The 221040-nt window shown below is 72.6% G+C and carries 209 protein-coding genes and 1 riboswitch (2 of these 210 only partly in view); of the genes, 109 read left to right on the plus strand and 100 right to left on the minus strand.

The features are described 5' to 3' along the window. Nucleotides 1-327 carry the 5' portion of an aspartate aminotransferase family protein gene (locus tag AC6H2I_RS00230; RefSeq protein ID WP_497498461.1) on the minus strand. The gene continues 1074 nt to the left of window position 1, outside the view, so only the first 327 of its 1401 coding nucleotides appear in the window; its start codon is at nucleotides 325-327; its stop codon lies beyond the left edge, outside the window. Nucleotides 328-485: 158 nt separating this feature from the next. Between AC6H2I_RS00230 and AC6H2I_RS00235 the strand changes: the two genes are divergently transcribed. Further along, the gene (locus AC6H2I_RS00235) at nucleotides 486-1118 is read left to right on the plus strand and encodes a glutathione S-transferase family protein (RefSeq protein WP_497498462.1); all 633 of its coding nucleotides are present in this window, start codon (nucleotides 486-488) and stop codon (nucleotides 1116-1118) included. 13 nt (nucleotides 1119-1131) lie between these two features. Here AC6H2I_RS00235 and AC6H2I_RS00240 read toward each other — a convergent pair whose 3' ends face one another. The 5 genes from AC6H2I_RS00240 to AC6H2I_RS00260 all read right to left on the minus strand — a co-directional run bounded on the left by AC6H2I_RS00240 (nucleotide 1132) and on the right by AC6H2I_RS00260 (nucleotide 5253). Then, nucleotides 1132-1800: a glutathione S-transferase family protein gene (locus AC6H2I_RS00240; protein ID WP_497498463.1), complete on the minus strand. Its 669-nt coding sequence runs from the start codon at nucleotides 1798-1800 to the stop codon at nucleotides 1132-1134. 76 nt (nucleotides 1801-1876) lie between these two features. After that, a complete protein-coding gene (locus tag AC6H2I_RS00245) occupies nucleotides 1877-2323 on the minus strand; it encodes a (deoxy)nucleoside triphosphate pyrophosphohydrolase (RefSeq protein WP_497498464.1) in 447 nt (148 codons plus the stop codon). After that, nucleotides 2320-2877 carry a GNAT family N-acetyltransferase gene (locus AC6H2I_RS00250; protein ID WP_497498465.1) on the minus strand — a complete coding sequence of 186 codons (558 nt, stop codon included), beginning with the start codon at nucleotides 2875-2877 and terminating at the stop codon, nucleotides 2320-2322. Before AC6H2I_RS00250 ends, AC6H2I_RS00245 begins: the two co-directional genes overlap by 4 nt. A gap of 6 nt (nucleotides 2878-2883) precedes the next feature. Further along, the gene (gene argJ, locus AC6H2I_RS00255) at nucleotides 2884-4122 is read right to left on the minus strand and encodes a bifunctional glutamate N-acetyltransferase/amino-acid acetyltransferase ArgJ (RefSeq protein ID WP_497498466.1); all 1239 of its coding nucleotides are present in this window, start codon (nucleotides 4120-4122) and stop codon (nucleotides 2884-2886) included. Nucleotides 4123-4290: 168 nt separating this feature from the next. Continuing rightward, a complete protein-coding gene (locus tag AC6H2I_RS00260; protein ID WP_497498467.1) occupies nucleotides 4291-5253 on the minus strand; it encodes a peptidylprolyl isomerase in 963 nt (320 codons plus the stop codon). Nucleotides 5254-5504: 251 nt separating this feature from the next. Between AC6H2I_RS00260 and secA the strand changes: the two genes are divergently transcribed. The 3 genes from secA (at nucleotide 5505) to AC6H2I_RS00275 (ending at nucleotide 9332) form a co-directional block, all read left to right on the plus strand. Continuing rightward, nucleotides 5505-8243, plus strand: a complete 2739-nt coding sequence (gene secA / locus AC6H2I_RS00265) for a preprotein translocase subunit SecA (RefSeq protein WP_497498468.1) — start codon at nucleotides 5505-5507, stop codon at nucleotides 8241-8243. Between the two features lie 48 nt (nucleotides 8244-8291). Continuing rightward, the gene (mscL, locus tag AC6H2I_RS00270) at nucleotides 8292-8768 is read left to right on the plus strand and encodes a large conductance mechanosensitive channel protein MscL (protein WP_497498469.1); all 477 of its coding nucleotides are present in this window, start codon (nucleotides 8292-8294) and stop codon (nucleotides 8766-8768) included. Between the two features lie 114 nt (nucleotides 8769-8882). Continuing rightward, complete coding sequence (locus AC6H2I_RS00275) at nucleotides 8883-9332, plus strand: flagellar basal body-associated FliL family protein (protein WP_497498470.1); 450 nt, start codon at nucleotides 8883-8885, stop codon at nucleotides 9330-9332. A 6-nt stretch (nucleotides 9333-9338) separates the two neighbouring features. Here the strand turns inward: AC6H2I_RS00275 and AC6H2I_RS00280 are convergent, their stop codons facing one another. After that, entirely contained in the window at nucleotides 9339-10325 is a 987-nt protein-coding gene (locus AC6H2I_RS00280) for a cobalamin biosynthesis protein CobD/CbiB (protein WP_497498471.1), read from the minus strand. 13 nt (nucleotides 10326-10338) lie between these two features. After that, nucleotides 10339-10905: an ankyrin repeat domain-containing protein gene (locus AC6H2I_RS00285; protein WP_497498472.1), complete on the minus strand. Its 567-nt coding sequence runs from the start codon at nucleotides 10903-10905 to the stop codon at nucleotides 10339-10341. A 198-nt stretch (nucleotides 10906-11103) separates the two neighbouring features. Between AC6H2I_RS00285 and AC6H2I_RS00290 the strand changes: the two genes are divergently transcribed. Together AC6H2I_RS00290 and AC6H2I_RS00295 are read left to right on the plus strand one after the other, a co-directional pair. Then, nucleotides 11104-11691, plus strand: coding sequence for a hypothetical protein (locus AC6H2I_RS00290; RefSeq protein ID WP_497498473.1), 588 nt, complete (start codon nucleotides 11104-11106; stop codon nucleotides 11689-11691). Nucleotides 11692-11803: 112 nt separating this feature from the next. Further along, entirely contained in the window at nucleotides 11804-12586 is a 783-nt protein-coding gene (locus AC6H2I_RS00295; RefSeq protein WP_497498474.1) for a sulfite exporter TauE/SafE family protein, read from the plus strand. A gap of 7 nt (nucleotides 12587-12593) precedes the next feature. Here AC6H2I_RS00295 and AC6H2I_RS00300 read toward each other — a convergent pair whose 3' ends face one another. Genes AC6H2I_RS00300 through AC6H2I_RS00310 form a run of 3 tightly spaced genes read right to left on the minus strand, consistent with a single transcriptional unit; the run spans nucleotide 12594 to nucleotide 17456 of the window. Further along, nucleotides 12594-13487, minus strand: a complete 894-nt coding sequence (locus AC6H2I_RS00300) for a methyltransferase domain-containing protein (RefSeq protein ID WP_497498475.1) — start codon at nucleotides 13485-13487, stop codon at nucleotides 12594-12596. 31 nt (nucleotides 13488-13518) lie between these two features. Continuing rightward, nucleotides 13519-14757, minus strand: a complete 1239-nt coding sequence (locus AC6H2I_RS00305) for an EAL domain-containing protein (protein WP_497498476.1) — start codon at nucleotides 14755-14757, stop codon at nucleotides 13519-13521. Nucleotides 14758-14780: 23 nt separating this feature from the next. Next, on the minus strand, nucleotides 14781-17456 hold the full coding sequence (locus AC6H2I_RS00310) for a response regulator (protein WP_497498477.1): 2676 nt from the start codon (nucleotides 17454-17456) through the stop codon (nucleotides 14781-14783). Between the two features lie 455 nt (nucleotides 17457-17911). On the opposite strand from AC6H2I_RS00310, the gene AC6H2I_RS00315 reads away from it, so the two are divergent. The 6 genes from AC6H2I_RS00315 (at nucleotide 17912) to AC6H2I_RS00340 (ending at nucleotide 22270) form a co-directional block, all read left to right on the plus strand. Then, entirely contained in the window at nucleotides 17912-19555 is a 1644-nt protein-coding gene (locus AC6H2I_RS00315) for a hypothetical protein (protein WP_497498478.1), read from the plus strand. Between the two features lie 52 nt (nucleotides 19556-19607). Next, the gene (locus AC6H2I_RS00320) at nucleotides 19608-20003 is read left to right on the plus strand and encodes a response regulator (RefSeq protein WP_497498479.1); all 396 of its coding nucleotides are present in this window, start codon (nucleotides 19608-19610) and stop codon (nucleotides 20001-20003) included. Between the two features lie 101 nt (nucleotides 20004-20104). Beyond that, nucleotides 20105-20371: a flagellar biosynthetic protein FliQ gene (locus AC6H2I_RS00325; protein ID WP_497498480.1), complete on the plus strand. Its 267-nt coding sequence runs from the start codon at nucleotides 20105-20107 to the stop codon at nucleotides 20369-20371. Between the two features lie 5 nt (nucleotides 20372-20376). After that, nucleotides 20377-21120: a ComF family protein gene (locus AC6H2I_RS00330; RefSeq protein ID WP_497498481.1), complete on the plus strand. Its 744-nt coding sequence runs from the start codon at nucleotides 20377-20379 to the stop codon at nucleotides 21118-21120. 60 nt (nucleotides 21121-21180) lie between these two features. After that, on the plus strand, nucleotides 21181-21441 hold the full coding sequence (gene grxC, locus AC6H2I_RS00335; RefSeq protein ID WP_497498482.1) for a glutaredoxin 3: 261 nt from the start codon (nucleotides 21181-21183) through the stop codon (nucleotides 21439-21441). Between the two features lies 1 nt (nucleotide 21442). Then, nucleotides 21443-22270, plus strand: coding sequence for a carbon-nitrogen hydrolase family protein (locus AC6H2I_RS00340; RefSeq protein WP_497498483.1), 828 nt, complete (start codon nucleotides 21443-21445; stop codon nucleotides 22268-22270). A gap of 24 nt (nucleotides 22271-22294) precedes the next feature. On the opposite strand, the gene AC6H2I_RS00345 is transcribed toward AC6H2I_RS00340, so the two are convergent. From AC6H2I_RS00345 to AC6H2I_RS00355, 3 genes are all read right to left on the minus strand, one after another. Then, nucleotides 22295-24094 (minus strand): glycoside hydrolase family 17 protein, encoded by a 1800-nt coding sequence (locus AC6H2I_RS00345; RefSeq protein WP_497498484.1) that lies wholly within the window; start codon nucleotides 24092-24094, stop codon nucleotides 22295-22297. Nucleotides 24095-24232: 138 nt separating this feature from the next. Further along, on the minus strand, nucleotides 24233-25006 hold the full coding sequence (locus AC6H2I_RS00350) for a ferredoxin--NADP reductase (RefSeq protein WP_497498485.1): 774 nt from the start codon (nucleotides 25004-25006) through the stop codon (nucleotides 24233-24235). 145 nt (nucleotides 25007-25151) lie between these two features. After that, nucleotides 25152-26600, minus strand: a complete 1449-nt coding sequence (locus AC6H2I_RS00355; protein WP_497498997.1) for a helix-turn-helix domain-containing protein — start codon at nucleotides 26598-26600, stop codon at nucleotides 25152-25154. Nucleotides 26601-26861: 261 nt separating this feature from the next. Here AC6H2I_RS00355 and aceA point away from each other — a divergent pair, with 261 nt between their 5' ends. Continuing rightward, nucleotides 26862-28142: an isocitrate lyase gene (gene aceA, locus AC6H2I_RS00360; protein ID WP_497498486.1), complete on the plus strand. Its 1281-nt coding sequence runs from the start codon at nucleotides 26862-26864 to the stop codon at nucleotides 28140-28142. Between the two features lie 116 nt (nucleotides 28143-28258). Here aceA and AC6H2I_RS00365 read toward each other — a convergent pair whose 3' ends face one another. Beyond that, the gene (locus AC6H2I_RS00365) at nucleotides 28259-29104 is read right to left on the minus strand and encodes an NAD(P)H-binding protein (RefSeq protein WP_497498487.1); all 846 of its coding nucleotides are present in this window, start codon (nucleotides 29102-29104) and stop codon (nucleotides 28259-28261) included. Nucleotides 29105-29215: 111 nt separating this feature from the next. Between AC6H2I_RS00365 and AC6H2I_RS00370 the strand changes: the two genes are divergently transcribed. The 3 genes from AC6H2I_RS00370 to msrA all read left to right on the plus strand — a co-directional run bounded on the left by AC6H2I_RS00370 (nucleotide 29216) and on the right by msrA (nucleotide 31616). Continuing rightward, nucleotides 29216-29638: a winged helix-turn-helix transcriptional regulator gene (locus AC6H2I_RS00370; RefSeq protein ID WP_497498488.1), complete on the plus strand. Its 423-nt coding sequence runs from the start codon at nucleotides 29216-29218 to the stop codon at nucleotides 29636-29638. A gap of 113 nt (nucleotides 29639-29751) precedes the next feature. After that, nucleotides 29752-30843 (plus strand): 4-hydroxyphenylpyruvate dioxygenase, encoded by a 1092-nt coding sequence (gene hppD / locus AC6H2I_RS00375; RefSeq protein ID WP_497498489.1) that lies wholly within the window; start codon nucleotides 29752-29754, stop codon nucleotides 30841-30843. 98 nt (nucleotides 30844-30941) lie between these two features. Next, nucleotides 30942-31616, plus strand: a complete 675-nt coding sequence (msrA, locus tag AC6H2I_RS00380; protein ID WP_497498490.1) for a peptide-methionine (S)-S-oxide reductase MsrA — start codon at nucleotides 30942-30944, stop codon at nucleotides 31614-31616. A gap of 30 nt (nucleotides 31617-31646) precedes the next feature. On the opposite strand, the gene AC6H2I_RS00385 is transcribed toward msrA, so the two are convergent. The 6 genes from AC6H2I_RS00385 to AC6H2I_RS00410 form a co-directional block, all read right to left on the minus strand. Then, entirely contained in the window at nucleotides 31647-32825 is a 1179-nt protein-coding gene (locus tag AC6H2I_RS00385; RefSeq protein ID WP_497498491.1) for an NAD(P)/FAD-dependent oxidoreductase, read from the minus strand. Between the two features lie 49 nt (nucleotides 32826-32874). Further along, complete coding sequence (locus tag AC6H2I_RS00390) at nucleotides 32875-33786, minus strand: EamA family transporter (protein WP_497498492.1); 912 nt, start codon at nucleotides 33784-33786, stop codon at nucleotides 32875-32877. Between the two features lie 69 nt (nucleotides 33787-33855). Beyond that, on the minus strand, nucleotides 33856-34842 hold the full coding sequence (locus tag AC6H2I_RS00395; RefSeq protein WP_497498493.1) for a hypothetical protein: 987 nt from the start codon (nucleotides 34840-34842) through the stop codon (nucleotides 33856-33858). 111 nt (nucleotides 34843-34953) lie between these two features. Beyond that, complete coding sequence (locus AC6H2I_RS00400) at nucleotides 34954-36939, minus strand: TRAP transporter permease (protein WP_497498494.1); 1986 nt, start codon at nucleotides 36937-36939, stop codon at nucleotides 34954-34956. A 73-nt stretch (nucleotides 36940-37012) separates the two neighbouring features. Next, entirely contained in the window at nucleotides 37013-38005 is a 993-nt protein-coding gene (locus AC6H2I_RS00405) for a TAXI family TRAP transporter solute-binding subunit (RefSeq protein ID WP_497498495.1), read from the minus strand. A 125-nt stretch (nucleotides 38006-38130) separates the two neighbouring features. Beyond that, nucleotides 38131-39453, minus strand: coding sequence for a Rieske 2Fe-2S domain-containing protein (locus AC6H2I_RS00410; RefSeq protein WP_497498496.1), 1323 nt, complete (start codon nucleotides 39451-39453; stop codon nucleotides 38131-38133). Between the two features lie 253 nt (nucleotides 39454-39706). Between AC6H2I_RS00410 and AC6H2I_RS00415 the strand changes: the two genes are divergently transcribed. From AC6H2I_RS00415 to AC6H2I_RS00425, 3 genes are read left to right on the plus strand one after another with little or no spacing between them, the layout of a single operon-like run. Further along, entirely contained in the window at nucleotides 39707-40678 is a 972-nt protein-coding gene (locus AC6H2I_RS00415; protein ID WP_497498497.1) for a PDR/VanB family oxidoreductase, read from the plus strand. Nucleotides 40679-40691: 13 nt separating this feature from the next. After that, nucleotides 40692-41912, plus strand: coding sequence for a Gfo/Idh/MocA family protein (locus AC6H2I_RS00420; protein ID WP_497498498.1), 1221 nt, complete (start codon nucleotides 40692-40694; stop codon nucleotides 41910-41912). Nucleotides 41913-41947: 35 nt separating this feature from the next. Then, on the plus strand, nucleotides 41948-42571 hold the full coding sequence (locus AC6H2I_RS00425; protein ID WP_497498499.1) for a MarR family winged helix-turn-helix transcriptional regulator: 624 nt from the start codon (nucleotides 41948-41950) through the stop codon (nucleotides 42569-42571). Nucleotides 42572-42632: 61 nt separating this feature from the next. Here the strand turns inward: AC6H2I_RS00425 and AC6H2I_RS00430 are convergent, their stop codons facing one another. The 3 genes from AC6H2I_RS00430 to AC6H2I_RS00440 all read right to left on the minus strand — a co-directional run bounded on the left by AC6H2I_RS00430 (nucleotide 42633) and on the right by AC6H2I_RS00440 (nucleotide 44328). Then, nucleotides 42633-42896: a DUF6455 family protein gene (locus tag AC6H2I_RS00430; RefSeq protein ID WP_497498500.1), complete on the minus strand. Its 264-nt coding sequence runs from the start codon at nucleotides 42894-42896 to the stop codon at nucleotides 42633-42635. A gap of 80 nt (nucleotides 42897-42976) precedes the next feature. Continuing rightward, a complete protein-coding gene (locus tag AC6H2I_RS00435) occupies nucleotides 42977-43501 on the minus strand; it encodes a MarR family winged helix-turn-helix transcriptional regulator (protein ID WP_497498501.1) in 525 nt (174 codons plus the stop codon). Between the two features lie 62 nt (nucleotides 43502-43563). Then, nucleotides 43564-44328 (minus strand): sulfite exporter TauE/SafE family protein, encoded by a 765-nt coding sequence (locus AC6H2I_RS00440; RefSeq protein ID WP_497498502.1) that lies wholly within the window; start codon nucleotides 44326-44328, stop codon nucleotides 43564-43566. Nucleotides 44329-44510: 182 nt separating this feature from the next. On the opposite strand from AC6H2I_RS00440, the gene AC6H2I_RS00445 reads away from it, so the two are divergent. After that, a complete protein-coding gene (locus AC6H2I_RS00445) occupies nucleotides 44511-45326 on the plus strand; it encodes a class II aldolase/adducin family protein (protein WP_497498503.1) in 816 nt (271 codons plus the stop codon). Between the two features lie 16 nt (nucleotides 45327-45342). Here AC6H2I_RS00445 and AC6H2I_RS00450 read toward each other — a convergent pair whose 3' ends face one another. Next, a complete protein-coding gene (locus AC6H2I_RS00450; RefSeq protein WP_497498505.1) occupies nucleotides 45343-45519 on the minus strand; it encodes a hypothetical protein in 177 nt (58 codons plus the stop codon). A gap of 155 nt (nucleotides 45520-45674) precedes the next feature. After that, on the minus strand, nucleotides 45675-46151 hold the full coding sequence (locus tag AC6H2I_RS00455; protein ID WP_497498506.1) for a hypothetical protein: 477 nt from the start codon (nucleotides 46149-46151) through the stop codon (nucleotides 45675-45677). A gap of 137 nt (nucleotides 46152-46288) precedes the next feature. Between AC6H2I_RS00455 and AC6H2I_RS00460 the strand changes: the two genes are divergently transcribed. The 5 genes from AC6H2I_RS00460 (at nucleotide 46289) to AC6H2I_RS00480 (ending at nucleotide 49820) form a co-directional block, all read left to right on the plus strand. Beyond that, the gene (locus AC6H2I_RS00460) at nucleotides 46289-46891 is read left to right on the plus strand and encodes a hypothetical protein (protein WP_497498507.1); all 603 of its coding nucleotides are present in this window, start codon (nucleotides 46289-46291) and stop codon (nucleotides 46889-46891) included. 379 nt (nucleotides 46892-47270) lie between these two features. After that, the gene (locus AC6H2I_RS00465) at nucleotides 47271-47897 is read left to right on the plus strand and encodes a cold-shock protein (RefSeq protein ID WP_497498509.1); all 627 of its coding nucleotides are present in this window, start codon (nucleotides 47271-47273) and stop codon (nucleotides 47895-47897) included. Between the two features lie 176 nt (nucleotides 47898-48073). Further along, on the plus strand, nucleotides 48074-48307 hold the full coding sequence (locus AC6H2I_RS00470) for a hypothetical protein (RefSeq protein ID WP_497498510.1): 234 nt from the start codon (nucleotides 48074-48076) through the stop codon (nucleotides 48305-48307). A 165-nt stretch (nucleotides 48308-48472) separates the two neighbouring features. Continuing rightward, entirely contained in the window at nucleotides 48473-48784 is a 312-nt protein-coding gene (locus AC6H2I_RS00475) for a Gas vesicle protein V (RefSeq protein WP_497498511.1), read from the plus strand. Nucleotides 48785-48869: 85 nt separating this feature from the next. Beyond that, on the plus strand, nucleotides 48870-49820 hold the full coding sequence (locus AC6H2I_RS00480) for a lipid kinase (protein WP_497498512.1): 951 nt from the start codon (nucleotides 48870-48872) through the stop codon (nucleotides 49818-49820). A 61-nt stretch (nucleotides 49821-49881) separates the two neighbouring features. On the opposite strand, the gene AC6H2I_RS00485 is transcribed toward AC6H2I_RS00480, so the two are convergent. Together AC6H2I_RS00485 and AC6H2I_RS00490 are read right to left on the minus strand one after the other, a co-directional pair. Continuing rightward, on the minus strand, nucleotides 49882-51834 hold the full coding sequence (locus AC6H2I_RS00485; RefSeq protein WP_497498513.1) for a TonB-dependent receptor plug domain-containing protein: 1953 nt from the start codon (nucleotides 51832-51834) through the stop codon (nucleotides 49882-49884). 49 nt (nucleotides 51835-51883) lie between these two features. Then, nucleotides 51884-52417, minus strand: coding sequence for a YfiR/HmsC family protein (locus tag AC6H2I_RS00490; RefSeq protein WP_497498514.1), 534 nt, complete (start codon nucleotides 52415-52417; stop codon nucleotides 51884-51886). Between the two features lie 395 nt (nucleotides 52418-52812). On the opposite strand from AC6H2I_RS00490, the gene AC6H2I_RS00495 reads away from it, so the two are divergent. Further along, nucleotides 52813-53412, plus strand: a complete 600-nt coding sequence (locus AC6H2I_RS00495) for a hypothetical protein (protein ID WP_497498515.1) — start codon at nucleotides 52813-52815, stop codon at nucleotides 53410-53412. Nucleotides 53413-53452: 40 nt separating this feature from the next. On the opposite strand, the gene AC6H2I_RS00500 is transcribed toward AC6H2I_RS00495, so the two are convergent. From AC6H2I_RS00500 to AC6H2I_RS00510, 3 genes are all read right to left on the minus strand, one after another. After that, on the minus strand, nucleotides 53453-55156 hold the full coding sequence (locus tag AC6H2I_RS00500; RefSeq protein ID WP_497498517.1) for a methyl-accepting chemotaxis protein: 1704 nt from the start codon (nucleotides 55154-55156) through the stop codon (nucleotides 53453-53455). Nucleotides 55157-55219: 63 nt separating this feature from the next. Next, a complete protein-coding gene (locus tag AC6H2I_RS00505; protein ID WP_497498518.1) occupies nucleotides 55220-55762 on the minus strand; it encodes a YfiR/HmsC family protein in 543 nt (180 codons plus the stop codon). Nucleotides 55763-55825: 63 nt separating this feature from the next. Continuing rightward, the gene (locus tag AC6H2I_RS00510) at nucleotides 55826-57802 is read right to left on the minus strand and encodes a TonB-dependent receptor plug domain-containing protein (protein WP_497498519.1); all 1977 of its coding nucleotides are present in this window, start codon (nucleotides 57800-57802) and stop codon (nucleotides 55826-55828) included. 1019 nt (nucleotides 57803-58821) lie between these two features. Here AC6H2I_RS00510 and AC6H2I_RS00515 point away from each other — a divergent pair. The 7 genes from AC6H2I_RS00515 to AC6H2I_RS00545 all read left to right on the plus strand — a co-directional run bounded on the left by AC6H2I_RS00515 (nucleotide 58822) and on the right by AC6H2I_RS00545 (nucleotide 65638). Further along, entirely contained in the window at nucleotides 58822-60360 is a 1539-nt protein-coding gene (locus AC6H2I_RS00515) for an aldehyde dehydrogenase (protein WP_497498998.1), read from the plus strand. 135 nt (nucleotides 60361-60495) lie between these two features. Continuing rightward, complete coding sequence (locus tag AC6H2I_RS00520) at nucleotides 60496-61266, plus strand: FadR/GntR family transcriptional regulator (protein WP_497498520.1); 771 nt, start codon at nucleotides 60496-60498, stop codon at nucleotides 61264-61266. Nucleotides 61267-61315: 49 nt separating this feature from the next. Further along, nucleotides 61316-62311, plus strand: a complete 996-nt coding sequence (locus AC6H2I_RS00525) for a TRAP transporter substrate-binding protein (RefSeq protein WP_497498521.1) — start codon at nucleotides 61316-61318, stop codon at nucleotides 62309-62311. A 127-nt stretch (nucleotides 62312-62438) separates the two neighbouring features. After that, nucleotides 62439-62927 carry a TRAP transporter small permease gene (locus AC6H2I_RS00530; protein WP_497498522.1) on the plus strand — a complete coding sequence of 163 codons (489 nt, stop codon included), beginning with the start codon at nucleotides 62439-62441 and terminating at the stop codon, nucleotides 62925-62927. Nucleotides 62928-62949: 22 nt separating this feature from the next. After that, entirely contained in the window at nucleotides 62950-64224 is a 1275-nt protein-coding gene (locus AC6H2I_RS00535) for a TRAP transporter large permease (protein ID WP_497498524.1), read from the plus strand. Nucleotides 64225-64248: 24 nt separating this feature from the next. Next, complete coding sequence (rpiB, locus tag AC6H2I_RS00540) at nucleotides 64249-64695, plus strand: ribose 5-phosphate isomerase B (RefSeq protein ID WP_497498525.1); 447 nt, start codon at nucleotides 64249-64251, stop codon at nucleotides 64693-64695. 4 nt (nucleotides 64696-64699) lie between these two features. Beyond that, nucleotides 64700-65638 carry a PfkB family carbohydrate kinase gene (locus AC6H2I_RS00545; protein ID WP_497498526.1) on the plus strand — a complete coding sequence of 313 codons (939 nt, stop codon included), beginning with the start codon at nucleotides 64700-64702 and terminating at the stop codon, nucleotides 65636-65638. Here AC6H2I_RS00545 and AC6H2I_RS00550 read toward each other — a convergent pair whose 3' ends face one another. From AC6H2I_RS00550 to icmH, 4 genes are read right to left on the minus strand one after another with little or no spacing between them, the layout of a single operon-like run. Continuing rightward, nucleotides 65639-67672 (minus strand): serine/threonine-protein kinase, encoded by a 2034-nt coding sequence (locus AC6H2I_RS00550; protein ID WP_497498528.1) that lies wholly within the window; start codon nucleotides 67670-67672, stop codon nucleotides 65639-65641. Further along, nucleotides 67659-68336, minus strand: a complete 678-nt coding sequence (tagF, locus tag AC6H2I_RS00555) for a type VI secretion system-associated protein TagF (RefSeq protein ID WP_497498529.1) — start codon at nucleotides 68334-68336, stop codon at nucleotides 67659-67661. Before tagF ends, AC6H2I_RS00550 begins: the two co-directional genes overlap by 14 nt. Before the next feature lie 12 nt (nucleotides 68337-68348). Continuing rightward, on the minus strand, nucleotides 68349-70454 hold the full coding sequence (gene tssM, locus AC6H2I_RS00560; RefSeq protein WP_497498530.1) for a type VI secretion system membrane subunit TssM: 2106 nt from the start codon (nucleotides 70452-70454) through the stop codon (nucleotides 68349-68351). Between the two features lie 8 nt (nucleotides 70455-70462). Further along, nucleotides 70463-71737 (minus strand): type IVB secretion system protein IcmH/DotU, encoded by a 1275-nt coding sequence (gene icmH, locus AC6H2I_RS00565; protein WP_497498531.1) that lies wholly within the window; start codon nucleotides 71735-71737, stop codon nucleotides 70463-70465. A gap of 244 nt (nucleotides 71738-71981) precedes the next feature. Between icmH and AC6H2I_RS00570 the strand changes: the two genes are divergently transcribed. Continuing rightward, nucleotides 71982-72317 (plus strand): STAS domain-containing protein, encoded by a 336-nt coding sequence (locus AC6H2I_RS00570; protein ID WP_497498533.1) that lies wholly within the window; start codon nucleotides 71982-71984, stop codon nucleotides 72315-72317. Between the two features lie 52 nt (nucleotides 72318-72369). Here AC6H2I_RS00570 and AC6H2I_RS00575 read toward each other — a convergent pair whose 3' ends face one another. From AC6H2I_RS00575 to AC6H2I_RS00585, 3 genes are all read right to left on the minus strand, one after another. Further along, complete coding sequence (locus AC6H2I_RS00575) at nucleotides 72370-73359, minus strand: Tim44 domain-containing protein (RefSeq protein ID WP_497498534.1); 990 nt, start codon at nucleotides 73357-73359, stop codon at nucleotides 72370-72372. A gap of 259 nt (nucleotides 73360-73618) precedes the next feature. Beyond that, nucleotides 73619-74542, minus strand: coding sequence for a replication protein RepA (locus tag AC6H2I_RS00580; RefSeq protein WP_497498536.1), 924 nt, complete (start codon nucleotides 74540-74542; stop codon nucleotides 73619-73621). 362 nt (nucleotides 74543-74904) lie between these two features. Further along, nucleotides 74905-75456 carry a peptidoglycan-binding domain-containing protein gene (locus tag AC6H2I_RS00585; RefSeq protein WP_497498537.1) on the minus strand — a complete coding sequence of 184 codons (552 nt, stop codon included), beginning with the start codon at nucleotides 75454-75456 and terminating at the stop codon, nucleotides 74905-74907. A gap of 240 nt (nucleotides 75457-75696) precedes the next feature. Here AC6H2I_RS00585 and AC6H2I_RS00590 point away from each other — a divergent pair, with 240 nt between their 5' ends. Genes AC6H2I_RS00590 through AC6H2I_RS00600 form a run of 3 tightly spaced genes read left to right on the plus strand, consistent with a single transcriptional unit; the run spans nucleotide 75697 to nucleotide 78946 of the window. Then, nucleotides 75697-76197 (plus strand): MarR family winged helix-turn-helix transcriptional regulator, encoded by a 501-nt coding sequence (locus AC6H2I_RS00590; protein WP_497498538.1) that lies wholly within the window; start codon nucleotides 75697-75699, stop codon nucleotides 76195-76197. A gap of 24 nt (nucleotides 76198-76221) precedes the next feature. Further along, complete coding sequence (locus AC6H2I_RS00595; RefSeq protein WP_497498539.1) at nucleotides 76222-77367, plus strand: HlyD family secretion protein; 1146 nt, start codon at nucleotides 76222-76224, stop codon at nucleotides 77365-77367. A gap of 19 nt (nucleotides 77368-77386) precedes the next feature. Further along, entirely contained in the window at nucleotides 77387-78946 is a 1560-nt protein-coding gene (locus tag AC6H2I_RS00600) for a DHA2 family efflux MFS transporter permease subunit (protein WP_497498540.1), read from the plus strand. A 14-nt stretch (nucleotides 78947-78960) separates the two neighbouring features. On the opposite strand, the gene xdhB is transcribed toward AC6H2I_RS00600, so the two are convergent. From xdhB to AC6H2I_RS00645, 9 genes are all read right to left on the minus strand, one after another. After that, on the minus strand, nucleotides 78961-81243 hold the full coding sequence (gene xdhB, locus AC6H2I_RS00605; protein WP_497498542.1) for a xanthine dehydrogenase molybdopterin binding subunit: 2283 nt from the start codon (nucleotides 81241-81243) through the stop codon (nucleotides 78961-78963). Beyond that, complete coding sequence (locus tag AC6H2I_RS00610; RefSeq protein ID WP_497498543.1) at nucleotides 81243-82625, minus strand: FAD binding domain-containing protein; 1383 nt, start codon at nucleotides 82623-82625, stop codon at nucleotides 81243-81245. The genes xdhB and AC6H2I_RS00610 overlap by 1 nt, the downstream gene beginning before the upstream one ends. A gap of 25 nt (nucleotides 82626-82650) precedes the next feature. Beyond that, nucleotides 82651-83262 carry a thiamine pyrophosphate-dependent enzyme gene (locus tag AC6H2I_RS00615; RefSeq protein WP_497498545.1) on the minus strand — a complete coding sequence of 204 codons (612 nt, stop codon included), beginning with the start codon at nucleotides 83260-83262 and terminating at the stop codon, nucleotides 82651-82653. Continuing rightward, nucleotides 83259-83759, minus strand: a complete 501-nt coding sequence (locus tag AC6H2I_RS00620) for a thiamine pyrophosphate-binding protein (protein ID WP_497498546.1) — start codon at nucleotides 83757-83759, stop codon at nucleotides 83259-83261. Before AC6H2I_RS00620 ends, AC6H2I_RS00615 begins: the two co-directional genes overlap by 4 nt. 26 nt (nucleotides 83760-83785) lie before the next feature. Then, nucleotides 83786-84262 carry a nucleoside deaminase gene (locus tag AC6H2I_RS00625; RefSeq protein WP_497498547.1) on the minus strand — a complete coding sequence of 159 codons (477 nt, stop codon included), beginning with the start codon at nucleotides 84260-84262 and terminating at the stop codon, nucleotides 83786-83788. Between the two features lie 60 nt (nucleotides 84263-84322). Then, nucleotides 84323-85351, minus strand: coding sequence for an ABC transporter substrate-binding protein (locus AC6H2I_RS00630; RefSeq protein ID WP_497498548.1), 1029 nt, complete (start codon nucleotides 85349-85351; stop codon nucleotides 84323-84325). A 51-nt stretch (nucleotides 85352-85402) separates the two neighbouring features. Further along, on the minus strand, nucleotides 85403-86182 hold the full coding sequence (locus tag AC6H2I_RS00635) for an ABC transporter permease (protein ID WP_497498549.1): 780 nt from the start codon (nucleotides 86180-86182) through the stop codon (nucleotides 85403-85405). Continuing rightward, nucleotides 86179-87063 (minus strand): ABC transporter ATP-binding protein, encoded by an 885-nt coding sequence (locus tag AC6H2I_RS00640; protein ID WP_497498550.1) that lies wholly within the window; start codon nucleotides 87061-87063, stop codon nucleotides 86179-86181. Before AC6H2I_RS00640 ends, AC6H2I_RS00635 begins: the two co-directional genes overlap by 4 nt. A gap of 134 nt (nucleotides 87064-87197) precedes the next feature. Next, nucleotides 87198-88127, minus strand: coding sequence for a LysR family transcriptional regulator (locus AC6H2I_RS00645; RefSeq protein WP_497498551.1), 930 nt, complete (start codon nucleotides 88125-88127; stop codon nucleotides 87198-87200). Between the two features lie 150 nt (nucleotides 88128-88277). On the opposite strand from AC6H2I_RS00645, the gene AC6H2I_RS00650 reads away from it, so the two are divergent. Continuing rightward, nucleotides 88278-89300, plus strand: coding sequence for an SDR family oxidoreductase (locus AC6H2I_RS00650; RefSeq protein WP_497498553.1), 1023 nt, complete (start codon nucleotides 88278-88280; stop codon nucleotides 89298-89300). 128 nt (nucleotides 89301-89428) lie between these two features. Beyond that, complete coding sequence (locus AC6H2I_RS00655) at nucleotides 89429-90376, plus strand: DnaJ C-terminal domain-containing protein (RefSeq protein WP_497498554.1); 948 nt, start codon at nucleotides 89429-89431, stop codon at nucleotides 90374-90376. Nucleotides 90377-90409: 33 nt separating this feature from the next. Here AC6H2I_RS00655 and AC6H2I_RS00660 read toward each other — a convergent pair whose 3' ends face one another. Further along, entirely contained in the window at nucleotides 90410-91513 is a 1104-nt protein-coding gene (locus tag AC6H2I_RS00660) for an asparaginase (protein WP_497498555.1), read from the minus strand. 47 nt (nucleotides 91514-91560) lie between these two features. On the opposite strand from AC6H2I_RS00660, the gene AC6H2I_RS00665 reads away from it, so the two are divergent. Beyond that, nucleotides 91561-92121, plus strand: coding sequence for an RNA methyltransferase (locus AC6H2I_RS00665; protein ID WP_497498556.1), 561 nt, complete (start codon nucleotides 91561-91563; stop codon nucleotides 92119-92121). Nucleotides 92122-92150: 29 nt separating this feature from the next. Here AC6H2I_RS00665 and AC6H2I_RS00670 read toward each other — a convergent pair whose 3' ends face one another. After that, the gene (locus tag AC6H2I_RS00670) at nucleotides 92151-92495 is read right to left on the minus strand and encodes a cupin domain-containing protein (RefSeq protein WP_497498558.1); all 345 of its coding nucleotides are present in this window, start codon (nucleotides 92493-92495) and stop codon (nucleotides 92151-92153) included. A gap of 271 nt (nucleotides 92496-92766) precedes the next feature. Next, nucleotides 92767-93342, minus strand: a complete 576-nt coding sequence (locus AC6H2I_RS00675; protein ID WP_497498999.1) for a sigma-70 family RNA polymerase sigma factor — start codon at nucleotides 93340-93342, stop codon at nucleotides 92767-92769. Between the two features lie 270 nt (nucleotides 93343-93612). Between AC6H2I_RS00675 and AC6H2I_RS00680 the strand changes: the two genes are divergently transcribed. Beyond that, the gene (locus AC6H2I_RS00680) at nucleotides 93613-94149 is read left to right on the plus strand and encodes an invasion associated locus B family protein (protein ID WP_497498559.1); all 537 of its coding nucleotides are present in this window, start codon (nucleotides 93613-93615) and stop codon (nucleotides 94147-94149) included. Nucleotides 94150-94224: 75 nt separating this feature from the next. Further along, on the plus strand, nucleotides 94225-95409 hold the full coding sequence (gene rlmN / locus AC6H2I_RS00685) for a dual-specificity RNA methyltransferase RlmN (RefSeq protein ID WP_497498560.1): 1185 nt from the start codon (nucleotides 94225-94227) through the stop codon (nucleotides 95407-95409). A gap of 28 nt (nucleotides 95410-95437) precedes the next feature. Here rlmN and ccmI read toward each other — a convergent pair whose 3' ends face one another. The 10 genes from ccmI to AC6H2I_RS00735 all read right to left on the minus strand — a co-directional run bounded on the left by ccmI (nucleotide 95438) and on the right by AC6H2I_RS00735 (nucleotide 103472). Further along, entirely contained in the window at nucleotides 95438-96859 is a 1422-nt protein-coding gene (gene ccmI, locus AC6H2I_RS00690) for a c-type cytochrome biogenesis protein CcmI (protein WP_497498561.1), read from the minus strand. Next, entirely contained in the window at nucleotides 96859-97371 is a 513-nt protein-coding gene (locus AC6H2I_RS00695) for a cytochrome c-type biogenesis protein (protein WP_497498562.1), read from the minus strand. Before AC6H2I_RS00695 ends, ccmI begins: the two co-directional genes overlap by 1 nt. After that, nucleotides 97368-97913: a DsbE family thiol:disulfide interchange protein gene (locus AC6H2I_RS00700; protein ID WP_497498563.1), complete on the minus strand. Its 546-nt coding sequence runs from the start codon at nucleotides 97911-97913 to the stop codon at nucleotides 97368-97370. Before AC6H2I_RS00700 ends, AC6H2I_RS00695 begins: the two co-directional genes overlap by 4 nt. A 16-nt stretch (nucleotides 97914-97929) precedes the next feature. Next, on the minus strand, nucleotides 97930-99915 hold the full coding sequence (locus tag AC6H2I_RS00705; RefSeq protein WP_497498564.1) for a heme lyase CcmF/NrfE family subunit: 1986 nt from the start codon (nucleotides 99913-99915) through the stop codon (nucleotides 97930-97932). A 7-nt stretch (nucleotides 99916-99922) separates the two neighbouring features. Beyond that, complete coding sequence (ccmE, locus tag AC6H2I_RS00710; RefSeq protein WP_497498565.1) at nucleotides 99923-100384, minus strand: cytochrome c maturation protein CcmE; 462 nt, start codon at nucleotides 100382-100384, stop codon at nucleotides 99923-99925. Beyond that, nucleotides 100381-100614, minus strand: coding sequence for a heme exporter protein CcmD (gene ccmD, locus AC6H2I_RS00715; RefSeq protein ID WP_497498567.1), 234 nt, complete (start codon nucleotides 100612-100614; stop codon nucleotides 100381-100383). The genes ccmE and ccmD overlap by 4 nt, the downstream gene beginning before the upstream one ends. A gap of 105 nt (nucleotides 100615-100719) precedes the next feature. Continuing rightward, on the minus strand, nucleotides 100720-101439 hold the full coding sequence (locus AC6H2I_RS00720; protein WP_497498569.1) for a heme ABC transporter permease: 720 nt from the start codon (nucleotides 101437-101439) through the stop codon (nucleotides 100720-100722). A 101-nt stretch (nucleotides 101440-101540) separates the two neighbouring features. Further along, the gene (gene ccmB / locus AC6H2I_RS00725) at nucleotides 101541-102206 is read right to left on the minus strand and encodes a heme exporter protein CcmB (RefSeq protein ID WP_497498571.1); all 666 of its coding nucleotides are present in this window, start codon (nucleotides 102204-102206) and stop codon (nucleotides 101541-101543) included. Beyond that, nucleotides 102203-102907 carry a heme ABC exporter ATP-binding protein CcmA gene (ccmA, locus tag AC6H2I_RS00730; protein ID WP_497498573.1) on the minus strand — a complete coding sequence of 235 codons (705 nt, stop codon included), beginning with the start codon at nucleotides 102905-102907 and terminating at the stop codon, nucleotides 102203-102205. The genes ccmB and ccmA overlap by 4 nt, the downstream gene beginning before the upstream one ends. Before the next feature lie 121 nt (nucleotides 102908-103028). After that, the gene (locus AC6H2I_RS00735) at nucleotides 103029-103472 is read right to left on the minus strand and encodes a hypothetical protein (RefSeq protein WP_497498574.1); all 444 of its coding nucleotides are present in this window, start codon (nucleotides 103470-103472) and stop codon (nucleotides 103029-103031) included. Nucleotides 103473-103613: 141 nt separating this feature from the next. Between AC6H2I_RS00735 and AC6H2I_RS00740 the strand changes: the two genes are divergently transcribed. Next, on the plus strand, nucleotides 103614-104543 hold the full coding sequence (locus AC6H2I_RS00740; protein WP_497498576.1) for a DMT family transporter: 930 nt from the start codon (nucleotides 103614-103616) through the stop codon (nucleotides 104541-104543). A gap of 85 nt (nucleotides 104544-104628) precedes the next feature. Here AC6H2I_RS00740 and AC6H2I_RS00745 read toward each other — a convergent pair whose 3' ends face one another. Further along, nucleotides 104629-105015, minus strand: a complete 387-nt coding sequence (locus AC6H2I_RS00745; RefSeq protein ID WP_497498578.1) for a YkvA family protein — start codon at nucleotides 105013-105015, stop codon at nucleotides 104629-104631. A gap of 239 nt (nucleotides 105016-105254) precedes the next feature. On the opposite strand from AC6H2I_RS00745, the gene AC6H2I_RS00750 reads away from it, so the two are divergent. Both AC6H2I_RS00750 and AC6H2I_RS00755 read left to right on the plus strand, forming a co-directional pair. Next, nucleotides 105255-105497 (plus strand): hypothetical protein, encoded by a 243-nt coding sequence (locus AC6H2I_RS00750; RefSeq protein ID WP_497498579.1) that lies wholly within the window; start codon nucleotides 105255-105257, stop codon nucleotides 105495-105497. Nucleotides 105498-105612: 115 nt separating this feature from the next. Further along, the gene (locus tag AC6H2I_RS00755) at nucleotides 105613-106017 is read left to right on the plus strand and encodes a rhodanese-like domain-containing protein (RefSeq protein ID WP_497498581.1); all 405 of its coding nucleotides are present in this window, start codon (nucleotides 105613-105615) and stop codon (nucleotides 106015-106017) included. Nucleotides 106018-106078: 61 nt separating this feature from the next. Here AC6H2I_RS00755 and AC6H2I_RS00760 read toward each other — a convergent pair whose 3' ends face one another. From AC6H2I_RS00760 to AC6H2I_RS00805, 10 genes are all read right to left on the minus strand, one after another. Continuing rightward, nucleotides 106079-106618, minus strand: a complete 540-nt coding sequence (locus AC6H2I_RS00760) for a HupE/UreJ family protein (RefSeq protein WP_497498582.1) — start codon at nucleotides 106616-106618, stop codon at nucleotides 106079-106081. A gap of 16 nt (nucleotides 106619-106634) precedes the next feature. Beyond that, nucleotides 106635-107108 carry a hypothetical protein gene (locus AC6H2I_RS00765; protein WP_497498583.1) on the minus strand — a complete coding sequence of 158 codons (474 nt, stop codon included), beginning with the start codon at nucleotides 107106-107108 and terminating at the stop codon, nucleotides 106635-106637. After that, a complete protein-coding gene (locus AC6H2I_RS00770) occupies nucleotides 107105-108319 on the minus strand; it encodes an agmatinase family protein (RefSeq protein WP_497498584.1) in 1215 nt (404 codons plus the stop codon). The genes AC6H2I_RS00765 and AC6H2I_RS00770 overlap by 4 nt, the downstream gene beginning before the upstream one ends. Further along, the gene (locus tag AC6H2I_RS00775; protein WP_497498585.1) at nucleotides 108304-109086 is read right to left on the minus strand and encodes an ATP-binding cassette domain-containing protein; all 783 of its coding nucleotides are present in this window, start codon (nucleotides 109084-109086) and stop codon (nucleotides 108304-108306) included. The genes AC6H2I_RS00770 and AC6H2I_RS00775 overlap by 16 nt, the downstream gene beginning before the upstream one ends. After that, a complete protein-coding gene (locus tag AC6H2I_RS00780) occupies nucleotides 109083-109904 on the minus strand; it encodes an ABC transporter permease (protein WP_497498586.1) in 822 nt (273 codons plus the stop codon). Before AC6H2I_RS00780 ends, AC6H2I_RS00775 begins: the two co-directional genes overlap by 4 nt. Nucleotides 109905-109917: 13 nt before the next feature. Next, nucleotides 109918-110994, minus strand: a complete 1077-nt coding sequence (locus AC6H2I_RS00785) for a putative urea ABC transporter substrate-binding protein (RefSeq protein WP_497498587.1) — start codon at nucleotides 110992-110994, stop codon at nucleotides 109918-109920. Nucleotides 110995-111104: 110 nt separating this feature from the next. After that, nucleotides 111105-111215, minus strand: a riboswitch (guanidine-I (ykkC/yxkD leader). Between the two features lie 324 nt (nucleotides 111216-111539). Continuing rightward, a complete protein-coding gene (locus AC6H2I_RS00790; RefSeq protein WP_497498588.1) occupies nucleotides 111540-111728 on the minus strand; it encodes a hypothetical protein in 189 nt (62 codons plus the stop codon). A 109-nt stretch (nucleotides 111729-111837) separates the two neighbouring features. After that, nucleotides 111838-113073, minus strand: coding sequence for an argininosuccinate synthase (locus AC6H2I_RS00795; RefSeq protein WP_497498589.1), 1236 nt, complete (start codon nucleotides 113071-113073; stop codon nucleotides 111838-111840). Nucleotides 113074-113159: 86 nt separating this feature from the next. After that, nucleotides 113160-113402, minus strand: coding sequence for a hypothetical protein (locus AC6H2I_RS00800; protein WP_497498590.1), 243 nt, complete (start codon nucleotides 113400-113402; stop codon nucleotides 113160-113162). Nucleotides 113403-113415: 13 nt separating this feature from the next. Next, nucleotides 113416-113646, minus strand: coding sequence for a hypothetical protein (locus tag AC6H2I_RS00805; RefSeq protein WP_497498591.1), 231 nt, complete (start codon nucleotides 113644-113646; stop codon nucleotides 113416-113418). A 168-nt stretch (nucleotides 113647-113814) separates the two neighbouring features. Here AC6H2I_RS00805 and AC6H2I_RS00810 point away from each other — a divergent pair, with 168 nt between their 5' ends. From AC6H2I_RS00810 to AC6H2I_RS00845, 8 genes are all read left to right on the plus strand, one after another. Next, nucleotides 113815-116733, plus strand: coding sequence for a PAS domain-containing protein (locus tag AC6H2I_RS00810; protein ID WP_497498592.1), 2919 nt, complete (start codon nucleotides 113815-113817; stop codon nucleotides 116731-116733). A gap of 124 nt (nucleotides 116734-116857) precedes the next feature. Next, nucleotides 116858-117121: a hypothetical protein gene (locus AC6H2I_RS00815; RefSeq protein ID WP_497498593.1), complete on the plus strand. Its 264-nt coding sequence runs from the start codon at nucleotides 116858-116860 to the stop codon at nucleotides 117119-117121. Nucleotides 117122-117428: 307 nt separating this feature from the next. Beyond that, on the plus strand, nucleotides 117429-119108 hold the full coding sequence (locus AC6H2I_RS00820) for a putative transporter (protein ID WP_497498594.1): 1680 nt from the start codon (nucleotides 117429-117431) through the stop codon (nucleotides 119106-119108). A gap of 83 nt (nucleotides 119109-119191) precedes the next feature. Continuing rightward, nucleotides 119192-119992, plus strand: coding sequence for an ABC transporter ATP-binding protein (locus AC6H2I_RS00825; protein ID WP_497499000.1), 801 nt, complete (start codon nucleotides 119192-119194; stop codon nucleotides 119990-119992). A 76-nt stretch (nucleotides 119993-120068) separates the two neighbouring features. Continuing rightward, nucleotides 120069-120908 (plus strand): transporter substrate-binding domain-containing protein, encoded by an 840-nt coding sequence (locus tag AC6H2I_RS00830; protein ID WP_497498595.1) that lies wholly within the window; start codon nucleotides 120069-120071, stop codon nucleotides 120906-120908. Between the two features lie 59 nt (nucleotides 120909-120967). After that, the gene (locus AC6H2I_RS00835; protein WP_497498596.1) at nucleotides 120968-121672 is read left to right on the plus strand and encodes an ABC transporter permease; all 705 of its coding nucleotides are present in this window, start codon (nucleotides 120968-120970) and stop codon (nucleotides 121670-121672) included. Nucleotides 121673-121676: 4 nt separating this feature from the next. Further along, nucleotides 121677-122360: an ABC transporter permease gene (locus AC6H2I_RS00840; RefSeq protein WP_497498597.1), complete on the plus strand. Its 684-nt coding sequence runs from the start codon at nucleotides 121677-121679 to the stop codon at nucleotides 122358-122360. A gap of 89 nt (nucleotides 122361-122449) precedes the next feature. Continuing rightward, on the plus strand, nucleotides 122450-123676 hold the full coding sequence (locus tag AC6H2I_RS00845) for a class I SAM-dependent methyltransferase (RefSeq protein WP_497498598.1): 1227 nt from the start codon (nucleotides 122450-122452) through the stop codon (nucleotides 123674-123676). A 122-nt stretch (nucleotides 123677-123798) separates the two neighbouring features. Here AC6H2I_RS00845 and AC6H2I_RS00850 read toward each other — a convergent pair whose 3' ends face one another. Further along, nucleotides 123799-125097: an ammonium transporter gene (locus tag AC6H2I_RS00850; RefSeq protein ID WP_497498599.1), complete on the minus strand. Its 1299-nt coding sequence runs from the start codon at nucleotides 125095-125097 to the stop codon at nucleotides 123799-123801. 568 nt (nucleotides 125098-125665) lie between these two features. On the opposite strand from AC6H2I_RS00850, the gene glgC reads away from it, so the two are divergent. The 6 genes from glgC to AC6H2I_RS00880 all read left to right on the plus strand — a co-directional run bounded on the left by glgC (nucleotide 125666) and on the right by AC6H2I_RS00880 (nucleotide 135939). Further along, nucleotides 125666-126964 carry a glucose-1-phosphate adenylyltransferase gene (gene glgC, locus AC6H2I_RS00855; protein WP_497498600.1) on the plus strand — a complete coding sequence of 433 codons (1299 nt, stop codon included), beginning with the start codon at nucleotides 125666-125668 and terminating at the stop codon, nucleotides 126962-126964. Next, nucleotides 126964-128463, plus strand: a complete 1500-nt coding sequence (glgA, locus tag AC6H2I_RS00860; protein ID WP_497498602.1) for a glycogen synthase GlgA — start codon at nucleotides 126964-126966, stop codon at nucleotides 128461-128463. The genes glgC and glgA overlap by 1 nt, the downstream gene beginning before the upstream one ends. A 162-nt stretch (nucleotides 128464-128625) precedes the next feature. Beyond that, complete coding sequence (locus AC6H2I_RS00865) at nucleotides 128626-132477, plus strand: response regulator (RefSeq protein WP_497498603.1); 3852 nt, start codon at nucleotides 128626-128628, stop codon at nucleotides 132475-132477. Between the two features lie 2 nt (nucleotides 132478-132479). Beyond that, entirely contained in the window at nucleotides 132480-133397 is a 918-nt protein-coding gene (locus AC6H2I_RS00870) for a diguanylate cyclase (RefSeq protein ID WP_497498604.1), read from the plus strand. Between the two features lie 105 nt (nucleotides 133398-133502). Then, complete coding sequence (gene lepA / locus AC6H2I_RS00875) at nucleotides 133503-135305, plus strand: translation elongation factor 4 (protein ID WP_497498605.1); 1803 nt, start codon at nucleotides 133503-133505, stop codon at nucleotides 135303-135305. A 25-nt stretch (nucleotides 135306-135330) separates the two neighbouring features. Then, nucleotides 135331-135939, plus strand: coding sequence for an outer membrane lipoprotein (locus AC6H2I_RS00880; RefSeq protein WP_497498606.1), 609 nt, complete (start codon nucleotides 135331-135333; stop codon nucleotides 135937-135939). 94 nt (nucleotides 135940-136033) lie between these two features. On the opposite strand, the gene AC6H2I_RS00885 is transcribed toward AC6H2I_RS00880, so the two are convergent. Both AC6H2I_RS00885 and AC6H2I_RS00890 read right to left on the minus strand, forming a co-directional pair. Further along, on the minus strand, nucleotides 136034-137608 hold the full coding sequence (locus AC6H2I_RS00885) for a DUF3369 domain-containing protein (protein ID WP_497498608.1): 1575 nt from the start codon (nucleotides 137606-137608) through the stop codon (nucleotides 136034-136036). A gap of 113 nt (nucleotides 137609-137721) precedes the next feature. After that, entirely contained in the window at nucleotides 137722-138678 is a 957-nt protein-coding gene (locus AC6H2I_RS00890; RefSeq protein WP_497498609.1) for an SH3 domain-containing protein, read from the minus strand. A gap of 153 nt (nucleotides 138679-138831) precedes the next feature. Between AC6H2I_RS00890 and AC6H2I_RS00895 the strand changes: the two genes are divergently transcribed. Continuing rightward, nucleotides 138832-139434 carry an FHA domain-containing protein gene (locus AC6H2I_RS00895; RefSeq protein ID WP_497498610.1) on the plus strand — a complete coding sequence of 201 codons (603 nt, stop codon included), beginning with the start codon at nucleotides 138832-138834 and terminating at the stop codon, nucleotides 139432-139434. A 34-nt stretch (nucleotides 139435-139468) separates the two neighbouring features. Here the strand turns inward: AC6H2I_RS00895 and AC6H2I_RS00900 are convergent, their stop codons facing one another. Beyond that, nucleotides 139469-141169, minus strand: a complete 1701-nt coding sequence (locus AC6H2I_RS00900; RefSeq protein WP_497498612.1) for a methyl-accepting chemotaxis protein — start codon at nucleotides 141167-141169, stop codon at nucleotides 139469-139471. A gap of 235 nt (nucleotides 141170-141404) precedes the next feature. Between AC6H2I_RS00900 and AC6H2I_RS00905 the strand changes: the two genes are divergently transcribed. The 3 genes from AC6H2I_RS00905 to AC6H2I_RS00915 all read left to right on the plus strand — a co-directional run bounded on the left by AC6H2I_RS00905 (nucleotide 141405) and on the right by AC6H2I_RS00915 (nucleotide 143741). Further along, nucleotides 141405-141926 (plus strand): GbsR/MarR family transcriptional regulator, encoded by a 522-nt coding sequence (locus AC6H2I_RS00905; RefSeq protein WP_497498613.1) that lies wholly within the window; start codon nucleotides 141405-141407, stop codon nucleotides 141924-141926. A gap of 70 nt (nucleotides 141927-141996) precedes the next feature. Then, on the plus strand, nucleotides 141997-143259 hold the full coding sequence (locus tag AC6H2I_RS00910; RefSeq protein WP_497498614.1) for an SDR family oxidoreductase: 1263 nt from the start codon (nucleotides 141997-141999) through the stop codon (nucleotides 143257-143259). A gap of 5 nt (nucleotides 143260-143264) precedes the next feature. Further along, nucleotides 143265-143741, plus strand: coding sequence for a DUF2269 family protein (locus AC6H2I_RS00915; protein WP_497498616.1), 477 nt, complete (start codon nucleotides 143265-143267; stop codon nucleotides 143739-143741). Here AC6H2I_RS00915 and AC6H2I_RS00920 read toward each other — a convergent pair. The 3 genes from AC6H2I_RS00920 to bufA2 are packed head-to-tail and all read right to left on the minus strand — an operon-like array spanning nucleotide 143686 to nucleotide 145776. Then, nucleotides 143686-144582 carry an HvfC/BufC family peptide modification chaperone gene (locus tag AC6H2I_RS00920; RefSeq protein ID WP_497498618.1) on the minus strand — a complete coding sequence of 299 codons (897 nt, stop codon included), beginning with the start codon at nucleotides 144580-144582 and terminating at the stop codon, nucleotides 143686-143688. The two genes, AC6H2I_RS00915 and AC6H2I_RS00920, sit on opposite strands and share 56 nt — an antisense overlap. Further along, entirely contained in the window at nucleotides 144579-145481 is a 903-nt protein-coding gene (gene bufB / locus AC6H2I_RS00925) for an MNIO family bufferin maturase (RefSeq protein WP_497498620.1), read from the minus strand. Before bufB ends, AC6H2I_RS00920 begins: the two co-directional genes overlap by 4 nt. A gap of 4 nt (nucleotides 145482-145485) precedes the next feature. After that, the gene (bufA2, locus tag AC6H2I_RS00930; RefSeq protein ID WP_497498622.1) at nucleotides 145486-145776 is read right to left on the minus strand and encodes a BufA2 family periplasmic bufferin-type metallophore; all 291 of its coding nucleotides are present in this window, start codon (nucleotides 145774-145776) and stop codon (nucleotides 145486-145488) included. A 167-nt stretch (nucleotides 145777-145943) separates the two neighbouring features. Here bufA2 and pip point away from each other — a divergent pair, with 167 nt between their 5' ends. The 6 genes from pip to AC6H2I_RS00960 all read left to right on the plus strand — a co-directional run bounded on the left by pip (nucleotide 145944) and on the right by AC6H2I_RS00960 (nucleotide 151854). Next, complete coding sequence (pip, locus tag AC6H2I_RS00935; protein WP_497498624.1) at nucleotides 145944-146894, plus strand: prolyl aminopeptidase; 951 nt, start codon at nucleotides 145944-145946, stop codon at nucleotides 146892-146894. Nucleotides 146895-147073: 179 nt separating this feature from the next. Then, nucleotides 147074-147274: a 50S ribosomal protein L35 gene (rpmI, locus tag AC6H2I_RS00940; RefSeq protein ID WP_497498625.1), complete on the plus strand. Its 201-nt coding sequence runs from the start codon at nucleotides 147074-147076 to the stop codon at nucleotides 147272-147274. Nucleotides 147275-147294: 20 nt separating this feature from the next. Then, nucleotides 147295-147663: a 50S ribosomal protein L20 gene (rplT, locus tag AC6H2I_RS00945; RefSeq protein ID WP_497498626.1), complete on the plus strand. Its 369-nt coding sequence runs from the start codon at nucleotides 147295-147297 to the stop codon at nucleotides 147661-147663. A gap of 142 nt (nucleotides 147664-147805) precedes the next feature. Next, nucleotides 147806-148876 carry a phenylalanine--tRNA ligase subunit alpha gene (gene pheS / locus AC6H2I_RS00950; RefSeq protein WP_497498627.1) on the plus strand — a complete coding sequence of 357 codons (1071 nt, stop codon included), beginning with the start codon at nucleotides 147806-147808 and terminating at the stop codon, nucleotides 148874-148876. 13 nt (nucleotides 148877-148889) lie between these two features. Then, entirely contained in the window at nucleotides 148890-151298 is a 2409-nt protein-coding gene (gene pheT, locus AC6H2I_RS00955) for a phenylalanine--tRNA ligase subunit beta (protein WP_497498628.1), read from the plus strand. A gap of 172 nt (nucleotides 151299-151470) precedes the next feature. Beyond that, on the plus strand, nucleotides 151471-151854 hold the full coding sequence (locus AC6H2I_RS00960; protein WP_497498630.1) for a response regulator: 384 nt from the start codon (nucleotides 151471-151473) through the stop codon (nucleotides 151852-151854). A gap of 112 nt (nucleotides 151855-151966) precedes the next feature. On the opposite strand, the gene AC6H2I_RS00965 is transcribed toward AC6H2I_RS00960, so the two are convergent. Further along, nucleotides 151967-153214, minus strand: a complete 1248-nt coding sequence (locus AC6H2I_RS00965; RefSeq protein WP_497498631.1) for an ATP-binding protein — start codon at nucleotides 153212-153214, stop codon at nucleotides 151967-151969. Between the two features lie 96 nt (nucleotides 153215-153310). Then, nucleotides 153311-154186: a transglutaminase family protein gene (locus AC6H2I_RS00970; protein WP_497498632.1), complete on the minus strand. Its 876-nt coding sequence runs from the start codon at nucleotides 154184-154186 to the stop codon at nucleotides 153311-153313. Between the two features lie 175 nt (nucleotides 154187-154361). On the opposite strand from AC6H2I_RS00970, the gene AC6H2I_RS00975 reads away from it, so the two are divergent. The 4 genes from AC6H2I_RS00975 to AC6H2I_RS00990 all read left to right on the plus strand — a co-directional run bounded on the left by AC6H2I_RS00975 (nucleotide 154362) and on the right by AC6H2I_RS00990 (nucleotide 156410). Next, nucleotides 154362-154796: a Fur family transcriptional regulator gene (locus AC6H2I_RS00975; RefSeq protein ID WP_497498633.1), complete on the plus strand. Its 435-nt coding sequence runs from the start codon at nucleotides 154362-154364 to the stop codon at nucleotides 154794-154796. A 167-nt stretch (nucleotides 154797-154963) separates the two neighbouring features. Further along, nucleotides 154964-155176, plus strand: a complete 213-nt coding sequence (locus tag AC6H2I_RS00980) for a hypothetical protein (protein ID WP_497498634.1) — start codon at nucleotides 154964-154966, stop codon at nucleotides 155174-155176. 172 nt (nucleotides 155177-155348) lie between these two features. Continuing rightward, entirely contained in the window at nucleotides 155349-155942 is a 594-nt protein-coding gene (locus AC6H2I_RS00985) for an HAD family hydrolase (RefSeq protein WP_497498635.1), read from the plus strand. Between the two features lie 90 nt (nucleotides 155943-156032). Beyond that, the gene (locus AC6H2I_RS00990) at nucleotides 156033-156410 is read left to right on the plus strand and encodes a response regulator (RefSeq protein WP_497498636.1); all 378 of its coding nucleotides are present in this window, start codon (nucleotides 156033-156035) and stop codon (nucleotides 156408-156410) included. Between the two features lie 37 nt (nucleotides 156411-156447). Here the strand turns inward: AC6H2I_RS00990 and AC6H2I_RS00995 are convergent, their stop codons facing one another. Then, nucleotides 156448-157176: an SAM hydrolase/SAM-dependent halogenase family protein gene (locus tag AC6H2I_RS00995; protein WP_497498637.1), complete on the minus strand. Its 729-nt coding sequence runs from the start codon at nucleotides 157174-157176 to the stop codon at nucleotides 156448-156450. Between the two features lie 172 nt (nucleotides 157177-157348). Between AC6H2I_RS00995 and AC6H2I_RS01000 the strand changes: the two genes are divergently transcribed. Then, on the plus strand, nucleotides 157349-160378 hold the full coding sequence (locus AC6H2I_RS01000) for a PAS domain-containing hybrid sensor histidine kinase/response regulator (protein ID WP_497498638.1): 3030 nt from the start codon (nucleotides 157349-157351) through the stop codon (nucleotides 160376-160378). Nucleotides 160379-160393: 15 nt separating this feature from the next. Here the strand turns inward: AC6H2I_RS01000 and AC6H2I_RS01005 are convergent, their stop codons facing one another. After that, the gene (locus tag AC6H2I_RS01005) at nucleotides 160394-160603 is read right to left on the minus strand and encodes a cold-shock protein (RefSeq protein WP_497498639.1); all 210 of its coding nucleotides are present in this window, start codon (nucleotides 160601-160603) and stop codon (nucleotides 160394-160396) included. A 331-nt stretch (nucleotides 160604-160934) separates the two neighbouring features. Further along, nucleotides 160935-162341 (minus strand): sigma-54-dependent transcriptional regulator, encoded by a 1407-nt coding sequence (locus AC6H2I_RS01010; protein WP_497498640.1) that lies wholly within the window; start codon nucleotides 162339-162341, stop codon nucleotides 160935-160937. A 313-nt stretch (nucleotides 162342-162654) separates the two neighbouring features. Between AC6H2I_RS01010 and coaBC the strand changes: the two genes are divergently transcribed. The 4 genes from coaBC to cysK all read left to right on the plus strand — a co-directional run bounded on the left by coaBC (nucleotide 162655) and on the right by cysK (nucleotide 165886). Next, the gene (gene coaBC, locus AC6H2I_RS01015; RefSeq protein WP_497499001.1) at nucleotides 162655-163911 is read left to right on the plus strand and encodes a bifunctional phosphopantothenoylcysteine decarboxylase/phosphopantothenate--cysteine ligase CoaBC; all 1257 of its coding nucleotides are present in this window, start codon (nucleotides 162655-162657) and stop codon (nucleotides 163909-163911) included. Then, a complete protein-coding gene (gene dut / locus AC6H2I_RS01020; RefSeq protein WP_497498641.1) occupies nucleotides 163908-164381 on the plus strand; it encodes a dUTP diphosphatase in 474 nt (157 codons plus the stop codon). Before coaBC ends, dut begins: the two co-directional genes overlap by 4 nt. Further along, a complete protein-coding gene (locus tag AC6H2I_RS01025; protein WP_497499002.1) occupies nucleotides 164381-164836 on the plus strand; it encodes an RrF2 family transcriptional regulator in 456 nt (151 codons plus the stop codon). The genes dut and AC6H2I_RS01025 overlap by 1 nt, the downstream gene beginning before the upstream one ends. A gap of 75 nt (nucleotides 164837-164911) precedes the next feature. Further along, on the plus strand, nucleotides 164912-165886 hold the full coding sequence (cysK, locus tag AC6H2I_RS01030; protein WP_497498643.1) for a cysteine synthase A: 975 nt from the start codon (nucleotides 164912-164914) through the stop codon (nucleotides 165884-165886). Between the two features lie 112 nt (nucleotides 165887-165998). On the opposite strand, the gene dnaJ is transcribed toward cysK, so the two are convergent. Continuing rightward, nucleotides 165999-167144: a molecular chaperone DnaJ gene (dnaJ, locus tag AC6H2I_RS01035; protein ID WP_497498644.1), complete on the minus strand. Its 1146-nt coding sequence runs from the start codon at nucleotides 167142-167144 to the stop codon at nucleotides 165999-166001. A 145-nt stretch (nucleotides 167145-167289) separates the two neighbouring features. Beyond that, on the minus strand, nucleotides 167290-169212 hold the full coding sequence (gene dnaK / locus AC6H2I_RS01040) for a molecular chaperone DnaK (protein ID WP_497498645.1): 1923 nt from the start codon (nucleotides 169210-169212) through the stop codon (nucleotides 167290-167292). A gap of 610 nt (nucleotides 169213-169822) precedes the next feature. Between dnaK and AC6H2I_RS01045 the strand changes: the two genes are divergently transcribed. Further along, the gene (locus tag AC6H2I_RS01045; RefSeq protein WP_497498647.1) at nucleotides 169823-170002 is read left to right on the plus strand and encodes a hypothetical protein; all 180 of its coding nucleotides are present in this window, start codon (nucleotides 169823-169825) and stop codon (nucleotides 170000-170002) included. Between the two features lie 52 nt (nucleotides 170003-170054). Here AC6H2I_RS01045 and AC6H2I_RS01050 read toward each other — a convergent pair whose 3' ends face one another. Beyond that, on the minus strand, nucleotides 170055-170543 hold the full coding sequence (locus tag AC6H2I_RS01050; protein WP_497498648.1) for a hypothetical protein: 489 nt from the start codon (nucleotides 170541-170543) through the stop codon (nucleotides 170055-170057). A 40-nt stretch (nucleotides 170544-170583) separates the two neighbouring features. Here AC6H2I_RS01050 and AC6H2I_RS01055 point away from each other — a divergent pair, with 40 nt between their 5' ends. Beyond that, complete coding sequence (locus tag AC6H2I_RS01055; RefSeq protein WP_497498649.1) at nucleotides 170584-171474, plus strand: DUF1848 domain-containing protein; 891 nt, start codon at nucleotides 170584-170586, stop codon at nucleotides 171472-171474. Between the two features lie 9 nt (nucleotides 171475-171483). Here the strand turns inward: AC6H2I_RS01055 and grpE are convergent, their stop codons facing one another. Next, a complete protein-coding gene (grpE, locus tag AC6H2I_RS01060) occupies nucleotides 171484-172119 on the minus strand; it encodes a nucleotide exchange factor GrpE (RefSeq protein ID WP_497498650.1) in 636 nt (211 codons plus the stop codon). 63 nt (nucleotides 172120-172182) lie between these two features. Continuing rightward, entirely contained in the window at nucleotides 172183-173217 is a 1035-nt protein-coding gene (gene hrcA / locus AC6H2I_RS01065; protein ID WP_497498651.1) for a heat-inducible transcriptional repressor HrcA, read from the minus strand. 211 nt (nucleotides 173218-173428) lie between these two features. On the opposite strand from hrcA, the gene rph reads away from it, so the two are divergent. From rph to hemW, 3 genes are all read left to right on the plus strand, one after another. Then, nucleotides 173429-174145, plus strand: a complete 717-nt coding sequence (gene rph, locus AC6H2I_RS01070; RefSeq protein ID WP_497498653.1) for a ribonuclease PH — start codon at nucleotides 173429-173431, stop codon at nucleotides 174143-174145. Between the two features lie 74 nt (nucleotides 174146-174219). Next, nucleotides 174220-174828 carry an RdgB/HAM1 family non-canonical purine NTP pyrophosphatase gene (gene rdgB, locus AC6H2I_RS01075; protein ID WP_497498654.1) on the plus strand — a complete coding sequence of 203 codons (609 nt, stop codon included), beginning with the start codon at nucleotides 174220-174222 and terminating at the stop codon, nucleotides 174826-174828. Further along, on the plus strand, nucleotides 174825-175982 hold the full coding sequence (gene hemW / locus AC6H2I_RS01080) for a radical SAM family heme chaperone HemW (protein ID WP_497498656.1): 1158 nt from the start codon (nucleotides 174825-174827) through the stop codon (nucleotides 175980-175982). The genes rdgB and hemW overlap by 4 nt, the downstream gene beginning before the upstream one ends. Before the next feature lie 54 nt (nucleotides 175983-176036). Here the strand turns inward: hemW and AC6H2I_RS01085 are convergent, their stop codons facing one another. Next, a complete protein-coding gene (locus tag AC6H2I_RS01085; RefSeq protein WP_497498657.1) occupies nucleotides 176037-177059 on the minus strand; it encodes a penicillin-binding protein activator in 1023 nt (340 codons plus the stop codon). Between the two features lie 170 nt (nucleotides 177060-177229). Here AC6H2I_RS01085 and rsmI point away from each other — a divergent pair, with 170 nt between their 5' ends. The 5 genes from rsmI to AC6H2I_RS01110 all read left to right on the plus strand — a co-directional run bounded on the left by rsmI (nucleotide 177230) and on the right by AC6H2I_RS01110 (nucleotide 180701). Beyond that, nucleotides 177230-178156 carry a 16S rRNA (cytidine(1402)-2'-O)-methyltransferase gene (rsmI, locus tag AC6H2I_RS01090; RefSeq protein WP_497498658.1) on the plus strand — a complete coding sequence of 309 codons (927 nt, stop codon included), beginning with the start codon at nucleotides 177230-177232 and terminating at the stop codon, nucleotides 178154-178156. Then, nucleotides 178153-178527: a YraN family protein gene (locus AC6H2I_RS01095; RefSeq protein WP_497498660.1), complete on the plus strand. Its 375-nt coding sequence runs from the start codon at nucleotides 178153-178155 to the stop codon at nucleotides 178525-178527. The genes rsmI and AC6H2I_RS01095 overlap by 4 nt, the downstream gene beginning before the upstream one ends. A 78-nt stretch (nucleotides 178528-178605) precedes the next feature. Continuing rightward, nucleotides 178606-179439 carry a SirB1 family protein gene (locus AC6H2I_RS01100; RefSeq protein WP_497498661.1) on the plus strand — a complete coding sequence of 278 codons (834 nt, stop codon included), beginning with the start codon at nucleotides 178606-178608 and terminating at the stop codon, nucleotides 179437-179439. Between the two features lie 31 nt (nucleotides 179440-179470). Next, nucleotides 179471-180427, plus strand: a complete 957-nt coding sequence (gshB, locus tag AC6H2I_RS01105; protein ID WP_497498662.1) for a glutathione synthase — start codon at nucleotides 179471-179473, stop codon at nucleotides 180425-180427. A 67-nt stretch (nucleotides 180428-180494) separates the two neighbouring features. Beyond that, nucleotides 180495-180701, plus strand: a complete 207-nt coding sequence (locus AC6H2I_RS01110) for a hypothetical protein (RefSeq protein ID WP_497498663.1) — start codon at nucleotides 180495-180497, stop codon at nucleotides 180699-180701. Here the strand turns inward: AC6H2I_RS01110 and AC6H2I_RS01115 are convergent. Both AC6H2I_RS01115 and AC6H2I_RS01120 read right to left on the minus strand, forming a co-directional pair. Next, nucleotides 180698-181531, minus strand: a complete 834-nt coding sequence (locus tag AC6H2I_RS01115; protein ID WP_497498664.1) for a cytochrome c — start codon at nucleotides 181529-181531, stop codon at nucleotides 180698-180700. The two genes, AC6H2I_RS01110 and AC6H2I_RS01115, sit on opposite strands and share 4 nt — an antisense overlap. Next, on the minus strand, nucleotides 181528-182415 hold the full coding sequence (locus AC6H2I_RS01120) for a thermonuclease family protein (protein ID WP_497498665.1): 888 nt from the start codon (nucleotides 182413-182415) through the stop codon (nucleotides 181528-181530). Before AC6H2I_RS01120 ends, AC6H2I_RS01115 begins: the two co-directional genes overlap by 4 nt. 157 nt (nucleotides 182416-182572) lie before the next feature. On the opposite strand from AC6H2I_RS01120, the gene AC6H2I_RS01125 reads away from it, so the two are divergent. The 11 genes from AC6H2I_RS01125 to AC6H2I_RS01175 all read left to right on the plus strand — a co-directional run bounded on the left by AC6H2I_RS01125 (nucleotide 182573) and on the right by AC6H2I_RS01175 (nucleotide 196150). Then, a complete protein-coding gene (locus AC6H2I_RS01125) occupies nucleotides 182573-184462 on the plus strand; it encodes an adenylate/guanylate cyclase domain-containing protein (RefSeq protein WP_497498666.1) in 1890 nt (629 codons plus the stop codon). A 252-nt stretch (nucleotides 184463-184714) separates the two neighbouring features. Then, the gene (locus AC6H2I_RS01130) at nucleotides 184715-185587 is read left to right on the plus strand and encodes a FadR/GntR family transcriptional regulator (protein WP_497498667.1); all 873 of its coding nucleotides are present in this window, start codon (nucleotides 184715-184717) and stop codon (nucleotides 185585-185587) included. Nucleotides 185588-185590: 3 nt separating this feature from the next. Then, nucleotides 185591-186616, plus strand: a complete 1026-nt coding sequence (locus tag AC6H2I_RS01135) for a TRAP transporter substrate-binding protein (protein WP_497498669.1) — start codon at nucleotides 185591-185593, stop codon at nucleotides 186614-186616. A 124-nt stretch (nucleotides 186617-186740) separates the two neighbouring features. Further along, a complete protein-coding gene (locus AC6H2I_RS01140; RefSeq protein ID WP_497498670.1) occupies nucleotides 186741-187367 on the plus strand; it encodes a TRAP transporter small permease subunit in 627 nt (208 codons plus the stop codon). Nucleotides 187368-187371: 4 nt separating this feature from the next. Beyond that, complete coding sequence (locus AC6H2I_RS01145; RefSeq protein WP_497498672.1) at nucleotides 187372-188700, plus strand: TRAP transporter large permease; 1329 nt, start codon at nucleotides 187372-187374, stop codon at nucleotides 188698-188700. A gap of 12 nt (nucleotides 188701-188712) precedes the next feature. Further along, nucleotides 188713-189861: a galactonate dehydratase gene (dgoD, locus tag AC6H2I_RS01150; protein WP_497498673.1), complete on the plus strand. Its 1149-nt coding sequence runs from the start codon at nucleotides 188713-188715 to the stop codon at nucleotides 189859-189861. Next, nucleotides 189855-192002, plus strand: a complete 2148-nt coding sequence (locus AC6H2I_RS01155; protein ID WP_497498674.1) for a dihydroxy-acid dehydratase domain-containing protein — start codon at nucleotides 189855-189857, stop codon at nucleotides 192000-192002. The genes dgoD and AC6H2I_RS01155 overlap by 7 nt, the downstream gene beginning before the upstream one ends. 54 nt (nucleotides 192003-192056) lie before the next feature. Next, nucleotides 192057-193121 carry an iron ABC transporter substrate-binding protein gene (locus AC6H2I_RS01160; protein ID WP_497498675.1) on the plus strand — a complete coding sequence of 355 codons (1065 nt, stop codon included), beginning with the start codon at nucleotides 192057-192059 and terminating at the stop codon, nucleotides 193119-193121. Then, the gene (locus AC6H2I_RS01165) at nucleotides 193118-194137 is read left to right on the plus strand and encodes a FecCD family ABC transporter permease (RefSeq protein ID WP_497498676.1); all 1020 of its coding nucleotides are present in this window, start codon (nucleotides 193118-193120) and stop codon (nucleotides 194135-194137) included. The genes AC6H2I_RS01160 and AC6H2I_RS01165 overlap by 4 nt, the downstream gene beginning before the upstream one ends. After that, nucleotides 194134-194931 (plus strand): ABC transporter ATP-binding protein, encoded by a 798-nt coding sequence (locus AC6H2I_RS01170; protein WP_497498678.1) that lies wholly within the window; start codon nucleotides 194134-194136, stop codon nucleotides 194929-194931. The genes AC6H2I_RS01165 and AC6H2I_RS01170 overlap by 4 nt, the downstream gene beginning before the upstream one ends. Nucleotides 194932-195019: 88 nt before the next feature. Further along, nucleotides 195020-196150 (plus strand): ankyrin repeat domain-containing protein, encoded by a 1131-nt coding sequence (locus AC6H2I_RS01175; RefSeq protein ID WP_497498679.1) that lies wholly within the window; start codon nucleotides 195020-195022, stop codon nucleotides 196148-196150. A 39-nt stretch (nucleotides 196151-196189) separates the two neighbouring features. Here the strand turns inward: AC6H2I_RS01175 and AC6H2I_RS01180 are convergent, their stop codons facing one another. The 5 genes from AC6H2I_RS01180 to AC6H2I_RS01200 all read right to left on the minus strand — a co-directional run bounded on the left by AC6H2I_RS01180 (nucleotide 196190) and on the right by AC6H2I_RS01200 (nucleotide 200770). After that, complete coding sequence (locus AC6H2I_RS01180; RefSeq protein WP_497498680.1) at nucleotides 196190-197077, minus strand: RNA polymerase factor sigma-32; 888 nt, start codon at nucleotides 197075-197077, stop codon at nucleotides 196190-196192. Nucleotides 197078-197396: 319 nt separating this feature from the next. Continuing rightward, nucleotides 197397-198236, minus strand: a complete 840-nt coding sequence (locus AC6H2I_RS01185) for a hypothetical protein (protein WP_497498681.1) — start codon at nucleotides 198234-198236, stop codon at nucleotides 197397-197399. Between the two features lie 236 nt (nucleotides 198237-198472). Continuing rightward, a complete protein-coding gene (locus AC6H2I_RS01190; protein WP_435535204.1) occupies nucleotides 198473-198973 on the minus strand; it encodes a CarD family transcriptional regulator in 501 nt (166 codons plus the stop codon). A gap of 367 nt (nucleotides 198974-199340) precedes the next feature. Continuing rightward, nucleotides 199341-199679: a ferredoxin FdxA gene (gene fdxA, locus AC6H2I_RS01195; RefSeq protein WP_497498683.1), complete on the minus strand. Its 339-nt coding sequence runs from the start codon at nucleotides 199677-199679 to the stop codon at nucleotides 199341-199343. Between the two features lie 182 nt (nucleotides 199680-199861). After that, nucleotides 199862-200770 (minus strand): LysR family transcriptional regulator, encoded by a 909-nt coding sequence (locus tag AC6H2I_RS01200; protein WP_497498685.1) that lies wholly within the window; start codon nucleotides 200768-200770, stop codon nucleotides 199862-199864. Nucleotides 200771-200876: 106 nt separating this feature from the next. Between AC6H2I_RS01200 and AC6H2I_RS01205 the strand changes: the two genes are divergently transcribed. Genes AC6H2I_RS01205 through AC6H2I_RS01220 form a run of 4 tightly spaced genes read left to right on the plus strand, consistent with a single transcriptional unit; the run spans nucleotide 200877 to nucleotide 203392 of the window. Beyond that, nucleotides 200877-202055, plus strand: a complete 1179-nt coding sequence (locus AC6H2I_RS01205) for a YbfB/YjiJ family MFS transporter (RefSeq protein ID WP_497498686.1) — start codon at nucleotides 200877-200879, stop codon at nucleotides 202053-202055. Then, nucleotides 202043-202252 carry a tautomerase family protein gene (locus tag AC6H2I_RS01210; RefSeq protein WP_497498687.1) on the plus strand — a complete coding sequence of 70 codons (210 nt, stop codon included), beginning with the start codon at nucleotides 202043-202045 and terminating at the stop codon, nucleotides 202250-202252. The genes AC6H2I_RS01205 and AC6H2I_RS01210 overlap by 13 nt, the downstream gene beginning before the upstream one ends. A 37-nt stretch (nucleotides 202253-202289) precedes the next feature. After that, nucleotides 202290-202784: a RidA family protein gene (locus AC6H2I_RS01215; RefSeq protein ID WP_497498688.1), complete on the plus strand. Its 495-nt coding sequence runs from the start codon at nucleotides 202290-202292 to the stop codon at nucleotides 202782-202784. Between the two features lie 11 nt (nucleotides 202785-202795). Next, nucleotides 202796-203392 carry a DUF938 domain-containing protein gene (locus AC6H2I_RS01220; RefSeq protein ID WP_497498689.1) on the plus strand — a complete coding sequence of 199 codons (597 nt, stop codon included), beginning with the start codon at nucleotides 202796-202798 and terminating at the stop codon, nucleotides 203390-203392. A 41-nt stretch (nucleotides 203393-203433) separates the two neighbouring features. On the opposite strand, the gene AC6H2I_RS01225 is transcribed toward AC6H2I_RS01220, so the two are convergent. The 4 genes from AC6H2I_RS01225 to AC6H2I_RS01240 form a co-directional block, all read right to left on the minus strand. Then, on the minus strand, nucleotides 203434-204186 hold the full coding sequence (locus AC6H2I_RS01225; protein WP_497498690.1) for a TerC family protein: 753 nt from the start codon (nucleotides 204184-204186) through the stop codon (nucleotides 203434-203436). Between the two features lie 153 nt (nucleotides 204187-204339). Next, complete coding sequence (locus AC6H2I_RS01230; protein ID WP_497498692.1) at nucleotides 204340-205569, minus strand: cupin domain-containing protein; 1230 nt, start codon at nucleotides 205567-205569, stop codon at nucleotides 204340-204342. A 145-nt stretch (nucleotides 205570-205714) separates the two neighbouring features. Further along, on the minus strand, nucleotides 205715-206278 hold the full coding sequence (locus AC6H2I_RS01235; protein WP_497498693.1) for an RNA-binding S4 domain-containing protein: 564 nt from the start codon (nucleotides 206276-206278) through the stop codon (nucleotides 205715-205717). Nucleotides 206279-206347: 69 nt separating this feature from the next. Beyond that, a complete protein-coding gene (locus AC6H2I_RS01240) occupies nucleotides 206348-208870 on the minus strand; it encodes a helicase-related protein (RefSeq protein WP_497498694.1) in 2523 nt (840 codons plus the stop codon). A 184-nt stretch (nucleotides 208871-209054) separates the two neighbouring features. On the opposite strand from AC6H2I_RS01240, the gene AC6H2I_RS01245 reads away from it, so the two are divergent. From AC6H2I_RS01245 to AC6H2I_RS01270, 6 genes are all read left to right on the plus strand, one after another. Beyond that, nucleotides 209055-210644, plus strand: coding sequence for a hypothetical protein (locus AC6H2I_RS01245; protein ID WP_497498695.1), 1590 nt, complete (start codon nucleotides 209055-209057; stop codon nucleotides 210642-210644). 134 nt (nucleotides 210645-210778) lie between these two features. Beyond that, the gene (htpG, locus tag AC6H2I_RS01250) at nucleotides 210779-212659 is read left to right on the plus strand and encodes a molecular chaperone HtpG (RefSeq protein WP_497498696.1); all 1881 of its coding nucleotides are present in this window, start codon (nucleotides 210779-210781) and stop codon (nucleotides 212657-212659) included. A 129-nt stretch (nucleotides 212660-212788) separates the two neighbouring features. Further along, the gene (locus AC6H2I_RS01255; RefSeq protein ID WP_497498698.1) at nucleotides 212789-212992 is read left to right on the plus strand and encodes a hypothetical protein; all 204 of its coding nucleotides are present in this window, start codon (nucleotides 212789-212791) and stop codon (nucleotides 212990-212992) included. Nucleotides 212993-213218: 226 nt separating this feature from the next. Next, on the plus strand, nucleotides 213219-213995 hold the full coding sequence (locus AC6H2I_RS01260; RefSeq protein WP_497498699.1) for a response regulator transcription factor: 777 nt from the start codon (nucleotides 213219-213221) through the stop codon (nucleotides 213993-213995). A 192-nt stretch (nucleotides 213996-214187) separates the two neighbouring features. After that, nucleotides 214188-215897, plus strand: coding sequence for a ShlB/FhaC/HecB family hemolysin secretion/activation protein (locus AC6H2I_RS01265; protein ID WP_497498701.1), 1710 nt, complete (start codon nucleotides 214188-214190; stop codon nucleotides 215895-215897). 18 nt (nucleotides 215898-215915) lie between these two features. Further along, nucleotides 215916-221040 carry the 5' portion of a YDG domain-containing protein gene (locus AC6H2I_RS01270; protein ID WP_497498702.1) on the plus strand. Its footprint extends 3038 nt past the window's final position, so 5125 of the gene's 8163 nt are visible here — the first part of the coding sequence; its start codon is at nucleotides 215916-215918; its stop codon lies beyond the right edge, outside the window.

The following is a 221040-nucleotide window of genomic DNA, read 5'->3' on the forward strand; positions in this document are numbered from 1 at the left end:
CTCGGCCAGGTCGATGGCCGGGTCGTGGGACTTGTGGCCGAAGCTGTGATAGGTCGGCAGGCGGCGCATCTGGCGCACCGCGGCGTCGATCAGCCGCTCCTCGTCGAAGCCCAGCGACACACACCACAGGCTGGCCAGCCCCTCGATGTACTCTTTCCCCGAATCGTCCCAGACGCGCACGCCGCGGCCGCGCTCGACCACCAGCGGCCCGGCGGTTTCGTGGACCTTGAGGTTGGTGTAGGGGTGCAGGACGTAGGCCTTGTCGCGGCTCGCCGCCGAGTTGCCCGCCGCCGCCGCGCCCGCCGCTGTGGTGTCCGTACCCGTCATCGTCTCGGTTCCCGGTTCGCTGTCGCTGGAGCGGCCGCCCCGAAGCGCGCCGCGGGGCGCGATGCTACACCGCCGCCGCGCGCTGGACAAAGCGCCGCCGTCGTGCACCCTGGGCAACGCCGTCCCGCGGCGCCGTCATCGATCGGGGAATCCACGCCATGTACCGCCTCTACCACATGCCCAGCAGCGCCAGCATGGCGCCCCACATCGTGCTGCGCGAGATCGGCGCCGCGCACGAACTGGTGACCCTGGACCGGGAAAGCGGGGAACACCGGGCCGACGCCTACCGCCGTCTCAACCCCCACGGCCGGGTGCCGACCCTGGTCGACGGCGACCTCGTCGTCTACGAGTCCGCGGCCATCTGCCTGCACCTGGCCGACCGCCATCCCGAGGCCGGGCTGGCCCCGCCGCCGGGCAGCGACGGGCGCGCCCATCTCTACCAATGGCTGGCCTTCCTGACCAACAGCGTGCAGGCCGAGGCGATGCTGTACTTCTACCCCGAACGCTACGTCGCCGCCGGCGAGGCCGGCCGCCTCAAGGCGGTGGTGGTCGACCGGCTGGCCGGGATGTTCGCGCGGGTCGACGCGGCGCTGGAAGGGCGGGCCTGGCTGGTCGGGGAGCGATGCTCGGTCGCCGACGTCTATCTGCTGATGGTGGCCCGCTGGACCCGCCACATGGACCGTCCGGCCCGGGATCGCCCCAACCTCGGCCCCTTCCTGGCCCGCATGATGGAGAGGCCGGCGGTGCGCGCCGCCTTCGCCGCGGAGGGGCTGGCGGAGCCGCACTACTGACCCCGCGGCGCGCTCAGAAATCCAGGTCGGCGTAATGGCGCGGCGGCGGGCAGCCGGGCAGGCTGTCGGCCAGCACGGCCCGGAAGCTGGGCCGGCTCTTGAGGCGGGCGTACCAGTCCTTGGCCTCGTCGTTCTCGTCCCACGGCACGTCGCCGAGGTAGTCGACGCAGCTCAGCTCCGCCGCCGCGGCCAGGTCGGCCAGGGAGAAGAAGGATCCGGCCAGCCAGGTCCGCCGCTCCGCCAGGAAGGCGATGTAGTCGAGGTGGTAGTGGATGTTGGCCAGCCCGGCGCGGATCGCCGGGGCGTAGGGCTGGCCCTGGCTGGACACCCGCTTGATCAGCTTCTCCACCACCAGGTTCTCGGTGACCTCGCGGTCGAACTTGCGCATGAACCACTGCACCAGCCGGCGCACCTCGGCGCGCCCGGCCACCTCCGGCGGCATCAGCGGCTGGTCCGGGTAGGCCTCCTCCAGGTACTCCAGGATGGCGAAGCCGTCGGCGATGACCGTCCCGTCCTCCTCCACCAGCACCGGCACCTCGGCCGACGGCGACAGGGCCAGAAAGGCCTCGCGGCGCTCCCACGGCTTCTCGATCACCGCCTCGAACGGCAGCCCCTTCTCGGCCAGTGCCACGCGCACCAGCCGCGACAGCGGGGACAGGGGATAGTGGAGGAGGGTTCGCATGGCGGGCGGACTGTACCCCATGGGCTCGCAACCGCACAATCGACCGGATGGGAGCCCGTCGACCGGCGCGTCCAGCTTACAGCAGGTCGCGCAGCATGGCCACCAGGGGGACGTCGGCCGGCGGCATCGGGTAGGCCCCCATGCGGCCGGGATAGACCCAGGCCAGCTCCTGCCCCTCCAGCGCCGTCACCGTGCCGTTCCAGACCCGGCAGACGTAGAGCGGCATCAGCAGGTGGAAGCCCTCGTAGCGGTGCGAGGCGAAGGTGAAGGGGGCGAGGCAGCTCGCCGCGGTGTCGACGTCCAGCTCCTCCTTCAGCTCGCGCACCAGGGCGGCCTCGGGGGTCTCGTCGGCGTGCACCTTGCCGCCGGGGAACTCCCACAACCCGGCCAGCGGCTTGCCCGGCGGGCGGCGGGCCAGCAGCACCCGGCCGTCGGTATCGATCAAGGCCACCGCCGCCACCAGCAGGACGGGAACCGAGCCCGGCGCCGGTGTGGAGGAGGGGTCGAAGCAGGCCGTCGTCATGGCACGGGGTCTCCCGGTGAGGTCCGCCAGCGGTCCGCGGACAGCGCCCAGTGGTGCGCCGGCATCACGCCGCCGCGCAAGGCGAAATCGTGGTCGCGCACGCCATCCGCGACGAAGCCGAGGCGTTGCAGCAGGCCCCGGGACGGCGCGTTGTCGGGATGGGTGCAGGCCCACACCCCGGCCAGCCCTCCGGCGCCGAACGCCCAGTCCAGCACCGCCCCGGCCATCTCGGCGCCGAGGCCCCGGCCCTGGTGGGGGCGGCCGATCCAGTAGCCGAGCTCGCCGCTCTCCAGCGACAGGGAGATCCCGCCCACCGGGGCGCCGTCATCCCGCCCCACCGCCAGCAGGTCCAGCGACCGGCCGGCGGCGCGGTTGGCGGCGCACCGGTCGCGCCAGGCCGCCCCGTCGCGGGCGGTGTAGGGGTGCGGCACCCGGGCCAGCCAGCGCGCCACCGTCCAGTCGTCCAGCAGCCGCGCCACGCCCGGCAGGTCGTCGTCCCGGAAGGGGCGCAGCCCGAGCCGGGCGCTGGCCAGGGAGGCCGGCAGGACCGGCATCGCGCCTCAGCTCCGGTAGCTGCCGTTGATGTCGATGTAGCCGTGGGTGAGATCGCAGGTCCACACCGTGGCCCGGCCGTCGCCCAGGCCGATGTCGACGGCGATGTCGATCTCCCGGCCCTTCATGTGGGCGACGACCGGCGCCTCGTCGTAGCCCGGCACCTCCATCCCCTCGGCGCAGATCAGGGTGCCGCCGATGGTGATCGTCAGGAGGTCGCGGTCGGCCCGCTCGCCGGCCTTGCCGACGGCCATGACGATGCGGCCCCAGTTGGCGTCCTCGCCGGCGATCGCGGTCTTCACCAGGGGCGAGTTGGCGATGGCCAGGCCGATGCGCTTGGCCGCGCGGTCGCTCTCGGCGCCCATGACGCGGACCGCCACGAACTTGGTCGCCCCCTCGCCGTCGCGCACGATCTGGTGGGCGAGGTCGAGCATGAGGTCGTGGAGGGCCGCGCGGAACTCCATGAGCCCGGGGTCCTCGGAATGGGTGACCGGCACGTTGCCGGCCGTGCCCGTGGCGAACAGCAGCACGGTGTCGGAGGTCGAGGTGTCGCTGTCGACGGTGATGGCGTTGAAGGTGGTCTCGGTCAGCCCCGACAGCAGGGCCTGCAGGGCCGGGGCGGCGATGGCCGCGTCGGTGAAGATGTAGCCCAGCATCGTCGCCATGTCCGGCGCGATCATGCCGGAGCCCTTGCCGAAGCCGCTCAGCGTCACCGTGGTGCCGCCGATCCGCGCGGTGCGCGTCGCCCCCTTGGCGAAGGTGTCGGTGGTCATGATGGCGCGCGCCGCCCGCTCCCACGCGTCGGGGGTGGCGGCGAAGGCGCCGGCCATCCCGGGCAGCACGGCGGCGATGGCGTCGGCCGCCAACGGCTGGCCGATCACGCCGGTGGAGGCGACGTAGACCTCCTCGGGCGCGCTGCCGGCGATGGCGGCGGCGGCGCGCACGGTGGCCTGCACGGTGGCGTCGCCGGCCTTGCCGGTGAAGGCGTTGGCGTTGCCGGCGTTGACCACCAGGGCGCGGGCGAAGCCGTGGGGCAGCGCCATGCGGCACCACTCCACCGGGGCCGAGGCGGCCAGCGAGCGGGTCAGCACGCCGGCCACCGTGGTGCCGGGGTCGAGCACCGCCAGCAGCAGGTCGTCACGCCCTTTGTAACGGATGCCGCTGTTGGTGGTCGCCAGGCGCACGCCGGACACCGGGGCGAGCGTGGGGAACGCGGCGGGGGCCAGGGGGGAGACGGGAAGTGCCATCGCGGGTGATCCTGGAACCTGAAGGGTCGGGTCCGCGCCGGCGCCGGCGCGGCGGCACAAGATAGTCAGCGCGGGCGCCGATGAAAACGGCTTTCGCGGAGGGCTGCGGGGCCGGCCCCGTCCCATCGCCCGGCCCCCCGGCGAGGGAGGGCCGGACGGGACGCGGGCTTACTTCGCCGGCTCGGGCGCGGCCGCGCCACCGGCGGCCGGGGCGGCGGGGGCGGCCGGCATCGGCGAGCCGTCGAGCTGGTAGGTCTCGATGCTGGCGCCGCTGCGCAGCTCGTCCACCAGGCCGGCGACGATCTCCTGGGAGAGCGAGCGCTCCAGCTCCGGCTTCACCTCCTCCAGGGTCGGGGGCTCCGGCGTGCGGCGGTCCTCGACCTTGATGACGTGCCAGCCGAACTGGGTCTTCACCGGCTCCTTGCTCACGTCGCCCGGCGCCATGGCGAAGGCGGCGTCGGCGAACGGCTCGACCATCGCATCCTTGGTGAAATAGCCGAGGTCGCCGCCCTGCGCGGCGGCCGCGGTGTCCTTCGACTTCTCCTTGGCGATGGCCGCGAAATCGCCGCCGCCGGCCAGCGACGCGATGATCTCCTTGGCCTCCTCCTCCGTCTCCACGAGGATGTGGGCGGCCTTCACCTCGTCCTGGGACGGGTTGGCCTGGAGGTACTGCTGGTAGGCCTCCTCCAGCGCCTCGGGCGTGATGCGTTCGGCGATCTTGCGCTCGACGAAGGCGCGCTGCACGGCGCGCTCCTCGGCCGCCTTCAGCTCGGCCTTGACCTGATCGCTGCTCTCCAGCCCGGCCTTGTAGCCGGCGCGGGCGATCAGCTTCTGGTTGACCAGCTGCTCCAGAATGGCGGGATAGAGCATCTCCAGCGGCATCTGACGGACCTGCGGTGGCAGCTGGCCGGCCATCCGCATCAGCTCGGAGGCATGGATCTCCTGGCCGTCGACGCGGGCGATGACCGGATCGGCCGGCTGCTGCGCGGCGTCCCCGCCCTGGGCCGTCGCCCCGTTCGGCGCCTCCGCCTGGGCCGGCGCCGGAGCCGGCGCGGTGTCCTGGGCGTGGGCCGACAGGGCGACGCCGCTCGCGGCCAGCGACAGGAGGGCGGCGCGTAGCACTCGGTTCATACTGCTGTCTCCATCCTTCCGGCGGACGTCGGGGCGTCGAACGGGGCGGCCGGGGCCGCCCGCCGGCACCCCGCATCCGTGTCCCCTGGGTGGGCATTAAGCATGGTGCGGCGGCGCTGGCAAGCGAGCGGAGGCGACGCCGTCCGCCGGCCGCGCCGCCGTCCGGTCTCGTTGACTTGTCGGCCCATCGGTCCTATGTGAGAGCCGTCCCAGGCCGCCCTCCCCTTTTCTCGTTTCCGTCCGAGGTTTTCATGTTCGGTGCTCTCGCCCGCAAGTTCTTCGGCACCGCCAACACGCGCGTGGTCAAGGCCCTGCACAAGCCCGTTCAGCAGATCAACGCGCTGGAGCCGGACCTGGCGGCGCTGTCGGACGAGGACCTGCGCGACCGCACACGCCGCCTGCGCGAGCGACTCACCGCCGGCGAGACCCTCGACGACATCCTGCCCGACGCCTTCGCCACGGTGCGCGAGGCGGCCAAGCGCGTTCTGGGACAACGCCATTTCGACGTCCAGCTGATGGGCGGCATGGTGCTGCACCAGGGGCGCATCGCCGAGATGAAGACCGGCGAGGGCAAGACCCTGGTCGCCACCCTGGCCGTCTTCCTCAACGCCTTGCAGGGCAAGGGCGTGCACGTGGTGACGGTGAACGACTACCTGGCCAAGCGCGACAGCGAGTGGATGGGCCGGGTCTACCGCTTCCTCGGCCTGACGGTGGGCTGCATCGTCCACGGCATGACCGACGACGAGCGGCGGGCCGCCTACGGCGGCGACATCACCTACGGCACCAACAACGAGTTCGGCTTCGACTATCTGCGCGACAACATGAAGTTCCGCGCCGAGGACCTGGTGCAGCGGCCCTTCAATTTCGCCATCGTCGACGAGGTCGACTCGATCCTGGTCGACGAGGCGCGCACGCCGCTCATCATCTCCGGTCCCTCGACCGACTCGTCGGAGATGTACACCCAGGTCGACGCGCTGATGGCGCACCTCACGCCCGAGGACTACGAGAAGGACGAGAAGCACCGCGCCGTCTCGATGACCGAGGCCGGCCAGGAGCACGTCGAGCAGCTCCTCAAGGACGCCGGCCTGCTCAAGACCGGCGGGCTCTACGACATCCAGAACGTCGCCCTGGTGCACCACGCCCAGCAGGCGCTGCGCGCCCACACCCTGTTCCAGCGCGACAAGGACTACATCGTCAAGGACGGCAAGGTCATCATCATCGACGAGTTCACCGGCCGCATGATGGAGGGCCGGCGCTACTCGGAAGGCCTTCACCAGGCGCTGGAGGCGAAGGAGAAGGTGGAGATCCAGCGCGAGAACCAGACGCTGGCGTCCATCACCTTCCAGAACTACTTCCGCCTCTACCCCAAGCTGGCCGGCATGACCGGGACGGCGATGACCGAGGCGCCGGAATTCGCGGAGATCTACGGCCTGGAGGTGGTCGAGATCCCGACCAACGTCACGGTCCAGCGCAAGGACGAGGACGACGAGGTCTACCGGACCGCCGACGAGAAGTACAACGCCATCGTCGAGCTGATCGAGGAGTGCCGCGGTCGCCAGCAGCCGATCCTGATCGGCACCACCTCCATCGAGAAGTCGGAGCTGCTGTCGGAGTTCCTGAAGAAGAAGAACGTCCCCCACAACGTCCTGAACGCCCGCCACCACGAGCAGGAGGCGTACATCGTCGCCCAGGCCGGGCGGCCGGGCGCGGTGACCGTCGCCACCAACATGGCCGGCCGCGGCACCGACATCCAGCTCGGCGGCAACATCGACATGCGCGTCGCCACCGAACTGGCCGACCTGCCCGAGGGGCCGGAGCGCGAGGCGCGGATCGCCCGGATCCGCCAGGAGGTCGAGGCGGCGCGCGAGGTGGTGAAGGCCGCCGGCGGCCTCTACGTCATCTCCACCGAGCGCCATGAGAGCCGGCGCATCGACAACCAGTTGCGCGGCCGCTCCGGCCGCCAGGGCGACCCGGGCGCGTCGAAGTTCTTCCTGTCCCTGCAGGACGACCTGATGCGCATCTTCGGGTCCGACCGCATGGACGGCATGCTCCAGCGCCTCGGCCTCAAGGACGGCGAGGCCATCGTCCACCCCTGGATCAACAAGGCGCTGGAAAAGGCGCAGCAAAAGGTCGAAGCGCATCACTTCGAGATCCGCAAGAACCTGCTCAAGTTCGACAACGTGATGAACGACCAGCGCAAGGTCGTCTACGAGCAGCGTCGCGAGATCATGGAGACCGAAGACATCGGCGACTCCATCAAGGCCATGCGCCACCAGATCATCCAGGAGATGGTGACGACCCGCATACCGGCGAACTCCTATCCCGAGCAGTGGGACATGGCCGGCCTGCACGAGGAGGTGAGCCGCGTGCTCGCCCTCGACCTCCCGGTCGCCGACTGGGCCAAGGAGGAGGGCATCGCCGAACCGGAGATCGAGGATCGCATCCGCGACGCCGCCGACCGCAAATACGCCCAGAAGGTGGCGGACTACGGGCCCGACACCATGCGCCACGTCGAGAAGAGCCTGCTGCTGCAGATCCTCGACCAGGAATGGAAGGACCACCTCCTCCAGCTCGACCACCTGCGCCAGGGCATCTCGCTGCGGGCCTACGCCCAGCGCGACCCGCTGAACGAGTACAAGCGCGAGGCGTTCGAACTGTTCGAAACGATGCTGACCCACCTGCGCGAGCAGACGACCTCCGTCCTGATGCATGTGGAGATCCGGATGGCGCCGCAGCAGGACCCGTTCTCCCGGGCCCTGCCGGAGATGCACGAGGGCCGCGACGATCCGGCGCTGGCCATGGCCGGTGCGGATGCCGCCGCCCAGGGCGCCGAGGGCGCGCCGCTGCCCGACGGGATGGTGCGCCGCGGCGCCTCCGCGATGGCCCTGGGCGCTGCCGCAAGCGAGGACTGGGCCCGCACGCCGCGCAACGCGGTCTGCCCCTGCGGCTCCGGAAAGAAGTTCAAGCACTGCCACGGCAAGATGGGCTGAGGCCGGCGCGGCGATGACCCGCCCGGCACGGCTTGGGAGAGCCAGCGCATGGGATCCGAGTTCCGCACCTTCATCAGCCGTGGCAACGTGGTCGACCTGGCGGTCGGCATCGTCATCGGAGCGGCCTTCACCGGCATCGTGAACTCGCTGGTCAGGGATGTGCTCACGCCGCCGCTCGGCTGGATCATGGGCGGACTCGATTTTTCCAATTACTACATCAACCTGACCGGCGGCACCTACGACAGCCTCGCGGCCGCGGAGGCGGCGGGCGCGGCGACCATCAACTACGGCCGCTTCCTCAACGCCGTGATCAACTTCTTCATCGTCTCGTCGGCGCTGTTCGTGGTGGTGCGGCAGATCAACCGCCTGCGCCGCCAGGAGGCGGCGACTCCCCCGCCGCCAGCCCCATCGCCGCCGCCGCGCGAGGAGGTGCTGCTGACCGAGATCCGCGATCTCCTGCGCGAGAGCCGGCCGGGCGCCGGCGCGGCGTCCCCGGCTTCCGGCGCGGCGCCGCCGCAGCCATGAGGCGCCCGGCGCGGCCGTGAGGCGCCCGGCACGGGCGCCGGCGCGTAGGACTCCCAATTTTCGACCGGGAGTTTTATACTCTCGCTTCCCGCCCCAACCTTGGGAGGCGGCCACATGGACAGCCGCAGCCAATCCAGGGACGTCGCGTCGATCCGCCTGGTGGTGGCGGTCGTCGGCGTGCTCGCCACCCTCGTCGTCCTGGGCCTCGGCGGCGCCGTGGCCATCGGACGCTACGTCGAGCACCGTCAGATCGTCGCCCGCATGGGCCCGCTTCCGCCGGTCGTTTCGCTCCCGGAATGGGAGTTCGCGCTGTCCGGCACCCGCGCCTTCGACCTCAAGGTGTCGCTGGAGCTGGCACCCGACGCCGACCCCGCCTTCGCCGTCGACCACCTCGACCGCATCGGCGACCGCCTTTACGACGATGTCCGCGCCTACGATGCGCAGGGGTTGACCGGAGTCGGCTCGGCCGAGCGGATCAAGGAGTCGGTGGAGGCCGCGGTGCGCCGGGAAACCGGCCGCGACGTGGTGCGCCGCGTGCTGATCGAACGGATGGTGGTCAAATAGCGGGGCTCACAGCCCCTGCATCGCCACCGTCAGCAGCCCGACCAGCAGCATCAGCAGCAGGTCGGCCAGCGCCGTCAGCGCCAGCGCACGGCCGATGTCGGCGGGAACCGCCCGCGCCCGCCCGTCGCCGATCCAGGGCTCCGACACGGTGACCCCGCCGTCGCGGAAGGGGCCGGCCAGCGCCAGGCCGAGTCCCCCCGCGACCGCCGCCAGCGGCCAGCCCCTGTTGAGGCTGGGGTGCTTGCGGGCGTCGCTGCGCAGAGCCCTGGCGGCACCCGACAGGCTGGCGGTGGCGAGGAACGGGCTGCCCAGCGCCAGCAGCACCCCCGCGAGTCGCGCCGGCAGGGCGTCGAGGGCGTCGTCCATGCGCGCCGCGGTCAGCCCGAACCGCTCGTGGCGCAGTCCGGACTCGCCCAGCGCCTGGCCGGCGCCGTCCACCACCGCCCACGCCAGCAGGCCGGGGACGCCCAGCAGGACGTACCAGAACGCCGGCGCCACGACCTTGCGGTCGAACCCCGTGGCCACGTGCTCGATGGCGGCGCGGGCGACACCGTGCGCGTCCAGGGCGTGCGCCGGGCGCCGCGTCAGCGGGCCGACGGCGGCGCGCGCCGCGGCCAGGCCCGGCCCCTCCAGGGCGCGCCGGACCGCCCGCACCCGCACCCAGGCGGCGCGGCCGCGCAGCACGGCCAGAAGGGTCGCCAGTTCCAGCAGCCAGCCGGTGCCGGCGGTGCCGCTCACCCATTCCACCACGACGCCGGCGGCGATCCCCAGGAGCAGGAGCACCACCACCACCAGGACGCCGCGCACCAGGCGCACCGCCGCCCCGCGCTCCGGCCTGTTGAGCCGGCGGTCGAGCACGGCGCACAGCCGCACCGCCAGGCCGGCCGGGTCGGGCAGCGCGCGGCCAAGCCAGTCACCGGCCGCGGCGTCGAGGGCGAGCGCCAGCAGCAGCAGGAACACCGGCCCGGGGCCGCCGAACACGGTGGCGATCATCGGCACCGCGACGTCAGTGCGCGCCGGCCTTGCGCAGAGCGGTGGCGACGCGCCCGTTGCGCCCCTCCTCCGCCCAGCTCAACGCGGTCCGCCCGGTGAAATCGGCGGCGTCGGTGCGCGCGCCGTGCTTCAGCAGCCGCTCGACCGTGTCCACCGCCCCGGCCCGGGCGGCGGCCATCAGCGGCGTCATGCCCTGGCGGTTCTCCTGGTCAACCCGGGCGCCATGGGCCATCAGAAGGTCGACCAGGTCGGCGTTGCCCTGGGACGCCGCCCAGTAGAGAGCCGTGTTGCCCACGGGGTCCGCGCCGTTGGCCGCGGCACGGTTCTCCAGCAGCGCCCGCGCGATGTCGCCGCGCTCGCTCTGCACGGCGGCGATCAGCGGCGTCTTGCCGCCGGAGCCGACGCCGTTGGGATTCTCGCCCCGCAGCAGGAGCTGGCGGACCGTCTTCACGTCGCCCGACACCACCGCGTTGTAGAGGCTGGGCCCGCCGAACAGGTTCACATCGGCGTGCCCCGGACCCGCCGGCGCCACCGCCGACAGGCCGAGCGCCAGCAGGCCCGCGGCCATCCATCGTCTCATCTCGATCCCCCCTCCTGCCTCGCCACCCGGTCCCGCCCGACGGCCGCACCCGACGGCCGCACCCGATGGCCGCGGTGCCGACGGGCGGGCCGCATAGTAGCGGCATCGCCTCCCCCTGACCAGCCGGCGGGCCGGCGGCCCGCGTGGAACCACCACGCGGCCCGCACCGTTCACAGGAACGAAACAGGGAGGTCGGACATGACATACGAAACGCACACAGGTCGGACCACGCGCGGCGTGGTGCGCGAGGCGGTGGGGGTCTTCGACAGCCCCGAGGCGCTCCAGCGCGCGGTGGACGACCTGTCGCTGGCTGGCTTCGAACGGGCCGAACTCAGCCTGATGGCCAACAACCAGACCATCGAGGGCACGCTGGGCCATCTGCCCCGCTCGGTGGACCACGCCAAACACGATCCGGACATGCCGCGCCAGTCCTATGTCGCGCCCGAGGACGAGGGCGATGCCAAGGGCATGGCCATCGGCGTGCCGGCCTATGTCGGCGCCATCATCGCCACCGGCGCCGTGGTCGCCACCGGCGGCACCGCCCTGGCCGCTGCCCTGGCCGCCGCCGCCGGCGGCGTCGGCGGGGGCGCGGTGGGGACGGCGCTGTCGCAGTGGCTGACCGACAAGCGCAACGAGCCGCTGCGCCAGCACCTGGAGAAGGGCGGCATCCTGCTGTGGGTCAATCTGCGCGACGACGCCCAGGAGGCGCAGGCCCGGGCCATCCTGGCCCGCCACACCTCCCGCCCGGTCGAGGTGCACGAGGTGCCCCAGACCGCCGGCGAGTGAGCCCGGCCCGGCCGCGCCGCGTCAGTGACGCACGTCCTGATTGACGCACGTCATGGGCAGGCGGCCGCCGCGGCCCCATCTATGGCGGGTCCCCTGTTCCGGAGGCCCGCCCGTGGACGGCGTTCTCACCCTGCTTCAATCCGGCCTCGGTGCCTGCGCCGTGGTGGTCGACCGCGACGGCGGTCTGCTGCTGGCCTTGCTGACGGCCGGGCTGGTGGGGGGCGCCACCCATTGCGCCGGCATGTGCGGGCCGTTCGTGCTGGCCCAGGTGAGCGCCCGGCTGGAGCGGGTGCCGGCCGCCCGCATGAGCGAGTTCCACCGGCTGGCCGGCGCCGCCGTCGTTCCCTACCATCTCGGCCGCGCCACCACCTACGCGGGCATCGGGGCGGCCGCCGCGACGGTGGCCGGCCACGTCGGCGCCCTGCCCGGGCTGCGCTGGATCTCGGTCGGGCTGCTGGCGGGCGCGGCCCTGTTCTTCCTCGCCTACGCCCTGCGCGGCGTGGCCGCCATCCTGCCACACGGCCTGACCGCCATGCTGGCCCGCGGCGGCCGCCCGGCGGCGCAGCGGTGGGCCGGGTGGGTGTCGCGCCGGGCCCGGCCACTGTTCGGCAACCCCGTGGGGTGGCGTGGTTACGGGTTGGGCGTGGCGCTGGGATTCATCCCCTGCGGCCTGCTCTACGGCGCCGTGGCGGTGGCCGCCGCCAGCGGCAGCGCGCTCACCGGGGGCATCGGCATGGCGGCGTTCGCGCTCGGCACCCTGCCCAGCCTGCTGGCGGTGGGACTCGCCGGCCACCTCGCGGCGCGCGCCTGGCGCAGCGCGGTGGCCCACGCCGCGCCGCTGATCATGGCGGTCAACGCCGCGGTGCTCGGCTGGATGGCCTGGAGCATGGTGTAGCGACGGCTCAGCCGCAACCGCCGCCGCCGCCGCTCCGGAGGGCGTCGCCCAGGCGGTGGGTCGCGCTGCCCGGCTTCAGGGGCTGCGGCTGGCTCTCGTGGGGCGCCCACCCCGCGAGATAGAGCACCTGGAAGGTCGCGGGGATGCGGCCATCCGGCTCGGCGAACCGCTCGGCGTAGAGACGCGCCGCCTCCAGCACCATGGCCCGCCGCGCCGGCACCTTGCGCCGCGCCAGCACGGCGTTGGTCTCGCCCATGCCGCGCAGGTCGCGCATCAGGCGCAGGGCGTCGGTGTAGGTCACCGTGATGGTGTCGGTGTCGACCACCGGCAGGGCGAAGCCGGCGCGCTGCAGCAGTCCGCCGGCGTCGCGCACCTCGGCGAAGGGGGACACCCGCGGGCTGAAGCCGCCGCACACCGTCTGCTCCGCCTCGTAGAGACACTGGCGCAGCTCGAACAGGGTCTCGCCCCCCAGCATGGCGGCGCAGAAGAAGCCGTCCGGCTTCAGCGCCGCGCGCACCTGGATGAGCGCGCCCGGCAGGTCGTTGACCCAATGCAGGTCGAGGTTGGACACCACCAGGTCGAAGACCCCCGGCGCGAAGGGCAGGAACTCGGCGTCCGCCGCCACCGCCGGGCGGCCGGCCCGGCGCGCCAGGACCGGCGACAGCTCGCTGGCCACCAGGCGGCCGATGCCCTTGCGCCCGGCCAGGGCGCGGCCCATCACCCCGTCGCGGCTGCCGAGGTCGAGGGCGACGGGAAAGGCGCGCCGCACATCCTCCAGGCGGTCGAGCAGGCGCTCGGCCACCTCCTCGAACAGGAAGGCGTGCGCGGCGAAGGCGCCGGCGGCCCGGTCGCGGCGGCGGCGCACCAGGGCGCGGTCGAAGACGGTCATGGAGTCGCTCATGACCGGCACTATAGCCCGATGCGCCGCCCCCTCAAGCGGTCTCCGGCGCGGTGACGCCGGGCGGCGCGGGGCGGCGCAGCCAGGCCACCGTCTGGCCCGCCGGCATGGGACGGGCGATGTGGTAGCCCTGGGCGAGGTCGCAGCCGAGAGCGCGGACGACCTCCAGCACGGCGGCGGACTCGATGCCTTCGGCGCACGCCGTCATCCCGAGGTTGTGGGCGAGGTCGATCGCCGCCTTCACGATCACCCGCGACTGGCGCGACGACACGCAGTCGGCCACCAGGTCGCGGTCGATCTTCAGCTCGCTGAAGGGCAGGCGCTGCAACTGCACCAGCGACGAGTAGCCCGTGCCGAAATCGTCGATCGACAGCCGGAACCCCATCAGGCGCAGCCGGGTCAGGATGGCCATGGCGCTGGTCGGGTCGGCCATCGCCGCGGTCTCGGTCAGCTCGATGATGATGGCGGGGGGCGGGACGCCGGCCGCGCGGACCCGCATCGCCAGCCGGTCGGCGAAGGACGGGGTGTGCAGGTTGGCGCCGGAGACGTTGACCGCCAGGGTGGTCGAAACCCCGGCGTCCCGCCACGCCTGAAACTGCTCGAGCGCGAGGTCGACGACCAGGGCGGTGAGGCCGTCCATCACCGGCAGGGATTCCGCCAGCGGCAGGAAGTCGGCCGGGGCGACGACGCCGCGCTGCGGGTGTTGCCAGCGCAGCAGCGCCTCGAAGCCGTCGATCACCGCGCCGTCGATCGCTGCGCCCGCGCCACCCGCCCGCGGCGGGGCCAGCACCACCTTGGGCTGGTACACCAGATGGAACTCGCGGCGGGCGATCGCCCGCTCCAGCGCCGCCGCGTCGATGGTGCCGGCCTTGGCGGCGGCGGCGGCGGCGGCGGCCACCGGCCCCCGGGCGGTTTCCAGAACCCGCCGCAGGGCGCCGGCACGCACCGGCTTCTGCACCATCGCGGCGATGTCGAGGCCGCTGCGCACGCCGAACTGGCGGGCCGTCTCGATGATCTTCTGGTCGACCCCGCTCATCAGAACCACCCGCGCCGTGCAGCGGTCGGCGGCGAGACAGCGCAGCAGTTCCACCCCGTCCACGTCGGGCATGTGCAGGTCGACCACCACACAGGAGGGACGCCAGTCGGCCAGCACCTGGCGGAACTCGGCCGCCGCGGTCACCGCCCGCACGTCGAAGCCGCTGAGCCGGGCCACCTTCGCGACGAAGGCGCCGACGGCGGCATCGTCGTCGATGACCAGCAGGCGGTCACTCATGCCCAACCCCTCCTCACCCTTCGTCAGCCGTCAAGCGTCTCGCGCAGCAGCCGGGCGAGGTCGCCGCGGCGGTAGGGCTTGTTCAGAATGCGGAACTCCAGGGCGCCGGCCGATCGGTCGAGGGCCGCCTCCGTGAACCCGGATGTCAGCGCCGCCTTGACCGCGGGCCAGCGCCGGGTGGCCTCGCGGGCGAGCGCGATGCCGTCCATGTCGCCGGGCATGACCACGTCGCTGAAGACCAGGTCGACCCGCTGGCCTCCCGCCAGCACGGACAGCGCCGTGGCGGCGTCGGTGGCGGACAGGACGCGGTAGCCCAGGTCGCCGATCTGCTGCACCACCATGGCCCGCACCGCCGCGTTGTCCTCGACGACCAGGACCGTTTCGCCGTCGCGCCCGTGTGGCAGCGCGCTCGCCGGCGCGGCCGGCGCGGCGCCGCCGCCGGCCCCCTCGGCGCGGGGCAGGTAGAGGCGCAGGCTGGTGCCCCGGCCCGGCTCGCTGTAGACCGCCACATGGCCACCGGACTGCCGGACGAACCCGTAGACCATGGCGAGACCGAGACCGGTGCCCTTGTTGACCGCCTTGGTGGTGAAGAACGGCTCGAAGATCCGCGCCGCGACCTCGGGGGGCATGCCGGTGCCGGTGTCGTTCACCTCGACGGCGACGTAGTCGCCCGGGGAAAGGTCGGGCCGCACCCGACAGAAATCGGCGTCGAGATGCTGGTTGCGCGTCTGGAAGGTGAGCCGCCCGCCCTGGGGCATGGCGTCGCGCGCGTTGACCGCCAGGTTGACCAGCGCGGCGTCGAGCTGGCCGGGGTCCACCACCACCGGCCACAGCCCGGGCGCGGCCACCATCCGGATGTCGACCTGCTCGCCCAGGGTGCGCGCCAGCAGCTTCACGACGCCGCCGACCAGGCGGTTGACGTCGACGACCTCGGGCGACAGAGGCTGGCGCCGGCTGAACGCCAGGAGCTGCCGGGTGAGGTCGGCGCCGCGCAGGCTGGCGTCCAGCGCCGCGGCGGCCAGCTCCGCCACCTGGGGATCGTCGCCCAACAGCTCCGTCAGGAGGTCGAGGTTGCCGATGATGACCGCCAGCATGTTGTTGAAGTCATGGGCGATTCCGCCGGTCAGGTTGCCGATCGCCTCCATCTTCTGGGACTGGTGGAGCTGCTCCTCGATGCGCTTGCGCTCGCTGTTGTCCTCGACCACCAGGACGGTGCCGTGGATGCAGCCGCTGGTGTCGCTCAGGGGGGCGGACGAGATGCGCAGCGACACCGGCGTCCCGTCGCGGCGAAGCCCGACGTGCTCGGCGCTGCGCACGATCTTTCCGGCGACCGTCCAGCGGTGGACCGGGTCGGCCGGCAGCTCCGCCACCACCTCCTCCGGGAGGCCCGGGAACCGGCGGCCGATCGCCTCGGCCGCCGGGCAGCCGAAGATGACTTCGGCCGCGCCGTTCCAGGTCTGCACCGCGCCCCGGGCGTCGAGGGCGATGATGGCCACGGGGGAGGCGCCGAGAATCGCGGAGATGGTCCGGTTGGCCCCGCGCATCCCGGTGGCGGCGTCGCGGGCGGCCAGCTCGGCGTCGCGGCGCTCCGCCACCTCGGCCTGAAGGGCCCGGGTCCGCTCGTCGACCTTGCGCTCCATCTCCTCCAGCAGGGTGGCGCGGGCCAGCGCCGTGGCCACCAGGTTGCCGACGCCGGCGAAGGTCTGCAGGTCCTCCTCCTGGAAGGGGCTGCCCTCGGCGCCGACCAGGTTGAGGACGCCCAGCGCCACCCCGTCGGCCAGCAGCGGCACCGCCGCGTGGGGCGGGATGCGGCCGCTCGGCGCGGCATCGGCCAGACACGCGCAGTCGTCGATGGTCTCGGCCTGGTGCCAGGCGCCCTGCAGCAGGCGCCTCCGGCAGGCGCACGGGACGCCGCCGTGGCAGTCCCCGCCGGCGGGCGCAGGCGGGCGCAACGGGCGCCGGGTCGCCAGCCGCTCGAAGCAGTCCTCGCCGCGCAGGTCGATCCAGCCGCCGACCACCCCCGGCAGCGTCGTCGCGCGCTCCAGCGCGGTCGCGCCGACCGCTGCGGCGCCGCGGCACCGGTTCAGGCCGTCCGCCAGGTGGTAGAGGACGTTCAAGGTGTCGTAGGAGCGCTTCAGCGCCCGCTGGCGGTCGTCGAGCTCGTCGTAGAGGCGGACCGCCTGGTCATAGGTCGATATCAGCAGGTCGAGGATCTGTTGCCGGTCGGCCGTGATGCGGTGGCGCTGTCCCGCCAGTTCGATCTCGATCTCCTGCTGCGGCGTGCCCGCCTTGCGCAGCGCCTGGTTGGTCAGCAGGTAGGTGATGCGGGAGGCCAGGAAGGGTTCGTCGTAGGGCTTCACCACGAAGTTGTCGGCGCCGGCGTCCAGGCCGCGGAACACGTCGTGCGGGCTGGACAGCTCGGTGACGAGGATGACCGGCGTGCCCCGCAGGTCGGGATCGGCCTTGATGGCGCGGCAGAGCGCGTAGCCGTCCATCACCGGCATGATGATGTCGCTGATCACCAGATCGGGGTGGTGCCGGCGCACCATCGCCAGCGCTGCCGCACCGTCGCCGGCGGCCAGCACGGTGAAGGCGCGCTGCTCGAGAAGGTGGGCGAGATGGGCCGCCTGCGTCGGGCTGTCCTCGGCGATCAACACGGTCGCCGTCGGCCAGTCCTGCGTGTCGCCGTGTCCGGCCATGGCGCCCCTCGTTCCAGCGGTCCCCGACGACACGCGGCACCCGTGGCAGGGTCGGGCTCTCCCCGGGGCGTCGGCGCACGGCGCGGGAGATGAAGCCTTCCGGTGGTGTTGTGCCGCAGCCACCACCACCATCCCTCGCGAGCGGGCTCCGCCGCCAGCCGTCCCTTCCTCGTATGATGAAAGTGTATACCTCCGGTTCGCAGATGCGCAATCCTGGTGTCCGATCCGCCCCGTTTCGCAAGAGTGGCATTTCCCCTCCATCCATCGGTATAGTTGCCCGTCGTGGTAGCGGCGCTCCGGTCGGTCCGGAGCCGGAACCCAGCGGATTGCCCATGTGGTCGGTTGCGCAGAGACTTCTCAAGGCCGCGGCGCGGCGGGCGGACCCGCCGGGCGGCCCAGCCGCCCCCCCCCCGCCCGCCGCCGCCCCGCCCGGTGCCGCCTCCCCCGGGCCGGCCGTGACGCCGGCCCCACCGGCGACGGCAGCGGCAGCGGCAGCGGCGGGGGCGCCGGCGGGCAGCCTGGAGGCGCGTCTGCGCGATGCGGTGGCGCGCGGAGAGACGGCGATCGGCGGCCGGGTCAACCTGCTCAACCTGTCCCGGCTGGCCGAGCGGTACGGCGACCGCTGGCCGCTTCTGGCGGAGAAGGTGGACCAGCTCATCCGGCTCACCCTGGCGCGCCGCCTGTCGCCACGCGACGTGTTCAGCCGTTTCGACGACGGCGTCTACATCATCATGCTGGACGGCCTGTCCGAAGCCGAGGCGCGCTTGAAATGCGCGCTGCTGGCCGACGAGATCGCCGGCAAGCTGCTGGGGCAGACCTCCTGCCTCGACGCCATCGACGTCTGCAGCGCGGTGGCGCCGATGGACGGTGCGCTCGCCCTGAAGACGACCGACGTCGCCGGGGCGCTGAACGAGGTGCTCGCCAACGCCCAGCAGTACAGCGCGCGCGACGCCCGGCACGGCGGCGCCGCCGGCCGCGGACCACCCGGCGACGGCACGGCGGACGGCACGGCGGCGGACGGCCCGGCGGCGGACGGCCCGGCGGCGGACGGCGGCGCCGATGGCGGGGTGGACGGGGTGGGACGGGCGGTGTCCGCGGCACGGCGCCAGCTCGCGGCCCTGCCCGATGCGCCGGGCGGCGGCGACGTCATGGCCCGCCTGGACTGCATGCTCGAGCTTCTGCGCCAGGCCGAGGCGGCGCTGGCGTCCTCCGGTGCCGCCGCGGGCGCCGGCGTGGCCGAGGACGCCCGTCTCGGCGCGGTGCGGGCCCTGATCGGCCGCGCCGAGGCGGTGCTGCGCGACCGGCACGTCGGCCTGCAGGACGCGACGGTCGACGCCGACGCCCTGGACGCCGCCAACCTCTCGTTCCTGTACCGCCCGATGTGGCACGTGGGGCGGCGGGTCATCAACGCCTTCCTCTGCGAGCCCGCGGCGCACATCGGCCGGCGCTACATCGTCGGCGACGCCCTGCTGCCGGACCAGGCCGACAGCCAGCTCGTCGCGACGCTCGACCGGACGGTGCTGCGCCAGGCCCTGGAAGACGCCGTCGCGCTGCTGAAGAGCGGACGGCGCAGCGTCGTCGTCGTGCCGGTCCACCACTCGACGCTGGTCGGCGGCCGCGCCACCCGCGACTACACGGCGCTGTGCCGGGCGGTGGAGCCCACGCTGCGCCCGTCGCTGGTGTGGGAGATCCTGGAGCCGCCGAGCAGCCTGTCGGGGCTGCAGGTGGCGCCGCTCGTCGCCACGCTCAGGCCCTTCGGCCGCGCCGTCCTGGTCCGGGTCGACATCGAACGGGCGCGGTTCGACGATTTCGTCGGCCTCGGCGCGTATTCCGTGGGCACCGACGTCGGCGGGACCGCCCTGCCCGAGCCCCAGATCGTGCGCAAGATCGAGCTGTTCCGCGCCCGCGCCTCCCGCTACGGCCTGCGCAGCTACCTGCACGGCGTCGGCTCCACGAGCCTCCTCGCCGCCGCCGTCGGCGCCGGTTTCGACTACATCGACGGGGGCGGCCTGATGCCCCACGTCGCCGCCCCCGGCCCGGTCGAGCCGTTCGACCTGTACGATCTCTATGCCCAGCGCTTTCCGGAGGCCATGGGATGAAACCCATCCCGGCGGCGGGGCACCCTGACCGCAAACCGGAGGAGACACCGCGGTGGCCCGCATCCTGGTGGCCGACGACGAACTGCAGATCCGAACGATGGTGCGGACCATGCTGGAGCGCGCCGGTCACACCGTCGTCTGCGCCAGCGACGGCAACCAGGCCGTGGCCATGCTGCGCAAGGCGCCGGTCGACGTCCTGGTGGTCGACGTCATCATGCCGGGGAAGGAGGGCATCGAGACCCTGATCGAGGCCCGCCAGGCGCGGCCCGAGGTCAAGGTGATCGTCATGTCCGGCGGCGGCCGCGCCGGCAATTTCGACTATCTGGAGATCGCCACGCGGCTGGGCGCCACCCACACGCTGCGCAAGCCGTTCCGCCAGCGCGCGCTGGTCGACCTGGTCGAGGACTGCCTCGACGGGCCGGGCGGGGCCGCGCGGCCACCCACGTGAACGCGCTCCCGCGCATCCCCGCCACCACCGGCGCGGCGCGGCGTTCGTCCCCCGCGGCGGCCGTGCTACACTGACCGCCGTCCGCATCCGGGAGCCGCACCATGGGCGTGCCCGAGGCCATCGCCGCCTCCTACGAAGCCTTGATCGTCATCATCAAGATCGCCATGCCGGCCCTGCTGGTCAGCACCGGCATCGGCCTTGTGGTGACGTTGTTCCAGGCGGTGACGCACATCCAGGACCCGAACCTGCAGCAGCAGCTCAAGATCTTCGCCACCATCGCCGTCCTGTTCGTCACGGCGCCGGCGATCTACCTGGCGCTGCACGACTACACCATGATGATCTTCGATCGCATCGCCAACCTGAACTGAGCGCCATGGCGGCGGCGGCAACCCTGGCCCGGCTGGCGGGCGCGGCCCTGGACGCCCTGCTGCCGCCGCGCTGCCTGTCGTGCGGCGAGACGGTCGACCGCCACGGCGGCCTGTGCCCCGGGTGCTGGGCCGGGCTGACCTTCATCGCCGCCCCGCTGTGCGCGTGCTGCGGCCTGCCCTTCGAGTACGCGGTCCCCGGCGAGACGCTGTGCGGCGCCTGCGTCGCCGGCACGCCGGCCTACGCCCGCGCCCGCTCGGTGCTGGTCTACGACGACGCCAGCCGGCCCCTGGTGCTGGGATTCAAGCACGGCGACCGCACCCACGCCGCCGCCGCCTTCGGCGCCTGGATGGCGCGCGCCGGCGCCACCCTCCTGGAGGACGCCGGGCTGCTGGTTCCGGTTCCGCTGCACCGCTGGCGCCTGTTCGCCCGCCGCTACAACCAGTCCGCCCTGCTGGCCCAGGCGATCGGCCGCGCCGCGGGGGTGCCGGCGGCGCCCGACCTGCTGGTGCGCCGGCGCCGCACCCGCAGCCAGGGTGGGCTCGACCGCCAGGGGCGCCAGCGCAACGTCGCCGGCGCCTTCGCCCTGCGGCCGGGGCGTGAGGCGCTGGTGGCCGGGCGGCCGGTGGTGGTGGTCGACGACGTGCTGACGACGGGGGCGACGGTGGCGGAATGCGCCCGGGTGCTGCTGCGGGCCGGCGCCTCGCGGGTCGACGTGCTGACCCTGGCCCGCGTGGTGCGCGGCGGCTGACGGTGGCGAAGCGGCGGGACGACGCCATATTATCCGCTGATTGCGAGGGAGAACCGCCCCATGGCCGATGTCGTCATCTACACCACGCCCTATTGCCCCTACTGCATCCGCGCCAAGAGGCTGCTGGATGGCAAGGGGGTCGCCTACGAGGAGATCGACCTCTACCTGCATCCCGGCCGCCGCGACGAGATGATCCAGCGCGCCGAGGGCCGCGCCACGGTGCCCCAGATCTTCATCGACGGCGCGCCGGTCGGCGGCAGCGACGACATCCACGCGATGGACCGCGCCGGCACCCTCGACCCCATGCTGGGGCTGGGCTGAGATGGCGGGGGTGCTGAAGGCGGCGTGCGTCCAGGTCAACGCCGGGCCGGACATCGCCCCCAACCTCGCGGCGGCCGGCGACCTGATCCGCCGCGCCCGTGATGCCGGCGCGGCGTTCATCGCCACGCCGGAGAACGTCACCATGGTGGTCCAGGGACGGCGCAACGTGCTGGCCCGCGTCCGCCCGGCGGACGAGCACCCCGCCATTCCCTTTTTCGCCGCGCTGGCGCGGGACACCGGGGCGTGGCTGCTCGCCGGGTCGATCGGCGTCCTTCTGGAGGGCGGCGAGACCGTGGCCAACCGCAGCATGCTGTTCGACCCCGCCGGCACGGTGGCCGCCAGCTACGACAAGATCCACATGTTCGACGTCGACCTGGAGGGCGGCGAAAGCTACCGCGAATCCAGCACCTTCCGGCCCGGCGACCGGGCCGTGGTGGCCGGCACCCCGTGGGGCGGCGTCGGCCTGAGCGTCTGCTACGACGTCCGCTTCGCCCATCTCTACCGGGCGCTGGCCCAGGCCGGCGCCGCCATCCTCACCGTGCCGGCGGCCTTCACCGTGCCCACCGGCCGGGCCCATTGGCACGTCCTGCTGCGGGCACGCGCCATCGAGACCGGGTGCTTCGTGGTCGCACCGGCCCAGGTCGGCACCCACGACCAGGGCCGCAAGACCTACGGCCATTCCCTCATCGTCAGCCCCTGGGGCGAGATCCTGGCCGACGGCGGTGGCGAGGCGGTGGGGGTGATCACCGCCGACCTCGACCTGGACCGGGTGGCCGAGGCGCGCCGGATGATCCCGTCGCTGACCCACGACCGGCCCTTCACGGTCTGACCGCGGCCCCGCCGGGCCGGCGGCTCAGTTGGAGTCGAGCGGGGCGACCGCCCCGGCGGGGCCGAGGGGCGGGCGCTCGGCGCGCGGCGCCGCCGTCGCCCCGCTGCCGGCGGTGCCGGCGGTGCCGGTGGTGGTGGCCGGCCGGGCGGAGAGGACGAACGGCAGGGCCAGCACGGCCTGCAGCAGGGCCCAGGCCAGCGCCTCGCGGTTGGGCGAGGCCCAGTCGATGGCGCTCAGCGGGGCCGCACTGGTGCCGTTGATCCACCCGCGCAGCGGCGCGTCGACCGGCAGCACCCCTTCGGCCAGCACGATCAAAGCGGCGCCCGCCATCAGGCCCCGGCCGATCCACGCGTCCAGCCGGCGCGGTCCGGCGGCCGCTGGCGCGTGGAACCGCGCCGCCGCGGCGAAGGCCGCCCGCCGACCGACCCCGGCCGGTCGGACCGCAACCCCAATTATTCCGAGAACGAAAAGACAGAAGGCCGGAACCAGGAAGTCGGTGTTGGGGAAGTCGCGGTAGCGACCGTCGACGACGATCAGCAGGCTCCACACCACGGCCACCAGGGCCAGCACGGTGCCGCTCGCCCGGCCCAGCCACGCCAGCGCCCCGTCCCCGGCGGTGCCGCCGGTCAGGCAGCGCCGCGCCGCCGCCAGGACCGCCGCCGCCAGCAGCGTCGACAGGACCAGCATGGCGCCGGCCAGCGCGAGGTCGTGCCAGTAATAGTTCCAGTGCAACGCCACCTCGGCCGCCCGCACGGTGCCGCCGGCGATTCCTTGGGTCAGCACCGCCAGCGCCGCGATGCCCGCCACCCCGAGGCCCGGGGCGCCGACCAGGACAAGCGCCAGAAGCGCGTAGCCCGCTGCCGTTGCGATCCCGAAATGAAGAGGCCAGCGGACATTCTCGACCACCGGCCCGGCCAGTGGGAACTTGGCCTGGCGGTCCACGGTGTAGAGCCCCCAATGGCCGCCCACGGTGCCCTCCAGCGTCTGTTTCCAGTTCTGGTCGAACGCCTCGATGATGTTGTAGTCGAAGCCTTCCCGCTCGGCGAGGCGGACGAAGCGGTTGACGAAGCGGGCCTTTTCCACCAGCCCCGGGGCGGCGGGCCCGCGCGAGCGCCCGGCGGTCGGCCAGCCGGTCTCGCCCACCAGGATGGGCTTGCCCGGGAAGCGTTCGGCGATGGTGCGGTGGGACCAGGCGATGTGCTCCGCCGCCGTCTCCACCCCGGCCGGGATGTCCTCCCAGTAGGGCAGGAGATGGATGGTGATGAAGTCCACCTCCTCGGCCATCCGCGGGTACTTCAGCCACCATTCCCAGACGTCGGCGTAGGACACGGGCTGGCGGATCGCCGTCCGGACCCGGCGGATGTAGCCGGCCAGGCGCTGCGGCGCCAGCTCGCCGCGCAGCAGCACCTCGTTGCCGACGATGACCCGGGTGATGACGTCGGGGTAGCGGGTGGCGAGGTCGATCAGCGACGCGATCTCCGCCTCGTTGACGGACACGTCGCTCGACAACCATGCGCCCATGGTGACCGTCAGCCCGTGGCGCCGGGCGATCTCCGGCACCGCCTGCATGCCTTCCAGGGAGGTGTAGGTGCGGATGCCCGCCACCTGGCGCGACAGCACCGCCAGGTCCTCGTCGATCTGTTCCGGCGTCGCGACGTCACCGGCCAGCGGGCTCTGCCCGTCGCGGAAGGGGGCGTAGGACACGCTGCGCAGGGTGGCCGAGGGCAGCGGGTCGAGGGGCACCGGCCGGTTGGGCAGGTACCAGGCCGCAAGGCTGGCGAGGCCGGCGGCGAGAAGGACGGCGACGACGGAAAGGATGCGCATGGGGGCCCAGGGTGCGGTGCGGCGAAGGCCCAGCCATAGCACGGAAATCGCGCCGGGATCGAGGCGGGGCGCCCGGTCACCGCGACAAACGCCGCGCCGGCCCCGCTTATTCCACCGCCCGCGTGGTGGCGCGGCCGATCAGCGTTCGACGAACGCCTTCTCGATCACGAAGTGGCCGGGCTCGCCCATGTTGCCCATGACGAAGCCACGCTCCTCCAGCAGGGCCGTGGACTCGGCCAGCATCTCCGGGCTGCCGCAGATCATCACCCGGTCGTCGTCCAGGCCGAGCGCCGGCAGGCCGATGTCGCTGAACAGCTTGCCGCTGCGGATCAGGTCGGTGATGCGCCCCTGGTTGGCGAAGGGCTCGCGGGTCACCGTGGGGTGGTAGATCAGCTTCTCCGTCACCATCGCGCCGAAGAACTCGTTCTTCGGCAGGCTCTCGGTGATGATCTCGCGGTAGGCCAGCTCCGCCACGGTGCGGCAGGTGTGGGTGAGCACGACCCGCTCGAAGCGGTCGTAGATTTCGGGGTCCTTGATGACGCTGAGGAAGGGCGCCAGGCCGGTGCCGGTGGACAGCAGGTAGAGGGTGCGCCCCGGCAGCAGGTTGTCCGCCAGCAGCGTCCCCGTCGCCTTGCGGTTCACCAGGACGGTGTCCCCCTCCGCGAGGTGCTGGAGGCGCGACGTCAGCGGCCCGTTCGGCACCTTGATCGAGAAGAACTCCAGCGTCTCCTCGTAGTTGGCGCTGGCCATCGAGTAGGCGCGCAGCAGGGGCCGCCCGTCGACCTCCAGCCCGATCATCGTGAACTGCCCGTTTTGGAACCGGAATGACGGATCGCGGGTGGTGGTGAAGCTGAACAGGGTGTCGGTCCAGTGATGGACCCGCAGGACTCGTTCCCGGAGAATGTTGCTCATGGATTGCGGTCGCCTTCGGTTCCTTCGCTCTGCGCCGGGCAGCGCGCCGGTATCGATAAACCACCTCGCCGCCGCAGCGCCACAAAAAAATGCCCGCACGGAAAGTGTGTTATTCCATTAGATAAACCAACCTCTTGCGTGAAACTCACCGCCCATCCGTCGCCGGCGGCGCGAACAGGTAGGGTGTCAGGCCACGCAGGTTCTCGTCCACGATCAACCGGTTGTTGAGGGGCGGGAACGCCCGCTGCGAACAATCCAGGCGCGGGCAGAGCCGGCAGTTCACGCCGATCGGGGTGGCCGCGTCGGAGTTCTCCAGGTCGGTGCCGCTGGCGTAGATGATCTGCGCCGCATGGGCGACGTCGCAGCCCAGCGCCATGGCGAACTGCTGGGGCGGGCTGCGGTAGCCGCCGCTGGCCTTCACCACGGTGCGGGCCAGCGAGAAATAGGTGGTGCCGTCCGGCATCTTGGCAAGCTGGGTGTGGATCTTGCCCGGCGTCCGGAAGGCCTCGTAGACGATCCAGCGCGGGCACGCCCCGCCAAAGCGCGCGAAATGGAAACCGGCGCCGCTGAAGCGCTTGGAGACGTTGCCGGCGGCGTCGACCCGGATCAGGAAGAACGGCACGCCCTTGGCGCCCGGGCGCTGCAGGGTGGTCAGGCGGTGGCACACCTGCTCGAACGACGCGTCGAACCGGCGGCGCAGGATGTCGATGTCGTAGTGGACCTGGCGCGCCGCCTCCAGGAACCGGTCGTAGGGCATCAGCACCGCGCCGGCGAAGTAGTTGCACAGGCCGATGCGGGCCAGGCGCCGCGCCTCGTCGCCCGACAGGCCGGCGCCGTCGACGATGCGGTTCAACAGGTCGCGGTGGCGCAACAGGGCGATCTGGCAGGCCAGCTGGAACGCCCGCCCCGACGGGGCCAGCATCTCCGACAGCAGGATGCGCCGGCCGTGGCGGTCGTAGCGGCGCACGGCGTAGCCCATCACCTCGGCCGGCATCAGGCGGACACGGGCGGCATGCTGGGTCTGCATCCACTCCACCAGACCGCCGTAGATGTCGCTGTGCTCCAGCCGCGCGTCGGCCCACAGCGCCTCGGCCGCCTCCTCCAGCTCGGGGAAGTGGTTGTGATGGGCGTGGAAGAAATCGCGCACCTCCTCCAGCGGAAAGGTGGCGTTCTGCACCAGGTGGAGCTTGTCGCGGTCGGCCATGCGCTCCGACAGGGCCTCCAGGTCGGCGCGCTGGCCACGGTACGCCTGATAGAGCGCGACCACCGCCTGGCCCAGGGTCGGCGCGACCGCCGCCAATTCCTTGAAGTCCTGGTTCTTGATGTCGGACGCCTCGAACAGCGGGTCGGCGAAGACCTCGCGCAGGCCGGCCACCAGCCGGCTCTCCTCATCCTCGGCGAAGGTCTGGATGTCGACGCCGAAGGTGTTGCCCAGCTTCAGCAGCAGCGGCACCGTCACCGGCCGCTGGTTGTGCTCGATCAGGTTGAGGTAGCTGGCCGAGATGCCGAGCTGATCGGCCATCTGCGCCTGGGTCAGCCCCTGCTCGCGCCGCAAGCGGCGCACCTTGGGCCCCAGCATCGCCTTCTTGTCCATCTGCGCCACGCCCGGACCGTCCCGTCGGATTCTGCAAGAGTTGCGGATTTACAGGGTTTACGGATTTACAGAAACATATTACAGGCAGTTTACAAAATGACCACTTTACAAACAAGCACTTATTGCGGCCCCACGTGTTTCGTCACTACTGTCAATCAGGTGCTGCGCTGCGATGCGGCGCCACGACAAGAAGATCACCCGGAGGGGGGAGGGACCACGACACCCCATCCGGTCGCCCAGTCGGACCATGAGGAACACGCAATGCCCGTCATCGACGACACGACCAAGGCCGCCATCCACGCCCGGCGCTGGGAAGGCATCCGCCGCGACTACACCGACGCCGACGTGAAGCGGCTCAGCGGTTCCGTCAGGATCGAGCACACGCTCGCCGAGATGGGCGCCACGCGCCTGTGGGAGCTGCTGAACACGGAGCCCTTCGTGCCGACCCTGGGGGCGCTCACCGGCAACCAGGCCATGCAGGCGGTGAAGGCCGGGCTGAAGGCCATCTACCTCTCGGGCTGGCAGGTCGCCGGCGACGCCAATCTGGCCGGCCAGATGTACCCGGACCAGAGCCTGTACCCCGCCAACTCGGTGCCGGCGGTGGTGGAGCGCATCAACAACACCCTGCGCCGCGCCGACGAGATCGACACCGCCGAGGGCCGGAGCGACACCTACTGGTACGCCCCGATCATCGCCGACGCCGAGGCCGGCTTCGGCGGCCCGCTCAACGCCTTCGAGCTGATGAAGGCGATGATCAAGGCGGGCGCCGGCGGCGTCCATTTCGAGGACCAGCTCGCCTCGGAGAAGAAGTGCGGCCACCTCGGCGGCAAGGTGCTGCTGCCCACCAAGCAGTTCATCCGCACCCTGAACTCGGCCCGCCTGGCGGCCGATGTCTGCGGCACCTCCACCGTGCTGTTCGCCCGCACCGACGCGGAGAGCGCCCAGCTCATCACCTCCGACGTCGATGAGCGCGACCACCCCTTCATCGACTTCGCCGATGGCCGCACCCCGGAGGGCTTCTACCGCCTGAAGAAGGGCATGGGCGTGGAGCACTGCATCGCCCGCGGCCTCGCCTACGCGCCCTACGCCGACAGCCTGTGGTGGGAGACGTCGAAGCCCAACCTGGAGGAGGCGCGGCGCTTCGCCGAGGCCATCCACAAGGAGTTCCCGGGCAAGCAGCTCGCCTACAACTGCTCGCCCAGCTTCAACTGGAAGGCCAACCTCGACGAGGCCACCATCGCCAAGTTCCAGGCCGAGCTGGGCGCCATGGGCTACAAGTACCAGTTCGTCACCCTGGCGGGCTTCCACTCCCTGAACTACGCCGCCTTCATGCTGGCGAAGGGCTACGCGGAGCGCGGCATGGCCGCCTACTCCGAGCTGCAGCAGGCCGAGTTCGAGGCGGAGCGCCTGGGCTACACCGCGACCAAGCACCAGCGCGAGGTCGGCACCGGCTACTTCGACGCGGTGTCCATGGCGGTGTCCGGCGGCATGTCGTCCACCACGGCCTACAAGGACTCCACCGAGGCCGACCAGTTCCACTGATCGGCCACCGGACCGGGTCTCCCGGTCAACGGCAAGAGCAAAAACACAGCCGCCACCTGGCCGGCCGGGGACCACCCCGGCCGGCCCGTTTCGTCAGGCGGTCATGCCCCCGTGGGTCACCGCAGCGCCGCGGCGACCGCGGCCGCCAACGAGGTGGTCGGCCGGCCGATCAGGGCCGACAGGCGGCGTCCGTCATCGAACAGCGCACCGGTCGCGGCGGCGGTGTCCGCCTCGGCCACCAGGCGGGCGATGACCTCCGGCAGCCCGACCGCGATCAGGGCCGCGGCATGCTCCGCCTCGGGCAGGTCGCGGTAGGGGATCGTCCGTCCGCTCTGCCGGGACAGCTCGGCGGCGAGTTCGGGCAGGGTGAAGGCGGTGTCGCCGGCGAGTTCGTAGGTCGCACCGGCATGCCCTTCGGCGATGAGCACGGCGGCCGCCGCGGCCGCGTAATCCGCGCGCGCCGCCGCGGCGATGCGGCCCTCGCCGGCGCTGCCGATCAGCGCACCGGCGGCCAGGGCGCCGCCCAGCCCGGCGGTGTGGTTCTCCGTGTACCACCCGTTGCGCAGGATGGTCGTGGGGATGCCCGACGCCTTCAGCTCGGCCTCCGTGGCGCGGTGCTCATCGGCCAGGGACAGCGGCGAGCGGTCGGCGTGGAGCAGGCTGGTGTAGACGATCCGCCGCACGCCGGCCGCCGCCGCCGCGGCGATCACCGCGCGGTGCTGGGGCACCCGGCGCCCGATCGCGCTGGAGGAGATCAGCAGCAGGGTGTCGACGCCGGCCAGCGCGGGGCCCAGGGTCTCGGGGCGGTCGTAATCGGCCTCGCGGGCGGCGATGCCCAGGTCTGCGGCCGCGGCGGGCTGGCGCACCAGGGCGAGCAGCGGCGGGATGGCGGGTTGCGCGGCCAGCGCGGCCACGACGAGGCGGCCGAGCTGGCCGGTGGCGCCGGTGATGGCGAGGGTCATCGGGTGTCTCCGTCAGGGGTGATGGTGGGGATCTAAGGCACTTGCTTCCTTTTCGGAAGTACGTACATTTCTGTTAGTGTGAGATTTCCTCGCCGCTGCCGGAGCCACCCCATGCCCGACCGTCCGCTCGCCCCCGCCGACCTGCCCGAACCGCTGTCCCACCAGATGAGGCGGGGCAACCTGATGGCCGCCGAGTGCCCGTCCCGTGCGGTGCTGAAGCACATGACCAGCCGCTGGGGCGTCCTGGTGCTGATCGCCCTGGAGATCCGCACCCACCGCTACAGCGAACTGCGGCGGGCCATCGGCGGGGTCAGCGAACGGATGCTCGCCCAGACCCTCGATTGGCTGGAGGGCGATGGCTTGGTGCGGCGCGTCGCCCGCGACGTGGTGCCGCCCCATGTGGAGTACAGCCTCACCCCCCTGGGTCGGGAGGCGGCGGAGCGGGTGCGCGGCCTTGCCGACTGGATCGAGATCAACATGCCCCGGATCGCCCGGGCCTGGGCCGACACCGCCACAGACAGTGCGAGATCTTGATTGTTGCCATCTTGAAATGTTTTTCCCTGGGCCTGCCCCGGAAGAGCGCGTGGCGAACGGGGGCGACGCACCCACTTTGTTCGGAGGACAAGCCATCCCGAGGGAGGTGAGGCATGAGCACGCGACGCAAGACGGCGCTGGTTTCCGAGGCCAATCCCATGGGCACCGACGGCTTCGAGTTCGTCGAGTACGCCGCCCCCGATCCGGCCGAACTGGAGCGCCTGTTCGCCACCATGGGCTTTCGGCCGGTGGCCCGGCACCGCCGCAAGCGGGTGACGCTGTGGCGCCAGGGCGGCATCAACTTCATCGTCAACGCCGAGCCCGAGAGCTTCGCCCAGTCCTTCGCCCGGGTCCACGGCCCGAGCATCTGCGCCATCGCCTTCCGCGTCGCCGACGCCGGCCACGCGCTGGAGCGGGCCCGGTCCCTGGGCGCCAAGGCGGTGCCCGGCACCGCCGGCCCCATGGAGCTGAACATCCCCGCCATCCAGGGCATCGGCGGCAGCCTGATCCACCTGGTGGACCGCTACGGCGAGCGCTCGATCTACGACGTCGATTTCGAGTTCGACGAGGCCGAGCCGGCCGAGCCCGAGGGGGTCGGCCTGGTCGAGATCGACCACCTCACCCACAACGTCCACCGCGGCCGGATGGAGGAGTGGGCGGACTTCTACACCCGCCTCTTCAATTTCCGGCCGATCCGCTATTTCGACATCGAGGGCAAGCTGACGGGGGTGAAGTCCAAGGCGATGACCAGCCCCTGCGGCAAGATCCGCATTCCCATCAACGAGTCGGCGGGCCACGGCGGCAAGGACCAGATCGAGGAGTACCTGGACGCCTACCGCGGCGAGGGCATCCAGCACGTGGCGCTGGCCACCCGCGACGCCTACGCGACGGTGGAGGCCATGCGGGCCCAGGGCAACGCCTTCATGCCGCCGCCCCCGGACGCCTACTACGCCATGCTGGCCGAGCGCCTGCCCGGACACGGCGAGGACCTGGAGCGCCTGCGCCGCGACGGGTTGCTGGTCGACGGGGCGCCCGGCGGCGGCCTGTTGCTCCAGGTCTTCACCCGGACGGTGATCGGCCCGATCTTCTTCGAGGTCATCCAGCGCAAGGGCGACGAGGGATTCGGCGAAGGCAACTTCCGCGCGCTGTTCGAGAGCATCGAGCGCGACCAGGTCCAGCGCGGCGTCCTGAAGGACGCGGGCTGACGGGTCACGCAGACGTGACGGCGCCGTGACGGGCGCGCCAGCGACGGACACCCCATCCTCTGGTGGATCTCGCGACACCACCCGACACGGAGGATTCCATGCGCATCGTTCCGATCCTGGCCCTGGCGCTCCTGGCCGGCCCGGCGCTGGCCGCGATGGACAGCCCCGTCCCCGGCGGCGCCCCGGGCGCCCCGGGCGCCGGAGACGCGCCGGCCGAGGCGGTCTTCGCCGGCGGCTGCTTCTGGTGCATGGAGCCGCCCTTCGACAAACTCGACGGCGTGCTGTCGACCACCTCCGGTTACACGGGCGGGGCGGTGCCCGATCCCACCTACGAACAGGTGTCGGCCGGCGGGACCGGCCACCGGGAGGCGGTGCTGGTGCGTTACGACCCGGCCCGGGTGCGCTACGCCGAGCTGCTGGAGGTCTACTGGCGCAACGTCGACCCCTTCGATGCCGGCGGCCAGTTCTGCGACCATGGCGACCAGTACCGGTCGTCCATCTATCCCGTCACCGCCGAGCAGCGCCGCCTCGCCGAGGAGTCCCTGCGCGCGGTGGCCGACCGATTCGACCGCCCGGTGGCCACCACCGTGGAGCCGGCCGGGCCGTTCTACGCGGCGGAGTCCTACCACCAGGACTACCACCAGACCCACCCCCTGCAATACCGCTTCTACCGCTTCACCTGCGGCCGCGACAGCCGGCTGGAGGCGGTGTGGGGTGGCGCCGAGGCGCAGGCGCCGCTGGTCGCGGACGCCGAATCCACCGCCGGCAAGTAATCGTATCGAATTTGAAACGATTCCTGCGCGTTATATGACGTTGCGTTCGAGCAACGGCCGTCCCTCGGCCAGGCGCTCGTAGGCGAAGGGCGACAGGTCGAGGCTGCGGTAGGCGCCGTGGACGATCAGCTCGGCCAGGCCCCGACCGGCTCCCGGCGCCTGCTGCAGGCCGTGGCCGCTGAAGCCGTTGATGAACAGGAGGTTCTCCACGTCGGGATGGCGCCCGATCACGGCGTTCTGGTCGACGTCGTTGTATTCGTAGTGGCCGGCCCAGGCGCCGGTCACCTTGACCGCCTCGAACGCCGGCACCCGCGCCGCCAGCGCCGGCCACACCAGGGTGTCGAACAGGTCGTGCTCGACGGTCAGGTCCAGGGTGTCGGGATCGCGATCCGGCGGCGGCGGGGCCGCGGCGATGAAGCGCCCGCCCTCCGGGCGGAACCACACCCCGCCGGGGTCGATGACCAGGGGGCAGCCGGGCAAGGCGGTGCGGCAATCGAACACGAAGACGCAGCGCTTGCGCGCCGACACCGGAAGCGGCACCCCGGCCATGGCCGCCACCGCGCGCGCCCGCGGCCCGGCGGCGTTGACGACGCTGCCGGCGGTGATCCGCCGCCCGTCGCCCAGCACCACGGCGTCGATCCGCGCCCCCGCCCGATCCAACCCAACCACCTCGGCGGTGATGAATCGCGCCCCCTGCGCCCGCGCCTTGCGGCGGAACGCCTGCATCAGCGCATAACCGTCGAACCACCCCTCCCCCGACAGGCCGAGCGAGCCCAGCGCCAGCCCATCGACGCTGATCCAGGGAAAGCGCTGGGCCAGGGCGTCCGGGTCCAGCAGCGCCACGTCCACGCCCGCAGCCCGCTGCACCGCGTGGTTGGCGCGCAGGGTCGCGGCTCCCTCGGTGGTGGCGAGGTAAAGGTAGCCGGGCTCGACCAGGCCGAGGTCGACCGCCTCCCCATCCACGGCGAGCAGCCGCGCCGCATCGCGCAGCACCTCCAGCCCGTAGCGGGACAGGGCGATGTTCGCGGGCGTCGAGAACTGCTGGCGGATGGAGCTGGCCGACAGCGCCGACGACGCCGTGGCGTAGGTGGGGTCGCGCTCGACCACCGCCACCGTGCCGTCGAACGCCGGGTCGGCCAAAAGGTAATGGGGGACCGCGCATCCCATCACCCCGCCCCCGACCACCACCACGTCGAACCGTTCGCTCACCCGGTCCCCCATCGGCTCACCCTCGCCGCGGCAGTGTAGCTCAAGGGGGTCAGCGGTTCACGATCAACACCACCCCGGCCACCGCCAGCGCCGCGCCGATCCACGCCCCGGCGGCGGGACGGCGGCGGGTGGCCAGCCACAGCAGCGGCAGGATCAGAACCGGGCTGGTGGCCGACAGGGTGGCGACCACCCCGGCCTTGCCGTGGGCCAGCCCCAGCATCAGCAGCGTCATGCCCAGGCCGATGCCGATGCAGCCGTTGAGGAGGATCGGCACCAGGACCGGCGGGCGCAGCGCCGCCGCCCAGCCGGCGCGCTGCCCCGGCCAGACCAGCCCGTGGGCCACCAGCACCGCCGCCGCGGCGGCGACGCGGACGGCCGCCGCGGCCAGCGGGTCGGTGCCGGCGGCCATGGCCGGCTTGGCGATCACCGACCCGGCGGCCTGGCACAGGGCGGCCACCAGGCACACGGCGAAACCGGCCAGGAGGGAACCGCCCACCGCCTCCAGGCGGTGGGTTTCCGGCGTGCGGGAGCGGAAGAACACGGCCAGCATGACGCCGGCGGTCACCAGGGCGATGCCGGCCAGGGTGGTGGCCGCGAAGCCCTCGTCCAGGAACGCCCAGCCCAGCAGCGCCGTCATCGGCGCGTTGGTGGCGTAGACCACCGCGTTGCGCCGCGGGCCCAGGCGCCCCAGCGCCCAGAACAGCGCGACGTCGCCCAGCACGATGCCGACGACGGCGGAGAGGGCGAGTGGAAGGACGCTGGCCGCCGCCATCCCGTCCCACGCCCCCGTCAGGGTGGCGGCGGCGGCCAGCAGCACCGACACCACGGCGAGACGGATGCGGTTGAAGGCGATGGAGCCGATGGCCCGCACCGGTTCGACGGCGATCAAGCCGCCGACGGCCCAGCACAGGGCGGCGCCGAGCCCGCCGAGGCTGGCGAGCGTCACAGGGTCGAGAAGCATGGGGAAGGCGCGCCGGCTGCGGGAGGGGCGGCGACCCTACCCCACCGCCCGGCCCCGGCGCCAGCGCGGCTAGATCTTGAACGACTCCAGCGTCTCCGGCGCGAACAGCTCGCGCGGCTCCAGCAGGCGCTTGGACAGGCCCTGCTCGTGGTGATAGCGCAGGAAGGTGGCCAGGGTCGCCTCGTTGCGGGCGAAGCCGTAGGCCCAGTAGTCGTCGCCCATCAGGGCCCGCGCCTCCTCCACATGGGCGGTCAGCCACGGCAGCATCACCGTGAGCGCCGCGGTCTCGTAAAGGTCGCGGTAGGTGCGGCGCTGCGCCTCCTGGAACGCCTTGAAGAGGGACTGGGCGATCCACCGCTTGCTCTCGTAGACCTCGCGGCGGATCACCACCGTGTGCATGATCGGGAAGATGCCGGTGTCGCGGAAATAGGCGCGCTCCACCTCCTGGTAGTCCGCGAACAGCCGTTTCACCCGGCCGCCGCCGGTGAGGAAGGTGGAGGGCATGCGGGCGGTGTAGAGGGCGTCGATCTCGCCCTCCAGCAGCATGCGCGACAGGGTCTGCTCGGGGCCGATGGGCTGGACGCGGATGTTGGGCGGCAGGTCCAGCTTGAGCTTCTCGGAGCGGCCCGGCTCCTCCTCGCCGCCGGTGAGGTAGGTGACGCTGTCCACCGGGACGCCGTAGTGGTCGGAGAGGATGCCGCGGATCCACACCGGTGCCGTCATCTGGTACTCCGGCACGCCGACCCGCTTGCCCACCAGGTCCTGCGGGCCGTCGATGCCGGCGTCGGCGTTCACGTAGATGCAGGAGTGGCGGAAGAAGCGCGACGGGAACACCGGGATCGCCACGAACGGCCGCTCCGGCGAGCACAGCGACACCGAGTAGGACGACAGCGACATCTCCGAGACGTCGAACTCCCGGTGGCGGAGCATGCGGAAGAAGGTCTCCTCCACCGGCATCTCGAGATAGGTCAGGTCGATGCCGTCGGGACGGACCGAGCCGTCGGCCAGGGCGCGCATGCGGTCGTAGTTCCAGCAGCCAAACGAGAGTTCGGTCATGACGGGTCCCGTGTCTTGGTCAGGATGGGCGGTGCAGCCCCGGCCCTCCCCCGGCCGGGCCGGGAGAGGGGGGTGTCGGCTGGCGGGGCGCGGGAGACCGCGGCCGCCGGCCTACTTCCCGGCCAGGGCGTTGCGGTGCAGGGGAAGCGTTTCGTTCCCGGCGGCGCCGTCGGCGGCGGGGCGCGGGGCGTCCGGCCGGGCCGCCGGATCGCCGCGCCGGGCGAGCCCGGCGCTCAGCCCGGCGGCGGTCAGCGCCAGGCCGAGCACGGCCAGCCACAGGGAGGGGATGACGAGGCAGATCCCGCCAACCCCGGCGAGCAGGCGCGACCACGCCGGCAGCGGCCGGTTGAGATAGCCCTCCACCGCGACGCCGACTCCGGCGACGCCGAGGATGGCGGTGACGATGGCGATGCCGATCCCCAGCGGCGACCCGATGAGCAGCAGCTCCGGGCTGTAGGCGAAGGCGAAGGGAACCAGGATGGCCGCCACCGACAGGCGGGTCGCCGTTGCCGCGATCATCACCGGGTTGGCCCGCGCGATGGCCGCCGCGGCGTAGGCCGCCACCGCCACCGGCGGCGTGGTGGCCGACAGCACGGCGAAGTAGAGCAGGAACATGTTGGCGGCCATCACCGACAGCCCGAAGTCCTGGATCGCCGGTCCCACCAGGATGGTGGCGAGGATGTAGACGCTGGGGGTCGGCATGCCCATGCCCAGCAGCACCGTCACCGCCGCCGCGACCATCAGCGAGCCGATCATCGTGCCGCCGCCGATCACCGTGATCAGCGACGAGAACTTGGCCGCCAGTCCGGTCATGCTGAGGCCGCCGATCACCAGCCCGGCGGCCGCGCAGGCGGCGACCACACCGACCGTCTTCAACGTGGTCTCGGACAGCACGTCGAAGATCTCCACCGGCCCGAGCCGGCTGCCCTTGTGGAGCATCGACACGGCCAGCACCGCCAGCGTGCCGATGAAGGCGACCAGCGACGCCGAATAGCCCAGCGACAGGCCGATGACGATGGCGGTGAGCGGGACGAGGAACAGGTCGCCGCCCCGCAGCGCCGCGCGCACGCTGGGGATCTCCGAACGGTCGAGGCCGCGCATGCCCAGGCGCTTGGACATGAAGTGGACCTGGACGAACACGCCGAGATAGTAGAGGACGGCCGGGACGATGGCCGCCACCGCGATCTCGTAATAGGCGATGCCGGTGTACTCGGCCATGATGAAGGCGACCGACCCCATCACCGGCGGCATCAGCGACCCGCCGGTGCAGGCCGCCACCTCGATGGCGCCGGCCTGGCGGGCGCTGTAGCCGGCGCGCTCCATGGCGGGGATGGTGACCGACCCGGTGGTCACCACGTCGGAGGTCGGGCTGCCGGACACCATGCCATAGGCGCCGGAGGACACGATGGCGATCTTGGCCGTGCCGCCGGTGGTGCGGCCGGTCAGCAGGGCACCGACGCGGTAGAAGAAGTCGCCGCCGCCGGCCCGCGCCAGGGCGGTGCCGAACAGGACGAAGAGGAAGGCGTAGGTGGCCGCGACCCGCAGCGGGACGCCGAACACGCCGTCGGTGGTGAAGACGGTGACGTCGATCAGGTGATCCGGCGGGATGTACCCGTGCGCCAGCTCGCCCGACAGGTGGTGGCCGAAAAGGTTGTAGGCGAGAAAGACGACGACGATCAGCAGCAGCCCCAGGCCGGTCGCCCGGCGGGTCGCCTCCAGCGTCATCAGCAGGATGGCGCTGCCGAAGAACATGTCGGCGGGGGTGAGGGGATCGAACAGGGCGATGCGCTGGACGATGATGTCCAGGTTCGTCCAGAAATAGACCCCGGCGGCGGCGGCGAGCGCCGCCAGACCCCAGTCGATCAGCCACGGCCGACCGCTCGTGTCCTCGGTGGTCGGTGCCACCGTCAGGAACACGAGCACCAGCATGGCCGACAGGAACACGATGAGGAACCCCATCATGTCCGTGATCGTGAAGATCGTGTTGTAGATAACTCCGACCGAGATGGCCGCGGCATAGAGCTTCACCGCGGCTCCCAGCCACCCTTCGGGGCGCCGGATCTTGCCCGTTCCGAAGAGGATGTTGACGACCGACATTGCGCTGACCTCGACGGTTGCCTGGTGGTGCGGAGGGCCGGCCGCGCGCCGCAACGGGCGCGCGGCCGGTCGATCACATCAGGCCCTTCTCCGCGTAGAGCTTCTTCGCTCCGGGATGGTACGGCAGCACCTGCTGCTTGGTCATGAACTCCGGCGTCAGCGCCTTCATGGCGGGGTGCACCGTGGCGATCTGCCCGACGTTCTCCACCAGCGCCTTGGCCAGGTTGTAGGCGGTCTCCTCGGACATCGACTCGTTGGCCACCAGCAGGGCGCCCAGCGAGGCGGTCTTCACCGGCTCCGTCTGGAACGCGTAGGCGCCGGCGGGGATGGTGAAGCTGGTGACGCCCATGGACTCCGCCACCTTCGCGATGGTTTCGTCACCGGCCGGCAGCATCATCACATCGACCGCCTGGCCGACCTCGATCAGCGAGCGCTGGCCGACGAAGAGGCTGTTGAACAGGGCGTCGACCCGACCGTCGCGCATCAGGTCGGCCTGCTCCTCGGAGCCGGCCATCACCACGGCGCCGCCCCAGGACTCGATGTCGGCAATGGAGATGCCGTTGGCTTCCAGCATCTTCTCCGCGACCAACTCCGAGATGTTGCCCCGGCGGTTGAAGGCGATGCGGATCGGCGGCTTCTTGGTCGCGAGATCCTCGATCGACTTCAGGCCGTGCTTTTCGGCAAAGGCCTTGGCCACCACGAACTGCATGGGCGCCCAGTCGTACATCATGGCGATGGCGGCGAGGCCGGTGGTCCGCTGCCGGAACGGCGGCAGGCCTTCCAGGGCCAGGCGCAGCTCGGCGTTGTGGATCAGGCCGATGTCGGCGCGCTTCTGCTCCAGGAGAACGACGTTGGCCACGCCGCCGCCCGAGGTCTGGTAGGTCACCGTGCTGTCGGGAAAGCTCTCCTTGACGGCACGGTCGACGCCCACGCCGAGCAGCGACCACAGGCCACCCGGGCTGGCGCCGGCCATGGTGAGCCGCATCTCCTGGGCGGCGGCGGCGCCGGTGAGCATCGCCACGGTCAGCGCGGCGGCGCCCAGTGTCTTCATCAGCTTCGTCTTCATCTCCCCCCCTTTTCGGGTTGACCGGCCATGCCATCGGCAGGCCGGTGGTCGGTGGTGGTGTCAGCGCAATGAAACGGGTTTTCGGGCGGACCCGGGATCACGGGCGGCCAACGGCACGAGCCGGCCTATTCCGCGGCGCCGGCGACGGGCCCGCGCTCGAGCGTGCCCAGCAGGGTCGCCTCGTCGTCGGAGGCGCCGAGCATCCGCCAGCCGTCGCTCTTGGGAACGATGCCCTGGAAGGAGCACAGCTTGGACTGGGCGACGTGGGGCTGGCCGAGGCCGATGGGCTCGTCGCCCGCGGTGAAGCGGTGCACGGCGTCGATCATCAGGCGGCGGAACTGGACCACGGCGATGTCGCTGGCCCCCAGCCGCTCGCTGGTGCGGTCGGCGATCGGGCCCATCGACTCCCACATGGCGATGTCCTGGTTGGGGATGCCGCGGATGCCCGTGAAATCGCCCAGCTTCATCGCCGCCCGGTCCTGGCCGTAGTCGTTGTCGCGCCGGCGCAGCACCGGGCGGTAGTCCGCGTCCAGGTCGACGCCGACCTGGGCGGCGCAGAACTTGCGCCAGGACTCCTGCTCGATGCAGTCCGTGGGGTGCCAGGCGATGAAGTGGAAGTAGCTGCTGTGGTCGTCCTTGGGCACGATCACGCTGGCCACGTTGTAGGAGCTGTTGGGCGGGATCAGCGCGGTGAACGGCGCGACGTAGGTGGTCACGCGCACGTAGTCGTGGGTCCCGGCGTTGACGATGGGGCGGCGGATCGCCGCGTAGCGCATGCCGTAGTTGGTCACCTGGACCTGGATGCGCGGCATCTTGTCGGTCGAGGGGCGCAGCCAGTGGGTGTCGGCCGCCTTGGCGGTGTCGACGCGGGCCGGCTTCATGTCGGAGGAGTGCAGGCTGGAGCTGTGGGCGCTGTCGATCTGCCCTTCCATGATCTGCGCCCAGTTGCACGGCAGGTCGATGCGCGCGATGCTGACCTTGGCCTCGGGCGTCGGCGCCCACGGCGGCGGCTCGAACTCGGGCATCGCCTCGGCCTCCCCCATGTAGACCCAGACGAAGCCGCCGGCCTCGCGGGTGGGGTAGGCGGTGTGCTTCACCTTGGCGCAGAAGCCGCTCTCCGGCGGCTCCGACGGCATTTCGGTGCAGTTGCCGTCCACGTCGAACTTCCAGCCGTGATACAGGCAGCGCAGGCCGGATTCCTCGTTGCGGCCATAGACCAGCGACGCCTTGCGGTGGGGGCAGCGCTCGCCCAGCACGCCGATGCGGCCGTCGCTGTCGCGGAAGGCGACGAGATCCTCGCCGAACAGGCGCAGGCGCACGGGCTTGCCGTCCGGCTCGACCAGTTGCTCCGACAGCAGCGCCGGCACCCAGTGGCGGCGCATCATCCGTCCCATCGGGGCAGCGCCCTCGACGCGGCACAGCAGGTCGTTCTCTTCAGCGCTCAGCATCGGGTCATCTCCGTCTCATGCACGTCCTCGGCCGGCCGGTCCCGCCCCCGTTTGCCGAGGTGCCAGCCGTCGAACTTAGAGAGCTAATACATGACCGGCCCACTGGGTTTCAATGGGAATCTCAGCGTAGCGGACAATTAAGCGCCGAGCGATCAGGAGGGCTTGCCGTCGGTGTCTTAGATCTCTAATTTCATCGGCCGGAGGGGGCCGCGGCGCGCCCCCGGCACGGTTCGAGAAGCGACGGAGGAAGGACATGGTGGCGGAACTCGAGGGAACGACGGCCATGCCGCTGACGGTCCGCAGCGCCCGCTGGACCGCCGAGGGCATCCGCCTGTTCGAGTTGGCGCGGCCCGACGGGGCCGACCTGCCGGAGTTCACGCCGGGCGCCCACGTGCTGGTGCGCGTGCCCAACGGCGCGGTGCGGCGCTATTCGCTGAGCAACGCGCCCTCGCAGCTCGACCGCTACGAGATCGCGGTGAAGCGCGAGGAGTCCGGCCGCGGCGGCTCCAGGAGCCTGGTCGACGAGGCGCGCGAAGGGGACGAGCTGCTGGTGTCGGTGCCGCGCAACGACTTCCCGCTGGAGGGCAACCCGGCACGCTACGTGTTCATCGCCGGCGGCATCGGCATCACCCCCATCCTGTCGATGGCCCGCCACCTGATGGAAAGCGGCGGCAAGCCGTTCAAGCTCTACCACCTCACGCGCAGCCCGGAGACGACGCCCTTCCGCGAGGTGCTGGAACAGCCGGAGTTCCGCGGCAAGGTGGTGCTCCACCACGACCACGGCGACCCGGAGCGCGCCTTCGACCTGTGGCCGGTGCTGGAGGAGCCCAAGGGCGCCCACGTCTATTGCTGCGGGCCGCGCCGGCTGATGGAGGCGGTGCGCGACATGACCGGGCACTGGTCCGCGGCGGCCGTCCATTTCGAGGATTTCGGCAGCGCCGACGCGGCCCACGCGGCCTCGGACCAGCCCTTCACCGTCCACCTCGCGCGCAGCGGCACCGACATCGCGGTGAGCGCCGAGGAAACCCTGCTGGAGGCGCTCCATGCCCACGGGCACCGTGTGCCGAGCAGCTGCGAGAGCGGCACCTGCGGGACCTGCCGCTGCACCCTGCTGGAGGGAGAGGCCGACCACCGCGACCTGGTCCTGGCCGACCATGAGCGGGCCGACACCATCATGCCCTGCGTGTCGCGCGCCCGGGGCGACCGCCTCGTCCTCGACCTCTAGCGGAGGCGACGCCATGACCGAGCGCGCGTTGAAACTGGGGGTGGCCGGCCTGGGGCGGGGCTTCATGCTGATGCTGCCGACCCTGGCCAACCACCCCCGCCTGACCCTGACGGCGGCGGCCGACCCGCGGCCCGAGGCGCGCCGCCGATTCGTCGAGGATTTCGGGGGCCGCGCCCACGAGACGGTGGAGGCGCTGTGCGCCGACCCGGAGGTGGAGGCGGTCTACGTCGCCTCGCCGCACCAGTTCCACGTCGCCCATGTCGCGGCCGCGGCGGCGCGGGGCAAGCACGTCCTGGTCGAGAAGCCGATGGCGCTGACCCTGGAGGACTGCCGGGCGATGGTCGACGCCGCCGCCGCCGGCGGCGTCCACCTGCTGGTCGGCCACAGCCACAGCTTCGACGCACCGGTGCTGAAGACCCGCGCCCTGATCGACGGCGGCGCCTTCGGCCGGGTGCGCATGATCACCGCGTTGAACTACACCGATTTCCTCTACCGCCCGCGCCGGCCGGAGGAGCTGGACACCGCCCAGGGCGGCGGCGTCGTCTTCAGCCAGGCCGCCCATCAGGTCGACGTGGTGCGGCTGCTCGGCGGCGGCCTGTGCCGCGAGGTGCTGGCCTCGACCGGGTCGTGGGACCCGGCGCGCCCGACCGAGGGGGCCTACAACGCCCATCTGCGATTCGCCGACGGCGCCTTCGCCAGCCTGACCTACAGCGGCTACGGCCGCTTCGACAGCGACGAGTTCTGCGGCTGGGTCGGCGAGCTGGGGCAGGAGCGCGATGCCGCCGCCTACGGCTCCGCCCGGGCCGCCCTCGCCGAGGTCCGCTCGGCGCAGGAGGAGGCGGCGCTGAAGGAGACGCGCGCCTACGGCCGCGGGCCGGCCGGCCGGCCGGTGGCGGCGCCGCCGCGCCACCACAACCATTTCGGGCTGGTGGTGGTGTCCTGCGAGAACGCCGACCTGCGGCCCACCCCCGACGGGGTCATGGTGTACGGCGACCGCACGCGAACGATGGTGTCGGTGCCGCCGCCCGTGGTGCCCCGCGCCGAGGTCGTCGACGAGCTGGTCGACGCGGCCCTGCACGGCCGGCCGCCGCTGCACGACGGCGCGTGGGGCCTGGCCACCACCGAGGTCTGCCTGGCCATGCTGCGCTCGGCCCGCGACGGGGCGGCGGTCCCGCTGCACCACCAGGTGGCCCACCACGCCGGACCGCCCAGCCGCCGGAGCGTTGCGCTATGATGCCCCCCGACGGCGCATCAACGGCGAGAACCGCGATGAGCGACGACGGAACCGGGCGGCTGAGGACGCCACCCGGCACCATGCAGACGGCGCTGCGCCACTGGCGCGAGGACGTGCCGGGCGACCGCCTCGCCCATCTCGTGAAGGATGTGGCGCGCGGCCTCACCCGGTCGCTGCAGATGCGCCTGGCCGAGCACGACGTGTCCTTCGGGCACTGGACGTTCCTGCGCATCCTGTGGGACCGCGACGGCCTGACCCAGCGCGAGCTCAGCCTGCAGGCCGGGCTGATGGAACCGACCACCTACGCCGCGCTGAAGGCGATGGAGGCGCTGGGCTATGTCACCCGTGGCCAGCAGCCCGATCATCGCCGGAAAGTCTACGTCCACCTGACGCCGCTCGGCCGCTCGCTCAAGGACGTCCTGGTCCCGCTCGCCGAAGAGGTCAACGCGACGGCCCTGCGCGGCGTCCCGCCCGAGGATATGGCGGTGACCCGCCGCACCCTGCTGGCCATGGTGGAAAGCCTGGCCCGCGACGAGGCGGAGGGAACGACCCAGAGCCGCCGCATCCCCTCGACCCGCGAGGTGTCGCGGCGGCGGGTCGGCGAGGCGGCGCCCAAGCGCTCCCCCCGCCGCAAGGCCGCCACCGACGCCGCCGACTGACGGACCGCCGACCGACAGGCCGCCGACCGACAGGCCGCCGACTGGCAGGCCGCCGGCGCCGCTACTCGGCGATGCACCAGCGGTGCAGGTAGCCGTCCGCCAGGGCGAGCCGCCCGGCGTTGGGGCAGAACGCCGGCACGCCGGGACCGCCGGTGGCGTCCAGCGCCTGGCGGCAGCGCCGACCGTGGGTGCAGCCGGCGCATGCCGTCGCCATGGTCGCCATCTGCGGCCCCAGCCCGGCGGCCCGCGCGGCGCGCCGGTCGATGCCGAGCGCGCGGAACAGCCGGAGCAGCGGTTCCGGGGTTCCCTGGGTGTCCGTGATCATGATCCCCTCCCTCGTCTTATTCGCTTGGTAGCGAGTGATCAGACGATAGGGCAAGGAGGGGGCGGCCCCCTTGACCTGGATCAATCCGTGGCGGCGGACGGATCGGTCTCGGTGGACGCCGCGTCGGCCGTCAAGGCCCCGATCAGGTTGGCCCGCACCCGCCTCAGAACGTCGAACGCCCGGGCCAGCTCCTCCGCCCCGACCGATTCCACGGCGACCGCGTTCACCGCCATGGCCCGCGGCAGCAGGACGCGCTTGAGCTGGCGGCCGCGCTTGGTGAGGAAGACATTGAACTTGCGCCGGTCGGTGGGGTGGCGGCGGCGCTCGACCAGGCCCTGGGCCTCCAACCCGTTGAGCACCGACACCGTGGTCGGCGACATGGTGCCGGCGCGGTTGCCGAGTTCGGCCTGGGTCAGCCCGTCGCCCTCCCACAGGACGCGCAGGAAGTACCACTGGCCGAGCCCGATGCCTTCGCTCTCCAGCCGGGTCTGCAGAAGGCGCGCGAAGTGCTTGTGGGTGTCGCGCACGAGGTAGCCGAGGCTCTCGTCGTCGATGGTCGCGGCGTCGGCCGTCGCCGGTGTCCGCGTGCCCGCCCTCGCCCCCATCGTCGCGTCCCCCTGCGCTCCGCCGCGTCGCCCCCCGCGCCGCGGCGCGGCGACACCCTAGATCACCCGGACAGGCCGCGCCAGATCAGGCTCGCGGAAACCGCCGCCAGCGCGACAAGCACGGCGGTGCGGAAGGACTCCTGCGGGATTCGGTCGCGCGCGGCCCGGCCCAGGCGCATGCCGGCGAGCACGGGCAGCAGCGCCATCGCCGACAGCCAGGCCTCGCGGCGGCCCATCACCCCGTTGGCGATCAGCGCCACGGTGAGCGGCAGGGAGCCGACGAAATAGACGGTGGCGATGGAGCGCACGAACACGTCCTTGGGCAGCCGCAGCGCGTTGAGGTAGACGATCAGGGGCGGCCCGTAGAAGGACGTGAACCCGCCGAGGACGCCGGCGGCGAACCCGACCGCCGGACCGGCCCACCGTTCGGCGGACGCGTCGAGCCGCGGCTCGACACGGCTGGCGCTGAACGCGGTCAGGGCCAGGATGGTCACGCCGAGGACCACCGCCAGCACGGCGTCGTCGAGCGCGACCAGAAAGCGCACCCCCACCATCAGCCCGGCCACCAGCGCCACCAGCAACGGCCAGAAGCGGCGCACCGCGGCGCCGGGAGGGCCGCCCTGGGCCATCTGGACCAGATTGCTGGCGAGCACGGGGAACAGCAGCAGGGCGATCGCCTGCGGCACCGGCATGACGAAGGAGAGGATGGGGATGGCCACCATCGGCAGGCCGAGGCCGAGGGTTCCCTTGACCACACCGCCGAGGAGGCAGGCCACGAACGCCACCCCAAGCTCCAGCCCAAGCCCCGCCCCGATCGCCGCGTCCATCGCGCCCCTCTCCACCAAACCGCCGCACGGTCCCCCACGCCCCGCCCGACGGCAACGGGATTCGGCGAAGACCGGCAATGCGCCGCCACCCTCTGCGCGGCGCTTGACGGCGTCCCCGCGTGGTGGAATGCTCGCCACCGAGTAATCTGCGACTCGAACCAACGAAGGGACGGAGGGCACCCATGGCATGCCAAACCTGCGGCACCGACCACCAGGGGGCCGGCGGCGCCGACCACGAGGGCGCCGGCGGCCCCGCCGCGGAGGTGGCCGCCGGCACACCCGTCGCGGCGTCGCCGCAGCTGGTCGAGGATCTGGCGGCGGCCAACCGCATCCTCTATCACCGCGGCGTGGTGGACGCCTTCGGCCATGTCAGCGTGCGCCACGACCGCGCCCCGGACCGCTTCCTGCTGGCCCGCAACATGGCCCCCGGCCGGGTCACGGCGGACGACATCCTGGAGTTCGACCTGGACGGCCGGCCGTTCGACCCGCAGGGCCGCCGGGTCTACCTGGAGCGCTTCATCCACGGCGAGATCTACCGCGCCCGCCCCGACGTGGTGGCGGTGGTGCACAGCCATTCCCCGGCGGTGGTGCCGTTCAGCGTGGTCAAGAGCGTGCCGCTCCAGGCGATGTGCCACATGGGCGGGTTCCTGGCCTCGCCGGTGCCGGTGTTCGAGATCCGCGACGTGGCCGGCCCGGCCAGCGACCTGCTGATCCGGGACAACGCCCTGGGCGTCGCCCTGGCCGCCGTTCTGGGCGAGCAGCCGGCGGTGCTGATGCGCGGCCATGGCTCGACCGTGGTCGGCCGCAACCTGCGCGAGGCGGTGTTCCGCGCCGTCTACACCGAGGTCAACGCCCGGCTCCAGCTCGAGGCGCTGCGCCTCGGCCCGGTCACCTACCTGACGCCGGAGGAGGGGGCGGCCACCACCGCCACCAACAGCGGCCAGATCGACCGCGCCTGGGACCTGTGGCGCGAGCAGGCCATGGAGGGCGCCGCCTGACGCGGAGCCCCGGCCGTCAGACCGCGCGGAGGGCGTAGCGGCGACCGCCGTCCGTCTCGATGGTCTGGGCCACGGTGTGGACCGGGGTGCCGCGCCGCGCCGCCCCGGCGCAGCGGACGTGGTGCGCGTGGCGTGGAACGCCTCGGCGTCCGCGGGACGCGGTGGCGGCGATCGGGCGAAGGGTTCCGGTCATTGACGTCCGTCACGCTGGGATGGCCGTCGCGCCGGGGCGGCCGTCGCGCTGGCTGGCCCGGCGGTCGCGCGCGGCCCATCCCCGGCCCGAACGGGCCACGGCGGGGAGACGCGCGGACCGCGCCGTCGGCGTTATCGAAACCCCGCCGCCGGGCATCACCCGCCGGGCGTCATGCGGTCCAGCGCGTCGTGCAGCGTCTCCAGGGCGGTGCCGAGACGGCGGCGCGTGTCGCCGTCGCCGTGGTGATGGCGCAGGATCGCGACCGCCTGCTCCACGTCGGGAAGCGCACGGTCGAGGGCGGCGGTCAGCGCCGCCGGCAGGTCGTCCCAGCCGGGCTTGGCGCGCGCCCCCCGGATGCGCCGCAGCGCCTCCGTCAACTGATGCTCCACGGTGACGATCGCGCCCCCGCCGCGGCCCTCCGGCCCCGCACCGTCGAGCAGCGCCCGGGCGCGGCCGACGCGGTGGCGGGCCAGCCACAGGTCCTGCCGCACGCTGGTCTCCGGGGGCGGCGGTGCGCCGGCGTCCCCGGCGCGCCACGCCGCCACCGCCAGCAGCAGCGCGGCCACGGCGGCCCAGGCCGTCGGCCCCAGCGCCGCGGGGATGAGAACGAGGTGATCGAGGCCGCTCTCCATGCTCTCCCCCCGCCCGGGCCGGCCGCCGCCCCGACCAGCCCCGGGGGCAACGCCGGCCGCCTCGGCCGGGTTCCCGGGAACCGCCGCGGCAACGCCGGCGTTAAGGGCATCATGGAGATCACGGGGAGGACCGGACGATGACGCGCCATTCGGGAATCGGTGTGACGCTGACGCTGCTGGCCGGAGTCGCGGCGGTGTCGGTCGCCGCCCTGCCGACCAGCGTGGCGGCCCAGACCTGCACGGCGATGGTGGAGGCCTTCGCCGCGGCCAACGGGCTGTCCGCGGAACCCCCGCCCCAGGCGCCGCCCTCCTCCGTGGCGGGCCTGCCGCCGGGGACGGCGGGCGGCAGCGGCCTGCCCGAAGGGGACGCCCCCAACGCCGGGGCCCTGGAGAACGGCGGCGGGGGCAGTGGCGTCACCCCCGAGGAGCTGGCGGAGTCCGGCGGGGTCATCGCCCCGCCCGACGTCGGCGCGCCGGCGGTCATCGAACCGCCGGCCGATCACCTGAACGACATGCCCACGGCGCCGGCCATCCGACCCGACCCGGGGATTGCCGCGGCACCGCCGTCCAGCGACGCCTTCGGCCGCGCCGCGTTGCGCGCGCAGATGGACGCGCTGGTGACCGGCGCCCTGGCCGCCGCCGACGACGGTGACGAACGCCAATGCCTGGACAGCCTCGCCAAGGCGCAGCAGCTGGCCGAGGGCGGGGCGGAGACCGGCGAGCCGGCGCGGCCGGAGTGACCATGACCGACCCCTATCCTCCGATCCCGCCGGTGGAGCCGCCGGCCCCGCCGCCGCCGAGGGTCCCGCCCGAGGTGCCGGGCGATCCGTCGCGGCCGCCGTTGGACGACCCGCCGCCGCCCATCCCCGTGCCCCCGACCGAGCCGCCGCCGGTGCCGGAGCGTCTGGCGCGGCGGGGGCCACGGCCCTGAGGCCAGCCCCGCCGCTGGACCCGGCCGGTGTCCCCGCCGGCGCCGTTTCGGCGGACCATTTGGGGGGGCACTTCGGCGGCGTCTGTCCGCCCGAATTTTTTCCGCGGTGCGGCATTGCCGCGGAGCCCGGCAAGGGCGATCTCTTGAAGTGACGCAGAGGTTGATCCAGCCGGACACGCCGCACCACCATGCCCCCGCAGACACCGCCGCGCCAGACACCGCCACGCCACATCTACCGCCAGCAAACGGTGGTGGCCACCGCCGTCCAGGCCACCGTGAAGTGGTTCGATCCGGCGCGCGGCTTCGGCTTCGTCCACACCGGCGACGGCGCGGCCGACGCCCTGCTGCCGGCGGCGGCGGTGCGCGCCTCCGGCCATGACCGGCTGCCCGACGGCGCCACCGTCGTGGTCGACCTGGCCGAGGGGCGCAAGGGCACCCAGGTCGCCACCATCCATTCCGTCGATCTGTCGACCGCGCGCCCGGCCGCCACGCCGCCGCGGCCGGAACGCCCTGAGCGGCGGCCGGACCACCGCGAGCGCCCGCCGCGCCCCCCGCGGGGCGAGCGGCCGGCGCCCCACCCGCGCGAGGCGGGACCTCCGGGTCCGACGACGGACGTCGACGGGACCGTGCGCTGGTACAACGCCGGCAAGGGCTACGGCTTCGCCACCCCGGACGACGGCGGCCGTGACGTCTTCATTCACGCCCGCGCCCTGGAGCGCGCCGGTCTGCGGGCGCTGGACGAGAACCAGCGCGTCCACCTCACCGTGCGGCAGGGCGAGAAGGGTCCGGAAGCCGTGGCCGTCAGCCTCGCGTGAGCCCCGCCCGGGCCGACCCGTTCGCGGGGCGGCCCCACCTTCGGGGGGCAGGCGGGCGGCGGCGGTCGATGCGGCCGCCACCGGGCACGCGGCGCCGGTCACACGCCGCCGGCCTTGATCGTCCCCCGTCCCCTGTGCCACAGGGACGGGCCCCTGCCCCGCCGCCCGGAGCGACCATGTTCAAGCACTACAAGATCCACTTCAGCCGGCCCCCTGTGCGGCCCGGCCGATCCGAACGCGACGCCATCGTCGCCCAGCTCAAACGCTTCGTGTCGGAGAACGGCATGGTGGGCGACCTCCACGCCGTCCATCCCGCCGCCGCCTTCGGCATCGTGGAGGTGCGCTGCACCGAACGGCTGGCCCGCCGGCTGTCCGACATGGCCGAGGTGGAGACCATCCTGGAGGTCTGATTGCCCACGGCGTCGGCACCGCGAGCCCACCAACGCGGCACCGCAGGCTACCGAAATGTGTCCGCACTCCCCATGTCTATCCCTTACGCCTCCGTGCGACGGCGCAGGCCCGCCCGCGTGGCGGCCGGCACCACGGGCCCAAGAGCAGCGAACGGGAGGATCGACGTGAGCAAATTCGAGGATCGGGCGTTCCGGGTCGGCAAGCGGCGCACCAGCCTGGCCGAGATGAAGGGGCAGCTGGTCAGGTTGCGCCAGGATCTCGAGCAGATCGCCGCCCGCAACCCGCAGGGCGCCGTCGTGGCCCCCCTGCGCCAGCGCATCCGTGCCCTGGAGGGCGAGATCGCCGAGGCCGAGGCCGACAAGGCGCGCAACCGGCCGCTGCCCCGTGACGAGGCCGACGGCGACGACCCGGCCACGGCGCGCAGCCCGGTGCGCTCCACCGCCGGGCACTTCCCGCCGCGCGGCCGGACGGGCTGACGACCACGGCCGGGGAACCCCGGCCGTCTGGCGGCGTTGGCACCGTGCCGCCCCTGCCGGGCGGGATGGAGAAGGAGCCGACGCCATGACCATCGCCGCGGATTGCCGGCCGACCGACGCGACCGGAGCGGCCCGGCCGCGCCGCGCCCTCATGGTCGTCAACCGCCACGCCCGCAACGGCGGGACGGCGATGGATGGCGTGCTGGAGGCGCTGCGCGACGGCGGTCTGGCGGTCGACGAGCGCGAATGCCCCAAGAAGCAGCCGATCCCCGACTTCATCCGGGAGCAGGCCGCGGGCTATGACTGCGTCGTCGTCGGCGGTGGCGACGGCACCCTCAACGCGGTCGCGCCGGTGCTGCGCGACACCGGGCTCACCCTCGGCGTGCTGCCGCTGGGCACCGCCAACGACCTCGCCCGGTCCCTGGGCATCCCGCCGGACCCGGTGGAGGCGGCCCGCGTCATCGTCGCCGGCCATGCCCACACGGTCGACCTCGGCGAGGTCAACGGCCGCCTCTTCTGGAACGTCGCCAGCCTGGGTATGAGCGTCGACCTGGCGCGCGAGCTGTCGACGTCGCTGAAGCGCCGATGGGGCCGCTTCGGCTACGCCGTGGCGGGCGTCCGCATCCTGCGCCGCATGCGCCCCTTCACCGCCCAGATCGTCACCCCGGAGGGCAGCCGGCGCGTCCGGACGGTGCAGATCGCCGTCGGCAACGGGCGGTACTATGGCGGCGGCATGACGGTCGCCGCCGACGCCAGTCTCGACGACGGGCTGCTGCACGTCTACAGCCTGGAGATCAACCACTGGTGGGAGTTGATCCCGCTGCTGCCGGCCTTCTGGACCGGCCGCCACGGCGAGCGCAGCGACGTCCGCGCCTTCGCCTGCTCGCGGGTCGAGATCCGCACCCGGCGGCCGCGCAGCGTGAACACGGACGGCGAGGTGTCCACCCGCACCCCCGCCGTCTTCCGCGTGCTGCGCAACGCCGTCACGGTCTACACCCCGCCCCAGGGGCCGCCGGGGGCGCTGGAGTCGGTTTAGCCGGACTGGCGCGGCCGGAGGGCGCCCGCCCCCCGGTCGCGCCGCGCACGGCGACGGCCGATCAGAAGCTGGCCGACAGGCTGAGGAACACCCGCCGCTCCTCGGCCGGCTGGGACACCAGGCGGGCCTCGGCCTGGGTGACGTTCATGCCGGTCAGGGCGAGCTGGATCCCGTCGGTGATCTCATAGCCGACGCGGGCGCCGACGTAGAGATAGTTCGGGACGCTGATGGGCGCCGCCGTCGCGGAGGTCTGGTAGCTCACCTCCGACACGTACTGGCCGAACAGGTTGGCCTCCCACGGGCCGTGGGCGTAGCCGAGTTCCGCCGACACCTTGTGCTGGGGCTGGGCATCCTCGAAGTTCTGGTTCGATGCGGGGTCCAGGTCATCGACGATGCGCTCGTAGGCGTAGCCGACGCGCCACGACCAGTCCGTCCCGATGCGCCCCTTCAGCTGCGCATCCAGGCCGACGGCCTTGGAGTCACCCATGTTGTCGTAGACCGAGATGGACGGCGAGGTGCTGTAGACGCGGGCGAACGACTTCAGGTCGGAGTTGGTCTGGTAGTAGACCGAGGCCCGGAAGCCGCCGCCGATCCCGGCGATGGCGCGGTCGTAGCCGAGCTCGTAGTTCATCACGATGCTGGGCTCGATCTCGGGGTTGCCGTAGCGCCAGCTGGTGCCGCCGATCGACTGCAGGACCGAGTACTCGAACAGGGCCGGCGCCTGGATGCCGCGGGCCACCGAGGCGCGGAAGGTGTCGACGTCGGTCGCCTTGTAGACCAGGCCGCTGTTGAAGCTGAACTCGGTCAGGCTGCGATCGTAGTCCTCGTTGGAGTAGGGGGCCGGGCCCACGAAGGTGCCGGTGCGCTCCAGGCGCAAGTGGTCGACGCGGCCGGCGTTGACCACCGAGAGGTGGTCCGTGATCGCCCAGTCCCACATCGCCCCGCCGGAGTAGACGTCGTAGGAGATGGTGCCGTTGTGGATCGGCGTGCTGTCCAGGCTGTTGTGGCGGTATTCGGCCGACAGGCGGATGCTGTGATCCGTGCCGATCTTGAAGAGATCCTGCAACTGCGCCACCGTGACCACGTTCTTGTAGTCAAGGACGTTGACGATGTCCATGTCGAGCTGGTTGCGGTAGAGGGTCGCCGTCAGCAGGCCGATCGAGGTGTTGGCGTTGATGGTGGCCTTGGCCGACATGGTGTCGTAGTTGCTGGGGAGCATGCCGTAGAGCGAGCGCTCCGACATCTCCGCGTGCATGTTCGTGAACTCGGCGCCGAACACCACGTCGTCGGTGATCTTGTACCGGCCGTCGACGCTGAGGGAGCGGCGGAGCGGCTCGCGCGAGGTGCTGTCGCTGGGCCGGCCGGCGGTGTCGAACTCGTCGGTGTTGAGGCCGCCGGCCGACAGGCGCACCGCGCCGCGCTCGCCGAGCTTCAGCGTGGCCACGCCCGAGACCTCACGGTGGTTCTGCGTGCCGACCCGGGCGGTGACGTTGTTCACATCGTCGTTGAGCGGGTCGAAGGTGACGATGTTGACGACGCCGGCCACGGCGTTGAAGCCGAACAGCGCGGTGCTCGGGCCCTTGACCACCTCGATCTGGCGGACCTCCGCCATCTCCACGGGGATGGCGTACCAGGGCGTGTAGCCGAGGTGGTCGGCGTACACCTGGCGCCCGTTCACCAGCACCAGAAGGCGCGGCGTGCGTCCGCCGTTGTAGCCGCGCACGGCGACGTCGGCCGACGCGACGCCCCAGCGCGCGACGTCGAGGCCGACCACCCGCTGCAGGACGTCGGTCAGGTTCGCCGCCCCGCTGCGGCGGATCTCCTGGGCGGAGATGATCTCCATGTTCACCGGGGCGTCGCTGACGCGCTGCGGCTTGCCGGTGGCGCTGGTGGTCACCGGCTCGCCGAAGAGCTGCTCGAGCGAACCGTAGTCGATGGACTGTGCGGACGCCGGCAGGCTCAGAGCGGCAGCCGCCACGGCGCCCAGGGCACCGGCACGAAGGGTTGTCAACATTGCGGATGTCCTCGGGGGATGTCGGAGAGGATGGAAGGGACGGATCGGGTCAGAGTTCGGTGATCATCATGCGGAAGGCCGGAGCGAAGCCGACGGAGGAGGCTTCGGCCGCCGCCTTGTTCACCAGGATCTCGACCTTGGGCTCGCTCCTGACGCCCATGACGCACTTGCCGCTCTGGACGCACCCGGTGTCGGCCGACACGCTGAGCAGCTTCTTGGCTTTGGTCGCGGCGAAGATGCGGTCGTGCTGGGCGGCCAGGCCGCCCGCCACGAAGGCGACGGACACGCCGTCGAGCCCGCTGTCGAGCTGGCCCACCGGCACCAGCACCGGCACCAGGGTCGCCGAGCCGACGGCGAGACCAGCCCCGAGGATGCCGTTGATGCCGTCGGCATCCTTCTGCGATTCGGCGACACCGGGATCGAAGATCACGGCCACCTTCACGCTGCCCGACAGGGGCGGCACGGTGAAGCCGAACGTCTTGGCGGCGACTTGGATGTCCTTGGCGCCGACCTCGGCCAAGGCCGCCTGCCCGGCGCACAGGACGATGGCGGCCGCGGCGGCGGCGGTGAACGAGCGAATCATCGGACCCTCGGTCTTTTTGGTTGTGCTTGGTGGGTGGGTGAAGAGCCGCGCCTGCGGCCCGGCGTCCGCAGAGAACGACGGCTCCATGCAAGGAGCCAGGACAAGACGTAATTACTCAAACAAATTCATCGGAACTCTTGGTCATATCCCTATAGTGATGGAAGTAAATTCCGTCAAATGCATTTATGTGGTTTGAGAATTTATTTTTTTGATAGCACACAAAGTGTAAACTATACTTTGTTTCATGATTTGGATAATTGTCTAAGGCAAGGTTTGATCGAATCCGTCCAGCCCGACGGACACCCGGCGGCGGAACGATTGTCCACGTTTTGTTAACCATGGCGTGCGTCTATGCCCATCCGGTTCACGGTTCTGCAACAAGGAGCCCGCAGCGGATGACGGACATCGCCGACCCCCACGGTCCCCATGGACAGGGGCCCAGCCGCCCCAACCTCTCCTGCGCCGGCGTCCGCGCCCGCGCCGCCAAGGCGCTGGCCGGACGGATCGTGGAGGCGCTGGCCGCCCTCGGTGCCGCGGTGACGGCGGAAGAGGCCGCGTCCCGCCTGATCGGCGTCACCAACGTCCATCGCGACGGGCCCGCCATCGCGGATGCGATGGCGCGCCAGGGTGCGCAGCCGGCCAGCCCGGCGCTCGTCGAAGTGCTCGACGACTTCCGCTTGGAGATGCTGCGGGCCCACGACGCGCTTGTGGCCGAGTGGGTCGCCCGGTGCGGAATCCGCCCCCTGCTGGGGGTCGGCGACGCGGTTCGGGTGACCACCAACGACCGGTCCTGGCGGCGGGTGACGGTGGAGGGCGAGATCGTCGGCGTCGACCTGGTCCACGCCCGGTATCGCGTGCATTCCCCGGCGCTGGGGCATGGCGCCGGCGGGAACGCCCCCGCAGCCCGTGCCATTCCCTTCGAAGACGTTCAGCCCGCGGGCGACGCCGCGGGGACCGCCGATGCGGCCCCGCGGCCCCTGCCGGCCGCCGCGTGACACCGGCGCGGCAGCGCGCCGCCGCGCCGCCGCCCCCGCGTCACGCCCGCACCCGGGCCAGGAAGGCGTCGACCTCGGTCTCCAGCGAGCTGGAGTGGCTGCTCAGCTCCTGCGCGGCGGTGAGCACGTTGTCGGCGCTCGTGCCCACGGTGCGGGCGGCGTCGCGGACGTCAGCGATGGTGTGCGACACCGCGCCGCTGCCGGCCGCCGCCTGCTGGATGTTGCGGCTGATCTCGTGGGTCGCCGCGGCCTGCTGCTCCACCGCCGCGGCGATGCCGCCGGCGATGGCGTCCATGCGCTCGATGGTTTCGCCGATCATCCGGATCGCCTCGACCGATTCCTTGGTCCGGGCCTGGATGGCGCCGATCTGCCCGCTGATCTCCTCGGTGGCGCGGCCGGTCTGGCTCGCCAGGCTCTTGACCTCGCTGGCGACCACGGCGAAGCCCTTGCCATACTCGCCGGCCCGCGCCGCCTCGATGGTGGCGTTGAGCGCCAGCAGGTTGGTCTGCCCGGCGATGCCGTGGATCATGGCGACGATGTCGCCGATGCGCATGGCCGTCTCCGCCAGTTCGGCGATGATCCGGTCGGTGTGCCGGGCACGCTCCACGGAATCCCGTGCGATGGCCGCGGCGTCCGACACCTGGCGGGCGATCTCGCCGATCGAGGCGGTCATCTCCTCCACGGCCGTGGCCACGGTGGCGACGTTGGCGGTCACCTCCTCGCCGGACTGGGCCACCTCGCTGGACCGCTGGTAGGCGCCGTCGGCGCTCTCGCGCATTCCCGCCGCGCTCTGCTTGAGGCCGGCCGAGGCCGCGGAGACGGCGTGGACGACCCGGCGGACCTGGGCCTCGAAGCTGTCGGCGAGATCGGCCAGGGCGCGCCGCTTCTCGGCCTCGCTCTCCTGGCGCAGCCGCTCCTGGTCGGCCTGCATGTCACGGACCTTGACGATGTTCTCGCGGAACACGCCGAGGGAGTCGACGATCGCCCCCAACTCGTCGCGCCGCCGCAGGCGGTCGATCCGGATGTCGGCGTCGCCACGGGCCAGCGCCAGGGTGGCGCCGGCGATGCGGCCGATCGACCCCGCGGTGCTGCGTCCGATGAGCCAGGCGACGAGCGCGACGGCGATGGCCGCCGACACCACGACCCCCAGGAAGACGGCCTCGCTGCGCTGGGCGTCGGCGGCGGCGGCGGCGGCACGGCTGCGCGAGTCGGCGGCGGTGTCGGCGACCACGCCACCGATCAGCGCGGACAGGCGGGTGAAATTCTCCTCGAACGGCGCCATGAACGACACCACGCTGGCGAAGTCGAGTTCGAGCATGGCGGCCACGAAGGCGGTGGCCTCCTTGTACTTGTTCAGTTCGCCGACCACCTCGTCGATCTGCGGCGCCTGCGCCGGCGTGGCGAACGTGTCGCGGTAGGCGCCGAGCTCGGTGACGATCGCGTCGACGCGGCCCTGCAGCGCGCCGATGGCGGTCGCCACATCGATGCCCTCCTGGGCGGCCTGCTTGGTCATCACCCGGAACAGGTCGCCGTTCACCGCCTGCACCCGGGCGGCCACGTCGGACAGCCGGATGGCCCCTTCGAGGTTGCGCTCCACGATGGTGCGGCTGCTGTCCACCTGATGGCCGAGGCTCGCCGCGCCGAACCAGGCCATCGCGCCCATCAGCGCGACGGCGACGCCCGGCGCGATGACGAACTTCAGCGTGAAGCCGAGATTCGACAGCTTCAGTCGTTCAAAAGCCATTCCTCTTGCCCTCTTCTTAGGCCGTTGGACGGGGGCCGGCCGTGCCGCCCCCGCCGGCTGGCCTCACAGTTCGGTGATCATCATCCGGAACGCCGGCGCGAAGGAGACCGCCGAGGCCTCGGCCGCCGCCTTGTTCACCAGGATCTCGACCTTGGGATCGCTCTTGACACCCATCACGCAGCGCCCGCTCTGCACGCAGGCCGTGTCGGTGGAGACGCTGAGCAGCTTCTTCGCCTTGGTGGCGGCGAAGATGGCATCCTGATGGGCGGCCAGACCGCCGGTCACGAAGGCGACGCTGGCGCCGTCCAGGCCGGCGTCGAGCTGGCCCACCGGCACCAGCACCGGCACCAGGGTGGATGCGCCGACCGCCAGACCGGCCCCGAGAATGCTCTTCATCTGGTCCGCCTCGACCTGGGACGCGGCGACGCTGGCGTCGAAGATGACGGCGACCTTGATGGTCCCGCTGAGCGGCGGGACCGTGAACCCGAAGGTCTTGGCGGCAACCTGGATATCCTTGGCGCCGACATCGGCCAGGACCGGCTGCCCGGCTCCCAGGATGGCGGCGACGGCGACGGCGCCGATTCCGGTGATGATGGAGCGAAGCATCGTACTCGCGACCCTTGTTTGTTTGTCCGGGGAAAGACCGCGCCGCGCTGCGGCGCGGCACCGTCAGAAGCTTGCGGACAGCGTCAGAAAGACGCGGCGCTCCTCGGCCGCGAAGGGCGTGAGCCGGGCGGTGTCCTGGAGGATGTTCTGGCCGGTCACGGCGAGGCGCACGTTCTCGGTCACGTCGTAGCCGATGCTTCCAGCCAGCATGAAGTAGTCGGGCACATCGACCATCCGGCTGCCGGAGCCGGACGGCGACGCGCGCAGCCCCTCCGTCGCCGAGGCGTAGAGGCCGAACAGGTTGGCCGACCACGCCCCGTGGCGGTAGTCGAGCTCGGCGGACAGCTTGTGCTGCGGGGTGGCGTCCTGGAAGCTGAAGGTCGTGGTGCCGGCGTCCAGGTCATCGTTGATGGCCTGGAACGCGTAGCCGACCTTCCAGCCGAAATCCGTGCCGACCCGACCCTTCAGCGAGGTCTCGAAGCCGACGCTGCGCGAGTCGCCCATGTTCTGGAACTGGACCACCGGACGGCGGTTCACCAGGAACGCCTGGGTGCGGAACAGCAGGTCCTCGTTGGTCTGGTAGAAGACCGACGCCCGGAAGGCCCCGCCGATCTCCTCGATGGTGCGGTCGTAACCCAGCTCGTAGTTGGTGACGAGGGTCGGGTTGAGAGCGGGGTTGCCGTAGATGGTGGCGGTCGGGCTCGCCTGCATGATGCCGTAGTCGAGCATGCTGGGCACCTGCACGCCGCGGCCGATCATGAAGCGGACGGTGTCGACCGCGGACAGCTTGTAGACGACGCCGCCGTTGTAGCTCACCTCCGTCAGGTTCTGGTCGAAGCTGTCGTTCGTGTAGGGCGTGGTCCCGGTGAAGCTGCCGGTGCGGCTGAGGCGCAGGTGGTCGACGCGCACGGCGTTGACCAGCGACAGCTGATCGCTGATCGCCCAGTCCCACATGCCGCCCGCCGAATAGACGTCGTAGGACACCTCGCCGCCGCTGTCGGGCTGGCTGTTCATCTCGTTGCGGCGGAACTCGGCCGACAGGCGGACGCTGTGGTCCGTTCCGATCTTGAAGAGGTCCTGCAGCTTGGCGACCGTCACCGTGTTGTTGATGTCGTAGTTCGGCGTCAGGTTGATGTTCGCCCCGTTGCGGTAGAGCGATGCCTCGAGCAGGCCGATGGACGTGCTGCCGGAGTAGGACGCCTTGGCCGACCACGTGTCGTACTCGGACGCGCCGTAGAGGTTCGTGGCGGCGCGGGGTTCGAAGCGCTCCAGGGTGCTCTTGGTGACCTCGACGCCGACCTGATGGCCGGGGGCGATCTCACCCAGGGCGTCCATCGAGAAGGTCCGCCGCTGCGGGTTGATGCGGACGCTCTCCTCGCTGCGATTGACAGCGGTGTCGAACTCGTCGGCGTCGAAGCCGCCGGCCGACAGGCGGACGGCGAGCTTGTCGGTCAGCTTGGCGGTGCCGACCGCCGACAGCTCGCGGAAGTTCTGGGTGCCGTAGCGGGCGGTGACGCTGTTGACGGAATCGTACAGCGGGTTGAAGGTGACGATGTTGACCACGCCGCCGACCGCATTGAACCCGAAGAGCGCCGTGTTGGGACCCTTCACCACCTCGATCTGGCGGATCTCGGCGAGCTGCACAGGAATGGCGCTCCATGCCGTCATGCCGTAGTGGTCGAGATAGACCTGGCGGCCGTTCACCAGCACCAGCAGGCGCGGGCTGTAGGGCTGGTTGTAGCCGCGCACGCTGACGTCGGTGGCGTCCATGCCGGTGCGCATGACGTCGAGGCCGACCACCCGCTGCAGGATGTCGGGCAGGCTGGCCAAGCCGGACTGCTTGATGTCCTGGGCGGAGATGATCTCCATGGCGGCGGGCACTTCACTGGCCCGCTGCGGCTTTCCGGTGGCGCTGGTCGTCACAGGCTCGCCGAAGAGTTGCTCAAGCGCGCCGTAGTCGATGGTCTGCGCGCGCGCCGAAGCGCTGGCGGAAACGGCCGCCACCGTGCACAGCAGGCCGGCGAACAGTGATTTGTACATGTCAGTCCTCGAGTTCTCGATGGCGGCTTCGCCCGTCGGGAAGCCCGGTGGTGGCAGGGTCGGACGCGTTTCGCGTCCGGGGTGGGGGGGCGGCCCGGCCGGCGGACCGCCGTGCCCTCCGCGCCGACGGCGACCGGCGTCACCCGGCGTGCGTTGCGCGATGGACATTCGTTGATTGGAGATCTGGCGGCGTCGGGACGTCCGATCACCGCCTGGACGGTGTCGTCGCCACGGCATTCTTGGCGCCACATGGCGTCTTTGGTGCCAATCCGCCCCGAAATCCTAGGCCATTACAGCAATAACACAAAGAACGAGCCAGAACTTCTTAAGGCAACTCCTTCGACAATCATTTTGATAATCATTTTCACAATTTTTTCTCTGAAGACTCAGACAACACGCCGCGCCATACTTACGACGAAATTCAGTACACATCGGCATCGCGCCGGTCAACTCAATTGCTTAGTTAACATAAGTTTGACAATTGGTTGCAGAGTAGTAAACGTGGATTCCTGTTTTTTGTTTGTGTCTAGTGTATTGCTTGTTTGTTTTCGGGCTGCCGACTAAATATTTCGGTCAGAGCGAAACGATGTTATCGGTCGCGGCGACCCGAACCCCGTCAAATTGGGACAAAACCAATGCGTCCCAGAGGGTTGCGGGGAATCGGTTCGCATACCAGGGTATGTCTCCGGTCGCCCCGCTGACTCCGGGCGACGGCGCCGCCCGGGCATCGGATCGCCCGGGCCGGCGTCGACGGGCGGGGAGGCGCGGCGCGGCCGACGCGCGGATCTCTTCGGCACCGTTGCGAACGCGCAACACCCGGGAGGCCCGGCCCGGCGCCGGCCATCATCCCCGCGCGCGCCGCGCGTCGCCATCCATTCGCGCGCCGCGCGTCACCATCCATTCGCGCGCCGCGCGTCACCATCCCTTGTGCCCCCCTCCGGCCCGGCGGCATGATGCCCGGGCACCGACGCCCGGGACACCGACGCCCGGGCACAACAAGGACGGCACCGATGACCGCCATGACCCCCGCCGCCCCTTCCGGCACCCGCGCACCGGCGACCTGGCACGCCCGCGCCAAGGCGCTGCGCATCCGCGATCGCGCCTTCATCGACGGGCGCTTCGTGGACGCGATCGCCGGGCGCACTTTCGCCGCCGTCAGCCCCATCGACGGCCGCATCCTGGCCGAGGTGGCGGAGTGCGCGGAGGAGGACGTGGACGCCGCCGTCCACGCCGCCCGCGCCGCCTTCGAGGACGGCCGCTGGCGCCGCCTCGCCCCGGCGCGGCGCAAGGCGACGCTGCTGGCGTTCGCCGCCCTCATCGAGGCCAACGCCGAGGAGCTGGCGCTGCTCGAGACGCTCGACATGGGCAAGCCCATCGCCGACAGCCTGGCCGTCGACGTGCCGGCCACCGCACGCTGCTACCGCTGGTACGCCGAAGCCGTCGACAAGATCTACGACGAGGTCGCGCCCACCGGGCCGGAGAACCTGGCGCTGGTGACCCGCGAGCCGCTGGGCGTGGTCGGCGCCGTGGTGCCCTGGAACTTCCCGATGATCATGGCGGCGTGGAAGGTCGCCCCGGCGCTGGCCGCCGGCAACTCGGTGGTGCTGAAGCCGGCGGAGCAGTCGCCGCTGACGGCGCTGCGCCTGGCCGAACTGGCGGCCGAGGCCGGTCTCCCCGATGGCGTCTTCAACGTCGTGCCGGGGTTCGGCCCGGTGGCCGGCAAGGCGCTGGGCCTGCACGGCGACGTGGACGGCGTGTTCTTCACCGGCTCCACCGAGACCGGCAAGCTGTTCCTGCAGTATTCCGGGCAGTCCAACATGAAGCGGGTCGGGCTGGAATGCGGCGGCAAGACCCCGCACATCGTGCTCGACGATTGCGGCGACCTGGACGCCGCCGCCGAGGCCGCGGCGTCCGGGATCTTCTTCAACCAGGGCGAAATGTGCACCGCGGGCTCCCGCCTCATCCTGCACAAGGCGGTGCGCGACCGGGTGCTCGACCGGGTGGTGCGGCACGCCGAGACCTATGTCCCCGGCGACCCGCTCGACCCGGAGACCCGGATGGGCGCCCTGGTGGACGAGACCCACACCATGCGGGTGCTCGGCTACATCCACGTCGGACGCGAAGAGGGGGCACGGGTCGTCACCGGCGGCGAACGCGTCCGCCAGGAGACCGGGGGCTGCTACGTCCAGCCCACGGTGTTTGACGGTGTCGACAACGCCATGCGCATCGCCCGCGAGGAGATCTTCGGCCCGGTGCTGTCGGTGATCACGGTCGAGGACACGGCCGAGGCCGTGCGGGTCGCCAACGACTGCCCCTTCGGCCTGGCCGCCGCGGTGTGGAGCGACAACGTCAACACCGTGCACGCGGTGTCGCGGGCGCTGCGGTCCGGGGTGGTCTACGTCAACTGCTTCGACGCCGACGACATCACCACCCCGTTCGGCGGCTACAAGCAGTCGGGAATCGGCCGCGACAAGTCGCTGCACGCCCTCGAGAAGTACACCGAGCTGAAGACCACCTGGCTGCGCCTTCGCCCCCCTGCGCCACGCGCGTCGGCTTAAGGCGCAGGCAGCCAGCGCCCGCGGAACGGGCATCCGGCGCACAGGATCCGGGCATTTTCCGTCGACGGCGCGCTGCGCCGTTGACGCCGGACGGTTGGCGTGATGAACTGGTCAGACCACGGCAAGGTCAGTTAGATGGTCGTCGTCACGCGCACCGAAGGCACCAACGGGGACGGGCTGCGCGCCTCGGACAAGGTCTTCGCCTTCTTCCGCGACAAGCTCCTGAACGGGGAGCTGAAGCCGGGCGACCGGCTGCTGGGGGAACGCGAGCTGGCGGCGGCGCTGGACGTCAGCCGGCCGCTGCTGCGGGAGACGCTGCGCTCGCTGGCGATGCTGGGGTTCCTCGACATCCAGCACGGCCGCGGCACCGTGGTGCGGCACGCCGACCTGGCGGTGCTGCGGGATTTCTTCACCTTCTGCCTGGCCCAGCAGCCCGACATCCTGGAGGACGTCATGCAGGGCCGCATCGCCATCGAATGCCAGGCGATCCGCCTGGCGTGCGAGCGCGCGACGGAGCGCGACCTGACCCAGATCCAGGGCACGCTGGACGCCATCATGGCGACCCTGGACGACCCGGCGCGCGGTGGCGAGGCCGATTTCCGCTTTCACTGGAGCATCGTCCAGGCCAGCCACAGCAGCGTGCTGGCCACCATGTACGAGGCGATCTCCGACCTGCTGCTGCGCTCCCACGTGCAACGCCGCCGGGTGACCACCCCCATCGACGGCATTCGCGACTATCTCGCCGACGCGCACCGGGAGGTGTTCCTGTCGCTGCTCCGACGCGACGCCGACGAGGCGGAGCGCAAGCTGCGCGAGCACTTCGCCATCGGCGACGCGTTCCGGCGGCGCAGCATCATCGCCGCCTACCGGGACGCCCCGGCCACCGGAGTCCCGACACCACCGTGACAACGTCACCACCGCAACGAAGACAGCCCCAACGAGGGAGGAAACACCCATGACGGTCATCAACAGGTTCACGTCGCTGTGCGCCGGCGCCCTGGCGGCCACCGCGCTCACGCTGGGCGGCGCCGCCGCCAAGGATCTGCGCTACGCCCATGTCGGCGCCGAGGGCGACGTCCAGACCCGCTACGCCGAGGAGGCCGCCACGGCCATCGCCGAGGCCACGGACGGCCGCGTCACCGTGAAGGTCTTCCCCGCCAGCCAGCTGGGCGGCGTGGCGGAGATGGTGGACGGCATCCGCATGGGGTCGATCTCCATGGGCCATCACGACTTCGCGTCGCTCGCCCGCGTCGTGCCGGAGGTCGCGGTGTTCAACGCGCCCTTCATCTACCGCGACGCCACGCACGCCCTGCACGCCACCGATCCGGACTCCCCGGCGGTCGCCGCCATCAACGCCAAGCTGGTCGAGCAGGGCGGGGTGCGCATCATCGGCCGCATCTACCGTGGCGCCCGCCACATCTCCGCCACCTTCCCGGTGAGGTCGCCGGCCGACCTCGCCAACAAGCCGTTCCGCGCCGTGCCGCTGGAGCTGTGGGTCTCCATGGTCAAGGGGTTCGGCGCCATCCCCACCCCGGTCGAGGTGGCCGAGCTGCCGACCGCGCTGATGACCGGCCTGGTGGTCGGCCAGGAAAACCCGCTGACCATGATCAACGCCAACAAGCTCTACGAGGTGCAGTCGCACATCTCGCTGACCGGCCACATGCATTCCGTGCTGGCCGTGTTCATCAACGAGGAGATCTGGCAGGGCCTGCCGGAGGCCGACCGCGCCGCCATCAAGGCCGCGCTCGACCGCAAGGCCGAGGAGTCGCTGGCATGGGCGACCGAGGCCGAAACCACCCTGGTGGGCGAGCTGAAGGGCAAGGGCGTCACCTTCGTCACCGCCGACACCGGCCTCGACCTGGCGGCCTTCAAGCAGTCGGTGCTGGCCCAGGTCTCCAAGGACTTCCCGGCCTGGGACAGCTACATCAAGCAGATCGACGCGGTGCAGTGACCGGACGCCCCGACCCGGGGCATCGCACCCGCGCGCCGCGCGGTCACCGGACCCGCCCCTCCCCCCATGCGGGGGAGGGTGCGGGCGGCGGTGGCCGCCGGCGTCTCACCCGCCCGGAACCGCTGCCATGACCACCCTTCTCACCCGGCTGCTCAACGCCCTGGCCGTGTGCCTGCTGTTCGGGCTGGTGCTCGTCCCGTCGCTCCAGATCGTCGCCCGTGGCATCGGCCTGCCCTTCGTCGGCGCCGAGGAGCTGACCCGCTTCCTCCTCATCTGCCTCGTGTTCTCCGGGTTTCCCCTGGTCGTCGCGGCCGGGGAGAACATCGCCATGGGCGAGCTCAAGGCGGCGGTGTCGCCCGGCGCGCGCCGCGCCATCGAGGCGGTGATTGCGCTGGCCGCCGTCGCGGTGTCGCTGTTCGTCGCCTGGGCCACCTGGAGCACGGCGTTCAAGTACATGAGCAACGCCACGCCCACCTTGAAGATTCCGTTCTGGCTGTTCCTGTCGGCCACCTTCCTCGGCTTCGCCGGGGCGGCCCTGGTCCACCTGCGCCACCTCGTGCGGCCGCCGGCGGAGCCGGCCCGCGACGCCGCCGCCACCCCCGCCGCCGACCCCTAACCGGACCAGGGAGAGCCGTGCCATGGGCACCATCATGCTGGCGAGCTTCCTCGTCCTCTTCGTCGCCGGATTCCCGGTGGTCTACACCATCCTGCTGCCGGCCGCCGCCTACATCGTCTGGGAGGACCTGCCCTTCGGGCTGCTGGCCCAGCGCATCACCTACGCCCTCGACAGCTTTCCGCTGGTCGCTGTGCCGCTGTTCATCTTCGTCGGCAACCTCATGAACCTGTCCGGCATCACCGACCGCATCTTCCGCTTCGCCGACACCCTGGTGGGCCGCGTGCCGGGCGGGCTGGCCCAGGTCAACATCTTCTCCAGCCTGATCTTCTCCGGCATGTCCGGGGCGGCGCTGGCCGATGTCGGCGGGCTCGGCCGCATCGAGATCGCGGCGATGCGGCAGAGGGGATTCCCGGCGCCGTTCGCGGCCGCCGTGACCGCCTCGTCGGCGGTGGTCGGCCCGATCTTCCCACCCTCCATCCCGCTGATCGTCTACGGCTCGGTGACCAGCGTCTCGATCGTCCAGCTGCTGATCGCCGGCATCGTCCCGGCCCTCATCTGCGTCGCCCTGCTGATGGTGACGGCGGCCCTGATCGCCCTGGCCCGGGGCTTTCCCCGGGCACCGCGCTGGCCCGGCTGGCGGGCGGTGTGGCGGGACCTGCTCCCCGCCCTGCCCGCCCTGCTGGCCCCGGCGCTGATGATCGCCGGCATGCTGTCCGGCCTGTTCACCCCGACCGAGGCGGCGGCGGTCACCGTGGTCTACGTCATCGCCGTCGGCTTCCTCTACTACCGCGAGATGACGCTCGCCCACCTGCTGGGCGCCGCCCTGGTCACCGCGCGCAACACCAGCGCCATCCTCATCATCGTCGCGGTGGCCGCCCTGTTCGGCTGGATCCTGGCCGTCGAACAGATCCCCCAGGACGTCGCCCGGCTGCTGCTCGGCATCTCCACCGATCCGCTGGTGCTGCTGCTGATCGTGAACCTGCTGTTCTTCGTCGCCGGCATGTTCCTCGACAGCACCACCGCCACCCTGCTGATCGTGCCGATCATCGCCCCGCCGGTGGTCGCCGCCGGCGTCGACCCGGTGCAGCTCGGCATCGTCGCCATCTTCAACCTGATGATCGGCCTGCTGACGCCGCCCATGGGGCTGTCGCTCTTCCTCATCTGCGACATCGCCAAGGTCTCCATGCGGGCGCTGCTGACGGCCCTGCTGCCGTTCTACGTCCCGCTGCTCGCCACCCTCGCCATCATCACGCTGTGGCCGGACCTGACGCTCTGGCTGCCCGGCCTGCTGCGCTAACCCACTCCCAAGGAGGCATCGTTCATGCGCATCGTCATCGGATCGGACCACGCCGGCTGGGTGCTGAAGCCCACGGTCGTGGAGCACCTGAAGGCGCGCGGCCACGAGGTGGTCGACGTCGGCTCCCACGACGCCACCCCCGTCGACTTCCCCGACATCGCCCAGGCGCTGGCCCGCACGCTGACCGCCGGGGGCGCCGCGCGCGGCATCCTGGTGTGCGGCACCGGCGTCGGCGCGTCGATCGCGGCCAACAAGATGAAGGGCATCCGCGCCGCCGTGTGCCACGACGTCCATTCGGCCCACCAGTGCGTGGAGCACGACGACGTCAACGTCTGCTGCATCGGCGCGCAGATCGTCGGCGCCTGGCTGGCGCTCGACCTGATCGACTCGTTCCTGGCGGCGGAGTTCTCCACCGACACCGACTTCCGCCGCCGCGTCGCCAAGCTGCACGCCCTGGAGCAGGGGACCTGACCCCGTGATCCTGGTCTTCGGCTCCCTCAACGTCGACCTCGTCGCCCGGGTGCCGGCCATCCCGCGCCCGGGCGAGACGGCCCTCGCCCCGGGCTACGCCACCACCTTCGGCGGCAAGGGGGCCAACCAGGCGGTGGCCGCCGCGCTGGCGGCGGCCCCGGGCCGCGTCGCCATGGCCGGGGCGGTCGGCGACGACGCCTTCGGGCGCGGCTGCCGCGCCAACCTCGCGGCGCGCGGCGTCGATCCCGCCGGGGTGCGGACCGTGGCCGAGCCGACCGGGTGCGCCTTCATCACCGTCGACACCGCGGGCGAGAACGCCATCACCGTGGCCGCCGGCGCCAACCGGATGGCCAGCGCCGCCGCCGTCGCCACGACCGCCCTGGCCGCGGGCGGCGTCCTGGTGCTGCAGATGGAGGTGCCGGCGGCGGAGAGCGTGGCGCTCGCCCGGCGCGCCCGGGCCGCCGGCATGCGCGTCCTGCTCAACCTCGCCCCGGCCCCGGCGGGGACCACCGCGGCGGCGCTCGGCGCGCTGCTTGGCGCGATCGACATCCTGGTGGTCAACGAGCACGAGCTGCGCACCGCCTGCGCCGCGCTGTGCCCCGCGGCCGACGGCGACCGTCCCCACGCCGCCGCCGCCGCCGCGCTCGCCGCCGCCGCCAGCGTCCTCTGCGTCGTCACCCTGGGGCCGGCGGGGGCGCTGGCGGTCGATCCGCAGGGAACGGCGACCGCCGCGCCGGCCCTGCCGGTCGACCCGGTGGACACCACCGGGGCCGGCGACGCGTTCGTCGGTGCGCTGGCCGCCGGGCTGGCGGCGGGACTCCCGCTCGACACCGCCATGCGGCGTGCCTGCGCCGGCGCGTCGCTGGCCTGCCGGGCGCTCGGCGCCCAGGCCGCGATGGCCGACCGCGCCGCCATCGACGCCGCCCTGGCCGGCGCCGCCTGATCAGTCCAGAAGCCGGCGGCGCAGGGCCGCCAGGGCCGCCGTGCGCAGGTCCGTCCAGCCCAGCTCCTCGGCCATCTCGACCAGCGCCTCGACGCGCCGGAAGGCGGCGGCGTCGCCGGACGGGGCGGCGGCCGCCGCCGCGGCCAGCAGGGCGCTGGTCCCGGCGTAGAGCTCCTGGGTGAGCGCGGCCATGGCCGCGGCCACCCCCTCGCCGCGCAGCCGCGTGGCGAAGGCGTACAGCTTCCCCAGCGTCTTCAGCCGTCCGGCGAAGGTCGGCGCGTCCTCCCCCGCCGCCAGCCCGGCCGCCAGCCCGTCGACCGTGCGCAGGGCCAGGCGCCGCGCGAGGGCGACGAACTCCGCCACCATCTGCTGGCCGACGGCGCGGTGGCGCCGCGTGTCCTCGCCCCCCTCCAGCAGGCGGCCGGCGATGGACAGCAGCTCCTCCACCTGGGCCAGCACCAGGGCGACGGCGAAGCGTGCGGCGGCGGCATCCCCGCCGGGGTCGCCATCACCATCGCCGCGTTCGGCGCCATCGCCGCGCTCGGCGCGGTCCAGCGCGTCGCGCAGGATGGCGTTGACCTTGCGCATGGCCTGGTTGGCGAACAGCACCAGGCTGCCGCGGGCGCTGCGCAGGGCGCGCTCCGCCTCCAGCACCTCCAGGGCGTGCAGCAGCACGTCCAGGCGCAGGAAATCGGCCGACAGCAGGGTCAGGTCCGGCTCGTCCCCGGTCATCAGCAGGCGGTTCAGGCGGTCGGTGTAGAGCACCAGCGCCTCCTGCACGTCGTCGACCACCGCGTCGACGGCGACGGCGGCCTCCGCGGCGCCCCCCAGGAGGGCGGCGGCGCCGCGCAGCGTGGCCAGCAGGCGCACCAGCAGCATCCAGTCGGTGCGCACCGCACCCGGCACCGCGCCCGGGGCCGGCATGCCCGCCGCCACCAGCGCCGCCACCGCCACGACGCCCCCGTCGACCACCGCGCCGCGCATGGCGCGGCGGTCGTCGGGGGACGGGGTTCCCTGGGCGGCCGCCGCGAACCACCCGTCCAGCAACCCCATGATCTCGGCCAGCGTGCGCTCGCTCAGCGGCGTCCCGGCGACCGCGCCGATGCGCTCGCGCAGGCCACCGGCGGCATCGGCCGCCGCCGGCCCGCCGGCCGGGCCGCCGGAGCGCGCCGCGGCCGCCGGGACGACCATGGTGGCGTCGCCGTCGAGGGACGCCGCGGCGCGCTCCAGCGCCGCCAGGAACGCCGCCGCGTCGGCGTGGCGGTGCGCCGGGTCCTTGGCCAGCGCGGTCATCACCACCGCGCCCAGGGCCGGCGGCAGCCAGGGCGCGGCGACCGAGAGCGGCGGCGGGTCGTCGAACAGGATCTGCTGCATCACCGTGGCGACGGCGCCGGAAAAGGGCCGGCGGTTCGCCAGCAGGGCGTACAGCACCACGCCGACCGAGAACAGGTCGCTGCGGTGGTCCGCCGGCAGGCCGCGCAACAGCTCCGGCGCCATGTAGGCCGGGGTGCCCAGCAGGTCGCCGGGAATGGTGAGGTCGGAGGACGGCACGTGGGCGATGCCGAAATCCATCACCTTGGGCCGCAGCGCGTCGTCGACCATGATGTTGGCGGGCTTGATGTCGCGGTGGACCACGCCCTGGCCATGGGCGTAGGCCAGCGCGCCGAGAACGGCCACGGTCAGGGCCACCGCCGCCTCCGGCGCAAGGCCGCCGGCCGCCATCCGCTCCTTGAGGTCGCGCCCGGACGCCAGCTCCATGGCAAGGAAGGGGCAGCCCAGCCATTCCCCGTGGTCGAGCACGCGGACGACGTGGGGATGGACGAGGCGGCGCCCGATCTCCGCCTCGCGGCGGAACCGCGCCAGGGCGACCGCCCGCTCGGCCGAGGCCAGCAGCTCGCCGCGCAGCAGCTTCACCGCCACGGTGCGGCCGTCGGCAGCGGCGGCGCGGTAGACGACGCTCATGGCGCCCTCGCCGAGCGCCGCCTGCACGCGGTAGGGGCCGATGACCCGCGGCGTGGTGTCAGGGAGACTCATTCCCTTCGGTGTCCTGCTCGAGATCCTGCCAGCCCCACCGGCTCCAGCCATTGTCCAGGAAGGCGGCAAAGCGTTCGCCGGTGGGCAGGCCACGGCAGGCGACCAGCGACGGCGCCACCCAGTGGCCGCCGCGCGACCACCACAGGGTGGGCCGCTCCGGCAAGCGCCCCACCATCGCCTCCAGCCTCTCCCGGTGCAAGGGGTTCCCGGTCGCCGGCCGCTCCGCCAGGGGCCGCGGCAACGCCGCCACCGCCGCGACGATGGCGTCGAGATCGCCGAGATCGCCCCGCACCGCCGCCAACGCGGCCGCCTCGGCGCGCGCGTACCAGGCGGCGGCGGCGTGCGGCGCGCGCAGCGCATCGGCGGGCTCCTCCAGCGCGGCGGCCAGGGTGAAGGGATAGAGCCGGCCGACCCGGTCGGCGCTGGGCACCAGCACGCCGGCCACCGCCCGCCCGCCGCACAGGCCGGCGTCCAGCGCGAAGCGCCACACCGGGCTGGCCGCGAACAGCCGGTCCCACGCCGCGCCCAGGACCATCCGGCTCTCCACCAGCGCGGCGCGCACCCAGCCGTCCCAGGGATCGACGAAGGCCCCGGGCAACCCATGCTGGACGAAATCGCCGCGCCGCGGCAGCTTGCCGTGGAAGCCGGGGCCGAAGGGGGGCATCGCCGTGGCGCCTCACCGCCCCTGCCGCAACACCTCGACCGCCCGGGCGATCAAGGGGTCGTCGAGGGGGATCGCGGCGAAACCGATGTCGAACAGGGCGGCGAGGTGCTCGCCCAGCGCCCGGCGCGCCTCCTGGTTGGCCGGGCCGGGCAGCGTGCGCTGCCAGTCCGCGGCCATCCACGCCCCGACGACGGCGGCGTCCGCCGGCTCGCGCCCCCCCAGCATGAGGTAGACGCGCAACGCCGCCAGCAGGCGGTCCGGTTGGGCCCAGCTGGTGCGAAGCTGTTCCTCCAGGCGCAGCACCACCCGCGACAGGAAGACGCTGCGCACGGCCCGGCGGTAGACCGCGTCGGCCAGTGGGCCCAACCGCTCCCCCTGGTACAGGCCGCCGGCAAGGCGCCACGGCACCGGGGCGCCTTGCTCGCCATAGCCGGTGGGGAGCGCCCGCAGCGCGTCGAGCGCCGGCAGGACGGCGGCGAAATCGGTGTCGGCGACGCGGCTCAGCGACAGCGGCGGCGTGTCGAGGACGCGGATGCGGGCCTGCGCCGCGGTGGCGGCGCCGGCGACCCGGTCGATCAGCACACGGTTGGCGCCGTGGCCGTGCACCCAGACCGCGGCGAGGGCGGCGGTCGCCGCCAGGGTCCCGGCGATGGCGGCGCCGCGGCGGCGGCGTTGTCGCCGCTCCAGGGCGCGGTCGACCCCGGCCAGCCCGGCCTCGGCGAACACCACGTCGTGCATCAGCCGCTCGAGGAAGTGGCTCAGCCCCTCCTCCGGCGGCGCCTCCGGGGTCAGCGCCGGGCCGCTGCGCAGGGGGCCGAAGGCGGGCGCCATGCGGTCCACCACCGCCCCGCCCTGGGTGGCGCTGGTGAAGTAGACGCCGCGCAGCAGAAGCGGTTCGTCCTCCGGTCCGACGGCGAACACCCGCTCCAGCAGATCGGCGAGCGGCGCTTCCAGCCCGGCCATCTGCAGCGGCAGGGTGTAGGCGAGGCTGCGGCGCTCGACGTCCGGCTCCTGGTGCAGGCGGTCCAGCAGACGCTCGTCGAGGCGGCGCAGCAGACCAAGATAGGTGTCGCGGAACCACGCCGCCGGGCCGGTCGCCCCGGGGCCGTCGCCCAGCGGGAAGGTCAGGCCCCAGACCTGGCGCCGCTCCTCGGCGCCCAGCGTGTCGAAAAAGGCGGTGAAGCCGGCCACCAGATCGGCCTTGGTGCACACGAGGTAGACCGGCACGGTCTGCGCCAGGTTGCGCCGCAGCTCCTGCAGGCGCCGGTGCAGGGTGAGCGCGTAGGCCCGCCGCTCGCCATCGCTCCAGATCGCGAGGTCGGCCAGGCTGACGGTGACCAGCACGCCGTTGATCGGCTGGCGCGGCCGCTGCTCCTTGAGGAGATCGAGCAGGCCGATCCACACCCGGGAATCCACGGCGTGCCGGCTGTCCTGGGTGGTGTAGCGCCCGGCGGTGTCGATCAGCACGGCCTCGTCGGTGATCCACCAGTCGCAGGTCCGGGTGCCGCCGACCTGCTCGGGCACGGCGGGCGCAGCCGGGCGGCGCGCCCCGGCCACGGGCAGCGCCGTGGGGCCGCCGAGACCGGCCGCCGCCAGCGCCGTCGTCTTGCCGGAGCCGGGAGCGCCGATGATCAGGAACACGGGAAGCTGGTGCAGCGTGCGCCGGCCGCGGCGGCCGCGGAAGCGGGTGGCGTGCAGGCGCGCCATCGCCTCGCCCAGGCGGCCGCGCACGACCCCCATCTCGTCGAGCGTGGCGCGCCCGTCGGGGTCGTCGGGCGCGGCGCCGGCGAGGGCGGCAACCAGCCGCTCGTCGGACGCCCGCTCGCGCCGCTCCGCCCGCCACAGGGCGAACACCCAGAGCGCCAGCGCGGCCAGCGGCGCCAGCGCCCGGGCCGGCGCCTCGTCCAGCGGCCGCTGACCCGCGACCACCAGCAGCGGCCCCAGCTGCCACAATACCGCCGCCACCGCCGCGACCCCGGCCAGGGTGACGACGCGGCGCCCCCAGCGCCGCTGCGTCCGCGGCCCCGGCCAGGGCCAGGACCCCGGGCGGCGGCCCGGCGGGGATGGCGCGGCTCCGGCATCGGCGGGCGGCGGCGGGGAGAGCGGCAGGGACGGCATGGGAACGCCTATTGGGGATAGAGCAGCACGTCGACACGGCGGTTGGCGAGCCGGCCGTCGCGGGTGTCGTTGCTGGCGATGGGCTCCTCGGAGCCACGGCCCTCGGCGGCGACCCGCCCCGGGCCGAGGTGGCGCTCCAGGATGCCGGCGACGGCGCGGGCCCGCGCCTCGGTCAGCGCCCCGGCGCCGGAGAAGCGGACCGAGCGGACCGGCGTGGTGTCGGCGTGGCCCAGCACCATGACCGACCCGGGCACCGTGGCCAGGGTCTCGCCGAGCCGCTCGACCGCCGCCCGGTGGCGGGCGCGCAGCGCGTCGCTGCCGCCGGGGAACGGGGTGCCGCGCAGCCGCACGATCAGCGCGCCGTCATCCCCCGGCAGGACCTCCAGGGCGCCGGACCGGATCTCCGCCGCCAGCGCCTGCGCGATGCGGCTGGCCAGGGCGGGGGTCGCAGCGGGCGGCGGCGGCGGGGCGAGGCGGGCGACCTCGACGGGGCGGTCCGGCAGCAGGGTGGCGAGCCGCCGCGCCACGGGGTCGGCGTGCTCGCTCAAGGAGGCCGACAGGGTCAGGAACAGCCCGAGCAGCGCCACCGCCGCCGCCGCCGCCACGACCCAGGCGGGGACCTGGCGGGCGAGCGGGCGGAAGCCGCCGCCGCCGGCACGCCAGCCGGGGGACAGGGCGCGGTCGGTGGCGCCGCGGTCCCGCCGCAGCAGGCGGTAGAGGCGGTCGCGCAGATGGGCCAGCTCCTGCGCGCCGCGGGGCCGGCCGCGATGCCGGCCCTCGTAGCCCAGGGAAAGGCACGCATAGAACAGCTCGAGCTCGTTGCGGTGCAGATGCGGACTGCCGACCATGGTGGTGAGCAGGTCGAAGAACCGCCCGGACGCCGCCGGGTCGCTCTCGGTGGCGGCGACCAGCCCGCCGCCGGCCCACGGCGACGCGGCCCCCCAGTCGCTGGCCAGCACCACGTCGTCGAGGGTGGCGCACACCGCGAAACGGCCCACGCGGATCTCCTCGGCCGGCACCCCGGCCTCGGCCGCCGCCGCCTCGAACCGCCGGACCTCCGCCAGCACCCGGGCCAGCAGGCCGGCCGGGTCGGCCGGCGCCGGGCGGTCGCGCAACCGGCCGGCAAGGTCGAGCAGCGGCGTCGCGGCACCCAGCAGCGGGTTGCGCACGGCGCGGGCCAGCGCGGCGGCCGGCCACGGTGCGCGCGGCGGGGAGGGTGGCGCCGGCGCCCGCCCGCCGGCACGCGCCGTCTCCACCGCGGCCATGCCGTCCCCCCGCTCCATTCCCACCCCACCTCCGTGACCGGTTGCGCGCCGGTTCCGCCGTCCAGCGCAACGTATAGCAGGCCGGGTCCGGCGGGTCACCCGCGCCAGCCCCGGCGCGGCGGCACGCCGGGGCGCGGCCCCGCCACCGTCGCCGCTCCCGGCCGGCCGCCATGATCGGAGGAAGGACGTTTGCGCCGCAGTGTGCTATAGGGGCGGCAGAGGCTCGCGGGCGGCACGCCCCGGAGGAGGGAAAACACGCACCATGGACATTCAAGAAGAAACCCGTAACGGCATTCTCGTCCTGAAGCCGGCCGGCCGGATCGACAGCGGCACCGCCGGTGCGTTCGAAGGGCGGCTCGTGCAGGCGGTCGGCGAGGGCAACGCGTCGGTCGTCGTCGACATGGCGCAGCTCGCCTACATCAGCTCCGCCGGTTTGCGGGCGCTCCTCGTCGCGGCGAAGAAGGCGCGCCCGGCGGGCAGCCGCATCGTCCTGGCGGCCATGGCCGCGTCGATCCGCGAGGTCTTCGACATGAGCGGGTTCACGAGTTTGTTCGAGATCCACCCCTCGGCCGACGCGGCGATCCAGGCCCTGTCCTGATCGGGCGACCGCGACGGGGCCGGGCGCCGCGGGTGCGGCGCCCGGCCCGGCCTCAGCGGGTCTGCTGGATGGCCGACACCGACCACGTGCCGGCGGGAACACGCCGGAACGTCCACAGCTCCACCACCTCCACCGGCCGCTCGGCGTCGCCCTCGACGACGCGCTCCGACGCGCGCTCCACCGTCACGTCGCGCAGCGCGTAGCGCATCGCCACCGTCGCGTATTCGGCGTTGCCCTCGCGCCAGGCCTCCGCCAGGTCGCCCTGCAGCAGGCGGACGTCCGACACCCGGTTGACAACCCCGCGGTCGGCGTTGCCCGCCAGCTCCTCGGCGAAGTAGGACACCATCTCCGGCGTGGCGACACCGCGCAGGGCGTTGATGTCCTCCCGGGTGTAGGCGTCCTGCACGGCGCCCAGCAGCCGTTCGAACGCGTCGAAGTCGGCGGGCTGCACACCCAGCTCGTCGCTGGGCGCGCCCCGGCGCCGCGGGGCCGGGCCGCCCGCCGAACCGCGCCCGGCGGCGCCCCCCATGGGGCCCGTGGCGGGCGGGGCGGCGTCGCGGTGGCTTTGCGCCCCGGCGTAGGCCGGCTGCTGCCGGCTCTGGAACCAGCGCATGGCGAGACGGGCGACCAGCACCACCAGCAGGATCTGGAAGAGGAAGCCGAGCACGCCGGCCAGGCTCCCCAGGCCACTGAAGAATCCGCCGCCCATCAGCAGGCCGAACAGCCCGGCCCCCAGCAGGCCGCCCATCAGCCCGCCCATGAAGCCGCCCCCGAAGAAGCCGCCGCGCGCCGGCGTGGCCGCGGCGCCCGCCCGGGGGGCCGCCTGGGTCACGCCGGGCTGGGTGGCCGACCGTTCCATCGGCGCGGCGGTGGTCGGTGCGGTGCGGGTCGGCGCCGGCGCCTCGTAGGTGCGGGCGCCCCGGCTGCCAAAGCTGGAGCTGCGGCCGGCCCGCGCCTCGGCGGCGCCGGCCGCCAGAGCCACCACCAGAGCGACGGCGGCCGCGGCGGCCGCACGGGAGCCATTGGAGCGAAACTGGAGCATGGTTTTCCGTCGTGAGTGAGACAGCCCGGTCGGCGGGCGGACCCACCATATGGTGATACGCCGGTCGGGCTGTAAGGGTGTCAAGCGAGTCCCGCCCGGAGTTTCGTGGTGCGGTCGGCGATTGCCACGGCGACGCCGCGCCCCTCTTGGCGATCGCCGACCGGGCGGCGCCACCGCGGCCGGGCGGCGGCGCCCAGGGGCAGGCCTTGGCGATCGCCGACCGCCCCGCCTTGGCAATCGCCGACCGGCAGGCCGCCGCTCAGCGTGCGGCAACCATGCGTTCGGGAATGGGCGGCGGCGAGGGGTGGAGCAGCACGCCGGCCTCGCCGACGTCCACCCGCGCGGATTCGTAGACCGCCAGCGCCAGGTCGAGGGAGTCGCGGAACTCCGGCTTGAAGTGCTTCAGTGCCTTGTAGCCGCCGCCGAACTGGTTGTAGAGGGCGGCCCAGGTGACCGGGGTCGGCTCGCGCAGGACGTGCAGGCGGTAGGCCAGCCAGACATAGACGTCGATCGCCATGGAACAGCCGCCGATGTGGCGGATCGCCGGCTCCCAGATCGGCACCGGGGAGCGCTTCAGCGCGGCGAAGAACGTCTCCGAAAGCTGCACCGTCTCGCGCCACAAGGTGCCCTGCCCGTCGTCGTCGCGCAGCCGGATGCCGCCCGACACGATGCTCTCCTTGGCGAAGCCCTCCGCCCCGTTCTTGTCCCAGAAGAAGGTGAGACGGCACAGGTTGATGCGCGTCGCCTGCTCCTGTACGGCCTTGTAGGTGGAGCCGCCGGCCGAGACCCCCATGCGGTCGAGCCAGTCGTTCATCGACCGCCCCAGCTCGATCTCGCGGCTGTTGTCCTGGATGGCACGGGTCTGCAGGTAGAGCAGGATCAGCCGCGCCTTGGCGCCGTAGGGCACCCCGACATGGGTCAGCGTGCCGTCGCGCCGGCGCTCCTTGCCCGGCTCCACCAGCAGCGTCACCCGCCCCTGGTCGCGCCGCCAATCGGCGTCGGGCGCCAGCTTGCGGTGCGGCAGGCTGGTCAGGCAGAAGCCCGAATAGGTGATGCCCAGCGCGTTCGATTCGTCCTCGAGCACGGACGCGGCCACGTCGACGACGCTGGCGCGCCGCGGATCGACGAGGTTGCGGGCCTCGTGACGGCCATGCGCGATGATGAGCTGGTGAACGTCTCCCATGGTCCTCTCCCCTTTCCGGCATCCCATCATGCACAGGGCGGAAGAGTCCATTTGGCGATCGCCGACCAACCTATTTGCCCCTTTATTTGCTTTGAGTCTTTTTGCTTGGTCGGCGATTGCCTGGGGACAACACGAGTCGGCTCCGAGTCGCGCCCGAGTCGGCGTTCACCCGCGGTCGGCGATCGCCAAGGCCGCGGTCGGCGTCTGCCAAGCCGTTTGCGGGAAAAGCCACCGACTCGGGGCGCGGTCGGCGATTGCCAAGACCGAGGGGACGACTCCGGGCCGAAAGCCCGGAAACGGCGCCCGGAAACGGCAGCGGCGGTCGGCGATTGCCAAACCCCCGCCGCCGTCCCGGCCGTGGGTCAGCGGGTGGCCGGCGCCTCGCCGCCGCCATCCTCCACGTCGTTCAGCGAGCTGCCGCTGCCCTGGGGGGCCGGCAGCGAGCCGCCGCTGGTGGCGTTCGGCGTGGCGTCGCCGCGCAGGGAGGCCATGGTCCGGCTGTCGACCCGGCCGGTGGCGTCCATGCCGTTGGTCTGCTGGAAGCGGCGCACGGCGGCGCTGGTGTTCGGGCCCCACACGCCGTCGACGGCGAGGTCGTAGCCGCGGTCGTTGAGCGCCTGCTGCACCTCGCGCACCTGGCCGGCACTCAGGCCGGAGGTGCCGGAGGCGGCCATGCGGTCGCCTTGGCTGCCGGTCCACTCGCCGACCTTGTCGTCGATCGGCTCGTCGAGCTGCGAGCTGGCGGCCGCGCCGCCGACTCCGCCGACCACCGCGCCGATCGGGCCGCCCACCACCGCACCGGCCACCGCGCCGCCGGCGGCACCGGTCGCGCTGCGCTGCTCGGTCGTGTTGCCGCAGGCGGCCAGGGCCAGGGCGAGCGTGCTGGCGGCCACCATCATCGGAATCGTGCGCATGGGATCTGTCCCCCCGTTCGGTTGCGAACACGGGACACCGCGACCGTCCAACGGACGGCGCAGCCCCGGTTTTCGCCTCGATAACGCGCCCTCCCCGCGGCGGTTCCGGAGCGTCACCGCCTGCGCCGCCCGCGCATCGGCGCCACCCCTTTCGGATGAGCCGGCATGCGCATGGCAGACCGGCGCACCGCGCGGCATCATGAGCATCGCCATTATGAGCATGCTTATTATATTGACCTCATGATCGACACACCCCCGCCCAGCCTGGGCTTCCTGATCAGCGACGTGGCGCGGCTGATGCGCCGGCGCTTCGACCAGCGCGCCCGCGGCACCGGCCTCAGCCGCGCCCAGTGGCAGGCCCTGTTCCACATCGCCCGCGAGGAAGGGTCCAAGCAGGCCCACCTCGCCGAGTGCCTGGAGGTCGAGCCGATCACCCTGACCCGGCTGCTCGACCGCATGGAGGAGGGCGGCTGGGTGGAGCGGCGGCCCGATCCCAGGGACCGCCGCGCCCGCCGCCTCTACCTCACCGAGAAGGCGCGCCCGGCGCTGGCCGAGATGCGCGTGCTGGCGGCGGCCATCTACGACGAGGCGCTGGAGGGCATGAGCCCCGAGGCCCGCACCGCCCTGGTCGACGGGCTGCGGCACATGCGGGCCACCCTGTGCGCCCCCGCCCCCGCCGACCCAGACGCCACCACCGACCACGACGGCGACGTCGCCGCGCGGCCCACCGCCGCGCCCTGACCGGCGCCAACGGAGATTGCATCGATGACCACCACGGACCCCCAAGAGCCCGCGCCGCGGCGCCGGCCACGCGCCCGCCGTCTCGCCCTGATGCTCGCCCTGCCGTTGGCCCTGGCGCTCGCCGGCGGCTACCTCTGGGCCACCGGCGGACGCTACGTGTCGACCGACAACGCCTACGTCCAGCAGGACATCGTCTCGCTGGCCCCCGACGTCTCCGGCCGGGTGCTGGCGGTGGCGGTGGCGGAAAACCAGGCGGTGCGGGCCGGCGATCTGCTGTTCCGCATCGACCCGGAACCCTACCGGATCGCGCTGGACCAGGCCGAGGCGGTGCTGGCCTCGGCCCGCCTGCAGGTCGAGCAGCGCCGCGCCGACTACGCCCGCGCCCAAGCCGAACGGCGCGCCGCCGAGCACGACCTGGAATACCGCCGGCACGAGTTCGACCGCCAGGCCCGCCTGTCGAAGAACGGGTATGCCAGCCAGTCCGGCGCCGAGGAGGCCCAGAACGACCTCCAGGCCGCCCAGCAGACCCTGGCCAAGAGCCGCGAGGACGTCGCCGCGGCGCTGGCCGCCCTGGGGGGTGATCCGGAGATCCCGACCGACCGCCACCCGCTGGTGCTGGAGGCCGTGGCCGGGCGCGACAAGGCGCGCCTCGATCTCGCGCACACCGCGGTGCGCGCCCCGGCCGATGGCGTGGTCAGCCAGACCGCCCGACTCAATGTCGGCCAGTTCATGGCCACCGGCACCCCGGCGCTGAGCCTGGTGAAGAGCGCCACCGCCTATGTGGAGGCCAACTACAAGGAGACCGACCTGGCCGGCATGCGCCCGGGCCAGCCGGTGGAGGTGGAGCTGGACACCTACCCCGGTCACCCGCTGGACGCGCGCCTCGACAGCATCGGCGCCGGCACCGGGTCGCAGTTCTCGCTGCTGCCCGCCCAGAACGCCACCGGCAACTGGGTCAAGGTGGTGCAGCGCGTGCCGGTGCGGGTGCGCCTGGTGGAGCCCGCGCCGGAGTCGGTCACCCTGCGTGCCGGCCTGTCGGCCACCGTGGTGGTCGACACCGGGCACAGCCGCGGCCTGCCCGGGCCGGTGGGCACCGCGCTGTCGGCGCTGGGCCTGATCCCGGCCACCGCCCACGCTGCCCACGCCACCACCACCGGCGACGCCCGCTAGGGGTGCTGGGAGACCCATCATGGCAAACGCCGCCAGCGGAACCGTCCCGCCCGCCAGTGCCGGGACCGAGGCGCCGCACCGCCGGCTGATCACCGTCTCGATCATGCTGGCGACCATCATGCAGGTGCTGGACACCACCATCGCCAACGTCGCCCTGCCCAGCATGCAGGGCACGCTGGGGGCGGCCCAGGACACCATCACCTGGGTGCTCACCTCCTACATCGTCGCCGCCGCCATCATGACCCCGGTCACCGGCTGGTTGTCCGACCGCATCGGCCAGAAGCGGCTGTTCCTGGTCTCGGTGGCCGGGTTCACGGTCGCCTCCATGCTCTGCGGCGCCACCACCAGCCTGGAGGCGATGGTGCTGTTCCGCGTCCTCCAGGGGGTGTTCGGCGCGGCCCTGGTGCCGCTGTCCCAGAGCGTGCTGCTGCACATCAACCCGCGCGAGCGGGCCGGCCAGGCCATGGCGATGTGGGGGGCCGGCATCATGGTCGGCCCGATCATCGGCCCCACCCTGGGCGGCTGGCTGACCGAGACGCTGAACTGGCGCTGGGTGTTCTACGTCAACCTGCCGTTCGGCATCCTCGCCTTTCTCGGCATCCTCAGCTTCCTGCCCGACGACGAGACGCGCGAGCGCCCCTTCGACGTCGTCGGCTTCGCCCTGCTCAGCCTCGGCGTCGGCGCCCTGCAGATGATGCTGGACCGCGGCGAGCAGCTCGACTGGTTCGCCTCCACCGAGGTGATGATCGAGGCGGGGCTGGCCGCCACCGGCTTCTGGGCCTTCGCCGTCCACACCCTGACCGCCAAGCACCCGTTCCTGGAGCCGCGGCTGTTCCGCGACCGCAACCTGGTGACCGGGCTGGTCTTCATCTTCATCGTCGGCATCATCCTGCTGGCCAGCCTGGCCCTGCTGCCGCCGCTCCTCCAGAAGCTGATGGGCTATCCCGTGATCACCACCGGGCTGGTGATGGCGCCGCGCGGCGTCGGCACCATGGTCTCGATGCTGCTGGTGGGGCGGCTGGTGCGCACGGTCGACCCGCGCCTGCTGATCCTGAGCGGGCTCGGCCTCACCGCGTGGTCGCTGCACATCATGTCCGGCTTCAGCCTGGAGATGGACAGCACCCCGGTGATCCTCAGCGGCGTCGTCCAGGGGCTGGGCCTGGGGCTGGTGTTCGTGCCGCTCAGCACCATGGCCTTCGCCACCCTGGGGCCGCGCGACCGCACCGACGCGGCCAGCCTGTTCAGCCTGGTCCGCAACCTCGGCTCCAGCGTCGGCATCTCCGCGGTGTCGACCCTGCTGGCGCAGAACACCCAGATCAACCACGCCGAGCTGGCCGCCCACGTCAGCCCGTTCAACGCCGCGCTCGATCCCTACCTGTCGGCGCTGGCCGGCGCCGCCCCGGCCCAGGCCCTGGCCTCGATCAACGCCGAGGTGACCCGCCAGGCGGCGATGATCGCCTATCTCGACGACTTCGTCCTGATGATGCTGGTGACGCTGGCGGCGGTGCCGCTGCTTCTGCTGCTGCGCCGCCCCCGCCACGCCGCACCCGCGGCGGCACCGGCGGTGGCCCACGACTGAGCCACCGCCCCCCCTTACGCCGCGTCCAGGGCCATCAGCACGCGCTCCGGCGTCGCCGGCAGGTCGAGGGTGGGGGTGCCGGCGGCGTCCGCCAGGGCGTTCCACACCGCCGTCGCCAGCACCAGCGGCGGCTCGCCCACCGCCTTGGAGCGGAAGACCGTCCCGACCCGGGCCGGGGCGTCGTCGAGCAGGCGCACCTGGAAGGTCTCCGGCACGTCGCGCGAGCCGGGGATCTTGTAGGTGGACGGGCCCAGCGTGCGCAACCGCCCGGCGTCGTCCCAGCGCAGCTCCTCGCTGGTCAGCCACCCCAGCCCCTGCACGAACGCCCCCTCGATCTGGCCGAGGTCGACCGCCGGGTTGAGGCTGCGCCCGCAGTCCTGGACCAGCCAGGCGCCGGTGCAGCGGTGCTCGCCGGTCAGCAGGTCGACCTCCACCTCGGCGACCGAGGCACCGTAGGCGAAGTAGAAGTAGGGCTCGCCGCGCATCGCCGCGGCGTCCCAGTGCAGGCCGGGCGTCCGGTAGAAGCCGGTCGCCGACAGCGACACCCGCTCCTCGTGGCACAGCCCCGCCAGCTCGCCGAAGGCGAGGCGGCGGTTGCCGGCCGCCGCGGCGCCGTCGGCGAACACCACCTCCGCCGCCGCCACACCCCAGCGCTCCGCGGCGACCGCGGCCATGCGGGTGCGGATCGCCGTGGCGGCGGCGTGGGCGGCCCAGCCGTTGAGGTCGCTGCCGGTGCTGGCGGCGGTCGGCGCGGTGTTGGGAACCTCCGCCGTGCTGGTGGCGGTGACGCGCACCCGGTCCGCCGCCACGCCGAACACCTCCGCCACGATCTGGGCGACCTTGACGAACAGCCCCTGCCCCATCTCGGTGCCGCCGTGGTTCAGGCGGATCGAGCCGTCGGCGTAGACATGGACCAGCGCACCGGCCTGGTTCATGTGGCGCACCGAGAACGCGATGCCGAACGCCAGCACGAACGACCCCAGGCCGCGGCGGCGCGCCGGGTGGGTGGCGTTGAAGCGGTCCACCGCGGCGCGCCGCGCGTCCCAGTCGGACAGGGCGCGGGCCTCCGCCCAGACGCGGCGGATCATGTCGCCCTCCAGGGCCTGGCCGTAGGGGGTGCGGGTGCCGTTGGGGCCGCCCGCGAAGTTGCGCTCGCGCACCACCTCCGGCGCCAGGCCGAGGCGCCGGGCGACGTGGCGCACCACCTCCTCGGCCAGCAGCACACCCTGGGGACCGCCGAAGCCGCGGAAGGCGGTGTTGCTGACGGTGTTGGTGCGCACCACCCGGCCGTCGATCCGCACCGCCGGCACGTCGAGCACGTTGAGCGCATGGGTGACCGCGCGGCCGATCACCCCGCCGGACAGGTCCAGGACGTGGCCGCCGTCCGCCACCATCAGCGCGTCCACCGCCAGGATGCGGCCGGCGTCGTCGAAGCCGGCGTGCCAGCGGAACAGGAAGGGATGGCGCTTGCCGGTCGCCGCCATGTCGACGGCCCGCGACAGGCGCAGCTTGACCGGCCGGCCGGTGCGCCGGGCCGCCAGGGCCGCCGCCGCGGCGACCCAGGAGGCGTTGCTCTCCTTGCCGCCGAAGCCGCCGCCCATGCGCCGCACCTGGACGGTGACCCGGTTGAAGTCGCAGCCCAGCACGCGGGCGGCCACCTGTTGCACCTCGGTGGGATGCTGGGACGACGCGTGCAGCACGAGATCGCCGTCCTCGCCCGGCACCGCCAGGCAGACCTGCCCTTCCAGATAGAAGTGCTCCTGGCCGCCGCAGCGCAGCGCGCCGCTGGCACGGTGGGGTGCCGCCGCCAGCCCCGCCGCGGCGTCGCCCGCGGCGACCACCATCGGCGCCATCAGCAGGTCGCCGGCCGCCAGCGCCGCCTCGACGCTCAGCACCGGGGCCAGCGCCTCGACGTCGGCCCGCACCCGGGCCGCCGCCGCCAGCGCGGTGTCGCGGGTGGCGGCGACCACCAGCGCCAGCGGCTGGCCCCAATGGAGGATTCGGTCTTCCACGAACAGCGGCGCCACCGCCCGCGGCGTCGGCGAGGCGTCGTTGCGCCCGGGCACGTCGGCGGCGGCGAGCACCGCGGCCACCCCCGGCATCGCCAGGGCGGCCGCCGTGTCGAGCGCCAGCAGCCGGCCGTGGGCCACCTCCGACAGGACCAGCGCGGCGTGCAGGGTGCCGGGCGGCTCGGGCAGGTCGTCGACGAACCGCGCCGCGCCGGTGCAGTGGGCCAGCCCGCTGTCGTGGGGCATGGCCTGCCCGACGACGCGGGTGAGCAGGGTCGGCGTCTCCATCAGGCGGCCTCCTTGCCCGACCAGCGCCACCACAGGCGGCGCAACAGGTTGCCGGCGACCCGGCGGCGATAGGCCGCCGACGCCCGGTGGTCGCCGATCGGCGCGACCTCGCCGGCCAGGGCGTCGGCGGCGCGGTCGAAGCTGTCCGGCTCGACCGCGCCACCCAGCAGCGCCGCCTCGGCGGCCGGTGCCCGCGCGGCGAAGGGGCCGAGCCCGCCATGGGCGATGCGGGCACCGGCGATCCGCCCGTCCGCGACGGTCACGAGCACGCTGAGACCGACGATGGTGATGTCCTGGTCATGGCGGCGCGACACCTTCTCGCAGGCCAGCAGGGCGCCGGCGGGGCGGCGGGGAATCCACACGTCGCGGATAACCTCGCCGGCGCCAAGCGCGGTGCGCCGGTAGCCGGTCAGGAACGCCTCCACCGCGACGTCGCGTTCGCCGTCCGGGCCGGCCAGCCGGACCGTCGCGCCCAGCGCCAGCAGGGGCGGCAGCGCGTCGCCGATCGGCGACGCCGTGCCGAGATTGCCGCCGAGCGTGCCCAGCCCCCGGATCTGGCGCGACCCCAGCCGCCGCAGCAGGGCGGCCAGCGGGGCGAAATCCCCGTCCGCGTCGCACGCGGCCAGCAGCCGGCGATAGGGCACGGCAGCCCCCACCCGCAGCCCCGCCGCGGATGGCTCCAGCACCGCCAGCTCGGGCACGCCCTGGAGGCCGATCACCCGCGCCGGCCGCTCGCGGTGCTGGGAGAAGCGCAGGCCGAGATCGGTGCCGCCGGCCAGCAGCCAGGCGTCGGGATGGGCGGTGCGCAGCCCCACCAGCTCGGCCAGGGCGGCGGGGCGGTGGAACACCTGCCCGTCGGCCGTGAAGTCGACCGTCGGCGTGGGCACCGGCACCGGCACCGGCGGCGTCCCGGTGTCCTCGGGCAGCCGCGCGAAGGCCTCGACGATCGGCCGGTAGCCGGTGCAGCGGCAGAGGTTGCCGGCCAGCGCCTCGTGGACATCGCCGCCCTCGCGGGCGTGGGCCCAGGCGGTCATCACGATCCCCGGCGTGCAGAAGCCGCACTGGGTGGCGTGGGCGTCGGCGAGCGCACGCTGCACCGGATGGGCACCGCCGCCGGCGCCGCGCAGCCCCTCCACGGTGCGCACCGCGCGGCCGTGAAGCTGTCCCAGGGTCACCAGGCACGCGTTGACCGGCACCCGCCCGCCGTCGGCCTCCTCCAGCACCACGGTGCAGGCGCCGCAGTCGCCCTCGGCGCAGCCCTCCTTGGTGCCGGGAAGCCCGGCGGTCGCGCGCAGCCAGTCCAGCAGGGTGGTGGTCGGGGCGGTCCGCGGCGGCAGCACGCGGCCCTCCCCGTTCAGTTGGAACGCGATCGGCGCGGTCACGGGCGGCGTCCTCCTGCGCAGGGGGTCAGTTGTGCTCGCTGGGGCCCATGATGACGACGCCCTCGGTCTTCTCGACGTGGCGGACGAAGATGTACTTGTCCTCCCGCCCGTCGGAGTGCTTGCGCCGGATGTCGGGCTGGGTCTGGCCGGACACCTTGGCGACCACCAGGAACGGCGTGGTCGCCGCCAGGCCGCGGGCGCACAGCGCGTCGAACTCCTCCGGGGTGCGGGCGGTGTGCGCCTCCTCGACGCCGGCGCCACGGGCGATGGCGGCGATGTCGACGCGGCCGGACGCGGTGTGGGTCGGCGGCCCGCCGATCGACTGGTAACACTCGTTGTCCCAGACCACGACCAGGAGGTTCGCCGGCTGCTCGTTGCCCAGGGTGGCGAGGATGCCCAGGTTGAACATCATGCCGCCGTCGGTGTCGAGCGAGACGATCCGCCGGTGCGGCAGGCCGACCGCCAGCCCGAAGGCCTGCGGGGTGACGCAGCCGAGCTGCTGCTGGAACAGGCTGGCGTCGCGCATGTGCGGGGCGGCGTTGTACCATTCGTCGACGCTGCCGCCGAGCGACAGGATGACCAGCTCGTCCTTGAGACGGCGGGCCAGGGCGACCATGCAGTCGTAGCGCTTCATCATCGGACGACACTCCCCCCCAGGGCCACGGCGGAGTGGTAGTAAGCGGCGTAAGACCACTCGAAGGCGTCGCGGATGGCCCGCTCGATGCCGTTCTCCTCGGTGACCACCCGGTAGGGCACCCGCAGCGCCTGGAGCAGCGGCTCCATGGTCATGCCGTGGGGCACCGCCCACCAGTTGTTCTCGCCCATCTCGCCGCGGTAGCTCATCAGCATGACCACGGGGATGCCGGCACCGAGGCCCAGCCGCGCCAGCGGCTCCACCGAGGCGCGCAGGCCGGAGTTCTCCATGACCAGGGCGGCCCGCTTGCCGGACAGGAAGACGCCGCCGCAGATCGCCGCCCCCTCGCCCTCGTTGGTGACGCGGATGGTGCGGATGTCGGGATCGGCGTCGAGGGCCGGGTAGAGTTCCTTGAACAGCGAGTCCGGCAGGTAGCAGACGACGCTGACGCCGGCGGCCTTGAGGCCACGGATCACGGCGCTCACCGCTGAGGGGTGCATGGTCGGAGTTCCTCGGGGTCGGGGGATCAGCGGGTCAGCTCGACCCTGGCGGCGCGGTAGAGGTCGACACACTCCTCGTGCAGCACGCCGGTCACCAGCGTCAGGTCCCAGCCCACCATCGCGGCGAAGCTCTCGACGCTGTAGTCGTTGAAGTTGAAGGCCAGCGTGGCGAGGCGCTTGATGTCCTCGTTGCGGGCCCCCAGCACCAGGGTGCGGATGCCGGCGTTGAGGACGGCGCCCAGGCACATCGGGCAGGGCTCGCAGGTGGAATAGAAGATGGCGTCGGGGATGTGCCGCTTGCCCAGCTTCTGGGTCGCCAGCTTGATCGCCAGGGTCTCGGAATGGGCGGTGGTGTCGCACTGGGAGACCTTGAGGGAGCGGCTGCGGACGACGACCTCGCCGTCCAGGACGACGACGGCGCCGAACGGCTGCTCGCCCATCGCCGCGCCGGCCTTGGCCTCCTCGATGGCCAGGGCCATGAACGTCTCGTGATCGGTGGTCATGATCGCGTGGTCCTGTCGAAGGGGGCGGCCGGGCACCGGCCCGGCCGCCGCGGGGTTGGATCAGTTGGCGGACGGAAGCATGCGCTCCGCCTTGGGCGGCAGGAACGCGGGGTCGAACACCGCGGCGGCGGCGGGCTTGGCCGGCAGTTCGTAGACCCCGGCGATGGTCGCGATGGAGGCGGCCAGGCGCTCGGGCGCCAGGGCGCCCAGCCCCAGCTCGCGCGTCTCGGCCGTGCGCATCTGGTTGTCGAGGGTGTAGACCATGCGCTGGCGCTCCAGCGCCGGGTTGGTCAGCGGCTCCACGGCGACCAGGGCGTCGATGCCGGCCTGCGGGTCGGCGGCGACCTCCATGATGGCGCGGTTGATCGCCGTGACGAGGCCGCGCACCGCCTCGGGGTGGTCCTTCAGCAGGGCCTGGGACACCATCACGCCGTTGGAGTACATGTCGAGGCCGTGGTCGCTGTAGAAGAACCAGTTGAAGTCCTTCTCCGGGTCGAGCCCCATGGCCACGAAGTTCATGTAGCTGGTGGCGCCGAACTGGGCGACGGCGTCGGCCTCGCCGCGCACCAGCATCTGCTCGATCAGGTTCTGGGCGGCGTTCAGCACGGTCACGCCCTTGGGGTCGAAGCCGTTGGCCCCGGCCAGCGCCGGGAACAGCTTGAAGGTGGCCGAGCCGGTCGGGGTGGCGATGGTCTTGCCCGGCAGGTCGGCCAGAGCGGACACCGGGCCGCCGGCCTTGGAGATGATGGCGAAGGGCGCCTTGTTGTAGACGAGGTAGACCATCACCGGCGCCTCCGCCGGGGACTTCGCGGCGGCCTGGATGATGGCGTTGATGTCGCCGAAGCCGGCATCGTAGGCGCCGGTCATGACCCGGGTCACGGCGGCGGCGGAGCCTTCGCCCTGGTCGACGGTGACGTCCAGCCCCTCGGCGGCGAAGTATCCCTTCTGCTTGGCGAGGTAGAACCAGGCGTGGGGCCCCTGCGCCTTCCAGTCGAGCGTGAACCGGATGGGCAGGTCCTGGGCGGACGCCGTGGCCGCGGCCAGGGTCGCCACGGCGCCAAGGAACAGCGAGCGGACGAGACGATTCATGATCGAACTCCCTATCGGGGGCTGGGGATCGGACGATGGAGGGATGGAGGGTCAGGCGATGGGATCGCGCCCGCGCGTCGCCCAGCGGGTCACCCGCCGCTCCAGCAGCGAGAACCCGGCGTAGAAGAGGATTCCGGTGACGGAGACCAGCATCAGCGCCGCGAACAGCAACGGCATGTCGAAGTTGGACGAGGCGATCAGCATGGCGTTGCCGATGCCCTTGTTGGCGGCGATCGATTCCGAGGTGATGGAGCCGATGAAGGCCACCGTCATCGCCACCTTCATGGCGGCGAACAGGTAGGGGGCGGTCCGCGGCAGCCCGACGTTCCAGAAGATGTCGGCGCGGCTGGCGCCCAGCGCCTTGAGGATGTCCTCCAGTTCGGGCTCGGTGGTGGCGAGCCCGGTCGCCACGTTGACCACCACGGGAAAGACCGAGATGACGAAGGCGGTGAGGATGGCCGGCCCGGTGCCGGCGCCCAGCCACACCACGAAGATCGGAATGAGCGCGACCTTGGGAATGGAGGACAGCCCGACCAGCAGCGGGTACACGGCGACGTAGGCGATGCGGGAGGTCCCGACCAGCCCGCCGATGGCCACGCCGAACACCATGCTCAGCACGAAGCCGGCGGCGGTGGTCTGGATGGTCTGGAAGAGATGGGGCCACAGCGCGGGGAAGCGCTGGTAGAGCGCGACCGCGATCTCGCTGGGCATGGGCAGAACGAAGGTGCTGACGTCCAGCGCGCGGCACGACACCTCCCACGCCACGAAGGTGCCGGCGATGATGAGCGCGGACCAGAGCCAGGACCGCACCTGGGACGGGATCGGGGTCATGGGCGGCGTCCTGCCTGGGGGGCGACGGTGATCAGGCGCCGCATGTGCTGGCACAGCGCCGCGGCGTCCGGTTCGTAGGTCGTGTCGACGGTGCGCGGGCGCGCGAAGGGGACCTGGAGGTCGGCGACGATGCGGCCCGGGCGCGGGCTCATGACGATGATGCGCGACGCCAGGTAGACCGCCTCGCGCAGGTCGTGGGTGACCAGCAGCACCGTCGGGTGGCGGTCCATCCAGATCTCCTGGAGATTGGACCACAGCTCCTCGCGGGTGAACTGGTCGAGCGCGCCGAACGGCTCGTCGAGCAGCAGCAGTTCGGGTTCGTGGATCAGCGCGCGGCACAGGCTGGCCCGCTGCAGCATGCCGCCGGAGAGCTGCCACGGGTACTTGCGGGCGAATTCGTGCAGCCCCACCAGCTCCAGCAGGGCGGCCACGCGGTCGCGGAACGCCCGGGTCTTCTCCCGCCGGTACTGGCTGCGGAACGGCTCGACGATCTTCAGCGGGAGCATCACGTTCCGCTCGATGGTCAGCCACGGCAGCATGGTCGGGTTCTGGAAGGCGAGGCCGGCGCGCAGCGGCCGCGCCCCGACCTCGCGGCCGCCGACCACGACCGCGCCGGCGCTGGCCTTGGCGAGGCCGACCAGCAGGCGCAGGATCGACGACTTGCCGCAGCCGGACGGGCCGACCAGGGCCACGAACTCGCCCTGCCGCACGTCCAGGGACACGGTGTCGAGGGCACGCACCGCCGACGCGCCCCGGCCGAACTCCAGGACGACGTTCTCAAGCTCGACCATCTTCACGGCGGCGGCCGCGGCGGGTGTCGCGGACCGGCCGGCGGGCGGCGGTGCGGCGGGGTCTGGCGGGACGGCGGGGCGCGGGGTCATGGGGCCTCTGCTGGACGCGCGGCCCGGGATGATGGCCCCGGACCTCGGTGTTGGTGCAGCGTGGCACCCCCGCGCTGTGCGAGGTAGACGTTATTTTTCGCACCGCTTGTTGCCGCCACGGCAACAGCAACGGGTCAGGACGATTCCTCGTCCACTTCCGACACGGCCTTGCCCAGCATGTGCGCCAATGTTGCCGGCCCTTCCGGCAGCTGCCCGTTGGCCCGGATCGCCAGGACCAGTTCGCGCGGTCGCAGGTGACGCTCGCGCAGCGGCAGGAACACCAGGGCGCCGGCCTCCAGCTCCCGCTCCGCCCCCAGCCGCGTCTGGAACGTCACGCCGTGGCCCTCGACGGCGAAGCGGATCAGCGCGCCGATGGAGTTGGTGGTGGCCCGGGGCTGGAAGCGCACGCCGGCGCCCAGCGCCGTCTGCTCAATGGTGCGGCCGAGCGTCAAGGAGGTGTCGGCCAGCAGCACGCGCTCGCCCGCGAACTCCCGCAGGCGCGCCGTTCCGTTGCCGGCCAGCGGGTGGTCGGGCCGCACCAGGGCACCCAGCCCCAGCTTCGCGCTGGCCAGCCGTTTGGCCTTGCGCGGCACGGGCACGTCGAAGGCGATGGCCAGGTCGATGCGCCCCTCGGCCACGGCGTCCAGCGCCTCCTGGGAGCCGGTGGTGCGCAGGTCGACGCTGACGTTGGGAAACCGCTCCCAGAAGCGGGCGAGCACGGCCGGCAAGGTGTCGCGCATCATGCTCTCGACCGCCGCCACGCGCACGTTCCCGCGCCGCAGCCCCTGGAGGTCCTGGATGAAGGCGAGCCCGCTGGTGAGCTGCTGGACGCTCGCCCGGGCGTGGTGCAGCAGCGTCTCGCCGGCGCTGGTCAGCTTGAGCCGGCGGCCGATGCGGTCCAGCAGCGGCACGCCGAGGTCCTCCTCCAGGTGCTTGACCGCCCGGCTGACGGCCGAGGGCGCCACGTTGAGGGCAAGGGCGGCGCGGCGCACCGACCCCTCCTCCGCGACGAGCTGGAAATAGAGCAGCCGCGTCGACACCAGGCCCAGCCTCTGGGGATCCATCCCGTCCGTTCTCCCGCCCCGCACACCGTCCCGGCCACTCTAGACCGGATCGCGCCCGAACGCGCGACCCGCTCTGGGATTGCCGGGAACCCGAGGGGCGGCCACGCGGTTTGCGGACCGAGGACGTATTCCCCTGCCCGAGGTGCCCCCATGACCGACAAGTCCCACGACACGCCCCTGGACGCGAGCGCCCGCAACGCCGAGCGGACGGCCGCGGAGCACAGGGCGATCCAGCGCCAGGTGGATCGGGCCGACGCCCGGCCCTCCACCTCCGGCGGGTCCGGCGGGTCGGGCGGACCAATGCAGGCCGGCGCCCGCCGCCAGCCGGAGCTGCCCCTGCCGCGCCAGCACCTCGACAAGCCCGGGCTGGAATCCGACCTGGAACCGCGCCCGCGCTACCAGGCGCCGGACTACAAGGGGTCGGAGAAGCTGAAGGACATGGTGGCCCTGATCACCGGCGGCGATTCCGGCATCGGCCGCGCGGTCGCCGTGCTCTACGCCCGCGAGGGCGCCGACGTCGCCATCGTCTACCTGAACGAGCACAGCGACGCCGAGGAGACCCGGCGCGCCGTGGAGGCGGAGGGACGGCGCTGCCTGACCATCCCCGGCGACGTCACCGACGCCACCTTCTGCCGCAACGCCGTGGCCCGCACGGTGAGCGAGCTCGGCACGCTCGACATCCTGGTCAACAACGCCGCCTTCCAGGAGCACGTCGCCTCCTTCGAGGACCTGACCGAGGAGCATTTCGACCGCACCATGAAGACCAACCTCTACGGCTATTTCCACATGGCCAAGGCGGCGGTGCCCCACCTGCCCGAAGGCGGCTCGATCATCAACACCGGCTCGGTCACCGGCCTGGCCGGCAACAAGAGCCTGCTCGACTACGCCACCACCAAGGGCGGCATCCACGCCATGACCATGTCCTTGGCCGAACACCTGATGGACCGCGGCATCCGCGTCAACGCGGTGGCGCCCGGCCCGGTGTGGACGCCTCTGAACCCGGCGGACAAGCCGGCCGAGGGCATCGCACGCTTCGGCAGCAGCGCGCCGATGGGCCGGCCCGGCCAGCCCGAGGAGCTGGCGCCGGCCTATGTCTTCCTGGCGGCCCCGGCTTGCGCCAGCTACATCACCGGCGAGATCCTGCCGGTGCTGGGCGGCATCCGAGGCGGCTGACCGGACGGTCGCCGGGGGAGCGGCCCGCCAGGGGCGCATGCCGGCCCCGCTGGTATTGACACTTGAACGCCGTGAAATCAGGCGCATATGACGGGAGCATCCACTCACTCATTCGTGTCGACCGTGCCATGAGCACCCCCTACGAGATTCTCGGCGTGTCCGAAACGGCGTCCGCGGACGAGATCCGCGCGGCCTACCGCCGGCTGGTCAAGCAGCACCACCCCGACGTCAACCCCGGCAACGCCGGGGCGGAGCAGCGCTTCCGGGAGGTCACCGCCGCCTACGACCTGCTGTCCGACCCGGACAAGCGGGCCCGTTTCGACCGTGGCGAGATCGACGCGTCGGGCCAGGAGCGGCCGCAGCGCCATCACGGCTTCGGCGGCGGCTTCGCCGGCGGCCCGGGCGGCCCCCGCCCGCCCGGTGCGGAGGGCCTGGCCGGCGACGACTTCGAGCACATTCTCGCGGATCTGTTCCGCAACCGCGGCTTCGCCGGGTTCGGCGGCGCCACCGGGGGCGGCCGGGCGGGGATGCGCGTGAAGGGCGGCAACCTCAGCCTGACCCTGCCCCTGGACTTCGTCGAGGCGATGACGGGGGGCAAGCGCCGGGTGAGCCTGCCCGACGGTCGCACCCTCGACGTCGAGCTGCCGGCCGGGCTCGAGGATGGCGGGACCGTCCGCCTCAAGGGCCAGGGCTCGCCCGGGTTTGGCGGCGGCCCGCCCGGCGACGCCCTGGTCACCGTCGCGGTGCGCCCCCATCCCTGGTTCCGCCGCGACGGCGACGACATCCGGCTCGACCTGCCGGTCACCCTGGCCGAGGCGGTGCTGGGCGCCAAGGTGCGGGTGCCGACGATCGACGGCGCGGTGATGCTGACGGTGCCCCGATCGGCCAACAACGGCACCGTGCTGCGCCTCAAGGGCAAGGGCGTGCCCGGCACCGGGGGCAAGGCGCGCGGCGATCAGTACGTGACCCTGCGGGTCGCCCTGCCGGAGCGGCCGGACGCCGCCCTCGAGGCGTTCGTCAAGGGCTGGGCGCCCGAGGGCTACGCGCCGCGCGCGGCGATGGAGGCCGGCTCCTGAGCACCGCCGGGCGCGCCGGGGCGCCCGGCCAGGCTACGCCAGCTCCGGCCAGCCCGCCGCCGTGCGCACCACCCCGGCGTCGACACCGCGGCGGGTGCGCACCGGCTCCTCCAGAAGGTCCGCCGTCCACACCGATTCGTCGAGCGTCCGGGTGGCGCGGATCAGCGCCGCCATCGCGACGTCGCGGGCGCGGGTCGCCCCGTCCTCGATCTTCAGGGCGATGCCGATCCCCTCGCCGGGCAGCACGATGCACCCCACCCCCTCGGCGCCGATCTTGGTGAGCACCCGCCCGCCCGCCGCCGTCATCATCCGCGTGTCGAAGGTGCCGCGCCCCCCCACCAAATGGGGATGGGCGCCCCATGCAGCGCGGATGCGCGCCACCGCCTCGGCCCGCCGGTCGGGCAGGTCGGCGGGGTCGGCGATTCGCGCCATGGCGTAGGCGAGGGCGCCCAGCGGAATGGCCAGGGTGGGGATGGCGCAGCCGTCGATCCCCCACGCGGCGGCGGAGAGGTCCTGGCCGGTCATCTGCTCCAGCACGCCGAGGATGCGCTGCTGCACCGGGTGCCCGTAGGTTTCGTACCCCGCCGTCGCCTCGCCCTTGTGGAGCGCCGTGGCCAGCATGCCCGTGTGCTTGCCCGAGCAGTTGTTGTGCAGCGCCGTCGGCGCGTCGCCGGCCCGCAGCAGGGCGTGGGCGGTCTCCTCGTCGAAGGGCAGATGGGCGCCGCAGGCGAGGTCGTCGACGGTGCAGCCGATGCGCTCCAGCCAGCGCGCCGCCAGCCCGGTGTGCACCGGCTCGCCGGTGTGCGACGCGCAGGCCAGGGCCAGCTCCGCCTCGCCGGCGCCGGAGGCGTCGAGGGCGCCGCTCTCCACCAGCGGGATCGCCTGCAGCGACTTGATGGCGGAGCGGGGGAAAACCGGCAGGTCGACGTCGCCCCAGCGGGCGATGACCCGGCCGCGGGCGTCGACGACGCAGGCGTGGCCGCGGTGGCGCGATTCCACGGCGCCGCCGCGGGTCACCTCGACGAGGATCGGCGCGCCGGCGTCGGGCAGGGTGGCGTGGGCCGCGCCGCCCGGGACGGGCGACGGGGCGTGGGGACGGCCGCCGCAGCAGCCGTCATGGTCGGGATGATGGGTCATGGTGGCAATGACTTGCCCCACCGGGACCGCCTGTGCAAGGTGCCGCCATGCGTGGATATTTCGCCATCGGGGTCGAGCGCATCAGCAAGCCGGGCAATGTCGGCAACCTGGTCCGTTCCGCCCATGCCTTCGGGGCCTCGTTCTTCTTCGCCGTGGACCCCGAACCGGACCTGCGGGAGATGCGCTTCGTCGACACCTCCGGGGCCGACGTGCACCTGCCGCTCTACGTCTACGACAGCGTGCCGGCGCTGGTCCTGCCGCGGGACTGCACGCTGGTCGGCGTCGAGCTGACCGACGACGCCATCGATCTGCCCAGCTTCCGCCACCCGCTGCGGGCCGCCTATGTGCTGGGCCCGGAGCGCGGCAGCCTGTCGGCGGAGCTTCAGGAGCGGTGCGCCTTCACGGTGAAGATCCCCACCCGCTTCTGCGTCAACGTCGGGGTCGCCGGGGCGCTGGTGATGTACGACCGGATGATCTCGCTGGGCCGCTTCGCCGAACGCCCCGTGCGGTCCGGCGGTCCCACCGACGGCGCGCCGCCGCACGTGCGCGGACCCCAGAAGGTCCGCAACCGGGCGGCCCGGCGCAAGCAGCTGCGCGGTGGCGCCTGAGGCCGCCGCCGGCCGCCGCCGACGCCCGCTCAGAGGCGGAAGAAGGGGTTGAGAAGCCGCCCCACCGGGCCGGTCAGGCGCAGCGCGCCGACGGTGACCGACAGGCACAGGCAGCCCTCGGCGTCGGCCAGCGGGCGATGGTCGACGGTCTCGTCGCCCACCGCCACGTCGCCCCGCACGAAATGGCCCCAAGGATCGGTGAATCCGCCCTGCACGACGAGGCTCAGCTCCAAGCCGTCGTGGCTGTGCCGGGGCACGGCGGCGCCGCCGGCGATGCGCACGAGGTGCGCCGCCCCGGCCGCCAGCGGCACCTCCGCCACCCGCACGCCGGGCAGCTTGCGGTGCCAGGACAGCGACTCGGCGCACCCGCCCACGTAGGTGCGCAGCGGTTCCGGCAGCAGCGGCGCGGCCGGGTGACGGGATCGTCCAGGCGGGCCATCACGCGCGACAGGCAGTCGGGGGACAGGGGCTCCGGCTCGATGCCGTCGAGCATCGCCCCGCCCACGCATTCCAGGTCGGCCACGGCCGCGCGGCAGGCCGGACACAGGGCCACGTGGCAGGCCACCACCAGCGCCGGCCCCTCGCCCAGCCCGCCGCTGGCGTAGTCCAGCAGCAGCGGCTCCCCGGGATGGTGGGTCGGCTGGGTCATGACGGCTCCCTCAACACCTTGCGCAGCCGGTCCAGGGCCAGGCGCAGACGCGATTTCACGGTGCCCAGCGGGATGCCCCGCCGGGCGGAAATGGCGCTGTGCGCCATATCCTCGAAATAGGCCAGCCGCAACAGCTCGGCCTGTTCCTGGGGCAGGTCGCGCAACGCGGCGCGCAGGCGACCGGCGCTCTGCGCCGCCTCCAGGCGGCGGTCGGCCGACTCCACCGGGTCGGGTGCCAGCGCGGGGTCGTCCGGATCGAACTCCGGCCGCGCCTCGCGCCGGCGCAGGTCGATGCGGCGGTTGCGCGCCACCGTGAAGATCCAGGTGGCGGCCGAGGCGCGCATGGGGTCGAACAGCTCCGCCCGCCGCCACACCAGCAGCATCACGTCCTGGACCAGCTCCTCGGCCTGCAGGGCGTCGCTCCCCTGGCGGCGCAGATAGGCCTTCAGCCGTGGCGCCACCCGGGCGAACAGCGCCGCGAACGCGGCGCGGTCCCGCGCCCGCCCGACGGCCAGCAGCAAGTCGTCGAGCGACGCCTCCGCCTCGGCCGCCATGGGAGGGAGATCCTGCATGGGCGCATTGAAGGCGAAGCCGCGCCGCCGCACAAGCCGGTCGTGGAGCACGGCCGGTGAAAAGCGGCGCACACGCGGGGTCCCCGCGGCCGCGGCGGCGACACAGCAGTCGATCATGCCCCTATCTACGCGGTCATCCGGACGGTGGATCACCCCCGGCCGCACGAAACAGCGGCACGCCCGGACCGGCCCTGCCCGTTTTGGGTTCAATCCTCATACGAATTGGGATAACGTCTCCAACGTCCGAAACCACTTCGCAGTTGCACAACGATGCAGCAAAACCGCACCGTTCGTGGCGCCTTCGCCGCCGCTGTCCTGGCGTCGGCGCTGGCCGTCCTGCCCGACGTGGCGTCGGCGGCCGAGCCTCAGTACCTGGGCAGCTTCCGCGACTGGAACGCCTTCTCGTTCGATGAAAACGGCCAGACCGTCTGCTACATGTCGAGCCAGCCCAAATCCAAGGAGCCGGCGCGGGCCAGGCGGGGCGACATCTACGCCCTGGTGACCCATCGCCCGGCGGAGAAGACGTTCGACGTCGTCAGCATCATCGTCGGGTACCCGTTCAAGACGAACAGCGAGGCGACCATCGCGATCGATGGCCGCGACTTCTCGCTGTTCACCGACGGCGAGACCGCCTGGGCCCGCGACACCGAGACCGACCGCGCCATCGTCCAGGCGATGCGGGCCGGCCGCTCCATGGTGGTCAAGGGTGTGTCGTCGCGTGGCACCAACACGACCGACACCTACAGCCTGATGGGCGTCTCCGACGCCTACGACGCGCTGTCCAACGCCTGCGGCGTGAAGCCCTGAGCGGCGCAGCGGATCCGTCGGTTTTTCCCAACGGGTTCTTTTGACTCCGGCGGGGGCGCGGCCTAAGTATGGGCCATGAACGCGCTCCCCCTCGCCGCTCCGTCCGCGGCGCCCGTTGCGCTGCCCGCCGCCGACGCGGCCGGCCGCAGGAATCTGGTCGGCCTCTCCCGCCCCGAACTCGAGGCGGAAATGGTGGCGTTCGGCCTGGAAAAGTTCCGGGCCCGCCAGCTCTGGCACTGGATCTATCACCGCGGCGCCACCGATTTCGCAGCGATGACGACGCTGGCCAAACCGGTGCGCGACCGGCTGGCCGAGGCCTACGCGGTGCTGCGGCCGACCGTGGTGCGCGACCTGGCGTCGCGCGACGGCACGCGCAAATGGCTGCTGCGCATGCCCGACGGCCAGGAGGTGGAGAGCGTCCACATCCCCGAGGAGGACCGCGGCACGCTCTGCGTCTCCTCCCAGGTCGGCTGCACGCTGACCTGCCGCTTCTGCCACACCGGCACGCAACGCCTGGTGCGCAACCTCACCGCCGCGGAGATCGTGGCCCAGGTGATGCTGGCGCGCGACGCGCTGGGCGAGTGGCCGGCCCCGCCGGACGGGCGCATGGTCTCCAACGTCGTGATGATGGGCATGGGCGAGCCGCTGTTCAATTACGAGAACGTGGCCAAGGCCCTCAAGATCGTCATGGACGGCGACGGCATCTCGATCTCCAAGCGGCGCATCACGCTGTCCACCTCGGGCGTGGTGCCGGCCATGCGGCGCTGCGGCGAGGAGCTGAACGTCAATCTGGCGGTCAGCCTGCACGCGGTGACCGACGAGTTGCGCAACCTCATCATGCCGATCAACCGGAAATACCCGCTGGCCGAGCTGATGGCGGCCTGCCGGGACTATCCCGGACTCTCCAACGCCCGGCGCATCACCTTCGAGTACGTGATGCTGAAGGGCATCAACGACAGCCCGGCCGACGCCCGGGCGCTGGTGTCCCTGCTCCAGGGCGTGCCGGCGAAGATCAACCTGATCCCCTTCAACCCATGGCCGGGCGCGCCCTACGAACGCTCCACCGACCGCGCCATCCAGGTGTTCGGCGACATCGTCAACGCGGCCGGTTACGCCAGCCCGGTGCGCACGCCGCGCGGCGAGGACATCATGGCCGCCTGCGGCCAGCTCAAGAGCGACAGCCTGCGCCTGTCGGCCGCCCAGCGCGCCGCCATGGAGCGGGTGGTGGCCGAGAAGGACGCCGCCCTGTCCCTGGGGTGAGGCACCCCCGCGCCGGGGGACTCCCCTCTCATCCGCCGGTCTGGAGGTCGTCGATGCGCTGGCGCAGGGCGTCGCGGTTGGGGTCGTCGGCCGGCATCGCCGCCAGCAGGCGGGTCCACAGCTCCGACGCCTCGTCGGGCCGGCCGGCCATGGCGGCGTCGAGGCCCAGCATCCACAGGGCGTCCGGGTTCGCCGGCTCGATCTCCAGCACCTGACGCAGGGCCACGGCGGCGGCGTCGGGCAGGCGCGCCGGGGCACCGGCGGCGCCGCGCGGTGCGCGTGCCAGCAGGGTGTCGGCGTAGACCAGCAGCGCCTCGGCGTCGCCGGGCGCACGCTCCACCGCTTGGCGCCCCGCCGCCACGGCGTCGTCATGGCGTCCCAGCACCGAATAGGACCGGGCGAGCCGCTTCCAGCCGGCCACGTCGCTGGGGTCGTCCTTCAGGCGCTCGGCCAGCCCCTGGACCATCGCGTCGATCCGCGCCGGATCCACCCCCCCGGGGGCGCCCGCCCCCGCCGCGGCCGTTTCCGGCGCCGCGGCGGCGGCCGGCGGCGGCACCGCGGCGGCGGGGTCCTGGCCGAGTCGCTCCGCCGCCTGGCGGATCTGCGCGTGGATCGCCGCCAGCCAGGGCGCGTCGGCCGGCGTGTCGGCGGCCAGGGACTGCCAGCGCGCGAGGGCCCCCTCCGCGTCGCCGGCCTGGAAGCGGGCCAACGCCAGATAGAAGCGGGCGCGCGGATCCGCCGGATCGGCGGCGGCCACCGCGGCGAAGGCCTCCTGGGCCGGCTCCGGCACGATGCCGCCGTTGGCGTTGATCAGCGTCTCCGCCCACACCGCCTTGAGGTCGAGGTTCTCCGGGGCCAGCGCGACGGCGCGGCCCAGCGCCTCGGCGCCCTCGGCGTAGCGCCCCATGCGGGCGTAGGTGCGGCCCAGCAGGTCCCAGCCCTGGCGGTCGCCGGGGTTGGCGGCGAGGTGCTCCTTCAGCTTCTCCACCGCCTCCACCACCTGGGGCGGCGGCCCGCCCTGCTCCTCGTGCAGGTCGCGCGACGCCAGCGGCATCGCCGGGACGTCGGGCTGGCCGAGGGGCAGATAGACGGCCAGCGCGCCCAGCGGCAGCAGGAGGGCGACCGCGGCGGCGGCCAGCCTGGCCCGCGCCGGCGGCGCGCCGGCGGCCTGATGCGCGGCCGCCGAATCGGCCGCCGAATCGGCGGCGGATTGGGCGGCCGCGGCGGCGGCCAGCATACGGCGCCCGACCTCGGCCTTGGCCGCGGCGAACTGGGTGTCGGTGATCAGGCCGCGCTCGCGCTCGCGCTCCAGCTCGCCGAGCTGGTCGCGGTAGACCTCCAGATCGTAGGCGGCGCGGGCGCTGGTGTCGCCGCGGGGGCGCAGCAGCGGCGGGACGATCAGCAGCACAACGCCGGCGGTCATGGCCGCGGCGACGATCCAGAACAGCATCAGCTCCCGTCCTTGAGAAGCGCGTCGAGACGCCGGCGCTCGTCCTCGCTGAGCGGCACGGTGTCGCCGCCGGGGGCCTGGCGGCGGCGCAGGTAGACCGCCACCGACACGCCGCCGATCAGCAGCAGGGCGAAGGGCCCGCCCCACAGCAGCAGGGTCGTCCCCTTGACCGGCGGGTCGAGCAGCACGTAGTCGCCGTAGCGGTCGGTGACGTAGCCCATCACCTGGGCGTCGCTGTCGCCGGCGGTCAGGCGCTCGCGCACCAGCAGGCGCAGGTCGCGGGCCAGCGGCGCGTTGGAATCGTCGATCGACTGGTTCTGGCAGACCAGGCAGCGCAGATCCTTGGACAGCTCGCGCGCCCGCGCCTCCAGCGCCGGGTCGGGCAGGATCTCGTCCGGCTGGACCGCGAGGGCCGGCCCGGACAGCGCCGCCAGGGCGATGGCGATGGCGATGGCGATGGCGGCGGCGGCGGCGGCGGCGAGCCGGCGGGCCATGGTGCGTGCCGTGCTCATCCCTTCCGCAGCTCCTCGATGAGGGGAAGGATGGTGGTCTCGACCGCCTCCGGCGTCAGCGGGCCGGTGTGCTTGTAGCGGATGCGGCCCTGGCGGTCGACGACGAAGGTCTCCGGCACGCCGTAGACGCCCCAGTCGATGGCCACCCGGCCGTCGAGGTCGGCGCCGACCCGGGCGTAGGGATCGCCGTTGCGGGCCAGCCAGGCCTGCGCATCCTCGGTCTTGTCCTTGTAGTTGATGCCGTGCACCGGGATCTTCAGCTCGCGCGACAGCCGGGTGACGATCGGGTGCTCCAGCTTGCAGGGCACGCACCACGACGCGAAGACGTTGACCAGGGCGACCTCGCCGGCGAGGTCGGCGCTGGCCAGGCCGTCGCCGGCGGGCCGGGCGCGCCCGGGCAGTGCGGGCAGGGCGAACGCCGGCGCGGGCTTGTCGATCAGCACCGAGGGGATGGCCCGGGGGTCCCGGCCGAAGCCCAGGAAGAAGGCCGCCGCGACGCCGGCGAGCAGCAGCAGCGGCAGCAGGAAGAGAAGGCGGCGCATGGTGGTTCGCTGATCCTCACTCGGCCGCGTGGGCGACCGGCTTGCCGGCGGGGCGGCGGCGCTCCGGCGCGCCGATGCGCAGGCGCCGGTCGCTCAGGGAGACGAGACCGCCGATCACCAGGCCGACGCAGCCCAGCCAGATCCACGGCACGAAGGGATGATGGTAGAGCCGCACCGTCCACTGCCCGGATTCGTTGGGGTCGCCGAGCGCCACGTAGACGTCGGAGAGCCAGTTGGTGTGGATGGCCGCCTCGGTGGTGGTCATCTGCTGGGACGGGTAGAAGCGGCGCTCCGGCGTCAGGGTGGCCACGACGGCGCCGTCGCGGCGCACGGTGAAGCGGCCGGTGTCGGTGCGGAAGTTCTCGACGAGGCCCTGGTCCACCCCGTCGAAGGTCAGGGTGTAGCCGGCGATCGCCGCCTCGTCGCCCACCCGCATCGCCTGGATGCGCTCGCTCTGCCACGCCGAGGTGCCGACCATGCCGACGATGGCGATGCCCAGGGAGGCATGGGCGATGGTGGTCCCCCAGGCACCGCGCGGCAGGCCGGCGGCGCGCGCCAGGCTGTCCTTCAGCGGGATGCGGAACAGGCGCACCCGTTCCGCCGCCTCCGCCAGGGCACCGACGACGGCCCAGGCGGCCAGCCCCATGCCGAGCAGCGCCATCGCCGGCCCCCCCTGGATCCAGACCGTGGCCAGCACCACCAGGATGGTGGCGGCGGCGGCGCTCCACAGGCGCTTCAGGGCGCCGGGCAGGTCGCCGCGCTTCCACGCCAGCAGCGGGCCGACCACCATCACCGCCACCAGCGGGATCATCAGCGGCACGAAGGTCGCCTCGAAGAAGGGCGGCCCCACTGACACCTTGCCGAGGTCCAGCACGTCGAGGAACAGCGGGTAGAGGGTGCCGATGAACACGGTCGCGGTGGCGGTGGAGAGCAGCAGGTTGTTCAGCACCAGCGCCCCCTCCCGGCTCACCGGGGCGAACACGCCGCCGCCCTTGAGCGCCGGGGCCCGCCAGGCGTAGAGGGCGAGCGAGCCGCCGGTGGCGATCAGCAGCAGCACCAGGATGAACACCCCGCGCTCGGGATCGACGGCGAAGGCGTGCACCGAGGTGAGGATGCCCGAGCGCACCAGGAAGGTGCCCATCAGCGACAGCGAGAAGGTGACGATGGCCAGCAGGACGGTCCAGGTCTTCAAGGCGTCGCGCTTCTCCACCACGATGGCCGAGTGCAGCAGCGCGGTGCCGGCGAGCCACGGCATGAACGACGCGTTCTCCACCGGATCCCAGTACCACCAGCCGCCCCAGCCCAGCTCGTAGTAAGCCCACCAGGAGCCCATGGCGATGCCCAGCGTCAGCGACGACCAGGCCAGCAGGGTCCACGGCCGCACCCAACGCGCCCAGGCCGGGTCGACCCGGCCCTCGATGAGGGCCGCCACGGCGAACGAGAAGGCCATGGAGAAGCCGACATAGCCGAGGTAGAGGAAGGGCGGGTGGAAGGCGAGGCCCGGGTCCTGCAGCAGCGGGTTGAGGTCGTTGCCTTCCATGGGGGCCGGGATGACCCGCACGAACGGGTTCGAGGTCATCAGGATGAACAGGTAGAAGCCGACCCCGATCAACGCCTGCACCGCCAGCACGCGGGCCTTCAGGGTGGGCGGCAGGTTGCGCCCGAACAGGGCCACCGCGGCGCCGAACAGGGCCAGCATGGCGACCCACAGGATCATCGACCCCTCGTGGTTGCCCCACACCCCCGACAGCTTGTAGAGCATGGGCTTCAGCGAGTGGCTGTTCTCCACCACGTTCTGCACGCTGAAGTCGGAGACCACGTAGGCCCAGGTCAGCGCCACATAGGCGACGGCGATCAGCAGCACCTGCGCCAGGGCGGCGGGGCGGGCGACCTCCATCCAGGCGGGGTTGCCGGTAGCGGCGCCCGCCATCGGCAGGGTGGCCTGGACCAGCGCCACGAACAGCGCCAGCACCAGCGCGTAATGACCGAGTTCGGGAATCACCGCGCCGTCACTCCTTCACCAGCGTGGTCTCGGTGTCCTTGAAGTGCTCGGCCCGCTTCAGGGCGTCGGCGACCTCGGGCGGCATGTAGTTCTCGTCGTGCTTGGCCAGCACCTCGCGCGCCACGAACACGCCGTCCGGGCGCAGCTGCCCCTCGGCGACCACCCCCTGCCCCTCGCGGAACAGGTCGGGAAGCTGGCCGCGGTAGCTGACCAGGACGCCGGCCGCGCCGTCGGTCACCCGGAAGTCGGTGGTGACGCCGTCGGGCAGGCGGGTGACGCTGCCGTCTTCGACCAGGCCGCCCAGGCGGAAGCTGCGGCCGTCGACCTCGGTGACCCGGGCCTGCAGGTCGGACGGGCTGAAGAAGAAGACGAGGTTGTCCTCGAACGCGGTCAGCGTGAGCGCGGTCGCGGTGCCCAGCCCGAGCAGGGCGAGGCCCAGCATGTAGAGACGCCGTTTCTTCCTGGTCATCCTTCACCCATCCCCGCCGCCGCATGGTGCACGGCGGCCTCGCGGCGGGCCCGGCGGCGCGGCGGCCGGCTGCCCTCCAAGGCCTTCAACGTCGCCTCGCGCGCGCGCAACCCCTTCAGCGACGCGACCAGCAACCCGATCAGCACCAGCGCCGCCACACCGTAGGACGGCCAGATGTAGGCGGCGTACCCGCCCATCTCGAAAAAAGCGCTGTCGAAAAACGCGGTCATGACGTCCGGCCGATCGTTTCGGGGTCCACCCGTCAAGTCAACGTCAACGGTGTGGCGGTTTCAAGGCGATTCGCTAATTTTGCAGTGCAAAAAGAACGGCGCCGCTCATCCCTGCGCCTCGCTGAGGCGCAGGGTCTGTATCTTGCGCTGCAGGATCTCGGACTTCAGGCGCACCAGGACGACACTGACGAAATAGGCGGTGAAGCCCAGCGCCATGGCGAGCAGCGGGACCAGCATGGCGGTGTCGATGGTCGGCCCGCCCATGCGGATGACGCTGGCCGGCTGGTGCAGCGTGTTCCACCAGTCGACGGAGAACTTGATGATCGGCACGTTGACCACGCCGACCAGCAGCAGGACGTTGCCCGCCTTGACGCCCCGCTCGGGATCGTCGAAGGCGTTCACCAGGGCCATGTAGCCGAGGTAGAGGAAGAACAGGATGAGCATGCTGGTGAGCCGGGCGTCCCACACCCACCAGGTGCCCCACATGGGCGCGCCCCACAGCGACCCGGTGATCAGGCAGACCGCGGTGAAGCCGGCGCCGACCGGCGCCGCCGCCTTGGAGAACAGGTCGGCCAGCGGGTGTTTCCAGACCAGCCCGACGGCGGCCGCCGCGGCCATGTTGACGTAGACGAACAGGGCCATCCACGCGGCCGGGACATGGACGTACATGATCCGCACCGTCTCGCCCTGCTGGTAGTCGGGCGGCGAGTCGACCAGGCTGAGGTACAGCCCGGCGCCCAGGCACAGGATCGCCGCCCCCGCCGCCCACGGCTGGATCGCGTCGGCGATGCGAAGGAAGCGGGTGGGGTTGGCGAAACGGTGCATGACGTACGCCTTCCTTCAGCGAATCTTCCGGTCCATATAGGCGTAGGGATGCCTGAGGACGAGGGGGTTTGCCTTGATCTTTGTCAGATCGGCGGGGCGTCCTACTCCACCGCCTGGCGCAGCGCCGCCGCCCCGGCCCAGGGGGCGAGCGGCAGCGCCGCGGCCAGGATGCCGCCCAGCAGCAGCAGGTGCGGGCGCGGGCTGAGGCCGAGGATGGCGGCGTCGATGGCGCCGGCGCCGAAGATCAGCACGGGGATGTAGAGCGGCAGGATCAGCAGCGACAGCAGCACGCCGCCGCGCCGCGCGCCCAGGGTCAGGGCGGCGCCGATGGCGCCGATCAGGCTGAGCACGGGGGTGCCGACCGCCAGTGTCAGCACCAGCACGCCGAAGCCTCCGGCCTCCATGTTCAGCAGCACCGCCAGCAGCGGGGCCGCGACAATCAGCGGCACCCCGGTGACCAGCCAGTGGGCCAGCGTCTTGGCCAGCACCACCGCCTCCAGCGGCAGCGGCGTCAGCACCAGCAGTTCCAGGGACCCGTCCTCGTAATCGTTCTGGAACAGCCGCTCCAGCGACAGCAGCGACGCCAGCAGGGCGGCCACCCAGATCACCCCGGCGGCGATGCGGGCGAGGATGTTCGGCTCCGGCCCCACGCCGAAGGGGAACAGCACGACGCACAGCACGAAGAACATCACCGCGACGGTGGCGTCCGAGCCCTGGCGCAGGGCCAGGCGCAGGTCCCGTGCGACCAGGGTCCAGAACCGGCTCACAGGTCGTCCTCTCCGTCCCCGACGCCGGCACCGCCGTCGTCGTCGTCGTCGTCGTCGTCGTCATCGTCCGGCCCGGCCGGGGTGAAATCGTCGAGGTGGAGGGCGACGGCCCCGGCAAGCGCGACGTCGGCGTGGGTGGAGACCACGACCATCCCGCCGCCGGCGCGGTGCTCCGCGATCAGCCCCTCCAGCAGCCCGACCGCGGCGCGGTCCAGGGCGACGGTGGGCTCGTCCAGCAGCCACAGGGGCGCCGGTGCGGCAAGGACGCGCGCCAGGTTGAGACGGCGCTTCTGGCCGGCCGACAGGTAGCGTCCGGGAACACCGGCGATGTGCGGCACGCCCAGCCGCTCCAGCGCGGCGCGGGCGCGCTCGGCCGGCGCCGCCGCCCCCCCCAGCGACGCCCAGAACGCGAGATTCTCCGCGGCGGTCAGCACCGGCTTCACCGCGTCGAGATGGCCGACGTAGTGGGCGCGGCCGCGGTGGCGGTCGGGGTCGTCGGCCACGGCCGCGTCGTCCCAGGCGAGCCGGCCCCGGAACGGCCGCAGCAGCCCCGCCATGATGCGCAGCAGGCTGGACTTGCCGGACCCGTTGGGACCCAGCAGCAGCAACGCCCCGCCGGCGCCGACCCGGAAGTCCAGCCCGGTGAAGACGAGCCGGTCGCCGCGCAGGCAGGTGAGGTCGGTTCCGGCGAAAACGGGCATGGTCGGGCGGGGATTCCGGCGGCGGGCGGGCGGGCGAGCTATAGCATGCCCGGCCGGCTCCGCCAAAGTGCCGCGCCGCCGGGCTGCGCCGATCCGTCGCACCGGACGCCACGACCCGGTGTCAGCCGCCCATGCGCAAGGCGATGTCGACGCGCTCCACCGAGCAGGTCTGGCGCTCCTCGGGGCAGTAGCGGTACTCGACCCGCAGCGCGCCGTCGTTGCGGTCGGCGGTGCCGAAGACGACGGCGCCCTGCCGCGTGACCGGCAGCGCCGCGCGCAACGCCCCGCCCGCGGCGGTGTCGCGCACGGTGGTGGGAAAGCGGCCGTCCAGGCGCCCGCGCATCAGCGCCGGCGCATCGATGCGCAGCACCGCCGGCTGGATTCGCACGCCGCCGCGGGGACGGACGGTGACCACCAGGGCGTCGCGCCCGCTGCGGCGCTCGACGGCCGCCTCCACGCGCCCGCTGGGCACCTCGGCCGACCACGCCTCGAGCGTTTCGGCCGGCGCCGCGGCCGGCGCCACCAGCATGGCGGCCAGCGCGGCCGCGGCGATGGGTCTGGTCATGGTGATGGCGCCCTCCCTCCCGGCAAACATGGCAGTCCTGCGCGCGCGGCGCAAACGCCCCAAAGGAGACCCCTGGTCGCCACCGCCCCACCGCCCCACATCAGCCGCACCCACGCCCCGCCCCCACCCCGAACCGCTCCCGTGCGCTCCGCAGCCGACCCGCTCCGCCTGTCCGCGCCCGCCGAGGCGGCGCTGTGGATGCTTCTCGCCTCGGCGGTGTTCGCCGCCGGCAACGCCCTGGTGCGCCACATCACCGAGACCGTCCACCCCTTCGAGGTGGCCTTCTTCCGAAACCTGTTCAGCCTGCTGTTCATGCTGCCCTGGGTGGTGATGCGGGGCGTCCGGGTGATGCGCACGGCCCGCCTCGGTCTCTACGCGTCGCGGGCGGCGACCAGCCTGGCGGCCATGCTGTGCTGGTTCTACGGCCTGTCGGCGATGCCGCTGGGGGACGCCACGGCGCTCAGCTTCACCACGCCGCTGTTCGCCACCGTCGGCGCCGCGCTGGTGCTGGGGGAGGTGGTGCGGACCCGCCGCTGGGCGGCCGTGGCGGTCGGCTTCGCGGGGGTGCTGGTCATCGTGCGCCCGTCCGCCGAGAGCCTGTCGGCGGCGGCCCTGGTGGTGCTGGCGAGCTGCATGTTCGCCGCCGCCAGCGCCTTGCAGGTGCGCTCCCTGGCCCGCTCCGAGACGGCGGCGGCCATGGTCACCTACATGGTGCTGTTCCTGACCCCCATGTCGCTGGTTCCGGCGCTGTTCGTGTGGAGCTGGCCGGACGGGCCGGCCCTGGCCTGGCTGGCCCTGCTGGGCGGCATCCTGACCCTCGGCCATCTCGCCATGACCCGGGCCTTCGCGCTGGCCGAGGCCTCGGCGCTGATGCCCTACGACTACGTCAAGCTGCCGGTGTCGGCGCTGATCGCCTACCTCGCGTTCGGCGAGGTGATGGACCGCTGGGCCTGGGCCGGGGCGGCGGTGATCGTCGCCTCCACCCTCTACATCGCCCACCGCGAGGCGGTGGTGGCCCGCGCCGCCCGAACCGCCGGGGCGGCGGCGGCGGAGTCGCCGGCCAAGCCGTGACCCGGCCGTGCCCGGTCCGGCCGACTCGGCCTCAAACTCACGCCGCCTGGGCGGCCCCGATCTACGCCGCCTGGGCGGCCTTGGTCTACGCCGCCTGGGCGGCCGCCGTGCCCTCCCGCTCCAGCACGGCGCGGGCACGGTCGTAGTGGTCGGGGCGGAGGTGGCTGCGCACGGTGTGGATCGCCGCCATGAGGACGGCCGCGTCGTCGGTGAAGCCGGCGGCGAGCAGGACGTCCGGCACCGCGTCCATGGGAAGGATGAAGTAGGCCAGCGCGCCCAGCAGGATCGCCTTGGCGCGGACCGGTGTCGCCGGATCGACGGCACAGAAATAGGCCGCCACCAGGTGGTCGAGGAACGGAACGCGGTGCAGGTTGGCGCGCAGTTTGTCCCAGAAACGGCGACGGACGATCCGCTCGTTCTCGGCAAGGGCGCGCGGGGACTCCGGCGCACCGGACTCGGACGCATCGGACATCAGGGTCTCTCCAGGCTCGCTCGCCCACTGATATGTCGGCGCGTCCCGCAAACTGCAACCACCGGCGGCATCATTTGCAAAACGCATCGCGGATCGGATCGCGGCGCGGCGCGCACCGGCACGCGAACGCCCGCCACGCCACGGGAATCCGGTTCGGACCGCGGAAATCCGGGACCACGCCGCACTGGCACGGCCGTTGCTGTGTGTGCGGCGGAATTCGAAACGCAGGGGGTACCAGGGTGTTTGCCGATTCTCTCGACTTCGTTGAGTTCGCCAACGACAACGCGCTGCCGGACGACGTGACCGTCGGCTGGGACGACCGCGCCCATCTGCTGGCGGTCGCCGACCGGGCGCCGGTGACATGCGTCGCCGAACTGGGCATCGTGGCCGAGGACATCGCCGCCCTGGTGCGCGAGATGGAGCAGATCCTCGCCGAGTTGAGCCGTCCCGTCGTCCGGCCGGCCGACAGCGCCGAGGGCTGACCGGACGCCTCCGCTGGCCCGCCCCGCTGGCCCGCCCCGCTGGCCCGCCCCGCTGGACGCCCCCGCCGCGTCCGCCTACCATGGCGGCGTGGAACCACACCGGGAAGGACGCGCCATGCCGATCACCAGGGGCTACCGGACGCTGTTGACCGAAGCGAACGCCCGCATTGCCACGCTCGGCGTGAACGAGGCGCTCACGCTGCACGGCGACCCCGATGTCGTGTTCGTCGACATCCGGGACGTGCGCGAACTGCAGCGCGACGGCATGATTCCCGGAGCGGTGCACGCGCCGCGCGGCATGCTCGAGTTTTGGGTGGATCCCGACAGCCCCTACCACAAGCCGGTGTTCGCGTCGGGCAAGCGGTTCGTCTTCTACTGCGCCAGCGCCTGGCGCTCGGCCCTGGCCACCGACGCCGTCCAGTCCATGGGACTGGCGCCGGTGTGCCATCTGGAGGGCGGGTTCAAGGCCTGGAAGGAGGCCGGGCTGCCGGTGGCGATGCCCGAGTCCAAGGGGGACTGACGCCGCCCGTCAAGGGGGGCCTGACGGCCCTCCCCCGGCCGCGCCGGAGGAGGGCCGGCGTTCATGCCCGCGCCAACCGGCCGGACAGCGCCCGCCCGGCCAGGACGGCGCCGATCCCGGCGCCATGGAGCAGCACCGTGGCCACCACGAAGCCGAGACCGTAGCCCAGCGCGTCGGCACCGGCCGGCATCTCGGCACCGTGGGCGTGGCCATGGAAGACGGCGAACCCGCCCACCAGCGCCATCGCCGCGGCCACCGGGACCCGCCGGTTCAGGATGGCCAGCAGGCCGAGCACCGCCACCGAGGCGGCGATGGCGGCCTCGACCGCGGGCAGGGCAACGCCCGCCATGCCGAGCCCGGCGCCCACGACCAGCATGACGACGAAGGCGGCGGGCAGCAGCGCCACCGCCCGGCCGCCCTGGCGGGCCGCCCACAGGCCGACGGCGACCATCGCCAGGAGATGGTCGATCCCGCCCAGCGGGTGCAGGAAACCGTGGGCGAGGTCCGCGCCCTCGGGATGGCCGGTGTGGGCCAGCGCCGGGGCGGCGATCAGAGCGGCGGCGAGGCCGGCCGCGCCGGCGAGGGTCTTGGTCATGGTCATGCTCGGGGCTCTCCGCTCAATGGCCGTGGTGGTGGTGGCCGTGGTGGCCGTGGTGGCCGTGGTGGCCGTGGTCATGGTGGTCATGGTCATGGTCATGGTCGTGATGGTGGTCGTGGTGGTGGCTCCCGGCGGCCGGCGTCACCGGGGCGGCGCGCCGCAGAACCGCCGCCAGCGGCAGGTCGGTCACCCCCACGGCCGAAACATAGCGGAAGACGAGGCGGGTGCACGCCGTCATCAGCCGGCCGGGCAGCGGGTGGTAGACCAGCTCCCGCGATCCGAAGCCGGGGGACGCCGCGCCGACCGCGTGGCTCTCCTCGAACCGCACCTCGACCAGCTTGAGGCCGGGGCCGTCCTCGCGCTCCAGCTCCGTCGGCACCCGGGCCAGGCGCAGGAACGCCAGCTTGTCCGTGGCGCGGCGGAAGCCCTCGGCGAAGGCCTCCTCCAGCAGGCGCTCCTCCTCGTCCTCCCGGGGCGCGTCGTGCGGCGTCATCGGAACGCCACCGGCCTGTCGAAGACCGCCTTGTGGGCGCCCATCTTGCCGTGGGCCACCAGGGTCCCCAGCACGTCGACGACGACGCGCACGCCCAGCAGGGCCGTGATGTCGGAGGTGTCGTAGGGCGGCGAGACCTCCACCACCTCCAGCCCGCACAGCCCCTCCGCGGCGATCCGGCCGACCAGCCCCAGCACCTCGCGCGGCAGGAAACCACCGGGCTCGGGCCAGCCCGTGCCGGGGACGAAGCCGCAGTCCACGCAATCGATGTCGAAGCTCATGTAGACGGCGTCGGCATCCTTCCACGCCAGGTCCAGGGCGATCTCCGCGGTCTTGTCGACGCCCAGCTCCTCGAAGTCGCGCATGGTGAGGATGTTGGTGGTGCGGTCGCGGATGTTCTTCACCGCCTCGCGCGGCACCTGCCAGCCGCCGATGCCGATCTGCACCAGGTTGGTGGCCGGCACATTGGGCATGTTGGTGGCGTGGAACCAGGGCGTTGTGTGCATGCGTTCGTCCAGGTCCTTCTCCTGGATGTCGGCGTGGCGGTCGAAATGGATGATGCCGATGCGCTTGGAGGTGCACTGGGCGACGCCGCGCACGGTGGGGAAGCCGATGGAGTGGTCGCCGCCCAGGATGATCGGCATGGCCCCGCTGGACACCACGTGGGACACCGCCCGGGTGATCTGGTCGAAGGTCTTCTCGATGTTGGCGGGGATGGTGAAGACGTCGCCGGCGTCGCACAGCGTCATCTGCTCGCGCAGGTCGACGCCCATCTCGTAGTTGTAGGGGGTGTAGAGGGCGGAGATGCGGCGCATCCCCTGGGGTCCGAATCGGGTGCCCGGGCGGTAGGTGGTGCCGCCGTCGAAGGGGACGCCGATGATGGCGGCGTCGTACTTCGCCACCTCGCGCACGTCCTCCACGTAGGGCGCCTTGAGGAAGGTGTTGATGCCGGCGAAGTGCGGCAGCTCGCCGCGGGCGAAGGTGGGGATCGTGCGGTCCTCGATGCTGTCGGCGCCGGACAGCCCGTTCTCCAGGTTGCGCTTCAGCTCCGCCTCCCACCGCGTGGTGGGGATGCCGGCTTCGGCCAGGGCGGATTTCCAGCCGCGGGCCTGCATGATGCGGGGATCGGGGTGGTGGAAGCGGCGCTCGTCGCGGCCGGCGCGGGCGCGCCGGGGCTGCGGGGTGAGCGTGCGGGTCATGCGGTCAAGCATCGGGGGGCCTTCTCGGTGGGAAGGAATTGGACGGGAATGCGGCTGCGGTCGTTGAGCGGCAGGTCGTAGGTGATGGTCGCCCCGTAGGCCGCGGGGGCCTGGGGGTCGTGGCGGACCTTGTCGAAGACGAGGAGGCGGGTGCCCAGGGCGAACGCCTCCTTCATGTCGTGGGTGACCATGAACACGGTCATCCGCGTCTCGTCCCAGAGACGGGAGACCAGCGCGTGCATCTGGGTGCGGGTGGCGGGGTCGAGCGCGCCGAACGGCTCGTCCAGCAGCAGCACCTTGGGCCGCAGCGCCAACGCCTGGGCCAACGCCAGGCGCTGCTGCATGCCCCCCGACAGCGCGGCCGGGTACTTGTCGGCGGCGGCCTCCAGGCCGACCGAGGCCAGCGCCCGGTCCGCCTCCGCCATCGCCCGCCGGCGCTTCGCCCCGAACAGGCGGCCCAGCAGCGGCGCGCCGCGCAGCTCCAGGCCGAGCGCCACGTTCTCCCGGGCCGTCAGGTGCGGGAACACGGAGTAGCGCTGGAACACCACGCCGCGGTCCGGCCCGGGGTCCTCCGGCAGCGGGGCGCCGTCCAGCCGGATGGTGCCGCGGCTGGGGCGCTCCTGGCTGAGCAGCAGGCGCAGGAAGGTGCTCTTGCCGCAGCCCGACGCGCCGACGATGGTGCAGAACTCCCCGGGCTGGACCTCCAGGGACACCCGCTCCAGAACCGGCTGCCCGGCGTACTCCTTCCACAGCCCGGTGACGGTGAGCGCGGCCGTCACGCCTCCCTCCCCACCCCGGTCCACGGGAAGGCGCGGCGCGCCAGTGCCCGCAGCGCCAGGTCCGACGCCGCGGCCAGCAGCGTGATCCAGGCCACGTAGGGCAGGATGACGTCCATCGCCAGATAGCGCCGCACCAGGAAGATGCGGTAGCCCAGGCCTTCCGACGCGGCGATGGCCTCCGCGGCGATGAGGAACAGCCACGCCGGCCCCAGCGACAGCCGCACCCCGTCGATGAGGCGCGGCAGCACCTGCGGGAGGACGACCCGCACCACCACCTGCCAGGTGGAGGCGCCCAGGGTCTGCGCCTTGACCAGCTGCTCCGCCGGCAGCTCCGCCACCCGCAGCGCCAGGTCGCGCATCAGATAGGGGGAGACGCCGATGGCGATCAGCATCACCTTGGACAGCTCCTCCAGCCCGAAGACGATGAACAGGATGGGCAGCACCGCCAGCGGCGGCACCATCGACAGGGCCGCCACGAACGGGGCCAGCCCGGCCCGGGCGTAGGGGATCAGGCCGTTGAGCACCCCCACCACCAGGCCCGCGGCGGTCGCCAGGCCAAGGCCGAGGGCAAGGCGCACCAGGCTGGCCGCGGTGTCGGCCCACAGCAGCAGGTCGCCCGACCGGCGGTCCGGCTCGGCGGCGTAGCGGGCCACGGCGTCGCCCAGGCTGGCCAGCGACGGCAGCAGCTTGTCGTCGGGGTTGTCGGCGAGCCGGACCGCGGAACCCGTCACGTAGAGGGCCGCCACGATCAGGAACGGCAGGGCGCCGAGAAGCAGGACGCCCAGCCGGTCCGGCCGCCGGTTGATGATCCGGCGCATGCGTGCCGCCGGCCTACAGCGCGCCGTCGGCGGCCAGGGTGACGTAGGAGGAGTCGAAGCGCAGCTTGACGTTGGCCGGGTCGCCCAGCGTCTTGCCGCCGGGGAACGCCATGCCGACCGCGTCGGCCGACGGCGCCCCCTCGCCCAGCAGGCCGTGGTCGAAGGAGAAGGTGCGCACCCGGTCCATGGTGCGCACCAGGTCGGGGCTGGCGGCGAACGCCGCCGCCTCGGCCGGGGTGTAGTGCATCCGCGTGGTCTTCAGCTGGGCGTCGTAGCCGGCGAGGTCGGTGCCCGAGGCCGCGGCCATGGCGGAGCGGGCGTTGAGGCCGGCGGTGTCGTCCTTGGCCATCACCGCCATCACCTCGAACCAGGCGCCCACCAGCGCCTTGGCGAAGGCCGGGTTGTCCGTCAGCACCGCGCTGTTGACCACGGTCATGTCGATGACCTCCCCGGGAATGCGGGCGCTGTCGAACACCACCGTGGCGTCCGGGGCCCGGCGGATCTCGGCGAGCTGCGGGTTCCAGGTGACCACCGCCTCGACGTCCGACGAGGCGTAGGCGGCGACGATGTCGGCGTCGGAGGTGTTGACGACGGTCACGTCTTTCTCCGCCAAGCCGACACTGTCCAGGGCGCGGGCCAGCAGGTAATGGGAGACCGACAGCTCCACCAGGTTGACCTTGCGGCCGGCGATGTCCGTCAGCGCCGCGCCCGTCTTCAGCACCACACCGTCGTTGCCGTTGGAGTAGTCGCCGAGGATCAGCGCCGTGGTGTCCACCCCGCCCGCCGCGGGGATGGTCAGGATGTCCATGTTGGTGGCGACGACGGCGTCGAACTTGCCGGCGGTGTACTGGTTGATCGACTCGATGTAGTCGTTGATTTGGGTGAGCTCGATGGTGATGCCGTACTTATCGGCCCACTTCTTCAGGATGCCGCTCTGGTCGGCGTAGGACCAGGGCATCCAGCCCACGTAGATCGACCACGCCAGGGCGAACTCCGTCTTGGGCGCGGCCTGTGCCGCGCCGGCGGCGGTCAGCACCAGCGCCGCGGCGCCGGCGGCCAGACCCTTCAACGATGTCGGCAGTGTCAGCATCGGATCCCTCCTCGGTTTGCGTTGGGGGCACCGATGAGGGGAAGCGCGGCGCGCCGGACGGCCCGACCGCGCGGACGGCCCCCAAGGGGGACCCCCACATCGGTACGCGAACCTCCCGGGCTTTTGTCCCGCCGTGTGTCCGGCGGAGGCCACCGCCGGATCGCATCTCTCGGACCAGGCACCCGCCCTTGGGGCGTGTCGGAACCCTAGATGCCCCGTCCACTTCGCAAGGGGCGTGCCAGTCCCGCACCACCGCGGAATCCCGGTCGGCGGGCGCACCGTCTGCGCAATTCTTGGGCGTGTTGCGGCGCTTTACGCCATCTGCAGCGTGCTTGGGCAGGCGAACGCTCGCTCCCGCACCGGCCGCCGCGGCCGCGCCGTGGCATCGCGCTTGCGACGCCCCCGCGGTCCACGGGGGAGGTGTCCATGCGGGCGGTTCCACTGGTCCGCCGTCTCAGGGCGTGGCTGTTCGCGTTGGCGCGGTCCCGCGCCATGGCGTCCCACCCCTGGCTGTTCCGCCGGGGGCGGTGACGCCGGGGGCGCCGTCAGCCGGGGGGTGACGGCGCCCCCCGCTCCAGGAACCGGAGCACGCGCGGCCCCTGGCCGGGCAGGACGTGGTAGCCATCCTCCATGAAGGTGATCTCCGCCTGCGGCACCAGACGCTCCAGGCGCGCCCGGGTGTCGCGCGAATCGAGCAGCGCGTCGCGGCCGCCGACGACCGCGAGGACCGGCATGGACAGCCGGCGCAGGTCTTCGTCGGTCAGCCGCGGGATGGCCGAAAGCGCGTCGGCCGGCGGGCCGGGATGGCACCGGGCAACCGGCCCGGCACCGCCCCGCTGCGGCCTACTTCAGGCCCTGGCGGGCCATGGCGCCGAGGCGCAGGCGCAGGGCGTTCAGCTTGATGAAGCCCTGGGCGTCCTTCTGGTCGTAGACGCTGTCCTCTTCGAAGGTCACGTAGTCCATGCGGTAGAGCGAGTTGGGCGACTTGCGCCCGGCCACCATGATGTTGCCCTTGAAGAGCTTCAGGCGCACCGTGCCGTTCACCACCTCCTGGGTCTGGTCGATCAGGGCCTGCAGCGCCAGCCGCTCCGGGCTCCACCAGTAGCCGCAGTAGATCAGCTCGGCGTAGCGCGGCATCAGCTCGTCCTTGAGGTGGGCCGAGCCGCGGTCCAGGGTGATGCTCTCCATCGCGCGGTGGGCCGCCAGCAGGACCGTGCCGCCCGGCGTCTCGTAGACGCCGCGCGACTTCATGCCGACGTAGCGGTTCTCCACCAGGTCCAGCCGGCCGATGCCGTTCTCGCCGCCCAGGCGGTTGAGTTCGGTCAGCACCTGCATCGGCGTCATGGGCGTGCCGTTCACCGCCACCGCGTCGCCGCGGCGGAACTCGACCTCCACATAGGTCGCGGTGTCCGGCGCCGCCTCGGGGGCGACCGAGCGGGTGTACATGTCCTCGTCGGGCTCGACCCACGGGTCCTCCAGCGCCTTGCCCTCGTAGGAGATGTGCAGGAGGTTGGCGTCGGTGGAATAGGGCGCCTCGCCGCGCTTGTCCTTGGCGATCGGGATCTGGTTCTTCTCGGCGTAGTCGATCAGCTTGGTGCGGCTGGTGAGGTCCCACTCGCGCCAGGGCGCGATGATCTTGATGTCGGGGCGCAGCGCGTAGTAACCCAGCTCGAAGCGGACCTGGTCGTTGCCCTTGCCGGTGGCGCCGTGGGCCACGGCGTCGGCGCCGACCTGGTTGGCGATCTCGATCTGGCGCTTGGCGATCAGCGGCCGGGCGATTGAGGTGCCCAGCAGGTAGACCCCCTCGTACACGGTGTTGGCGCGGAACATCGGGAAGACGAAGTCGCGCACGAACTCCTCGCGCAGGTCGTCGATGAAGATGTTCTCGGGCTTGATGCCCAGCATCTCGGCCTTCTTGCGCGCCGGCTCCAGCTCCTCGCCCTGGCCGAGGTCGGCGGTGAAGGTCACCACCTCGCAGCGGTAGGTCTCCTGCAGCCACTTCAGGATGACCGAGGTGTCGAGGCCGCCGGAATAGGCGAGCACAACTTTCTTGATCTCTTTGCCGGTCGCACCGCTCATGGGACTCGCTCACGCCGAAGGAAGGTCGGGAGCGGCGACAGTACGGCGTGTCGGCGCGGGCTTCAAGGGCGGCGCGGCGGCACCCGTCACGCCTCGCCGTCGCGCTCCGCCACGGCGTCGAGGAAGGGCCAGCGGGCGTAGGCGAAGGCCCAGATGCCCACCACCTCGGCCCACGGGATCAGCACCACCAGCACCCACATCGGGCTGCGCCCGGCCTTGGCGACGATCCAGCCCCCCAGCACCACCTTGTAGGTGAGGTAGAGGGCGAAGATCAGTCCGCTCTGCCACGGCTCCAGCGCCGGCACGGCGGCGGCCAACCAGTCGCTCATCGCGCGCCCCCGCTCACAGCGTGCGCCGCGGCTTGGGCGCCGGCCGCGGCCGGCGGGCCGGCAGGTTGGGCCACCGGCGATGGCCCAGCACGGCATAGACCGCCAGGACGCCGACCACCGGCACCAGCACCAGGGCCGCCCACCCCGGCGCGAAGCCGGCGCGGCGCAGGATGCGCGCCGTCGGCCACAGCACCAGCGGCCCGAACAGCAGCGTCATGAACAGCGGATCCTGCAGGAACTCCATCAGCGCGGTCCCCGGTTGCGTGGTGGCCTTGATGCCCGCAAGCGCCCGTCTTGTCGAGCCCCAAACGCGCCGACCCGGCCCGCCGCGCCGGCGCTTTTCCACGGTGCGGACCGTGCATCGGCGGTCGCGACGGGATAGAGTGGGGCCGATGCCCGCTCGTCCCCCACCATGCCCGTGACCGCCCTCCCCGACCCGCCGATCCCGGTCCTGCGCCTGGCCGCCGCGTCCGGCTCCAACGCCTCCGATTTCCGTCGCATCCGCGCCGTGCTGCTGGCCCTGGCCGCCCTCGTGGTGGCGGGCCTCACCGGGCTGGCCACGCTCGACGTGGTGCGCAGCCGCGCCCGCGCCGAGGCGGACGCCGTGCGCCAGACGCAGAACCTCGCCAGCGCGCTGGAGGCCCACGCCCGCGGCGCCTTCGCCACGGCCGAACTGAGCGTCGCCACCCTGGCGGAGGCGCTGCGTCCCCGGCTTCGCGGCACCGTCATTCCCGACGACGCCATCCGCGCCGAGGCGGAGGCGGTCTTGCGCCACACCTCGGCGTTCCGCACGGTCATCGTCGTGGACGCGGAGGGGCGGGTGCGGTTCGACGCCATCCGGGATCGCTCGAGCCTCGGCCTCGACGTCGCCGACCGCCCCTATTTCCGCGTCCATCGCGACGACCCCCGGGCCGGTGCCCGGATCTCCCCGCCCCTGGCCAGCCGGGTCGGGCGCGGTTGGTTCGTCGCCGTCAGCCACCGCCTGGAGGGCGACGGCGGCGCCTTCGCCGGCGTGGTCTGGGTCGCCATCGACCTCGCCTATTTCGAACAGTACTACGGCACCCTCGACGTCGGTCCGCAGGGCGCCATCAGCCTGTGGAACAGGGATGGGGTGGCGCTGGCCCGCCACCCGCACGACGAGGCGGCGACGGCCACGCCGCAGCGCTTCGCCGAACGGATATCCAAGGCGCTGGACGGCACCGTCCAGGTGACGCGGACCGGCGACTCGCCGGTCGACGGGCGCGCCCGGGTGGCCACCATCCGGTCGGTCGCGGGCTACCCCTTGATGGTGGCGGTGCGGCTGGCCGAGGACGACTACCTCGCGAACTGGAGGACCGGCACCGCGCAACGCGTGTTCGCCCTGATCTGCGGCCTCGCCCTGCTGATCGCCCTCACCGCGCTGCTGCTGCGCTACCTCGCCCGGCTCCAGGCCACCGCCGCCGCCCTCGCCGCCAGCGAGCGGCGCGCCCGCGCCATCTTCGACAGCGCGTCGCAGTTCATCGGCCTGCTGGCGCCCGACGGCCGGCTGCTGGCGGTCAACGCGGCGATCAGCGCCTTCACCAGCCTGAAGCCCGAGGAGATCATCGGCCGGTTCGTCTGGGACCTGCCCCATTGGGCGCGCAGCCCGGACGGGGCGGAGCGGCTGCGCCAGGCGGTGTCCGAGGCGGCGGCGGGTGCCTTCGTGCGCTTCGAGGCCCGCCCCCTGATGGCCGACGGCGTGCACATCCTGGACTTCTCGGTCAAGCCGATCCGCGACGACACCGGCGCGGTGGTGCTGTTGATCCCGGAGGCCCGCGACATCACCGAGCGCAAGGCGATGGAGGACAGCCTGCGCCACAGCGAGGCGCGCCTGCGCTCCTACCTCGACGCGGCGATGGAGGGCATCTTCGTGCTCGACGGCGGCGGCCGCTTCGCCGAGGCCAACCCGGCGGCGTGCCACATGCTCGGCCTCGACCGCGGCAGCCTCGGCCGCTTCACGCTCGACGACATCCTGCCCGCCGACCGCCACCAGCGCGACGCCGCCCGCGCGACCTTCGCGGCGCTGGCCCGGGAGGGCCTGCTGCGGCGGGAGGTGGTGCTGCGCCACGCCGGCGGCTCGGCGATGCTGTGCGAGATGAGCGCGGTGCGCCTGGAGGACGACGGCGTCCTCGGGGTGATCCGCGACATCACCGCGCGCCACGAGGCGGAGGAGGCGCTGCGCGCCAGCGAAGCCCGGCTGAGCGCCCTGATCGGCGCGCTGCCCGACATCGCCTTCATCATCGACGCGGACGGCCGCTACCGCGAGGTGCTGGCGTCGGGTGACGGCCGGACGCTGGTGGCCCCGGCGGACCATCTGATCGGCCGCCGCCTGGACGAGATGCTGCCCGCCGATGTGGCGGCCCGCCTCCACGCCGCGATCGGCCGCACCCTGGCGACCGGCCTCGCCCAGGGCGTCGAGTACCGCATCGGAACGGCGTCCGGCGGCCGCTGGTTCGAGGGGCGGACGGCGGCCCTGCCGGTCGACGTGGCGCCCCGCCCGGCGGTCCTGTTCCTGGCCCGCGACGTCACCGACCGGGTGCTGGCGGCGCAGCGCCTGGCCCAGGCCAAGGAGGAGGCGGAAGACGCCAGCCGCACCAAGGGCGCCTTTCTCGCCACCATGAGCCACGAGTTGCGGACCCCGCTGAACGCCATCATCGGCTTCTCCGACATCATGATGCACGAGGTGTTCGGCCCCATCGGCAACCCGCGCTACGCGGAGTACGCCGGCCACATCCGCGTCAGCGGCACCCATCTGCTGGATCTGATCAACGACGTCCTTGACATGTCCAAGCTGGAGGCCGGCCGCTACACCCTGGAGGAGCGGCCGCTCGATCTCGCCGCCGTGCTGGAATCCAGCCTCTCGGTCACGGCGGCTGCGGCGTCCCAGGGCGAGGTGGCGCTGTGCCTGGACGTGCCGCCGGCCCTGCCCCACCTGTTCGGCGACGAACGCGCGGTGCGCCAAGTGCTGCTGAACCTGCTGTCGAACGCGGTGAAGTTCACGCCGGCCGGCGGCAGCGTCACCGTGGCCGCGGCGGTGGACCGCGACGGCGGGCTGACCGTCACCGTGCGCGACACCGGCATCGGCATCGAGACGGACGCCCTGCTCCGGGTGACCGAGCCGTTCCAGCAGGCCGACGCCTCCATCGGGCGCCGCTTCGGCGGCACCGGGCTCGGCCTGGCCATCAGCCGCAACCTGATGGAGCTGCACGGCGGCTCCCTGTCGATCGCCAGCACCGAGGGGCGCGGCACCACCGTGACGATGCGGTTCGGGCGCGCGCGGGTGATGCTGGACGCCGCCCCGCAGGAGCGTTAGACCTCCGCCGCCCCCGGGTCGGCCGCCCGCCCAGCGGACTCCGGCCGGCCCTTTCCACGCCACGAATCGCCACTACAGTGAAGGACCGGTCCCCGGGGCCGGATCAGCGAAGGAGCATCGAGCCATGTCGACCCTACACAAGCGTGCCATGGAGGCCGTGCTGCAGGCGGCCGAACAGGACATCGCCAGCACGCTGGCCGAGCGTGGCATCAAGGACAAGTTCGAGGAGGAGGGCGACGAAGCGGTGCTCGACGTCGCCATCCTCCACGCCTACCGAATCTTCGTGCGGATCAGCGAAGCCAACGGTCTGTCGGTGGACGCCGGGCTGTTCGCCGACCTCGCCGGCGAGCTGGCGGACGAGATGGCGGACGACGCCGACCCGGACTGACCCGTCGCCGGGCGTGCCGGCGCGCCGCACCGGCGCGTCCCGGAAAAGGGACGGCCACCGCAACGGGGGCTCGCGCGGTGGCCGTTGTGCCCCGGCCGGGGTCTGGCCGGGGTGAACTCCGATGTGATCGAAGTCCATCGGTTGCAAGGGAACCGCTTGGCGCCGTCCCTCGGACCCAGGGAATAGGGGCAGATCGTGGCGAAATTTTGGTGACGCCCGCGCCGGCGGCCACGCGCCGGTTGTCCTCGACCCGGTGTCCCGTCATTGATGGTCGACCGACCGTCGGAACGACCCGGACCCGCGCGCCATGACCACGCTCCTCGACCTCTTCGCCGGCCTCTCCGACGTTGCCCGCGTCATGCTGGTTCTCAGCCTCGTCGCCATCGCGGGCCTGGCGCTCGGCCAGGTCAGGATCCGCGGCGTCGGCCTGGGCATCGGCGGCGTGCTGTTCGCCGGCATCGCCGTCGGCCACGTCACGGCCGCCGGCGGCATCGCCTTCGACCACCACGTCCTGCACTTCATCCGCGAATTCGGCCTGATCCTGTTCGTCTACACCATCGGCATCCAGGTCGGCCCCGGCTTCTTCTCCGCCCTCAAGCGCGCCGGCCTCGGGCTGAACGCGCTGGCGGCGGCCATCGTGGTGATGGGCGCGCTGACCGCGGCCGCCGTCCATCTCGTCACCGGCACGCCGCTGGCGGCGGTGCTCGGCGTGTTCTCCGGCGCCGTGACCAACACGCCGTCGCTGGCGGCCGGGCAGGAGATCCTGCAGACCGTCGGCGCGCCGCCCGGCGACCTGCTGCTGCCCGGCCTGGGCTACGCCGTCGCCTACCCCTTCGGCATCGCCGGCATCCTGCTGACCATGGCGGTGCTGCGCGCCGTCTTCCGCATCGACACCGCACGGGAGGCCGCCGCCTACGACGCGCAGCGGCGCGCCGAGGTGGCGAGCCTGGAGACGCTCGACGTGGCCGTGCGCAACCGCGACGCCGCCGGGCGGACGGTGCAGGACCTTCTGGGACGCGGCGAGCAGGGGGTGGTGGCGTCGCGCATGATGCGGGCGGGAACGCTCCAGGTGCCGCAGCCGGGCACGGTGCTGGCGCTGGGCGACATCCTCCACCTGGTGGGACCACGCCCCCGGCTTCAGGAGCTCAAGGGCCGGCTCGGCACGGAGTCGGAGGTGACGCTCACCACCAAGGGGACGGACATGCGCTGGGAGCGCCTGGTGGTCACCGCCGACCGCGCGCTGGGCAAGTCGATCGCCCAGCTCGACGTCGCCGACAGCTACGGCGTGGTGATCAGCCGCGTCACCCGCGCCGGCGTCGAGCTGGTCCCCTCGGCGTCCCTGAAGCTGCAGTTCGGCGACATCCTCACCGCGATCGGCAAGCCCGCCGACCTCGGCCGGGTGGCCCAGCTCATGGGCAATTCCCAGCGCCGCCTCCAGCAGGTGGAGTTCATCCCGGTGTTCATCGGCATCGCCGTCGGCCTGGTCCTCGGGTCGATCCCCCTCTACGTCCCGGGCATGCCGGCGCCGATGAAGCTGGGGCTGGCCGGCGGGCCGCTGCTCGCCGCCCTGGTGCTGTCGCGGATCGGCCACATCGGCCCGCTGGTCTGGTTCATGCCCCCCGCCGCCAACCTGGCGCTGCGCGAGATCGGCATCGTCCTGTTCCTGGCGGTGGTCGGGCTGACCTCGGGCGGCCGGTTCGTGGACACCCTGGTGCATGGCGACGGCGCGTCGTGGGTGCTCTACGGGGCGGTGATCACCCTCGTGCCGCTGCTGATCGTCGGGTTCGTCGCCCGCGCCGCCTTCAAGATGAACCACCTGACGGTGTGCGGCATGCTCTCGGGCTCGATGACGGATCCGCCGGCGCTCGCCTTCGCCAACGCGCTCAGCCCGTCGGAGGCGCCGGCACTGGCGTACGCCACCGTATACCCGCTCGTCATGTGCCTGAGGATCCTCGCGCCGCAGGTGCTCGTCCTGTTGCTGTGGTGACCGGGTGCACCGCGAAAATCCGCTTTGCGCGCGAGGGCTTACCGGTCTAGCCTGAGGTCTGACCAACTTGGCGCATGTCCGGTATGCATCACCACCCCCCGCCTGCGACCGATGCCCCGGTCGCCGTCACCGTGGAAGACCTGCACAAGCGGTTCGGCGCCCTCGAGGTGCTGAAGGGTGTGTCGCTGACGGCGCGGGAGGGGGCGGCGATCGCCCTGATCGGCTCCTCCGGCTCGGGCAAGAGCACGCTGTTGCGCTGCATCAACATGCTGGAGGTCCCCGACGAGGGGCGGGTGACCGTCAGCGGCGAGACCATCGGCCTGAAGAGGACGCGCGCCGGGCGCACCGTCCCCGCCGACCCGCGCCAGGTGGAACGGGTGCGCACCCGGCTCGGCATGGTGTTCCAGGGATTCAACCTGTGGACCCACATGACGATCCTGGAGAACGTCATCGAGGCGCCGGTCCACGTCCAGGGCGTGCCCAGGGCGCAGGCGGTGGAGCGGGCGCGGGCCCTGCTCGACAAGGTGGGCATCCTGGCCAAGGCCGATTCCTACCCGGTCCAGCTCTCCGGCGGCCAGCAGCAGCGCGCCGCCATCGCCCGGGCGCTGGCCATGCAGCCCAAGGTCATGCTGTTCGACGAGCCGACCTCGGCCCTCGATCCCGAACTGGTGGGCGAGGTGCTGCTGGTGATCCGGCAGCTCGCCGAGGAGGGGACGACGATGATCGTGGTCACCCACGAGATGGGGTTCGCCCGCGAGGTGGCCTCCGAGGTGGTGTTCCTCCACCAGGGCCGAATCGAGGAGCAGGGGCCGCCGGGCAAGGTGCTGGTCGACCCGGAGTCCGACCGGGTCCGGCAGTTCCTGGCCCGCCACCTGGCGGGCTGACCCCCCGGACACCATGGACGCATTCCCACCGGCCCTTCCGAAGGCGGGGCCGTGAACACGAAGGAGGCAGAGGACCGTGAACAAGACCATCGCGACGCTGGCGTTCGGCGCCCTCCTGACGGCCGCCGCCGCCGGGACCGCCGAGGCCAAGGACTGGACCAAGATCCGCATCGCCACCGAGGGCGCCTACGCCCCCTGGAACGCCACATCGCCGTCGGGCGAGTTGATCGGCTTCGAGATGGACCTCGCCCGCGACCTCTGCAAGAAGATGAACGCCGAGTGCGAGATCGTCGCCCAGGATTGGGACGGCATCATTCCCGCCCTGCAGCAGGGCAAGTACGACGCCATCATGGCGGGCATGTCGATCACCGACGAGCGCAAGCAGGTGATCGACTTCGCGGGTCCCTACGGGACCGAGCCGGCGATCCTCGCCACCACCAAGGACAACGCGCTCACCGGCATGGCGGTCGATGTCAAGGCCATCGACCTGCAGGCGGTGGATGCCGCCGAGGAGGCGGCCATCGCCAAGCTGGCCGAGGCGCTGAAGGACAAGACGGTCGGCGTGCAGACGGCCACCATCCACGCCAACCTGATGGAGAAGCACCTGCCCGACGTGGAGCTGCGCACCTACGGGACGCTGGACGAGGCCGGCATCGACCTCGCCAACGGGCGTCTCGACGCGGTGCTCGGCGACGAATCGGCGCTGGGCGAGATCTTGAAGAAGGAAGCCGGCCTGGTCGCGTTCGGCCCGTCCTTCGCCCGCGGCGTGCTGGGCGAGGGCGTCGGCGTCGGGCTGCGCAAGGCCGACCAGGATCTCAAGGCCAAGTTCGAGACGGCGATCCAGGAGGCCAACGCCGACGGCACCATCACCAAGCTGTCGGAGCAGTGGTTCGGCTTCGACATTTCCGTGAAGTGACGATCCGCCGCCCCGGCCCCGCCACGACGGGGCCGGGGCGGTCACGGCGGGCCTGACAGATGCTCGAACTCCTCTCCTTCGGCGATCGCGGCTGGGGCGACCAGTTGCTGATGGGCGCCGCCATGACGATCGCCGTGTCGGTCTCGGCCTTCCTGCTGGGCGTGCTGTTCGGCGCGCTGGGCGCGGCGGCGAAGCTCGCCGGCAACCTGGCGGTGGCCGGCCTGGCGGAGCTCTACACCACCGTGGTCCGCGGCGTGCCGGAGCTGCTGGTGATCTACCTGCTGTTCTTCGGCGGCAGCGGCATGGTGATGGCGGTCGGCCGGGTCTTCGGCTACGACGGCTACATTGAGGTCAACGCCTTCTCCGTCGGCGTCCTGGCGGTCGGCCTGATCTCCGGCGCCTATTCGACCGAGGTGATCCGCGGCGCCGTGCTGGCGGTCCCCCACGGCCAGATCGAGGCGGCCCAGGCCTGCGGCATGAGCCGCTGGCTGATCCTGCGCCGGGTGCTGGTGCCGCAGACCCTGCGCTACGCGCTGCCGGGGCTCGGCAACGTCTGGCAGCTCACCTTGAAGGACACGTCGCTGATCTCGGTGACGGCCCTGGCGGAGATCATGCGCATGGCCCATGTGGCCGCCGGCTCGACCCGCGAGCCGTTCCTGTTCTACGCCACCGCGGCGGTCCTGTACCTGTTGCTGAGCACCGTCTCCACCGCCCTGTTCGAGCGCGCCGAACGCCAGGCGATGCGCGGCGTGCGGAGGGCGTGAGGCGATGAACTGGCAATTGATGTGGGACAGCCTGCCCACGCTCCTGTCGGGCGTGCCGCTGACGGTGCAGCTGGTCGCCATCGCCGAGATCCTGGGGATCGCGGTGGCCACCGGCACGGCGCTGATGCGGCTGTCGGGCAACCGGGTCGCCGACGGGCTGGCGCGGGCCTACGTGTTCGTGTTCCGCGGCACCCCGCTCTTGGTGCAGATCTTCCTGATCTACTACGGTCTGGGCCAGTTCGAGGCGATCCGCCACAGCGCCGCCTGGGTGGTGCTGCGGGAACCCTACTGGTGCGCGGTGCTGGCCCTCATGCTCAACACCGGGGCCTATGGCAGCGAAATCCTGCGCGGCGCCATCCTCGCCGTGCCGCACGGCCAGGTCGAGGCGGCCCGGGCCTGCGGCATGTCGCCCGTCCTGATGTTCCGCCGCATCATCGCCCCGATCGCCGTGCGCCAGGCCCTGCCCGCCTACGGCAACGAGGTGATCCTGATGGTCAAGGCCAGCTCGCTCGCCTCCACCATCACCCTGCTGGAGGTGACCGGCCTGGCGCGGCGCCTGATCTCGCAGACCTTCGCCGTGTTCGAGATCTTCCTCCTGGCCGGCGCCATCTACCTCGTCCTCAACTTCGCCATCGCCCGCCTGGTGCGCTGGGCGGAATGGCGCCTGACGCCGGTGCAGCGCGCCTGAGGGGCCGCCGCTTCGGCATCGGCGTTGGAAGCCGGCCGCCCGGCGGTGCTATCGTCGCGACCTTTCCCGCAACCGACGCCCGGCCCTCCATGAGCATCGACGCCCTGCGCGACCAGTACGAGGCCTTCCCCTACCCGGCCCGCGACCCCGCCGACGAGCGCAAGCGCCTCATCACCGGCTCGCCCAGCCACCTCGACGAGGTGGTGCATTGCGTCTTCGCCGGCCGCTGGCCGCGCGAGCGGCCCCTGCGTGTCCTGGTGGCCGGCGGCGGCACCGGCGACGGCACCATCATGATCGCCCAGCAGATGGCCGACGCCGGCCAGGCCGGCCATGTCACCTATCTCGACCTGTCGGAGGCGTCGATGGCGGTGGCGCGGGCCCGCGCCGAGGTGCGCGGCCTGGTCAACCTCACCTTCCGGCGGGGCTCGCTGCTCGACGCGGCCGGGCTCGGGCCGTTCGACTACATCGACTGCTGCGGCGTGCTGCACCATCTGGACGACCCGGCGGCCGGGCTGCGCGCGCTGGCCGGCGCGCTCGACCCGGGCGGCGGCATGGGACTCATGGTCTACGCGCCGCTCGGGCGCACCGGCGTCTACCCGCTCCAGGCGGCGCTGCGGACCATGACCGCGGGGCTGGCGCCGGCCGAGCAGGTCGCCGTTGCGCGCCGCCTGCTTGGCCACCTGCCGGCCACCAACTGGCTGACCCACAACCCCTTCATCACCGATCACCAGGGCGCCGACGCCAACCTCTACGATCTGCTGCTGCACTCCCGCGACCGCCCCTACACGGTGCCCGAGCTGGCCGGGCTGGCCGCCGCCGCCGGGCTGGCGCTCAGCGCCCTGGTCGACCCCGCCCGCTACGAGCCGGCCCACTGGGTGAAGGATCCGCGCCTGCTGAAGCGGCTGGACGGTCTGGACTGGGTGGAGCGGGCGGCCTGGACCGAACAGGTCTGCGGCAGCATGACCAAGCACGTCGCCTATCTGGTGCCCCGCGCCCGCGCGGGAACGGCGGTGGCCGTCGCCGATGGCCCCGACGCCGTGCCGGTGCTGCGCGACCTCGACGGACCGGCGCTGGCGCGCGGCCTGCGGCCGGGGGCGAGCCTGAAAGCGGACCTGCCCGGCGGCGGGCTGTCGCTGGCCCTGCCCCGGCTGGCCGGGCCGATGCTGGCGCGCATCGACGGCCGCACCCCCCTGGGCGACCTGCACGCCGCGGTGTCCGCGGCCACCACGGCGGTCGGCTGGGATGCCTTCAAGGCGCAGTTCGACCAGCTCTTCGCGGCGCTGAACGGCATCGGCAAGATGTACCTGCGGCGCTGAGCCAAGCCCTCGGACCGGCCCCCCCCGGGCGGGGCGGCCCCCACCCGCACACAAGAAAACGCCGCCGGGGGAATGCCCCGGCGGCGCAAGGTGGGAGGGTCGACGGAAACAGACGCGGATGGTCAGTGGACGGTTTCGCCGTGCAGGGCGAGGTCGAGGCCGTCGCGCTCGACGTCCTCTTCGACGCGCAGGCCGATGACCACATCGATGATCTTCAGGATCACCGCCGAGGCGATGGCGGTCCACAGGATGGTGGCGGCGATGCCGTAGAGCTGGGTGACGACCTGGCCGGCGTTGCCTTCCAGCAGGCCGGCGGTGCCGCCGATGGCCTCCTGGGCGAAGACGCCGGTCAGGACCGCGCCGACGATGCCGCCGATGCCATGCACGCCGAAGGCGTCCAGGCTGTCGTCATAGCCGAGCGCACGCTTCAGGCCGGTGGCGCCCCAGTAGCAGACCACGCCGGCGACCGCGCCGATGACCAGGGCACCGATCGGGCCGACGAAGCCGGAGGCCGGGGTGATGGCGACCAGGCCGGCGACGGCACCGGAGATGATGCCGAGCACCGAGGGCTTGCCCTTCACGGCCCACTCGGCGAGCATCCACACGAAGCCGGCGGAGGCGGCGGCGATCTGCGTGACCAGCATGGCCATGCCCGCACGGCCGTCGGCGGCCAGCGCCGAACCGGCGTTGAAGCCGAACCAACCGACCCACAGCATGGACGCGCCGACCAGGCTCAGCACCAGGTTGTGCGGGGCGAAGTTCTCGGTGGGGTAGCCCTTGCGCTTGCCGATCATGATGGCGGCAACCAGCCCGGCCACACCGGCGTTGATGTGCACCACGGTGCCGCCGGCGTAGTCGAGGATGCCGTCGTTGAACAGGAAGCCGTCACCGGCCCACACCCAGTGGGTGATCGGCGCGTAGACCACCAGCGACCAGATCGCCATGAAGACCAGCATGGCCGAGAACTTCATGCGGTCGGCGAAGGCGCCGGCGATCAGCGCCGGGGTGATGATGGCGAAGGTCATCTGGAAGGTGATGAACACCGTCTCGGGGATGACGCCGGACAGGCTGTCCTTGCCGACGCCGGCGAGGAACATCTTCTCCAGCCCGCCGAAATACGGGGTGCCCTCGCTGAACGCGATGCTGTAGCCGGCGACAACCCAGAGGATCGACATCAGGCAGCAGATGGCGAAGCTCTGCATCACCGTGGCCAGCACGTTCATCTTGCGGACCATGCCGCCGTAGAACAGAGCCAGGCCGGGAATGGTCATGAACAGGACCAGCGCCGTGGCCGTCAGCATCCAGGCGGTGTCGCCCGGGCTCAACGTCGGCTCCGCGTCCTGGGCGAAGGCATGGCCGGGCACGACCAAGCCGAGAAGGATCGCCGCGATCGGTGCAGCGAAAAGGGACAGACGGCTCATCGAGGCTCCTCTTTATATCCAAAGTCGCTCCGGCCCGGTCAGATCCCCCCCTGAGTGCCGAAGCCGAATGGTGGGCGGGGCCGTTTCGCCCTACGACTTACAAGTTCCGTGCCAGTTCAAAAGGGGCAGAATTCCGACGGCACCCAGAACGTGCGGTGCGCGATGGGGCCGCGCGTGCGCCGAGTCCCGCCGGCTGGATGCCCAAACGATGGGCAGTTCCGACGCCGCGGCGGGCGGCGGTTATCGAGGTGGTTCAGTAATTTATCGAAAAATTCGCCTGTTCCGGCGCCGGCCGGAGCCGCCGATTCGACGGATAATGGCGTATTTTTGTGCAAAGGCGCGCCGAGCGGGCACCGCCGGGGCGGCCATCGGGGCCCGGCGGCCACGCGGCCGGCCGCCGCAGCCGGCCCCGCCCGCCTGCGCCCGCGCTGGTTGGGTGGCGCGAAATATGGCAACGTCACGCCTGCGCTTTGACCGCCGCCGCCCTGCGGAGGCGGCGCGCCAAGAGCGGCCAGTGGAAACGCCCGCCCGACACGGGGCGGCCTCAACGAAAAGGAACGGACACACGATGCGGGAGCGGGAACAGAGCCCGGGCGCACGGAGCCTGGACACGCGCGACCTGCGCCTGGCACCGCGGCGCGCCATCGCGCTGGTGCTGGCCGGGGGACGTGGCAGCCGGCTCAAGCAACTCACCGACCGGCGGGCCAAGCCCGCGGTCTATTTCGGCGGCAAGTTCCGCATCATCGACTTCGCGCTGTCCAACTGCATCAACTCGGGCTTCCGCCGCATCGGCGTGCTCACCCAGTACAAGTCGCACAGCCTGCTGCGCCATCTCCAGCGCGGCTGGGGCTACCTGCGCGGCGAGATGAACGAGTTCGTCGAGTTGCTGCCCGCGCAGCAGCGGGTCAACGAGACGGAATGGTACCAGGGCACCGCCGACGCCGTGTACCAGAACCTCGACATCCTGCGCGCCCATGCCGCGGACCACGTGCTGATCCTGGCCGGCGACCACATCTACAAGATGGACTACGGCGCGCTGCTGCTGGACCACATCGACCGCAACGCCGACGTCACCGTCCCCTGCGTCGAGGTCCCGCGCGAGCAGGCGACCGGCTTCGGGGTGATGCACGTGGACGCCGACCACCGGGTCGTCGGTTTCGTGGAGAAGCCGTCCGACCCGCCGGCCATCCCCGGCAAGCCGGACCGGGCCCTGGCCAGCATGGGCATCTACGTGTTCAACGCGGCCTTCCTCTTCGAGCAGCTCGAGCGGGACGCCGCCGATCCCGGCTCCTCGCGCGACTTCGGCCGCGACATCATCCCCTGGCTGGTGCCGCGCGCCCGGGTCATGGCCCACGACTTCGCCCTGAGCTGCGTCCGCGACGCCCCGGGCGGCGAGGCCTACTGGCGCGACGTCGGCACCCTCGACGCCTATTGGGAAGCCAACATCGACCTCACCCGCGTCACCCCGTCCTTGAACATGTACGACCGGGATTGGCCGATCTTCACCTACCAGGAGCAGCTGCCGCCGGCCAAGTTCGTGTTCGACGACACCGACCGCCGCGGCATGGCGGTGGACAGCCTGGTGTCCGGGGGGTGCGTCATCTCCGGTTCGGTGGTGCGCCGGTCCTTGCTGTTCTCCTCGGTTCGCGTTAACTCGTACACCGAGTTGACGGAATGCGTCGTTCTTCCGGAGTGCGACATCGGCCGGCACTGCCGCCTGACCAAGGTGGTGATCGACCACGGCGTGGCCATTCCCGAGGGGCTGGTGGTGGGCGAGGACCCCGAGCGCGACGCCGCCCGCTTTCTGCGCACCGAGAACGGTGTGTGCCTCATCACCCGCGACATGATCGATCGGCTGGCCACCTGATGCGCGTCCTCTTCGTCACCTCCGAGGTCTATCCCCTGGTCAAGACGGGCGGGCTGGCCGACGTCAGCGCGGCCCTGCCGGCGGCGTTGGCCCGCTGCGGCGTCGACGTGCGCCTGCTGCTGCCGGGCTACCCCGCGGTTCTGGACGGCCTCGCCGACCGGGCGGAGGTGGGCGGGGCGATCACCGACCTCCCCGGCGGCGAGCGCGGGCGGCTGGTGATCGGCGCCCTGCCCGACGGCACCCTGGCCTACGCCCTCGACGCGCCGGCGCTGTTCGACCGCCCGGGCAACCCCTACCTCGGCCCCGACGGGACGGACTGGCCCGACAACGCCCTGCGCTTCGCCGCGCTGGCCTGGGCCGCGGCCGGCTTCGCCGCCGCCGAGCCCCACGATCCGTGGTGGCGCCCCGACGTGCTGCACGGCCACGACTGGCAGGCCGGCCTGGTGCCGGCCTACCTGACGACGCGCCCCGACCGCTTCGCCGGGGCGGTCCGGCCGGGCACGGTCACGACCATCCACAACATCGCCTACCAGGGGCAGTTCGCGCCGTGGATGCTGGGGGCGCTCGGCCTGCCGACGGCCGCCTACGCGCTCGACGGCGTCGAGTACTACGGCGGCGTCGGCTTCCTCAAGGCGGGCTGCTTCTACGCCGATCGCCTGACCACGGTCAGCCCGACCTACGCCCACGAGATCCAGACCGCCGAGCAGGGCATGGGGCTGGAGGGGCTGCTGGCGCACCGGGCCGAGGATCTCTCCGGCATCCTCAACGGCGTCGACTACGGCGTCTGGGACCCGGCCACCGACCCTCACATCGCCGCCCGCTACGACGCCGTGGACATGGCCGCCGGCGGCACCGGCAAGGCCAGCTGCAAGGCCGCTCTGCAGGCCGCCTTCGGGCTGGAGCCGCGCCCCGACGCGCCGCTCGCCGCCGTGGTCAGCCGCCTCAACCACCACAAGGGTCTGGACCTCGTCCTGGAAACCGCCGGCCGGTGGGTGGCGATGGGCGGCCAACTGGCGGTGCTGGGCAGCGGCGACGCCTGGTTCGAGCGCGGCTACCGCTATCTGGCGGACTGGTTCCCCGGGCGGATCGGCGTCCGGATCGGCTATGACGAGGCGCTGTCGCACCGCGTCCAGGCCGGCGCCGATCTGCTCCTCGTGCCGTCGCGCTCGGAGCCGTGCGGCCTGACCCAGCTCTACGCCATGAAGTACGGCACGCTGCCTCTGGTGCGGCGCACCGGCGGGCTGGCCGACACGGTGATCGATGCCACCCCGGCGGCGGCCGCCGACGGGGTCGCCACCGGCTTCCACTTCGTCCACGCCGACGCGCAGGAACTGCTGTTCACCCTGCGCCGGGCGGTCGCCCTGTTCCGCCGGCCGGAGCGGTGGCGGACCCTGCAGGCACGGGCGATGACCCGCGACTTCGGCTGGGACGGCCCGGCCGGGGAGTATCTCGACCTGTACCGCACGGTGGCCCCGGAGGGCCGGCGCGCGGCGGCGTGACGGCCGCGACCCGCCCGGACGGGCCGCGGCCGCCCCCGGCCGTGATCACACACAAAGCGTTTGCCTTGCGCCGGCGTTGACGGGTATCACGCCCGGCAGAAGACGGCGCGCGCCGGGCCCTTCCGTGCCGGACGATGCCGCCACGCCACGCCGCCGAGTGCCATGCGCCGCATCCAGCCCATGAGCCTGCGCCTGCGCCTCCTGGCCATCGTGTCGGGCATGCTGCTGCTGCCGGCGGCCGGGGCCGTCGTCTATCTCCAACAGGAATCGACGCGCCGGCTGGAAGAAGCCAAGGCCTACGCCTCGGAACTGACGGAGCAGGGGGTGCGCCGCCAGGAGGAGCTGATCGCCACGGCGCGCAACATGCTGGCCGTGCTGTCGTTGGTGCCCGAGGTGCGCAACGCCCGGCCGGGCGACACCAACGGCTGCGCCACCCTGCTCTCCCGCCTGCCGGAGCAGCAGCGGTGGGCCACCGGGCTGTGGCTGGCCGACGCCGGCGGCACGATCATCTGCACCACATCGGACCGGGCCCACGGCGTCTCCATCGCCGACCGGGCGTATTTCAAGGAGGCTCGCGACACCGGGCGCTTCGTCCTCAGCGACTACATCGTCAGCCGCTGGACGGGCAACCGCCTGGTCGTCGCCACCTATCCGATCGCCGAGGACGGCCGGGTGGACCGGGTGCTCGGGGTGGGGATCGACCTGACCTGGTACGGCGACCTGATCGGCACGGCGCGGGCCGACGGCGTCCGCCTGTCGGTGCTCGACTCCAACGGCGTGATCCTGGCCCGGCATCCCGACGTCGAGGGCTGGGTCGGCCGCAGCCTGGGCGGCTACCCGCACGTGCAGCGCATGCTGGCCGAATCGCACGGCGTTCTCGAGTCCAACAGCGCCGACGGGGTCAAGCGGATCTGGAGTTTCCGGCGCCTGGCCGGCACCGACACCACCTTCGCCGTCGGCCTGCCGATCACCCCGCTGGTCGCCGAGACGCGCCGCGAGTTCGCGCTGGGACTCGGCCTGATCGCCGCGACGGCGGCGCTGGGCTTCGCCGGCATCTGGGCTTTCACGCGGGCGTCGGTGCTGAGCTGGACCCAGGCGTTGGCGGCCGCTGCCGAGCGCATCGGCGCCGGCGCGGACGGCCGCGCCGAGGCGGCGGTCGACACCGACGGCGCCCCGCCGGAAATCGCCGCGGTGGGGGCCGCGTTCAACCGCATGGCCCGCCGCCTGACCGCCCGCGAACGCGAGGTGGAGGAGGCCCGCCGTGCCGCGGAGGCGGCGGAGGCCGCGGCCCGGCACGCCTCGACCCGCCTGTCGGAGGTGCTCGAGAGCACCTCCGACGGCATCTTCGCCCTCGACCGGAACTGGTGCGTCATCTACATGAACCAGTGCGCCCGCGACATGCTGGCCGGCGGCCGCGACCTCACCGGGGAGCGGCTGTGGGACGCGGTGTCCGACGGCGCCGGCGCGCTCTTCGCGGCGGCCTACCGCACCGCCATGGACCGCGCCGAGGCGGCCTCGGCCACCGCCCACCATGCACCCAACGACGCGTGGTACGAGGCCACCTGCTTCCCCTCGCCCGAAGGAATCGTCGTCTACCTCGCCGACGTCACGCGCCGCCTGCGCGACGAGCAAGCGCTGGTCGACGCCAAGCGGGCGGCCGAGGTGGCAAACCGGGCCAAGAGCGAGTTCCTGGCGAACATGAGCCATGAGATCCGCACCCCGATGAACGCCATCTTCGGGCTGATCCACCTGCTGCAGCAGACGCCGCTGTCGGCGATCCAGCGCGACTACGCGGCCAAGGTCCGCATGTCCGCCCAGTCCCTGCTGGGCATCCTCAACGACATCCTCGACTTCTCGAAGGTGGAGGCCGGCAAGCTCGAGCTGGAGCGGGTGGCGTTCCGGCTCGACGAGCTGCTGGGCAACCTCGCCACCATTCTCTCCGCGTCGGCCCGCGACAAGGACATCGAGGTGCTGTTCTCGGTCGCCCCCGAAGTGCCCCAAACGCTGGTGGGGGACCCGCTGCGCCTGCAGCAGGTGCTCATCAACCTCGCCGGCAACGCCGTCAAGTTCACCCACCGCGGCGAGGTGGTGGTGACCGTCGGCGCGGTCGAGGTCGGCCCCGATCACGCCGTCCTGCGCGTCGCCGTCCGGGACACCGGCATCGGCATCGCGGCGGAGCAGCAGAAGCATCTGTTCCAGGCGTTCTCCCAGGCCGACAGCTCGACCACCCGGCGCTACGGCGGCACCGGCCTGGGCCTGGCCATCTGCACGCGGCTGGTGGCGCTGATGGGCGGCACCATGGACGTGACGAGCGCCCCCGGAGACGGCAGCGAGTTCAGCTTCACCGCGCGCTTCGGCCGCGTTCCGGATGCCGCCGGCCGGGCCGAACGGCCACGGCCGGGGGCGCTGCGCGTTCTGGTCGTCGACGACAACCCGACGGCGCGCGATGCGCTGTCGTCGCTGGTCTGCGGCTTCGGATGGACCGCCCGGGCATGCGGCGACGGGGCGGACGCGCTCACCGAATTGCGCCGCGCCGCCACCGCCGGCACCCCCTACGACGTGGTGCTGATGGACTGGAAGATGCCCGGCATGGACGGGCTGGAGGCCAGCCGCCGCATCCGTGACGACGACGCGCTGTCGGCCCCGGTGGTCGTCATGGTCACCGCCTTCGACCGCGACCGGCTGGCGGCCGAGGCAGCAGCCGAGAGGGCGGCCGAGAGGGCGGCCGAGAGGGCGGACGGAGCGGCCGACGGACCCCGGGACGGATCGCTGGACCGGACGCTGGACGGCTGCATCGTCAAGCCGGTGACCGCGTCGACCCTGCTGGACAGCGTGACCACCGCGCTGGCCCGCGCCGCCGGCGCCCCGCTGCAGGCGGGCGACGCCGGCCCGCCACGCGACGATGCGGCGGCGGACGGCTCCGGCGCGCTGGCCGGACGGCGCCTCCTGGTCGCCGAGGACAACGCCATCGGCCAGCTGGTGGCCCGCGAAATCCTGCGGCGCAGCGGCGCCGAGGTGACGGTGGCTGGCACCGGCGAAGAGGCCGTCGCCCAGGCCCAGCGCGGCACCGTGCCGTTCGACGCGGTGCTGATGGACGTCCAGATGCCCGGCATGGACGGGCTCGAGGCGACGCGGGAGCTGCGGCGCCTGCCCGCCTACGCCGCGGTTCCCATCATCGCCATCACCGCCAGCGCCCTGGCGTCCGACGTCGCCCACTGCCGCGAGGCCGGCATGGACGACCACGTGGCCAAACCGCTCGATCCCGACACGCTGATCGCCACCCTGGTGCGCCACATCGGCATGGCGGCGCCGGCCGGACCCGCCGCCGGGGGTGGCCCGGGGGCCGGCGATCACGGGGACACCGACCCGTCGGCCGCGGCGGGGCTTCCCGCCACCCTGCCGGGGATCGACGTCGCCGACGCGATGCGCCGCGTCGAAGGGGACGAGGCCCTCTACCGCACGCTCGTCGCCGCCTTCGCCCGTGACTACGCCGGGGTGGGGGACGCCATCGCCGACGCCCTGGCCGAGGACGACCTGGCGCGGGCGAAGGCCCTGGCCCATGACCTCAAGGGCGTCGCCGGGAACCTCGGCGCCCGCCATCTCAGCGCCGTCGCCGACGGCGTCCAGATCGCCGCCGCGCGCCGCGACCGGGCCACCGCCACCGCCCATGCCCCGGCCCTGCGCACCCATCTCGCCGACGTGCTGGAGGCGGCTCGCCGCCTGGCGCGGAGCGAACCGGGGCTGCCGCCGCGTCCCGCCGGGACGGCGTTGACGGCGGCCCGCCGGGCCGCCCTCGAGGGCGCTGCCGGGCGGCTGTCGCTCCTGCTCGGCGAGAACAACTTCGCCGCCGCCGACGAGTGGGTGACGCTGCGCGACGAGCTGAGCGGGCTGGCGGACCCGGACCTGATCGCCAGCCTCGGCCACGCCATGGAGGCGCTGGACTTCGCGCGCGCCGGCGGCGTCCTGCAGCGGGTCGCCGGCGACCTCGCCCTTCGCCTGCCCCCGGAGGGATGACCATGTCGCCACCGCGTCCCAAGATCCTGGTCGTCGACGATGTCCCAAGCAACGTCCAGGTGCTGAGCCGCGTCCTGCGCGAGGACCACGAGATCTACTTCGCGACCGACGGCGCCAAGGCGCTGGACGTGGTGCAGACGCAGCGTCCCGACCTGGTGCTGCTCGACATCATGATGCCGGGCATGGACGGCTACGAGGTCTGCGCCCGCATCAAGGCCAACCCGGCGACCGCGGACATCCCGGTGATCTTCGTCTCCGCCCGCGGCGAGGTGGAGGACGAGACGCGCGGCCTGGAGGTCGGGGCCATCGATTTCATCACCAAGCCGATCAGCCCGCCCATCGTCAAGGCACGGGTGCGCAACCACATCCTGCTGAAGCGCCAGGCCGACACCCTGCGCCAGTTCTCGTTCCTCGACGGCCTGACCGGGATCGCCAACCGACGCCGTTTCGACGAGGCGCTGGAGCAGGAATGGCGGCGCTGCGGGCGCGCCCAGACGCCGCTGTCGGCGATCATGATCGACGTCGACCATTTCAAACCCTACAACGACCAGTGCGGCCACCACGCCGGCGACACCTGCCTGCGCGCCATCGCCCGCGTCCTGGCCGACCAGACCCGGCGCGCCGGCGACCTGGTCGCCCGCTACGGCGGGGAGGAGTTCGTCTGCCTGCTGCCGGACACCGACCACCAGGGTGCGGCGTGGGTCGCGGAAACGCTGCGCGCCGCCGTCGAGGCCCAGGCGATGCCGCACCCCCACTCGTCCACCGGGCCCTGGGTCACCGTCAGCCTGGGCCACGCCACGCTGGTGCCGCGCGACGACGACCCGCCGCGCCACCTGCTGACGCGGGCCGACCGGAGCCTCTACCTGGCCAAGAAGGCCGGGCGCAACCGGGCGGTGGGCGACGACGGCGCCGCGGCCTGACCGCGCCGGCGCGCGCACGGGGGCGCCCGGGACCCGGCGCACACGGACGTTGCGCCGCCGTGCGGCCGGCCCTATGTTCCGGGCAAATCAGGACACCGGGCTCCGATGACCGACCTTTCGCACATCCGCAATTTCTCCATCATCGCCCACATCGACCACGGCAAGTCGACGCTCGCCGACCGGTTGATCCAGCTCTGCGGCGGGCTCGACAAACGCGAGATGCGCGAGCAGGTGCTCGACAGCATGGACATCGAACGCGAGCGCGGCATCACCATCAAGGCGCAGACCGTCCGCCTGCTCTACAAGGCCGCGGACGGCCGGCAGTACACGCTGAACCTGATGGACACGCCGGGCCACGTCGACTTCGCCTACGAGGTCTCGCGATCGCTGGCCGCCTGCGAGGGGTCGATCCTGGTGGTGGATGCCAGCCAGGGCGTCGAGGCGCAGACGCTGGCCAACGTCTACCAGGCCATCGACGCCAACCATGAGATCGTGCCCGTCCTCAACAAGATCGACCTGCCCGCCGCCGAGCCCGAGCGCGTCAAGCAGCAGATCGAGGACGTCATCGGCCTCGACGCCTCCGACGCGGTCGAGATCTCCGCCAAGACCGGCCTCAACGTCGAGGCGGTGCTGGAGGCGGTGGTCACCCGGCTGCCGCCGCCCCAGGGGGTCAAGGACTCGCCGCTGAAGGCACTGCTGGTCGATTCCTGGTACGACCCCTACCTGGGCGTGGTCATTCTCGTCCGGGTGGTCGACGGCACCTTGAAGGTGGGCCAGCGCGTGCGCTTCATGGCGGCGGGCAGCAGCCACGACGTCGACCGGGTCGGCCAGTTCACGCCCAAGGCGCTTCTGACGGGCGAGCTGGGGCCCGGCGAGATGGGCTTCATCACGGCGGCCATCAAGGACATCACGCTGACCAAGGTCGGCGACACCATCACCGACGACAAGAAGCCGGCGTCGGCGGCCCTGGCCGGGTTCAAGCCCTCCATTCCGGTGGTGTGGTGCGGCCTGTTCCCGGTCGACTCCAACGACTTCGAGCGCCTGCGCGACAGCCTGGGCAAGCTGAAGCTGAACGACGCCAGCTTCCACTACGAGGCGGAGACCTCGGCAGCCCTGGGCTTCGGCTTCCGCTGCGGCTTCCTCGGGCTGCTGCACCTGGAGATCATCCAGGAACGGCTGGAGCGCGAGTTCGATCTCGACCTTATCACCACCGCCCCCTCGGTGGTCTACAAGCTGCACATGACCGACGGCGCCGTGCACGACCTGCACAACCCGGCCGACATGCCCGACGTGGTCAAGATCGACCGCATCGACGAGCCGTGGATCAAGGCCACGATCATGGTGCCCGACGAGTATCTCGGCGCCATCCTCCAGCTCTGCACCGAGCGGCGCGGCGCGCAGATCGACCTGACCTACGCCGGCAGCCGGGCCATGCTGGTCTACCGGCTGCCGCTCAACGAGGTCGTGTTCGACTTCTACGACCGGCTGAAGTCGATCAGCCGCGGCTACGCCAGCTTCGACTACCAGATGGACGGGTACGAGGAGGGCGACCTCGTCAAGATGAACATCATGGTGAACGCCGAGCCGGTCGACGCGCTCGCCATGATCGTCCACCGCAGCCAGTCGGAGCGGCGCGGGCGCCAGCTTTGCGAACGGCTGAAGGACCTGATCCCGCGCCAGCTCTTCAAGATCGCCATCCAGGCCGCCATCGGCGGCCGGGTGATCGCCCGCGAGACCATCGGCGCGCTGCGCAAGGACGTCACCGCCAAGTGCTACGGCGGCGACATCAGCCGCAAGCGCAAGCTTCTGGACAAGCAGAAGGAGGGCAAGAAGCGGATGCGCCAGTTCGGCCAGGTGGAGATCCCGCAGAGCGCCTTCATCGCCGCCCTCAAGATGGGCGACGCGTGACCCCTCCCATTGCCGGTGTCCCGTGGTGCCACGCCCGGTCCGCTCCGCCGCCCTGCTGCTGATCGCCACCGGCCTCGCCACCGCCGGCCCGGCGGGCTGCGCTCCCAGCTATTCGCCGGGGACCTACGCGGCCGGCGCGGTCCAGCAGGCCAACAAGGTCGAACGCGCGGTGGTCGCCGGCTTCCGCGAGGTGACGATCAGCATCAACGGGACGGTCGGCGCGGTCACCGGCGGCGCCGTCGGCGGCATCCTCGGCACACAGTCCGACGCCGTCAACCTGGACCGCGCCCTCGGGGTGGTGGGCGGCACCGTCATCGGCACCCTGCTGGGCTCCTCCATCGAGCACGTCACCGGCGACACCACGGGCTGGGAGTACATCCTGCGCACCCCCGACGGCGGCCTGCTGTCGGTGACCCAGAAGGAGGATGCGCCGATCCCGATCGGCCAGAAGGTGCTGGTCATCACCGGCAGCCAGGCGCGCGTCGTCCCCGACTACTCCATCCACGCCGAGCCGCCGGCGGAGCCCGCGCCGCCGCCCGGGTCCGGCGGCGCCCCGATCCCCCTTCACGCCGCGCCGCCGGACCCGGCCGGGGATGCCGTTCCCGGTCACGGCGCCGGCGCGACCGCGCCCTGAAACGCCCGCGCGACCGCGCCCTGAAACGCCCGCGCGACCGCGCCCTCGCCCTGGGGCGGGGCCGCCCACCAGCGGCGGCGGCCAGCGAAGGGGGTCACAGGGCCGTCAGATCGTCGGCCACCGCCAGGAACGCCTCGACCACCCGGGGGTCGTAGCGCAGCCCCGCCGCCGCACGGATCGCGGCGACCGCCGCGGCATGGCTGTGCGCCGGCCGGTGGGGACGCGGCGCGGTCATCGCGTCGTAGGCGTCGGCCACGGCGGCGACCCGGGCGGCGAGCGGGATGGCGGTGCCCTGGAGCCGGTCGGGGTAGCCGCTGCCGTCCCAGTTCTCGTGGTGGTGGCGCGCCACCTCCGCGCCCAGGCGCAGCGGCGTGCGCCCTTCCCCGGCACCGGCGGCGCGCGCCAGCATGCGCGCCCCCGCCACCGCGTGGCCGCGCATCGCCGCGCGCTCGGCCTCGTCCAGCGTGCCCGGCTTGCCGAGGATCGCCGGATCGACGGTGGCGTTGCCGACGTCGTGCAGCAGGCACGCCAGGCCGATGTTCTCCAGCAGCGACTCGTCCGCCGCGTCGCCACCGCCGGCCGCCAGCCGGTCGGCGATGCGTTCGGCCACGGCGGCGATGCGCAGGGTCGGGGCGATCGGTGCGTCGCCGGCGGCGCGCCCCTCGGCGAGGTCGGCGAGCAGCACCATCGCCCCCTCCTGGGCCCGGCGCAGCTGGTCGTGGAGGTGGAGGTTGTCGAACCCCACCGAGATCTTGGCGCAGAACAGCTCGATCAGGCTGCGGTCGAGCTCCGACAGCGGCCGGTCGGACCGCAGATAGACGACGTTCTCCCGGTCGTTGGGGGAGCGGATGTAGAGCGTGCAGTGATCCAGTTCGTAGAAATGCCGGCGCGCCTCCAGGCAGCGCAGGATGTCGCCGAGCACCGCCGCCTCGATGTGGTCTCCGGCCGGCTCGTTGATCAGCGGCTCGAAGCGGCCCGAACCGGCCAGGACGTAGAGCCCGTCCCGGGTGCCGCCGAGCACCGGCCCGCGCTGCACGCACAGGATGGCGTCCGGCCCGACGCCGAGGATGGCCGAGAGCTGGGTCAGCACGCCGGCGGCGAACAGCTTCATCGAGCGCGACTTGAACAGCGACGACGACGCCTCGATGATCTTCTCCAGCCCGCGGCGGTTGGTCTCGATCGCCATGATGTCTTCGTAGGAGCGCAGCGCCGCCACCGTGGTGGTGAAGAGCTGCTGGGCGGTCAGCTGGGTCTTCGCCTTGTAGTCGTTGATGTCGTAGTCGAGGATCACCGCCCGCTCCGGGGCCTGGCCGGGCTGGCCGGTGCGCAGGATGATCCGCACGTGGCGGTTCTTCAGCACCTCGCGGATGTGATGCACCAGCTTGAGGCCGGCGTCATCGGTCTCCATCACCACATCCAGCAGGATGATGGCGATGTCCTCCTCGCGCGCCAGCAGCGCCCGCGCCTCGGCGGCGGAATAGGCCGACAGGAACTGCGCTGGCCGCCCCTTGTAGGAGAAATCCGCCAGCACGAGCTTGGTGATCGAGTGGACCTCCGGCTCGTCGTCGACGATCAGCATCTTCCAGCGGGGCGACACGGAGGTCGGGGCATGGTCGCCGTGGCCGTCGTGCTCGTCGAGGAACAGCAGGTCGTCGTCCGCATCGCTCATGGGAAAAGACTCTGTCGGGCAGCGATCTTCGCAAGCGGCCAGCCTAACACGACGGCGAGGGGGCGGTGCGCAGAAAGTTGCGCCGTCCCTCCGCGTGCGGGACCGCCACGCTCTCAGTACACCGCCAGCGGCGCCAGGACGCAATCGCGGCCGCGCTGCGCCAGCGCGCTGCACGCTCCGTCGATCTGGGCCTGGTCGAACGGCCCGACGCCCATCTCGTAGACCGCGCCGCCCGCGCGGAACACCGGCCAGACCATCGGCGGGCGCCCGCCCCACTGCATCCCGGGACCGGCGGTGAAGGCGTCCCAGGCACGGACCGCCTCGTCGTGGCTGACGTACTCGCCGAGCTTGGCGACGTACACCGGGCCGGTGCCCAGGGGCGGCACGCCGGGCATGGGATAGGCGGCGGCGACGCCGAGGAAGCCCGCGGTCCCCGCCACCACGGTGCCCCGCCCCGGCACGAACAGGGTGAGGCGCCCGTTGGCGACGTCCACCACCCCGGCCACCTGTCCCCTGCGAAGGGTGACGTGGCGCCGCTTCTTGCCCTCCAGCAATTCGGTGGCGCCGACGTTGGCGGTCGCCACCACGTGGCCGCGCAGCGGTGGCGCCGCGCCGCCCGCGGGGAGCGCGGCGCCGCCGGTCCAGGCGGCGTGCGGCACCACGGCGGCGACGGCGGGCGGGCCGGACGCCGCGCCGCCTTCCGTGGCGCCGCCACCGCCGCTGTAGGGGCGTGGCACGTAGACCGGGTCCAGGGCGTCCATGGGCACATAGCCGATCGGCCGGCCGCCGATGGCGACCTGGGTCCAGGTCGTCCCGCGCGGCGTTCCGAGTGCGTTCAGCGCCTTGCCCTTCTTCAGGGTCTGCACGATGCGGGCGTTCTGGTCCGGGGCGATGCGCACCTCGACGTCGCGGTTCAGCACCACCTCCCCCTCCAGCGGCGCGCCGATGGCGACCGGGCTTTGCGCCACAGCGGGACCGGGACCGGGACCGGCGCCGATGACGGCGGCGCCCGCGACCAGCGCCGACAGCAGCAGGCGGCAGGCAAGGGGGGAAAGGGGGCGGCGTGCCATGGGCGGTGTCCTCGAGCCGGGGCGCCCATTGTGCCAAGCCGCGGGCGCGGCGGGCAACACGCCGAACGACGGGTGGCCTGCAAAAACGGCGATGGAGCCCCGGCCACGGAGCGGCTAGACTCGGCATCGCCGACGCCCTGAGGGAGGCCGCCCATGACCCATGGTAAGCAGGACGAGCCGTACCGCGACGCCGACGCCACGCTGACGGCGCCGGGGGTGCGGCCGCGCGCCGCCGGCACGGCCGGCTGGCCGTTCGACGGCCGGCCCTTCCTCAAGATGGTCGGCGGGCCGCTGCTCGGGCGGCGGCTGTTTCTCGATTTCACCGAGACCACCCTGGGCCGCGCCGAGGACGCCGGCGTGGTCCTGCCCGACGCCGGGGCGTCGCGCGAACACGCGGCCGTCTTCTTCGACGGCCGCGCCTTCCGCATCGTCGACCGCGAGAGCCGCAACGGGACGCTGGTGAACGGGGCGGCGGTGGAGGAGCAGGCGCTGGCGTTCGGCGACCGCATCCGCATCGCCGCCAGCGAGATGGAGTTCACCTGCGAAGGCTTCGAGCTGGCCGCCAGCAGCCCTGACCAGGCCGAGCAGGCCTTCCGCCGCACCCTCGACCTGCGGCCCAGCTTCGTCGCCGCCCTGTCGGGGCTGCGCACCGTGCTGGCGCTCCGCCCCGATCGCGGCGCCGCGGTGGCGGTGCTGGACCGCGCCCTGGCGCTGGCCCGCGGCGAGGCGGCGCCGGAGCCTCCGGCCTCCCCCTGAGGGCCGGCCCGGCCCGGCGCCCCCGCCGCCGGCGTCACGCCGCGCGCACCCGGGCGATGAAGCCGGCGACCTCATGCCGCAGCACGGCGCTCTCGGCCGAGAGCTGGCCGGCCGCGGCGAGGACCTGCGTGGCGGCGGCACCGGCGTCGCGCGCCGCGGCGCTGACGCCGGCGATGTTGGACGCCACCTCCTCGGTGCCCTGGGCCGCCTGCTGGGTGTTGCGGCCGATCTCGCGGGTCGCCGCGCTCTGCTCCTCGACGGCGGCGGCAATGGCGCTGGCGATCTCGTTCACGCTGGTGATGGTCCGGGCGATGGCGCGGATCTCCTCGACCGCGCCACCGGTCCGGCCCTGGATCTCGGCGATCTGGGCGGCGATGTCCTCGGTGGCGCGGGCGGTTTGGCCGGCCAGCGTCTTGACCTCGCTGGCCACCACGGCGAAGCCCCTGCCGGCCTCGCCGGCGCGCGCCGCCTCGATGGTGGCGTTGAGGGCCAGCAGGTTGGTCTGGCTGGCGATGCTCTGGATCAGGTTGACCACGTCGCCGATCTTCTGGGCCGCCGCGGCCAGCCCCTCAACCGTCGCGTTGGTCCGCTCGGCGGCCGCCATGGCCTCGCGGGAGATGCGGGCGGAGTCGCTCACCTGACGGCTGATCTCGATGATCGAGCCACCCAACTCCTCGGACGCGGCGGCCACCGTCTGGACGTTGGCCGACGCCTCGCCGGTGGCGGCGGCGACGGCCGCGGATTGCCGGGTCGTCTGCTCGGCGACCACCGCCATGCTCTGGGCGTTGGCCTGCAACTGCGTGGCGGCGGTCGACACCGTCTCCACGACGCCCTTGACGCTCGCCTCGAACTGGTCGGCCAGGTCGAGGGCGGCGCGCCGGCGCTCGACCCGGGTGCGCTCCTCCGCCGCCTTGGCCGCCTCCTCCATCTCCCGGTTGCGGACCAGGTTCGCCTTGAACACGCGGGCGGCCTCGGCGATCGACCCGACCTCGTCGCGCCGGTCGGCGCCCCTCACCTCGGCGGCGAGGTCGCCGGCGGCCAGCCGGCGCAGGCCCGCGACCACGGCGTGCAGCGGGCGCACCACACCGCGGTGGGCCACGATCCAGCCGAGCAGCAGGCCGAAGGCGATGCCGACGGTGGCGACGGTGACCAGCAGCGCCGTCTTGGTCTCGACCAGCCGCCCGGCAGCCTGGGTGATCTCGCCACCCTTGGTGTCCGTGTAGTCGACGAAGGCGGTGACGCTCTCGCGCAGCCCCCGCGCCTCGCCGCGGCTGGCCTCCACCGCCGCCATGATCGCCTGCTGGGCGGCGCTCAGCTGGACGCCGTCGCGCAGGCGGCGGGCGGTCGCCACCGTCGCCTCCAGGCGTGCGGTGTAGTCGGCGAGATCGCGGTCGACGGCGTCGAGAAGCCGGCCCTGCTGCGCACCGGCGGTGCGCCGCAGCGCCTCGAGCGTGGCGGCGATGCGCTGGCGGCGATCGGCGATGGCGGCCGCGGCCTCGTCGAGGTGGGCGGGATCGGCGGCGATGGCGTACTCGTCTCGGTTGAGTTCGGTGACCAGCCGGTTGACCCGCGCGCTGAGGCGGACCTCCTGGGTGACCATGTCGATGCGGTCGGTGGCGGCGTCGAGCTGGCGCAGGCCGATCACCGAGGTCCCGGTGATGACGGCGCAGACGACGGCCAGCAGGGCGATCACGAACATGATCTTGGTCGCGATGCGGAAACGTCCCAGACCCATGACGGAGCTCCGATGAAGTGGTGGGTGAACGCTCGGCGGTTTCGAGTCGCGTTCAGGCGTCGCTCGGTTTTAGAGGCCGGCGCGCCCCTCGGATCACCGGATTTTCTCCGTAGGAGGGACGCCGTAGGGGGCACCACCGGCGTATGCGGTCCCTCACCCGTCCCGGCCGAATCGGGTGGACAGGGCGGATGACCGATGCTAATTTCTGTATGGACAGAAATTACGGAATATCGCGATGCACCTCACCCCGACCATGGAGCGGTTCGTCCTGCATTGGGGCGAGATGGGCACACGCTGGGGCGTCAACCGATCGGTGGCCCAGATCCACGCGCTGCTCTACCTGTCGCCCGACCCGCTGCCGGCCGACGCGATCGCCGAAACCCTGGGTATCGCCCGCTCCAACGTCTCCACCTCGGTGCGGGAGTTGCAGAGCTACGGGCTGATCAGCCTGGCCCATGTGCTGGGGGACCGGCGCGACCATTTCCGCGCCGAGTCCGACCCCTGGACCATCCTGCTGCGCATCGCCGAGGAGCGGAAGAAGCGGGAGATCGATCCGGCGCTGACCATGCTGCGGGCCTGTGTGGTGGACTCGGCGGATGACGACGCGACCGACCCGGTGGTCAAGGCGCGGCTGTCGGAGATGCTGGGGTTCCTGGAGGACATGACCACCTGGTACGACGAGATGAAGCGCCTGCCGCGTGGCACCCTGGAACGCATCGTCCGCTTCGGGACGAAGGTCGTGCAGGTCCTGCGGTAGACCAGCGTCACCGGAGGATGGCACGCGCCGGTATTTCTGTAATTTCAGAAATTTCTGATTGGAAATCACGATGCGCATCGCGATCGTCGGCGCCAGCGGCTTCATCGGCGGTCATGTCGCCGCGCTCCTCGCCGCACGCGGCCATGGGCTGCGCCTGGTCGGTCGTTCTCCCGCCGCCCTGGCCGGGCGCTTTCCCGGGCACGACCATCGGGCGATGCCGCCGGACGCCGCCGGATGGGCCGGCGTCCTGGACGGCGTCGACGCCGTGGTGTGGGCGGCCGGCGCCCTGGCCGGCCCGGCGGTGGAGGACGTGCATGCCCGGCTGCCCGCCGCCTGCGCCGCCGCCGCCCGGGCGGCCGGCGCCCAGCGCGCGGTCTACCTCTCCGCCGTCGGCGCCTCGGCGCAGGCCCCCACCGCCTTCCTGCGCACCAAGGCGGCGGGCGAGGCGGCGTGGCTGGCCGACCGCCGGCCGGGCTGGACGGTGCTGCGCCCCTCCCTGGTGTACGGCCCCGGCGGCGCCAGCGCCGCCCTTTTCGCGGCCCTCGCGACGCTGCCCGTGCGCGTCGATCCGGGCGGCGGGGTCGTCCGGCCGATCGCCGTCGCCGACCTCGCCGCGGCGGTGGTTGCCATTTTGGAGTCCCGGCACCCGGTTCCGCCGGTCATCGACGCCGTGGGACCGGAGGCGGTGGACACCGCCGGCTATGTCGACGCCCTCGGTCGCCGGATCGGGGTCGGCTGGCGTCCGGTGATCCGGCCGCCGCGGGGCCTGGTGGCCGCCGCGGCGCGCCTCGGCGCCCTCCTCGGCGTGCCGCTGGTCGGCCCGGACACCCTGGCCATGCTGCGCCGGGGCGCCGACGGCGACCCCGCGGCGCTGGCCGCCGCCACCGGCGTCCGCCCCGCCGGGATGGCCACGGGAATGGCCGCCGGCATGGCCGCCGCCGCCACCCCGGGCGCGCGTCTGGTGGCCTACGCCGCCTGGCTGCTGCCGCTCCTGCGGCTGGCCCTCGTCGCGCTGTGGATCGGCACCGCGGCGGCGTCCTTGGCGTCCTACCGGCTGGGCATGGCGCTGCTGGCGGCGGGCGGCGTCACCGGGCCGCCCGCCACCGTCCTGCTGGTGGCCGGCGCGCTGTGGGACCTGGCCTTGGGGCTCGGCTTGCTGGCGAACCGCCGGGTTCCGGTCGTCGCCGCCCTGCAGATCGCCACGGTGCTGGTCTACACCGCGCTGGCCAGCCTGCTGGTGCCGGACGCCTGGGCCCATCCGTTCGGGCCGCTGCTCAAGAATTTTCCCATCCTCGCCGCCACCGCGCTGCTGGCGGCCCTGCACCGGAGGTGAGCGCCATGGCCGACCATTACCTGTGGATCAAGCTGGTCCACATCGTCAGCTCCACCGTCCTGTTCGGAACCGGGCTGGGCACCGCGTTCCAGATGCTGGCGGCCCACCGCGGCGGCGATGTCCGCGCCATCGCCGTGGTCGCCCGCAACGTGGTGTGGGCGGACTGGCTGTTCACCACCCCGGCGGTGGTGGTCCAGCCGGTCAGCGGCGTGCTGCTGGCGCTGGCGGCCGGCTACGGCGCCACGGAGTCCTGGTTGCTGGCCTCGGTGCTGCTCTACCTCGTCGCCGGCGCCTGCTGGCTGCCGGTGGTGTGGATGCAGATCCGCATGCGCGACCTCGCCGCCGCCGCCGCCGCGCGCGGCACCCCCCTGCCAGCGGCCTACCATCGCCTGGCGGGGTGGTGGTTCACCCTGGGCTGGCCGGCGTTCACCGCCCTGGTGGCGGTGTTCTATCTGATGGTCCAGCGCCCGGTCCTGTGGTGACGCGCCGGCCGGCCGCCGCCGCGGCGGTCGGTGCGGCGGGCGGTGCGGCGGTGTCGGCCACGGCGGCGACCAGCCCCTCCTCGATCCAGCCCCGCAGCAGGGCGGCGGCGCGGACCGCCGCCGCGTCGGCGCCATGGCGGCCGGCGAGACGCTCGCACAGGGCGGCGAACGACGCTCCCGCCCCGGCGGCGGCCAGGACCTCGCCTTCGTCGGCATCCAGGGAGCGGTAGAGGGTCCGGTCCGACGGCCGCCACACCACCCAGCGCAGCGGCGCGTCGAGGCGGCGCGGCGGTGGCGGCGCGGCGTCGCCGGCCAGCAGGCCGCGCCAGCTGTCCACGACGCTCCATTGGAGGTCGAGGAGGCGGGCCGTCGGCACCAGGGTCAGCGCCATCGCGCCCCAGCGCTCCGGCGGCACCGCGGCCACCGCGGCGAGGTCTGCGGGCGCCGCGTCCGGGCCGTCGAACGCCGTGCCGACCGCCCACTCGAAGGCGGCAAGCTCGGCCAGCCAGGGGTCGGCGGACCAGGGAGCGTTGCCCGCCAGGAAGGCGGCGAGGCGGTCGCCGAACCACCGGATGGACGGGGTGCTGGACGGACAGGCCGCGGCGTAGGCACGGCCCAGCGCCTCGAACCCCGCGTCCCCCAGGGCCGCGTGCAGGGCCCCGTGGTTCTCCCGCAGGGCGCCCAGCAGGCGCGCCCCGTAGGCGCCGCGGTAGACGGCCAGGCGTGCCGCCGCGTCGGCCCTCCCGCCGGCCGCAACCAGCGCGACCGGCCCGTCGGGGCCGTCCGGCCGCCCGCGCAGCCACGCGCCCAGCCGCGCCTGGGCGTCGGCCAGACCGGTCACGCCACCGCCTCGGCCGCCGCCTCGCCCCGGGCCGCCTCCGGCGCCGCCTCGCCCCAGGCCGCGACTCCCAGGGTGGCCGTGGCGACCGCCCTGGCCTGGTCCAGCTCGGCCACCAGCTCCTCCAGGGGCGGGATGGCGTCGTCGCGCTCGATCATGCTCGGCACCGGACCGAACCGCCGCAGCGCCGCGGCGTAGAGGTCCCAGACCGGGTCGATGACGGCGGCGTCGTGGGTGTCGATGCGCAGCGGCCCGTCCACGCTGTGGCCGGCGAGGTGGATCTGCCGCACCCGCCCCGCGGGGATGCCGTCGAGGTAGGCGAGCGGGTCGAATCCGTGGTTCCAGGCGCTGACGAAGACGTTGTTCACATCGAGCAGGATCAGCGCGTCGGCGCGGTCCACCACCGCGGCGAGGAACGCCCATTCCGGCATCGCCGAGGCCTGCCAGTCGAGATAGCTGGAGACGTTCTCCAACAGGATCTGCCGGCCCAGCGCATCCTGCACCCGGGCCACGCGGTCGGCGACGTGGACCACCGCCTCCTCGGTGTGGGGCAGCGGATAGAGATCGTGCAGGGTCGTCCCGGCCGCCGCTGTCCAGCAGAGATGGTCGGACAGCCAGGCCGGCGCGATGCGGTCGGCGAGGGCACGCACCGCGCGCAGATAGCCGTGGTCGAGCGGGTCGGTGCCGCCGATGTTGAGGGCGACGCCGTGGAACACCACGGGCCAGTCCGCCCGCACCCGCTCCAGCCAGCGCAGGGGCTGCCCGCCGGGGCCGAGATAGTTCTCGGTCAGCGCCTCGAACCAGTCGACGCGCGGGCGCGCCTCGGCGATGGCGGCGTAGTGGGCCGGCCGCAGGCCGAGGCCGAACCCCCGCACCGCCCCGTCGTCGCACGCCCGCGCCACCGCCTCAGCTCCCCTGCACGGTGCCGCCGGCCTTGGTGCAGTCGGCGGCGGTGCTGGTGGTGACCCAGCCATGGCCCTTGCAGGCGTTCAGGCCCTTGCACTCGTTCATGGCGGTCTTGCACTCGCCATGACCCTTGCACGCGTTCGCGCCCACGCATTTGACGCCGTCGGCCGCTGCGGCGCTGCCGGCGGTGCCGGCCATGGTCGCCAGGGCGCCGGCGGAGAACAGGGCGGCCGCGGCGGCGGCGATGACCAGGCCGGACGACACGGACGCCGGCTTTTCGATGTGCGACATGAGGCCTTCTCCCAAGACGGGTTGCAACACGGGAAGGGTAATCTCGTTTCCGATCACCCACCCTTCACATCTCGATGATGTCGCGGTGAGGACGGGAGGCGGCCGAGGCTTGGCGCGAGGGGTGTCGCCCCCTTACACTTCGCCCCCCACCACCCAGGACCCTCCGCATGCCGCGCACCGAGCTGTTCCCACCCATCGAGCCGTTCGAGACCGGCCGGCTTGCGGTCGACGACCTGCACACGATCCATTGGGAACAGTGCGGCAACCGGAGCGGCGTGCCGGTGGTGTTCCTCCACGGCGGCCCCGGCGCCGGCTCCTCCCCCACCCACCGCCGCTTTTTCGACCCGGCCCATTACCGCATCGTCGTGTTCGACCAGCGCGGCGCCGGCCGGTCGACGCCGCTGGGCGAGGTGCGGCGCAACACCACCGACCTGTTGATCGAGGACATCGAGACCCTGCGCCGCCACCTCGGCGTCCAGCGCTGGCTGCTGTTCGGCGGCTCCTGGGGCTCGACCCTGGCGCTGGCCTATGCCGAGGCCCACCCCGACCGCTGCATCGGCCTGGTCCTGCGCGGCATCTTCCTGATGCGGCGGACCGAGATCGACTGGTTCCTCTATCACATGCGCGTGATCTTCCCGGAGGCGTGGTCGTCCTTCTCCACGTTCATTCCCGAGGCCGAGCGTGCCGACCTTCTGGAGGCCTATTGGCGCCGGCTGGACAGCCCCGACCGCGCCGTGCGCATGGCGGCGGCCCGGTCGTGGAGCATGTACGAGGGCGCCTGCTCCTCGCTGCTGCCGTCGCCCGACCTGATCGCGGCGTCGGGCGAGGACAACCACGCCCTCGGGCTGGCCCGCATCGAGGCGCATTATTTCCGCGCCAACCGCTTCGCGCCGGAGGACCGCTTGCTGCGCGAGGTCCCGCGCATCCGCCACCTGCCGGGGGTCATCGTCCAGGGCCGCTACGACGTCGTCTGCCCGATCGTCTCCGCGGACGCGCTGCGCCGGGCCTGGCCGGAGGCCGACTACCGCATCGTCCCGGACGCCGGCCATTCGGCCATGGAGCCCGGCATCCGCACCGCGCTGGTCCAGGCCACCGAACGCTTCAAGGACCTGCGGTAGGGGCGGGCGGGCGCGGCGCATGCCGACCATCCGCGGGGCACGCCGGTTCGCCCAACGGGCCGCTTGCCTATCCCTTGTGGTCCGCGTATAACCCCACGCTTCAACGGGCGGCGAGGCCGGGCCGAAGCGCCCGGGGCATGCCCACCCGCCCCGTACAGACCCCTGACTTGAGGACGAAAATGCCCAAGCTGAAGACCAAGAGCGGCGCCAAGAAGCGCTTCAAGGTGACGGGAACCGGCAAGGTCCGGGCCGCGGCCGCCTTCAAACGTCACTGCCTGCAGCAGAAATCCTCCAAGATGAAGCGGCAAGCGCGCGGCATGATGACCCTGGCCGAGCCGGATGGTCGCATCGTGCTGAAGAACTGGCTGCGCAACGCCTGATCCCCGAGGAGATCTGAACCATGGCACGTGTCAAGCGGGGCGTCACGACGCACGCCCGTCACCGTAAGATCCTGAAGCTGGCCAAGGGCTACCGCGGCCGCAACTCCACCTGTTTCCGGATCGCCGTCGAGAAGGTCGAGAAGGCGCTTCGCTACGCCTACCGCGACCGCCGCAACAAGAAGCGCGATTTCCGCGGCCTGTGGATCCAGCGCATCAACGCCGGCGTGCGCCAGCACGGCCTGACCTACTCGCGCTTCATCAACGGCATCAAGCTGGCCGGCATCGAGATGGACCGCAAGGTGCTGGCCGACATCGCCGCGCGCGAGCCGGACGCCTTCAAGGTCCTGGTCGACCAGGCCCAGGCCGCTCTCAGCGCGAAGGCCGCCTGACCCGACGCCTCGCCTCGAGGCCGGGTCCGCACGCCTGACAGTCCAAGGGAGCCGGTCCTCGGGGATCGGCTCCCTTTTTTTCGCGTTGGCCCCACCCCATCGCCAGCCGGGGGGCACCCCCGCCAGCGGAGCGACGAAGACCATGCCGGAAGCCCTGAAGAACGACCTGCTGACCCTCGTGACCCAGGCGCCCGACCTCGCGGCGCTGGAAGAGGTCCGGGTCGCCGCCCTCGGCAAGAAGGGCCGCATCACCGGCCTGATGAAGGCGCTGGGCGGCCTCTCCCCCGACGAGCGGCGCGAGCGCGGTGCCGCCCTCAACGCGCTCAAGGACGAGATCGGCCAGGCCATCGACGCCCGCAAGGCCGACCTTCAGGCGGCCCACCTCGCCGCCCGTCTGGAGGCCGAGCGCGTCGACGTGACCCTGCCGGTGCGCCCCGAAACGGCCGGCCGCATCCACCCGATCAGCCAGACCGTCGACGAGCTGGTGGCGATCTTCGCCGAAATGGGCTTCTCCGTGGCGGAAGGGCCGGACATCGAGGACGATTTCCACAACTTCACCGCCCTGAACTTCCCGCCCGGCCACCCCGCGCGGGACATGCACGACACCTTCTACCTGCCGGACCGCGCCGACGGTGCCCGCATGCTGCTGCGCACCCACACCAGCCCGGTGCAGGTGCGCACCATGCTCAACGCCAAGCCGCCGATCCGCATCATCGCGCCGGGGCGCACCTACCGCTCCGACTACGACATGACCCACACCCCGATGTTCCACCAGGTGGAGGGGCTGGTCATCGACGAAGCCACGCACATGGGCCACCTCAAGGGCTGCCTGATCGACTTCTGCCGCGCCTTCTTCGACGTCGACGACCTGCCGCTGCGCTTTCGCCCCAGCTTCTTCCCCTTCACCGAGCCGTCGGCCGAGGTCGACATCGGCTGCTCGCGCAAGGGCGGCGAGCTGAAGCTGGGCAATTACGGGGACTGGCTGGAGATCCTGGGCTGCGGCATGGTCCACCCCAACGTGCTCGAGGCCTGCGGCATCGACAGCACCCGCTACCAGGGCTTCGCCTTCGGCATGGGGATCGAGCGCATCGCCATGCTGAAATACGGCATCCCCGACCTGCGCACCTTCTTCGAAGCGGATCTGCGGTGGCTGAAGCACTACGGCTTCGTGCCCCTCGACATCCCCTCGCCCGCGCACGGCCTGACCCGCTGAAGGAGCCGGTTCCATGAAGTTCACGCTGTCCTGGCTGAAGGACCACCTGGAGACCGACGCCGCGCTCGACACCATCGTCGAGCGGCTGACCGCGCTCGGCCTGGAGGTCGAGGGGGTGGAGGACCGTGCGAAGGCGCTGGCCCCCTTCGTCGTCGCCCGGGTGGTCAGCGCCGACAAACACCCCGACGCCGACAAGCTGCGCGTGCTGAGCGTCGACACCGGGACCTCCACGGTCCAGGTGGTGTGCGGCGCCCCCAACGCGCGGGCCGGCATGAAGGGCGTCTTCGCGCCCGTCGGCACCTACGTGCCGGGCGCCGACCTGACCCTGAAGAAGGGGGTCATCCGCGGCGTCGAGTCCAACGGCATGATGTGCTCGGAGCGCGAGTTGCAGCTCTCCGACGACCACGAGGGCATCGTTGATCTCCCGGACGACGCCCCCGTCGGCACGCCCTTCGCCGCGTACGCCGGGTTGGGCGATCCCGTCATCGACGTGGCCCTGACCCCCGACCGCGCCGATTGCGCCGGGGTGCGCGGCATCGCCCGCGACCTCGCCGCCGCCGGGCTCGGCCGGCTCAAGCCGCTCGACGCCGGACCGCTCGACGCCACGCCGGTTGCCGGCGGCTTCGCCAGCCCGGTCGGCGTCGCCATCGCGGTGCCCGACGCCTGCCCGCTGTTCGTCGGCCGGCTGATCCGCGGCGTGCGCAACGGCCCCTCGCCCAAATGGCTGCAGGACAAGCTGACGGCCATTGGCCTGCGCCCGATCTCGACCCTGGTCGACATCACCAACTACCTCACCTTCGACGCCGCGCGCCCCCTGCACGTGTTCGATGCCGCCAAGCTGGACGGCGGCATCCTGGTTCGCATGGGGCGCCCCGGCGAGTCCTTCCGGGCGCTGAACGACCGCGACTACGATCTCGACGCCGACATGGTGGTGATCGCCGACCAGGGCGGGCCGCTGGGCCTGGCCGGAATCGTCGGCGGCGAGTCGACCGGCTGCACCGAGGCCACCACCGACGTCTTCGTCGAGGCGGCGCTGTTCGACCCCGTGCGGGTCGCCACCACCGGGCGGCGCCTGGGGGTCGACTCCGACGCCCGCTACCGCTTCGAGCGCGGCGTGGACCCCGCCGCGGTGGTCGACGGGATGGAGCGTGCCACCCGTCTGATCCTGTCCCTGTGCGGCGGCGAGCCCTCGGAGCTGGTCATCGCCGGCGCCGAGCCGGACTGGCAGCGCCGGATCGCGTTCCGGCCGGCGCGGGTGAAGGCGCTGGGCGGCGTCGACCTGCCGCGCGACGCCCAGACGCGGATCCTGGCGGCGCTGGGATGCGGCCTTCGCGAATCCGAGGACGGCACGCTGTCGGTGACGGTTCCGTCGTGGCGCCAGGACATCCACGGCGAGGCCGACCTGGTGGAGGAGGTGCTGCGGGTGCACGGCTTCGACGCCATCCCCGCAACCGCCATGGAGCGCACCGGAGTCGTCCCGAAGCCGGCGCTGACGCCCGCCCAGCGCCGCGTCGGCCTGGCCAAGCGGACGCTGGCGGCCCGCGGCATGTGCGAGGCGGTCACCTGGTCCTTCCTGTCCGGCGCGGTGGCGGCACGCTTCGGCGCGACGGACCCCGGGCTGCGCCTCGTCAACCCGATCAGCGCCGACCTGGACGTCATGCGCCCCTCCGTCCTGCCGAACCTGATCCAGGCGGCGGGGCGCAACGCCGACCGCGGCTTCGCCGACGCCGCCCTGTTCGAGGTCGGGCCGGCCTACCGCGATGCCTCCCCGACCGGCCAGGACCTGGTGGCGGCCGGCGTTCGCACCGGCAACGCCGCACCGCGCCACTGGAGCGGCCCGGCCCGCGGCGTCGACGTCTACGACGCCAAGGCGGATGCCCTGGCGGTGCTGGAGGCGGCCGGCGCCCCCGCCGCCAGCCTCCAGGTCACCACCGACGCCCCCGGCTGGTATCACCCCGGCCGGTCCGGGACGTTCCGCCTCGGACCGACCGTGCTGGGCCGCTTCGGCGAACTGCACCCGGCGGTGCTGGACGCCCTCGGCGTGAAGGGCCCGGTGGTCGGCTTCGAGGTGGTGCTCGACGCCGTTCCCATGCCCAAGCGCAAGGGGGGCACCGCCAAGCCGCTGCTCCAGCTCTCGGCCTTCCAGCCGCTGGTGCGCGATTTCGCCTTCCTGGTGGACGCCGCGGTCGACGCGGACCGCATCGTCCGTGCCGCCAAGGGGGCCGACAAGGCGCTCGTCCGCGAGGTCGGCGTCTTCGACGTCTACCAGGGGCCGGGCGTGGAGGACGGGCGCAAGTCCGTTGCCATCGCCGTGTCTCTGCAGCCCGTCGACCGCACCCTGACCGACAAGGACATCGAGGAGGTCGGCCAGCGGATCGTCGCCGCCGTCGCCAAGGCCACCGGGGGCACCCTGCGCGGCTGAGCGCCGGCGGTTCCGGGCGGCGTCGGCCGCCGTCCATCCGTTCCGGGCGGCGGCCCCCGCCCATCCGTTCATATGCCATAAGGACGGATTGAGCAGGCGGCCGGCGTTCCGCTAAAGCGGGTCGGGGTGGCGGACCAAACGCCGCGCCCGCCTCGTGGAATTGGGAGACAGCATGGGCAATCCGGACAGCGGACGCCTGATCGTGGTGGTGGACGACGACCCGTCCATCGTCGAGGGCCTCGCCATGATTCTGGACACCTGGGGCTACGACGTGGTCACCGCGCACTCCGTGGGCGATCTCAAGGGCCGCCTTGCCGACCTCCCGGCGGTGCCGGCGCTGGTGCTGGCCGACCATTTCCTGCCCGAGGGCCGCACCGGGGCCGAGGCGGTGGCCCTGGTGCGCGATCATTGCGCCGCCCGGATTCCCGCCATCGTGCTGACCGGCGACACCACGCCGGAACGCCAGAACGAAGCCGACGCCGCCGGGTGCCGGCTGCTGCACAAGCCCGTCCTGCCCAACGCGCTGCGCAGCGCGCTGGAGGAGATGATCGCCTGACGGATGGGGACGCCGGCGCCGCACGGCGCCCGGATCAGGAGGCGCCGCACGGCGCCCGCATCAGGAGGCGCCGCACGGCGCCCGCATCAGGAGGCGCCGTCCGGCGCCCGCATCAGGAGGCGCCGTCCGGCGCCCGGCCGCCCGTGCGCCAGGGCGGGAACACCAGCGTCATGATGGTGCCCCGGCCGGCCACGCTGTCTGTGTCCAGCCGGCCGCCGTGCAGGTCGACCAGCCGCCGGGTGAGCGGCAGGCCGAGCCCGGTGCCCACGTGCTTGCGGTTGAGGGCGCTGTTCACCTGCCCCCACGGCTCCATGGCCTGGGCCAGCTCCTCCGCCGTCATCCCCACCCCGGTGTCGGCCACCGACAGGCGGACGCCGCCGTCGTCGGAGCAGGCCCCGCCCAGCGTCACCGTTCCGCCGGCCGGCGTGAACTTCACCGCGTTGGACAGCAGGTTGAGCAGCATCTGCCTCAGCTTGCGCTCGTCGGCGTAGAGCGGCGGCAGGTCCCTCGGCAGGGCGTTGGCGAGCTGCACCCGCGACCGCGCCGCCCGTTCGGTCAGCAGGCGGACGCAGCCGTGGCCGACCCGCACCGCGTCCACCGCCCCTTCCTGCAGGTCGAGCTTGTCGGCCTCGGCCTTCGAGAGGTCGAGGAGGTCGTTGATCAGCTCCATCAGGTGCCGCCCGCTGTCGACGATGTCGCCCGCGTATTCACGGTAGAGGTCGCTGCCCAGCGGCCCGACCATCTCCTGCTGCAGGATCTCGGCGAAGCCCATGATGGCGTTGAGGGGGGTGCGGATCTCGTGGCTCATGTTGGCCAGGAACGCCGTCTTCGCCCGGTTGGCCGCCTCCGCCGCGGCGCGGGCCACCTCCACCTGGCGTGACCGGAGGTCGGCCTGCTCCACCGAGGACGCCATGAGGTCCATCGCCGAGGCGACGCCGCGGTAGCGCCCGCCGTCGGTGATGGCGAAGCCGCCGGCCAGGGCCTCCGGCTTCTCGGCGATGCGCTGGCTCACCTCGCCCAGGGTCAGCGACGCCTCGACCACCAGCGGCGACGGATTCATCAGCAGGCGCACCGGCCGCCGGGCGTAGAGATCGCGCATCAACGGCTTGGCGAAGGTGGTCAGCAGCTCCGCCCGATCGACCATGCCGATCACCCGGTCCCCCTCGACCACCGCCAGGGCATGGAGGGAGGGAGCCGTGACGAAGCGGTCGAACACCGCCTGGCCGAGGCTGTCGGGAGGCACCGGCGGCTCCGGCCGGATCAGGCGCGCAGCCGTGAACGCGGCGTCCTCGTCGAAGGCCACCGGGATCTCGCTCACCGCACCGGTGCTGCCGGCGCCTGGGGCATCGAGGACGTCCACCGCAGAGTTCCGCCTCTCACCGGAAGATCCTTCCCGGTCGATCATCGCGGCACCCTACCACCCCTTTGTGACGAATTCGCGGGTGGAGCGGCGGAATCACTCGTCGGCGGTGACCTGCACGTCGATGGTCATGCCGAGGAAGCTGTTGGGCGCGCCGAACCACGTGCCCGACAGGGGGATCGCCTGGGCGGGATCGCGGGTCACCGCCACCCGGATGAGGTTCTGCCCGCCGACGATCCCGTTGGTCGGGTCGAACTCCACCCAGCCCGCCCCCGGCAGATAGACCTGCATCCAGGCATGGGTGGCGCCGCCGCCAACCCAGCGCCCGCCGTCGCGGGCGGGGTCGTAGAGATAGCCGGACACGAAGCGGGCCGCGAACCCGAGGCTGCGCACCGCCTCCATCATCAGCAGGGCGAAGTCTCGGCAGCTTCCGCGGCGGCTGGTGAGGGTCGACACCGGGTCCTGCGTCCCCTCCTCGTCGCGCGCCGCGTAGGTGAAGGAGTCCTTGATCGTGCGGGTCATCCGGGTGAGCAGGTCCAGCGTCCCGACGGCGCCGTCGTCGCCCTGGACGAACTCCTTGGCCCAGGCGTCCACCAGGTGCTCGGGGTCGGGGTAGTGGCGTTCCATCGTCCGCCCGAGATCGGGCACCTCCTCCGCCGAGTAGCTGAAGGGGAAGGTGCTGGCGTATTCCTCCACCGGGAAGGCCGGCGATTCCGGGGAGAACGGCTCCAGCCGGATGTGGCTCTCGACCCTGAGCTCCGACGCGTCCTCGGCGAAACGCGCGATGGCGATGGAATTGCCGAAGACGTCGTGCATCCATCGCACCTCCGCCGGCGGGCTCATCACCAGGAGAGTTTCCACCAGGCGCAGATCATGGCTGTCGCGCGGGCGGAACATCAGCCGGTGCTCGCCCAGGCTGACCGGCTCGCTGTAGCGGTAGACGGTGGTGTGACGCACGGACAGGACGGTCATCGTCGAAGGTCCCTTGGAAGCGGGTGCGGGGGCCGGCCCATTGGACGGCGGCCACCCAACGCGGGTGTTTGAGAATGGTTCCGTTCGCTCTATCTTTAGCGGGGGACTCGGCCTTGCCCCTCCCGCCCGCGGGCGGCATAAGAATAGGGTCAGGAAGGGTTGGGAATACACAGCTATGTCCTCGCGCATCGAAGATATCTGCGCCCAGAAGGGACTCAAGATGACCGACCAGCGGCGCGTGATCTCGCGCGTGCTGTCGGAGTCCACCGATCACCCGGACGTCGAGGAGGTGCACCGCCGCGCCATCGCGATCGATCCGCGGATCTCGATCGCCACGGTGTACCGCACCATGCGCCTGTTCGAGGACGCGCAGGTCATCGAACGCCTCGACTTCGGTGACGGCCGCGCCCGCTACGAGGAGAAGAAGGACGAGCACCACGACCACCTCATCAACCTCGAATCCGGTGAGGTGGTGGAGTTCACCAACGACGAGCTCGAGCGGCTGAAGGAAAACATCGCGCGCGAGCTGGGCTACCGCCTGGTCGGCCACCGGCTCGAGCTGTACGCCGTGCCGCTGGGACGCAGCGGCCAGGACAACGGCCCCAATTGACCGGGCGCCGCGTCCCGTCACCGCACCGGCCGGCCGCCCCGGCGGGGTAGCTCGCGGCGGATCCCGGTGGCGCGGGCGGGGTGCGCCGGCTGCGTCCCTGGCCGGCCGGGGCCGCGGCGGCCATGTGCAGCGGCGACGGAATCGATCGCGACGGGAACCCGAAGCACATGGACACGATGGACCAAGACGACCTCGCCCGCCGGCTCGACGGGCTGGAAGAGCGGGTGCGGCGGCTGGAGCAGCACACGGCCGCCGTCTTCAACCAGATCACGGCCCTGCGCGAGGGGCTGGAGGAGGCGCTCGGCGACCTCCTGGAGCAGGACGATCCGCCGGCCGAGGGGGACCGCCCGGCCACCCGGCCGCTGGGCTTCCGGCACTGAGGGCACCGGCGCGTTTTTGCCTGCCGTGCCGACCCGATTCTGATACACAACCGCCATGGCGACCCTTGCCCCATACGACCCGGCGCCGGACGGCGCGGCCATAAATCCGGCGCCGGACGGCGCGGTCATCACCCCGGCGCCTGCCGACGCGCATGCCGCGCCGGGTGGTGGCGTGGCCTTTTTCGACTTCGACGGGACGCTGATCCACGGCGACAGCCTGGTGATGTTCGTGGCCGAGGTGATCGGCCGGCGTCGCGCCCACCTCGCCCTGGCCGACGCCATCCGCTCGGCCTGCCACCGCCATGTGCGCGGGCGCGGCCCGGGATGCGATTTCCCCGGCTCGGTCAAGGCGATCTTCCTGAAGCGGACACTGCGGGGCCTGCCGCTGGACGCCGCCGCCGCCGCCGCCGACCGGCTCGCCCGCCGGCTGCGCTGGTACCAGCCGACCCTCGACGCGCTGGAGGCCCATCGCCGGGCCGGCAGGCGCGTCGTCGTCGCCACCGGGGCGCTCGACGTCTACATGCCGGCGCTGCTGCGCGGGATCGGCATCACCGACCTGCTGGCCACCGGCATGGAGGTGGCGGACGGCCGCCTCACCGGGCTCTTGAGCACCGGCAACTGCGTGCGCGCCGACAAGGCCACGCGGGTGCGCGCCTGGCTCGCCGCCCACGGACCGTTCGCGGAGACCTGGGGCTATGGCAACCACCCCAGCGACCGCCCGATGCTGGCCCTTCTCGACCGCCCGATGGTGGTGCGCATCCGCTGAGCGGGGCGCCGCGGGCGGCTTTGTCGCATGGTCTCCCGTCGTCCGCCCGTGCTAAGCAGCGCCGAAGCCAAACGGGCGGGGGACGCCGCGGTGTTCAGCATCGACCTGCCGGACGGGCAGCCGGACGGGGACGTTCGATGGGCGGTGGTCGGCGACGGCGATCCGGACCACCGCGCCATCCTGGCCCGCCAGCTCAGGGACCGCGGCTACCAGGTGGCCGAGGCGGCGGACGGGTTCCAGGCGATGGCGCTGATCGGCGAGCGGGAGCCCGTCGTGGCGGTGCTGGAACGCACCCTGGCGGGCTGCGATGGCGATCGGGTGGCGGCGCTGGCCGGCATGCTGCACCCGGCGACGCGGATCATCCTCACGGCGGGCCCGGCCGACGGCCTCCAGGGCGACGCCGTCCCGGTGCTGGTGCGCCCCGTCGCCGCCGCGGCCCTGGACCGCTGCCTGGCCGAGCTGGTGTAGCGGCGCGACGCGGTCGGCCCCCGCTGGCCGGCCCCCGCTAGCCGGTCACCGCCACCGCCGTCCCCACCCGCAGGCCGAGGTCGCGGCCGGCGTGCCCGCGGTTGACCGCGATCTCCACCAGCCCGCTGGAGTTCTCGTACCACAGCGCCTCGCCCACCGGGGCGTCGCCGAAGGTGCGCGCCCGCGGGATCGCCCGTCCGGCGGCGTGCAGCACGGCACCCGGCGGCACGGCGGACGCCCTCAGCCCGGTCATGGCGTTGCCGTAGACGTCGACGTAGACGATGGCCGGGAGATCGTCCGGCCAGTCCGGCCGGGCCGTCGCGCGGGGGTCGAGCACGGTGGCGGGGACGTCGCCGCCCATGGCCAGCCGGGCCGCCACCGGTGCGAACAGGTCGCGCCCGTGGAAGCTGGCGGACAGGCGGGGCGGCCGCCAATCGATCCGCCGCACCCGCACCACCGCGGCGCGGCGCCGCACCAGCTCGAACAGGCCGTTGTCGGGGCCGACGAAGCGCCGCCCGTCGGCGTCGACCACCAGCGCGCGGCGGTCGCCCCCGACGCCGGGGTCGACCACGCAGACGAACACCGCGCCCTCGGGAATCTCCGGCGCGTAGGTGGCCAGCAGGTAGGCCGAGGCCCGCGGATCGAACGCCGGGGCGTCGGCGAGCAGGTCGACCACGGGAACGCCGGGAGCCTCGACCGCCAAGCGGGCCTTGAGCTGTCCGGTGTAGGGGCCGGCGACCCCGAAATCGGTGAACAGCACGATCATGGTCGCGCCTCCCTGCGATGCCCTCGGACCGCCCGATCATACCACCGGAGGCGGCGGCCGCGACCGCCGCGACCGCCGCCTCCGCATCCTTCTGGCGCGAACTTTCTTGCCCTGCCGCCACGGCGTTCGGATTAGGATCGGCCGGTCCCCGGGGGCGAGCAAAGGATGCGCGATGACGTTTCTGTTCGCGAGCAGATGGCACCGTGAAGTGAAGCTGCTCGCCGGCGCCCTGGTCGTCGCGAGCCTCGGGCACGCCGTCTTCGACACCCTCGACGGCTCCGGCTGGGAGGCCGTGTGGGCGGTGACGGGCTCGCTGACGGCCTTGCTTCTTCTGATGATGCTGCTCCACGCGGAGGCCGCGGCCCGCAGCGCGGCCCAGGCGAACGCCGACCTGGCGGCGAATCGGCTGAGCGAGGCGATCGGGACGATCAACGAGGGCTTCGCCCTGTTCGACGCGGACGACCGGCTGGTCACCTGCAACGAGCCCTTTCGCGCCTTCTACGCCATGAGCGGCCCGATCACGCCGGGAATGAGCTTCCGCGACCTGCTGCGGGCGGGCACCGAGCGCGGCCAGTACGCCGACTGCGGTGCCGCCGACGCCGAGGCCTGGCTGGCCGAGCGCATGCGCCATCACCGCATCCCGACACGAGCCCTCGAGCAGCGCCTCGGCAACGGGCGCTGGCTGAAGGTGAACGAGCGGCGCACCGCCGATGGCGGGTTCGTCGGCATCCACTCCGACATCACCGAGCTGAAGCGCCGCGAGGCGGAGCTTCTGGAAAGCGAGGAGCGGTTCCGCAAGCTGTCCGACGCCGCCACCGACGCCATCCTGGTCCACGAGAACGGCATCCTCGTCGACGCCAACCGGGCCGCCGTGGCCCTCACCGGGCGCCCGCTGGACCAGCTGATCGGCCTGCCCCTGCTGGCGATCGTGGCGCCGGAGGATCACGACGTGGTCCGCCAGCGTCTGGACGAGCGCCAGGACTCCGCGTTCGAGCTCGCCTGCCGGCGTCCCGACGGTGAACGCCGGATCGTCGAGGGGGAGACCCGCCAGACCACCGATCACGGCCGTCCCGTGACCATCGTCTCGGCCCACGACATCACCATCCACCGCAACGCCGAAGCGCAACTGCGGTTGGCCAAGGAACAGGCCGAACAGGCCAGCCAGGCCAAGTCCGACTTCCTGCGCATGATCAGCCACGAGCTGCGGACGCCCCTGAACGGCGTGCTCGGAACCATCGGCCTGCTGCTGGACGGACCGCTGGGCGAGGAGCAGCGGCTGTTCGCCCAGACCGCGCGGGAATCGGGCGAGGTGCTGCTGACCATCCTCAACGACATTCTCGACCTGTCGAAGATGGAGGCCGGCAAGCTGTCGCTGGAATCCAACCGTTTCTCGCCGGTCGACGTGGTCGAGAGCGCGGTGGGTCTGCTGGCGGCGCGGGCCAACGCCAAGGGCATCGCGCTGGCCGCCTGCGTGCCCGGCGATCTGCCGGTGGCGGTGCGCGGCGACGCCGGGCGGCTGCGCCAGGTGCTCCTGAACCTCGTCGGCAACGCGGTCAAGTTCACCGAAACCGGCGGCGTCGCCGTCACCGTCGCCGCGGCCGGCGACGGCGACGTGTTCGACGGGCGCGCGCTGCGCGACGGTGACACGGTGGCCCTGCGGTTCGACGTGGTGGACACCGGCATCGGCATCCCCGTGGAGGCTCAACCCGCCCTGTTCACCGAGTTCACCCAGGTCGACCCCATGCTGTCGCGCCGCTACGGCGGCACCGGGCTCGGGCTGGCGATCTCCAAGCGCCTGGTCGAGGCCATGGGCGGCAGCATCGGCTTCGACAGCGGCCCGGGGCGGGGCAGCCGCTTCTGGTTCGTGGTTCCGTTCGAGCGCGTGCCCGGCGCGGCCGAGCCGCCGCCGCTCGCCGGCCGGCGCATCCTGCTGGCCGATTCCCAACGGGTCAGCCGCACCACCCTGGCGGCCCAGCTTCGCTCGTGGGGGGCCGCCGTCACCGAATGCGAGTCCGCCGCCAGCGCCGCGGGCGCGGCCGACGCCCACGACACGGCGCTGATCGACGCCAACGCACTGCCGTCCGGCAGCGCCGACCTGACCACGCTGGCGCAGGCGCTGCGCAGCGGCGGCGTGTCCCGGCTGGTCCTGATGGCGCTGGTCGGGCACGCGGTGGACGCGCACGGCTTCGACCTCGCCGCGGTGGTGGTCAAGCCGATCCGCCAGACGCGGCTGCTCGCCGCCATGGGGGTGGGCGCCGTCGCGCCGGCGCCCCCGCCCCCGGCGGAGCCGCTCGCGGTGGGGACCAACGGGCGCCGCATCCTCCTGGCCGAGGACAGTCCCACCAACCAGATGGTGGCCGTGGCCTTCCTCAAGGGGGCGGGGTACCAGGTGGACGTCGCCGCCAACGGCGTGGAAGCCGTCGAGGCGGCGCGGACCCTGCCCTACGACCTCGTCCTGATGGACATCGCGATGCCCGAGATGGACGGGCTCGACGCCACCCGGGCGCTGCGCGCCCTGCCGCCGCCCGCCGGCGCCCTTCCCATCATCGCCATGACCGCCGACGCCATGGCCGGGGATCGCGAACGCTGCCTGGCCGCGGGGATGGACGACCACCTGCCCAAGCCGGTCGACCGGGTGCGCCTGCTGCAGACGGTCGCCCGCTGGATGCGGGCCCCCGCCACCCCGCTGGCGGCCACCCCCCCGCCAGCCATCCCCGGTGCGGCCATCCCCGGTTCGGACACCCCCGGGGCGGCGGCCGCCCGCGCGGCGGAGGCGGACACCGAGGAGCCGGTCCTGGACGACGGTGTCCTGGCGCAGCTCACCGCCGACCTCGAGGCCGATCTGGTGGCCGACCTGGTGCGCCAGTTCGTGGCGGAGACGCGGGCGCGCGCGGCGCGCATCGCCGCGCCGAGCGCCGACACCGACGCCTTGCAGCGGGAGGCGCACACATTGAAAAGCACGGCCGGGACCTTCGGCGCACGGCGCCTGGCGCAGCGTGCGCGCGACCTGGAACTGGCGTGCCGCAGCGACGATCGGGAGTCCGTCGCCGCGTTGCAGACGGAGGTGTCGGCGCTGGCCGCCGCCGCCGAGGCGGCCTATCGGGCGCGGGGCATGCTCGACGGGGATGATGGAATCGCCGATGGCGGCGCGCATGGCGGCGGCGGCGCGCGAAGCCGCCCGGGCGCCCCGGGTGCCTCCTGAGCGGCCGGCTGGATCCTAATCGACGACAAGGATGTTGACGGCGGCGTCCTTGCCGTTGTTGCCGCGCGCCACCTCGAACTGCACGCGCTGGCCCTGCAGCAGGCCGCGCAGCCCCGACCGCTGCACCGCGGTGACGTGGACGAAGACGTCCTTGACGCCGCCCTCGGGCTCGATGAAGCCGTATCCCTTGGTCGTGTTGAACCACTTGACGGTGCCGGTGGCCATTGAGCGTTCTCCCTGCTCCGTGGTCGGTGGGCGGGCACTGCCGACGCGAGGCGTTCGCCGGGAACGCGGCCGCAACACCGGCGGAACGGCCCGAGGCGCGATCATCGGGACCAGGCGGTGGCCACGGGTTGTGGCCACGGAGCCCCAAGGACGGCGACCGACCGAGGCTAAACGCGGGCGTGACCGCCCGGCAATAGGGATTGCCGGACTATGCCGAAGGACCGATTGCACGACGGAAAGAAATACGCCGAAGCGCGGCAAGGTCAGGGGCGGGCCGCCACCTGCCGGCGGTCACGACGATGCGGGAGCGAAACGGTCGGCGCCTTGCCGTTCACATCTTCCCTTCGGCTTGCCAGGCCAAGCGCTTGCGGTAGATGGTCGAGGCGCTGATGCCGAGAAGGGCGGCGGCGCGCGGAATGTTGCCGTCGCAGACCGCGATGGCGTTCTCGATGGTCTCCTTCTCCACCTCCCACAGCGGCTTGATGGCGCGCGGGCCGGACGGCGGTGGCACGGCCGCCGCGGCGGCCGGGGCCGGGGCGGGCGGAACCGCCGCCGTGGCGCCGGGCGCGATCGGCGGGGGGAGCATCGCCGGGGTGACGGTGTCGCCTTCGTGGAGGACGACGATGTTGCGGATGACGTTCTGCACCTGGCGCACGTTGCCCGGCCAATGATAGGTCCGCAGGGTCGATTCGACCTCCGGGGCGAACTGGAGGAATCCCTTCCCCTCCTCCTTGGCGTAGTCGAGGAGCAGGTGGCGGGCGATGTCCACCATGTCGTCCTCGCGCTCGCGCAGGGGTGGCAGGTGGATCGGGATGACGTGCAGGCGGTAGTAGAGATCCTCGCGGAAGCGCCCCTCCTCGACCTCGACCAGCGGGTCGCGGTTGGTGGCGCAGACGATGCGCAAGTCGACCTTCTCCAGCCGGGTGCCGCCGACGGGCATGTAGGTGCCGGTCTGGATGAAGCGCAGCAGCTTGGTCTGCAGGTTCGCCTCGAGCTCGCAGATCTCGTCCAGGAAGAGCGTGCCACCGTCGGCCCGCCCCGCCGCCCCCTCGCGATCGGACACCGCACCGGTGAAGGAGCCCTTCACGTGACCGAAGATCTCGCTCTCCATCAGGTCCTTGGGGATGGCCCCGCAGTTGATGGCGACGAAGGGGCGGTCGCGCCGCGGGCTCTGGCGGTGGATGGCCTCGGCGCAGACCTCCTTGCCGGTGCCCGATTCCCCGGTGATGAACACCGTCGCCTTGGAGGACGCGGCGCTGTCGATGATGCGGTAGACCGCCTGCATGGTCAGCGACGTGCCGATGAAGCCGTGGAACCGGGCGCGCGCGAGGTCGCCCTGCCAGGTGTCGACGATCTGGGACAGCCGCAACCGCTCCATGGCGTTGCGCACGGTGATCGTCAGGCGGTCGGCGGAGAACGGCTTGACCAGGAAATCATAGGCGCCGTGGCGCATCGCCTCGACCGCCACATTGACCGAGCCGTGGGCGGTGATGATCACCACGGCGCAGGGAAGCCCCTGGGATTCGACATGCTTGAGCACGTCCATCCCGTGCATGTCGGGAAGCTGGAGGTCGAGCAGGACGATCCGCGGCACCCCGTCGCCCAGCACGCCCAGCGCCGCGGCGCCGGTGTCGACGGCGACCACGGGGTAGCCGTCCTTCTTCAGGTACTCGGCATAGACCCGTGCCAGAGACGGCGTGTCCTCGACGAGCAGAACGGTTGCGGCAGTGGCGTCCATGGGGTCCGGGATGGGAGAAAGGTCGATCGACGGGACACGCGGCAAATGCCAGCATTCACGCACTAGTGTACCACAGTCGTGAAGGATTCCCTAACCTTCGACTACGAACTGTTTGATTTGCCGATCAAAGCGCGAACCCGCCACGGATCATAGCCCGCCCGGCCCGGCCTGCCAGTGCGGCGGGATGCGATCGGCGCTTGTCCATTCCGCCGTGATGGAATATCTGAATTCCACAAGCCCGTTCGTAAATCCTGTGCCGAGGTGTGGCGTGAGCGATCGTGGGGACGTGCCCGGCGCGATGATGGCCGGCGCGATGGCGCCGGAACCGCTGCGGGGACGGCGCATCCTCCTGGTGATCGCCGGGGGCATCGCCGCCTACAAGTGCCTGGACCTGATCCGCCGCCTGCGCGAGCGCGGCGCGGCGGTGCGTGTCATCCTGACGCGGGCGGGGGCCCAGTTCGTCACGCCGCTGTCCCTCCAGGCGCTGACCGAGGACACCGTCTACCAGGACCTGTGGTCGCTGACCGACGAATCGGCGATGGGCCACATCCGGCTGTCGCGTGAGGCGGACCTCGTGGTGGTGGCACCGGCCACCGCCAACCTGCTGGCCCGCATGGCCGCGGGGATGGCCGACGACCTCGCGGCCACGGCGCTGCTGGCCACCGACAAGCCGGTTCTGGTGGCGCCTGCCATGAACGTCCGGATGTGGCTGCACCCGGCGACCCAGGCCAACATGGCGCTGCTGGAGCGCCGCGGCGTGCGGCGTGTCGGCCCCAACGAGGGCGCGATGGCCTGCAACGAGCACGGCCCCGGCCGCATGGCCGAGCCGATGGAGATCCTGGCGGCGATCGCCGCCCATTTCGCGGCGCCTCCGGCCGCCGCCGGTGGAGCGGTGCCCGGTCGGCTGCCGCTGTCCGGGCGCCACGCCCTGGTGACCTCCGGCCCGACCCACGAGCCCATAGACCCCGTGCGCTACATCGCCAACCGCTCCTCGGGCAAGCAGGGGCACGCCATCGCCGCGGCGCTGGCGCAGCGCGGCGCCCGGGTGACCCTGGTGTCGGGGCCGACCCGCGAACCCGATCCCCCGGGCTGCACGGTGGTGGCGGTCGAGACGGCCCGCCAGATGCTCGACGCCTGCCTGGCCGCCCTGCCCGCCGACGTGGCGGTGTGCGCCGCCGCGGTCGCCGACTGGCGGGTGGCCGACGCCGCGCCCGAGAAGCTGAAGAAGGACGGCGGCGGGCCCCCGGTGCTGGCGCTGACGGTGAATCCCGACATCCTCGCCGCCCTCGCCGGCCGCCCGCCGGCGGCGCGCCCCCGCCTGGTGGTCGGCTTCGCCGCGGAGACCGAGCGCGTGATCGCGCACGCCCTGGCCAAGCGGGCGCGCAAGGGCTGCGACTGGATCGTCGCCAACGACGTCTCGCCGGCCACCGGCACCTTCGGCGGGGCGGAGAACACCGTGCACCTGATCCGCGGGGACGCGGTGGAGTCCTGGCCCACCATGGGCAAGGACGCCGTCGCCGCACGCCTCGCCGACACCATCGCCGCGCATCTGGAGAGAGAGGTTCCGTGACCGCCGCCTGCGTATCCGTGCCCGTCGTGCGCCTGCCGCACGGCGATGGCCTGGCCCTGCCCGCCTACGCCACGCCCCACGCCGCCGGGCTCGACCTGCTGGCCGCGGTGGCGGCCCCGCTGGTGCTGGCGCCGGGCGGCCGCGCCCTGGTGCCGACCGGCCTGGCGATCGCCCTGCCCGACGGGTACGAGGCCCAGGTCCGCCCGCGCTCCGGCCTCGCCCTCAAGCACGGGGTCACCGTGCTCAACAGCCCCGGCACCGTCGACGCCGATTACCGGGGCGAGGTCGGCGTGATCCTCGTCAACCACGGCGACCGGCCCTTCACGGTCGAGCGCGGGCAGCGCATCGCCCAGCTCGTGGTCGCCCGGTGCGAACGGGTCGCCTGGTCGGACGCCGCGGCCCTGCCCGACACCGCGCGCGGCGCCGGGGGATTCGGCTCGACCGGCCAGTTCAGCCAGGAAACGACGTGATGTTGCGCATCTCGAAGAAGCTGATGTTCGCCATCGAGGCGGTGCTGGACATCGCCTACAACGCCGGCACCGAGCCGGTGCAGTCCGGCGAGATCACGCGGCGCCAGGGCATCCCCAAGCGGTATCTGGAGCAGGTGCTCCAGCAGCTCGTGCGCGACGGTGTGCTGGACGGCGTGCGCGGACCGCGCGGCGGCTACCGGCTGGCGCGCGAGCGGCGGCGCATCACGGTCGGCGAGATCGTGCGCATCGTGCGGGCCATGGAAACCGCCGGCGACCCCATCGAGGAGCCGGCCGGGTCGGTCCTCGGCCACCAGGTGGTGCGGCCGCTGTGGGCGGAGTTGCAGGACGACTGCATGCGCCGCCTCGACGCCGTCACCATCGAGGACCTGTGCATGCGGGCGCGCAGCGCCGGGGTCGAGAGCGAGACCGAGGACCGCATCGACTTTAGCATTTGAATCCCCGCCGGCGCGGAGTATCTTCATGCGAAGGCTGTGAAAACCCGGTATTTCACGAATGTTAGGGGGAGAATTATGGCCGATCCAGAGCGCCGTGGCCCGGAGTTCCGCGGCCGGGTGTACGACAGCATCCTCGAGACCATCGGGGCGACGCCGCTGGTCCGCGTCCGCCGCCTCGCCGAGGACGCCGGCGTGCAGGCCGACATCGCGGGCAAGTGCGAGTTCTTCAACCCGCTGGCCAGCGTCAAGGACCGCATCGGCAGCGCCATGATCGAGGCGGCGGAGCGCGACGGGCGCATCACGCCCGGCCGGACGACGCTGGTGGAGCCGACCTCGGGCAACACCGGCATCGCGCTGGCCTTCGTCGCCGCCGCCAAGGGCTACCGGCTGATCCTGACCATGCCGGAGAGCATGTCGATCGAGCGGCGCAAGATGCTCAAGCTGCTGGGCGCCGAGCTCGAGCTGACGCCGGCGGCGGAGGGCATGAAAGGGGCCATCCGCAAGGCGGAGGAGCTGCTGGCCACGCTGCCCGACGCCTTCATGCCGCAGCAGTTCAAGAACGCCGCCAACCCCGAGATCCACCGCACCACCACCGCGCAGGAGATCTGGAACGACACCGACGGCACGGCCGACATCCTGATTTCCGGCGTCGGCACCGGCGGGACGCTGACCGGCGTGGCCAGCGCGCTGAAGGCGCGCAAGCCCGGCTTCCAGGCGATCGCGGTCGAGCCCGAGGACAGCCCGGTGCTGTCGGGCGGCATGCCCGGCCCCCACAAGATCCAGGGCATCGGCGCCGGTTTCGTGCCCGACATCCTGGAAACCGGCTTGATCGACGAGGTGGTGCGCATCTCCAACCAGCGCGCCTTCGAGACCGCCCGCAAGGTGGCAAGGCTGGAAGGCCTGCCGGTGGGCATCTCCTCCGGTGCCGCCCTGGCGGCGGCGCTCGAGGTCGGCGGCCGACCGGAGAACGCCGGCAAGCTGATCGTCGCCATCCTGCCGTCCTTTGCCGAGCGCTACCTGTCCACCGCCCTGTTCGAAGGGCTGGAGTGACCGGGCCGCCCGCCCCACCGGGGGCGGGCGCAGCGGTCCGGCGACACGGAAAAGCCCCTCCGCCGGCCGGCGCGAGGGGCTTTTCCGATGGGGGCGCGGCGGCGCGGTGCGCCTACTCCTTCAAGTCCTCCCACAGCTCCTTGACCTTGGCGAAGAAGCCCTCGGACTGGGGGTGGCTGCCCTCCTTGCCCGCCTTCTCGAACTCCCTCAGCAACTCGGTCTGGCGCTTCGTCAGGTTGACCGGGGTTTCCACCACCGCCTGGATGTACATGTCGCCCCGGTGCGGGCTGCGCAGCACCGACATGCCCTTGCCCTTCAGGCGGAACTGGTGGCCGGTCTGGGTGCCCGAGGGCACGGCGATCTTGGCGCGCGACCCGTCGATGGTCGGCACCTCGACGTTGCCGCCCAGGATCGCCGTCACCATCGGGATGGGCACCCGGCAGTGGACGTTGGCGCCGTCGCGCTGGAACAGCGGGTGCGGCGCCACCGCCAGGAAGATGTAGAGGTCGCCCGGCGGCGCCCCCCGCAGCCCGGCCTCGCCCTCGCCGGCGAGGCGGATGCGCGTCCCGTCCTCGACGCCCGCGGGGATGTTGACCTGCAGCGTCTTCTCCTTGCGCTGGCGGCCGGCGCCGCCGCAGGCCTTGCAGGCGTCCTTGATGATCCGGCCCTGGCCGTGGCACGCCGGGCAGGTCCGCTCGATGGTGAAGAATCCCTGCTGCGCCCGCACCTTGCCATGGCCCGCGCAGGTCGGGCAGGTGATCGGCTGGGTGCCGGCCGCCGCACCGGAGCCGTTGCAGCCCTCGCACAGCACCGAGGTCGGCACCCGGACGGACGACTGGGAGCCCTTGAAGGCCTCCTCCAGCGTGATCTCGAGGTTGAAGCGGAGATCCTGGCCGCGGCCCGAGGCGCCGCCCGCGCCGCGCCGGCCGCCCATGAACTCGCCGAACATCTCGTCGAAGATGTCGGCGAACCCGCCGCCGAAGTCGAAGCCGCCGAAGCCGCCGGCGGCACCGCCGGCGCCGGGCCGGCCGCCCTCGAAGGCGGCGTGGCCGAAGCGGTCGTAGGCCGAGCGCTTCTGGTCGTCCTTGAGGACGTCGTAGGCCTCGTTGATCTCCTTGAACTTCTGCTCGGCCTCGGCGTCCCCGGGATTGCGGTCGGGGTGGTGCTGCATCGCCAGCTTGCGATACGCCTTCTTCAGCTCGTCGGGGCTGGCGGTCTTGGCGACGCCGAGCAATTCGTAATAGTCCTGTTTCGCCATGGGCCTTCGAGCGCCTCGCCTCTAGGAACAGCCGGTCCGGGCGGCCCCGCCGGCCGCCCTGCCCCGCCCGCACCCCCCGGGTCGGCCGGGGGGGGTGCGGGCGGAACGCGGGGTGTCGCGCGGCCCCGGGGGGGCCGCCGCCGGCTCAGGCCGACTTCTTCTTGTCGTCGTCGACTTCCTCGAAGTCGGCGTCGACCACGCCCGGCTCGCCCTGGCCGGCGGCACCGGCGCCGGGGCCTTCGCCGCCGCTGGCCGCCTCGCCCTCGCCGGCCTTGTACATGGCCTCGCCGAGACGCATGGAGGCCTGGGCCAGGGCGTCGGTCTTGGCCTTCACCGCGGCCGGCTCGTCACCCTCCATGGCGGCCTTCAGCTCGGCCACGGCCTTCTCCGCGGCCTCCTTGTCGGCGGCCGGGATCTTGTCGCCGCCCTCCTTGATGGTCCGCTCGGTGGTGTGGATCAGGGCGTCGGCGTGGTTGCGGGCGTCGACCATTTCACGCCGCTTCTTGTCCTCCTCGGCGTGCGCCTCGGCGTCCTTCACCATCTTCTGGATGTCGGTGTCGGACAGGCCGCCGGAGGCCTGGATGCGGATCTGCTGCTCCTTGCCCGTGGCCTTGTCCTTGGCGCCGACGTTGACGATGCCGTTGGCGTCGATGTCGAACGTGACCTCGACCTGCGGCACGCCGCGCGGCGCCGACGGGATGCCGACCAGGTCGAACTGGCCCAGCATCTTGTTGTCGGCGGCCATCTCGCGCTCGCCCTGGAAGACGCGGATGGTCACCGCGGTCTGGTTGTCCTCGGCGGTCGAGAACACCTGGCTCTTCTTCGTCGGGATCGTCGTGTTGCGGTCGATCAGGCGGGTGAACACGCCGCCCAGGGTCTCGATGCCCAGGCTGAGCGGGGTGACGTCGAGGAGCAGGACGTCCTTGACCTCGCCCTTGAGCACGCCGCCCTGGATGGCGGCGCCGATGGCGACCACCTCGTCCGGGTTGACGCCGCGGTGCGGCTCACGCCCGAAGAACTGCTTCACCGCGTCGAAGACCTTGGGCATGCGGGTCATGCCGCCGACCAGGATGACCTCGTCGATCTCGCTCGCCTTGAGCCCGGCGTCCTTCAGGGCGGCCTGGCAGGGGCCCATGGTGCGCTGGATCAGGTCGTCGACCAGGGCCTCGAGCTTGGCGCGGGTCAGCTTGATGTTGAGGTGCTTCGGTCCGGACTGGTCGGCGGTGATGAAGGGCAGATTGACCTCGGTCTGCATCGCCGCGCTGAGCTCGATCTTCGCCTTCTCGGCAGCCTCCTTGAGGCGCTGCAGGGCGAGACGGTCCTTGCGCAGGTCGATGCCCTGCTCCTTCTTGAACTCGTCGGCCAGGTACTCGATGACCCGGGCGTCGAAGTCCTCGCCGCCGAGGAAGGTGTCGCCGTTGGTCGACTTCACCTCGAACACGCCGTCGCCGATCTCCAGGACGGAGACGTCGAAGGTGCCGCCGCCCAGGTCGTACACGGCGATGGTGCCGCTGCCCTTCTTCTCCAGCCCGTAGGCCAGGGCGGCGGCCGTCGGCTCGTTGATGATGCGCAGCACCTCGAGCCCGGCGATCTTGCCGGCGTCCTTGGTGGCCTGGCGCTGGGCGTCGTTGAAGTACGCCGGCACGGTGATGACCGCCTGGGTGACCTTCTCGCCCAGGAAGTTCTCCGCGGTTTCCTTCATCTTGCCGAGGATGAAGGCGCTGATCTGGCTCGGGCTGTACTTCTTGTCGAACGACTCGACCCAGGCGTCGCCGTTGTCGCCGCCGATGATCTTGTAGGGCACCAGGCCCTTGTCCTTCTCGGTCAACGGATCGTTGTAGCGGCGGCCAATCAGGCGCTTGATCGCGAAGAACGTGTTCTCCGGGTTGGTGACCGCCTGGCGCTTGGCCGGCTGGCCGACCAGCCGCTCGCCGTTCTGGGCGAAGGCGACCATCGACGGCGTGGTGCGCGCTCCCTCGGCGTTCTCGATCACCTTGGCGGCGCTGCCGTCCATGACGGCGACGCAGGAGTTCGTGGTGCCGAGGTCGATTCCAATGACTTTGCTCATGTCTACCTCTGTGTTCCGGCAGATCCGGGGCGGCCCTTCGAACCGGCACCGCCCGGGTCCCCGTTCGTGTTCGGTGGAAAGGGGGTCGAAGGAACGATGGGTGAATTGCGACGGTTCGCGGGAGATATAGGCAGGTCGGGTAGCGCGTGCAACGCCCCGTCCGTTCCGCGGGCCGTTCCGCGCGCGCGGCGCCGGCGTGCGTTGCCGGGCGCCGGAGCAGCCACCGGCATCGGCGCCGCGAGACCGCTCGCCTCCCAGGCGAACCCCAACCATCCGAAGAGATGCGTGGTATATATCCCGATATTCACACGCGGGTATGATGGAGGGTCACCTCGCGACAGTAGAGGGAGCGAGAATCGGTGGCCGGTTACCGCGCTTAACCTTTCATTAACAATGTTCGGTGGATGCTTCGAGGTCACAAGGACTTCCGTGCCGCGCTCTTTACTGGCGGATTCATGAATCCCGTGGTGAACCGGTCAGCGATTCATGGTATACGCAACGGTGCGGCTCGATCGCAGGCATGTCCCGGGGACGTGACCGAGCCGACAGGCGCCGGTCTGAAAAGCAACGGCTTCATGGGGTGACGACGATGAAGGAAGATCGGCGCGGGGTGGCTCTTGCCATCAAGTCCTGCCTGGACAGCCTGAAGACCGACGCCGCGAAGAGCGAGCTGGACGACCTTGCCCGCTTCATCGGGCTGGCCGCCCTGGCGGCCGAGGAAGCGGCCCTGGGAGAGCCCAAAGCGACCCCGTTCGACCGTTATTTCGCCGGCGACGTCGGCCACTGCTGACCACCGGCGGCGGCGCCCGCGGGCCCGACGACCGCGTGGCGCGACGCCCGGGTCAGAGCAGCACCGCGCCGCGGATCGCCGCGTCGAGCGCCGCCACCGTCGCCACATAGGGCTCGCGCCCGTCGCAGGACGCGGCCAGGGCGAAGCTGAACATGGCGACCGACGCCCGGTCGCCGCGCTCGGCGCCCAGGAACCACAGGTAGTGGCTTTCGGCCACGCCGTCCTCCTCGCCCACCAGGACGGCCAGGGCCAGGGTCGCGCCATCGGCCCGCCGCTCCACCGCGCGGTCGGCGACCCGGGGGTCGTCCGGCCGCACGAACCGCATCGCCAGCTCGTGGAGGAGCGCCGCGGCCGTTTCGCCCCCGCGCGGCGTGCGCTCGTCGGCCAGCACCCGCAGCGTGCCGGCGCCGCCGGCGGGGGGGCGGAACACGGCGACCGCCTGGCCTTCCACCGTCTCTGCACCCGCGGTCCACTGCGGCGGGATGGCGAACCGCACCCGGCCGTCCCATTCCACGCTGCGCCACCCCGTCCGTCCGCCCATATCCTGGGTTCCCTCTCCGTATCCCCGTGCGCCCCGGCCGATGATCGTTTCCGCCAGCTACCGCACCGACATTCCCGCCTTCTACGGCGCCTGGTTCCTCCGGCGCCTGGAGGCGGGGTTCGCCTGCGTCGCCAATCCCTACGGCGGCCGGCCGGTGCGGGTCGACCTCACCCCGTCCGCCGTGGACGGCTTCGTCTTCTGGACCCGCAACCTCGGCCCCTTCGCCGCCGGTCTCGACGCCGTGGAGGGGCTGGGCCTGCCCTACGTGGTCCAGTACAGCGTCACCGCCCTGCCCCGCCCCCTGGAACGGTCGGTGATCGCCCCGGAGCTGGCGGTGGAGCAGATCCGGGCGTTGCGCCGGCGCCGGGGACCGCGCGCCGCGGTGTGGCGCTACGACCCGGTCGCCGTCACCAGCGTGACACCGCCGGACTGGCACCGCGCCACGTTCGCCCGCCTCGCCGCCGCCCTGGACGGTGCCTGCGACGAGGTGGTCGTCTCCTTCCTGCAGCCCTACCGCAAGACCGCCCGCAACCTCGACGCCGCGGCGGCGGCCCACGGCTTCGCCTGGCGCGATCCCGGCGCCGCGGAGAAGCGGGCGCTGCTGGCCGACCTCGCCGGCCTGGCGGCCGGGCACGGCATGACCTTGACCGTGTGCACCCAGCCCGACCTGCTGGACGGCAGCGGCGCGGCGCCGGCGCGCTGCGTCGACGCCGCGCGGCTCGCCGACGTGGCCGGTCGCCCGCTCGCCGCGCGCACCCGCGGCAACCGTCCGGGATGCCTGTGCGCGGAAAGCCGGGACATCGGCGCCTACGACACCTGTCCGCACGGGTGCGTCTACTGCTACGCGGTGGCCGACCGGGCGCGCGCGGCGGCGCGGTTCAAGGCGCACGACCCGGCCGGGGCGTTCCTCTTCACCCCGCCGCCGCGGTGAGGCCGGCGGTCAGGCGCGGGTGTCGACGCGCTGCCCGCCGCTCTCCTCGGCGCCGCCCTTGGCGACGCCGACCATCGCCTCGCGCAGCAGCCGGCCATGGATGGTGTAGCCCGACTGGAGGACCTGGACGATGGTGCCGGCGGGATGGCCGGTGTTCTCGATCTCGAACATCACCTGGTGGAAGTTCGGGTCGAACACCTCGCCCTGGGGCTCCAGCTTGCGGATGCCGGCGCGTTCGAAGGCGGCCAGCAGCTGGCGCTCCGTGGCTTCGACGCCGACCGCCAGCCCTTTGAGCATCTCGTCGTGCTCGCGCCCCTCGGGCGGCACCGCGTCCAGCGCCCGGCGCAGGTTGTCGGCCACGCTCACCAGCTCCTTGGCAAAGCTCGACACCGCGAACTTCGTCGCGTCTTCGCGCTCGCGCTGGGCCCGGCGGCGGGTGTTCTCGGCTTCGGCCATGGCGCGCAGCACCTGGTCCTTGAGACCGGCCACCTCGGCCTCGAGGCCGGCGATGCGCTCCGCCGGCCCCGCGGCGGGCGCCGCACCGGTGTCGGCGGACGGCGCCGGCGAGTCCGTGCCGGCGGTGTCGGCGGACGGGCCGTTGCTTCCGATGTCGGCGTCGGTGGGCTTCTTGTCGGGGTCGCTCATGATGTCTCTCAGGTCAGGTGTTGCGCGTGTGCGGTCGAAGGAAAGGGGGTGGGCGGCGGTGCCCTAGCCGACGAGGCGGCCGATCACCTTGGCCGTGTAGTCCACCAGCGGAATGATGCGGGCGTAGTTGATGCGGGTCGGGCCGATCACGCCGATGGCGCCGATCACGTGGTCGCGGCTGTTCTGGAACGGGGAGATGATCAGCGAGCAGCCGGTGTGGCCGAACAGCACGTTCTCCGCCCCGATGAAGATCTGCACCCCGTCGCCCTTGCCGGTGGCGTCGATCAGCCGCAGCATCGCCTCCTTGGTCTCCAGCGCCTCGAACAGGGTGCGCACCCGCTCCAGGTCGGAGAGCGCGGTCACGTCCTGCAGCAGCCGCGACTGGCCGCGGACGATCAGCTGGCCGTCGCCGCGGCTGCCGGCCCAGGTCGCCAGGCCGGCCTCGACGACGCGGCGCGACAGTTCGTCCAGCTCGGTGCGCTGGCTCTCGATCTCGGTTCGGACCTCCTGGCGGGCCTCGTCCAGGGTGCGCCCGACCAGCTTGGCGGTGAGGTAGTTGGAGGCCATGCGCAGGGTCGAGCCGGGCAGCCCCATGGGCACCTCGACCACCCGGTTCTCCACCAGGCCGTCTTCGTTGACCAGCACCACCAGGGCGCGGCCGGGACCCAGGGAGACGAACTCGATGTGCTTGAGCGGCCGGTCGGTCTTGGGCGCCAGCACCAGGCCGGCGCAGTGCGACAGGCCCGACAGCATGGACGAGGCCTCCGCCAGGGCGTCGGGCAGGGAGCGCCCGGCGGCGTGGCACTTGGCCTCGATGGCCTCGCGCTCGTCCTCGGCCAGGGAGCCGATCTCCAGCAGACCGTCGACGAACAGGCGCAAGCCGGCGTCGGTGGGGATGCGCCCGGCCGAGGCATGGGGGGCGTAGAGCAGCCCCTGCTCCTCCAGATCCGCCATGACGTTGCGGATGGTGGCCGGCGACAGGCTCACGCCGAGCCGGCGCGAAATCGTGCGCGAGCCCACGGGCTCGCCCGACTCCACATAGGCGTCGACGATGAGCCGGAAGATCTCGCGCGATCGCTGGTTCAACTCGCTGATCATGGTGCCTGCCGCATCCCCGGGCGCGCCACGCACCGCCCGGGCGGGCGGTCCGTCGCGCGGCTTCCGAATTTAGGCAGAAGCGGTAAACGAATCAATGCGGGCGGGCCACCGGGCGCGGTGGCATCCGGCAGGACGCGCCGCGCCGCTGGACGCCGGCCCCGCCGAGGGGATAGCTTGCCGGCCCGTCAACAACCCGCCTGGACCCCCCGCCATGCGCCCCTCCGGCCGTGCCACCGACCAGCTCCGCCCCGTCTCCCTGGAGCCCGGCTTCTCCAAGTACGCCGAAGGCTCCTGCCTCGTCCGCTTCGGCGACACCCACGTGCTGTGCACCGCCAGCGTCGACGACGGGGTGCCGCGCTTCCTCAAGAACACCGGCCTGGGCTGGGTGACCGCGGAGTACGGCATGCTGCCGCGCTCCACCCATTCGCGCACCGACCGCGAGGCGGCGCGGGGCCGCCAGACCGGACGCACACAGGAGATCCAGCGGCTGATCGGCCGCGCCCTGCGCGCCGTCACCGACCGCGCCGCCATGGGCGAGGTGCAGATCAAGGTGGACTGCGACGTGCTGCAGGCCGACGGCGGCACCCGCACCGCCGCCATCACCGGCAGCTACGTGGCGCTGCACCTCGCCTTCCAGCACCTGATGCAGATCGGCGCGGTCAAGCGCATGCCGCTGACCGACAGCGTGGCGGCGGTGTCGTGCGGCCTGTTCAAGCAGACCGCGGTGCTCGATCTCGACTACGCCGAGGATTCCAACGCCCAGGCCGACGCCAACTTCGTTCTCACCGGCCGCGGCGGCATCGTCGAAATCCAGGGCACGGCGGAGGAGAAGCCGTTTTCCGAGGCCGAGTTCCAGGCGTTGATGGCGCTCGCCCGCCGGGGCGTGGCCGAGCTGACGGCGCTGCAGACGGCGGCGCTCGGCGGCTGATGGCCGCATCCCGACCGCCGACCACACCGTGGCGCCCCGCCGCGCGCCACCCAACCGACGAGGAGGGACGCCGCTTGACCGACACCGCCGCGCCGCGCCGCTTCAGCGGCGACACCCTGGTCATCGCCAGCCACAACCCGGGCAAGGTGCGCGAGATCGCCGCCCTGCTCGGCCCCTACGTGAGGCACTTCCCGTCCTGCGTCGAGGTCGGCCTGCCCGAGCCGGAGGAAACCGGGGACAGTTTCGTTGCGAATGCGGAACTGAAGGCCCGCGCCGCCGCGGCGGCCGGGCACATCGCGCTCGCCGATGACAGCGGGCTGGCGGTGTCGGCGCTGGGCGGGGCGCCCGGCATCTACTCGGCCCGGTGGGCCGGGCCGGCCAAGGACTTCCGCACCGCCATGGAGCGGGTGGAATCCGGGCTGGCCGGCGCCGCCGACCGCTCCGCCCATTTCGTTTGCGCGCTGGCCCTCGCCTGGCCCGACGGGCACGTCGAGACGGTCGAGGGCCGCGTCGACGGAACCCTGGTCTGGCCGCCGCGGGGCGAGCATGGTTTCGGTTACGATCCGATGTTCGTTCCGGATGGCCACACCATCACCTTCGGCGAGATGGACCCGGCGGACAAGCATCGGATCAGCCACCGCGCCGACGCCTTCCGCCAGTTGGTGGAGCGATGCTTCCGATGACCGCCGATCCCGGCTTCGGGATCTATGTCCACTGGCCGTTCTGCCTGGCGAAGTGCCCTTACTGCGACTTCAACAGCCACGTGCGGGCGCAGGTCGATCACCCGCGGTGGCGCGACGCGCTGCTCCGCGAACTTGATCATTACGCTAGCGTAACAAGTGATCGGCGGGTCACCTCGGTGTTCTTCGGCGGAGGCACGCCGTCGCTGATGGAGCCGGCGACCACGGCCGCCGTCCTCGACCGCATCGCCGCGCGCTGGCCGGTGGCCGAGGGGATCGAAGTGTCGCTGGAGGCCAACCCCACCTCGGTCGAGGCCGAGCGTTTCCGCGCCTTCCGCAGCGCCGGGGTCAACCGTGTGTCGTTGGGCATCCAGTCCCTCGAGGACTCGGCGCTGCAGGCCCTCGGCCGCCGCCACAGCGCCGCCGAGGCCGAACGGGCGATCGCGCTGGCAGCCGGAACGTTCGATCGTTTTTCTTTCGATCTGATCTATGCCCGCCCCGGCCAGAGCCTGGCCGCGTGGGAGGCCGAGCTCGGCCGTGCGCTCGGCCATGCGGTGGGCCACCTCTCGCTCTACCAACTCACCATCGAGGAGGGCACGGCCTTCCATCCGCTGCACGCGCGGGGCGAGCTGGTGCTGCCCGACGACGACGCGGCCGGCGCCCTCTACGAGACGACCCAGGCCCTCCTCGACGCCGCCGGACTGCCGGCCTACGAGATCTCCAACCACGCCCGTCCCGGCGAGGAATCCCGCCACAACCTGACCTACTGGCGCTACGGCGACTATGTCGGGGTCGGGCCGGGCGCCCACGGGCGCCTCACCCTCGGCGGGGAGAAGCGCGCCACCCGCGCCCACCGGGCCCCCGAGGTGTGGCTGGAGCGCGTGGCCCGCCACGGCCACGGCGCCCACGCGCCGCTGCCGGTCGCGCCGGCCGAGCGCGGCACGGAACTCCTCATGATGGGGCTGCGCCTCGCCGAGGGCGTCGCGCTTGACCGGCTGATCCAGGAAACCGGCCGCGACATCGACGCGCTGGTCGACACGGCCGCGCTCCGCCGGCTGATCGACGGCGGGTTCCTGGAACGGGACGGGGCCAGCCTGCGCGCCACCGCCGCCGGCCGCCAGCGCCTCAACGCCGTTCTCGGCGCCCTGCTGGGGTAAGGGCGGCACGCCGGCCCGGCCGCCGCACGGGCGGCCGGGCCCGCGGCGGCGGCGTCACTGGCCCAGCGTCTCGAAGCTGCGCGGCGCCGGGTCGAGCACGCGGGGGCCGGCCGGGGTGATCTCCAGCACCGCCAGGCCGCGCTCGACCAGGCCGGTGGGGTTCAGGCGGAACAGCCCGTCGACCCCGCCGAAGCCGGCGGAATCGGTCAGGGTGGACCGGGAGAAGGGCTGGAGGGTGCCCATCCGGGTCAGCGCCGCCGCCAGCGCGGTGGCGTCGTAGGACAGGGTGGCGAGGCGCGGCGGCTCCCTGCCGTAGGCCTGGCGGAACCGTGCCTCGAAGGCACGGCGCTGCTCCGGCTCCGGCGCCGCGTACCAGGCGCCGACCAGGGCCGGCTCGTCGCCCGTGCCGGGCTCGTCCCACAGGCCGGTGCCGAGGAACTGCAGGGGCTGGGCGGCCACCCCGGCGCCGCGCAGGGCGGCCGCCAGGGCCTTGACCCGCGGGCCGCCCTCGGCGATCAGCACCGCCTGGGGCTGCGCCGGCGACTGCGCCACCTGGCGGGCGAGCGTGGCGAAATCGTTGAGGCCCGGAGCGTAGCGCTCGATCTGCACGATCTGGCCGCCGAACCGCCCGGCGGCCGCCTGCACCGCGTTGGCCACGGCGTCGCCATAGGCGTCGGTGGGGGCGAGCACGCCGAACCGGGTCATCCCCCGCGAGCGGGCGAAGCCGATCACGCGGGTCACCTGGTCGGCCGGGACGAGGCCCATGACGAAGGTGCCCGGCCCCGACTGGGTCCAGTCCGTCGTGAAGGCGACGACGTCCACGCCGGCCGACGCCGCGATGGGGCGGACCGCGGCCACGCCCTGGGCGAACAGCGGCCCGAGGATCAGCCGCGCCCCCTCGGCCACGGCGACCCGGGCGGCCTCGGCGGCGCCCTGGGGCGTCCCCTTGGTGTCGCGCGGCAGCAGCTCGAAGCGGTCGCCGGCGCCCTCGAACAGGGCGAGCTGGGCCGCCTCCAGCATCGGCTGGCCGATCGCCGCGCTGGGGCCGGACAGGGGCAGCAGCAGCGCCACCTTCACCCGCTGCGCCGCGGGCGGAACCGCCTGTGCAGGTTGGGGTTGCGGCCCTTGTGCCGCCGGCGGCTGGCCCGTTACAGTCGGGGCGCATGCGGCGAGCGCGAGCGCCGCCGCCACCCACAGGACGCGGACGCTCGCCAAGCCGCGCGAACGAGAGAGAGGTGTCGCCGATCGTGCCACCGAAAGTCTCCACTCCAGGTCGGGCGCCCCGCGCCGCTCAAGGTCCGGCTGAAGGTAGCGACGCCGGGCCAACAAGTAAACTCGCGCCCGGCCTCTATCTTGTCGCCACCCCCATCGGGAACGCCGCCGACATCACCCTGCGCGCGCTCGACACCCTGCGCCGCGCCGACGCCGTGGCCTGCGAGGACACGCGGGTCACGGGCAAGCTGATGACCATCCACGCGGTCACCACGCCGCTGGTTTCCTACCACGAGCACAACGCCGCGCGGATGCGCCCGGCGCTGATCGCCCGCATGGCCGCCGGCGAGGCGGTGGCGCTGGTGTCCGACGCCGGCACGCCCCTGGTGTCCGACCCCGGCTACAAGCTGGTGCGCGCCTGCGTCGAGGCCGGCGTGCCGGTGACCGCCCTGCCCGGCCCCTCGGCGCCGCTGACCGCGCTGGTGCTGTCCGGGCTGCCCAGCGACCGGTTCCTGTTCGCCGGATTCCTGCCCAACAAAGAGGCGGCGCGGCGGGCCACGCTGGGCGAGCTGCGCGGCGTGCCGGCGACCCTGCTGTTCTTCGAATCCGCCAACCGCCTGGAGGCGTCGCTGGCCGACATGGCGGATCTGCTGGGCCCGCGCGAGGCCGCCGTCGCGCGCGAGCTGACCAAGCTCTACGAGGAGGTGCGGCGCGGCCCGCTGCCCGAGCTGGCCGCCCATTACGCCGCGGCCGGCCCGCCGCGCGGCGAGGTGGTGGTGGTGGTGGCGCCGCCCGGCGACGAGCAGGCGCCGGACGAGGCCGACGTCGACGCCGCCCTGGCCGAGGCGCTGGGCCGGCTGTCGGTGCGCGACGCCGCGGCGGAGGTGGCGGTGCGCACCGGGCGGCCGCGGCGCGCCGTCTACGCCCGCGCCCTGGAACTGGCGCGCGGAGACCGCCGGTGACCCCGCCCGACGCGGAGGTGCGGCGCCGCACCGAAGCGTACGGACGCTTCGCGGAATCCCTGTGCCGGCTGTCCCTGCGGGTGCGGGGGTACCGCATTCTGGCGGAGCGCCTGCGCACGCCGCTGGGCGAGATCGACATCGTCGCAAGGCGCGGCGCCACCCTGGCGGTGGTCGAGGTCAAGGCGCGCGCCGACTGGGCGACCGCCAGCGAGGCGGTCAGCGCCCGCCAGCGCGGCCGGCTGGCGCGGGCGGCCCACGCCTACCTCGCGGCCAACCCGCAATACGCCGGCTTGACCTTGCGCTTCGACGTGATGCTGGTTACCCCTTGGGCCTGGCCGCGCCACCTGCGCGACGCCTGGAGGATCACCTGACGGGCGCCGGGACGGCGGCCCTTGGCTTTGCATGAGGCGGCATCCCGACGGCGGGAGCCGCTGGAAAAGGACACACCGTTGACGAGCCTCGCCGACGCCCGCGAGACCCTGCGCCGCATCGGTGCCCAGCCCGACGACGCCATCGATCTGGCCGAGGCGGCGCTGGCGCTGGGCGCGCTGGAGCGCCCCCAGGTGCCGCTGGACCGCTACCGTCGGCACCTCGCGGCCCTGGCCCGGGACATGGCCGACCGCCACGACCCCGCCGCCGACGGCCTGGACCGCCGGGTCGCCGCGCTGCACGCGGTGCTGGTGGAGCGCCACGGCTATGTCGGCGACACCGAGAGCTACGACGATCTCCAGAACGCCAACCTGCTGCGCGTCATCGACCGCCGGCGCGGCCTGCCGGTGGCGCTTGGCATCCTCTGGCTGCACGCCGCGCGCTCCATGGGGTGGGCGATCGTCGGCCTCAACTTCCCCGGCCATTTCCTCGTGCGCCTGGACTGCGAGGGGGAGCGGGCCATCCTCGACCCCTTCAACGACGGCCGCACGCGCACCGTGGTGGACCTGCGCGACCTGCTCAAGGCCAGCGCCGGCAACGCCGCGGAGCTGGAGCCGGCGCACTACGCCGCCGTCGGCAACCGCGACATCCTGCTGCGCCTCCAGAACAACCTGAAGCTTCGCCACCTCTCCGCGAACGCCGTGCCCGAGGCCATCGCCGTGCTGGCCGGCATGCGCCTGTTCGCCCCGGACGAGCCGGCGCTGTGGCGCGAGACCGGCCTGCTGGAGGCCCACCAGGGCAACGTCGAGGCGGCCATCGGAGCGCTGGAGACGTTCCTGCGCCTGGCCGACAACGACCGCCAGCTCCACCAGGCGGCGATGCTGATCCAGCAGCTCAAGACCCGCCTGGACTGAACCGACCAGGTCCCACCGGAGACACCCCGCCATGAGTCCCGCCCCCAAGAGCCTCGCCGTCGCCTTCCAGATGGACCCGATCGAGTCCATCAACATCGACACCGATTCCAGCTTCATGATGGCGCTGGAGGCGCAGACGCGCGGACACCGCCTGTTCCACTACCACCCGCGCGACCTGGCGCTGACCGGCAACCGCCTGCGTGCGCGGGTGCGGACCATGACGGTGGAGCGCACCCGCGGCGCCCATCACACCCTGGGCGAACCGCGGCTGGCGGACCTGGCGGAGATGGACGTGGTGCTGATGCGCCAGGACCCGCCCTTCGACATGGCCTACATCACGGCCACCCACATGCTGGAGCACCTGCAGCCCGGCGTGCTGGTGCTGAACGACCCCAAGGCGGTGCGCAACGCGCCGGAGAAGCTGTTCGTCACCCATTTTCCCGACCTGATGCCGCCGACGCTGATCACCAGCGACCAGCAGGCGGTCCTCGACTTCCGCGCCGAGCACAAGGACATCATCGTCAAGCCGCTGTTCGGCAACGGCGGCGCCGGGGTGTTCCACCTCAAGCCCGACGACGAGAACCTGGGCTCGCTGCTGGAAATGTTCACCCAGCTCTACCGCGAGCCGGTGATCGTCCAGAAGTACCTGCCGGAGATCCGCCAGGGTGACAAGCGCATCATCCTGGTCGACGGCGAGCCGGTCGGCGCCGTCAGCCGGATGCCCCGGGAGGGTGAGGCGCGGGCCAACTTCCACGCCGGCGGATCGGCCCGGAAGACGGACCTGACCAGCCGCGAGCGCGCGATCTGCGCCGCCATCGGTCCGACCCTGCGCGAGCAGGGGCTGGTGTTCGTCGGCATCGACGTGATCGGCGACTTCCTCACCGAGATCAACGTCACCTCCCCCACCGGCATCCAGGAAATCAACCGACTCGACGGCGTGCGCATCGAGGCCCTGCTGTGGGACGCCATCGAGCGGCGGCGGGCCTGATCGCAACGCCGGGGCACCGCGGCGGTTGGAAGGGGCTGGACCCGCAACCGCCGAGGACGCCATCGCCATGAAGCAGCCGCACACCGAGCAGGACGTGACCCACGACGAGGGGCAGCAGAACACCGGCAACCACAAGAAGCCGGATTCGCCGGCGGCGCACGGCGCCGACCGCTTCGGTGGCACCCGCGCCGGCGCCGAGAACGTCGAGCCGGAGCAGCGGGGCGCCGGGCGGGGCGCCGGACCGGGCCGGGACAAGGGGAGCGGCGGCGCCTAACGCGCCGCCTTGCGCCCGGCCATGTGGGTGAGGTAGGCGACCACCAGGTCGATCTCGCGGTCGCTCATCATGTCCGGCGTGAAGTCCGGCATCTGCCGGCCCGGCCAGTCGCGGATCGACGACCCGGCCCGGATCAGGCGCTTCACCATGCCCGGCCGCAGGTACTCGACGGGGCTCATGGGCTGGTTGAGGTCGGGGCCCATGGCCGCCGACCCGGCCCCGTTCAGGGTGTGGCAACTCATGCACTGGGTGACGAACAGGGCCTGGCCCGCACGCACGGGGTCGTCCGCGGGAAGGCTGCCGGCGACCGCCAGTTCCGGCCAGCGCATGGCCGGCGACTCCACGTCGGTGAGGCGGGCCACCTGGTAGGGCCACTGCTCGCTGCGCACCCCCGACGCCGCCGGGCGCAGCCAGACCACGTAGAACGGGCCGGCCGAGGCGTCCTTGCCCGGCAGCGGCGGCCACGGGGCGTCGGCCGGCTCGACCGCCAGATAGGGGACGGCGCGCGCCGGGTCCCCGCCGAACACCAGGTCGACGGGGAGAAGCGCCGCGAACCCGTCGCTGGCCACCGCCTCGATCAGGCGCCCGGGCGCCAGACGGTCGCGGGGGAGCAGGTTGGCCAGAGGCACGGCGCGGTAGGTCATCGCCCGGCCATAGGCGAGGTCGTCCACGGTGATGCTGGTGGCGTCGCCGCGGGCCAGCAGCGCGCCGCGGCTGTGGGTATCCTGGTGGCCGCCGATCGCCACCGCCAACACCGGCTCGGCGGCCCCGGCCCATGCCACCGGCCAGGCAAGCGCCGCCATCAACGCGGCCGCAACGGCACGGATCATTCGTCGTCCCCTTCCCAAAGTTCGGCATCCGCCGCCCCACCCGGGGCGGCGCCGTCGCGCCCCGCCGGGGGTGGGGCGGCGGCCCCGGCCACCTCTTCGATCTGCTCGGGATGGGTGACCTCGATCAGCGGGCCGTTGTAGTCGCCGATCCAGCCCCGCACCCGCACCACCGCGGAGCCCAGGGCGAGAGGATCGAGGCCGGCCGCCTCGAAGCGCTTGAGCGCGTCCCGGCCGATCCGGGCGGTGACGTCGCTGCGCCAGTCCGTGCCGAAGTTCAGGTAGACCCGCCCGCCCGCCGCGGCCGCCTCGACCACCCGCCCCTCCACCACCTGGACGGTGTGGCGGTCGCCCCGCAGCGCCTCCGGCTCGGCGCGGCGCACGGCGAAGGCCGCCGTGCCCCACAGGCCGCGGCCGGCGTCGCGCGCCGAGGCCTCGATGGCCAGCATGGCCGAGGCCCGCGCGCGGGCGTCGGGCCGGGTCATCACCCGCGCCAGCCCCTGGCGCAGCATCTCGCCCTGGAGCCACAGCCCGTCGTCGCGCACGGCGTGGGCCAGCAGCCGGCCGTGCCGGTCCTCCGGCGCATCGCCGGGCAGGCGCAGGGTGCGGCCCACGGCCAGGGCCGCGAGGGTGTCGGTCGCCGCCCGCGCCAGCGGCCACGGCCTCCCACCCTCCCCACCGCGCGGTGGCCGCGGCGCGGCGATGCCGGCGAGCCGGAGGGTGCGGCCGTCGGCCAGCACCAGGGTGTCACCGTCGACGGCGGCGACCACCGACACCGTGACCTCTTCCGCGCCGGCGCCGCGCGCCGGGAGCGGCGTCGCGGCGGCCAGCAGCAGGGCGGCCAGCAGCAGGGTGGACAGGAGGGCCGGGGTCGTCGGGTGCGGCATGGCGGACCGGAGCGGGCTGCGCTCCCACCACTTCACGCGGAGACCGACCCCGGCACAAGCGGATTCCGCGCGCCACCGGGACCCCGCGGCTATGACATTCCCGTGCCGCGGCGGCGGCGCCGTTGCCCTGCCGCGGGCGCATGGCTAGGCTGCGGCCATGACCTTGCCCCTTCCCGTTCCCAGCGCCGCGGCCGGCAAACGGCGCCGGCTGCACCTGCCGATCGCGGCGGTGCTGGTCGCCGGCTTCGGCTCTCTGATGCTTCTGGCGGTCGCCAGCGTGCTGGTGCTGGGGCTGGTCAGCGCCGGACGGAACACCTTCAACCTGCTCAACGACAAGGCCGACCTGGCGCTGTCCGGGGTCGAGGTGCGGGTGCGCCACCAGCTCGACCCCGCCGCCAACCTGGCCAAGTACCTGGCCGGGCTGATGGAATCCGGCGTGCTGGACGAGACCGACCCGCGCGCCCTGGCCGACACCCTGCGCGGCGCCCTGGCGGCGGTGCCCCATGTCACCGGCGTCGGCTTCATCACGCCCGACCGCACCGGACTGCGGGTGGCCCGCACCGACGGCACGCTCCAGACCCAGGCCTTCGACCTCAGCCGCGACGCCAGCGTGCCGCCGCAGCTTCTCGATGGCGCCGAGCGCGCCGGCCCCGCCTGGGCCGAGCCGGCCTGGAGCACCGAGGGCGCAACCACCTACATCGCCCTGTTCCACCCGGTGCGGCGGGCCGGCGCATTCCTCGGGCAGGTCGTGGTCGCGGTGTCGCTGGGCGACCTCTCGCGCTTCCTGTCGGATCTGTTCGTGGAGCAGGGTCTCAACGCCTTCATCCTCTACGACCGCGACCACGTGCTGGCCCATGCCTCCCTGGCCGCGCTCAAGTTCGACTTCGGGTCCAAGGAGGGGCCACCGCTGCCGCTCATCGGCGAGGTCGACGACCCGACCCTGGCCTCGCTCTGGAGCGTCGGGCGGCCGGTCGAGAGCCTGAAGAAGCGGACGGAAATGCGCATCGTGCCGTTGGGCGGCATCGACATGATGGTCCTGATGCGCAAGATGGCGGGCTACGGCAAGCAGGAATGGACCGTCGGCATCGCCATGCGCGCCGAGGAGGCCGAGGCCGAGGTGCGCCGGCTCTACACCACCGGGCTGGCCGGCCTGGCCATCCTGCTGGTCTCGGTGGCGGTGGCGCTGCTGGTGGGACGGCGCATCAGCCGCCAGATCGGCCGGCTGGCCGAGGCCGCCGATCACGTGCGCGCGCTCGATTTCCGCGCCGTAGCCGAGCTGCCCGACTCGCGCCTGCGGGAGTTGAGCCGCGCCGCCACCGCCTTCAACGCCATGGTCTCCGGCCTGCAGTGGTTCGAGACCTATGTGCCCAAGGCGCTGGTGCTGCGCCTCATGCACCGCCGCGGCGGTGCCGCCGGCCTGCGCTCGGAGGAGCGCGAGGTGACGGTGATGTTCACCGACATCCGCGGCTTCTCGGCGCTGGCCGAGGATCTCGGCGCCGCCGACACGGCGGCCCTTCTCAACGAGCACTTCACGCAGCTGGCCGACTGCATCGAGGCCGAGGGCGGCACCGTCGACAAGTTCATCGGCGATTCCATCATGGCCTTCTGGGGCGCGCCGGAAGAGCAGGCGGACCACGCCGCCCGGGCGTTGCGCGCCGCCCACGCCATCGCCGACGCGCTGCACGCCGACAACCGCCGGCGCGCGGCCGCCGGGAGGGCGGCGGTGCGGGTGCGGATCGGTCTCCACTCCGGCCCGGTGGTGGTCGGCAACATCGGCTCGGCCAGCCGCATCAACTACACCATCGTCGGCGACACGGTGAACGTCGCCGCCCGGGTCGAGGAGCTGGCCGCCCATCTGCAAGGCGACGCCGAGACCATCGTCCTGGCCAGCGCCGCCACGGCGGCCCGCGGCGACGGGGCCGCGCCGATGGCCTGCATCGGACGCCAGCGCCTGCGCGGGCGCGGCGGCAGCGCCGAGATCTGGCGCATGATGCCCAACGGCAGCGAGGCGCTGGCCGCCGGGATCGCCGACGCCACCCCGTCCTGACCCCACGTCCCGGCCCCCCCGGGGCTCGGCCCCCCGCCATCGCGGCGCCGGGCCGGCGCGCGGGACCCCTCGCCATCGCGCCCGCGATTTCACGTGACACCATGGCCCCGCCGTGGCGCCGGCACTTGCGCGGCGCCCGGTCTGCTTTTGCTGCAGCGCAAACATGACTTGTGCGGTGCAATGTAAGATTTGCTTGTTGCTTATGTCAGACATAGCCTATAAATATCCCACCAGTGATGAACGGAGGGGGCCATGCCGGCACCGCGACAGGCATCCGCGGCAGCCCGCGACCTCGGCACCCGGGTCGCCGAACGGCTTGCGTCGGACCTGTTCTCCGGCCGCTACCAGCCCGGCGACCTGCTGCCCAAGGAAACGGAGCTGTGCGCGCTGTTCGCCATGAGCCGCCCGTCCGTGCGCTCGGGCCTGCAGATCCTCGCCTCGCTCGGCATCATCCGCCGCATCTCCGGCCACGGCACGGTGGTCGAGGAGTTCCGGGAATGGAACATCCTGGACCCCCTGGTGACCGGCTGGATGGCCGAGCACGCCGCCCCCAACCCGCAGTTCGTCGCCGGCATCTTCGAGTTCCGCCACGCCACCGAGCCCTACATCTCGGCGGTGGCGGCGCGCAAGGCGACCGCCCGCGACCTGGTGGCCATGGAGGAGGCGTTCCACGGCATGGAGCGCACCATCCGCACCGACCGCACCACGGTGGTCGACGCGCTGGGCCTGACCTTCACCGACCACGACGTGGCGTTCCACGCCGCCATCTACCGCGCCACCCACAATCTCGTGTGGGCCCAGCTCGCCCACATGCTGCGCCCCGCCATCACGCTGGTGGTCCGCACCTCCAACGAAACGGCGGAGGAGCTGCGCGACAGCCTGGAGCGCCACCGCCACCTGATGGAGTGCATCCGCCTGCGCCGGCCCGACGAGGCCTTCGACGCCGCCCGCAGGGTGATGGACCGCACCGCCTTCGACCTCGGCCTGGAAGACGTCGGCGCCGCCGACGACGCCTCGCTGGTCCGCTGGAAGCGGGCCGTGCTGGGTCCGGGTCTCACCCCGGCGAGCGGACGGGTGTCCGCCGCCGCCCTCGCAAGCACCAGAGAAAAGAACCAGGAGGAATAGCTCATGCCGTCCAGTTCCATGACCCGTGCCGCCGGCCTCGCGCTGGCCGCCGCCATCGGCCTGTCGGCGACGGCCCAGGCCGCCGAGTACGAGTGGAAGTTCCAGACCTCGGAGACCGCCGGCGAGCCTCAGTTCAAGCTGAAGCAGCAGTGGGCGGAGACCGTCGCCACCATGTCCGGCGGCCGCATCCACATCGACATCCTGCCGACCGGCGCCGTGGTCCCCCACAACCAGACGCTGGAGGCGGTCGGCGCCGGCATCCTCCAGGGGCACATGACCGACCCCAGCTACTTCTCCGGCCTCAACCCGGCCTTCTCGATGCTCGGCAATCTGGTCGGCGCCTGGGGCGACCCGCTTGAGTTCCTGGAGTACATGAACAACGGCGGCGGCGAGGCCCTCTACAACGAGCTGGTCGAGCCCTACGGCGTCCACCTCGTCGGCGCCGCCGCGACGGGCCTGGAATCCTTCCCGTCGAAGAAGCCGATCCGCTCCGTCGCCGACCTCAAGGGTCTGAAGCTGCGCGCACCGGAAGGCATGGTCTACGACATCTTCTCCAAGGCCGGCGCCGCGCCGGTGAACCTGCCGGGCTCGGAGGTCTACACCGGGCTGGAGAAGGGCGTGATCGACGCCGCGGACTACACCGTGTTCGCCACCAACCAGGCCCAGGGTCTGCACCAGTTCGCCCGCTACCCCAACTACCCCGGCTTCCATTCCCTGCCGATGGTCGCGGTGTCGGTGAACAAGCAGATCTGGGACGGGCTGTCGGACGACCTCAAGGCGATCCTCGCCACCTCGGTCGACGCCATGGCCTACAACATGGTGTTCGAGCTGAAGAAGAACGACATCAAGTCGGTCAACGAGGCGCGCAAGGACCCCAACATCGAGATCATCGACCTTCCCGCCGAGGAGCGGAAGAAGTTCCGCAACATCGCCAAGGAAGAGTGGAAGAACTGGGCGAAGAAGAACGCGATGACCCAGAAGATCTACGACTCGGTCACGGCCTTCCTGACCGACCGCAACCTGATGTAGCCGGCACCCGGGGCGACCACATGGGCCGCCCCGGGGTCCGTTCCACACCCATCCCACTCCCATCCATCGCCCGGCAGTGTCCGGGGTGCCGCCGCGCGGCACCCGGCGGGGGGTACCCAACGCCATGACAGACCGACCCGACACCACCCCTTCCGGCCGCCCCGCCCCGGTGCCGCCCCCCTTCGAACCGGCCCACGTCGAGGGCGACCCCGACCGGGCGGCCGACGACGGCCACATCCGCGGCGCGCTGGACGGCCTCGTCACCGAGGCCGGACGCGCCGTCGCCTGGCTGGTCCTGGTGGGCGCCGTCATCAGCGTCTACGAGGTCGGCATGCGCTACCTCCTCGACAGCCCGACCTCGTGGGTGCACGAGACGACGGTGTTCCTGATCTCCATCATCTTCGCGCTCGGCGGCCCCATCGCCATGGCCCGCGACAAGCACATCCGGGTGCGCCTGATCTACGACGCGGTGCCGCCGCGGGCGCGGCGCTGGCTCGACGCGCTGAACGCCGTCATCACCTTCGTCTTCCTGTCGGGCATGACCTATGCGGCGTGGGTGATGGTGTGGAAGGCGACCCACGATCCGACGGGGGTGTTCCAGTTCGAACGCTCCGGGACGTCCTGGAATCCGCCGTTCCCGGCCTGGACCAAGGCCGCGATCCTGTTCTCGGTCGGCCTGATGCTGGTGCAGACCCTGGTCCACCTGGTGCGCGCCCTGCGCGGCACCGACGCCGCCCGGCCGGAGGGCTGACCCCATGATGAACCTCGGCTTCTCCGCCATGGGGATCGAATGGGGGACCTACGTCCTCGTCGGCTCCATCTTCGCCCTGCTGCTGACCGGCCTGCCGCTCGCCTTCGTCACCGGCCTGGTGGCGCTGGTCTTCACCTTCGGCTGGTTCGGCCCGATGGCCCTGCCGCTGGTGACCAGCCGCGTCTACGGCTTCATCACGGAATACTCGCTGGTCGCGGTGCCCATGTTCGTCTTCATGGCGTCGCTGCTCGACCGCTCGGGCCTTGCCCGGGACCTCTTCAACGGCATGAGGATCCTCGCCGGCCGCCTGCCCGGCGGGGTGGCGGTGCAGACCCTGGTGGTGGCCTTCTTCCTGGCCGCCATGTCCGGCATCATCGGCGGCGAGATCGTGCTGCTGGGCCTGCTGGCGCTGCCGCAGATGCTGCGCCTGGGCTACGACCGCGACATCTCCATCGGCGTGGTGTGCGCCGGCGGGGCGCTGGGCACCATGATGCCGCCCTCCATCGTGCTGATCATCTACGGCCTGATGGCCAGCGTCTCCATCGCCGACCTGTTCACCGCGGCGATCACGCCGGCGGCCCTGCTCATGTTCTCCTACATGGGCTACGTGCTGTTCCGCACGCTGCGCAACCCCGCGCTCGGGCCGCCCCTGCCGCCCGAGGAGGCCAACATGCCGTTGGCCGAGAAGCTGAAGGCGCTGCGCGCCATCATCCTGCCGGCGATGATCGCCTTCCTGGTGCTGGGCACCATCTACGGCGGCATCGCCTCGGTGACCGAGGCGGCGGCGATGGGCGTGCTGGGCGTCTTCATGGCCACCGTGGTGCGCCGCGAGCTGACCATCCGGCTGGTGCACGAGGCGGTGGTCCAGACCATCCAGACCTGCGGCATGATCATCTGGATCGGCATCGGCGCGGCGGCCCTGGTCGGCGTCTACAACCTGATGGGCGGCAACACCTTCGTCTCCAACGCCATCCTCGGCATCGACGCCGCACCGGTGGTGATCATCATGGTGATGATGGCGATCCTGCTGGTGCTCGGCCTGTTCCTGGACTGGATCGGCATCGCCATGCTGGCCCTGCCCATCTTCGTGCCGATCGTCGTCAAGCTGGGCTACGACCCGATCTGGTTCGGCATCCTGTTCGCCGTCAACATGCAGGTCAGCTTCCTCAGCCCGCCATTCGGCCCGGCCGCCTTCTACCTCAAGGGCGTGGCGCCGCCGTCGATCACCCTGAAGCACATCTACGGGGCGGTGGCGCCGTTCATCGTCATCCAGCTTCTCGTGCTGGCGCTGATCCTGTTCTACCCGCCGGTCGCCATGTGGGTGCTCGACTAAGGACCGACCGCTATGAAAATCACCAAGCTGACCACCTGGCAGGTGCCGCCGCGCTGGCTGTTCCTGAAGATCGAGACCGACGCCGGCGTCGCCGGCTGGGGCGAGCCGGTCATCGAGGGCCGCGCCGCCACGGTCGAGGCCGCGGTCCACGAGCTGTCCGACCTGCTGGTCGGCCGCGACCCGCGGCGCATCGAGGACATCTGGCAGACCCTCTACCGCGGCGGCTTCTACCGCGGCGGGCCGATCCTGATGAGCGCCATCGCCGGCATCGACCAGGCGTTGTGGGACCTCAAGGGCAAGGCGCTCGGCGTTCCCGTCCACGAGCTGCTGGGCGGCCGGGTGCGCGACCGCATGCGCATGTACTGCTGGATCGGCGGCGACCGCCCCGCCGACGTCGGGCGCCAGGCCCGCGAGGTCGTGGCCAAGGGCTTCACCGCCTTCAAGATGAACGGCACGCCGGAGATGCAGATCGTCGACAGCCACGCCAAGGTGGACGCGGCGGTCGCCCGGGTCGCCGAGGCGCGGGCGGCGGTCGGCGCCGACATCGGCATCGCCATCGACTTCCACGGCCGCGTCCACCGGCCCATGGCCAAGGTGCTGCTGCGCGAGCTGGAGGCCTTCCACCCCCTGTTCGTCGAGGAGCCGGTGCTGCCCGAGCACCTGCACTGCCTGCCGCAGCTCACCGCCGGCCTGGGCTATCCCATCGCCACGGGCGAGCGGCTGTTCAGCCGCTTCGAGGTGCGCCCGGTGCTGGAGGCGCGCTGCGTCGACATCCTGCAGCCCGACCTGTCCCATTGCGGCGGCCTGACCGAGGGCCGCAAGATCGCCACCCTGGCCGAGACCTTCGACGTCGCCATCGCCCCGCACTGCCCGCTGGGGCCGCTGACCCTGGCCGCCTCCCTGCACCTGGACGCCGTGTCCCACAACGCGTTCATCCAGGAGCAGAGCATGGGCATCCACTACAACCAGGGCAACGACGTGCTCGACTACCTGGTCGATCCGGCGCCGCTGGCCATCGTCGACGGCTTCACCACGATTCCCGAGGGACCGGGCCTGGGCGTGGAGATCAACGAGGCCTTCGTGATCGAGCGCGCCCGCGAGGGGCACCGCTGGCGCAACCCGCTGTGGCGCCACGAGGACGGGAGTGTCGCCGAATGGTAGGCCGCCCGCCCTCCGTCACCATCGACGAGGCCGCCAACCCCTACCGCGACTGCATCCAGGGGCTGGCCAACGAGCCGATCACCGTCGTCCGCCTGCTGGCCGATGCGGCGCGGGAGCTGGGGGCCGGCGAAGCGGGGGAGAACGGCCTCGGCGACGCCACCCTGGCGGAGGTGGTGGCGCGCCTGGTGGCGAACCGGCCGCGGGTCGCCATCATCGGCGGCTCGCCCGACCACCCCGCCCACCTGCTGGACCGCGCCCACACCCTGATGGCCGCGGCCTGCGTGTGGCGCCGCGGCGGCGTGCCCTTCGCCTTCTCGGTGCCGGTGATCTGCGACGGCACCGCCCAGAACAACATCGGCCAGAGCTACAGCCTGGGCTCGCGCAACGACACGGCGCGCACCGTCAACATCAACTTCGAGGGGCACAGCTACCACGCCGCCTATGTGCTGGCCGGCTGCGACAAGAGCCCCAGCGCCGTGCTGTCCGGCCTCGCCGCAGCCGAGGTGGCGCGCCGCCACCGCGGCGACCAGGCGCCGGTGTGGGCGGTCTTCGCCCCCTCCCACGTGCTGAAGGGCGGCACCGTCCCCGGCGCCGTGCGCGGCCGCCTGGAGGCCCTGGCCGAGCGCGCCCGCGCCGCCGGCCACCCCGACCTGGCCGGCGACATCGCCGAGAACCTGACCTACATCCTGCAGTGCTCCTCCGACGAGGCGTTCGCCGGGCAGCTGCGGCGCGCCCGCAACCTCGACCTGATCGACGCGGCCGAGGAGCGCCGGCTGCTCGATTCCCTGGCCGAGCACACCTGCGACAAGGCCGGCGGGGTGTGCGCCTTCAACGGCACCGGCAACTCGTCGCGCACCATGCTGGCCGCCTTCGGCCTCACCCCGCCGGAGCTGGAGCTGCTGACCGGCCTGCCCGGCCGCGAGGCGGTGGCGCTGGGGGTCGACCGGCTGTTCGCCCTGTTCAACCGGCCGGAATTCAGCGTCTGCGCGCTGCTGAAGGCCAACTTCGCCAACGCCGTGCGCATCCACAACGCCACCGGCTCGTCCAGCAACATGCTGCTGCACCTGCCCTGCATCATGCGCCACGCCGGCTACGACGTGACCATCGCCGACTACGCCGCCATCCGCGACGCCACCCCGGTGCCCGAGATCTTCGCCCACAGCCTGACCACGGGGCGCGACACCTTCGCCCTGGCCCGCCAGTTCGCCGCCGGCCAGCACCGCGGCATGGAGAGCCTCTACCGCGTGCTGGCCGACCTCGGCGTGGCGATGGACCTGGACGCCCCGACCGTCACCGGCACCACCTGGCGCCAGCGCACCGCCGACCTCGCCACCCCGGTCGACCCGGCGCTGGGCGAGGCCGCGGTGATCCGCACGACCCCGGTGCGCCGGCGCTCCGGCGTCGAGGTGCTGACCGGCAGCTTCTTCGAGAGCTGCGTGGTCAAGGTGTCCGGCATGTCCGAGGCCCAGATCGCCCATTTCGACGACCGGGTGTTCGTGGTCCGCCTCTACGAGAACGAGCACCTCTGCAACGCCGACTTCGCCGCCCGCGACCTGGTGGAGCGGCTGGCCGCCACCGGCGGCATGGACGACGCCCTGCTGCGGGCGGTGGTGGCGCGCAACGGCGGCGCCTTCGCCGACGTCCGCACCATGCTGGCCGAGGGCGCCCTGTCCTTCGCCTTCCTGATCGCCGGACAGGGGCCGATGGCCTACGGCATGCCGGAGATGTTCTCGCCCAGCCAGAACCTGCGTCACCACCGCCTGCTGGAGGCGTCGTCGATCCTGATGACCGACGGCCGCTACTCCGGCGTGACCAAGGGGGCGTGCATCGGCCACGTCACGCCCGAGGCCTTCGCCGGCGGTGGCATCGGCTGCCTGCGCGACGGCGACCTGCTGCGCCTGCGCCTGGGCGGGCGCCGCGTCGACCTGCTCGACCGCGCCGCCTTCCTGGACGGCCGGGAGGTCGCGGTCGACCCCACGGCCGATCCCGGGCGCCGCGCCCTCCAGGCCGAGCGCCTGGCGCGCATGGAGGAGCGCCGCCTCGACATCGCCGCCTGCAACGTGATGGACGTGGTGTCCGATGCGGCGCGCGGCGTGGTGCCGCTCGCCGTCGACCGGCGCGCCACCCGGGACTGGCGCTGACCCTGTTGCGGGCGGAAGGTGAAGGGCGGCGCGCCCTGGTGTAGAGTGCCGCCCATGAGTGGAAGTCATCCAGCCGTCCACCTCCCCCTCGGTCGGCGCAGCGTCGCGGCGGCCCTCGGCTTGGCCCTGCTGTGGCCGGCGGCGCCGGCCGCCGCGCGCGCCGTCACCGACTCGGCCGGGCGCACGGTCGCGGTCCCCGAGGCCGTCACCCGCGTGTTCGCCGCCGGGCCGCCCGCCGCGGTCATCCTCTACACCCTCGCCCCCGACCTGCTGGTGGGCTGGCCGCGGGCGCTGCCCGACGCCGCCGCGCCCTACGTGCCGGCCCCCTACCGCGGGCTGCCCGAGGTCGGGCGGCTCGCCGGGCGCGGCGACAGCGCCAACCTGGAGGTGGTGCTGCGCCACCGCCCAGACCTGATCCTCGACTACGGATCGCTGGCCCCGACCTTCGTGTCGCTGGGCGAGCGGGTGCAGGCCCAGCTGGGCATCCCCTTCGTCCTGGTGGACGGGCGCTTCGAGGCGATCCCCGGGGCCTACCGCACGCTGGGCCCCCTGCTCGGCCGCGAGGAGCGCGCCGGGCGCCTGGCCGCGGCCGCCGAGGCCATCCTGGCCGAGCGCGACGCCCTGCTGGCCGCCGTGCCCGAGGACCGGCGCCCGCGCGTCTACTACGGCCGCGGACCCGATGGCCTGCAGACCGGCCTGCGGGGGTCGATCAACGTCGAGCTGATCGAGCGCGCCGGCGCCGTCAACGTCGCCGCGTCGGCCGGCGGCGGCTCGCTCGCCGACGTGTCGATGGAGCAGGTTCTGGCCTGGGACCCCGACGTCATCGTCACCATCGACCCGACCTTCCACCGCGCCGTGCGCGACGACCCGCGCTGGCGGGGCATCCGCGCCGTGCGCGACGGCCGTGTCCACCTCGCCCCCGCGCTGCCCTTCAGCTGGATCGACTTTCCGCCCTCGGTGAACCGGCTGATGGGGGTGCGCTGGCTCAGCCACGTCCTCTACCCCGGGCACGCGGCCGGCGACCTGCGCCGGCAGACCACGGCGTTCTACGCCCTGTTCTACGGGCACGACCTGGACGACGCCGCGCTCGACAGCCTGCTGGGGGCGGCGCGGCCGTGACCGGCGGGCGCACCGCGGCCGGCCTCGGCCTGGCCACGGCGGCGCTGGCCGTGCTGGCGCTGGCCGCGGTCACCGTCGGCCAGTTCCCGGTGGCCGCGGGGGACGCGCTGGCGGTTCTGGGGGCGCGCCTCACCGGGGCGGCGCCCGCGGTGCCGCCGGTGGTCGACACCGTGGTGGTGCAGGTCCGGCTGCCGCGCGTCCTCGCCGCCATGCTGGTGGGGGCGGCGCTGGCCGCGGCCGGGGCCGCCTACCAGACCATGTTCCGCAACCCGCTGGTCTCGCCCGACATCCTCGGCGTCTCGTCGGGCGCCGGGCTGGGGGCGGTGCTGGGCATCGTGCTGGCGCTGCCGGTGGCGGCGATCCAGGCCATGGCCTTCGCCTTCGGCCTGGCCGCGGTGCTGGTGGTGACCCTGGTGGCGCGGCTGGTGCGCGGCAGCCACGACGAGACCCTGGTGCTGGTGCTGGCCGGGGTGGTGGTCGGCGCGCTGCTGGGCGCCGGCATCGCCCTGCTGACCTATCTCGCCGATCCCTACGACCAGTTGCCGGCCATCGCCTTCTGGATGCTGGGCAGCCTCGCCTCGATCAAGCTCGCCGACCTGCCGTCCTCGCTGCCGGCCATCCTGCTGGGGCTGCTGCCGCTGGTGCTGCTGCGCTGGCGGGTCAACCTGCTGGCGCTGGACGAGGAGGAGGCCCAGGCGCTGGGCGTCGACACCGCCCGGCTGCGCCTGGTGCTGATCGTCGCGGCGACGCTGATGACGGCGGCCGCCGTGTCGATCACCGGCATCGTCGGCTGGATCGGCCTGATCGTCCCCCACTTCGCCCGCCTGCTGGTGGGGCCGGAGTTCTCGCGCCTGCTGCCGGCGGCGGTGCTGATCGGCGCCGCCTACATGCTGGGCGTCGACACCCTGGCGCGCACGGCGGCGTCCATCGAGCTGCCGCTGGGCGTGCTCAACGCCTTCGTCGGCGCCCCGGTCTTCCTGTGGCTGCTGGCCCGCAGCCGGAGGGTCTGGCGATGACCCTGGAGGCGCAGGGACTGGCCTTCGGCTATCCGGGCAAGCCGGTCGGCGCCGACGTGAGCCTGGCCGTCGCCCCGGCCGAGGTGCTGGTCCTGCTGGGCCCCAACGGCAGCGGCAAGACCACCCTGTTCAAGACGCTCCTGGGGCTGCTGCCGGCCCGCGACGGCCGGGTGCTGGTTGAGGGGCGGCCCCTCGCCGCCCTCGACCGGGCGGCGCGGGCGCGCGCCCTTGGCTATGTGCCCCAGGCCTCGGCCGGCTACTTCCCCTTCACCGTGCTCGACACCGTGCTGATGGGCCGGGCCGCCCGCCTCGGCCTGTTCGCCGCACCGGGGCGCGGCGACCGCGCCGCCGCCATGGACGCGCTGGAGCGCCTCGGCATCGCCGGGCTGGCCGACGAGCCCTACACCCGGATCAGCGGCGGCCAGCGCCAACTGGCCCTGTTCGCCCGGGCGCTGGCCCAGGAGGCCCGCTACCTGGTGCTGGACGAGCCGACCGCCAGCCTCGATTTCGGCAACCAGGTGCGGGTGCTGCGCCACGTCCGCGCCCTGGCCGCCGCCGGCATCGGGGTCGTGCTGTCGACCCACGACCCCGGCCACGCCTTCCAGGTCGGCCACCGCGTGGCCCTGCTGCGGGCGGGGCGGCTGACCGCCCAGGGGCCGCCGGAAACCACCGTCACCGCACCGGCCCTGCGCGCCCTCTACGGTGTCGACACGGTGGTCGATTCGGTGTGGGATGCCGCCGGCGGCCGGCGCGTCCACGTCAGCGTGCCGCTGCTCGGCGCCCCCGGCGCCTGACCCGCTTCGCCCCTGCCGCGCCAAGGGGGGCACCGGAGACCCGACCATGCGTTGCCTTGTTCCGTTGATCCTTCTCTGGATGGCCGCCATGCCCGCGTCCGCCGCCGAGCCGCCGCCCGCCGCCCCGCCGCTCTCCCCGCCGCTGATCCGGGCGGCGACGGTGGGCGACCACGACGCCGTCCTGGCCGCCCTCGACGCCGGCGTGCCGGTCGACGCACGGGACGTCGCGGGCGGCCGCACCGCGCTGATCGCCGCGGCCGACTCCGGCCACGCCGGGCTGGTGGCCGCGCTGCTGGCGCGCGGCGCCGACGCCGACGCCCAGAGCGGCGACGGCTGGACGGCGTTGATGCAGGCGGCCTACCGCGGCCACGCCGACGTCGCGGCGGCGCTGCTCGAGGCCGGCGCCGACCCGCTGCGGCGCAACGCCCGCTACGGCCAGACGGCGGCCCATCTGGCGGCCCGCCGGGGCTGGGTGGCCATCCTGACCGGCGTGCTCGACGCCGGCGCGCCGGTCGACGACCGCGAGGCGGAGACCGGAAACACCGCCCTGGTCCTGGCGGCGGGCGGCCGGGCGCCGGGCTGCGCCGACGCGGCCCTTCTGCTGCTGGAGCGCGGCGCCGATCCGAACCGCGCCGCGGCCGACGGATGGACCGCCTTGATGGCCGCCGCCGCGCGCGACGGCGTCGCGGTGGCGGACGCCCTGCTGGCCGCCGGGGCCACCGTCGACGCCCGCACCGCCGATGGCCGCACCGCCCTGATGGTGGCGGCCGAGGCCGCGGCGCCGGACGCGGTGGAGCGGCTGCTGGCGGCCGGGGCCGACCCCGCCGCCCGCACCGACGATGGCCGCACGGTGCTGGGGGCGGCGGTGGGCAGCGGCGCGATGGCGGCGGTGACCGGGCTGATCGCGGCCGGGGCGCCGCTCGACACGCCGGGGAAGGACGGCTGGCCGCCGCTGGTGCTGGCGGCCTATGTGGGGAACGAGGAGGGGATCCGGCTGCTGCTGCGGGCCGGCGCGGACGCCGGCGCCCGCGGCACCCGGGACGGCACGACCGCGCTGATGTGGGCCGCGAACCGCGGCCTCCGCCGCGCCGTCGACGGGCTGCTCACGGCCGGCGCCGACCCCGCCGCGGTGGCCGCCGACGGCGGGACCGCCGCCACCATGGCCCGCATGGCGGGCCACGAGGACCTGGCGCGGCTGATCGAGGGGCGGCGACGGTGAGGACAGGGCCGCCCGTCCCGACCGGCGGGGGGAAGGCCCTCAGGCGTCGGCCAGCAGGTCGGCGTAGCCCTCGACCCGCTTCAGCATGGATTGCCGCAGCTTCATCAGGGCGCGGTGTTCGAGCTGGCGCACCCGCTCCTTGCTGACGCCGAGCTCACGGCCCAGCTCCTCCAGGGTGGCGCCTTCCTCGCGCAGCCGGCGCTCCTCGATGATGGTGCGCTCGCGCGGGCTCAACTCGCCCAGCGCCTCGGCCAGCCACTGGGATCGGGTGCCGGCGTCGCGCATGCCGATGACCACGTCCTCCGGGCTCGGCCGTTGGTCGGCGAGGAAATCCTGCCAGTCGTCGTCGGAGCCGTCGGCCACCGGCGCGTTGAGCGACTGGTCGGCACCGGACAGGCGCATCTCCATCGATTCGACCTCGGAGACGTCCACCTTGAGTTCGCCGGCGATCCACTCGCGGCCTTCCCGGGTCATGCCGGTTCCGTTCCCCGCGCTCTCGATGCGGGCGCGCAGGCGGCGCAGGTTGAAGAACAGGGATTTCTGGGCGGCCGTGGTGCCGGTGCGGACGATGGACCAGTTGCGCAGGATGTAATCCTGCATGGCCGAGCGGATCCACCACGCCGCGTAGGTCGAGAACCGCACGTCGCGGTCGGGCTCGAAGCGGCTGGCGGCCTGCATCAGGCCGACGTTGCCCTCCTGCACCAGATCGCCCATGGGGAGACCGTAGTTTCGGAAGCGGGCCGCCGTCGCCACCACGAGGCGCGTGTAGGCGCGCACCAGGGTGTGGAGCGAGCGCTCGTCGCCGCCGTCACGCCAGCGCCGCGCCAGGTCGAACTCATGGTCGCGCGACAGCAGCGGTTCGCGCATGGAGGCCTTGATGAAGCTCAGATTGGCGCGCTGGGTCTCCGGATCGTCGATATAGGCCATCGGCTTGTCCCTTCCTTCCCGTCTCCTCGGCTTCCCGCGGCGTCGGCCCTTCGTGCCCCCCGTGTGCGCCAGACGTCTCGAACAACAGCCATAGATCCACCCCGTTGCATGGTTCTACGCACGCCGCGCCACCGCGGATCACCGGCGCGGTGCGAAATGCGGGCACGGCACGGAGCAACGGGCGGCGGGACGAGGCGCCGGACCGGCGGCGGGACGAGGCGCCGGACCGGCGGCGGTCGGCGGCGAAGCGGACGGGGCAGGATGGGGGGCAGGACGAGGGGGAGGGGTCAGACAGGGGCGGGACGCCGTGTCCCGCGGGTCACGCCTGGAACAGCTCCAGGATCTCGCCGGTGGGGGAGACGACGCCGCACACCAGCGGGCCGCCGAAGCCGCAGCCGCCGTCCAGGGTGGCCGTGAAGTCGCCGACCTGGACGCCCTGGCGGGCCGGGTCGTAGCCGCGCACGACGCGGGCGAACCCGCCGTAGGGGGCGTCGATGCGGGCGAAGCCGCCGCCGCCCCACCAGAAGCTGTCGCTCTGATGGCCGAACGGCCGGCTCGGGTCGATGCCCGCGTTCACCAGCAGCACCCCGCCGGGCTCGACCGCCTCCGGGCTGCCGGTGTAGGCGGCGCGGCGCAGGGCGCTGAACAGGGCGGCGTGGCCCGGCCGCTCCTGCATGGCGCTGCGCAGGGCCGCGGTCCAGCGGCCGAGCGCGACGTTGCCGCCGCGCGCCGCGGCCATCCCCTGCTCGGCGCTGCCGCCATAGGCGGCCAGCGTCGGCGCCAGCCCCTGGCGCATCATCCAGTCCAGCACCTCCCGCGGGTTCGGCGCGAAGTGGAGCTGCAGCAGCTTCTGCCACATCTCCTCCTGGCTGCCGCGGAGATAGACGATGTCGCCGACCGCCATGGCGGGCCGCGCCAGCAGGGTGCGGCGGAAGGCCAGCAGCTCGTCCAGGACGCCCAGCGCCCCCTCGCCCCAGCCGATCACGTTGCCGAGGTAGACCAGCCGGTCGCCCGGCCGGAACTCCGCCGCGATCGCCGCGTGCAGCGCCGCCAGGCGGTCCGTCTGGGCGTGGACCGCCGCCACCGCCCAGACGCGGCGCGGGCGGCCGAGGTCGGCGAATTTCTGGGTGTCCGGCGTCGGCGGGGGACCGGGGGTCAAGGGATGGGTTCGACTCGACGGTTGCGGGAAGGGCGGCCGCGGCAAGTGTATGCGCCACGCCACGGCGAAGAAAGGCAAAACGCGCCGCCGCCCCGCCGGCCGGGCGGGAACGACCGGCGGCCCCCGGCCCCGCCCGCGACTCGAAGCCCGCGGCCACGCGTCCGCGAATCGAAAAGGGCGGCGCCACGGCGCCGCCCTTTCCTCGGGTGTCGTCCCGCCGCCGGCGTGGCGCCGGATCAGGCCGCCTTCTTGAGGACCTGCTCCAGCCGCTCGGTCGCCTTCAGCTCGTCGATCTTCTCCACCGCGGCCAGCTCGCGGGCCAACCGCTCCAGCGCCGCCTGGTAGATCTGGCGCTCGCTGTAGGACTGGTCGGACTGGTCGGTGCCGCGGTAGAGGTCGCGCACCACCTCGGCGATCGACACCGGGTCGCCGGAATTGATCTTGGCCTCGTACTCCTGGGCACGCCGGCTCCACATGGTGCGGCGGATGCGCGAGCGCCCCTGCAGGGTCTCGAGCGCCACCTTGATGCGGTCCTTGGTGCTGAGCCGACGCAAACCCGAGTTCTTGGCCTTGGTCACCGGCACCTTGAGCGTCATCCGCTCCTTCTCGAAGGTGATGGCGTAAAGCTGAATTTCCTGGCCCGCGATGTGGTGGGTTTCGATCCCCTCGACTCGACCGACGCCGTGGGCCGGATAGACGACGAAATCCCCGGCTTCGAACTCAAGCTTGTTCGACATCTTGGTTGGCTCTCTTCTCGCAACCACGCCATTTTGCCGCTCCAGGCCCTTGTCCCGCTCCGTCCGGACGGAGCGGGACAAGGGCCCGAAAAAAACGGAGCGAAAAAGGACCCTGTGACGCCCGTGCCGCCGGTGGGGAGCGATCCGCCACGACGGTCATAGGGGTCTCGAGTCCTTAGTCGATAGGATAATCCGGCAATGGCGCTGTGGCCGGTCCCAGCGCGAGAGTATAGCGATGTTACGCCCGAGTTACAAAGGTTACAGGCCGACCGGCCGGCAGAATCGCCGCGAAACCGGCGGAATGGCCGACCCGATCATTTTGCATAGCAACATGAGCGGCCGCTCCGCGGCGCGGCCGCCGGCGGGGTCAGGACCCGCCGCCCGGCTTGGGACTGAAGAACTTCTCGAACTTGCCGTCCATGCCCTTGAACGCGTCGGCGTCGCCGGGCGGGTCCTTCTTGCGGGCGATGTTGGGCCACTGCCCGGAATAGTCGCGGTTCAGCTCCAGCCACTTCTCCGCGGCGCCGTCGGTGTCGGGCAGGATCGCCTCGGCCGGGCACTCCGGCTCGCACACGCCGCAATCGATGCACTCGTCCGGATGGATGACGAGCATGTTGTCGCCTTCGTAGAAGCAGTCGACGGGGCAGACTTCGACGCAATCGGTGTACTTGCACTTGATGCAGCCGTCGGTGACGACGTAAGGCATGCTTCGCTCTCCGTGTTCATGCCGCATGCGGCGATGGGCGCCGTCCGGACCCGCGGCCGGCGCCCCCCCCGGGCGACGGGCGATGGGCGACGGGCGACGGGCGATCGTTGTGCGACCGAACCGCAATCAAATCGGGAACGACTCGGCGGCGCGCAAGCCTCTCTCGCCAGCGGCAGGCCTCCCTAGCATGGGCTGTCGGGCCGCTGCAACCCCGTGGCGTGTGTGGGCGTTTCCGACGCAGCGCGGCCGTCCTCCCGCACCACCGCCAGGAAGCCGGTCAGGGCCCGCGTCGGCGCCACGTCGGCGCGCCGCACGAACAGGGTCGGCAGGCGCCCCGTCCCGTTGGGCAGGGGACGGGCCAGCAGGACGCCCTGCCAGGGCGCACGCTCCACCACGGCGCGGGGCATCACCGTCACCCCCATGCCGGCGGCCACGCACCCCAGGATGGCGTCGAGCGCGCCGAACTCCATGACGCGGTAGGGCACCATCCCGGCATCGCGCAGCACGGCCTCGGCATGGGCGCGGTAGGAGCAGCCGCGGCGGAACGCCAGCAGGGTGCGCCGCGCCGCGGGGCCGGGTTCGGGCGGCTCCACCATCACCAGCTCCTCCTCGAAGGCGGCCTCGGCGATGAGCTCGCCATGATCCACCCCGCCGACGACGAAGGCGCCCTCCAGGCGGTAGCCCAGAACCTCGCCCAGCAGGTGGGCGCTGGGGCCGGGCCGGATCGTCAGGTCCACGCCGGGATGGGTGCGGTGGAAGCGCGCCAGCACGGCCGGCAGCCGCACCGCCGCGGTGGTCTCCATGGAGCCGATGCGCAGCGCCACGCCCTGCCCGGCGGCGTCGGCCACCGCGCTGCGGGCGTGGTCGATGAGGTGGAGCACGCGGCCGGCGTAGCCGGCGAGCACCCGCCCCGCCTCGGTCGGCACCATGCCGCGGCTGGCCCGATGGAACAGCGGGGTGCCCAGCTCCTCCTCCAGCCGCTTCAGGCGGGCCGTCACGTTGGACTGGACGCAGTTCAGGGTGCGCGCGGCGGCGCTGACGCTGCCCTCGTCCGCGACCGCCCGCACCACCTTGAGAGCCGCAACGTCCATGGGCCGTCCTCCATCACATTTGGTGAAGGATATCATTCCGACAATTCGTTGGAAATGAGCATGCACGCGGTGCGATGGTGCCTCGCCGACGACGGGGAGAGGGACGATGGTGCGGGAACTGGCCGGGGGTGTGCTGTTGCTGGCGGTCGCCATGGGCATCGGGCGGTTCGCCTTCACCCCCATCCTGCCGGCCATGCAGGACGCGACGGGGCTGGGCGGCGACGGGGCGGGGCTGCTCGCCTCGCTGAACTATCTCGGCTATTTCCTCGGCGCCGTCGCGGCCGGGCTGGTGCCCCGGGGCGCGGTCCGCACCACCGTCTTCCGCGCCGCCCTGGTGGCCAGCCTGGCGACGACCGCCGGCATGGGGCTGACCGACGGCCTCGCCGCGTGGGCGGTGCTGCGCTTCGTGTCCGGCCTGGCGAGCGCCGGCGTCTTCATCCTGGGCATCGCCATGACCCTGGACGCCCTCGCACGGGCGGGGCGGGAGGCGCTGGGCGGCTGGATCTACATGGGCGTCGGGCTGGGCATCGCCGGCTCCGGCCTGTTCGTCGCCCTGGCCGGCGGCCGGCTCGGCTGGGCCGGCGACTGGCTGGTGCTCGGCGCCCTGTGCACCGCGCTGGCGCTGCCGGTGTGGCTGTGGGTGCACGACCGCCCCGCCCCGGCCGCGGCGGCGGGCCCCGCGCGGGACGGAGGGGCGCGGCTGCCGCCGCCGCTGCTGTGGCTGACCGCGGCCTACTTCCTGGAGGGCGGTGGCTACATCATCACCGGCACCTTCCTGGTGGCGCTGCTGAAGGCGTCCCCCGACACCGCGGCGGTGGGCGAGACGGCGTGGATGGTGGCCGGCCTGGCCGCCGTGCCCTCGGGACCGCTGTGGACCGCCGTCGGCCGCCGGTTCGGCCTGTGGCAGGGCCTGATCGCCGCCCATCTCCTCCAGGCGGTGGGCATCGCCCTGCCGCTGCTGGGCGGCCCGGTGGCCGGGGTGGTGTCCGCGGCGCTGTTCGGCCTTACCTTCATCGGCATCGTCACGCTCGCCTTCACCCTCGGCCGGCGGCTGTCGGGCGGGGCGTCGGCGCGGGTGATCGGCGCGCTCACCGCGGCCTACGGGCTGGGGCAGATCCTCGGTCCGCTGCCGGCGGGGATCGTCGTCGAGCGCACCGGCAGCTTCGACACCGCCCTGGCGGGGGCCGCCGCCGCGGTGGCGCTGGCGGCCCTGTGCCTGGCCGCCGGCATGGTGCTGGCGCGCCGCGCCGGGGCCAGCACGGGGAGCGTTCCATGCCGTACGTGAACATCAAGATCACCCGCGAGGGCGCCACGCCGGAGCAGAAGGCCCGCCTGATCGCCGGCGCCACCCAGCTCCTGGTGGAGGTTCTCGGCAAGAATCCGGCGACCACCGTGGTGGTGATCGACGAGGTCGACACCGACAACTGGGGGATCGGCGGCGAGACCGTCACCCTGTTGCGGGCGCGCCCCAACCCGGGATAGCCTTGGCCCCGCCACCGCAAAGGGGAGAGGAGAGGACATGGACGGCCCCGCCCTCTGGACCGTGCTGCTGCCCGCCTTGGCGCTGGCCGCCGCCCTGGGCGTCAGCGCCCTGACCGCCCGCGGCGCCCGGCGCGGCGCGGCCCGGTCGCCGGCCCGGCCCGTCCCGCTCCCGCCCAGCGGCGTGCTGGCGCCCGGCCTGCCCTTCCCCGACGGCGTCGCGGTGGGCGACACGGTGTGGCTGTCGGGCCAGATCGGCGTCCGGCCGGGCACCCTCGACCTGGTCGACGGGTCGGCCGAGGAGGAGTTCCGCCAGGCCCTGGACAACCTCGCCGCCGTGCTCAGGGCCAACGGCATGACCACCCGCCATCTGGTGAAGGTCACCGTCATGCTGCGCGACATGGCGGACTGGCCGGCCTTCAACGCCGTCTACCAATCCTGTCTGGAACCGCCCTATCCCGCCCGATCCGCCTTCGCCGCCGCCGGGCTGGCGCTGGGCGCCCGGGTGGAGATCGAGGCGGTCGCCGTGCGCTGAAGGTCCCCGCCATGACCGACGCCCGCCAGCACGCCCCCGCGGCCGAGCGAAACCGCGACCCCATCCTGGCGGTGCTGCGGCGCGCCCTGCCGCCGCGCGGGCTGGTGCTGGAGGTGGCCAGCGGCACCGGCCAGCACGCCGTCCATTTCGCGGCCGCCCTGCCCGGGCTGACGTGGCAGCCGAGCGACCCCGGCGCCGAGGCCCGGGCCAGCGTCGCCGCCTGGCGCGACGGCGCTGGCCTGGCCAACCTGCTGGCCCCGCTGGCCCTCGACGCGGCGGCGGCGGACTGGCCGCTGGCGCACGCCGACGCGGTGGTGTGCATCAACATGATCCACATCGCCCCCTGGGCGGCGGGCCTGGGCCTGCTGCGCGGCGCCGCCCGCCTGCTCGGCCCCGGCGCGCCCTTGGTGCTGTACGGTCCGTTCCGCCGTGACGGCCGCCACACCGCCCCCAGCAACGCCGCCTTCGACGCCAGCCTGCGGCAGCGCGACCCGTCCTGGGGGGTGCGCGACCTGGAGGCGGTGGCCGCGGCCGCCGACGGCTTCCGCCTGGAGGAGGTGGCCGCGATGCCGGCCAACAACCTGACCGTGGTGCTCCGCCGCGGGTGAGCGGGGCCGGACGCCCGGCGCCGCTCGCCCCCGCCGGCCGATCAGTCGGCCCCGGCCGCCTTCTTGCGCAGGCGGGTCCGGCGGGCGATCAGGTTGAGCGCCTCGACCCCGGCGGAGAACGCCATCGCCGCGTAGATGTAGCCCTTGGGCACGTGGACGCCGAAGCCGTCGGCGATCAGGGTCATGCCGATCATCAAGAGGAAGCCCAGCGCCAGCATCACCACGCTGGGGTTGGCCTGGATGAAGTTGGCCAGGGGCGTCGCGGCCAGCATCATCACCGTCACGGCGACGATCACCGCCACCACCATGATCGGGATGTGATCGGTCATGCCCACCGCGGTGATGATGCTGTCGATGGAGAAGACCAGGTCGAGCACCAGGACCTGGCCGATGGCCGCGGCGAAGGTCGTGCCCGCCTTGTCCGCCTCGAACATGTCGGGGCCGGGGTCGGGATCGACGTTGTGGTGGATCTCCTTGGTCGCCTTCCACACCAGGAACAGGCCGCCGGCGATCAGGATGAGGTCGCGCCACGAGAAGCCGTGGCCGAAGGCGGTGAACAGCGGCTCCGTCAGCTGGACGATGATCGCCACCGTGCCCAGCAGGGCGAGGCGCAGGATCAGGGCCAGGCCGATCCCGACCCGCCGCGCCTTCGGCCGAATGTCCTCCGGCAGCTTGTTGGTGAGGATCGAGATGAAGATCAGGTTGTCGATGCCGAGGACCACCTCCATCACGATCAGGGTGGCGAGCGCGGCCCAGGCCGAGGGGTCGGCGAGGAGGACGGTGATGGACTCCATGGTCGCTCAGTGCTCCGGACGGCGAAAGGCGCGCCAGGATGCGGCGGCACCCGGGCCGGCGCAACCGTCCGATCGGCCGATCCCGGCGGATTTCCGCGCGCCGTGTGGCCGGCGCCACGTGGAGCACCCGCGCCCGCGCCGCCGGTGCGCCGGTCAGTCCGGGGCGACCACGGTCATCGCCTCCAAGTCGGCCAGCAACCGGCGCAGCGCAGCGCCGCCCCGGTCCGGGAAGGCGGCCAGAAGGTCGGGTTCGACGAACGACTCACGCCCGACCACCCAGGCCACGACCGGGCCCATGCCGGGCGGGATCGGCACCGCCTTGGCACCGTCGCTGAGCAGCCAGCCCTGGGGACGCTCCAGCACCTTCAAGGTGCTGCGGTTGCGGCGCCAGCGCCGCGCCGGCGCCGCGGCCGCGGGCGCGGGGGCGACGTCCGGCACCAGGGCCGGAAGGGAGAGCGAGGGCCGGGGGACGCTGAACGCGGACACCTGGCGATGCCACTGCTCCAGGGTCGCCGCCTCCCGCGTGTACTCGGCCAGCCGCGCCCCCAGCCGTGCGAGGTGGTCGGCCACCGCGCCGTCGCCGTCGCGCGCGGGGTGGGGCACCGTGCGGCGGAACAGGGGATCGTGGACGGCGCGCTCGAACAGCAGCGACACCAGGTCCAGCCCGACCACCGAGGTCAGGCCAAAGGCGACGTGCATGGTGCCGGCGGAGCTGGCGAGGGCGTCGTGGTACCAGCCGCGCGGCAGGTACAGAAGATCGCCGGGCTTCAGCAGCACCTCCTGGCTCACCGCCCCCATCCGGCTGTCGTGCGGGCAGTGCGGGCCGTGGCTGTAGGCGGGGTGGGACACCGGGTCCTCGACCGGCCGCTGGTAGACGCGCCAGAGCTTCTCGCCGGCCACGTGCACGGCGAAGACGTCGTGGGTGTCGTAGTGGCTGGGAAAGGCCGGATGCGCCTTCCAGGAGCAGTAGAGGTTCGCCTGCACCTTGCCGCCCACACCCTCCTCCAGCGCGCCGGCCACCGCCTTGAGCTGGGGGGTCAGGGTGTCGATGTCGTTGCACACCAGCGACGCCCCGCGCCGCAGCCACTCGCCCACCCGGTCGAGATCGGCCATCATCGCCGGGGCGCCGCCGATGCCGCGGCTCGGCCGGCAATAGTCCGGCGGCGGCACGGTGCGGCGGTCCAGGACGAGCTGCAGCGACGCGTCCGACCACAGGGCGTTGCGCGACAGCAGGTCGGACAGCGTCTCCCACCCCATGACCGAGGCGAACTTCTCCGGCCGCCCGGGAATGTGGAGCGGCCGCTTGAGATGGTGCTCGGCGAAAAACGCCTCCGGCGTGACCGGATCGAGGAGGTCGGCGAGGGTGGCGATGGTCTGGCTCACGGGGACCGGCTCCTGGCAGGGAAAGGGCCGTTGCGGCGCGGGCGGCCGGCCACCCGGCCGGGTGTTCTGGCCGCCCTGTTCTGGCCGCCCTGTTCTGGCAGCTCAGTTCTGGCAGCCCCGTTCTAGCAGTCCATGACCGACGAAATCACCCCTCGCCGTCGCGCAGCCGCTCCACCGCCCGGCGCTCGCGCTTGGTGGGGCGGCCGCTGCCGGGCGGCCGCGCCGCCGGTGCGGCGTTTTCCATCGCGGTCTCCCGGGCCGGCGGGGCGAGGTCCTCGTAGAGGGTGCGCGCCTCGTCGGCGGGGCCGCGCCGGGCGCCCAGCGCCCGCACCCTGACCACGCGGATGTGGCGCCCCTGGGGAAAGGTCAGCACGTCGCCGGGCTTCACCGCGTGGTGCGCCTTGGCCACCAGCGCGCCCGAGCACCGGAAGCCGCCGCCGGCCACCGTCCTGGCCGCCAGGCTGCGCGTCTTGTAGAAGCGCGCGAACCACAGCCACTTGTCGATGCGCAGGCGGCCGGCGCCGGCGGTCTCCGCCGGGGGCGGGCCGTCATCGGGGCCGTCATCATCGGCTCCGTCATCATCGGCGCCGTCATCACCGGTGCCGTCATCGGCGCGGTCGTCGTCCAGGTCGTCGGCGCGACCGCGGGCGGGGTCGGGGGCCGGGTCGGAAATCGGGTCGGAGGTTGGGGAGGGGGTGGTGTCGGTCATGGGCGGTCCAGCGTGGCCGGTCGGGTCTGGGGGGCGGGTCTGGGGGATCGGGTCTGGCATGCGGCGCCGTCACCCGGCGCCCTGGAAGTGGCGCAGCTTGGCGAAGGGATGGTCGGCGGGCGGCGGCTTGTCGCGGGGCGGCCGGGCGCGCACCGGCCGGCGGCGGCGCCACGCCGCGGTGCCGTCCGCGGCGGCGATGCGGGTGTAGCCCAGGGCGCCCAGCACCGCCGCCAGCTCCTCCGCCCCGGTGGCGATGATCTGGGCCAGCGCCGCCTCGGCCGGCGGCGTGCCGTCGCGCCCCTTGAGCAGCTCCACCTCGAGGCGGTCCAGCATGTCGACGCGCACCGCGCGCCGCCCCACCAGCGGATAGCCGATGGCGTCCCAGAACGCGGCGGGGCAGGCGCCGGCGCCGGGGCCGGTCTCGTCGATGGTCACCGACACGCGGCCCGACGGCGGCGCCGGGGCCGGCAGCGGCAGCCCCGCATGGACCGCCCACAGCAGCGCCCGCAGCTCCACCGCCGCCGGCTTCATCAGCGCCGGCACGAAGAGGTGGGTCACGCCGAGGCGGACGCCGTGCCGGGCCAGGGCCCGGCGATCGTCCCGGTCGAGGCCGTCGATCAGCCCGGCCACCGCCGGGCGCGGCAGCACCCCCAGCCCCTCCTCGAGCTGGAAGGCGAGGCCACGGGCGGTGCCCGTGAGGTCCTCGGCCTTGCCGAGCGCCAGAAGCGGCTTCAGGCGGTGCCCGACATGCCCCTTCAGCCACGCCTCCAGGCGCAGGCGCAGGCGGTCGCGCTGGGCCTGGTCGAGCAGGGTGTCGCCAAGGGGAACCACCATCGGCGCCAGCACCGAAGGCCCGGCGGCAAGCCGCGCCACCGCCCGCCCGTGGCAGCGCAGCGTCCCGTCGGCGGCCATCCCGAACGCCGCGTCCGGCTCCTGTTCGAAGGCCCGGACGCGGCGGGCCAGCTCGTCCACCAGGGCGCGCCGCGCCGCCGTGAGCAGGGCCCGCGCCTCGTCGGAGCGGTCCGGGGCGTCGGGCACGAAGCGGAAGCCGTCGAGCTGCCCCACGGGATGGCCCTCCACCACCACCTCGCCGTCGGCGCGCACCCCGCCGACCAGCGCCCGTCCGTCCTTCAGGGTGCGCACCAGGGTGGCCGAGCGGCGGTCGATGAAGCGCTGGGTCAGGCGCTCGTGCAGGGCGTCGGACAGGGTGTCCTCGATGGCCCGGGTGCGCTCCTGCCAGTGCAGGGGGTCCCTCAGCCACGCCGGCCGGTTGGAGATGTAGGTCCAGGTGCGGATGTGGGCGATGCGCGCCACCAGGGCGTCGATGTCGCCCTCGGTGCGCTCCAGGCGCGCCACCTGGCGGGCCACCCAATCCTCGTCGAGGCGGCCGGCCGGGGCCCGCAGGAAGCGGTAGATCTGGCCGAGCAGGCGGGTGTGGGCGTCCGACAGCACCTTGCGGAAGTCGGGAACCTGGCAGACCTCCCACAGCAGCTGCACCGCCGGCCTGCCCTTGGCCAGGGCCAGCACGTCGGGGTCGCGGACCAGCGCCTGCAGGGACAGGTGGTCGTCGGCGTCGCGGGCGCGGATCAGCTCGGGAAGGCCGGGCCGCTCCTCGAGCGATTTCAGCAGATAGCCCGGCGTGTCGAAGCGCAGCGCGGCGTTGCGCCACATCAGCGATTTCAGGGTCTCGAAGCTGTGGTTCTCGACCCGGTCCACCAGCTCCGGCTCCAGCTCGCCGACCTCGTCGGTGGTGCCGAAGGTGCCGTCGCGCATGTGGCGCCCGGCGCGCCCGGCGATCTGCGCCACCTCGGTGGGGCGCAGGCGGCGCGGCTGGAACCCGTCGAACTTGACCATGCGGGCGAAGGCGACGTGGTCGACGTCCATATTGAGGCCCATGCCGATGGCGTCGGTGGCGACGAGGTAGTCGACCTCGCCGGCCTGGTAGAGGCCGATCTGGGCGTTGCGGGTGCGCGGGCTGAGCGCCCCCAGCACCACCGCGGTGCCGCCGCGCTGGCGCCGCAGCAGCTCGGCCATGGCGTAGACGTCGGTGGCGGAGAAGGCGACCACCGCGGAGCGCGGCGGCAGCCGGGTCAGCTTGCGGTGGCCGGCGTAGGTGAGCTGGGAGAACCGGGGCCGGCCGATGAATTCGACCCGCGGCACGAGTCGGCGGATCAGCGGCTGGACGATGTCGGAGCCGAGGAACATGGTCTCGACCTCGCCGCGGGCGTGCAGCAGGCGGTCGGTGAAGATGTGGCCGCGCTCGGGGTCGGCGCAGAGCTGGATCTCGTCCACCGCCAGGAAATCGACGACGCGGTCCAGCGGCATCGATTCCACCGTGCACACCCAATAGGCGGGGTTGGGCGGCAGGATCTTCTCCTCGCCGGTCACCAGGGCGACGGCGTTGCGGCCCTTCGCGGCGACGATCCGGTCGTAGTTCTCGCGCGCCAGCAGGCGCAGCGGAAAACCGATCATGCCCGTCCGGTAGCCCAGCATCCGCTCGATGGCGAGATAGGTCTTGCCGGTGTTGGTCGGGCCCAACACCGCGGTCACCCGCGCCGCCGGGCCGGACGGATCGTAGAAGGCTGCAGCCATGGCCCTAAGCATTGGTCGCTGCGCCGCGGGATGCAAGCACAAGCGCAACCAGATGGGGCGGCGGACGGGGGGGCGGACGGGCGGCGGTGCACCCCCTTGCCCGGTCCCCCGTGCGATGGCATGGACCGCGGGCGGCGAACGCTGTTAACTGGACCCTCCCGATCCCGATCGCCCGAGAGGCCCCATGCGACCGCCGACGCGCCGCCCGTTCCCCGCCCTTGCCGGCGCCCTCGCCCTGGCGCTCGCCGCCGGCACCCCCGGCGCGGCGCTGGCCCAGGCCGTGCCGCCATCGCCGGCAACGGCCGACGCTGCGGACGCCGCGGCGGCGGCGGCGATGGCGGCGCCGGCGGCGGTGGCGCCGGCCATCGACGCGGCGGGGGCCGCGGCCCTGGCCGACTCCCTGGCGGACGGCATGGCGCGCCTGTTGGGCGACGACGACGACGCCACCACCGCCTTCGACTGGGAGGACGATCCCGAGGTCACGCCGGCCGGCGACCACTACGACGTGGCGTTGCCGGCGCTGAGCGCCACCGGCACCGACGGCAACCGCATCGACATCGGGGTGATCCGGCTGCGCGTGCGCCCGCTGGGCGCGGGGCGCTACGCGGTCGCGGCGACGCTGCCCACGACCATGCCCGTGGTGGCCGGGGAGGAGGACGAGCCGGTCGGCAGCCTGACCATCGGGGAGCACCGGATCGAGGGCGAGTGGATCGCCCCGTTCGACACCTTCCTCACGGCCGATATGGTCGTCAACGACGTGGTGGTCGACTCGCCCGAGACCGACGGGCGCGCGACCATCGGCGCGATCACCTACCTGCAGGACTTCCAGCCCGACGGACCGGCCACCTGGGGCGGACCGGCGGCGCTGGCGATCAGCAACCTGTCGATGACCGACGACGGGGATGGATCGTCGACGCTCCACGTCGACGGCTGGACCGTGGAGGTGGAGGCCGACGGCATGAATCCGGCCGAGGCCACCCGGCTCAACCGCCAGCTCCGGGGGATGGCGGACCCGCTGCAGGCGATCGTCATGGTGCTCGAACGCATGTCCGATCTGGCCGCCAACGTGACGCTCCGCACGACCGTCACCGGACTGTCGGTCCGCGACCCCGGCGCGCGGACGCTGCGCCTGGACCGCATCGCCCTGCAGGGCGGGATGCAGGGGGTCGGCGCGGCACGGGGGTCGGCCTCGTTCGGACTCGAGGCGCGCGGGCTCGCCATCACCCCGTCCCTGGCGCCGCGGGAGTTCACCCCCGACCAGGTGGAGATCACGCTGGCCCTCACCGACCTGCCGGGCCGCACCTTGTGGACGGCGCTGGCCGACGTGGTCGCCGGGACCGGGAACAAGCGCGCCCGCGCCGACGCCCGGGCCCGGGTGCTGGCGCTGCTGAGGGACGCCGGAACGGCGCTGCGGATCGAGCGGATGCAGCTGCAATCGCCGGCGCTGGGGGCGAGCACCGAGGGCGTGGCCCGCATCGCCCCCGCCTCCGCCCTGGGCGCGGTGGCCGACCTCACGGTGCGGTTGCGCGGGCTCGACGCCGCGGCGGACGCCCTGCGCCCGCAGCCGGGCCGCCAGCCCGACGAGGAGGCCCAGGAGACGCTGGGCATCATCGCCCTGCTCCAGGCCATGGGGCAGCCGGACGCCGACGGGAGCGGCGACCTCCGGGTCTACCGGATCGAGGTGACGGAGGACGGCGGGCTGCGCCTCAACGGCGCCGACATGTCCGCCCTGTTCGGGGGGGCGCCGCCGGTCCGGCGGAAGTCCACGCCCTGACGGCCGCCGCCTGCCACTTGCGCGGGCGCCGGCACTCCCACACATATCCGCCGGCAGCGGCCGACGGGCTCGTCCCCGGCGGCCGCGCCACCGCACACCCGCACCCGACAACAACCCGTGGAATGGTGATTCCGATGACCGAGGAACGGCTCAGCTTCCAGGCCGAGGTCAGCCGCCTGCTCGACATCGTCGCGCACTCGCTCTACAGCGAGAAGGACGTGTTCCTGCGCGAACTCGTGTCCAACGCCTCCGACGCCTGCGACCGTCTGCGCTACGCCGCCCTGACCCAGCCCGAGCTGACCGCCGGCGACGCCGACTTCCAGATCGTGCTGACCCCCGATACGGAGGCGCGCACCCTGACCGTCGCCGACAACGGCATCGGCATGAACCGCGAGGACCTGGTGGAGAACCTGGGCACCATCGCCCGCTCCGGCACCGCCGCGTTCATGCGCCAGCTCTCCGGCGACAGCAAGAAGGACGTCAGCCTGATCGGCCAGTTCGGCGTCGGCTTCTACTCCGCCTTCATGGTCGCCGACCGGGTCGAGGTCACCACCCGCAAGGCCGGCGAGGACCAGGGCTGGCTGTGGACCTCCGACGGCAAGGGCGAGTTCACGGTGGCGGCGGCCGCCGACGCGCCGCGCGGCACCCGCATCGTCCTGCACCTGCGCGAGGGCGACGACGAGTACCTGGAGGAGATGCGCCTCTCCACCATCGTGCGCAAATACTCCGACCACATCGCCATCCCCATCCGCTTCGCCGCCGGTGAGGAGACACGGACTCTGAACAGCGCCTCGGCGCTGTGGATGCGCTCCAAGAGCGAGGTGACGGAGGAGCAGTACAAGGAGTTCTACCACCACGTCGGCCACGCCTTCGACGATCCCTGGCTGACCATCCACTGGCGGGCGGAAGGCGCCATCGAGTACACGAACCTGCTGTTCGTGCCCTCCATGAAGCCCTTCGACCTGTTCGACCCGAAGCGGGCGCACCGGGTGAAGCTCTACGTCAAGCGGGTCTTCATCACCGACGGCGCGGACGGGCTGGTGCCGCCCTACCTGCGCTTCCTCAAGGGTGTGGTCGACACCGAGGACCTGCCGCTCAACATCAGCCGCGAGATGCTCCAGCACAACCCGATGCTGGCCAAGATCCGCTCCGGCCTGACGCGCCGGGTGCTCGGCGAGCTCACCAAAAAGGCGGGCGATCCCGAGGCGGCGGCGGAATACGCCGCCTTCTGGGAGAACTTCGGCGCGGTGCTGAAGGAGGGGCTCTACGAGGACTTCGAGCACCGCAAGGAGCTGATGAAGCTGCTGCGCTTCCGCTCGACCCACGGCGACGGGCTGGTGTCGCTCGACGACTACATCGGCCGCATGAAGGAGGGCCAGGAGGCCATCTTCACCATCGCCGGCGACGACGAGGAGGCGCTGCGCCGCAGCCCGCAGATCGAGGGCTTCAAGGCCAAGGGCGTGGAGGTGCTGCTGCTGACCGACCCGGTCGACGAGTTCTGGGTGCCGGCGGTCGGCGAGCACGAGGGCAAGCGCTTCAAGTCGGTCACCAAGGGCGGGGCCGATCTCGGCCGCATCAAGACGGCCGACGACGCCGACGACGCCACGCCCGCCGAGGAGGCCGAGGCCGGCGACCTCGACAGCCTGATCGCCCTGTTCAAGCTGACCCTGGGCGACGCCGTGAAGGACGTCCGGCGCTCCGAACGGCTGACCGACAGCGCGGTCTGCCTGGTCGCCGACGAGAACGACATGGACATGCACCTGGAGCGCCTGCTCAAGCAGCACAAGCAGCTGGGTGCCGCGGAGGCGACCCGCATCCTCGAGCTGAACCCGGGCCATCCGCTGGTGGCACGGCTGGCCGACCGCGCCAAGGCGGACGGCGCCAACCCGGACCTGGGCGAGGTGGCGTGGCTGCTGCTCGACCAGGCCCGCATCGTCGAGGGCGACCCGGTGCCCGACCCGGTGGCCTTCGCCCGCCGCCTGTCGTCGCTGGTCGCCAAGGGGCTGGCCGCCTGACGGGCGGACGGCCGCTATTCCGCTGGGCGGGAAAACGGCCGGGCTCCCGGCGGATTGGGGGGTGTCATCGCGGCGTCCGGCTTCCTACCCTTCTGGTGGAGGACACGACCGGAACCGAGGAGGGACGCGATGGCACCCCACGACACGCTGGCCGATTGGTGCCGGCACGAGCGCATGCAGCAGCAGGCCAGGCTGGAGTGGCTGGAGTCGGGCCGCATGCAGGTCGCCACCCGCGACGCGTCTGGCCAGTCCATCGACATGACCCTGCAGAGCATCGCCGAGGCCCGTCGCAAGGTGGCGGAGCTGGACGAGCTGCTGGCCCGCGAGGGCTAGACCGGCGGGCGGCCGCTTCGGCAGCCCATCCCGTTGAAGATCCCGTCCGGGGTGCGGCCAAGTCGTATTGCCCAGCTTACGTTCGATTGGTATCAATACTGCCGATGCCGCAAGGCTCCGCTCGGGCCGGTGCCCCTTCGCGCCATGCGTTCCGGTGTGCGCGAAAGGATGCCGTGTCCCGGCTGCCTGCGCACGAGAGAGGAATGGTGACGGACTCCGGCGCGCGATGAACGATGAGACGCGAGAGGGGATTCACCGCCTCTGGGATGCCTTGACGGATTTTGGCACCAGCGACCTGGACAAAGCCGTCACCCACCTGATGTCGTCGCTCTGCGCCGTATGCGGCGCCGGAAATGCGACCTGGGGCGGCGCCATCCGCGTCGACAAGGCGGCCGACGACGATCCGCTGATGGGATGGCGGACGGTCGGCATGCGGTCGCTGAAGCCGGTCGAGCCCTATCCGGACGAAAGCTTCTTCAAGAACATCCTGCGCCACTGGGACCGGCGGGAGATCGACCCCTCCTTCCTCCTGCCGATGCGCGGCGTCGGAAGCTTCCGCACCTACTCCTTCCGGCGGGAACTGCCGCCGGAATGGTTCGGAAGCCCGTTCCACAACGCCTATTACGGTTCGGCCGGCATCCACGACGCCGTCTTCGTCGGCTTCCCGCTGAACGAGGACTGTGAATCCCATTTCGGATTCTATTCGGGCCAGCCCTTCACCGATGCGCACGTCGAGGCCCTGGCCTATGCGCTGCGGGGCATCAAGTGGTTCCACAACCATCTGATGCTGAGCCACAGCCTGCTCGTCGCGACGGCACCGCTCACCCCGACGGAGCACGCCATCCTGCGGTTGCTGCTGACCGACGCGCCCGAGAAGCAGATCGCCCATCGGATCGCCCTCGCGCCCTCGACGACGCACCAGCACGTGGTGAGCATCTTCCGGAAATTCGGTGTGCACAGCCGCGCCGGCCTGATGAGCATCTGGCTAAAAAACGCGAGATAATCAATGGGTTCAGGTCTATCCCCTACTGTTTAGTGGATGTGACCCCTCCGGCGCCTTCCAGTACAGCTATCCCACGAACGATTGGTGACGACCTCCCCGACGGGCTTCCGGGCATGCGGTGGGGAAAGCGCCGTAGGCGTGGGGGTGTGGGTGGCCATGCGCGACCGGCGGGGAAGGGGACGGAGCGCGGCGGTGCGATGGGCACGGCTGGCGCCGCTGGCCGCGATCCTGTCGGCATTCCATACCAGTGACGTGGCGGCACAAACCTCCCTTCCCGGCAGCGTCGATCCCGGCCAGCTTGAACGGCGCTTCTCGCCGCCACCCGCCCCGCGATCCGACGGAACGGCCCCCGCCCCGCCCCGCGGCCCGGCCCTGGCGGTGCCGGACGGAGCCGGAGCGGCCACCTTCCGCCTGCAAGGCGTCGTCATTGACGGCACCACCGTGTTCACGCCCGAGGCGTTGCGCCCGCTGTACGCGGCGCTTCTTGGCACCACGGTCTCTGTGGAAGCCCTGTACCGGGTGGCCGAGGCGGTCACCGACCTCTACGTCCGGTCCGGCTACCTGCTGAGCCAGGCCATCGTCCCGCCCCAGCGGATCGGCCGGGACGGCACCGTCCGGCTGCGGGTGATCGAAGGCTTCGTCGACCGGGTGATCGTGAACGGCGATCTCCAGGGGGGCGAACGCTTCGTCACGGCCTACGGCGACGTCATCCGCGCCGAGCGCCCCCTGCGCCTCGCCACCCTGGAACGCTCCCTGCTGCTGGCCGGCGACCTCGCCGGAACCACCGCCAGCGGCACTCTGGTGCCGTCGGACACCGCACCGGGCGCCGCCGACCTGGTGATCGACGTGTCGCTCGACCCCATCGACGCCGCGGTCAGCATCGACAACCGGGGCAGCCGCTACGTCGGCGCATGGCAGGCGGTCGGGGCGCTCAGCCTGAACTCGACGCTCGGTCTCGGCGAGCGGATCGACCTCCAGGCGGTCACCACCCCGTTCGAGCCGAGAGAGCTGAAATACGGGCGGGTCACCTACACCCAGCCGGTCGGCACGCAGGGAACCACGCTGTCCGCCGAGGCGGGCTGGCTCACATCCCGTCCGGGGTCCTGGTTGAGCGAGCTCGGGGTGCGCAGCCGGGCCCAGGTGGTGGCGGTGGGGGCCAGCCATCCCGTCATCCGCAGCCGGCGCGAGAATCTGGTGCTGTGGGGCCGCCTGGAGGCGCGCGACAGCCGGACCGGGGAGCACGGCGACCAGATCGTTTCGCAAGACGGCCTGCGCTCCCTTCGCCTGGGAACCCGCTACGACTGGGTGGACGGCTGGGGGGGAGCACCCGCGGTCACCCTGGTCAACCTCGACCTGAACAAGGGCCTGGACGTGCTGGGAGCCCGGCGCAGCGGCTCCGACCGGCTGTCCGTCAGCGATGGGCGCTCCGACTACGTCAGCCTCGGCTTCGAGGCGACCCGCACCCAGGCGCTGGGCGGGCGGTTCAGCCTCATGGCCGGCCTGGCCGGCCAGTGGACCCGGGACACGCTCCTGTCGGCCGAGCAGTTCGCCCTGGGCGGCGGCCAGTACGGCCGGGCCTACGACCCCGCCGAGATCACCGGCGACCGCGGCCTCGCCGCCAAGCTGGAGCTGCGCTACGCCGGGCCGGAGATGCCCGGGCTCGCGGGGTGGCAGGCCTACGTGTTCTGGGACGGCGGCCGCACCTGGCTGGTCGCCGACCGGGGCGACGGCACGCAGGCGCGCAGCCTGATGTCGGCCGGTGCCGGCCTGCGCGTCGACCTGACGGATCGCTGGGCCCTGAACCTGGAGGCCGCCGTGCCGGTGAGCGACGCGCAAGGGGCGTCGGCCAGCGACGGAGGCCGCGACCCGCGCGTCTATTTCGGCCTGGTGGCCCGGTACTGAGACAGGGACGGAGACGGCATGACACCCCACACCCCGCTGCGCTCGGCGCTCCTGGCGTGCACGGCCCTCAGCCTGGTCATGGTCCTGCCGGCGCCGCACGCCCTGGCCCTTCCCCAGGGAGGCCGGATCACGGCCGGGGACGGTGCGATCATCACCGACAGCCCCGACCGCATCACGGTCGTGCAGAATTCCGACCGGCTGGTCATCGACTGGCAAAGCTTCAACATCGCCGCCGGCGAACAGGTGGTCTTCGTCCAGGCCGACCAGATCATGCAGGTGCTGAACCGTGTTCTGGGCACTGAGGCGAGCACGATCCTCGGGCGGGTCTCCGCGGCCGGCACAATCATCATCACCAACCCCAACGGCATCCTGTTCGGCGCCGGCGCCGAGGTGAACGTCGGCGCGCTGATCGCCACCACCAGCGGCATCGCCGACACCGCGTTCCTGGCCGGCGACCTGACCTTCGACAGCCCCAGCGACAGCGCGACGGCATCGGTCGTCAACCGCGGCACCATCACGGCCGCCGAAGCCGGGCTGGTCGGGCTGGTCGCCCCGGGCGTGGAGAACTCCGGCATCATCCAGGCCCGCCTCGGCACCGTCCAGCTTGCGGCGGGCAACCGGTTCACCGTCGACCTCCACGGCGACAAGCTGATCCGCCTCGCCGTCGGCGACGCGGTCGCCCGACGGGTCACGGCCGCCGACGGCAGGCCGCTGGAGGCGTTGACCGCCAACCACGGGCGGATCGAGGCGGATGGCGGGCGTGTGCTCCTGACGGCCAGCGCCGCCCGCGACATCGTGCGCAACGTCATCAACATGGACGGTGTGGTCCAGGCCCGCACGGTGGCGGCGGTCGACGGCGAGATCGTGCTGGACGGCGGAGCCACGGGGGCCGTCGCCGTCGCCGGAACCCTCGACGCCTCCGGCACCGGCGCCGCCGAATCGGGGGGAGCCATCACCGTGCTGGGAGACGACATCGCCATCCTGGACGGCGCGAAGCTGCTGGCCACCGGGGGACAGGGTGGCGGGCGCATCGCCGCCGGCGGCTGGGACAGCGCCACGGCGACGCTGGCGGACGGGGCCGTCATGGATGCCTCCGCCACCCATGCCGGCAAGGGCGGGCGCGCCACCCTGGTGGCCAGGACGACGGTGGCCCGCGGCACGATCGCGGCACAGGGTGGTGCGTCGGGAGGGGATGGCGGCTTCGTCGAAACGTCCGGCCACAGCCTCGACGTCGCCGGGGCCAGGGTGAGCGCCGCCGCACCCGCGGGCCGCGGCGGGGACTGGGTGCTCGACCCCTACGACCTGACGGTCGACGACGCCGCCGCCACGGCCATCGCCGCGACGCTGGATGGCGGCACGGGCGTCACCCTGCAGGCCACCGCCGCCGGAACCGGCGGCCCGGGAACGCCGGATCCGGCCGGCAATGGCGACATCTTCATCACCGCGCCGATCGCCTGGGGAGCGGACAGCACCCTGACGCTGGACGCCCACCGTTCGATCGTCGTCGACGCCCCCATCACCGCGACGGGGTCCGGCGCCGGCCTGGCCCTGACCTTCGGGGCCGGTGGGACTTTCTACGCCAACGCGGCGGTGTCCCTGCCGACCACCGCCGCGCTCAGCATCAACGCCCAGGCCTTCACACTGATCGACGACCTCGCCGACATCTCCAGCCTGTCCGGCCGCTACGCGCTGGTCACCGACATCACGCTGAGCGGCACCCGCACGCCGATGGGCACGCTGACCGGCACCCTGGAGGGGCTGGGCCACGACATGTCCAACCTGACCATCAGCGCGCCGGCCGGCTTCTATCAGGGCCTGTTCGAAGAGATCGGCGGATCCGGTACGGTGCGCAACCTGAACTTGCGGAACGTGAACGTGACGGGGAGCGTCGGCGCCGGCTCGCTGGCCGGGTACAACAGCGGGACGATCATCAACAGCTCGGCCCAGGGTGCCGTCACGGGAACCGGCGACTCCTCGAGCGTCGGCGGGCTGGTCGGCGGGAACGCCGGCACGATCGCCGACAGTTGGACCGACGTGACCACCCGGGGCGACGGCTCCATGGTCGGCGGCCTGGCCGGCACCAACAGCGGCACCATCCTGCGCAGCGTCTCCCACGGCCTGACGGTCGGCAACACCTATGTCGGCGGGCTGGCCGGCGACAACTTCTTCGGCACCATCCAGGACAGCCGCGCCGACGGCGAGGTGCGCGGCGAATTCTACACCGGAGGGCTGGCCGGCGAGAATCGCGGCACGATCTCGGCCAGCACGGCGTCGGCAACGGTGACCGGCATCGGCACCGCCTACGCCACCGGCGGCGTGGCCGGTGAGAACACGGGGACGATCATCGCCAGCAGCGCCACCGGTGCGGTGACGGGCCGGACCCACACCGGCGGCCTCAGCGGCTTGAACTCGTCCACGATCACGACCAGCCGGGCCTCCGGCACCGTGTCCGGTTCCAGCAGCAGCGGCGGCCTCGTCGGCTGGAACCTCTTCGGCACGGTGACGAGCAGCTACGCGACCGGCACCGTCACCGGCACATCCGGCAACACCGGCGGCCTGGTCGGCCACAACGACAACGGCACCGTCCGCGACAGCTACGCCACGGGTGCCGTGACCGGCCCCACCAACGTCGCCGGGCTGGTGGGCAACCTGGAGGGCGGAACGGTCGACCAGTCCTATTGGGACACGGCGACCACCGGCCAGGCCCAGGCCTGCGGCACGGCGGGCACCTGCGGGGCGACCGGGGTGGGCGGCTCGGCCGTCTACGCCCAGGCCAGCTACGGGGACCTCGATTTCGGCGCGGACTGGTACATGGTCGACGGCGCCACCCGGCCCTTCCTGCGGGCGGAGCGGTCGACCACCATCGTCACCGCCAACCAGCTCCAGCTCGTCAGCCTGGACCCGACGGCGCGTTACACCCTGGGCGTGGACATCATCGTGCCCGACGCCGGCGGCGCCGGCATGTGGAACGCCGACACCGGCTTCGTCCCGCTGGGCAGCTTCTCCGGCACCTTCGACGGCAAGGGCCACATCATCGACGGCCTGGTGGTCAGGGCCGTGGGCACCGACGGCGTCGGGCTGTTCAGCGCCATCGGGGCCGGCGGCGTGGTGCGCAACCTCGGCCTGATCGGCGGCGGAGCGACGGGTGCCACCGGCGTCGGCATGCTGGCCGGCGTGAACGCGGGCACGGTGGCGACCGTCTTCGCCACCGGCGCGGTGTCGGGCGCCGCCGCGGCGGGCGGGTTGGTGGGCGCCAACGAGGGGACGGTGACCAACAGCTACGCCACCGGCGCCGTCAACGGCGGTGCCTCCGGGGCGACGGTGGGCGGCCTGGTGGGCACCAACGGCGCCGCCGGCACGGTGGAGAAGAGCTACTGGGACACCGCCTCGACCGGCCAGGACAGCGGCGCCGGGCAGGACGACGGCCATTTCGCGGCGAACGGCCTGTCCACGGCGGAGGCCATGGACCCGGACAGCTACGGTGATTTCGACCGCTTCGCCACGACCTGGTACATGGTGGACGGCAAGACGCGGCCGTTCCTGCGCGGCGCGTACTCCACCATCATCACCAACCCCTACCAGCTCCAGCTTGCCGGCATGGACACCTCGGTGGACCACCGGCTCGGCGCCAACGTCACGATGCCGGCCCTGACGGCCTCGGGGATGTGGAACGCCGACACCGGCTTCGCCCCCCTCGGCACGCTGACCGCCACGTTCGACGGGCGGGGCCACACCATCACCGGCCTCACCATCACCGACGCCGGCGCCGACGCCCAGGGGCTGTTCACACAGATCGGCGCCACCGGCGTGGTCCGCGACCTCGGGCTTGCCGAGGCCAGCGTGCACGGCCGCACCGACGCCGGCGCGCTGGCGGGGCGGAACGCCGGCCGGATCGTGAACGTCTTCGCCACCGGCTCCGTGAGCGCCACGACCGCGGGCGGCGGGCTGGTCGGCACCAACACCGCCGGCGGCCAGGTGGACACCAGCTTCGCCACCGCGACGGTGTCGGGCGGCGATTCCCTGGGCGGGCTGGTCGGCGTCAACGACGGCGGCGTCACCAGGAGCTACGCCACCGGCGCGGTCTCCGGCGGCGAGGCGGTGGGCGGCCTCGTCGGCACCGGCACCGGCGGCAGCCTGACCGACGTCTACGCCCGCGGCGCGGTGTCGGGCACCGGCGCCGTGGGCGGTCTGGTCGGCCGCAGCGGCGCCGGGTCCACGGTCACCTCCGCCTACGCCACCGGCCACGTCACCGGCGGCGATGGCGCCACCACCGGCGGGCTGGCCGGCGACCACCAGGGCGCGCTGGGCAACGCCTATTGGGACACGGAGTCCACCGGCCAGGCCGCGGGTTGTGGCGGCGACGCCCAGTGCGGCGGCGGGGCCACGGGTCTCACCACGGCCGTTGCCATGGCGCAAGGCGACAACGTCCACGAGGCCGGCTTCCCCCTCTTCGACTTCGACGCCGGCTGGTACCAGCAGGCCGGCCTCTACCCGATTCTCTACGCCTCGCCCTTCGTGGTGACGGTCACCATCCCGCCGGGCGGCCTCACCATGACCTATGGCGACGCCGTGCCCGTCTGCGTGCCGGAAATCGCCGGGGGCGTGTGGGCGAGCGACGCCCTGCGCGACAGCGACATCGTGATGAACGACCCGGGAACGCCGGACGCCGGTGCTTTCGAGTACGTCGCCAGCGGCACCGCCATCACCAGCGCCGCCGGGCAGGACTACGTCTTCGCGTGCAAGGACTGCACCCTGGTCGTCGACAGGCGGGCGTTGACGGTCGACGGCCCGCTGACCGTGGCGGACCGCGTCTACGACGGCACCACCGCGGCGACGGTGTCCGGGCTCGGCAACCTGGTGACCGGCGACGACGTCCGGGTGCAGGGCGCCTTCGAGGATGCCAACGTCGGCGTGGCCAAGACCGTCGACCTGTCCAGCCTGGTGCTGGCCGGCACCAAGGCGGGCAACTACACCCTGCCGGCGACCGCGGGCACCACCACGGCCAGCGTCTCACCGCTGACCGTTGACCTCAGCGCCGCCGGCACCGCCACCAAGACCTACGACGGCACGACCGGCGTCGCCCTCACCGGCGTGGCCAACCTGGTCGACGGCGACGAGGTCGCGGTGCAAGGCGATTTTCTCG

This window comes from Azospirillum sp. NS33, assembly GCF_059703765.1.

What these genes read in the sequence shown, in the direction of transcription:
- AC6H2I_RS01160 (WP_497498675.1), top strand. Translation starts at nt 192,057, where the DNA reads ATGAGTGGAAGTCATCCAGCCGTCCACCTCCCCCTCGGTCGGCGCAGC.
- AC6H2I_RS00780 (WP_497498586.1), bottom strand. Translation starts at nt 109,904, where the DNA reads ATGCGCCGGATCATCAACCGGCGGCCGGACCGGCTGGGCGTCCTGCTT.
- AC6H2I_RS00285 (WP_497498472.1), bottom strand. Translation starts at nt 10,905, where the DNA reads ATGAGACGATGGATGGCCGCGGGCCTGCTGGCGCTCGGCCTGTCGGCG.
- cysK (WP_497498643.1), top strand. Translation starts at nt 164,912, where the DNA reads ATGGCCGATCCAGAGCGCCGTGGCCCGGAGTTCCGCGGCCGGGTGTAC.
- AC6H2I_RS01260 (WP_497498699.1), top strand. Translation starts at nt 213,219, where the DNA reads ATGAACGATGAGACGCGAGAGGGGATTCACCGCCTCTGGGATGCCTTG.
- grxC (WP_497498482.1), top strand. Translation starts at nt 21,181, where the DNA reads ATGGCCGATGTCGTCATCTACACCACGCCCTATTGCCCCTACTGCATC.
- AC6H2I_RS00635 (WP_497498549.1), bottom strand. Translation starts at nt 86,182, where the DNA reads ATGACCCCGATCCCGTCCCAGGTGCGGTCCTGGCTCTGGTCCGCGCTC.
- AC6H2I_RS00425 (WP_497498499.1), top strand. Translation starts at nt 41,948, where the DNA reads ATGAGCGACGACGGAACCGGGCGGCTGAGGACGCCACCCGGCACCATG.
- AC6H2I_RS00345 (WP_497498484.1), bottom strand. Translation starts at nt 24,094, where the DNA reads ATGCGCATCCTTTCCGTCGTCGCCGTCCTTCTCGCCGCCGGCCTCGCC.
- AC6H2I_RS00435 (WP_497498501.1), bottom strand. Translation starts at nt 43,501, where the DNA reads ATGGGGGCGAGGGCGGGCACGCGGACACCGGCGACGGCCGACGCCGCG.
- AC6H2I_RS00420 (WP_497498498.1), top strand. Translation starts at nt 40,692, where the DNA reads ATGACCGAGCGCGCGTTGAAACTGGGGGTGGCCGGCCTGGGGCGGGGC.
- AC6H2I_RS01225 (WP_497498690.1), bottom strand. Translation starts at nt 204,186, where the DNA reads ATGGAGTCCATCACCGTCCTCCTCGCCGACCCCTCGGCCTGGGCCGCG.
- AC6H2I_RS00490 (WP_497498514.1), bottom strand. Translation starts at nt 52,417, where the DNA reads ATGATTCGCTCGTTCACCGCCGCCGCCGCGGCCGCCATCGTCCTGTGC.
- AC6H2I_RS00760 (WP_497498582.1), bottom strand. Translation starts at nt 106,618, where the DNA reads ATGACCATGACCAAGACCCTCGCCGGCGCGGCCGGCCTCGCCGCCGCT.
- tssM (WP_497498530.1), bottom strand. Translation starts at nt 70,454, where the DNA reads ATGCCGTCCCTGCCGCTCTCCCCGCCGCCGCCCGCCGATGCCGGAGCC.
- rplT (WP_497498626.1), top strand. Translation starts at nt 147,295, where the DNA reads ATGGCACGTGTCAAGCGGGGCGTCACGACGCACGCCCGTCACCGTAAG.
- htpG (WP_497498696.1), top strand. Translation starts at nt 210,779, where the DNA reads ATGACCGAGGAACGGCTCAGCTTCCAGGCCGAGGTCAGCCGCCTGCTC.
- AC6H2I_RS01200 (WP_497498685.1), bottom strand. Translation starts at nt 200,770, where the DNA reads ATGGACGTTGCGGCTCTCAAGGTGGTGCGGGCGGTCGCGGACGAGGGC.
- AC6H2I_RS00450 (WP_497498505.1), bottom strand. Translation starts at nt 45,519, where the DNA reads ATGACCGGAACCCTTCGCCCGATCGCCGCCACCGCGTCCCGCGGACGC.
- pip (WP_497498624.1), top strand. Translation starts at nt 145,944, where the DNA reads ATGCCGCGCACCGAGCTGTTCCCACCCATCGAGCCGTTCGAGACCGGC.
- AC6H2I_RS00960 (WP_497498630.1), top strand. Translation starts at nt 151,471, where the DNA reads ATGGGCAATCCGGACAGCGGACGCCTGATCGTGGTGGTGGACGACGAC.
- AC6H2I_RS00495 (WP_497498515.1), top strand. Translation starts at nt 52,813, where the DNA reads ATGACGGACATCGCCGACCCCCACGGTCCCCATGGACAGGGGCCCAGC.
- AC6H2I_RS01005 (WP_497498639.1), bottom strand. Translation starts at nt 160,603, where the DNA reads ATGGCCACCGGCACCGTCAAGTGGTTCAACACGACCAAGGGATACGGC.
- AC6H2I_RS00550 (WP_497498528.1), bottom strand. Translation starts at nt 67,672, where the DNA reads ATGAGTCTCCCTGACACCACGCCGCGGGTCATCGGCCCCTACCGCGTG.
- AC6H2I_RS00645 (WP_497498551.1), bottom strand. Translation starts at nt 88,127, where the DNA reads ATGGATCCCCAGAGGCTGGGCCTGGTGTCGACGCGGCTGCTCTATTTC.
- AC6H2I_RS00815 (WP_497498593.1), top strand. Translation starts at nt 116,858, where the DNA reads ATGTCGACCCTACACAAGCGTGCCATGGAGGCCGTGCTGCAGGCGGCC.
- AC6H2I_RS00505 (WP_497498518.1), bottom strand. Translation starts at nt 55,762, where the DNA reads ATGCTTCGCTCCATCATCACCGGAATCGGCGCCGTCGCCGTCGCCGCC.
- lepA (WP_497498605.1), top strand. Translation starts at nt 133,503, where the DNA reads ATGACCGACCTTTCGCACATCCGCAATTTCTCCATCATCGCCCACATC.
- AC6H2I_RS00995 (WP_497498637.1), bottom strand. Translation starts at nt 157,176, where the DNA reads ATGATCGTGCTGTTCACCGATTTCGGGGTCGCCGGCCCCTACACCGGA.
- AC6H2I_RS00665 (WP_497498556.1), top strand. Translation starts at nt 91,561, where the DNA reads ATGCGTGGATATTTCGCCATCGGGGTCGAGCGCATCAGCAAGCCGGGC.
- AC6H2I_RS01190 (WP_435535204.1), bottom strand. Translation starts at nt 198,973, where the DNA reads ATGTCGAACAAGCTTGAGTTCGAAGCCGGGGATTTCGTCGTCTATCCG.
- dnaJ (WP_497498644.1), bottom strand. Translation starts at nt 167,144, where the DNA reads ATGGCGAAACAGGACTATTACGAATTGCTCGGCGTCGCCAAGACCGCC.
- AC6H2I_RS01255 (WP_497498698.1), top strand. Translation starts at nt 212,789, where the DNA reads ATGGCACCCCACGACACGCTGGCCGATTGGTGCCGGCACGAGCGCATG.
- AC6H2I_RS00455 (WP_497498506.1), bottom strand. Translation starts at nt 46,151, where the DNA reads ATGGAGAGCGGCCTCGATCACCTCGTTCTCATCCCCGCGGCGCTGGGG.
- rpmI (WP_497498625.1), top strand. Translation starts at nt 147,074, where the DNA reads ATGCCCAAGCTGAAGACCAAGAGCGGCGCCAAGAAGCGCTTCAAGGTG.
- AC6H2I_RS00900 (WP_497498612.1), bottom strand. Translation starts at nt 141,169, where the DNA reads ATGGGTCTGGGACGTTTCCGCATCGCGACCAAGATCATGTTCGTGATC.
- AC6H2I_RS00460 (WP_497498507.1), top strand. Translation starts at nt 46,289, where the DNA reads ATGACGCGCCATTCGGGAATCGGTGTGACGCTGACGCTGCTGGCCGGA.
- AC6H2I_RS01115 (WP_497498664.1), bottom strand. Translation starts at nt 181,531, where the DNA reads ATGATCCGTGCCGTTGCGGCCGCGTTGATGGCGGCGCTTGCCTGGCCG.
- AC6H2I_RS00805 (WP_497498591.1), bottom strand. Translation starts at nt 113,646, where the DNA reads ATGGAGTTCCTGCAGGATCCGCTGTTCATGACGCTGCTGTTCGGGCCG.
- AC6H2I_RS00465 (WP_497498509.1), top strand. Translation starts at nt 47,271, where the DNA reads ATGCCCCCGCAGACACCGCCGCGCCAGACACCGCCACGCCACATCTAC.
- hrcA (WP_497498651.1), bottom strand. Translation starts at nt 173,217, where the DNA reads ATGATCAGCGAGTTGAACCAGCGATCGCGCGAGATCTTCCGGCTCATC.
- AC6H2I_RS00370 (WP_497498488.1), top strand. Translation starts at nt 29,216, where the DNA reads ATGCCCGACCGTCCGCTCGCCCCCGCCGACCTGCCCGAACCGCTGTCC.
- dgoD (WP_497498673.1), top strand. Translation starts at nt 188,713, where the DNA reads ATGAAAATCACCAAGCTGACCACCTGGCAGGTGCCGCCGCGCTGGCTG.
- AC6H2I_RS00480 (WP_497498512.1), top strand. Translation starts at nt 48,870, where the DNA reads ATGACCATCGCCGCGGATTGCCGGCCGACCGACGCGACCGGAGCGGCC.
- AC6H2I_RS00520 (WP_497498520.1), top strand. Translation starts at nt 60,496, where the DNA reads ATGGTCGTCGTCACGCGCACCGAAGGCACCAACGGGGACGGGCTGCGC.
- AC6H2I_RS01240 (WP_497498694.1), bottom strand. Translation starts at nt 208,870, where the DNA reads ATGGCTGCAGCCTTCTACGATCCGTCCGGCCCGGCGGCGCGGGTGACC.
- ccmE (WP_497498565.1), bottom strand. Translation starts at nt 100,384, where the DNA reads ATGACCAGGAAGAAACGGCGTCTCTACATGCTGGGCCTCGCCCTGCTC.
- AC6H2I_RS00300 (WP_497498475.1), bottom strand. Translation starts at nt 13,487, where the DNA reads ATGAGCGACTCCATGACCGTCTTCGACCGCGCCCTGGTGCGCCGCCGC.
- AC6H2I_RS01175 (WP_497498679.1), top strand. Translation starts at nt 195,020, where the DNA reads ATGCCCGCGTCCGCCGCCGAGCCGCCGCCCGCCGCCCCGCCGCTCTCC.
- AC6H2I_RS01145 (WP_497498672.1), top strand. Translation starts at nt 187,372, where the DNA reads ATGATGAACCTCGGCTTCTCCGCCATGGGGATCGAATGGGGGACCTAC.
- AC6H2I_RS00850 (WP_497498599.1), bottom strand. Translation starts at nt 125,097, where the DNA reads ATGAGCCGTCTGTCCCTTTTCGCTGCACCGATCGCGGCGATCCTTCTC.
- AC6H2I_RS00735 (WP_497498574.1), bottom strand. Translation starts at nt 103,472, where the DNA reads ATGACCAGACCCATCGCCGCGGCCGCGCTGGCCGCCATGCTGGTGGCG.
- pheS (WP_497498627.1), top strand. Translation starts at nt 147,806, where the DNA reads ATGCCGGAAGCCCTGAAGAACGACCTGCTGACCCTCGTGACCCAGGCG.
- AC6H2I_RS00790 (WP_497498588.1), bottom strand. Translation starts at nt 111,728, where the DNA reads ATGCCGGTCCTCGCGGTCGTCGGCGGCCGCGACGCGCTGCTCGATTCG.
- AC6H2I_RS00825 (WP_497499000.1), top strand. Translation starts at nt 119,192, where the DNA reads ATGCATCACCACCCCCCGCCTGCGACCGATGCCCCGGTCGCCGTCACC.
- AC6H2I_RS00245 (WP_497498464.1), bottom strand. Translation starts at nt 2,323, where the DNA reads ATGACGACGGCCTGCTTCGACCCCTCCTCCACACCGGCGCCGGGCTCG.
- AC6H2I_RS00615 (WP_497498545.1), bottom strand. Translation starts at nt 83,262, where the DNA reads ATGATGAAGCGCTACGACTGCATGGTCGCCCTGGCCCGCCGTCTCAAG.
- coaBC (WP_497499001.1), top strand. Translation starts at nt 162,655, where the DNA reads ATGGCGCCGGAACCGCTGCGGGGACGGCGCATCCTCCTGGTGATCGCC.
- AC6H2I_RS01110 (WP_497498663.1), top strand. Translation starts at nt 180,495, where the DNA reads ATGAAGCAGCCGCACACCGAGCAGGACGTGACCCACGACGAGGGGCAG.
- AC6H2I_RS00400 (WP_497498494.1), bottom strand. Translation starts at nt 36,939, where the DNA reads ATGTCGGTCGTCAACATCCTCTTCGGAACGGGCAAGATCCGGCGCCCC.
- AC6H2I_RS00445 (WP_497498503.1), top strand. Translation starts at nt 44,511, where the DNA reads ATGGCATGCCAAACCTGCGGCACCGACCACCAGGGGGCCGGCGGCGCC.
- mscL (WP_497498469.1), top strand. Translation starts at nt 8,292, where the DNA reads ATGGGATCCGAGTTCCGCACCTTCATCAGCCGTGGCAACGTGGTCGAC.
- AC6H2I_RS00870 (WP_497498604.1), top strand. Translation starts at nt 132,480, where the DNA reads ATGTCGCCACCGCGTCCCAAGATCCTGGTCGTCGACGATGTCCCAAGC.
- AC6H2I_RS00770 (WP_497498584.1), bottom strand. Translation starts at nt 108,319, where the DNA reads ATGCTTGACCGCATGACCCGCACGCTCACCCCGCAGCCCCGGCGCGCC.
- AC6H2I_RS00660 (WP_497498555.1), bottom strand. Translation starts at nt 91,513, where the DNA reads ATGACCCATCATCCCGACCATGACGGCTGCTGCGGCGGCCGTCCCCAC.
- AC6H2I_RS00405 (WP_497498495.1), bottom strand. Translation starts at nt 38,005, where the DNA reads ATGAAGACGAAGCTGATGAAGACACTGGGCGCCGCCGCGCTGACCGTG.
- AC6H2I_RS00440 (WP_497498502.1), bottom strand. Translation starts at nt 44,328, where the DNA reads ATGGACGCGGCGATCGGGGCGGGGCTTGGGCTGGAGCTTGGGGTGGCG.
- ccmD (WP_497498567.1), bottom strand. Translation starts at nt 100,614, where the DNA reads ATGACCGCGTTTTTCGACAGCGCTTTTTTCGAGATGGGCGGGTACGCC.
- AC6H2I_RS00410 (WP_497498496.1), bottom strand. Translation starts at nt 39,453, where the DNA reads ATGCTGAGCGCTGAAGAGAACGACCTGCTGTGCCGCGTCGAGGGCGCT.
- AC6H2I_RS00260 (WP_497498467.1), bottom strand. Translation starts at nt 5,253, where the DNA reads ATGAACCGAGTGCTACGCGCCGCCCTCCTGTCGCTGGCCGCGAGCGGC.
- AC6H2I_RS00640 (WP_497498550.1), bottom strand. Translation starts at nt 87,063, where the DNA reads ATGACCCCGCGCCCCGCCGTCCCGCCAGACCCCGCCGCACCGCCGCCC.
- AC6H2I_RS00430 (WP_497498500.1), bottom strand. Translation starts at nt 42,896, where the DNA reads ATGATCACGGACACCCAGGGAACCCCGGAACCGCTGCTCCGGCTGTTC.
- AC6H2I_RS01245 (WP_497498695.1), top strand. Translation starts at nt 209,055, where the DNA reads ATGCGACCGCCGACGCGCCGCCCGTTCCCCGCCCTTGCCGGCGCCCTC.
- pheT (WP_497498628.1), top strand. Translation starts at nt 148,890, where the DNA reads ATGAAGTTCACGCTGTCCTGGCTGAAGGACCACCTGGAGACCGACGCC.
- AC6H2I_RS00655 (WP_497498554.1), top strand. Translation starts at nt 89,429, where the DNA reads ATGAGCACCCCCTACGAGATTCTCGGCGTGTCCGAAACGGCGTCCGCG.
- AC6H2I_RS00785 (WP_497498587.1), bottom strand. Translation starts at nt 110,994, where the DNA reads ATGCTGACACTGCCGACATCGTTGAAGGGTCTGGCCGCCGGCGCCGCG.
- AC6H2I_RS00355 (WP_497498997.1), bottom strand. Translation starts at nt 26,600, where the DNA reads ATGGACAAGAAGGCGATGCTGGGGCCCAAGGTGCGCCGCTTGCGGCGC.
- AC6H2I_RS00510 (WP_497498519.1), bottom strand. Translation starts at nt 57,802, where the DNA reads ATGTACAAATCACTGTTCGCCGGCCTGCTGTGCACGGTGGCGGCCGTT.
- AC6H2I_RS00235 (WP_497498462.1), top strand. Translation starts at nt 486, where the DNA reads ATGTACCGCCTCTACCACATGCCCAGCAGCGCCAGCATGGCGCCCCAC.
- AC6H2I_RS00910 (WP_497498614.1), top strand. Translation starts at nt 141,997, where the DNA reads ATGCGCATCGCGATCGTCGGCGCCAGCGGCTTCATCGGCGGTCATGTC.
- AC6H2I_RS00585 (WP_497498537.1), bottom strand. Translation starts at nt 75,456, where the DNA reads ATGCGCACGATTCCGATGATGGTGGCCGCCAGCACGCTCGCCCTGGCC.
- AC6H2I_RS01050 (WP_497498648.1), bottom strand. Translation starts at nt 170,543, where the DNA reads ATGGGCGGACGGACGGGGTGGCGCAGCGTGGAATGGGACGGCCGGGTG.
- gshB (WP_497498662.1), top strand. Translation starts at nt 179,471, where the DNA reads ATGAGTCCCGCCCCCAAGAGCCTCGCCGTCGCCTTCCAGATGGACCCG.
- AC6H2I_RS00280 (WP_497498471.1), bottom strand. Translation starts at nt 10,325, where the DNA reads ATGATCGCCACCGTGTTCGGCGGCCCCGGGCCGGTGTTCCTGCTGCTG.
- AC6H2I_RS00675 (WP_497498999.1), bottom strand. Translation starts at nt 93,342, where the DNA reads ATGCAGGATCTCCCTCCCATGGCGGCCGAGGCGGAGGCGTCGCTCGAC.
- AC6H2I_RS00395 (WP_497498493.1), bottom strand. Translation starts at nt 34,842, where the DNA reads ATGACCGAACTCTCGTTTGGCTGCTGGAACTACGACCGCATGCGCGCC.
- hemW (WP_497498656.1), top strand. Translation starts at nt 174,825, where the DNA reads ATGACCGCCGATCCCGGCTTCGGGATCTATGTCCACTGGCCGTTCTGC.
- AC6H2I_RS00535 (WP_497498524.1), top strand. Translation starts at nt 62,950, where the DNA reads ATGGGCACCATCATGCTGGCGAGCTTCCTCGTCCTCTTCGTCGCCGGA.
- AC6H2I_RS01215 (WP_497498688.1), top strand. Translation starts at nt 202,290, where the DNA reads ATGGACGGCCCCGCCCTCTGGACCGTGCTGCTGCCCGCCTTGGCGCTG.
- AC6H2I_RS00905 (WP_497498613.1), top strand. Translation starts at nt 141,405, where the DNA reads ATGCACCTCACCCCGACCATGGAGCGGTTCGTCCTGCATTGGGGCGAG.
- AC6H2I_RS00415 (WP_497498497.1), top strand. Translation starts at nt 39,707, where the DNA reads ATGGTGGCGGAACTCGAGGGAACGACGGCCATGCCGCTGACGGTCCGC.
- ccmA (WP_497498573.1), bottom strand. Translation starts at nt 102,907, where the DNA reads ATGCCCGTTTTCGCCGGAACCGACCTCACCTGCCTGCGCGGCGACCGG.
- AC6H2I_RS01235 (WP_497498693.1), bottom strand. Translation starts at nt 206,278, where the DNA reads ATGACCGACACCACCCCCTCCCCAACCTCCGACCCGATTTCCGACCCG.
- rph (WP_497498653.1), top strand. Translation starts at nt 173,429, where the DNA reads ATGCGCCCCTCCGGCCGTGCCACCGACCAGCTCCGCCCCGTCTCCCTG.
- hppD (WP_497498489.1), top strand. Translation starts at nt 29,752, where the DNA reads ATGAGCACGCGACGCAAGACGGCGCTGGTTTCCGAGGCCAATCCCATG.
- dnaK (WP_497498645.1), bottom strand. Translation starts at nt 169,212, where the DNA reads ATGAGCAAAGTCATTGGAATCGACCTCGGCACCACGAACTCCTGCGTC.
- AC6H2I_RS00275 (WP_497498470.1), top strand. Translation starts at nt 8,883, where the DNA reads ATGGACAGCCGCAGCCAATCCAGGGACGTCGCGTCGATCCGCCTGGTG.
- AC6H2I_RS00630 (WP_497498548.1), bottom strand. Translation starts at nt 85,351, where the DNA reads ATGAATCGTCTCGTCCGCTCGCTGTTCCTTGGCGCCGTGGCGACCCTG.
- aceA (WP_497498486.1), top strand. Translation starts at nt 26,862, where the DNA reads ATGCCCGTCATCGACGACACGACCAAGGCCGCCATCCACGCCCGGCGC.
- AC6H2I_RS00650 (WP_497498553.1), top strand. Translation starts at nt 88,278, where the DNA reads ATGACCGACAAGTCCCACGACACGCCCCTGGACGCGAGCGCCCGCAAC.
- AC6H2I_RS00810 (WP_497498592.1), top strand. Translation starts at nt 113,815, where the DNA reads ATGCCCGTGACCGCCCTCCCCGACCCGCCGATCCCGGTCCTGCGCCTG.
- xdhB (WP_497498542.1), bottom strand. Translation starts at nt 81,243, where the DNA reads ATGGAGACGCCGACCCTGCTCACCCGCGTCGTCGGGCAGGCCATGCCC.
- AC6H2I_RS00590 (WP_497498538.1), top strand. Translation starts at nt 75,697, where the DNA reads ATGATCGACACACCCCCGCCCAGCCTGGGCTTCCTGATCAGCGACGTG.
- AC6H2I_RS00530 (WP_497498522.1), top strand. Translation starts at nt 62,439, where the DNA reads ATGACCACCCTTCTCACCCGGCTGCTCAACGCCCTGGCCGTGTGCCTG.
- glgA (WP_497498602.1), top strand. Translation starts at nt 126,964, where the DNA reads ATGCGCGTCCTCTTCGTCACCTCCGAGGTCTATCCCCTGGTCAAGACG.
- AC6H2I_RS00310 (WP_497498477.1), bottom strand. Translation starts at nt 17,456, where the DNA reads ATGGCCGGACACGGCGACACGCAGGACTGGCCGACGGCGACCGTGTTG.
- AC6H2I_RS01125 (WP_497498666.1), top strand. Translation starts at nt 182,573, where the DNA reads ATGACCTTGCCCCTTCCCGTTCCCAGCGCCGCGGCCGGCAAACGGCGC.
- AC6H2I_RS00765 (WP_497498583.1), bottom strand. Translation starts at nt 107,108, where the DNA reads ATGACGCCGCACGACGCGCCCCGGGAGGACGAGGAGGAGCGCCTGCTG.
- fdxA (WP_497498683.1), bottom strand. Translation starts at nt 199,679, where the DNA reads ATGCCTTACGTCGTCACCGACGGCTGCATCAAGTGCAAGTACACCGAT.
- tagF (WP_497498529.1), bottom strand. Translation starts at nt 68,336, where the DNA reads ATGCCCCCCTTCGGCCCCGGCTTCCACGGCAAGCTGCCGCGGCGCGGC.
- AC6H2I_RS01155 (WP_497498674.1), top strand. Translation starts at nt 189,855, where the DNA reads ATGGTAGGCCGCCCGCCCTCCGTCACCATCGACGAGGCCGCCAACCCC.
- AC6H2I_RS00720 (WP_497498569.1), bottom strand. Translation starts at nt 101,439, where the DNA reads ATGCACCGTTTCGCCAACCCCACCCGCTTCCTTCGCATCGCCGACGCG.
- AC6H2I_RS01000 (WP_497498638.1), top strand. Translation starts at nt 157,349, where the DNA reads ATGACGTTTCTGTTCGCGAGCAGATGGCACCGTGAAGTGAAGCTGCTC.
- AC6H2I_RS00895 (WP_497498610.1), top strand. Translation starts at nt 138,832, where the DNA reads ATGACCCATGGTAAGCAGGACGAGCCGTACCGCGACGCCGACGCCACG.
- AC6H2I_RS00390 (WP_497498492.1), bottom strand. Translation starts at nt 33,786, where the DNA reads ATGCTTCTCGACCCTGTGACGCTCGCCAGCCTCGGCGGGCTCGGCGCC.
- AC6H2I_RS00980 (WP_497498634.1), top strand. Translation starts at nt 154,964, where the DNA reads ATGGACACGATGGACCAAGACGACCTCGCCCGCCGGCTCGACGGGCTG.
- argJ (WP_497498466.1), bottom strand. Translation starts at nt 4,122, where the DNA reads ATGGCACTTCCCGTCTCCCCCCTGGCCCCCGCCGCGTTCCCCACGCTC.
- AC6H2I_RS00305 (WP_497498476.1), bottom strand. Translation starts at nt 14,757, where the DNA reads ATGAGTGACCGCCTGCTGGTCATCGACGACGATGCCGCCGTCGGCGCC.
- AC6H2I_RS01220 (WP_497498689.1), top strand. Translation starts at nt 202,796, where the DNA reads ATGACCGACGCCCGCCAGCACGCCCCCGCGGCCGAGCGAAACCGCGAC.
- AC6H2I_RS01130 (WP_497498667.1), top strand. Translation starts at nt 184,715, where the DNA reads ATGCCGGCACCGCGACAGGCATCCGCGGCAGCCCGCGACCTCGGCACC.
- AC6H2I_RS00845 (WP_497498598.1), top strand. Translation starts at nt 122,450, where the DNA reads ATGAGCATCGACGCCCTGCGCGACCAGTACGAGGCCTTCCCCTACCCG.
- AC6H2I_RS00915 (WP_497498616.1), top strand. Translation starts at nt 143,265, where the DNA reads ATGGCCGACCATTACCTGTGGATCAAGCTGGTCCACATCGTCAGCTCC.
- glgC (WP_497498600.1), top strand. Translation starts at nt 125,666, where the DNA reads ATGCGGGAGCGGGAACAGAGCCCGGGCGCACGGAGCCTGGACACGCGC.
- AC6H2I_RS00800 (WP_497498590.1), bottom strand. Translation starts at nt 113,402, where the DNA reads ATGAGCGACTGGTTGGCCGCCGCCGTGCCGGCGCTGGAGCCGTGGCAG.
- AC6H2I_RS00525 (WP_497498521.1), top strand. Translation starts at nt 61,316, where the DNA reads ATGACGGTCATCAACAGGTTCACGTCGCTGTGCGCCGGCGCCCTGGCG.
- AC6H2I_RS00620 (WP_497498546.1), bottom strand. Translation starts at nt 83,759, where the DNA reads ATGCACCCCTCAGCGGTGAGCGCCGTGATCCGTGGCCTCAAGGCCGCC.
- AC6H2I_RS00970 (WP_497498632.1), bottom strand. Translation starts at nt 154,186, where the DNA reads ATGACCGTCCTGTCCGTGCGTCACACCACCGTCTACCGCTACAGCGAG.
- AC6H2I_RS00500 (WP_497498517.1), bottom strand. Translation starts at nt 55,156, where the DNA reads ATGGCTTTTGAACGACTGAAGCTGTCGAATCTCGGCTTCACGCTGAAG.
- bufA2 (WP_497498622.1), bottom strand. Translation starts at nt 145,776, where the DNA reads ATGTCGCACATCGAAAAGCCGGCGTCCGTGTCGTCCGGCCTGGTCATC.
- AC6H2I_RS00250 (WP_497498465.1), bottom strand. Translation starts at nt 2,877, where the DNA reads ATGCCGGTCCTGCCGGCCTCCCTGGCCAGCGCCCGGCTCGGGCTGCGC.
- AC6H2I_RS00290 (WP_497498473.1), top strand. Translation starts at nt 11,104, where the DNA reads ATGACATACGAAACGCACACAGGTCGGACCACGCGCGGCGTGGTGCGC.
- AC6H2I_RS01120 (WP_497498665.1), bottom strand. Translation starts at nt 182,415, where the DNA reads ATGCCGCACCCGACGACCCCGGCCCTCCTGTCCACCCTGCTGCTGGCC.
- AC6H2I_RS00600 (WP_497498540.1), top strand. Translation starts at nt 77,387, where the DNA reads ATGGCAAACGCCGCCAGCGGAACCGTCCCGCCCGCCAGTGCCGGGACC.
- AC6H2I_RS00835 (WP_497498596.1), top strand. Translation starts at nt 120,968, where the DNA reads ATGCTCGAACTCCTCTCCTTCGGCGATCGCGGCTGGGGCGACCAGTTG.
- AC6H2I_RS01135 (WP_497498669.1), top strand. Translation starts at nt 185,591, where the DNA reads ATGCCGTCCAGTTCCATGACCCGTGCCGCCGGCCTCGCGCTGGCCGCC.
- AC6H2I_RS00700 (WP_497498563.1), bottom strand. Translation starts at nt 97,913, where the DNA reads ATGCGCCGCCTTCTCTTCCTGCTGCCGCTGCTGCTGCTCGCCGGCGTC.
- AC6H2I_RS01010 (WP_497498640.1), bottom strand. Translation starts at nt 162,341, where the DNA reads ATGGACGCCACTGCCGCAACCGTTCTGCTCGTCGAGGACACGCCGTCT.
- AC6H2I_RS01025 (WP_497499002.1), top strand. Translation starts at nt 164,381, where the DNA reads ATGTTGCGCATCTCGAAGAAGCTGATGTTCGCCATCGAGGCGGTGCTG.
- AC6H2I_RS00975 (WP_497498633.1), top strand. Translation starts at nt 154,362, where the DNA reads ATGTCCTCGCGCATCGAAGATATCTGCGCCCAGAAGGGACTCAAGATG.
- AC6H2I_RS00695 (WP_497498562.1), bottom strand. Translation starts at nt 97,371, where the DNA reads ATGAGCACGGCACGCACCATGGCCCGCCGGCTCGCCGCCGCCGCCGCC.
- secA (WP_497498468.1), top strand. Translation starts at nt 5,505, where the DNA reads ATGTTCGGTGCTCTCGCCCGCAAGTTCTTCGGCACCGCCAACACGCGC.
- AC6H2I_RS00350 (WP_497498485.1), bottom strand. Translation starts at nt 25,006, where the DNA reads ATGAGCAACATTCTCCGGGAACGAGTCCTGCGGGTCCATCACTGGACC.
- ccmI (WP_497498561.1), bottom strand. Translation starts at nt 96,859, where the DNA reads ATGCTGTTCTGGATCGTCGCCGCGGCCATGACCGCCGGCGTTGTGCTG.
- AC6H2I_RS00745 (WP_497498578.1), bottom strand. Translation starts at nt 105,015, where the DNA reads ATGTCCGATGCGTCCGAGTCCGGTGCGCCGGAGTCCCCGCGCGCCCTT.
- AC6H2I_RS00595 (WP_497498539.1), top strand. Translation starts at nt 76,222, where the DNA reads ATGACCACCACGGACCCCCAAGAGCCCGCGCCGCGGCGCCGGCCACGC.
- AC6H2I_RS00575 (WP_497498534.1), bottom strand. Translation starts at nt 73,359, where the DNA reads ATGCTCCAGTTTCGCTCCAATGGCTCCCGTGCGGCCGCCGCGGCCGCC.
- AC6H2I_RS00680 (WP_497498559.1), top strand. Translation starts at nt 93,613, where the DNA reads ATGCAGCAAAACCGCACCGTTCGTGGCGCCTTCGCCGCCGCTGTCCTG.
- AC6H2I_RS00515 (WP_497498998.1), top strand. Translation starts at nt 58,822, where the DNA reads ATGACCCCCGCCGCCCCTTCCGGCACCCGCGCACCGGCGACCTGGCAC.
- AC6H2I_RS00840 (WP_497498597.1), top strand. Translation starts at nt 121,677, where the DNA reads ATGAACTGGCAATTGATGTGGGACAGCCTGCCCACGCTCCTGTCGGGC.
- icmH (WP_497498531.1), bottom strand. Translation starts at nt 71,737, where the DNA reads ATGGAGCGGGGGGACGGCATGGCCGCGGTGGAGACGGCGCGTGCCGGC.
- AC6H2I_RS00865 (WP_497498603.1), top strand. Translation starts at nt 128,626, where the DNA reads ATGCGCCGCATCCAGCCCATGAGCCTGCGCCTGCGCCTCCTGGCCATC.
- AC6H2I_RS00820 (WP_497498594.1), top strand. Translation starts at nt 117,429, where the DNA reads ATGACCACGCTCCTCGACCTCTTCGCCGGCCTCTCCGACGTTGCCCGC.
- AC6H2I_RS00485 (WP_497498513.1), bottom strand. Translation starts at nt 51,834, where the DNA reads ATGTTGACAACCCTTCGTGCCGGTGCCCTGGGCGCCGTGGCGGCTGCC.
- grpE (WP_497498650.1), bottom strand. Translation starts at nt 172,119, where the DNA reads ATGAGCGACCCCGACAAGAAGCCCACCGACGCCGACATCGGAAGCAAC.
- AC6H2I_RS01180 (WP_497498680.1), bottom strand. Translation starts at nt 197,077, where the DNA reads ATGGCCTATATCGACGATCCGGAGACCCAGCGCGCCAATCTGAGCTTC.
- AC6H2I_RS00340 (WP_497498483.1), top strand. Translation starts at nt 21,443, where the DNA reads ATGGCGGGGGTGCTGAAGGCGGCGTGCGTCCAGGTCAACGCCGGGCCG.
- AC6H2I_RS00240 (WP_497498463.1), bottom strand. Translation starts at nt 1,800, where the DNA reads ATGCGAACCCTCCTCCACTATCCCCTGTCCCCGCTGTCGCGGCTGGTG.
- AC6H2I_RS00755 (WP_497498581.1), top strand. Translation starts at nt 105,613, where the DNA reads ATGCCGATCACCAGGGGCTACCGGACGCTGTTGACCGAAGCGAACGCC.
- AC6H2I_RS00580 (WP_497498536.1), bottom strand. Translation starts at nt 74,542, where the DNA reads ATGGGAGACGTTCACCAGCTCATCATCGCGCATGGCCGTCACGAGGCC.
- AC6H2I_RS01205 (WP_497498686.1), top strand. Translation starts at nt 200,877, where the DNA reads ATGGTGCGGGAACTGGCCGGGGGTGTGCTGTTGCTGGCGGTCGCCATG.
- AC6H2I_RS00795 (WP_497498589.1), bottom strand. Translation starts at nt 113,073, where the DNA reads ATGAGCGGTGCGACCGGCAAAGAGATCAAGAAAGTTGTGCTCGCCTAT.
- AC6H2I_RS01210 (WP_497498687.1), top strand. Translation starts at nt 202,043, where the DNA reads ATGCCGTACGTGAACATCAAGATCACCCGCGAGGGCGCCACGCCGGAG.
- AC6H2I_RS00570 (WP_497498533.1), top strand. Translation starts at nt 71,982, where the DNA reads ATGGACATTCAAGAAGAAACCCGTAACGGCATTCTCGTCCTGAAGCCG.
- AC6H2I_RS00470 (WP_497498510.1), top strand. Translation starts at nt 48,074, where the DNA reads ATGTTCAAGCACTACAAGATCCACTTCAGCCGGCCCCCTGTGCGGCCC.
- rpiB (WP_497498525.1), top strand. Translation starts at nt 64,249, where the DNA reads ATGCGCATCGTCATCGGATCGGACCACGCCGGCTGGGTGCTGAAGCCC.
- AC6H2I_RS00365 (WP_497498487.1), bottom strand. Translation starts at nt 29,104, where the DNA reads ATGACCCTCGCCATCACCGGCGCCACCGGCCAGCTCGGCCGCCTCGTC.
- AC6H2I_RS01140 (WP_497498670.1), top strand. Translation starts at nt 186,741, where the DNA reads ATGACAGACCGACCCGACACCACCCCTTCCGGCCGCCCCGCCCCGGTG.
- AC6H2I_RS00625 (WP_497498547.1), bottom strand. Translation starts at nt 84,262, where the DNA reads ATGACCACCGATCACGAGACGTTCATGGCCCTGGCCATCGAGGAGGCC.
- AC6H2I_RS00330 (WP_497498481.1), top strand. Translation starts at nt 20,377, where the DNA reads ATGGCGGCGGCGGCAACCCTGGCCCGGCTGGCGGGCGCGGCCCTGGAC.
- AC6H2I_RS00325 (WP_497498480.1), top strand. Translation starts at nt 20,105, where the DNA reads ATGGGCGTGCCCGAGGCCATCGCCGCCTCCTACGAAGCCTTGATCGTC.
- msrA (WP_497498490.1), top strand. Translation starts at nt 30,942, where the DNA reads ATGCGCATCGTTCCGATCCTGGCCCTGGCGCTCCTGGCCGGCCCGGCG.
- AC6H2I_RS01170 (WP_497498678.1), top strand. Translation starts at nt 194,134, where the DNA reads ATGACCCTGGAGGCGCAGGGACTGGCCTTCGGCTATCCGGGCAAGCCG.
- rlmN (WP_497498560.1), top strand. Translation starts at nt 94,225, where the DNA reads ATGAACGCGCTCCCCCTCGCCGCTCCGTCCGCGGCGCCCGTTGCGCTG.
- AC6H2I_RS00890 (WP_497498609.1), bottom strand. Translation starts at nt 138,678, where the DNA reads ATGGCACGCCGCCCCCTTTCCCCCCTTGCCTGCCGCCTGCTGCTGTCG.
- AC6H2I_RS01055 (WP_497498649.1), top strand. Translation starts at nt 170,584, where the DNA reads ATGATCGTTTCCGCCAGCTACCGCACCGACATTCCCGCCTTCTACGGC.
- AC6H2I_RS00885 (WP_497498608.1), bottom strand. Translation starts at nt 137,608, where the DNA reads ATGAGCGATGCGGACGACGACCTGCTGTTCCTCGACGAGCACGACGGC.